Below are 228,291 nucleotides of genomic sequence, written 5' to 3'. Positions count from 1 at the left end.
GCGGCACCTGGAGCGTCCGGTGTTGCTGGTGTGCGCCAGCGGACGGCGCAGCGCACACGCCACCCGCCTGCTGCGCGAGCAGGGCGTGGATGCGTGGTCGCTGGCCGGCGGCGTGGCCGCGCTGGCCGATCCGGCGGTGTCGTGAGAGTGATGGCGGGACAACCGCTGTGATTCGTTATCGCGAAGCCATCGAGCACCTGCTGGCGGCAGTGTCGCAGCTGCCGGTCGAGTCGTGCCGCACGGCCGCGTGCAGCGGCCGCGTGCTGGCCGCCGAGGTGCGCAGCCCGATCGTCTTGCCGGGATTCGACCATGCCGCGATGGACGGCTATGCGCTCGCCGCGCTGGAACCGCTGGAGCCGGGCAGTGAGCACCGCGTAATCGGTTCGCAGGCCGCCGGCGACGCGCCGCGCGATGCCGGCGGCGGCGCCTGGGAAATCATGACCGGCGCGCGCCTGCCCGATGGCCTCGATGCGGTCGTCGCGGTGGAGCGCACCGAGCTGCTGGAAACCGCAGCCGATGGCAGCCCGCGACGCATCCGCCTGCTCGACGCGTTGAGCGAAGGGCAGAACGTGCGGCGCGCCGGGGTGGATGTTCAGGCGGGCGAGTCCGTGCTGGCACCGGGCACGCCGCTGGGGCCGGCGCAGATCATGTTGCTGGCGTCGCTCGGTATCGCCGAAGTCCCCGTGGTGCGGCGTCCGCGGGTGGCGGTGATCGGCACCGGCAAGGAACTGATCACCGATCCCGCGCAGTCGCTCAGCGGCGGGCAGATCTACAGCTCCAACGGTCCGTACCTGGCGGCGGCGTTGGCCATGGCCGGTGCCGAGGTGATCGCCTGCGAGGTCGTCGACGACACGGCCGTCACCTATGCCGATGCCGTGCGGCGGGCGCAGGCCGCCGGCGCCGACCTGGTGGTCAGTACCGGCGCGGTGTCGATGGGACGCTACGACTTCGTGCCCGAGGCGCTGCGCCGGCTGGGCGCGACCGCACTGTTCCACAAGGTCGCGATGCGCCCCGGCAAGCCCTTGCTGGCGGCCAGCCTGCCGGCCGGTCCGCTGGTGATGGCGCTGCCGGGCACGCCGATGGCGGTCGCCGCCGGGCTGCGCTTCTTCGTCACCCCGGTGCTGCGCGCCATGCTGGGGCAGGGCGCAGAGCCGGAACTGCGCGCGGTGCTCGACACCCCGCAGCAACCGAAAGCGGGGCTGCGCCATTTCCTGCGCGCGGCTTTCCATCTGGATGCGGCAGGCTGCCTGCACGCGCGGGTGATGCCGCAGCAGCAACCGTTCCGCATCGCCCCGTTCGCCGCGGCCGATGGCTGGGTGGTGCTGGACGAGGAGGCCGGCGACTGCGCGGCCGGGCGGGTGGTGCCGGTCGCCTCGCTCGATCCCGGCACCGGGCTGGCGATGCGTTCCTCGGGAGACGACGCATGAAGCTGCAGTTCGAAGGCCAGCAGTGGCGCGTGCGCATCGACGAGGACGAGTTGCAGACCCTGCTCGCCGGCGATGCAGTGACCGCCGAGAGTCATGCGGCCGGTCGTTTCAGCCTGGTTGCCGTGGTGCGGTTGTCGTCCGGTTCCGAAGCCGTGCTCGAAGGCGATGCCTCGCACTGGTCGCTCGCCTTGCCCGAGGCGCCGGTGCGCGAGCTGGCCGGGCGACTGCCGACCCGCGATGGCCTGCTGTTCGAGCTGCTGGCGGTCACTCCGGCGCAGTCGCTGCAGGTCCGCTTCGACGTGGACGTGCGCGACAGCGCCCGCCGGCTCAAGGTGGCCCGGCAAGGCGACTGACGCGCGTCGCCGCTCAGCCGTCCAGGCGGGCGTTCTGCGGAAACAGCACCTTGCGCGCCTCGTCGTCGACCACCGGCTTGAACGCGTGCCGCTGCTTCAATGCATCGGCACGCTGTGCCGCCGGCCGGACCTGGATGGTGTCGAACAGTCGCTTGACGTGCGGCAGCTGCTCCCAGGCCTGCTCGCCGAGGATGTAGGGCACGCGGCTGGCCCAGCCCCACACCGCCATGTCCACGAGGGTGTACTCGTCGCCCAGCATCCAGGGCCGGTCGGCCAGGTGCGCATCGAGAATCTTCCAGTGCCGCCACGCTTCGAAGTCGTAGCGGTTCAGCGCGTACGCCTTCGGCTCCGGCGCGTAGTGGCGGAAGTGCACGCACTGGCCGGAGTAGGGACCGATGCCGGTGGCGACGAACATCAGCCAGGACAGCATCGCCGCGCGATCGGCCGGCGTGTCCGGCGGCAGGAAGCGGCCGGTCTTCTCCGCCAGGTAGAGCAGGATCGCGTTGGAGTCGAACACCGTGGCCTCGCCGTCGACCAGCACCGGCACCTTGGCGTTCGGATTGAGCGCGATGAAGTCGGCGGCGTGCTGGTCGCCCTGGCGGGTATCCACCGGCACCAGTTCGTACGGCAGGCCCGCCTCTTCCAGGAACAGCGCGACCTTGGCCGGGTTGGGCGACGGGTGGTAGTAGAACTTGATCACTGGTGTGTCCTCCTCGGGTGGGGAAACTCCAGTTTATTCGTTCCGAACTATCGCCTGGTTTCCACCAAGGACTGATCAGTCCGTGCTGGTAAACGGCGAAGCCATGCGCGATCGGGCGGGACGGTCGCGTCGAGGCTGGAGTGGGCTACCGCCCCGCCAACTTCAGGTGTCGCCTTTAGATCGCCATCAGTGCCGTATCCCGCTGCCAAGACGCTTCCCAAGATGGGTGCCATCGGGGAGGTGCCGAATGCACAGGGGGGCAAGTCGATGGCAATGGTCAGATACAGCCGGCTTCCGAGCCGCACCGCGATCCGCACGCTACTCCGGGTCATTGTGCTGCCCGGTGTCTTGGTTGCCCTGTCTTCCTGCGGAAACGACGGACGCTCAAGCACCGGTGTCGATGTGGAGTTGCTCTCCACCGACATCCACCTGTCGATCGCGCAGCACACCTTGGCGATACCGTTCATTGCGCTGGAGGATTACGCCTACCGAAAGCAGTCGTTCTCGCTGGACCGGCGGCGTGACAATGAAAGGGCCGAGAGTGCGTTGAGGCAGTTCCTGGGCAAATCGCGGGATCCCAGAGCGCCATTGGCCATCGACGGTCTCTCCGTGGTGGTGCGGACATACGGCTGGAATGACGCGGACATGGGGCAGCGAAAGGTGTGCTCACTGCTTACCCGCGAATGGGCCAGGTCGGTGTGCGACGATCCATGGGCTGCCACCCGACAGGCCCTTCCTGCCGATCGCTTCCGGCTGGTGGATCTGCGCCGCCTGCGGATCGAAGACTTCCCCGGCGTCGCCAATTGCCGCGACGATCAGAAGTCCCGTCGACCCTTGCCGCAAAAGGAGGGACAGGCGGTGATGGTCTGTGCGGCGATGGTGTTTGGCGGGCGCGACGATCAATTCCATACCGCGGTCGTCAGGATCGACAAGGACCTTGGCGCCCTTTGGACGGTGTGGGGGTATGGAAGAAGTGGCGAGACAGCCGAAGCGATGACCGAACGGGAAGGCAGCGCAATCGTCTCCTTCGTGAAAAACGGACTTGCGGAGAGCGAGGACTGGCCGGCACTTCGTGCAGACATGTGCCGCCTGCGCCGACCGGGCTCGGTTGACGGGCCGGAGGGCACCGACTGCGGACGCGCGCGATGATGCTGGAGCCACCGTGCCCCGGACGCTCCTGATCGTCCGGGTGATCCGCTTCACCGGCCCACACGGGCATGGACGACAAACCCTAGAAGCCCAGCTTCGCGCCTGCACCGATCAGGGTCGCCAGGCCCAGCGCCGCGAAGATCGCCGCGGCGATCGAGTGCACCAGCTTCATCGGGATCTTCGCCGCCAGCCGGTCGCCGATGAACACCGCCGGCACGTCGGCCACCAGCATGCCGATCGTGGTACCGGCGACCACCAGCAGCGGCTGCTGGAAATGCGCGGCCATCGCCACGGTGGCGATCTGCGTCTTGTCGCCCATTTCGGCCAGGAAGAAGGTCGCCACGGTGGCGGTGAACACGCCCACGCGCTTGGCGACCTGGGTTTCCTCTTCCTCGATCTTGTCGGGGATCATCGTCCAGATCGCCATGCCGATGAACGACAGGCCGAGCACCCAGCGCAGGATGCCGGGGCTCACCACCGAGGTGATCCACGCGCCCAGCGCACCGGCCAGGCCGTGGTTGACGAGGGTCGCGCAGAGGATGCCGGCGATGATCGGCAGCGGCTTCTTGAAGCGTGCGGCGAGGATGAAGGCGAGCAGCTGGGTCTTGTCGCCGATTTCGGCCAGGGCGACGACGCCGGCAGAGACGAGGAGGGCTTCCATGGATGATTTCCCGGGCCGGACGAAGACGATTGACCACACGCCTCCCCGGCCGCAGTCGGAGGCGTGTGGTCAAAGGTCTTGCCAGGCGGATCGGCTGCCTGCGCCATGGCCGGTGGGCCAAGTGTGTTGACGCGGGCCTCTTCGCGAACGAAGAGCGGCTACTCCCCAATGACCGGCGCATGATAGCCGAAGCGGCGGTCCCCGCGAAGCCGCCCGGCCTTGGCGTATGCTGCCCCCCGCTCTCCACGGACGACCGGACGCGCATGGATCTCGCACTGTTCGATTTCGACGGCACCATCACCACCGGCAACACCTACACGCCGTTCCTGCAGTACGCCAGCACCGCCACGATGAAGCGTCGCGCCCGGCGGCAATTGCTGTGGCCATGGCTGGGCTACACGTTCGGGCTGGTCTCTGGCGTCGCATTACGCCGCCGGGCCACTGCCTATGTGCTGGCCGGCCGCAGGGTGACCGACATCCGCGCCCTGGGAGCCCGGTACGCCCGGGAACGCCTGCCGCGCGTGCTGCGTCCCGAGGCGATGGCGCGGATCGCATGGCATCGGCGGCGCGGCGATCGGGTCGTGGTGGTGTCGGCCTCGCTGGACGCCTACCTCGTGCCGTGGTGCCGCGCGCACGGACTGGAACTGATCTGCAGCGAGCTGGAGACCGACGGTTCGATGCTCACCGGCAGATACCGCGGCGGCGACTGCGCCGGCGCGGCGAAGGCGACGCGGGTGCTTGAGCGATTCCGCCTGGACGACTACGGTTCGGTGCACGCCTACGGCGACACCGTGGAAGATCGCGAGATGCTCGCGCTGGCCCATCATCCGGTGTATCGCTGGCGCGCTGCACGGCGTCGGGATGCGGGCCGGGCGTCCGCTGGCGGATTGCTCCGGGATTGACGATACGCAATACACGCCGGCGAAAGATCGGGCAGGCTACGGTAACGGTGCGGGTCGTCGGGTCGGCCGTTTGGACCGACAGATCCCTCCAACAGGGGCTTGGAAACCAGCGAACTATGTCAGCCAACGAAGGCAACGTGTCCTCTCCCATCATGCAGGCGTCTGGTCGCGAAGGATCGCCGGATCAGGCCGCTTCGGCCGAAGCTCCCGCCAAGCCAGTGTCCGGCTGGACCTTCTTCAGCAACCACGCGCACGTGCTGTTCTGCCTGTCGGCCGAGCCGACCATGTTGCTGAGGGACGTGGCCTCTCGCGTCGGCGTCACCGAGCGGGCGGTGCTGCGCATCGTCGCCGAACTGGAGGAGGCCGGCGTGCTGCAACGCCAGCGGGAAGGTCGGCGCAACCGCTACGCGGTGATCCACGCTGCTCCATTGCGCCACGCGGTGGAATCCCACTGCACGGTCGGTGAGCTGCTCGCGGTGATCCACCGGCGCTGAGGCGCCCCGCAGGTCAGTGCGCGATGGCGCGCTTCAGCCGGTCGCGCACCGCGGCCCACTCCGGCGTATCCGGCGGCAGGTCGATCGCGATCCAGTCGTAGCCATGCGCGTCCAGTTCGTGCAGCGCCGCGTACAGGCGCTGCGCATACGGCACCGGCTGGTCGGGCATCACCTGCAGGTGCGTCACCGGCAGATGCTCGTAATGGCCGGGCCGGTGCGTGAGCAGGGCACCGGTGCCGCTGGGTACCGCCATCGCCGGGTGGGCGGTGAGGGTCATGGTCCGCGGGCTGTAATGACGGAAGTGCATGCCCGGAGCGGCATGCACCGCCCCCTTCGCCGGCGCCAGGCCGGGCAGCGCCACCGGCTGGCCGATCACCGCCTCGATCGCCTCGCGGCTGATGCCGCCGGGCCGGAGCAGCACCGGCCCGGCGTCGTACAGCGCCAGTACGCTGGACTCGATCCCGACCGTGCAGGATCCGCCGTCGAGGATCACGTCCACGTCAGCGCCAAGCCCGTTGCGCACGTGCTGCGCGGTGGTCGGCGAGATCTGGGTGAAGCGATTGGCGCTGGGCGCGGCCACCGGTACGCCGGCGGCCGAGAGCAGGGCCAGTGCGACCGGATGGTTGGGCATGCGCACGCCGACGTGGGTGCCGCCGCCGGTGACGATGTCCGGCACCACGGCGCGCCGCGGCAACACCAGGGTGAGCGGGCCGGGCCAGAACGCCTCGGCCAGCCGTTGTGCAGCATCCGGCCATTCGGTCACCAGCGCGCGCGCGGCGGCGATGCTGTCCACGTGCAGGATCAGCGGGCTGGTGCGCGGCCGCCGTTTCACCTCGAAGATGCGCGCCACCGCCTGTGGATCCAGCCCGTTCGCGCCCAGCCCGTAGACTGTCTCGGTGGGGAAGGCCACCAGCTTGCCGGCGCGCAGCGCCTTGGCCGCCCGGGCCAGCTGCAGCCGGCCGGGCATCTTCGTGGGCCGGTCGGCGCTCAGCGGCCGCAACTTCATGCCGGCACGTTCTCGTCCAGGTCGCGCAGCCAGGCATCCGGCATGGCGTCGCTGGGCATGCGCCAGTCGCCGCGCGGCGACAGCGAGCCGCCACCGCCGACCTTCGGCGCGTTCGGCACCGCGCTGCGCTTGAACTGCGCGGCGAAGAAGCGGGTCAGGAACAGCCGCATCCAGTGCTTGATCTCGCCCAGCGAGTACGCCGGGCGGCGGTCGGCCGGCACCAGCGACGGCCACGTCCCGCGCGCGGCATCGCCCCAGGCCTGGTGGGCGAGGTAGGCGATCTTGCTCGGGCGGAAGCCGTAGCGGGTGAGGTAGTACAGGGTGAAGTCCTGCAGCGGATACGGGCCGACGTGCGCCTCGGTGTCCTGCATCGCGCCGTCGGCGTCGGCGGGCACCAGCTCGGGCGAGATGGTGGTGCCGGCGATCGCCTCCAGCACGGCGCGGGTGGCGTCGTCGTGGCGGCCGCCCTGCGCGAACCAGCGGATCAGGTACTGGATCAGCGTCTTCGGCACCGAGGCGTTCACGTTGTAGTGCGACATGTGGTCGCCCACGCCGTAGGTGCACCAGCCCAGCGCCAGCTCGCTGAGGTCGCCGGTGCCGAGCACGAAGGCGCGGTGCCGGTTGGCCAGGCGGAACAGGTGCGAGGTGCGCTCGCCGGCCTGCACATTCTCGAAGGTGATGTCGTAGACCTTCTCACCGCTCGCAAACGGGTGGCCGAGGTCGGCCAGCATCTGCCGGCACGAGGGCCGGATGTCGATCTCCTCGCCGCTCACGCCCAGCGCGCGCATTAGCGCGTGCGCCTGCTGCAGCGTCTGCGCGCTGGTGGCGAAGCCGGGCATCGTGTAGGCGAGAATGTTCGCCCGCGGCAGGCCGAGCCGGTCGAACGCCTCCACCGCCACCAGCAGGGCGAGGGTGGAATCCAGCCCGCCGGAGACGCCGATCACCACGCGCTCGGCGGCCGTCGCGCGGATGCGCTGGATCAGGCCATGCGCCTGGATGTTCACCGCCTCGTAGCAGCGCTGGTCCAGCGTGGCCGGGTTCGACGGCACGTAGGGATAGCGCGGCACGCTGCGGCGCAGGTGGGTGTCGGCCAGCACCGGCGCGCGGAACGCGAACGGTACCCGGCGCGTCGCCTTGAGCTGCGGCTGCAGGTCGCGCACCTGGTCGTTGTAGCTGGTCATGCGCGAGCGCTCCTGCACCAGCCGCTCCAGGTCGACGTCGGCCAGCAGCAGATGGTCGCCCTCGGCGAAGCGCGCGGATTCGGCCAGCACCGTGCCGTTCTCGGCAATGATCGCCTGGCCGTCCCAGGCCAGGTCGGTGGTCGATTCGCCGATACCGGCCGAGGTGTAGACGTGCGCAGCCAGACAGCGGGCCGAGTGGCTTTCGCTCAGCAGGCGGCGGTAGTCGGCCTTGCCCACGGTGACGTTGCTGGCCGACAGGTTCACCAGCACGGTGGCGCCGGCCAGCGCAGCGTAGGTGCTCGGTGGCACCGGCACCCACATGTCCTCGCATATCTCTGCATGCACGCGCAGGTGCGGATGCGAGGCAGCGGTAAAGATCAGGTCGCTGCCAAACGGCACCTCGCGCCCCAGTACCACGGCGGTGTCAGCCACCGCATGGCTGCCGGCGGTGTACTGGCGTGCCTCGTAGAACTCGCGGTAGTTGGGCAGGTAGCGCTTGGGCACCACGCCCAGCAGCTCGCCGCCCTGCAGCGCCGCGGCCACGTTGAACAGCTGACCCTCCACGCGCAGCGGCAGCCCCACGAACACCAGCGGCAGCAGCTGCGTGGTGGCCTCGCGCACCGCGTCCAGCGCGGCCAGGCTGGCGTCGAGCAGGGCATCCTGCTGGGCCAGGTCGTCCAGGCTGTAGCCGGACAGCCCCAGCTCCGGAAACACCACCACCGCCGCGCCCTGGTCCGCCGCCTCGCGCAGCTGCGCGATGGTCCGTTCGGCATTCGCCACCGGATCGGCCAGCCGCACGGCCGGCACGGCCGCGGCGAGTCGGACGAATCCGTGGCGGTAGGGCGAGTCGAAGTCGGAGGGCATGCACGGCTCCCGGAAGGGCATCCGCGAATGCTACGTGGTTTCGGCGGTGCCGCGAACCCGAGCCGGGCCGCCGCGCCCCCACGCCGCCACGCCCCACAACGTCGTCATCCCGGCGAAGGCCGGAGGAGCTTCACAACGGCGCAGCCGGTCATCCAGTGCCTTTCGCCTCTTCCCCCATCGAAGTCACTGGATCCCAGCTTGACCAGCCATTCGGCTGTTGAAAGCCGCTGGGATGACGGTGAGGAAGTGTGAGGCTCTGCGGCAAGGTGAAATCGCCCGCAGCGTTGCTCCATTCGCTGAGGTGATCGCGATCCTGACCCACCACCTACCGTCCCGGTTTCCGCCGGGACCGCGAGACGAAAGCAACTCGGGAACCCCTCACTCCGGCAACTTGAACGCCACCAGCGCGTCGCTGCGCCCGGTATCCAGCTTGCCGTGCCCGCCCGCCGCGATCACCACGTACTGCCGGTTGCCCACCGCGTAGGTCATCGGCGTGGCCATGCCCGGAGCGGGCAGTTCGGCGCGCCACAGCTCCTTGCCGGTGGCCCGGTCCAGCGCCCGCAGGTAGCCGTCGGTGGAGGCGGCGATGAACACCAGCCCGCTGGCCGTCATCAGCGGCCCGCCCATGCCCGGCATGCCCTTGATCGAGATCGGCCACGGCGCCTTGTGCTTGCCGGTGCCCAGTGGGATCGACCAGTCCAGCTTGCCGGTGCCCAGGTTCAGCGCTACCACCCGGCCCCACGGCGGGGCGATGCACGGCGCGCCCAGCGGCGACTGCAGCACGCGGCGGCGCATGCCGTACGGGGTGTGCTTCATGCGGGCGTACTCCCAGCCCTTTTCTCCGCCGGCCTTGATCTGCCGCAGCCACTCCTCGCGCGGCAGCAACTGCACCTGCATCGGCAGGTCGTTGACGTTGGTCACCAGGGTCTGCGTGGCCGGGTCCCAGGCGCCGGAGCCCCAGTTCACGCCGCCGGCGTAGCTGGGCATCTCGATGGTGCCCTGCAGGCTGGGCGGGGTGAAGATGCCCTCGCTCTTCAGCGAGCCGATCAGCGCGCGGCAGCGGTTGCGGTCCCAGAAGGTGAGACCGTGCGCGTCGGCCGGCGTCACCGGACCGTTGCGCACCAGCGAGGGCAGGGCCGAGAACGGCTGGGTCGGCGACAGCTTCTCGCCCGGCACACCGTCCTGCGGCACCGGCTTCTCGGTGATGTCGAACAGTGGCGTGCCGTCGTCGCGGCGGAACACGAACACCTGGCCGGTCTTGGTCAGCTGGATCACCGCCGGGATGCTCTGCCCGTCGCGCTTGAGGTCCACCAGCATCGGCTGCGCGGCCAGGTCGTAGTCCCACACGTCGTGGTGGATCAGCTGCCGCGCCCACACCAGCTTGCCGGTTGCCGTATCCAGTGCCACCAGCGAATTGGCCCAGCGGTTGTCGCCGGGGCGCTCGCCGCCGTACGGGTCCGGGCTGGCCGAGCCAGTGGGGATGAACACCAGGTGCCGCGCCGGATCCACCGAGAACACGCCCCAGGCATTGGCTGCGCCGTCCCAGGTGGGGTAGGGCTTGGCCTCCGGGTCGCCGGCCTCGGCGGTGCGCTCCACCGGGTCCCAGTGCCAGCGCAGCGCGCCGGTGCGCGCATCGAACGCGCGCACCACGCCCAGCGCGTTGGCGGCCGAGTAGTTGTCGCCGATGGACGAGCCCAGGATCAGCGTGTCGCCGTCCACCGCCGGCGGCGAGGTGAACTCGTAGTCGCCTTTGTCGGAGTCGCGCAGCAGGTGCGCGGAGAGCTGCAGCTGGCCGTGCTCGCCGAAGCCCTCGCAGGGCCGGCCGGTGGCCGCATCCAGTGCGATCAGCCGCGCGTCGACGGTGCCAAAGAAGATGCGTGTGGCGCAGGCGCTGCTGGCCGCCGCGGTCGGGTCGCGCCACCAGGTGACACCGCGCGAGGCCAGTTCGGAGCGGTCCTCGCTGCCGTCGACATGCGCGTCGTACTTCCAGCGCTGCGTGCCGGTGGCCGCATCCAGCGCAAACACCTCACCGGTGGCGGTGCTGAAGTACAGCGTGCCGTCCACGAACAGCGGCGTCGCCTCGAAGGTCAGCTTTCCCTCGGTCTCCCAGCCCTTGGCCAGCGCGCCGGTGTGGAACGTCCACGCCGGCTGCAGTGCCGCCACGTTGGCCGGGGTGATCTGCCTCAGCGGCGCAAACCGGCTGCCGCCAGCATCGCCACCCCAGGCCGACCACTGGAACGCATGCGCTGCGGCATCCAGCGGCGGCACGTCGACCGGAGCCGAGCGGGAACAGCCGCCGAGCAGGGCGGTGATGGCGGCGGCGAGGATGAAGGTGGAACCACGCATGGATGGACGCTCCCTGTGACAGTGGGCGCAGGGTCGCGGGTGGGGTGGGGTGGGGCAAGCGGTTTGGGGTGAGTGGGATGGGGGATGACGTAGGCGGGTCCGGATGTCAGCAAGGACCATGCGCGGCTTTCGCACTTGTGCCCCATGACGACCCGTGGAACGATCCCGAAGTCGGGCAATGCCCGGCTTAATGGGGAAAGCGCAAGACTATGCGAGCCGGCGGCATCAGCAGAACGCCGCTGTGGGTCTGATCAGGGAGTTACCGCGCCCGGCGCGCGGAGCTTGAAGGAGTAGGCGGCAGGATGACACCGCATTTCCAAACTATTCGGCGTCAGGCCTCATGAGGCATGCTCCGGCCGGATACGCGTGTCCGTTCTGTGGCATCGCTGCGGCGCTTCCTTCGCCGGCTCCGGAATCGGCCGTTGTGCTGGTGGATAACAACCTCTACGCCCTCGTGCCGACGCATCACTACGGCGGGATCAAGGGCAACTGCCTGGTTATTCCCCGGATGCACTACGAGAATGTGCTGGATATTCCGGACAGCCTTGGCGCTGACTTCTTTCGTGCCACGCGTCGCCTGGCGCAGGCGATGCGGGATGTTTTCCAGTGTGAGGGGATCTCAACTCGCCAGCACAACGGGCCAGCTGGTGATCAGGATGTGTGGCATTTTCATCTGCATGTGTTTCCGCGCTACTCAGGGGACGCGCTGCATGCGGGTAGAAAAGTGCCTTACAACTTTGAGGACCGTATCGAGTGGGCGGCCAGTCTTCGGGCTGCTCTGGGCTAGGGCAAGGGGAGCGAGACTTATGAAAGTGCACTCTGCCCCCTGTTCTGCCTACATCTCACTCGAGGCGGACAACTTTGCAGCCGCTTAACTCAGGCGTTAGGTCGGACGAATTCAATAACACAGGAGACGTATGCGTAATAATTCATCTTCCACGGGCCTGGAAATCTACACCAGCGGTGAAAGTTGGCTACCAATGCTAGCAAAAGCATATAAAGCGAAAACCTCGGTTACTCTTATCGACGATGCTAATCTGGGTGTCGATCCCATTAATGAAACGCTTCTTCAAATGGGGCGCAAGGCAAATCTCACAGCAAAGGAATGGGGTGCTGTACTGATATCGTTAGGCATGGCCGGCGCTGGAGTATACCTGCTGGTAATGGCTATAATTGATCCAGAGCCATTTAGCAAAATTGCCGCAGCTTTAGGCACAGGGGCAGTTATGATTTTTGGCGGAGGCTTTTCAGCAATTCGCGTTCTTACTGGGCATCAACCTCCGACTGTTAAGGCGGGCCCAAAGGGTTTTGAGATTAGCTTTTCTTGAAATCTTCGCGATCGTCCCAGCCCAACTCGTTTGCTCAAGGCGGTCGAATCCGTGCCGCTTAACACAAGCGTTGGTGGCCAAAAAAGCAACAGCACGCAGGAGATATAACAGATATGGATGCTACAAAAATTGAGAAATTGGAGTTGGTGTTTACGTTATGTGAGCGGCTCGGCCTCGCCGCAGCGACGTCTGTCGGAGGAGCGGCGATGCTTCGCTTTAGCGCATCCGCGTTCCCGCCTTTTCCGCCTGTCGCTTCGATCTTAGGTCTACTGGTCTTCGTCGGTGGTTTTGGCCTTGCGTTCATCGCTGCTGGCGTGTTTTTCACCAAATTCTGCGGGCCGGGTACTAGCCGTTTCAAGGTTGGGTTAATGGCTACATTTCTCGTAATTCTTACCGTGTGTTTCGTCCTTGCAGTGGTCAAGGCCGGGGTCGTAGCGCTTGGCCACTAATGACTAGTTCAAGGCCAGCGACCTCGCCGCTGCTTAACTCTAGCGTTAGATACATGAAAAATCTCAACAACAGGGGAATGTAGATGGCGAACAAGTATCCATACGTAGCTTCCGCAGGCCCGCTTGTAAAGGCCGTAAGTCATTTTCGGAAGAGCTTCCCAAAGGAAGTTACCGCAGATACGCTGCGAAAATTGGGGGTGGCACCCAAGAACGAATCATACGTGATCAACGTGCTTCGATTTTTGGGGGTTATCGATGAAGAGGGAAGGAAAGTTGATAGCAAGGCAAAGGCCTTTGTCCAGCACCAAGACGGCGCCTTTTCATCGGAGTTCGAAAAGGTCGTCCGCGAGGCCTACGAGGAGCTCTTTGAACTTCATGGCGATGCGGCGTGGAAGCTCGATCGAAGTTCATTAACCCAGTTTTTTCGAACATCCGATCATTCCACAGAAGTTGTCGGAACTCGCCAAGCGGGCACTTTTTCGGCCCTTGCTGCACTTTCTGGCCACGCAGAGATGCCAGCTCCAAAAACGAATACTGTCCCAAAAAAGTCGCAAGGAGCTTCAGCAACGACGAGTGCGAAGAAGAATCCACCGACATCGCAAAGTAACTTACAAGGTACGGTCTCGGACCAAAAAGCTTCCGGCTCGGAACAATCTCTAGTTGGCCTTACAGTTCGTATTGAGGTAAATCTTCCTGCATCGGGAGATCAGGAAACATACGACCGCATCTTCCAAAGCATTCGGAAGAATTTGATCAATGGCTCTTGACCTAGACCAGTTTGAACGTATTGCTCGCGGAGCGCACGCCTTCACGGAGGCTGGCTCCGCCGGTAATAGCTCCGAGCATCCATTCGATGAGCGCAATATACATTCTGACCTGCCTGAAGATGTAAGGAGGCTTTTTGATAATGGTCACTATGCCCAAGCCACGTTCGAAGCGCTCAAGTATCTTGACGAAGAGGTTCAACGTATATCCGGGGACTCTGACTTCGGAAAGAGTCTGATGATGAGAGTCTTTGGTGGGGTTCCTCCGAAATTGCGATTAAACCCAGGGATGACTGCTTCTGAACAAAGCGAGCAAGAGGGCTTTAAGTTCATTTTCGCTGGGACGATGGCAGGAATAAGGAACCCCCGAGGTCATAAGAGCGGCGTCGTAGATGATCCTGACACCTGTCTCGACCACCTTTCGCTCACCTCAATGCTCCTACGGAAAATCGAAGAGGCGGGTTTGCGGTAGGAGATCAGAAGCAGGAACGGGGGCAGGTTCACTTTCACTGCTGGCAATTAGCGGCCGCAACACGCCTCATCGCCCCCTCAACCTCTCCGGCAACGCCTCCCGATACCGTCGACTCACCATCACCGTCGTCCCGTCCCGTAGCGTGAGCTCGGCATCCCCATGCCCCCGTGGCGTCAGCGCCGCGATCTGATCAGCGCGAACGAGATAGCTGCGGTGCACGCGCAGGAACTGTGCGGGGTGCAGCTGGCTGGCCAGTTGGGTGAGGGTGGCGCGCATCAGGTAGCTGCGTTGCGGGGTGTGCAGTTCCACGTAGTTGCCGCTGCCGACCAGGTGGGTCACTTCGTCCAGGGGCACTACCACGCGCTGGCCGCGTTCGGTGATAACCAGCGGCGGCGGGTTGAACGCCGGTGCGGGCATGGCGGCCTGCAGACGGCGCAGGTCTTCTTCAGCCGGTAGCGGGTCGGCGTCGGCGAGGCGGGCGCGCAGGCGGGCCAGCGTGGCGGCGAGGCGCGGGGCGTCGAAGGGTTTGAGCAGGTAGTCGACGGCGGCGACTTCGAACGCGCGCAGCGCGTGCTCGTGGTAGGCGGTGGCGAACACCAGCAGCGGCCACGGCGGCGGCAACCGGTCCAGCAGGTCGAAGCCGGTGGATTCGCCCAGTGCGATGTCCAGAAACAGCGCGTCGGCGTTGGCGCCGGGCAAGGTGGCGAGCGCGGCGGGCAGGGTGTCGGCTTCCAGCACCACCTCGACGTCTTCGTGGTCGGCGAGCAGGCGGCGCAGCCGGGCGCGGGCGGGGGCTTCGTCTTCCACGATGGCCAGGCGCAGGGTCATGCGGTCGGCTCCGCCGTCCACGTTTCCAGCGGCAGGGTGATGTCCACCACGGTGCCGCCCTGCGCGCCGTGGCCGATCTGCCAGTGGTGGCGATCCGGGTAGAGCAGGGCGAGGCGTTCGCGCACGTTGGCCAGGCCCACGCCCGGTTGCGCATCGGCGGCGAAGCCGACGCCGTCGTCTTCCACGCGGCAGTGCAGCCGGTCGCCATCGCGGCGCAGGCTGACGGCGAGCCGGCCGCGGCCGTTGCGCAGGCCGTGGCGGAAGGCGTTTTCCACCAGCGGCTGCAGCAGCAGGCGCGGCAGGCGCATGGTGTCCAGCCCTTCGTCCACGGTGATATCAACGTGCAGCAGGCCGGGTTGGCGTTCGGCCATCAGCGCGGTGTAGGCGCGCAGCCAGTGCGTTTCGTCGGCGACGCGCACGAACTCGGAACCGTCGGCGGTCATCGCCGCGCGCAGCAGGTCGGACAGCGCCACGATCATCCGGTCGGCAGCGGGCACGTCCTCGTAGATGCGGTTGGAGATGGCGTTGAGCGTGTTGAACACGAAGTGCGGCTCGATCTGCGCCGACAGGTGCGCCAGCCGCGCCTCGCTCAGCGCCCGGCGCAGTTCCAGCTCGTCCAGCTGCTGCCGGCGGCGCTCGCGGATGGTGCGGATCAACGCGCACGCGACAACGAGGCTGAGGTAGGTGATGAGATCTTTCTGGAACTCGTAGACCAGCCCGATCCACACCTCGCCGAACTCGTACGACGAACCCATCGCCGCGTACACCGCCTTGCGCGATTAAACGATTAAAGGGGACGTGGCTAATTAAGTCGAGAAGCGTGGCCGGGTTCACTTTCCGTGTTGGCGATTGGCGGCGGCAACAAAGGGGGCAGGGTCGCCTTTTCAAGGCGCTTTCTCTGTACGGTTGCGCTTTTAGTCCTGGTTTGTTTTCGATCATGCTTTTCGTGGGCGAATTTACTGGAGGCCAAGCCGTGCACCTGACAACCATCATTCTTCTCGTGCTCGCTCTGTACGTCGCTCAGATATTCCTGCAAGAGACCTCGCGCTTCAGGTTTGACCTCAAGGGCATTGTTGGCAACCGTGACGTTCAGCCCGAACCTTCCGTGATCGCGGCTCGGCTGGATCGAGCGAAGAACAACCTTCTGGAGTCCTTGCCGATCTTCATCTCCCTGGCACTGCTGGCCCTCACGAGGGGAACCAGCCAGGAGGCGGAGGCTCAGGGTGCGTTGGTCTTTCTCGTGGCCCGCGTCGTCTACGTGCCCGCCTACGTCAGCGGCATCCCCTGGCTGCGATCCCTGGTCTGGCTGGCCAGCATGTTCGGTCTTTTGATGATGGCGTTGCCGATGATCTAGGCAGCGCCCGAGACAAGAGGCAGAGTCGACTTCTCCACAGCGGGGTCTCGGTCGGTTGAACTCCGTACCGATGAGACCCGATTCCCGTCGGGTTCTTATCCTTCGACCAGATGCAGCAGGCATCGCTTTGGTGCGCCCCCCGTTTAGATCACTCTTTGATTTACCTGTGGCTCGCTGCCTTGACGCCCATCCATAGCAGTAGCAGACTCGGTCGCAAGGAGCCTCGAAACTCCCCACACAGCGGTACCCACCTCCGTCAAACCGGTGGGTTTTTTGTGCCTGCGTCATTGCAGGCGCAACCGACGCGAAGCCTGTGTCGGGAGGGCGGCTAATACAACACCCGCAAGGGGAATACGCCCGCCGGCTGTGTGCGGTTTCGAGCCTCCCGACTTCCCGTCGCCGTCCCGGCGCGCGGGTACTTCATGGAATGAGGAGGCGAACATGTCGACGATCGATTCGGAAGACCTGGGAGCAACGGGCGAGGCTTGGCCCATGCACAGCCTGCAACGGCTGGCGAAGCTGCGCGTGGATGTGGCGTTGTTGGCCCAGCTGGCGCGAACGCGCGGAACGGACGCGCCACCGGATGACCTCACGGCCGTGCGCCTGAGCGAAATGGCCCGCAGCCTGACCTGGCTGGAGGCGCGGATCGGGCAGGTGCTTGACGTGCATTCGAGCGCAACGGAGGCAGACGAGCGAACGGCCGCGCAGGACGCCGATGCGGTGCCGGATGACGCAGCCTATGACGATGCGGCGTCCGCGATGGACGACGCGGGGCCGCGCTACATGTCCGGCATCACCCTGGATCAGATCGACGCGATCCACGAGCTGCTCGACAAGCTTCGCGCCCACGGCGACGTGGTGACGTGCAGCCATCGGGCCGAGTTCGCCGACGGCACGCTGACGATGATGGGCGACGCCATCTACCGCGACGCCGGCACGCTGCGCGATCTCATCGACGCCATCGACGCGCAGCGGCTGACACCGCCACGCAGTACGCGACCCGGCGTAGCGGAGGAGGGCGCCACCTACCTCGGACAGCCCTGGCAGGTGCCCATGGACAGCGCATCGCACCTTGTGCGCGAGCACCCGACGTACCAATAGCCGGACAAGGGCACGGGGGAACGATCCGGTCGCTCCGTGCCCTTTCTTTCAGCGCCGCTCTTTGCCGCGCCAGGAAGGTAATCCGCGGGAGATTTCCGGCCGGAATCGGCCAGAGGCCGCCTTTGCTTCCGGCGGCTATGGCAATGCGTCCGGTTGGCCCGCCAAGTGGTCAACGACGGGTGAGGCGACCAGCCGGTCACGCTGCTGCTGGTGGATTCGGCGAATGAAACCTGTCCTGTCCGAATCCGCTGGCAGCGAGTCGAGTCCACTTCTCTGTTGACTCTGGACCAGGATCCAAGGCCTACATTGGGCTTCCATCCCCCACGCGAGAACTGCGAGATGCCCGCGAGCCCTGCCCAGGTCGTCACCGCCTTCCTTCAGGCCTTCATGTCCGGCGATATCGACCGGGCCAGGCATATGGTGAGCGAGGACTTCTGGTTCCAAGCGCCACTGCACGACGGACGCGGCAGCAAGTCGACCTACTTCGCCGGGGCAGAAGCGAAGACCCGTTTTATTCGTGCCTTCCGCATCTTGCGTCAATGGGCAGAAGGCGCTGATGTTTCCACCGTCTACGAACTCGACATTCACACGCCCGATGGCGACGCCACGATGGCGATGAGCGAGTGGCACACCGTGCACGCGGGGCTGGTGACGTCGACGTACATGGTGTTCGACAGCTCGGCCAGGGCGGCCCAACTACTTGGCCATGCGCTCGGTGCCCACCATTGATCGGGGGATCCGGTCTACGAGTTGTTAGCGTCCTTGCTGCGACTCGGATTCTTTCTTGCGAATGAAATCTAACTCACCTTCGATGATGCGTCTCAGGGCTGGTTCAGACTGAAGTGCTCGTTCGAACCAAAGGCGTGCATCTTTTAGATGGCCATTTGTACGCAGCGCCTTTGCGCCGTATAGCAAGGCGTCAGTGTTGTTCGGCTCCTTGCTCAAGGTGGCACGAGATATATCGATCAATTCAGCGAGCCGATTCTGACGCCAGAGGTCAAGAAATTTTTGTTTTCTGCGAGCGACGCGCGAACCTACAAGGCCCATGACGAGAAGCACGGCCTGGGCTACAACCACGACGAATAGAACCGTAGTAAGCGTCCAGAGTCGCTCTTCGATGGCATCCATATCATTCGGTTCCTTGAGTGCTAACCGGAGTTAGGCGCCCCTCGCGAAGTGCCATGTGATCCATGCGCATGATAAGACTGTGATGGTAATAGCCACTACAATAGGTGCTGTGTTCTTGAGGTTGCGCCGCAGGTAACGATACGGCCAGACTCCGGACGCAAAGGCGAAGAGCGTCAATATAGGCGTAATGATTAAACCCCACTCCCCGCGATGATCCTGCGCAAAGTTTGTGATGCCGAGCGTGGCTACCGCGTCGCTCACGGCAACCCCTAGCGCGAAACTAGCGACGGCGAGTAGTGGCCATGCGAACGCCAAATATTTGATCGTGTGCTTTGCTTCCATGACGCCTAACGCCTGAATTGAGCCAAGCCGCAAGCCGGCTTCGGATTGAATGAATTGTCACCTGCCAATCGGTGATTGCTCGAATCGGATCTTGGCGTCATCGATGAGCCGCATAAACGGTTCGCCCTGTCGCAGCCTGAGATCCGCCCAGAACGTTACTTCGCGTGCTTGGGCTGGCAGCTTGGCGAATGGGGCATTGACCGAGAAGGTAAAGCTCTTGGGATTGTTCGCAAGGACGAACTTTTGAAGCGCGGCCAGCTCATGTGCGCCGCGCGGGCTAAGAGCCAGCAGATAGGTCAATACACGGATGTCCGAGCTAAAGACACCACCCGAGCGGGTGCCGGGCCCCACTTGCAGCGGCACAAGCCCCATCGCGGCCGATCGGGCGCCGGCGGGGCCAGAGAGGCTTAGCGTGAGCCGGGCTGCGGAGATGTTCAGGTCGTACCCCGCAGGAACGGAGAGCCTCACTCGCACTTGCGTGGGATCCACCTGCGCGAGGTCGCGTGGCGAGAGTGACGAAAGACTCAGCGCGGTGGACAGTGGAATTGATGCGCATCCTGCGCAGAGCAGTAGTGCAGCGAAAACAAGAGCTACAAAATTCCTCATGGCTATCCTTGGCAGCTAACGCTGGAGCGGCGGCGAAGCCGTCAGCCTTGAACGAACAAAAGAGACTTTCCCCCTTTCGGCCTCGAGGGCCATGATGGTGGCAACACAACCGTCAGCGGAGGAGGAAGTCTCCATGGGCACTATAGCCCTGGGTGTGGACCTGGCGAAGCGGGTGTTCTCGGTATGCTAGGTGAATGCCGCCGGGCATGTGCTGCGGCGGCAGGCGTTGAGGCGCGAAGCCTTTGCCGCATGGCTCGGCCAGCAGCCGGCCGGCACCGTGGTGGCGATGGAGGCGTGTAGCGGTGTAGCTGGACCAGGGCACGGAGAAAAGGACGCCAACTGTCTCCGTGCACTTTTTATAGCATCAGGTTCACGCCCTCCATGCAGGCCGGACCGAGCAGCGTCGGCAACCGTGTCGTTATACGCTTGCCCACACCCCTCGCCGTGGAACGATGCGCTCATGTCTCCGGCCGGAATGCGCGCTGCGGGATTAGATTGCAGAACTAAGCCGCGGCAGCAAGGGTAGGTGGCTGGATTGATTGAACAGGTGCCGTGAGGGGATGCAGGGCCGAATGGATCAGGTCGCAGGATTCGATCGCGCTCTGCGACCTCCACAGCGTCAGGTTTCTGAGGTTCCGCGCATGACATCGAGTTCCGCCTCCCAAGAGACGTCTGCTCCCGTCATCGTTGTTCCCTACGACGCGTCGTGGCCGAGCGAGTTTGAATCCGAGAAGCAGGCGCTTTCCCTCGCGCTGGCGCCATGGCTGGCAGGCCCCATTGAGCATGTCGGTAGTACCGCGGTTCCTGGGCTCGCCGCGAAACCCGTTATCGACATCATGGTCGCCGTTGAAAACCTGGATGCTTCACGCCCTGCCATCCCGGCCGCCGAAGCGTTGGGCTACCTATATTGGCCATACAAAGCCGATGTCATGCACTGGTTCTGCAAGCCCTCGGATGCCCACCGGACGCACCATCTCCACCTGGTTCCTTACGGCAGTGAGCTTTGGCGGGCAAGGCTGGGGTTCCGCGATGCGCTGCGAGCGAACGCACGTCTCGCACAAGAGTACGCCCAGCTCAAATTGGACATGGCCAGCAGATACCGCCATGACCGCGACGCGTACACCCAGTCCAAAACCGGGTTCGTTCAGCAGGTGCTGGAATCTATCGGTTCACCCGTCTAGTGAGTGGGACCGAACGCGACCCCGTCCTTGAAACATGTCGTCGAGGCGTGTGTAGCTGTGCTCCATGCCGTCGGTCATGCCGGTGGAGACTGCGTCTTCACGCGCTTGCTTGGAGGCGAACGTCAGGTTGCAGATCAGCGTCGTGATGCCGTGCTCCTCCGTGAGTTCAAGTGACACGATGCAGGGATCGCCCGTTGGCATGGCGAAGTCCATGTCGCCCGGGTCGAAGTATTGTTCGTGGACGAGCCTGGAGCCGTCATCGACTTCGGTGAACGTACCCAGAAAGCCAAACGCGCTGCCGTCTTCGCGGTTTTTCCACTGCCACTTGTATGTGCCGCCGACGCGGACATCCATGTCGCACACGGGCATGTCCCAGCCTTCATAGCCTTGCCATTTGCGCACGAGCTCGGGGCGTGTATGTGCATCCCACACCATCTGGCGAGGCGCATGGAATGTACGTGTGACGCGGACTTCGCGATCACTCGGAAATGTCACTTCTGCGGGCTTGGGCATGGGTTTCTCCTGGGTGATCCTTCGTGATGGCGCGAGACTCTGAGGACGCGTGAACAAACGGCGCGCTGACACGTCAGTGCTATTTGTGTGTCCGTTTGCGCCGGGACGGTTTGGCCTGGAGTTCCCCGAGCAACGCATCGAGACGCTGGTAGTTCTGCTCGAAGATCTCGCGGTAACGTTCGATCCAGTCCACGGCCTCCTTCAATCCTTTCGTTTCCAATCTGCGTGGACGTCGTTGCGCATCGACGTCCATCGAGATGAGGCCGGCGCGTTCAAGCACTTTCAGATGTTTGGAAATGGCGGGTTGGCTCATCTCGAACGGCACGGCGAGTTCCGTCACGGTGGCCTCTCCCGTGGCCAGCCGGGCAAGGATCGCGCGGCGGGTGGGGTCGGCCAGGGCGGCGAAGGTCAGGTTGAGGCGTTCCGAACTTTGCATAACTATCCAGATACATAACCTAAAGGTAATGTACGGCGGTGAGGCAGATTGGTCAAGACCTGCCGACCGGGGGCTAATTAAAGGGGACGTGGCTAATTAAATTCGGCCTTCGTCTGGTAGTGGCCGCCTGCCTAATGAGGCACGTCCACTTCTCATTTTTTGGCGGTGCGCGCCGAAGATTCGAAGCACGCGACAGCGCGAGCGACGTTCTTCGCGATGGCGTCGCTGGCGCTATCCAGCAATGTGCGTTCGGCGCCGTCGTTCACTAGCGCGGTGACCACGTCGGGCAGGTGGTGGTGAATTTCTTCCGCCATCTGCCGTAGGCGTGCCCGCATGAAGGGAAGCTTGTAGCCGGTGGACGCGGCGAGGGCTTCCCAGTCGCGGTAGTCCACCTGATCGATCGCCTTGGCGTGGCCGATGTTCATGGCGGGCACCCGATCTACGTAGCGTTCCGGCACCGCGATGGTCGGCACCAGATCGTAGAACGGCGCCAGCTGGCGGCGCCCGTCCTGCGGGGTCAGCAGCGCCAGGTTTTTTGCATGGGCGTCGGCGTTGCCGATGAGGGTGTTGTAGATCACCCAGTCGAGAAAATGCCGGATGGCGAGGGGCCCCAGCCGCAGCTGAAAACGGATGAGGTTGGCGCACGCCGCCAGGGAGGGGCCGCCTTGCACCTCGTACTTCTGTTCGCTGGGGTGCCCCAGCGCCTGGCAGAAATCTTCCTGGTGCAACCGGACGGGATCACCCGTTGGACCGACCGCACGGTCGTAGCGCGCGACCAGCAGGGCCTTTTCTCCGGCCACGGTTCGCAGCTCGGTGTGGGCGACCGGCAAGCCCAGCGCACGCGCCAAGGTCAGGCCCAGTGCTTCGAGGTCGCGAAGGCCCGGTAAGCGGTGGCTGTCGGGCTTGAGGATGTGCGTGGTCAGCTCGCCAGTGGCGGGCATGCGGATGACCCCGTCGGCATGCACCACCACGGCGATCTTGTCCTGCGCCCCGGCCAGGGACAGGCGCCGAGGCGTGCCGACGAGCGCCATCTCCGCGGCGCTGCCGTGCCATCCGCTCTGCAGGAGCTCCGCTTCCAGCGCTTGGGAAGTCAGCGCATCGCCGCCTTCGGCATTGAAATCCGCCGAGAGGCTCACGGCGCCGGCGCACTCGCCGCCGATGGCTGCCAGCAGCGCGAAGTCGTCCCAGACGGGGAGTTTCAAGCGCGCGCAAATGGCCTCGCGGATCATGCCCTCCGGCAAGAGGTTGCCGAACCAGTTGCGAACCACGGCGCCTTCGAATGGCGCGCGCTGCAGCGGCAGGCTCACAGAGAGCGCAACGGCCTGCTCGTGGGCGAGGTAGGCGGCATCGTATTCAAAGCGCCAGTCTTCCGGCGCGCGTACCGACCCGGCCACGCCGAGCACGCCGGCATAGCGACCGAAGATGCGGACGTAGAGGATCTCCATCATGGGCTGACGTCCGAGACCGAAAGACGAAGCCCCAGTGCAGCAAGCACCTGCAGCACCTTGTTGAGTGCCACCGTGGGCTTGCCGCCCTCGAGTGCGATCAGAAAGCCCAGGCTCACGCCGGACAGCCCGGCCAGGTCGGCCTGGGTCAGTGCGTGGCGTTTGCGTGCGGCCCGCACCGCGGCGGCCAGGGCCCGGATGTCGGCGTACTCCGCTTCCATGCCGCTCGGTTGATGTTTGGCGCTCACGGCTGGTTCCTCGACCATATACACGATCGTGAATATCTGGCGGTCCAAGCGACGAGTCAAGAGAAATATCCATGATCGTGAATATTTCGCTTGAGCCCACAGGTTTGGCTGAAAATATCCACGAACGTGAATATTTACTACGCGGGAAAGGGGACGTGGCTAATTAAGCCAACCCTTGGCGAAGGGCAGGATGGATTCCCGCGTTCGCGGGAATGACGGTGAGGGGAGTCGGGGCATGGGCCGGGCTGGCGCGCGGCTTCAGCGTCCGCGCAAGCTTTCCGGCAACGCCTCCCGATAGCGCCGACTCACCATCACCGTGGTCCCGTCGCGCAAGGTGAGCTCCGCATCCCCATGCCCCCGCGGCGTGAGCGCCGCGATCTGGTCGGCGCGGACCAGGTAGCTGCGGTGCACGCGCAGGAACTGCGCGGGGTGCAGCTGGCTGGCCAGTTGGGTGAGGGTGGCGCGCATCAGGTAGCTGCGTTGCGGGGTGTGCAGTTCCACGTAGTTGCCGCTGCCGACCAGGTGGGTCACTTCGTCCAGCGGCACCACCACGCGTTGGCCGCGTTCGGTGACCACCAGCGGCGGCGGGTTGAACGCCGGTGCGGGCATGGCGGCCTGCAGACGTCGCAGGTCTTCTTCGGCGGGTAGCGGGTCGGTGTCGGCGAGGCGGGCGCGCAGGCGGTCTAGCGTGGCGGCGAGGCGCGGGGCGTCGAAGGGTTTGAGCAGGTAGTCGACGGCGGCGACTTCGAACGCGCGCAGCGCGTGCTCGTGGTAGGCGGTGGCGAACACCAGCAGCGGCCATGGGGGCGGCAACTGGTCCAGCAGATCGAAGCTGGTGGATTCGCCCAGTGCGATGTCCAGGAACAGCGCGTCGGCGTGGGCGCCGGGCAGGGTGGCGAGCGCGGCGGGCAGGGTGTCGGCTTCCAGCACGACGTCGACGTCAGCGTGATCGGCCAGCAGGCGGCGCAGCCGGGCGCGGGCGGGGGCTTCGTCTTCCACGATGGCCAGGCGCAGGGTCATGCCTTCGGCTCCGCAGTCCACGGTTCCAGCGGCAGGGTGATGTCCACCGCGGTGCCGCCGTGCGTGCCGGGGCCGATGTGCCAGGTGTGGCGATCCGGGTAGAGCAGGGCGAGGCGTTCGCGCACGTTGGCCAGGCCGACGCCGGGTTGTGCATCGGCGGCGAAGCCGACGCCGTCGTCTTCCACGCGGCAGTGCAGTTGCTCGCCGTCGCCGCGCAGGGCGACGGTGAGCCGGCCGCGGCCGTTGCGCAGGCCGTGGCGGAACGCGTTTTCCACCAACGGCTGCAGCAGCAGGCGCGGCAGGCGCATGGCGTCGAGCCCTTCGTCCACGCGTATATCGACGTGCAGCAGGCCGGGTTGGCGCTCGGCCATCAGCGCGGTGTAGGCGCGCAGCCAATGCACTTCGTCGGACACGCGCACGAAGGCGGAGCCGTCGGCGGTCATCGCCGTGCGCAGCAGGTCGGACAGCGCCACGATCATGCGGTCGGCGGCGGGCACGTCTTCGTACATGCGGTTGGAGATGGCGTTGAGCGTGTTGAACACGAAATGCGGCTCGATCTGCGCGGCCAGGTGCGCCAGCTTCGCCTCGCTCAGGGCGCGGCGCAGTTCGAGTGCTTCGAGCTGGTGGCGGCGGCGCTCGCGGATGGTGCGGATCAACGCGCAGGCGACGACCAGGCTGAGGTAGGTGATGAGGTCTTTCTGGAACTCGTAGACCAGCCCGATCCACACCTCGCCGAAGTCGTACGACGCGCCCATCGCCGCGTACACCGCCTTGCGGATCGCCACGATGATGGCCACGTGCACCAGCGAGAACAACACTGCCGCCGGCAGGTGCACCAGCATGCGTCGCCACGCGCCGGGGCCGGTGATCCTGCAGCGTGATTCGAACCAGCCGACCGCTAGCGCCAGCGCACCGACCACCAGCGCGCTGCTCAACTCCCACGTGTAGTAGTGCCAGGCCACCGCGCCGGGGTTGTCGCGCTGGCTGATCCACACATTGGTGCCCAGCCACAGGCCGATGAAGGTCCAGCCGGCGAAATAGAGCACCAGCCACAGCGGGCGGCTGAGCAGGGTCATGCGCACGGAGCGCGGCTCGGGCGTGGCGTCGAGGCGGGCTGGGGAAAGGGTCGACATGGCGCCGCGGCTGGCTGGGAAGTCGGTATTGATAGCGTGGTGCAAGGTGGTGCGCTACCCCTGTTCATTTTCCAGCCAGCTACGAAGGCGATATCCGCGTAGCCTTTCGCGGCTGCATCCTCTGGCTTGAACTCCCATGACCGATCATTCCGACGCCCCGCACTCGCGTGCGGCGATTCCGCTCGCGCCTTCGCTGGATTCCACGCTGGCCGAGGCGCACCTGCCGCGCCGCTTCCGTCCGCTGGACCGCCGCGTACTGGGCATCACCCTGGCCGCCATGGTGCTCGGTGCCGTGGTCGCCGGGGTGGCGTGGCTGCTCACTGCTCTCATCGGGCTGATCACCAACCTGTCGTTCTATGGCCGCTGGGACACCGTGTTGAGCAGCCCGGCCGGCCATCACCTGGGCCTGTGGGTGATCGCGGTGCCGGTGGTCGGCGGGCTGATCGTGGGCGTGATGGCGCGCTGGGGTTCGCGGGCGATCCGCGGCCACGGCATCCCCGAGGCGATGGAGCAGATCCTGCTCAATGAGAGCCGCATTCCGCCGCGCATGACCTGGCTGAAGCCGGTGTCCTCCGCCGTCGCCATCGGCACCGGCGGCCCGTTCGGCGCCGAGGGGCCGATCATCGCCACCGGCGGGGCGCTCGGCTCGCTGCTCGGCCAGCTCGCCCACGTCACCGCCGACGAACGCAAGACGTTGCTCGCCGCCGGCGCCGCCGCGGGCATGGCGGCGGTGTTTGCCGCGCCGGTGTCCTCGGTGCTGCTGTCGATCGAGCTGCTGCTGTTCGAGCGCCGTGCCCGCTCGCTGATCCCGGTGGCGCTGGCGGCGTTCGTCGGCACCGGGGTGCGCTTCATGCTGGAGGGCAGCGAACCGATGTTCCCGATGCCGGACGTGGCCGCGGCCGCGCCCGGTGCGCTGGGCGTCTACGTGCTGCTGGGCGTGCTGATCGGCGTGGTCAGCGTAGGCGTCACCAAACTCTGCTACGGCATCGAGGATGCCTTCGAAAAGCTGCCGATCCATTGGATGTGGTGGCCGGCGCTGGGCGGCCTGGCCGTGGGGCTGATCGGCTACGTGCAGCCGCTGACGCTCGGCGTGGGCTACGCCAACATCACCACCGCGATCGGCGGCACGCTGGGCGTGTCTGCCCTGCTGATGCTGTGCGTGGCCAAGCTCGCCTCATGGTCGATCGCACTGGGCAGCGGCACCTCCGGCGGCACGCTGGCGCCGCTGTTCACCATCGGCAGCACGCTGGGCGGGGCGATCGGCCTGGGGGTGGCGCAGGCGATGCCGTGGCTGCATGTCGATCCGCGGATGGCCGCGCTGGTGTGCATGGCGGCGATCTTCGCCGGCGCCTCGCGCGCCTTCCTCACCTCGGTGGTGTTCGCCTTCGAGACCACGCTGCAGCCGCACGGCCTGCTGCCGCTGCTCGGTGCGTGCGCGGCGGCCTACCTGGTGTCCGGGCTGATGATGCGCAACACGATCATGACCGAGAAGATCGTGCGCCGCGGCGTGCGGGTGCCGTCGGACTACAGCGCCGACCCGCTGGACCGCATCGCGGTGGGTGAGGCATGCACGCGCGAGGTGGTGTCTCTGCGCGCCGGCCAGAGCATGGCCGAACTGCGCGCCTGGCTGGCCCGTGGCGAGGACGTCTCGCGCCACCAGGGCTTCCCGGTGCTCGACGATGAGGGACGGGCGATCGGTGTGCTGACCCGGCGCAACCTCTTCGATGCCACGGTGCCCGACACCGCCACTGTGGGCAGCCTGGTCACACGCCCGCCATTGGCCGTGCGCGAGGACCACAGCCTGCGCGAGGCGGCCGATCACATGGTGGCCGCCGACGTGGGTCGGCTGATCGTGCTGGCCGCGGGCGGCGAAATGCGGATGGTCGGCATACTGACCCGAAGCGATCTGCTCGCGGCCCACGGCCAGCGGCTGCGCGAGGCCCGTGAGCGAAGCCGCCACCTCCGCGCGAAGCGCTGACAGTTTTCCCAGTTGCCTGCGTGCGGGCGCTGGAGGATGCTCTGCGCCCAGGCGGGCCGGCGTGGGGAGGGGCCCGGAGCAATCTCCGACGAAGGAATCGTGGTGACTGCAAGGCCGGCGCTGTGGTGCGCGATCGCGGTGTTCATGCTGCTGCTGCCGATGACGGCGGCCGGCAAGGTATTGCGCGTCGTCGGTGACGACAACTATCCCCCGTACCTGTTTCTCGGCAGCGACGGCAAGCCCCGCGGCTACGTCGTGGACGAGTGGAAACTGTGGGAGAAGAAGACCGGCGTGCACGTGGAACTGGTCGCCACCGACTGGGCCGACGCGCAGCAGCGCCTGCAGTCCGGCCAGGCCGACGTGATCGACATGATCTTCCGCACACCGGAACGCGAGGCGCTGTACGACTTCACCGAGCCGTTCGCCACCGTGCACGTGGGCGTTTACGTGGATGCGGGCATCACCGGCATCGACGGGCCGGACGCGCTGTCGGGCTTCAACGTTGGCGTGGAGCGCGGTGACGCTTGCGTGGACCGCCTGCACCGGGCCGGGGTGGATTCGCTGCACGAGTACCCGGGCTACGCCGACATCATCGGCGCCGCGCAGCGGTTGGACATCCGCATCTTCTGCATGGACGAGCTGCCCGCGGCGTACTACCTGTACCGGCTGCAGGGCGACACGCGCTTCGTCAAGGCGTTCGACTTCTACACCGACGAGTTCCGCCGCGGCGTGCGCAAGGGCGACACGAAAACGCTTGCGCTGGTCGAACACGGCATGGCGATGATCACCCCGGCCGAGCGCGAGGCACTCAAACGCAAGTGGATGGGGCGGTCGCTGGACTTTGCGCCGTACATGCGCCTGGCCGGCTACGCGCTGCTGGTGGCGATCGGCCTGGGTGTGGCGCTGTTGCTGTGGGGCCTGTCGTTGCGCCGGGCGGTGGAGCGGCGCACCCGCGACCTCGAGCACCTGGCCCACCACGATGCGCTGACCGGCCTGCCGAACCGGCGCATGCTGCAGTTCCGGCTCGACCAGCTCACCGGCCAGGCGAACGCCTCGCCGCTGGCGCTGCTGGCGGTGGACCTGGACAACTTCAAGCGTGTCAACGAGAGCCTGGGGCACGCCGCTGGCGACCTCTTGCTGCAGGGGGCCGCGAAGCGCCTCGGCGACGCCGTGCCCGAGCATGACCTCATCGCCCATCTTGGCGGTGACGAGTTCGTGGTGCTGCTGGCCAGCAACGTCACCGCGATGAGCGTGTCGGCCACCGCCGGGCGCATCCAGCGTGCCTTGTCCGAGCCGTATCCGCTGGACGGCAGCGAGGTGGTGGTCGGCGCCAGCATCGGCGTGAGCCTGTGCCCGGTGGACGGGCGCGATGGCGCCACGTTGCTCAGGAATGCCGATGCGGCGCTGGATCGGGCCAAGCGGTCCGGGGCGGGCGACTGCCGCTTCTACAACCGCTCGCTGACCGACCAGGCGAGCAGCTGGCTGCAACTGGGCGTGAAGCTGCGCCGCGCGATCCAGGACGGCGCCTTCGAGCTGCACTACCAGCCGCAGATCGACCTGCGCAGCGGACGCGTGGTGGCGGCGGAAGCGCTGCTGCGCTGGCCCGATGGCGAGCCGGACTGGATGCCCGAGCATTTCATCCCCTATGCGGAGGAAACCGGACTGATCGAACCCATCGGCGAGTGGGTGCTGGAGCATGCGGTGCGGCAACTGGCCCAGTGGAGGGCCGACGGCCTGCCGTCGTTCCGCATGGCGGTGAATCTCTCGCCGCGCCAGGCCGTCGATGCGCAACTGCCGCTGTTCCTGGTGCGCGTGCTGGCCGACACGGGCCTGTCGCCGGAACTGCTCGAGCTGCAGATCGCCGAGAGCGGCCTGATGGAGCACGGCGCCGCTACCGCGTCGCTGCTGCAGTCGCTGCGGCGCTTGGGCGTAGGGCTGTCCATCGACGACTTCGGCACGGGTTATTCGTCGCTGGCCTACCTGCGCCGGCTGCCGGTGGAGGCGATCAAGCTGGCCCCGAGCTTCCTGGCCGGCCTGCCCGAAGACAGCGGCTCGCGCGCCATCGTCGCCGCAGTGATCGGCATGGCGCACAGCCTGGACATGCGCGTGATTGCCGGGGCAGTGGAGCGCGCCGAGCAGGCGGAATGTCTCGACGAGCTGGGTTGCGATGTGGTGCAGGGCCACCTTTATGCGCATGCCATGCCGGCCGACGAATTCCTCGACTGGTATCGCGCGCATCCGGTCTGCGCGGTTCCGTCCGCCGCGGATATGCCCTTGCAGGGTGCGTGAGCTTCCGTTTGGCCGTCTTTCCGGCGCGGTGGATCGTTCGCGCAGGCATGCGGCGGCCAGGCACTAGACTGCCCGCATGATCGACTCGTCGACGTCCGCTCCTTTTCCCGGTTCATCCCGGCTGCGTCGTGCGATGCATGTCGTGGTTGCGGTGTTCACCGGATTGCTGCTGGCGGCCAGTGGTACGTGGGGCACGCTGGCACTGTGGTACCGCCTGCCCGGTGGTGCTGCGGTCCGCGCGCTGGGCAGCGCGCTGTGGTCGGTGCTGGTGTTGGGCCTGTTGGCGATGGCGGTGATGCGGCGCAGCGGCTGGCCGATCGGGGTCTACCTGGCCGCCTTCGCGCTGCTGCTGGTGTGGTGGGGCTCGATCCGCCCCTCGAACGACCGCATCTGGGCCGACGACGTCGCCCGGCTGATGCGCGGCGAGGTGCACGGCAACCGGGTCACCCTCACCGATGTGCGCAACTTCACCTGGCGCAGTGACGACGACTACGACGTGCGCTGGGAAACCCGCACCTACGACCTGGCCCGGCTGGTGTCGGCCGATGCGATCCTGTCCTACTGGGGCAGCCGGGCCATTGCCCACGCGATGATCTCGTTCGGCTTCGACGACGGCCGCCACGTGGTGTTCTCGGTGGAGATCCGCAAGAAGCGGGGCGAGGCGTTCTCCAGCATCGGCGGCTTCTTCAAGCAGTTCGAGACGGTACTGGTGGCGGCCGAGGAAAACGACATCGTGCGCGTGCGCACCAACGTGCGCGGCGAGGACGACTACCTCTACCCGATGACGCTGGAGCGGCCGACCATGCGCCGGCTGTTCCTCTCCTACGTGGAGGCCGCCAACCGGCTGGCCGAGCGGCCGGCGTTCTACAACACGGTGACATCCAACTGCACCACGCTGGTCTACCGCATGGCGCGGCAGATCAACCCCGGGCTGCCGATGGACATCCGCCTGCTGCTCACCGGCCACCTGCAGGGCTACCTTCGCGACCACGACGCCATCGACACCGGCGAACCGGAAGGCGTGCAGCGCGCCCGCGCCCGCATCACGGAGAAGGCCCGGCGCACCGCGCCGGACGAGGATTTCTCGCGCGCGATCCGCGCATCACACGGAAAGAGGCAGACCCGATGACTCACCGCTATGTGGCGCTGCTGCGCGCCGTCAACGTCGGCGGCACCGGCAAGCTGCCGATGGCCGAACTGAAGGCCATGTGCGAGTCGGCCGGTTTCGCCGGCGTGCGCACCTACATCGCCAGCGGCAACGTGGTGTTCGCGTCGGCGCTGGACGAGGCCGCGGTGAAGGCGGCGCTGGAGCGACAGCTCGCCGCCTACGCCGGCAAGCCGGTCGGCGTGCTGGTCCGCACCGCGCTGGAGATGGCCGGCGTGCTCGCCGCCAATCCGTTTCCGGAGGCACCGGGCAACCGCGTGGTGGCGATCTTCCTCGACGCGCCGCCGCCGAAGGACGCGCTGACGGATGTCCGCGGCCAGGCCGGCGAGCGGCTGGCGCTGGGGCGGCGGGAGATCTACGTGCACTACGGCGACGGCATGGCCGACTCGCGGTTGGCGATCAAGGCGGCGGCCCAGGGGACGGCGCGCAACATGAATACGGTGGGGCGGTTGGCGGCGATGGCGGCGGAGTAGGTTGGAGTGGGGCAGAGTTTTGCTTGTCGTCTTCGTCGTTCGCGCCGCTCCTGCGGCGCAGTGGTTACTTTCTCTTGGCGATCCAAGAGAAAGTGACTCGGTCTCCGCAGGAGAACGAAACGCTCTTCGCTGTTGCTTTCACGGCAAACGCGAAACGGCGAAAGCTCGCCACCGCGAAAGGCGAGCCTGAGAAATTCCGGCCAACCCATCACGCCTGTTGCGATTCACTGGACCGACACTCCCGGCAAAAGCGGGATGTCCGACCAGGCCTCCCCGATCAGAGCGCGATCTGCGCCCGCACCTCGACGATATCCGGATCCACCACCACTCCGCGCCGATCGCTGTGCGCACGCACATAGTTGCCCTGCAGCTTCAGGTACCGGTTGATGTACCAGTTCGCGCCGAGCGTCCAGTTGTGCTCCGCGCCGCCCAGCACCGGCGCGTCGTCCAGGTTCAGCTCGCTGTAGCGCAGCGCCAGCTCCACCGCGCCGTTCGGACCCTTCGGCTTCACGTCGCCGGCGGTGCCGGCCTTGTAGCTGCGCGACTCGCCGGTGAGCACCCAGCTGCCGAACGCGTACCAGCCGCGGCCGTGGCAGGTCGGTCGGCCGTCGTCGAGCCGCACGCGGGCGTCGAGGTATTCGCCCTGCAGCGACCACGGCCCGCCGATCCACAGCGCTTCCAGGCCGGTCCGGCCGATGTGGTCGACCCGCGACAGCGTGCCGGAGTCGACCAGGCGCACGGTGGTGAGGCCGGCTTCCGGTTTCGCGCGCAGGCGTGCGCCCGGCGGCGTGTAGATGTCGCGGCCATCCGTGCTGCCGTGGGGATTTTCGCGCGAGGCGGATATGCCCAGGTGCAGCACGTCGCCGGGTGCGTTGCGCGGCGTCCAGGCAGCGCGCAGCGCGGTCATGCGGCCGTCGGAGCCGCCCTGCAGGTCGCCGGCCCAGTAGTAGCCGGCATTCACCAGCCAGTGCTTGCGGGCGAGCGCCCAGTCCAGGCCGATGCGACGCCCGGCGTAGATCGCCTGGGTCGGCAGCGCGGTTTCCAGGAAGGTGGTGGCACCGGTGCCGGTGTTGCCTTCCAGGCCGACCGGCGTCTTGCTGTAGCCGGCGCGCAGGGCTCCCGCATCGGTGCCGAATAGGGCCTTGGTCTGCACACGGGCGTAGACGTCGAGCCAGTTCCTGGACTGGAAGTCGAACACCGCGATGGCGTCGTACACGCCCTTCCTGCGCACGTAGGCACCGAGCTCCTTGCGGCGGTTGGTCTGCGCGTCGGCCAGCCGACCGTTGTCGCGGGAAAAGCGATCCACGTCGTACTGGTACTTGAAGGCGACGCCGAGATCGGTGCCGTCGGCCAGCACCAGATGCGTGGGCCAGTGCTCGCGGATGTCGTACGACGGCTGGTCGGCGGCGTGGGCCAGCGGGGCGGCGAGGGCCAGGGGGACGGCGAGCGCCAGCCTGTTCATGGAACGACTCCTGCGATGCAACGGGTGACGGTGGTGGCACGGATGCGCCCCGGGGCTAGACTCGGCCGCGGCGCAGGCGGGAATCACGGAGTCGGCAGGCGATGTTCGAACTGAAGGGCATGCTGTCGTTGCATGCGGGCAACCGGCAGGTTGCCGGGCAGGACCGTATCGAGTTGCTGGCGGCGATCGGCGAGAGCGGCAGCATCAGTGCCGCCGCCCGTGCGGTGGGCATGAGCTACAAGGGCGCCTGGGATGCCGTCGACGCGATGAACAACCTCGCCGACGAGCCGCTGGTGGTGCGCGCCGCCGGCGGCCATCGCGGCGGCGGCACCACGCTGACGCCGCGTGGCCAGCGGCTGGTCGAGGCATTCCGCGTCGTGGCCGCCGAGCACGCACGCTACGTGGCCCGGCTCGGTGCCCTCGACGAAGCCTCGTCGCGCGACCTCCAGCTGATGCGCCGCTTCGCCTTGCGCACCAGCGCCCGCAACCAGCTGGCCGGCACCGTCGTCGCCCTCGAACCCGGCGAGGTCAATGACCTGGTCGGGCTGCGTCTGCCTGGCGGTCAGACGCTGCAAGTAACCATCACCCGTGCGAGCACGGAGGAACTGGCGCTGACCGTGGGTGCCGAGGCGATCGCCCTGATCAAGGCCCCGGCGGTGACCCTGGTGCCGGCCGATGACGATGCCGTCGACGGCAACCGGCTGGACGGCTTCGTCGTGGCGATCCATCGCGACGCGGCGGATGCCGAGGTGCGGCTCGAACTGGACGGCGGCGGCGTGCTGATCGCGGTGGTGCCGCAGGAGCGGATCGACGCGCTGCAGCTGGCCGAAGGGCGACCGGCGCGCGCGGTGATCGATGCATCCAGCGTGCTGCTGGGCACTACCGGCTGAGCCGGTCAGCCCGGGCGCGGGCCGGGATGGATGCGCCCGTCGCGGATCTCCAGCACCTGCTGCGCCAGCGCTTCGACGTCGGCCGGGTCGTGGGTGATCATCAGCATCTGCAGGCCCAGCCGCTCCTGCAGCGCGACGAGGCTGCCGCGCAGGCGGCCGCGCAGGGCGGTGTCCAGTGCGGCAAACGGCTCATCGAGCAGCAGCAGCCGCGGCTCCGGCGCCAGGGCGCGGGCCAGTGCCACGCGCTGGCGCTGACCGCCGGAGAGCTGCGAGGGATAGCGCGTGGCGAGGCCGTCGATCTCGAACGCTTCCAGCCAGCGGCGCGCGGCCTCGGGCACGCGCCGCCGCGACGGCTGGCGCAGGCCGGCTCGCAGGCCGAACGCCACGTTCTGCGCCACGGTGAGGTGCGGGAACAGGGCGTAGTCCTGGAACACGTAGCCGACCTGGCGATCGCGAGCCGGCACGTCGACGTCGCGGAAGTCATCGAACAGGGTGCGACCGGCCACGGTGACGTGGCCGCGGTCCGGTCGCAGCAGGCCGGCGATGGCGCGCAGGGTGAGGCTCTTGCCGGCGCCGGAGGGGCCGAACAGCACCAGCCGCCCGGCATCCGAGCGGAACGCCACGTCGAGCGCGAACGGGCGTAGCGGGTCGTCCAGCCGGCGCTGGATGGCGATGTCCAGGCGCATCAGGCGGCCCTCCGCGGGGTGCGTTCGCGGGTCAGCCGGCTGGCGACCAGCAGCGCCGTCACGCAGGTGAGCGAGGCGACCAGCACCAGCAGGTTGGCGCCGGCGTCGTCGCCCGCCTCGATCGCCGAATAGATCGCTACCGACAGCGTCTGCGTGCGGCCGGGCAGGTTGCCGGCGATCATCAGCGTGGCGCCGAACTCGCCCAGCGCCCGGGCGAAGGCGAGCAGGGCGCCGGCGACGATGCCGCGCATGGCCAGTGGCAGCGACACCCGCACGAATACCGCCAGCGGCTTCAGGCCCAGCACTTTCGCCGCGTCCTCCAGTTGCACGTCCACACCTTCGAACGCAGCCCGTGCCGCCTTCTGCACCAGCGGGAAGGCGGCCAGCGTGGCGGCGATCACTGCGCCCTGCCAGGTGAACACGGGGTTGAGGCCCAGGTCGTCGAGCCAGCCGCCGATCAGGCCGCGTCGCCCGAGCAGCACCAGCAGGTAGTAGCCCAGCACGGTCGGTGGCAGCACCAGCGGCAGGGTCAGCAGCGCGTCGACGGTGGCGTTGAGCCGCGAGCGCCAGCGCGACAACCCGTAGGCCACGGTGACGCCAAGCACGAGATTGATCCCGGTCGCCCACAGCGCGACCTTCAGCGACAGCAGCAGTGGCTGCCAGATCTCCGGTCGCACGGCGTCAGGGTGCCAGGAAGCCGAAGCGGGCCATCGCCTGCTGGCCGGCGGCCGAGCGCACGAAATCGATGAAGGACCGCGCCTCGCTGGCACGAGCCGAATGCGCGACGACGGCGATGGGGTAGGTGATCGGCGTGGGCGTGGGCAGGCGCAGCGCCACCTTCACCTTGTCGCCGGCGATGGCGGCGTCGGTGGCGTAGACGAAGCCGGCATCGACCTCGTCGCGCACGACATAGTCCAGGCACTGCCGCACGTTTTGCGCCAGTACTGCCCGCGGCGCCAACTGACCGCTCAGGCCGGCGTCGTGCAGGACGCGCTGCGTGTAGCGTCCCACCGGCACCGATGCCGGGTTGCCCCAGGCGATGCGCTTGAATCCCGGTCCGGCCAGGTCGGCGAGCGCGGTGAGGTGGGTGCGGGTTCCTGTCGGCACGATCACCACCAGCTGGTTGCCGGCGAAGTCGACCCGTGTGCCGGGCACGATGGCACCCTGCGACTGCGCGCGGTCCATCGCCACCTGGTCGGCCGAGGCGTACACGTCGGCCGGCGCGCCATTGAGGATCTGCCGCAGCAAGGTGTCGGAGGAGGCGAAGTTCAGCACCACGTGGGTGCCAGGATGGGCGGCCTCGTAGCTTTTGGCGACGGCCTGGAAGGCATTGGTCAGGCTGGAGGCGGCCGACACCACCAGGTCGTCCGCGCGGGCGCTCCCGAGGGCGGCAAGCGCCAGCAGCAGGGCGGTGAGACGGCGGGTAGGAAAAGCGCGCATGGCGATGCCGGACGTCGTTATTAACCTGGCTATATAACGACGATTCCCGCTGCCGGACAACCGTCCCGGCTCAGCGCGTGCGCAGCATCGCCAGCGTGCCGGCCAGCATCAGGCCGGCGGCGAGCGCGAAGCCGGCGGCGGGCGAGTGCAGGCTCCAGGCCAGCCCCACCGCCGCGCTGGAGACGAACTTGGCCGCGCCGTTCACCGTGCCCAGCGCGCCGTAGCTGGTGGACAGCCGGTCGGCCGGCACCATCGAGGCGGTGACGGTCGATTCCAGCGCCTCCTGCACCGCGGTGTAGAGACCGGCGACCACGAACACCCCGGCGAGCAGCGCCACGCTGTGCACCTGCCGAAGCATCGCAAGCGCCATCAGTCCGCCGGTCAGCGCCCCCAGCGCGTAGCCAGCCACCAGCACGGGCCGGTGGCCGACGCGGTCCGCCAGCGCGCCGATCGGAAACGAGGCCAGCACCTGCACCACGTTGCGGCCCACGTACAGCAGGCCGGCCACCTGCGCGGCTTCCACCACGCCAAGCGACGGCGCCAGCAGGGTGGTTGCGGCGAGGATCAGCAGGCTGTGCGAGAAGTCGCCGACGCCGAACAGGCCGATCGCGGCGAGGTAGCGCTTGAAGCGGGCCGGCAGCTCGCGCAGCGAGCGCATCAGCCGCAGCCCGGGATTGGGCGATTCGCCCGGATCGCGCACCAGCAGCAGGAATGCCAGCACCGCCAGCACGCCCGGGACCAGCGACAGCCACAGCACCAGCCGGAATGGCCAGGCCGGATCGCCGCCGTCCAGCCCGCGCGCCCAGCCGAGCAGGGCGACGCCCAGCAGCGGACCGGCCACCGCGCCCAGCGTGTCGGCGGCCCGGTGAAACCCGAAGGCGCGGCCGCGGGTGGTCTCACTCACCGCCTGCACCACGATGGCGTCGCGCAGCGGCCCGCGCAGTCCCTTGCCGAACCAGGATACCAGCCGGCCGGCGAGCAGCAGCGGCCATCCGGCGGCCAGCGCGATCAGCATCTGGCCCACTGGCGTCAGCGCGTAGCCGGCAACCACCAGCGCCTTGCGGTGGCCGAGCCGATCGGCGAGGTGGCCGGCGACCATCTTGGTGAAGCTGGCCAGCGCATCGGCGGCGCCCTCGATCAGCCCCAGCGCGGCGGCCGGAATGCCGAGCACGGCGAGGAAGCCGGGCAGGATCACCGTGGTCGTCTCGTAGCAGAAATCGCCCAGCGCGCTGGTGAGGCCGGCGCCGGCGACGGTGCGGTTCAACCAGTGGCGGGTGGGTGGCGACGTCGGTGTGGGGTTCACGGGCGGTCCGTCGTGTTGGCGGGCGGGTGGGTGGCTCGGGCCAGGTCGTGCGGCGTATCGATGTCGAGCAGGTCGGCGTCATGATCGCGCGGGTCGAGCAGGATCACGCGGGCGGCCTCGCGCTGCAGCAGCGCGCGGGCGCCGTGCGCCCCGCTGAGTGCGGCGAGCGCGGCGAAGTCGTCGCGGGGGAACAGGACGGGTGGTCCGGCGCGGCCGTCGAGGGTGGTAGCGATGATCCGCCGCGGCGAGCGTGCGTGGGCCTCGAGCAGCGCAGGCAGCAGCCGCGGGCCGATCCAGGGCTGGTCGGCCAGCGCCACCAGCACGCCACTGGCGTGCGGATGCCGCACCTGCACCTCGCGCACGCCAGCGGCCAGCGAGTCGCCCATGCCCCGGGCCCAGTCCGGATGGACATGCAGCTCGAGCGGCAGATCGACCAGCACCTGCGCTACCGCGTCGGCATGGGCGCCGAGCAGCACCCGCACCGGCACGCCGCAGGCCAGCGCCTGGCGGGCGCTGCGACGGATCATCGGCTCGCCGTCGACCTCAGCCAGTTGCTTGATGCCGCCGAAGCGGGCGCCTTCGCCGGCGGCCAGCAGCAGGATCACCGGTGTGCCGTCGGCGGCGTTCATCCGTGGATGGCGCCGTCGTTGTCGCGCAGCGGTCCGCCGCCGCGTCCGTTGAGCACGGCCATGATCTCGGCGGCCACCGCGAGCGCGATCTCCTCCGGCGTTTCCGAACCGATGTCCAGCCCTGCTGGCGCGTGCAGGCGCAGCCCGGCCAGTTCGTGGGCATGCCGCATGCGGGCGACCCGCTCGCGCGATCCCAGTGCGCCGACATAGGCGACCGGCGCATCGCGCAGCGCGGCCAGCCAGGCGATGTCCTGTTCGAGGTTGTGGGTGATCACCACGACCGAGGTATGCCGGTCCAGCGGCAGCGCTTCGCGCAGGCCGTCCGGCGTGGTGCAGAGGCTGCTCAGGCCGGGCAGCGGCTCGTGGCGGCTAAGCCGGTCGGGATCGCTGTCGACCAGGGTGGTCCGCCACCCCAGCGCGCCGGATACCGGCAGCAGCGCACGGGCCGCCGCACTGGAGCCCACCACCACCAGCGCGTGCGGCGGATCGATCGCCTCTACCAACACGTCCAGCTCGCCGCGCGGCGTGGCCAGCCGGTGCGTGCCCGCGCCGCGTCCGGGCCAGTCCGCACAGGCGGCGGCCAGTGCCGCTCGCCATGCCTCGTCACCGGTGCCGTCGAAGCACACCTCGCCGTCGCAGCTAAGCAGGCGGCGCGGTTCCAGCACCTGGCCGTCCACGGCGAGCAGCGTCGCCAGCCGCGCGGAGGCGCGCGATTCCATGCAGCGCGCCAGCGGTGCGGCAAAGTCGGTGGCGCCGGGCGACAGCAGCGGCTCGATGAGGATCTCCAGCTCGCCGCCGCAGCCCATCTCCATCAGCACGTCCAGACCGGAGTCGGCGTTGTAGTGCAGCAGGCGCGGCTGGCCACTGGCGATGGCCTCGCGGGCGCGCAGCTCGATGTCGCGCTGCGGGCAGCCGCCGGACAGCTCGCAGACCAGCCGGCCGTCCTCCAACACCAGCATGTGCGTGCCGGGCCGGCGGAAGGTGGAGCCGCGCGTGCGGGTCAGCGTGGCGAGCGCGGCGCGCGGATGGGCGTCGCCGTGCAGTGCGTGCAGGGCGTCGATCAGCAGGGCCAGTTCGTGCGGCGAATTCATCGGGGGACGGAATCCGTCGGCAGATGCATCGGGCGGGAATCCTGGAGTGGGGCAGGGGTACGCCACGGCGGGCGGCGGCCCGCCGTGGCCGGAGCGCGGTGCTAGACCACGTGCGAGGCCAGCAGGTCCTCGATCTTCACCGGCAGGTCGCGCGCGCGCACGCCGGTGGCGTGATGCACCGCGTTGGCGATCGCCGGGGCCACGCCGGCCAGGCCGATCTCGCCGATGCCGCGGGCGCCGAGCGCATTGAGCTTCGTGTCCGGGTAGTCGAGGAACAGTACGTCGACGTCCGGCATGTCGGCGTGGGTGGTCATGATGTAGTCGGCCAGGTTGCTGTTGATCGCCTTGCCGTGCAGCGGTTCGTAATGGGTGTCCTCGAACAGCGCCATGCCCACGCCCATCGCGATCGCGCCCTCGATCTGGTTGCGCCCGGTGAGCGGGTTGAGGATGCGCCCGGCATCGATCGCGGTGACCACGCGGCTGACCCGCAGCCGGGCGATGGCCGGCTCCCAGGTCACCTCGACGAAGTGCGCGCCGTAGGAGTGCATGGAAAACTTCTTCGCCTCCTTGTCGCCGAAGGTGTTGCGCGACTTGCCCTTGCCTTCGACGTGCGCCAGCCGCGCCTGCTTCAGGATGTCGGCGAACGGCACGCCATCGGCCGGCGTGCCGCTGCGCAGGTGCACGCGGCCCTCGGTGAAGGCGAGCTGCCCGGCTTTCGCCCCGGCGAACGGCCCGTGGCCGGCGGCGGTGTCCAGCAATTGCTTCACCGCGCCGGCCGCGGCCTGCGCCACCGCCGGCACCAGCGAGCCGGTGACCATCGAGCCGCCGGAGAGCGGCCCCGGCGGCAGCGCACTGTCGCCAATCACCACCTGGATGCGCTCGATCGGCACGCCCAGGTCGTGCGCCACCATCTGCGCCAGCATGGTGTAGGTGCCGGTGCCGATGTCCTGCGTGCCGCTGGCCACGCGCACGCTGCCGTCGGCGTTGAGCAGCAGCGACACCTCGGCGTCGAGCCGCTGCGCCATCCACGCGCAGGCGGCCATGCCCCAGCCGAGCACCACGCCGTCGTGCCGCATCGAGCCGATCGCCGGATTGCGCCGCGCCCAGCCGAAGCGCTCGGCGCCGCGAGTCAGGCACTCCTTCATATGGCGCGAGGAGAACGGGATGCCGAGGCTCTCGTCGATTTCCGGCTCGTTGCGCAGACGCAGTTCCACCGGATCGATCTTCAGCGCCAGCGCCAGCTCGTCCATCGCCGACTCGATCGCGAACAGGCCCGGCACCGCACCGGGGCCGCGCATGGCGGTGTTCGGCGCGATGTCGCGGCGGGCGCGGGCGCTGGTGACCTTGAGGTTGGGCGTGGAGTAGAGAAAGGCGGTGACCTCGCCGCAGTCTTCCTTGGAGTCGTCGATGCGCGAGGTGCGGTAGATGAAGTCCTGGCGCAGCGCGATCAGCTTGCCGTCGTGGTTCGCGCCCAGCCGCACGCGCTGCTGGGTGTTGGTGCGGTGGCCGACGTTGTGGAACATCATCTGGCGCGTCACCACCAGCTTGACCGGCTTGCCCAAGTCGCGCGCGGCGGCGGCGGCGAGCAGGGCATGCGGCCAGGGCCACAGCTTGCCGCCGAAGCCGGAGCCGAGGAACTCGGTGACGATGCGCACGTTCTCCTTCGGCACGCCCAGCATCTGCGCCATCACGGCGCGGTGGTTCATGATCGACTGGGTGGTCTCGTACAGCGTGAACGCCTTGCCGTCCCACACCGCCACGCTGGCGTGCAGCTCGATCGGATTGTGGGTTTCCGGCGGCGTGGTGTAGGTCTGGTCGACCGTCACCGGGGCGCTGGCCAGCGCGGCATCGACCTGGCCGCGCTCGGAGTCGGTGGTCTGGTTCTCCTCGGCGGTGAGCTGCATGCGCACGTCCGGCGCGACCACGTTGCGGTAGTCCACCTTCACCGCGCGGGCCGCGGCGGTGGCCTGCTCGAAGGTGTCGGCCACCACCAGCGCCACGTACTGGCCGTAGTAGTGGACGGTGTCGTCCTCGAACGGCGGCCGGCTTTCGTCGATGGTCCCGGACTTGCCGGGTTTGTAGAACGTGCCGAGGTTGGCGCGGGTGTAGACCTTGCGCACGCCGGGCATGGCCGCGGCGGCGGAGTCGTCGATGCTGGCGACTTCGCCGCGGGCGACGGTCGCGCCTACCGGTACCGCATAGAGCAGGCCGGGGAAGTGATGATCGGAACTGTAGGTGGCGCGGCCGCTGACCTTCAGCGGGCCGTCCACGCGCGGGATGGAAGCGCCGATGGCGGGCCGGGCGGAGGTGGCGTCGGGGGACATGGTCGGTTCTCCTCGCGGGGCGCTCAGGCGGTGGCCACGGTGGTGAGGGCGTGCACCAGGCAGCGGCGGGCCAGCTCCACCTTGAAGCCGTTCTCGCTCTGCGCGTGGGCGTCGCGCAGCGCCGCGGTCGCGGCCGCGGCGAAGCTGGCCGGCGTGGCGGGCCGGCCGAGCAGGGCTTGCTCGGCTTCGGGCGCGCGCCATGGGCGCGTGCCGACCCCGCCCAGCGCCACGCGGGCGTGATGGATGCGCCCGCCGTCCACGCCCAGCACCACCGCGGCCGAGGCCAGCGCGAACTCGTACGAGGCGCGGTCGCGCAGCTTGAGATAGTGCGAGCGCGTGCCGGCCTTCGGCGGCGGCAGCAGCACGTGGGTGATCAGGTCGCCCGGCTGCATCACCGTCTCGCGGTCGGGCGTGTCGCCCGGCAGCAGGAAGAAATCCGCGATCGGCACGATGCGCTCGCCCTGCGCGCCGTGGATCGCGATGCGTGCCTCCAGCGCGGCCAGCGCCACGTTCTGGTCGCTGGGGTTGGTGGCGATGCAGTGGTCGCTGGTGCCCAGGATCGCCAGCGTGCGGTTGGCGCCGCCGATCGCCGGGCAGCCGCTGCCGGGCTGGCGCTTGTTGCACGGCATGTGCTCGTCGCGGAAGTACATGCAGCGCGTGCGCTGCAGCAGGTTGCCGCCGGTGGTGGCCATGTTGCGCAGCTGCGCCGACGCGCCGGCGAGCAGCGCCTGCGACAGCACCGCGTAGTCGCGCTGCACCTCGGCGTGGTTGGCCACGTCGCTGTTGCGCGCCAGCGCGCCGATCTTCAGGCCGCCGTCGTGGGTGCGCTCGATGCGGTCCAGCGGCAGGTGGTTGATGTCCACCACCTGCTGCGGCATTTCCACGTGCAGCTTCATCAGGTCGAGCAGGGTGGTGCCGCCGGCGACGAAGCGCACGCTGGCGCCCTGCTGGGCGGTGGGGGAACGCGCGCCGGCGTCGATCGCCTGGCGGGCGTCGGTGGCGCGGAGGAAGGTGAAGGCCTGCATGGTGTGCTCCCTCAGCCCTTGCGGACCTGCCGGATCGCGGCGTGGATGTTCGGATAGGCGCCGCAGCGGCAGATGTTGCCGGCCATCGCCTCCTTCATGGCCGTGTCGTCGGCGGCCCACGGTTCGTCCAGCATCGCCACCGCCGACATGATCTGGCCGGAGGTGCAGTAGCCGCACTGGTAGCCGTCGTGGTCGAGGAAGGCCTGCTGCATCGGGTGCAGCCGCCCGGGTGCGCCGAGCCCCTCGATGGTGGTGATGCTGTCGCCCTCGTGCATCGCCAGCAGGCTGAGGCAGGCGTTCACCCGGCGGCCGTTGACGTGCACCGTGCAGGCGCCGCACTGGCCATGGTCGCAGCCCTTCTTGGTGCCGGTGAGCGCGAGGTGCTCGCGCAGCGCGTCGAGCAGGGTGGTGCGCGGATCGACGGTGAGCGTGCGCGGCTGGCCGTTGACGGTGAGCTTCACGGTGACCGTGCCGTCACCGTCCTTGCCCGGCACGTCCGGCGGCAGGTGCGCCATCGCGGTCGCCGCCAGGGCGTGGCCGCCCAGGCCCAGGGTGGAGGCCGCACCGGTGACGCCGACCATCTGCAGGAAGCCTCGCCGGCTGATCGACACGGCGGGAGCGGGGGCATCGCCCGTGGGCGGCTGGGGTGGCTTGCGCTGGGACATGCAGTCTGACCTCCGGGAAGCGGCGGACGCCGGCGGGACGGCAGGGGCACCCGCGGGCAGCGGGCGACGGAGCAACCCGTGAACGGTACACCCGACGCGCCGGATCGGCAGCAGTGAAGATGTGATTCCCCCGCTACGCAAGCTTGACCGGAATCAACACCACACCGCTGCGGCGGACGCAGATTGCCTGCTGGCGTGACCCGAGCCGTTGCGCCATCGCCCAACCCGGAGGAACCACCATGAGCACCCTCACACACTGGAACCCCTTCAAGAGTCCCGCCCGCATCGATCCGCTCGCCGGCTTTCCGCTCGGCGCCTTCGACGACGTGTTCCGTCCGATGGCCAGCCGGGCGTTCTGGCGCGACGTGGACATGATCCCGGAGATGCGCCTGGACGTGTCCGAAAAAGACGAGGCCTACGTGGTCAAGGCCGATATTCCCGGCGTCGACAAGAACGACATCGAGATCTCGGTGGACGGCGGCCAGGTGGCAATCAGCGCCGAAGCCAGGCACAGCAGCGAAAAGAAGGAGAACGAGCATGCGCTGGTGAACGAACGCTACGTCGGACGCGTGTTCCGCGCCTTCAGCCTGCCGGCCGAAGTCGACAGCAGCAAGGCCGAGGCCCGCTACGAGGGTGGCGTGCTCACGCTGACCTTGCCGAAGAAGCCGAATGGAAGCAGCCAGCGCATCGCGGTGAAATGAATGCGCCATGCGCCGCGGACGCACCGCCGCATGCGGTGCGTCCGTCCGGCTCGTTCAGACCGGCAGTTCGCGCATCACGCGCTCGCGGACATCTGGTTCCTCCAGCGCGGTGAAGTCGTTCTGCAGCTCGCCGCTGATCCGTTCGCGCAGCGCCTTGTCCAGCACCCCGTGCAGCGTGCCGAGGAAACGCGGCGGGGCCACCAGCACCAGCTGCTCGCAGCGACGCTCGGTGCAGCCGCGATCGAGCTCGTCCCGCAGCATGCGTGCGAAGCGCTCGCTGCTCTTGTCGCGCAGCGTCGTGTGCGGTTCGATCGCATGCCGCGCCGAGCCGACGCTCTCCATGGTGCGTGGTGCACGCTCGGTGGTGGCGTCGCGGCCCGGCGCTCTTCCGTCCGGATTGGCAAGGCACGACACCACCGTCCACGGACCGCCGCGCCGCTCCGATTCGAAGACCCGCGCCCGGGCCGCATCCGCCACGAGAATCCAGGTTGTCGTCATGGTGTCTCCCGCCCCTTGGGCCAAGCGATGTGGTGGCTCCATGCTAGGCGCGCCCGGGCGATGCGGCTTGACCTGCATCAATCGCCCGGCAGGCGAGCTCATCGCGCATCCGGGCGATCGTGGTGTTTCACGTCGCCACGGCGGATGCGCATGAAGTCCTGCAACTGGCGACGCAGCGCGGCGAAGGTGTCGCGCACCGCCACGTAGGCATCGGCATGGGTGTCGTTACCGGTCTCCCGGCCGGCCTCGAACTGGCCGCCGCCGGGCAGGCTGACCCGTGCCAGTACGTGGAAGTGGTTGCCCTGGTGATGGCGCATCTCGCTGTGACGGACCGTCACCCGGCAGTCGGCGAGGGTCGGGGCGAAGTGCTGCAGTTGCAGCGCGTGGCGCGAGATGTCCTCGTGAAGCGCCTTCGATGGCGGCATGTCGAGGAAACTCACTTCGATCACGAAACTCATGGCGGGACTCCGCGGGATGGATGGTGTCGCCCATGCTCGAACGGCACGCGACAGGCGGTTTGATCCAGATCATCCCCGCGCTGCGAGCGGGGGATGGCCGACGTCCTCCGATCCGGTGGGCGCCACGGGCGGGGCGGCCATGGTGGCCAGTTCGGCACCGGACAGGGTTTCCCGGGCGAGCAGCGCCTCGGCGACCCGTTCCAGCGCGTCGCGGTCGCGCACGAGGATCGCGCGGGCCCGCATGAAGGCTTGCTCGACCAGCTCGCGCACCGCCCGGTCGATCGCCGCCGCGCTGGCCTCGCTGTAGCGGCGAGGCTGCCAGGCATCCAGCGGGTAGCCGAGCAGGGGCCCGGCTTCTTCCTCGTAGGTGATCTGGCCGAGCTCGGGGGCCATGCCGTAGTGGGTCACCATGCCGCGCGCGATGCCGGTCGCCCGGGCCAGGTCGTCGGCGGCGCCGGTGGACATGTCGCCGAGCGCCAGCATCTCGGCCGCGCGGCCGCCGAGCAAGACGGTCATCCTGTCGGCCAGCTCGTCGCGCGACATCAGGAAGCGGTCTTCGGTCGGGCGCTGGAGGGTGTAGCCGAGCCCGCTGATGCCGCGGGGGATGATCGATACCTTCTGCACCGGGTCGCTGCCGGGCAGGGCCATCGCCACCAGCGCATGGCCGGTCTCGTGGTATGCGACGGTGCGACGCTCGCGCGGGCTGAGCACCCGGGTCTTTTTCTCCAGGCCGGCCACCACGCGCTCGATGGCGCCGGTAAGATCGGCCGGCTCCACGGCCCCGGCGCCGCGCCGGGTCGCGAGCAGGGTGGCCTCGTTGAGCAGGTTGGCGAGGTCGGCGCCGGTCATGCCGGCGGTGAGCGCGGCCACGTCATCCAGCGACACGTCCGCGTCCAGCTTCAGCTTGCGCGCGTGCACGCGCAGGATCGCCAGGCGCCCGGGCCGATCCGGCCGGTCCACCAGGATCTGGCGATCGAAGCGCCCGGCGCGGAGCAGGGCCGGATCGAGGATTTCCGGCCGGTTGGTGGCCGCCAGCAGCACCACGCCGCTGTGCACGTCGAAACCGTCCAGCTCGGTGAGCAGTTGGTTGAGCGTCTGCTCCTTCTCGTCCTGCCCGCCGCTCACCGGCGCTGCGCCGCGGGCACGTCCCAGCGCGTCCAGCTCGTCGATGAAGATGATGCACGGGGCATGTTCGCCGGCCTGGGAGAACAGGTCGCGCACGCGGGCGGCACCGACGCCGACAAACAGTTCGACGAACTCCGAGCCGCTGATCGACAGGAACGGCACCCCCGCCTCGCCGGCCACCGCGCGGGCGAGCAGGGTCTTGCCGGTACCCGGCGGGCCGACCAGCAGCACGCCCTTGGGCACGTGTGCGCCGAGCCGGCCGTAGCCGACGGGATCCTTCAGGAACGCGATCACCTCGCGCAGCTCCTCCTTCGCCTCGTCCACGCCGGCGACGTCGTCGAAGGTGGTGGCGATCGACTTCTCCAGGTAGATCTTCACCTTGCTCTTGCCGATCGACAGAGCGCTGCTTCGTCCGCTGCCCGGCATGCGTTGCATCAGCAGCAGCCACATGCCGACGAACAGCAGCGGCGGCAGCAGCCAGGTGAGCATGCGCTCGCCCCAGCCCGGCGATGCCTTGCCGCTGTAGGTGATCCCGGCATCGGACAGTGCCTTGGCCAGCTCGGGCGCAACTCGGGTGGTCTGGAACCGGCGCGGCCGTCCATCCGCGGCCGGCTGGCGATAGCTGCCCCGGATGCTGTCGCCGGAGACGGTCACCTCGGCGATGTCGCCGGCCTTGAGTTCGGCCTGAAAGCGGCTGTAGGGCACCGTTTCGACGGCGCTGCCCGCGAACAGGAACTGCAGCGCCACCACCGTGAGCAGGGCGGCGACGAAGTACCAGGCATTGATCGGGCGATCGCGTTTCATGCCGCCTCCGCGGCGCGGTCGGTCGGATCACGCTAGCGCCTGCGGCAGGCCGCCCCATTGATGCCGGTCAAGGTGTGCGGTGAGCGCTCAGTGGCGGAGGAACAGCGGCAGGTGGCTGCGCGTCAGCACCGCCCGGGTAGTAGCACCGAAGCTGCATCCACCGGGGCGCCGGCAGCCGCTGGCACCCAGCACCAGCAGGTCCGCACGATCTCCGGCAGCACAAGCCAGCAGTTGCTCGCCGGCGGCCTCGCCGGTCTCCTCCAGGGTTTCCACACGGGTGACCCGCACGCCATGCCTGCGCAGATGGTCCAGGGGATCGAACCGGGTGCGGCCACGGGCGTATGGCGGCGCAGCGGCGAGCAGACGGACCGAATCGGCCGCAACCAGCAGCGGCAACGCACCATGCAGGGCGCGATTCGATGCGGGGCTGCCGTCCCACGCCACCACGGCGCGCATCACCTGGCCGGGCGAGACGCCCGTCCCGGGAACCAGGATGCAGGAGGTACCCGACAGCAGGACCTCCAGCAACGGCCGCTCCTCGGCGGAAGCGGGCGTTGCGTGGCCCTGCAGAACCACCACATCGTTCCAGTGACCGGCCTGTACCAGCGCGTCGGCCACCGTCCCCAGCGCCACCTGCCAACGGGCCTGGTGTACCCCAAGCGTCGCTGCCCAGCTGGCAAAGGCAGGGCCGGCCAGCATCGCCTGCTGCAGTTCGTCCTGTGCATAGGCAAGGGCTTCCTGCACCAGTTGCGGCGGCCCGGCCACCGATGTGCACGCCGTGGCGGCGTAGAGGCCGACCAGCCCGGCATGGAGGTCCGCGGCGAGCTCGGCCGCATAGCGCACGCCGGCCTGCCAATGCCGGAAGTCCGGACTGTGGACGACGATGTCGCGCACCTCACGCACCTCGCATACCGACCGCACGGGGAGCCGGGCGGTCGCCAGCATGCGTGGGCCGGCGCCGGTCGGTTTGATCCAGGTCATCCTCGGAGCGGGATCGACCCGCACCGCAACCTTGATCTGGATCACCAAGCGGCACGACGAACTGGCCCACGGTGCGAGCCGGGCACCGTCGTACGACGGTGGACAGGGAGAGCCTGCCATGCACGACATTCTCGTCAACACCGCCCGCTTCGACAGCTGGTCCCGCGATGCGCAGTACGGCGTGCGACTGGCCGCACTGGTCCAGGCCGCGGTGACCGGGGTCTATGTCTACCCCTCGCCGCTGTACGCGACGCCGGAGTTCGGCACGCCCGACGTGATCGAGACGCTTACGGACATGTCGCGGATCCTCGAGGCGAGCGCACTTGGTGCCCGCGAGGCGTTCGTGGACTGGGCGGCCAGCCTGGGCGTTGGGCAGGCCAGCTGGATGGTCGCGCAGGGCAACCTGGCCGACGCCCTGGCGCAGATCGCCTGCTGGCACGACCTGCTGGTCCTGGAACGCGACGACGACCGCACCTGGTCGAAGCCGGAAGACATCGCCGGACTGGTCCTGCAGGTCGGCGTGCCGTGCGTCGTGGTGCCGCCACGACCGGTCGGCGGTGTCTCGCTGGCCCGCATCGCGATCGCTTGGAACGGCGCACCCGAGGTTGTCCGGGCCGTGCACGCGGCCCTGCCGTTGCTGCAGCGGGCCGAGGAGGTGCTGCTGGTGCGCGGATTGCCGAGGGAGCCTCACCACGACGTGGTCTGGAAGCCGCCCTTCGACATCGACGGCTATCTGCTCCGGCACGGCATCCAGCCGCGTTCGCAGGACCTGACCACGACCGGCCAGGAGGTCGGCGAGGCGCTGCTGGAGCATGCGCGCCGGTTCGACGCCGACCTGCTGGTGATGGGGGCGTTCGGTCGCAGCCGGTTCAGCGAATGGGTGCTCGGCGGTGCCACGCGGCATGTGTTGTGGCACGCCTCGCTGCCCGTCCTGCTGCATCACTGAGGACAGGTCATGCGCGCGATGACGCTCGAGGCGGCCGGGCAGCCGCTGGTGCTGCGCCATCACGAGGATCCCGTGCCGGGACCCGGCGAGGCACGGATCCGCGTGGAGGCCTGCGGCGTTTGCCGCACCGACCTGCACGTGGTCGATGGCGAGTTGCCGGGGCTGGTGTTGCCGGTCGTGCCAGGTCACGAGGTGGTCGGGTGGGTCGAATGCGTAGGCCCGGACGTCGGGGGGCTGGTTCCTGGCCAGCGCGTGGGCGTGCCCTGGCTGGGGGCGACCTGCGGCGTGTGCGACTACTGTCGCGTTGGGCGCGAGAATCTCTGCGACGCACCGCAGTTCACCGGCTACACGCGGCCCGGGGGCTTTGCCAGCCACCTGATCGCCCGCGCCGACTTCTGCATTCCGCTGGGCGAGGTCGACCCGGTGGCCTGCGCGCCGCTGCTGTGTGCGGGCCTGATCGGCTGGCGCGCGCTGGCCCGAACCAACGAGGCCGGCACGATCGGCATCTACGGTTTTGGCGGCGCGGCGCACCTGATGACCCAGATCGCGCGCCACCAGGGGCGTCGCGTGCTGGCGTTCACCCGACCGGGCGACCATGCGGCACAGGATTTCGCTCGTGCGCACGGCGTTGCCTGGGCCGGAGATTCCGACGCGGCGACGCCCGAGTTGCTCGACGCGGCGATCATCTTCGCGCCCAGCGGCGAGCTTGTTCCGCGGGCCCTGCGCGCAGTGCGCAAGGGCGGGCGCGTGGTCTGCGGCGGCATCCACATGTCCGACATTCCGTCGATGCCATACCAATGGCTGTGGGGCGAACGGGAACTGGTATCGGTGACCAACCTGGCCCGGTCGGACGCGCGGGCGTTCTTCGACCAGGCGAGGCGCGCCTGCGTGCGCGCCACCACGCTGCGCTATCGGCTGGAGCAGGCGAACGAGGCGCTTGACGACCTCCGCCACGGCCGTTTTCAGGGCTCTGCGGTACTTGTGCCGTGATCCGTCTCCGACGTGCCAGCGGCTAGCGCGCCGTAACTTCGAGTGCCTTGGCCAGAGCTTCGGCGAGCTGGCTCTGCCGATACGGCTTGCGCAGGAGCTGGATGCCGTCGCGGTGCGCCGCCTCGGTACCCGCAGAAGCCTGCTCGTATCCGGAAGTCAGCAGTACGGCGAGACCCGGCCGCATCATGCGTGCTTCGCGCACCAGCTCGAATCCGGTGTGTCCGTGGCCGAGGACTACGTCCGAGAACATCAGTCGGATCGTCGGGTCTTCATGCAGCCGTGCCAGCGCCTGCGAGGCGCTGACTGCCTCGATCGGTTCATAGCCGAGCGCATGGAGCAGACCCATGGCCACCCGGCGCACGTCCGGCTCGTCCTCCACTACCAGCACCCGCGGCGGATCCCGGCGCACTCGGGCCTCCTGTGCGGCGTTGGGCTCGTCCTCTTCCTGCGGCGGCATCGGCGAGGTCGGCAGCAGCAATTCGACCTGGGTTCCCTGGCCCGGCATGCTCTCGATCCTGACCCCGCCACCCGATTGCCTGACGAAACCGTAGACCATGCTCAGGCCGAGGCCGGTGCCCTTGCCGGCCGTCTTGGTGGTGAAGAAGGGGTCCATAGCGCGCTTGAGCACGTCCCGCGGCATGCCGGTGCCGGTATCCGCGACGGTAAACGCAACGTAGCTGCCCGACGTCAGTCCTTCCGGCCCCTCGGGGGGCGTCGGGCGCGCGCGGGCAGTGATCCGCAGCGATCCTCCGTCCGGCATGGCATCGCGGGCGTTGAGCGCGAGGTTCACCAGCGCGGTCTCCAGTTCGCTGGCATCGGCGAGCACTGCCGGCACGTCCGCGGCGCACTCCATGCTGAGCCGGACGCGCTCGCCGAGGGTGTGGGCAAGCATCTCGCCCAGTTCAGCGAGCACACGTTGCGGGCGCAGCGCGCGTGGGGACAGTGCCCGTTGGCGCGAGAACCCCAGCAGCTTCCGGGTGAGCGCGGCGCCGTGATCGACCGCGCGCAACGCACTCTCGATCAACGGATGCGCGCCCTGGCCGCCGACCTGCTCGGCATCCAGCATCTGCAGATTTCCCGAGATGATGGTGAGCATGTTGTTGAAGTCGTGCGCTATGCCGCCGCTGAGCTGGCCGAGGGCATCGAGCCGATGGGCGTGGGCCAGTTGCTGGTCGCTCCGGCTGCGCTGGATGGCCGATGCCAGCAGGTGCGCGGACAAGCGCAGGAAGTTCGACTTGTCGTTGTCGCAGTTGTCCGGCTCGGTGGACAGGGCGAGCAGGGCACCGGTGGGCTTGAACCGGTCGAGCAGCGGGACGATCGCCATGTCTGCGAAGCCGTGGGCATGCAGGGTCGAGCGCAACGCCGGCAGGTCGTGCGCCGGACTGCGCGAGAGCGTCCAGATGCCGGTCGACCGGAAGTCGGCAAGGCGTTCGGCCAACCGGTCGCTGGCGAAGGCCTCGGGCAAAGCATCCGCCAACCGCGGAGGCATCCCGTGGGAAGCGCGTATCGGCAGGGCTTCGCCATCGGGCAGGCCGATGGCGACCGCCACCGCCTCCACTCCGAGCGCCTCGGCGATCAGCGCAGGCACGGCGGTGCGCGCCGACTCGTCCCGGTTCGATTCCAGCAGCAGCCGGCCCAGCTGCGCCAGGTAGCTGTGGTAGCGGGCGTGCTGCAGGGCTTGTCGCACCCGCTGGGTTTCCGAGATGTCGCGGATCGAGGCGGCGAACAGCTCCTGGCCGATCGGGCTCAGCGCAACTTCCACCGGAAAGGTTTCCCCGCTGCGCCTTAGCCCGGTCAGCTCGTAGCCCGCGCCCATCGGGCGGACACGGGGATGGCTCATGTAGTGTTCGCGATGCCGGGCATGTGCCGTACGCACGCCCTCCGGCAGCAGTACTTCGATGGTAAGGCCGGGCAGACCGTCGGGCACATAGCCGAACAAGCTGTGGGCCTGCGGATTGGCCAGCACGATGTTGCCGCTGCGGTCGATCACCACCATAGCGTCGGGCACCGTGTCGAAAAGCGTCCGCAACAGGTATTCGTTTCCGGCGATGCTGACGCTGGCCATGGCGTTACTCCCGTTGCACCGTGTCGCTGAACATGTAACCGGCGCCGCGCACCGACTTGATCAGCGTCGGCACGGTCGGGTCGGGCTCGATCTTGCGTCGCAGGCGTCCGACCTGCACATCCACCGCACGGTCGTAGGGACCGGAATCGCGACCGTAGAGGTGATTCATCAGCTCGTCCCGGGACAACACCCGGTTCGGATGGGTGACGAAGACCTGCAGCAGCTCGTATTCGCCGTTGGTGAGTGCGACCGGCTGGCCGGCACCAGTCGTCAGCGTTCGGCTGTGGGATTCCAGGCGGTAGCCGGCGAAGCAATAGGTGGGCGGCTGCGCTTCGTTCTCCCGCGGGCGCTCACCGACGCGACGCAGCACGCTGCGGATGCGCGCCAGCAGCTCGCGCAACTCGAACGGCTTGGTGACGTAGTCGTCCGCGCCAAGCTCCAGCCCGACGATGCGGTCGACCGAATCCCCGCGCCCGGTGACGATGATCACCGGCCCGCGCCAGTGCTCATGCAGATATCGGGTGAGATCGAGACCGTCCTCGCCGGGCAGGCCGAGGTCGAGCAGGACCAGGTCCACCGAGGTCTCGGCGAGGCGGGCAAGCATCTCACGGCCAGAGCCGGCGACACTCACCGCGAAGCCCTGGGCAGCGAGATAGCGCTTGAGCAGCAGCGCGATCTCGCTATCGTCATCGACCACCAGCACATGCGTCTGCTGGCCGGGCGTCTCGGACTTGTCGGCTTCCGTCGACGTCACGATGGCCTCCTTATGCTGCCTTGCGGCCAGATTCGCCCCCGAGCGGCGAGGCTTGCGCCCGGGTGTCCCGGCTGCGGCAGGTTACTCGCATGACCGCTCCGGTGCGCTGCAAACCCAGGGCGGCACCTGCCCGGCTGTTACATGCCGTTACACAAGGTTACCTCTTTGTGGTCACAGGACGCGCCCGGACGTGCAAAGTCGGGGCTACCGCCCTGGCTGGAGCCATCCGATGTCCGCGACGATCGCCTCCCTGTCCGATGCACGCAAGCTGGCTGACGACACCCTGCATCGCAGCGCCTTTGGCCGGGCCCTGATCAACGTGGCTTCCCGCTTCGCGCTGCACGTGCACCGGCTGCAGAAGGGTGCCCACCTGACCTATGCCGGCGCGCCTTTCCGCTCGCTGTTCCTGCTCACCAGCGGCTCGGCCAAGGCGACCCGCCCGGGCGCCGACGGGCGCGAGCAGGTCACCCGCTTTTACATGGCCGAGGACCTTTTGGGGCTGGATGCACTCGATGCCGGGGTTCACCCCACGTCGATCCGCATGCTCGAGTACAGCGTGGCGCTGGAAATCCCGCTACCGCATCTGGAGCAGGTCGGCATCGATATCCACGGGCTCTACGTGGCGCTGATCCGCAAACTGTCCCACGAGGTGGAGTACGAACAGCAGACCCTTTTGCTGCTGGGCTCGGCGAGGGCGGAGGAGCGCTTGGCCACGTTCCTGCTGGAGCTCGGTCGGCGCTATGCCGAGCGCGGCTGCTCTTCCAGCGAGTATGTGCTGCGCATGACACGCGAGGACATAGCCAGCTACCTGGGGCTGAAGCTGGAAACCGTCAGTCGAGGGCTGAGTCGCCTCAACCGGATCGGAGCGGTCGACGTGCAGGGCCGCAGCATCCATATCCGCGATCCGGCACAGCTCGAGCGCTCGGCAGTCTGGGGCAGGGAGGCGGTGCGCTCGGACCGAAACGACCTGCCGCTGGCGGCGGCCTGAGCCCCGGACTGTTCCGCTGCCCGGGGCCTGTGCGGGCAGCTCCCAGACCTTGCAGCACCACACCCCTGCTTGATGAGAACCGGAGACCAGCCATGGCACATGTGCACGCCGAATACCTGAAGGGCGACCTGAACGCGATCGCCAGCGACGTCGAGCAGCTGATGAAGGACGTGGCGGCCGCGACCGGGGAGAGTGCCGAGGACGTCCACACCCGCCTGCGCGGGATCCGCGAGCGGGTTTCCCGACTCGAACGCGATGCCGGCGACCGTGTGCGCCGGACCGTCGACCGCGGCAACCGGTACGTGCACGAGCAGCCCTGGATCGTTCTCGGTGGCGTGGCGGCCGCGGCGTTCCTGATCGGTCTGCTCGGCAGCCGCGCGCGCGACTGACCCCGCCTGCGCGGCTCAGCGCAGCGCCGCCACGACGTCCTCGTCCTCGACCTGGTCGAAGCGCAGGTAGAACGCCCCCACGCCCCCGAAGTGCGGCGGGACGTGCAGGCAGACGACCTCGTCGGCGAGTGAGCGCACGCGCGCGAGCGCGTCGCCGGAAGCCACCGGTACCGCACAGACCAGTCTCGCCGGTGCCTGCCGTCGCACGGCGGCGAGCGCGGCGGCCATGGTCTCGCCGGTGGCCAGGCCATCGTCGACCACGATCACCACGCGCCCGGCCGGATCGATGGGGGCGCGTTCCCGGCTGTAGCGGCGGCGCTGCTCCCTGATGCGTTGCAGCTGTCGCGCGCGCTCGTGTCCGAGATAACTGTGGTCGGCACCGGTGGTGGCGGCGTATTCGGCCACGTGCACGGTCCCCGACTCGTCGACCGCGCCGATGGCGAGCTCCGGGTTGCCCGGCGCGCCGAGCTTGCGCACCAGCACCACGTCCAGCTCCGCGTGCAGGGCGTCGGCGATGACGCGGCCCATCGGCGCGGCGCCGCGCGGGATCGCGAGTACCAGCGCATGGGCATCGCGGTAGGCGCCGAGCCGCTCGACCAGCAGGCGGGCGGCCTCGATCCGGTCGAAGAAGGGCAGGCCGCGCATGGCTTCAATGGCCCGGGGTGGGCCGTTCTCTCCCGAGCTTCGCCACGAACCGCTGCAGGGTATCCAGGTGCAGTCCCGGTGGAAGGTGTTGCGCATCCACGACCAGGGTGGCCTCCGGGATCTTGCCGCAGAGCCTGCCGAGATCGTCGAACGCCTGCTCGGCGCCGCGTCCGCCCTCGGTGCAGAAGAACGCGACACGTGGGGCACGCTCGGCCAGCTGCCTGGCGTAGCTGCGAAGCGGCGAGGCCATGCGACCGGCCCACACCGGGCCACCCATCGCGAGCAGATCGTAGACGGCAGGATCGTGGCGCGGCGTCCCGATCGGCGGTTCGCGGCGCAGGACCGCGTCGAACAGGGCGCGCAGTACACCGCGCAGGCCGCGGCGCGGATGCGGCTCGCGGATTTCCTCCACGTCGGCCTGCAGCGCCGAGCGCAGTTCCTCGGCGATGTCGCGGGTGTGACCGGTCATCGAGTAATAGGCGAGCAGGATGCGTGGCTTCATGGCGGCGGCTCAGACGCGGACTTCCATCTCGCGCACCTGCTCGCGAGCCAGCGCCTGGCTCAGCATGCGCAGGTGCGTGGACAGGGCACCGTAGAGATCGTCGGACGAGACCATGCCGACCAGTCCACCCTTGTCGTTGACGACCGGCAGCCGCCGCACGCTCCGGGCGAGCATGGTGGTGATGATGTCGAACAGGTCCTCGCTCTCGGCGCAGGTGGCGACGTTGCGGTTCATCACATCCTCGACCATGAGGTTTTCGGGCTGGATGCCCGCCGCCACCACGGCGATGGCAATGTCGCGGTCGGTGATGATGCCGGCCGGAACGCGTTCGCCATTCGGCTGGTCGGTGATCACCAGGGCGCCGACGTGGTGGCTGCGCATGCTCTGCGCCGCCTCGCGGATGGACGCCTTGCGGTCGATGTAGACGACGTGGCGGGTGCAGATTTCGGCGGCATGCATGGCACGACCCCATGGTCAGGAGTGACTCGTGATGCAGCCTGCGCGCCGACGCGATCGTCACCTTGACGGCAATCAAGGAATGGCACCGGACGGCTTGCGGACGCCGCACGTGCGCCTACCTGCCCATGGTCGCGGCCAGGCGCCTGCGCAACGCGGCGAGCGGAAGGGCGTTGAGCACGTCGTCCTTCTGAAGCCAGCCGCGGCGCGCCTGGTCGACGCCCAGTTGCAGCCAGTGGAAATCGCTGCCGCGGTGCGCGTCGCTGCCGATCGCCACGGCGGCGCCGGCGTCGCGGGCTAGGCGGCACTGCACGTCGAACAGGTCGAGCCGGTCCGGCTGCGCATTGAGTTCGAGGAAGCAGCCGCGTTCGGCGGCGTGGCGGACGATGCGCTCCATGTCCAGCGCGCAGCCGCCGCGGGTGCCGAACAGGCGGCCGTTCGGGTGCGCCAGGATGCTGAAGTGCGGATGGTCCATGGCGTGCAGGATGCGGGCGGTCTGCTGTTCGCGAGACAGGTCGAGGGCGCTGTGCACGGCACCGACCACCAGGTCGAGCCGTCCGAGCACTTGATCGGGCAGGTCCAGCGAGCCGTCGGCGAGAATCTCCACCTCGATGCCCTTGAGCAGGACGATGTCACGCAGCCGCTCGTTGAGCCGGTCGATGGCCTCCATCTGTGCCAGCAGGCGCTTTTCATCCAGGCCGTGCGCGACCTTCAGGCCGCTGGAATGGTCGGTGATCGCCAGGTAGTCCAGGCCGGCCTCGCGGGCGGCCGCAGCCATCGCCTCCATGCTGTCGGCGCCGTCGCTGGCGCTGGTGTGCGCGTGCAGATCGCCGCGCAGGTCGTCGCGCTCGATCAACCGGGGCAGGGCGTGACTGCGTGCCGCTTCGATCTCGCCGTGGTCCTCGCGCAGCTCCGGCGGGATCCAGGGCAACCCGACCGTGGCGTACACCGAGGCCTCGGTCTTGCCGGCGATGCGCCGGGTGCCCCGGTACACGCCGTATTCGTTGATCTTCAGCCCGCGCGACTGCGCGATCCGCCGCAGCGCGATGTTGTGCGGTTTGGAACCGGTGAAGTAGACCAGGGCGGCGCCGAAGCTCTCCGGGCGCACCACGCGCAGGTCCACCTGCAGGCCGTCGCGCAGCACCACGCTGGCCCGGGTCCGACCCTGCGCCAGCACGCGCGCGACGTGCTCGAAGTCGCACAGGCGCCTGCACGCATTGCCCCCGCGCGAGCCGGCGACCAGCACGTCGATGTCGCCGACCGTGTCGCGGCGGCGCCGGTAGCTGCCGGCGACCACGACATCCTCGACGCCGGGTCCGGCGCGCAGGTGTGCGAGCACGGCCTGCACGGCGGCATCCACACGTGCCAGCGGCCAGCGGTGGGAACGGTCCAGATAGCCGGCCACCGCCTCGGCAATGCGCCGCTCGCTGGTCGCGCCGAATCCCGGGATAGCCTGGACGTGACCGGCTCGGGCGGCGTCCAGCAATTCCTGCGGCGTGCGCACGCCGAGCTCGTGGTAGAGCACATGCACGCGGCGTGGACCGAGCCCGGGGATCTGCAGCAGGTGGGTGATGCCGCGCGGAAAGCTGGCGCGTAGCCGCTCCAGCTGGTCGCAGGTGCCGCGTTGCAGGATCTCGGCGATCTTCGCCGCCAAGTCCTTGCCGATGCCGGGGAGCTCGTCGAAGTCGCGTCCCTGGGCTGCCCACAGGCTCATTTCTTCCGGCCACGAGGCGAGGGTGCGCGCCGCGTTGCGATATGCGCGCACGCGGAAAGGATTGGCCTGCTGCAGCTCGAGCAGATCGGCGATCTCCTCGAATGCGGCGGCGATGGCGGTGTTGTCGACGACCACGGCGGCGCCCTCGATGGACCGCTCCAGGCTAGCGTCGACCGGGCCGGCGGTGTCGACCTGGGTCAAGGTTCCGGTGGGGGGCGATGTTGATCTGGGTCAGCACGGGGCGCGGTGCCAGCACGCACGCTTTCCGCCGTTGCCACCGGAAGGGAGAGTCTCGCCATGGCCCGATCCATCCAGCATGCGGCCGCCGTTGCGGTGCGCACGGTGCATGTCTCGGCGCGGCGGCTGGAAGGCCTGCTGCGCATTCCGGAGCTCGCACACCGCATGGTGGCCTTCGCGCACGGCAGCGGAAGCAGCCGGCTGAGTCCGCGCAACAACGCGGTCGCCGAGGCGTTCGGTCGTGCCGGCATCGCCACCTTGCTGTTCGACCTGCTGACCGAGGAGGAGGCTGCCGACCGGCGCCATGTCTTCGATATCCAACTGCTGGCCGGCCGACTGGGCGAAGCGATCGACTGGCTCGACGGTCGCGACGACGTGGGCCGGTTGCCGCTGGGCCTGTTCGGCGCCAGTACCGGGGCGGCCGCCGCCCTGATGGCGGCGTCCGAGGAGGCGGGGCGGGTCGAGGCCGTGGTTTCGCGCGGCGGCCGGCCGGACCTGGCCGGAACCGCCCTGTCGCGGGTGGAGGCGGCGACGCTGCTGATCGTTGGCGGGCAGGACGGCGAAGTGCTCGAGTTGAACCGCCAGGCCTTCGCGCAGATGCACTGCGTTCGTGCCCTGAAGATCGTTCCGGGAGCGACCCACCTGTTCGAGGAACCGGGCGCCCTCGAACAGGTGGCGGAGCTGGCACGCGACTGGTTTCTCGCGCACATGGGGGCAGGGGCGCCGTGAGTTTCCCGGTGCCCGGGCCATCGTCGCGGGAGTCGAAGTCGATCCGTTCCGGCGCGACGCTGTCGCAGCATCCCGGCAAGCGTTCGTCGCGAAGCACCCCGCATCTCCGCCACGAACCGGACCTCGCCACGAAGCTTGCCTTCCTGAAGCGGCCGGAGAGCTATCCCGGCCGTGTCGACCGGGTCGAGTCGTTGGAGACGCACATGTCCTGGCTGTTCCTTGCCGGGTCCGACGTCTACAAGCTGAAGAAGCCTTACCGGCACGAGCGCATCGACTACGCGACACCGGCCGCGCGACGGCTCAACTGCCTGCGCGAGGTGCGCCTCAACCGCCGCCTGGCACCGGACGATTACCTCGGCACGGTCCGCCTGACCATCGACGCCGAGGGGCGCATGGCACTGGACGGGAAGGGTCGGACGATCGACCGGCTGGTGCACATGCGGCGCCTGCCCGAGGCGTTTTCGCTGGAACAGCGCCTGCGCGCCGGGACGGTGACGCCGATGCAGATCGGCCGGGTGGTCGCGCGACTGCTGCCGCTGTTCCGGGACGGGCCGCGTGCGCGCTGGAGCGTCCGGGCCTACCTGCGGCATCTGCGCACCCGGATCACCGGCACGGCGGCGGGGCTGTGCCGCCCCGGCTACGGGCAGGCGCGCGACCAGATCGAGGCCCTGGCGAAGGCGCTGCTCGACTTCCTCGACGCGCATGCCGACCTCCTGGCGGCCCGCGCGCGCGAACGTCGCATCGTCGAGGGACACGGCGACCTGCGTCCCGAGCACGTCTACCTGACCGCGCCGCCGACCATCGTCGACTGCATCGAGTTCGACCGCGAGCTGCGGCTGCGCGACCCCGTCGACGAACTGGCCTTCCTGGCGATGGAGTGCGACCGGCTGGGGCATCGCGAGGTCGACGCCTGGCTGTTCGCCGCCTATCGGGCACGCACCGCAGACCATCCGCCGCGCGCCCTGATCGAGTTCCACAAGGCGCTCAACGCCTTCGTGCGCGCCAAGATCGCACTCTGGCACCTGGACGATCCGGATACCGGTCCCCGTCGCCGCTGGCTCGCCCGTGCCGGCGATTACCTGGCTCGCGCACGCGGCTACATCGATGGCCTGCGTAACCGGGGACATCCGCATCGCAACCCGGCAAGCCGTCGGGACTCCGGTTAGCGCGTCACTCCCGCGTGCGCGGGAGTGCGGCTCATTCCGATCCGATGCAAACGGATGCGCCGGTCACGCCGCATCGTCGGGCACCGGCGGCCGGACCGCCTGCACGAACAGCGGCGCGACGGGCAGCACGCTCAGCCTGGCCAGCACCCCGCTCCCGCGCAACCGGAACGGCGGGACGCTGTCGGTGACCCGCAGGCTGGCCAGCACCGGGTCGGCCAGGGCCACGGTGGCATCGCCCGTGAACAAGCCATGGGCGGCCACTGCGTGCACCGCCCGGGCCCCCGCATCGCGGGCCGCATGCGCCGCCCTCAACACGGTGCCACCGGTGCCGATCAGGTCGTCGACGATCACCACGTCGCAACCGACGACCTGTGCGAACAAGGTCGAACCGGAGAGTACGCCGCCACCGCGCCATTTCTCCATCATGCCCAACTGCACCGGTCGTCCCAGCGAGGCCGCCAGTTGTTGCCGGAACGCTTCGGCCCGCTTGATGCCTCCGGCATCCGGCGAGAGCACCACGACATCCGCGGCACCCAGCTCCGGCGTCAGCCCGGCGACGAGCAGGCGATGAGCCGACAGGTTGTCGGCGCCGCAGCGGAAGGCGTTGCCGAACGCCGCCGGGTTGTGGGTCTCCAGCGTGATCACCCGATCGACGCCGACCGCCTCGAACAGTTGCGCGAGGTAGCGCGTACCCAGCGGATCGAGTGCCCGGGTGCGGCGGTCCTTGCGCGCGTAGCACAGGTACGGCACCACGGCGGTGACCAGCGCGGCGCCGTGGTCGCGCACGGTCGCCAGGAAGAACAGCAGGCGGCACAGCTTGTCCTCCACGCTCTGCTGCTCGTCGGCATAGAGCGAATGCACCACGCAGACGTCGGCGTCGCGCACGCTCTCCAGCGGTCGCGCCTTGTGTTCGCCGTCCTCGAATTCGCGCTCCTCGATCGCCGCCAGCGGCACGCCCAGCCCCGCCGCGATCGCTTCCGCCAACGGGCGGCTGGCACCCAGCCCGAACAGCTTGATCTCCCGCGGCATCGACTTGCCTCCGGTGGTTGGCGTGATGCGGGAGTGTCCGGCGGATGCCGGCGTCGCCGTTGATCGAAGTCAAGGCTCATGTCCGGCGCGCCCGGAACGGCGCCACCGCGCGCGGCCGGGCTTGTTGACCGTGGTCAAGATCGCCCCGCGCCCGGCATCTACCGTGCTCCGACATCTCTGCAACGGAGGAGCCGTCCATGGCCACGAAAAAGTCCAAGACCGCAAAAACGCAGCTTGCCAAGGTGATCGAGGTCAACGCCGCCTCCGACAAGGGCATCGAGGACGCCGTGCGCTTCGGCCTGGGCCGGGTGGCCAAGACCATCGGTGACATCCGCGGCGCCTGGATCAGCGACATCAAGGTCTGCACCACGCCCGACGGCAAGATCACCGAATGGCGCGTGGACATGCGCGTGAGCTTCATCGTCGAGCAGGGCTGACGCCACCGGCGTCGTGGCGCGTGACGTGCGAAGGCCAAGGCACCGGGATGAGCCCTGCCGGCCTCGCCAGACCGACGCGATTCTCGGCGATGAGGCGTTCGCGGCGACGTCCGCGCACGTCATCCGTACCCACCGAGGGCACGTGTTCCTTGCCTGTCGCCGTGGTTGCTCAGTGGCAGAGCGCGTGGCCCGCCCCCGGCATCGGGGCTTCGAGCCGGGCTACTCCACGCCTTCGGCGTCGGCCAGCATCACCGGCACGGCATGGCGGGGCGCGCTGAAGTAATAGACGGCCGCGGTGACCACCAGACCGGCGAGCCAGGAAAGGTCGATGCCGCCGAGCACGCGCGCCATCGGGCCGACGTAGAAATCGGCGGCGATGAAGGGCACCTGCACGACGATGCCGAGCACGTAGGAGACGAGCGCCGCCACGTTGTAGCGGCCGTAGACGCCGCCATCGGCGGCGAAGAACGACGGCACGTGATAATCGCCGAAACGCACCCAGTAGTAATCGACCAGGTTCACCGCCGTCCACGGCACCATCAGATAGAGCAGCAGCTCGGTGAAACGGCTGTACAGCGGCAGGAAGCTGGCGGCACCGACGGTGCCGAGCGCGACGGCGACGAGGAAGATCGCGGTGGCAATCGGCGCCCGCGTGCGCCAGCTCGCGTGCCAGCTTGGGGCGAAGGTCTGGGCGAGGGTGATCACCGCGAGCGTGCCACCGTAGATGCAGATCGCGCCGGCGACGGCCACGCCGGGCGTGAACAGCATGACGATCGGCGTGCTGGCCTTTCCGGTCAGCGCCGAGATTGCTGCGACGACGTCGCCGCCCACGACCGCCGGCCCGATCAGGGCGCCGAAAATCATCGGCAGCACCGCGCCCAGGGTGGTGCCCCAGTACGAGGCCCAGAACGCCTGCCGCGGACCGGTGTCGGGGGGCAGGTAGCGCGAATAGTCCGAGACGTACGGCGCGTAGCCGAGCTGCCAGAACACGCCGATCGACATCATGCCGAGAAAGCCGACGACGGAGAACGAGCCTTGGGTGAGGTATGCGTGCGGCAGCCGCCCCTCGACCGCGAGGGCGACGTAGCAGAGCACGACCGCCGCGCCGGAAACGTAGGCAATCGCGCGCGTGGCGGCATGGATCAGGTCGTGCCCGTAGATCGCCATCGCCAGGCTCACCAGGCCGACCACGGCGATGCCTTCGCGCACGCCGATCGTGGGCACGATCGCGTGCAGCGACTGGCCGCCGGTCACCAGCGCGGTCGCGCCGTAGCCGACGTACATGAAGATCACCAGCGCCACCACTGACGCCGCCCCGCGCGCGCCGAACTGGCCGCGGCTCTGCACCATCTGCGGCACGCCCAGGCGCGGCCCCTGCGCCGCATGCAGCGCCATGAACAAGGTGCCGATCAGGTTGCCGAGCACGATCGCCAGGGTGCCGGCGAGGAACGATTGCCTGAATACGGTCGTGGCCAGTGCGCCGGTGACGATGGTCAGCACGTTCAAGTTCGCGCCGAACCACAACGAGAACAATTGCCGTGCCTTGCCATGTCGCTCATCGAGCGGAATCGGAAAGATCGTGTGCTGCTCGATGCGGCGTCGACGCGTGCTTGTGCGGGTTTGCATGGGCGTGCAAGTATTTTTTCTTTGCGGTGTCGTGCGAAGAGAACACAAACGCACACCAGTCACAACTATTTGTTTTTGTTCGCAATGCGAACGTGCAAAAGGCCTCGTTGATGAGCACGGATTACCCTGATTTTGGACTGGATGCGGCGCAGCGCCGCGACGCCGTGTTTGCCCATCGATACGAGTATCCGGGCATGGATGGTGCCCGCGGCGAGCTGTGGTGTTACAGCGATGCGCTGGCCTATGCGCCGGGCTCGCTCGTGCGGCTGATGATCAGCTCGAGCGTGGAGCGCGCGGAGCTCGAGATCGCCCGTGACGGAGCGGAACTGCGCGCTGTCCTCAAGGGCACGCTATCCGGTCTGCGCTGGCAACCGACGCCGGAGGACTGCTCGGTCGTGGGCTGCGGCTGGGAAAGCGCGTTCGAGTTCCGCATCGGCGAGGACTGGCCGTCCGGGGCCTATCGCGTCAGTCTGGTCGCCGCGGGCAGCGATGGCGCGCCGGTCCGCTCGCATCACCTGTTCATCGTCAAGCCGCGCCCTGGCCCTAAGCCGCGCCGGATCCTGCAGGTCGCCGCCACCGGCACCTGGACCGCCTACAACACTTGGGGCGGCTCAAATCACTACCGCGGCCTCACCGGGCCGAATCGCGACCAGTACTCGCCGACCGTCAGCATCGAGCGACCGTGGTGCCGCGGCTTCGTCGTGCTGCCAGCCGGCGCACCGCGGGTGCCGCTCGAATGCCAGCCACCGCCAGGCGCGCCCTTGCGCTACCCGCACATGGAGTGGGCCTACGCGACCGGCCACTCGACCAAATACGCGTCGGCCGGCTGGGCGAGCTACGACTCGCACTTCATGCGCTGGGCCGAACGCGCAGGCTACGCCGTCGACTTGGTCAGCCAGCACGAGCTTCACTATGAGCCGGAGTTACTGCACGACTACGACTGCGTCGTGATGGTCGGCCACGACGAGTACTGGAGCTGGGAGATGCGCGACGCGATCGACGCCTACGTGGAGCGCGGCGGGCACTTGGCGCGCTTCGCCGGCAACTTCATGTGGCAGACGCGGCTGGAAGACGGCGGCAGGCGCCAGGTCTGCTACAAGTACCGCGCACGCGCCGAGGACCCGGTCTATCGCGAGCGCGACAACTCGCGCACGACCGGCTCCTGGGAGGCGCCGGAGACCGGCCGGCCAGGCGCGGCCACGTTCGGTCTCAATGCCATCGACGGCCTGTACGCCGGCTGGGGTGGGTGCGCCGCGCGCGGCGTGCGCGGCTTTCCCGTCTACAGGCCCGGGCACTGGGCCTTCCGTGGCACGGACCTCTCCTATGGCGACCTGCTGGGCGCCGAGGGCCACGCGTTCGGCTACGAGGTCGATGGCTTGCCCTACGTGATCCGCGATGGCCTGCCCGAAGCCCTGCCCACGGGCGGTGCGCCGGAGAGCCTCTCGATCCTGGCGCTCGGGATGTCCTCGTTGATCGAGGAGCCACGTTCGCAAGCCGATACCGACGACCGCTTCATCGGCGACGAGGAGGCGACCTACGTCGCCGAGCTGCGCTTCGGTGATGCGAGCGAGGCATCGGTCGATCGCGTCAAGCGCGGTTGCGGCATGATCGTGCACTTCACGCGCGGCGCCGGCGAAGTGTTCCACGCCGGAAGCTGCGAGTGGGTGGCGGCGCTGCTGCGCAACGATGCGATGGTGGCCCGGGTGACGTCGAACGTGCTCGACCGCTACCTCGCAGGCAGCTAGGTCTCGCACGGTGGCCGCGAACGACATCCTCGACGCGACTGGGCTTCGATCATGAAAAAGCCCCGCAGCGAGCTGCGGGGCTTTGCTTTCAGCGGAACGGGATCTACTTACTTCGCCGCCTTCTTCGCCGGAGCCTTCCTGACGGCCTTCCTGGCCGCTTTCCTGGCCGGCGCGGCCTTCGGCGCGGAGCCGGCAATGAGCAGGCTCTCCGCCGTGACGCCCTTCTTTTTCAGTGCCGCGGAGAACCACAGCGGACGCTTGCCGCGGCCCGACCAGGTCTGGGCGGCATTCTCCGGATTGCGATACTTCGGTGCGACGACGGCCTTGGAGACCTTGGCACCCTTGCCGCCGCGCCGCGGGTAGACCTCGTCGATGCTCAGGCCGGCGCTCTTGAGAAGCGCGTCAATCCTGGTGCGGACCTCCTGGGCCTTGTTCTTGCGGGCAGATTCCATCTGCGCTTCGGCGTTCTTGATGAGCGCCTGGAGTTCAGCAGGGGAGAGCGAGTCGAGATTGATAGCCATATTTGTCCTCGGGAGTCGTTTTGCCAAGTCGTTCTATCACGATCGGATGATGCATATTCCGACCGCGATCTCCAATGGTGGGGCCGTTGAATGGACCGGGTACACCCTCGCCTTCGGATGAGGCGACTACGGGGTCTTCAAGGCCGCGCCACGGATGTGTACCTGGATGGCCTCCAGCGAAAGGCCGCGCGTCTCCACGCCATGCCGCAGCAGGGTGATGCCCGCGGCCAGCATGGCCAGTGCGATCGAGCCGGCAGCGAGCGCGAGATGTTCGAACAGGCCAGCCACGCCCAGCAGCGCGCCGAGGATGCCACCGAACTTGGAGCTGGCCGCGATCACGCCTGACCCGGTGCCGCGCAGGTGCACCGGGTAGATCTCCGCGGCATACGGGATCAGCATCGCGATCACGCCGCTCACGCTGACCAGCAGTCCCGCCGTGGCCAGCGTGATCAGCCATGCCTGGCGCACGTCCAGCAGATCCAGCGCCACGAACGTGGCCAGCGCCACCGTGGTCAGGCCGATGAACAACACCAGCGAGCGCACGGTGCTCCAGCGGTGGTAGAGCCACACCACCAGGCCGATGCCGGGCAGGGCGATCAGCGCCGAATCGGCAAGCAGGCGACTGGCGCCCGACGGATCGATGCCCAGCTTGACCAGATTCACCGGTAGCCACAGCAGAAAGCCGAAATTGGCCAGGCCCCAGGCCATGCCGCAGATCAGCAGGCCGCGCGTGAGTGCAGCATGCGAGCCGTGCAACAGCTGCTTCAAGCCGATCACGACATGCGGATCGTCCAGCACCGGGGCGCCGGGATGCTCCGGGCTGTCCTCCTCCACGCCCGCCTTGCGTGCGCCGGTGAAGCGGGCGAGCGCTACGCGCGCCTCGGCCCAACGCCCCTGGCTGGCCAGGAAGCGCGACGACTCGGGAATCCAGTGATTGAGCATGATGATCACCGCGCCGGTCGGCAGGCCCAGCAACCACAGCGCACGCCAGCTGTAGCCAGGTTCCAGCCAGGCAGCCGCTCCGGCGGCCAAGAGGTAGCCCGCCGAGGTGCCGACGCCGCCCAGTGCCACCAGCAGCCAGCCGCGATGTGCCGCGGGGATCGCCTCGGCCATCAGGGTGAAGGTGATCGGCAGCAGGCCACCGGCCGATGCCCCCATCAGGAAGCACATCACCAGGTTCCAGCCGAACGAGGGCATCGCGCCGCAGATGGCGGTGCCCATGAACATCAACGCCGACAGCAGCACCGCGGCCCGGCGGCCGAAGCGATCGCCGATCCAGCCCCAGGCCACCGAGCCGAGCGTGGTGCCGGTCAGCGCCACCAGCGCGAGCAGGGCACCGACCTCCTTGCTGATCCCATATTCACCGGTGAGGCCCGGCATGACGAAGCCGAGCGTGGCGGGCTTCATCACGTCCACTGCCAGCGCCACCACGAGTACGGCCACCAGGGTTAGGTGGGCCCGGTTCAGCGGCACGCCGTCGGCGACGTGGAAGTCGTGGCGATGCGTACGCGTGACGGGCGTAGTGCCGTCCATCGCCATGCGGCGCGGAGGTGCCAACGCGAAGCCGGCCAGGCACAAGCCCAGCGGGATCAATGCCATGCCCAGCAGCATGCCAGGAGACATCGGCATGCCCGCCAGTCGGTAATGCATCGGCGCGGCCATCAGGTACATCGGCAGGTGCAACAGCACGCCGGCCACCAGCAGTGCGCTGCCGGTCCAGAAAGCGAGGGGGTGGCGAAACGCGATGCTGCCGGTGCGCATGTGGGCGATAGGGAGCCGGGAAAGTATGTGGTCGACAGCCGCGTGTGCGGCGGGCCCCACCACACCGCGGTGAAGGTATCGGCCTGGAACCAGGCCGATACCGTTCAGCACATCAGAGCGCGGCGTCCTTGAGCTTCTTCAGCGGACGCACCTTCACCTTCACGGTAGCCGGCTTGGCGGCGAACACCTGCTCCTCGCCGGTGAAGGGGTTCTTGCCCTTGCGCTTCGGCTTGGCCGGAACCTGCACCGCGTTGATCTTGAACAGGCCGGGGAGGGTGAAGTTGCCGGCACCCTTCTTGTGCACCGCGCCGAGCACCGTGTGCTCGAGGGCGGCGAGCACGGCCTTGACGTGCTTCGCCTCGACGCTGGCCTGCTCGGCCAGGTGCGCGATCAGCGCCGACTTGCTCATCGCGTCCTTGATCGGCTTGATGGTGGGAGCCGCCTTCGGGGCGGCCTTGGCTTTGGTGGTCTTCTTGGCAGTGGTCTTGGTGGCCATGATCTTCGGTCTCATGCAATGCACCGCCCCTCATGGAGCGATGGCCGTTTGGCCCGCCAAATCTACGTGGTTACGGCGTTTCAGGCCACTTCCCGTGACAATGACCCCGTCGAGGTGACCGGTAAGGCGCACGATGTAGTCGGAGACGAGCCGCCGCCAGTCCCCACTTCGACCGCCCCGGCGGTCTTACCCGCTACCGAGGAATCGCCATGAGCGACACCCGCACAAAAATGACTTTCGATGTCAGCGCGCGCCGTATCGGCGCCCACGGCAGCACGGCGCGCTGCAAGGACGCCGACCTCGCGCTGGACACCGACCTGGGTGGACGTCGCGACGCCTTCAACCCGGCCGAGCTGCTGCTGGCCGCGCTGTCGGCCTGCATGCTCAAGGGCATCGAGCGGGTCACGCCGATACTGGATTTCCGGCTTCGCGGGGTGGAAGTGCGCGTGCACGGGGTGCGCCAGGACGTGCCGCCGCGGATGGAGTCGATCGACTACGAGATCCTGGTCGACACCGACGAGAGCGAGCACCGGCTCGAACTGCTCCACGAGAACGTGAAGAAGTTCGGCACGGTGTTCAACACGGTCGCGCCCGGCACCGTCCTGCGCGGGGTGCTCCGGCGGGCCGGGTAACCCTTGGGCTTCCGGACGGGGCGATGACGGGAAGGGAGGCGATCCCGCGCTGGCGGCGGCATTCTTCCGGTATGCGCAAGAGTGTCTGCCGGGTCTCGGCTATTCGTTTGGCAACGCATGAGGCGTAGCGTTACCCGCGAATCCGGCTGGACGCGCTGTCCGGCCACCATGCAGGAGTACGGTCCTTGGCAGGCATGACTCCCTACACCCTCGGTGTCGACCACGTCGGCCTCACCGTGGGCGACATCGAGCGCTCGCGACGCTTTTTCGTGGAGTGCCTGGGATGGACGGTGGTGGGCGAGAATCCCGCGTATCCGGCCGTCTTCGTATCGGATGGCACCACGCGGTTGACGTTATGGCAGGCGGACGCCGGCCATGCCGCGTTCGACCGGCGCCGAAACGTCGGCCTGCATCACCTGGCCCTGAAGATCGCGGACCTCGATGTCCTTTCGGATCTCCACGCGCGGGTGTCGGGCTGGCCGGATGTCGTGGTCGAGTTCGCCCCCGAGCCGGTAGGCAAGGGGCCAAGGGTGCACTGCATGATCCGCGAGCCCGGTGGCGCGCGCATCGAGCTGGTCTGCACGCCGGCGGGATGAAAGCCCATGCCGGGATCCCGGCGGCGGCTCGCACGAGGCGCACCGGGCCGCCTGGCTATCTTTGGAGATAGGTCATGTTGAAAGCTTCGGATCTGTTCGTCGCCGCGCTCGAGAACGAGGGCGTGGAGCGCATCTTCGGGATCCCCGGCGAGGAAAACCTCGACCTGGTCGAGTCCATTCGCAAGTCGTCGATCCAGCTGGTGCTGACCCGGCACGAACAGGCGGCGGCCTTCATGGCGGCGACCTATGGCCGGCTCACCGGCAAGCCCGGGGTCTGCATCACCACGCTCGGGCCCGGTGCGCTGAACCTGGCGACTGGGGCCGGGTACGCACTCCTCGGTGCCATGCCGATGATCATGATCACCGGCCAGAAGGCGATCCGATCGTCCCGGCAGGCGCGGTTCCAGATCGTCGACGTGATCGCCACGATGCGGCCGCTGACCAAGCTGTCGCGGCAGATCGTCTCGCCCACCATGATCCCTGCGATGGTGCGCGAGGCGTTCCGCGTCGCCGCGGAGGAACGGCCCGGACCGGTGCTGCTCGAGTTGCCCGAGGACATCGCCGCGGAGTCGTGCGAAGAGATCGCGCTGATCCCGGCGCATCCGATCGAGCTGCCCGTGGCGAGCGCCGAATCCATCGAGCGTGCCGCGCAGCTGATCATGCAGGCGCAGGCGCCGCTGCTGATGCTGGGCGCGGCGGCGTCGCGTCCGCGCTCCTCGTCCGATCTCGCAACGTTCGTCCTGCGCACCGGCATCCCGTACTTCACCACGCAGATGGGCAAGGGCACGGTGCCGGGCGGCACCGAGCTGTACATGGGCACCGCGGCGCTTTCCGAACGCGACTATGTGCACGAGGCGATCGAACGGGCGGACCTGATCGTCACCATCGGTCACGACACGGTCGAAAAGCCGCCGTTCCTGATGGGCGCCAAGGGGCCGCAGGTGGTGCACATCGGCTACGAGCCCGCGCATGTCGAGCAGGTCTACTTCCCCCAGGCCGAGGTGGTCGGTGACCTGGGGCCGTCGCTGCGGCAACTGGCCGATCGCGTCGAAGGACACATCCCGCATGCCCGGGCGCTGCTGCCGCTGCGGGAGGGGATCCTGAGCCGGGTCGCCGCGCGCGCCACCGAGGACCGCTTCACGCCGCAGCGGCTGGTGCACGACGTGCGCGAGGTCATGCCGGCCGACGGCATCCTCGCCCTCGACAACGGCATGTACAAGATCTGGTTCGCGCGCAATTACCGCACGCAGGTCGCCAACACGCTCCTGCTCGACAACGCGCTGGCGACCATGGGCGCGGGCCTGCCCTCGGCCATCATGGCCGCGATGCTGTATCCCGGGCGCCGGGTGATGGCCGTGTGCGGCGACGGCGGCTTCATGATGAACAGCCAGGAGCTCGAGACCGCCGTCCGGCTCAAGCTCGACCTGGTGGTGCTGGTCATCGAGGATCGTGCCTTCGGCATGATCCGCTGGAAGCAGGCGGTGGATGCGTTCCCCGACTACGGCATGACCTTCGACAACCCGGACTTCGTGACCTATGCGAAGGCTTACGGCGCGACCGGCACCCGGGTGGAGACGGTCGGCGCATTGCGCTCCACGCTGGAAAAGGCGTTCACCGATGGGGGCGTGCAGCTCGTGGTGGTGCCCATCGACTACTCGGAAAACAAGCGCGTGCTGGTTGACGAGCTGCAGCAGCGCCTGCCCATCCAGAAGGAGGACTGATCATGACCCGTCCACTGCAGGTGGTGCAGGCATTCGACCGTACCCTCATTGCGGAGCTGCCCGTCGACGATGCCGCCGCCCTCGAGGCCAAGCTCGCCTCGGCCAGTCGCATGCTGGCCGACCGCGACGCGTGGCTGAAACCGCATCAGCGCAGCGCCGTCCTTCTACGTGCGGCGGCCCTGCTGGAAACGCGGCAGGACCACTTCACCCGGCTGATCGCCCGCGAGGGCGGCAAGCCGTGGCCGGATGCGGCGGTGGAAGTGATCCGGGCCGTCGACGGATTGCGCAACGCGGCCGAGGCGATCCGCACCTTCGCCGGTCGCGAGATCCCGATGGGCCTGACGCCAGCCAGCGAAGGGCGCTGGGCCTTCACCACCAAGGAACCGATCGGGGTGGTCGCGGCCATCTCCGCGTTCAATCATCCGCTGAACCTCATCGTTCACCAGGTGGCACCGGCGATCGCCGTCGGTTGCCCGGTCATCGTCAAGCCGGCGGCCGTCACGCCCTTGTCCTGCATTGGCCTGGTCGACCTGCTGCGCGAGGCCGGGCTGGACGAGCCGTGGTGCCAGACCTTCATCACCGACGACAACGCGCTGGCCGAGCGTCTGGCGACCGATCCGCGGGTGGCGTTCCTGAGTTTCATCGGCTCGGCCAAGGTCGGCTGGTATCTGCGCAGCAAGCTGCCGCCCGGGACGCGCTGCGCGCTCGAGCATGGCGGCGCCGCGCCGGTGATCGTCGATCGCAGCGCGCCGCTCGATACGATCATCGAGCCGATCGTGAAGGGCGGGTACTACCACGCCGGCCAGGTCTGCGTGTCCACCCAGCGCATCTTCGTCCATGCGGATATCGCGGACGGCTTCATCGAGCGGCTGGCCGCCCGTGTCCAGGCACTGCGGGTGGGCGACCCATTGCTCGAGCGCACCGAGATGGGCCCGCTGATCGCCCCGCGCGAGGCGGATCGCGTGCTGTCGTGGACCGAGGAAGCGGTGTCCGCCGGTGCGACGATCGTGGGCGGCGGGCGCCGGTCCGAGACCACGCTCGCGCCGGCCGTGCTGCTCGATCCGCCGACCGAGGCGAAAGTGTCGCAGCTGGAGATATTCGGCCCGGTCACCTGCGTCTACCGCTACCGTGATCTCGACCAGGCCATCGAGGCCGCCAATGCGCTGCCTTTTGCGTTCCAGGCCAGCGTGTTCTCCTCCGACATCGCTCCGGCGATGCGCGCCGCCCGGCGCCTGGATGCGTCCACGGTGCTGGTCAACGACCACACGGCGTTCCGCACCGACTGGATGCCGTTCGCCGGTCGCCGGCAATCGGGCTACGGCGTGGGCGGCATCCCGTATTCGATGGAAGACATGTCCCAGGACAAGATGGTCGTGCTGCGCTACGAGGGTTAGCCCACCGGCTCCGCCCGACACGGCAGGCCCGGGCGTTCAGCGCTTCTGCTGCCGGATATCCAGCCTCCTGACTCCGATGCGGCCCCGACGGCCGCATCGGTCGCCGCATCAGCCGGCCTTGGGAACGAATCCCGGAACGCCGGTATCCACCACGGCATTCAGCCGGAACGTCGTCTCGATATCGCTGCGCATCTCCTGCATGGCGTCTTCGGGCAGGGGCGAGATCGCGAAGTTTTCCCGGATGTGATCGGGGTTGGTCGATGTAGTCAAAAGGGCGCTGCCACGCTGCACGGCCCAGGCCAGCGCCACTTGTGCCGGCGTCCGGTCGAGCCGCTGCGCGATGGCCCGGATCACCGGGTCGTCGGTGATCCGCGGTTCCATGCCGTGGCCCAGCGGGGCGAACGCCAGCAGCACGATGCCGTGGGCCTGGCAGAACTCCAGCAGTTCCCACTCGGGCAGGTAGGGGTGGCATTCCACCTGCACCACGGCAGGCATGATCCGGGCCACCGCGACGATCTCCTTCAGCCGCTCCAGGCGGATGTCGGAAAGACCGATGAAGCGACACTTGCCCTCGTCGACCAGCCGCTCCATCGCCCGCCAGGTCTCCACCAGTGTCACCTCGCGGTCGTAGGCGGGCTGGCCGTTTTCGTCGGTCGGATACTGCTCGTCGCCGGGCTGGAAGGCGTAGGGCGTGTGGACGAGGTAGCCGTCCACGTAATCGAGCTGCAGGCGCTTCAGGCTCGCCTCGAGCGCGGGGCCGACCCGCTCCGGACGATGGTTGTTGTTCCACAGCTTGGTGGTGACGAACAGATCCTCGCGCTTCACCGTGCCGGCCTCGAAGGCCTCGCGCATCGCCTGGCCGACCACGTCCTCGTTGCGATACAGCTCGGCGCAGTCGAGGTGGCGAAAGCCGGTCTCCAGCGCCACCCGGATCGCCTTTCGGGCCGCGACGGGATCGCGGATCAGGGTGCCGAATCCGACCGCGGGCAGCGTTCCGGCTCCGGTGGCCAGCGGGAGGGTGGTTTCGTAAAGATGTTCTGCAGGTTGCATGTCGGTTCTCCAGGTCATCATTCGTTGTCGCGGGCCATCCTGCGCGCAAGAGCGCTATCGGAATGGCCACCCAGTGCGACGGAGAGCTGCGCCGTGTCGAGGTACTGCGCCGTCTTCGCGCGGAGCTGCCCTATCCGCGCGCGCTGGTAGGCCCGCTGGGCGTCGAGTACCTGCAGCAGGCCGGTCTCGCCCGCCCGGTAGCCCGCCTGGCTCATCCGCAGGCCGGTTCCGGCGGCGTCCAATGCGCGCTGCTGCGCCGAGTATTCCTCGTTGTCGTGATGGATCGCCTGCAACAGGTCGGCCACCTGACCCAGCGAGCGGATCACCGTCTGCCGGTAGATCGCGAAGCTGGCCTGGTAGGCGTCGACGGCGCCGCGGCGGTTCGCCTTGAGGGTACCTCCGTGGAAGATCGGTGCGGTCAACGCCCCGGCGACACCCCAGAGCGTGGCTGCGCCCGGTCCGGCCCGGCTCAGCGACGCTGAGAGCTGCAGGTGCGGATAGAGGTCCGCCGTGGCGACGCCGATTGCCGCGCTTGCCGCGTGGAGTTCGGCCTCGGCCTCGAGGATGTCCGGGCGTCGACGCGCGAGTTCGGAGGGCAGGGTGAGGGGAAGGTCGGCCGGCAGCACGAAATCGGACAGTGCGAAGTCCGGCGGCGTCCAGTCGGCGGGACCTTTCCCCGCAAGCACGGACAGCGCGTGCCGCGCCGTATCGCGCTGCTGCGCCAGTGGCGGCAGCAAGGTTTCATCCTGCGCGAGCTGGCTTTGCGCCAGCGCAACGTCCACCTGGGTCGCGCTGCCGTAGCGCTCGGCGGAGCGGACCAGTTCGAGGTTCCTGCGGTCGTCGGCCAGCAGCTCGTCGAGCGCATCCATCTGCGCCCGCGCCGAGGCAAGCAGGATCGCCTGGCGGGCGACATCGCCGGTCACGGTCAGGTAGGCGGCATCGAATCGATGGCGCTGCAGTTCGGCCAGCGCCGCCTGCGCCTCGATCCGTCGCCGGTTGCCGCCGAAGAGGTCGAAATCGAAGCTGACCTGCGGGCCGATCGCGTACCGGGTGGCGGTGCTTCCGCGTCCGGCGTGCTGGCGCCCGTCCTGGGCGGCTACATCCACCTGGGGCCACAGCGCTCCACCGGCCGCGGCGACGGCTTCGTTCGCCTGAGCGATGGTCGCATCGGCGGCGTCGAGGTCCAGGTTGCCGGCGACCGCCTGGCGCATGAGCTGGTCCAGCTTCGGCGAGCCGAACACCGCCCACCAGTCGTCGGTGGGTGCGCGATCCGGAGCGATGTGCAGCGCGCCATCGACCCGACCGGCGGCGAGCGAACGTTCCGCCTGCAGGTCGTAGTGGCGCGAAGCGGGTGCGGCCGGTCGCGAGAAGTCGGGGCCGACCATGCAGGCCGACAGCAGCAGGGCCGGGGCGGCGAACAGCGCCGTCCGGGCGACGCGCCGGAGAAGGGTTGATCCAGACAGTTTCATGTGCGGCTCCGGCCTGTCAGAGGCGTTGGCGGGGTTTGCGGAGGAACAGCACGAGCGGGCTGGCTGCGAGCATGACCAGCATCAGCAGCTTGAACTGGCCGATTACCGCGATCAGTGCCGCCTGGCCGGTGACCATCTCGTTGATCGCGCCGAGCGCCGGCCCCGCGAGCGTGCCGGTCGCCTGCGCGGCGACGCCGTAGGGGCGCAGATGCCGGGCCAGCGCCAGGTGCACGCTCTGCGTGTTGTTGTAGAAGTAGATCTGCACGATCGCGACGCCGATCGTGCTGCCGTAGAGCCGCGACAGATTGAACAGCACCGTGCCCTCGGCACGGAACCTGGGGTCCAGCGTGCCGAAGGCTTCCCGGGTGAGCGCGGGCATCATCATGCCCAGGCCCGCGCCCTGGAGCGCACCTGCGACCATCACCGGCGTGCCATCCATCAGCGGCGAATAACCGAGCATGCGCCAGTTGGCGTAGATCACCAGCGCCATGCCGAAGGCCACCAGCAGCCGGTTGTCGATCACCCGTGGCGCACGCCAGGTCAGGATCAGCGCGCCGATCAGCGCGGCGCCACGCGGAATCGTGAGGTAGCCCGCCGTGTCGGCCGGGTAGCCGAGCAGCTCCTCCAGCATCGGCGAGGTCAGCGCCAGCGTCGGCAGCAGCACGAAGCCGAAGGCGAAGAAAATGATCGTGCTGAGCCCGAAATTGCGGTCCCGGAACAACGCCTTGTGCAGGAAGTGCTCGTGCCGCGTAAGTGCATGCACGATGTACAGCCAGAAGCCCAGCGCCGAGACGATGGCTTCCACCCGGATCTCGGTCGAGGCGAACCATTCCAGGCGCTCGCCGCGATCGAGCAGCATCTGCAGCCCCGCGACGCCCAGGGTGAAAGTGAGCAGCCCGAAGACGTCCAGCGGCGGACCCTTGGCGAACTTCTTTTCGCGCAGGTACAGGCCCATGGCCGGCAGGATGAACGCGACCATCGGCAGGCTGAACCAGAACAGCGCATGCCAGCCGCAATACTCGCTGAGCCAGCCACCGATGCCCGGCCCGCTGAGGATGCCGAGCAGCGAGGTCACGCTCCACACCATGCCGATCCGCCCGTGCCGCAACGGCGGCAGTTCGTCGAGCAGGATCGCCATGGACAGCGGCGCGAGCGTGCCGCCCGCGGCGCCCTGGAAGATGCGTGCGGCGACGAACTGCAGCGGTGTCGTCGCCAGCGTGTCGAGCACCAGCGCCACGCCAAAGAGCACGATGGACGTCTGAAACACGGTCTTGCGCCCGAAACGGGCGGCCAGCCAGTGCATCAGCGGCATGACGATGGCGCTGGCCGCGATGTAGGAGGTGAACACCCAGCCGATCTCGTCGTCGGTCATCGACAGGCTGCCCTGGATGTGCAGCACCGCGGCATTCGGCAGCGAGATGTTGACCGCCTGCATGTAGGTGGCGAGCAGGGCGGCGGCCACGATGGCGCGATGGCCAAATGACGTCGTGGCCGGGGCAGGGGAGGTGTTCACAGACGTGCGTCCGCGACGGTCCCGGCCGGTTTCCGTTGTGCCCCGGTATCCACCCACGCGGTCACGCTGATGCCGGAATACAGCGGCCAGCGCGCATCGGGGGCATCGAGCTCGAGGCGCACCGGCAGGCGCTGGACCACCTTCACCCAGTTGCCGGTGGCATTCTCCGGCGGCAGCACCGAGAGATCCGACCCGGTGCCGGGACTCATGCTGACCACGTGGGCGTGGAACGGGTGCCCGGGATAGGCGTCCACCTCCACGGTGGCCGGCTGTCCCGGGCGCATCCGGGTCAGGCCGGTCTCGCGGAAATTGGCCTCGATCCAGACGTCGCGGGTGGACATCATCGAAAAGACCGGCGCCCCGCCGCTGACGAAGTCGCCCACCTGGAGGTCATCGACATGGGTCACGATGCCGTCGTCGGGTGCGACGACGTGGGTATAGGACAGGTCCAGTCGTGCGCGATCCAACTGGGCCTGAGCCTCACGCACCGCCGGATGCTTGTCGGTGTCGATGTCCGGATCGCCATCCAGGCCGGCCACGGTCCGCGCCACCTGCTGCTGCACCGAGGCGAGGTGCTGCCGGGCGACCTTGAAGTCCGTCTCGGCCCGCTCATAGGCGGCGCGCGAGGCGAAGTTGGATGCGAGCAGGCCTTTCTTGCGCGCGAATTCCCGCCGGTCGAAATCGGCCGCGTCGCGGGCGGAGAGGGAGTCCGCCAGTTGCTGGCGATAGGTCGCCTTCAGTGCCCGGATCTGCAGGCGCGCGCTGGCCAGCCGGGCCTGCGCCTGGGCTACCGCGATCCGGTACGGCTGCGGATCGACGCGGAACAGAAGCTGGCCTTTCCTGACCCGCTGGTTGTCCTTCACCCGGATCTCCACCACCTGGCCGGATACCCGGGCGTTGATCGAATCCCGCGCCGCGCGGACAAACGCATCGTCCGTGGAGACGTAGCGCCTGCCGGCGATGAGCCAGACCGCGCCGCCCAGGATCAACGCCAGCGGCAGCGCGAGCATCAACGGCCAGCGCAGTCGTTCCCCTGTCGTTCGGGGCGTCGCTGCGTGCCCATGCCCCGGGTCCGGGGTATCGGTGTTGTCGTCGACTTGCTCATGCATCGTCTGGATCCGTTATCTCGTGTGAGTGGCGCCGTCGCTGGCGGGTGTGGCGCGCGGCGGCATCGCCGGGGCGGGGTGTGTTGAATTTTGTTCGGATCCGGATAATATTCCCGGCAAGGACGGTCTTCAAGGGTTTTTATGCAAAGTGGAACAAAAAAAGACGAGGGCGGGCGCAAGCCGCGTGGCCGGCCACGGGCGTACGAGCCGGGCACGGCGCTGCAGCAGGCGACCGAGGTGTTCTGGAAGACCGGCTATGCCGGCACCTCCCTCGACGACATCGCCACCGCCACCGGCATGAACCGGCCCAGCCTGCGGGCCGCGTTCGGCGACAAGCGCGCCATCTACCTGAAAGCGCTGAACGCCTACTGGGAGCACAAGCTCGCCGCGATGCACGAGGCACTGGGCGGAGACCTGCCGATCGGCCAGGCGCTGATGAGCGTCTACGACGCCGCGCTGTCGATCTATTTCTCCGGCCGCGGCCGGGCGCGTGGATGTTTCGTGGTGGGAACGGCGGTGACCGAAGCGGTGCACGACGCGGAGACCCGCAGGGTGGTCAGCGACGGTTTCCGCAAGCTCGATGGCGACTTCGCGGCGCGTCTGCGCCTGGCGCAGGAGGCCGGCGAACTCAAGCGGTGCGCCGACCCGGAAGCACTGGCAATGCTCGCCACCGCCACGATGCAGACGATGGCCATCCGGGCGCGTGCCGGCAGCTCCCGTGAGGACCTGAGACGGTTCGCCGAAAAAGCCGTCGGCGTGATCTGCGGATGACGGCGGTCTGCTTCATCGCCGTACGCCCCAGCGCGTCGGGTCATGGCTGAAGGGCTGACCGACCTCCTCGACGAAGGCCTGGCCGTCGTGTTTTGCGGCATCAATCCGGGCTTGCGGGCGGCGGCCAGCGGGCACCACTTCGAGGGCCGGAGCAACCGTTTCTGGCGGACGCTGCATGAGGCAGGTTTCACCGGCCGGCTGCTGCGCCCCGAGGACGATCATCTGCTGCTGGACTACCGGTGCGGCCTGACCACGATGGTCGAGCGTCCCACTGCGCGCGCCGACGAACTGTCGGCCGCGGAGTTCCTCGCCGCCGCTGCTGCCCTTGAGCAGAAGATCGCCCGCTACCGGCCCGGCTGCATCGCCTTTCTCGGCAAGGTCGCCTACAGCGCCATCGCCGGGCGAACCGCCGTCGCCTGGGGCCGGCAGCCAGACACGCTCCAGGGCAGTTCGGTCTGGGTGCTGCCCAATCCAAGCGGGAGGAATCGCGCCTTCACCCAGGGCGGGCTGGTCGAGGCCTATCGCGCGCTGCGCCTTGCCGCGTACCCGGCGACGTCAAGCGCTGGCGCCGCGTGAACGTGGATGCGCGGGTGCGGGTCGCCGTTCCATTGCGCGCATGAGGTGTCCTGACGCCTGACGCGCCGCGGTGGACAGGGCCGGTGACCGCGAACGCCGATGCGCCCGTTCAATACCTCAGGTTCAATTCCGGGATCCGCTTGCGGTGGATCTCGAACAGCTCCAGGAATTCCTCTTCGCTCAGTTCGTCCGGGGCATACACGGCGACAGGATCCCACGCGTGGTCGGTCGGCTGCGGTGTCCGCGGGCCGCCGCGCAGCGAGAACGGGCGTCCGTCGTAGTCGAGCAGTTCGGGCGCCTCCTCGAGGTGCTCGATTTTCGCGTCGTCCGCACTGACAAGAAACACGGTGAAGATCATCGATGGCTCCCGGAGGGCTTCGGCAAGCAGGGGCCGGCATCATGGGCTGGCGGGCGTTAGGAAAAAGTGCGTCCCGAGCCGCGACGGATCGGGCGTGTCGTGCGTCTGGCGCCGGCTAGGCCGGACGCGCATCGGGCGCGGCTTTGATGACCGCGCGGGTGGCCGGAGTTATCGGCGGGTCTGCTTTTCCAGGTGCGCCGGATAGCGTTCGCCATGCACGGTGACACGGTCCAGGACACGCTGGATGGCCTGCAAATCTTCCGGAGTCAGTTCCATCTCGGTCGCCGCGAGGTTTTCTTCCAGGCGAGCGAGCCGGGTGGTGCCGGGGATCGGCACGATCCACGGCTTCCTGGCCAGCAGCCAGGCGATGGCGATCTGCGCCATGGTGGCGTGTTTGCCCCGCGCAATGCCGTCGAGCGCATCGATGAGCGCCTGGTTGGCCTTGCGGGCCTCCTCGCCAAAGCGGGGCAGGCGGTTGCGGAAGTCGTTCTGGGCGAATTCGGTGCTGCCGTCGATGGCCCCGGTGAGAAAGCCCCGCCCGAGCGGACTGAACGGCACGAACCCGATGCCCAGTTCCTCGAGCAGGGGCAGGATCCCGCTTTCCGGTTCGCGCCACCACAGCGAGTACTCGCTCTGCAGCACCGCCACCGGCTGCACCGCATGCGCGCGACGAATGGTTTCGGCGCCGGCCTCGGACAGGCCGAAGTGCTTCACCTTGCCTTCGGCAATGAGGTCGCGGACCGTGCCGGCGACATCCTCGATCGGCACGTCCGGGTCCACGCGATGTTGATAGAACAGGTCGATCCGGTCGGTCTTCAGGCGAGTCAGTGAAGCATCGCAGACTTCCCGGATGTGCGCGGGCCGGCTGTTGAGGCTGCTGCGCCTGACACTTGCGTCGCCGACAGCGAAGCCGAACTTGGTGGCGATCACCACCTGATCGCGCATCGGCGCCAGCGCCTCGCCCAGCAACTGCTCGTTGGTGTAGGGCCCGTAGATCTCCGCGGTGTCGAACAAGGTAACCCCGCGATCGACGGCCGCCCGGATCAGGGCGATGCCGGCTTTCGTTTCGACGGGCTCGCCGTAGGCATGGGTCAGCCCCATGCAGCCCAAGCCGATCGCCGATACCTCGAGCCCAGTGCTGCCGAGCGTGCGCAGATGCATGCGACTCTCCTTTCGGGGAATGGGAGGACGTCAAACGCTGGCGAACCTAACACGGCGCGGAGCGGGCGATCAGAGCGCGTTATCGCGAGCCGTGCCAAGGCAACGTCCGCCACATTCGAGTGGCACGGCGGCTTGGAGTCCAATGCCGCCGTATCACTGCGTCCGCCGGTTCGAGATCAGCACTTCGGTCCCTGTCGCCACCTGCGCACTAGCGATTCGTACTCCCCGGATGCGACCTCCCGCCGTGTCTTCAGCGCCGACTCGACGCGCTCCTCCAGGTCGTCGCAATCGGCGGTGTTGCGCCTTTGACCTCCTGACGTGTGCGAAGCAGCGGGGACGCTGTCCCGGGACGCAGCACAGGTCGCAAGCTTCGTGCCACGTTCAGGCCTCACGGCAGGGGCGCCGCGCCGCGGCGGCCGGGAGGCGATACGGCTCAGGGGTGGGTCTGCCGTGACCCACCCGGACCGGGCAGCCGGGTCCGCCTTACCTCACCCCGGGGCGCCGCGGCCCAGCGCATTCCGGGGTTCACCGCCGGTTTTCCGGTCTATTTTCAACGCACGCCAAAACGTCGCCGTTTTGCCGCTCTGCGCATGCCGGCCCGGCTCTGTCATTGGGTGCCTAGTTAGTTGATTTGATCCTGTTTTTGTGTCTATTTGGCAAGGCTGAAGGGGAAACTGCAGGCAACCGATCGAAAGTCACCGCCAAGGTGCTCGAGTGCCGTGGGGCCCAGCTTTCTGGCAAGGGACCGGCGCGAAGCATCAGCGGCTCGACAGGCTCTCAGGGAGAAGGGGCGATGCCGGCCATGCTCGGCCAATCCGCAGCTTTCGAGCAGACGCGTGCGCTGCTGCATCGCTATGCCGGATGCGACGTGCAGGTGCTGATCGAGGGCGAGACGGGCACCGGCAAAGAGCTCGCCGCCAGGGAAATCCATTACGCCAGCTCGCGTCGCGAGCGGCCGTTCGTGCCGGTGAATTGCGGAGCCCTGCCGGACAACCTGATCGAGAACGAACTGTTCGGGCACGAACGAGGCGCTTACACCGACGCCAGGCACGCCCAACCGGGACTCATCGACCGTGCCCGCGGCGGCACGTTGTTCCTGGACGAGGTGGATTCGCTCTCCAGCAAGGCTCAGGTGACCCTGCTGCGCTTTCTCGAGAACAACGAATACCGGCCTGTCGGTGGCGGCGCGGCGCGGGTCTCAAGCGCGCGCATCGTTGCCGCCACCAATGCCAGCCTCGAGGCGCAGGTGGTCGCCGGTCACTTCCGCCGCGACCTGCAATACCGGCTCAACGCGCTGTATGTGCGCATGCCGCCCCTGCGCGAGCGCAAGAGCGACATCCCCCTGCTGGCTGAATACTTCCTCGGGCGGGTCGCCGAGCGGATGGGCGGGCAGGCCAAGGCGTGGACCGACGAGGCGCTGAAGCTGCTCGAGGCACACGCATGGCCGGGCAACGTGCGCGAGCTGGAGAACGCGGTGTTGCGGGCCTACCTGGGCGCGGAAGGTGCCGTGATCGGCGCGTCGGTCCTGGAGGCGCTCGTCACGCCAGCGTCGGTTGCGCCAACCTCTGCCGCCGCATCGGTGGCATTGAACGACGCCAACCTGCCTTATGTCTGCGCCAAGCAGAATGCCGTCAGCGCCTTCGAGCGCTCGTACCTGCTCGGCCTGATGACGAGAGCCGCCGGCAACATCAGCGCCGCCGCTCGCCTCTCCGGGACCGAGCGGCGCCAGCTCGGCAAGTTGCTGAAGAAGCACGGCATCGAGACGAACGCCTTCCGCTAGCCCCCGGTCGACCCGCTCCGGCGGATCCCCGCGCGCGACAACCGTCCGAAGGCCCGAAGGGCTGTGTACGGGGCGTCCTGGCTTCGCCCATCGAGCCGGACGTCCCTCCGCCATCGCACATGGGTACACGTTGACCCGCCCGCAGGGAGCCCCGGGTCATGCCTGACCCGGTTTCCGGGCGCCTTGTCGCCCGGCATCCATGCGGGGCGCCATTTTCCTCCTCACGAGCCAGTGGCACGGCGATTGCGTAGCCCCTCGGGTGGAGGTGACGCATGAGCCCTCGGCAGAACCAGAAACAGAACGACTGGCGCGAAGTGGAACACGCGGTACTGGCCTACCTGGCGCAGCACCCCGACGCCGCTGACACGCTCGAAGGCATCGTGAGCTGGTGGTTGCCGCAGCAGCGCTACGAAACCGAACGCCGACGCATCGAGAGCGCGCTGGGGCATCTGGTCGACCGCGGCCAGTTGCGCCGTGACCGGCTGCCGGGCGGCGCCGCCCTGTACGCGCTGAACCGCGCCGATCCGTCGTCACTGCACTGACCGTTGCACTCCGCCATCACAGAGGAAACAACCATGCCAGCCACCCTGAATTATCCAGGCGTCTATATCGAGGAGATTCCCAGCGGCGTGCGCACCATCACCGGGGTGGCGACATCGATCGCCGCCTTCGTCGGCCGGGCGGCAAAAGGGCCGACCGATGCCGACGCCGACGGCCCGGTAACCGTCAACAGCTACGGCGACTACGAGCGCACGTTCGGTGCGCTGGATCCGGCGTTTCCGATGGGCTACGCGGTGCGCGACTTTTTCCTCAACGGTGGTGCCCAGGCGATCGTCGTGCGCCTGTACAAGGGCGCTGCCGGCACCGCCAACGCGCAACTGGCGATCACCAACCTGCCGCTGCAGGCTGCTTCGGCCGGTACCTGGGGCAACCAGTTGCGGGTGCGCATCGACAACCATGTCTCCACCGACGTGGCGACGCTCTACGGACTGGCTGCCGCCGACCTGTTCAACGTGACCGTGCGCGACATGGCCAGTGGTGCGCAGGAGAGCTTCCTCAACGTCAGCGTGAAGGAGAGCCCGCGCCGCGTCGATCGCGTGCTCAAGGCCAGTTCCGCGCTGATCCGCGTGGCGGCCAGCATGAGCCTACCGGCAACCACGACGCCGGCAGCGATGTCCGACACCGTGCCGACGGGCAAGACGGTGTGGGACCAGGACGGCACTTCCACCGGCGTCTCGACGGCGGCGATCGACAGCGCGGCACTGGACAATGCCAGCTACAACGGCGACCCGGATGCCAAGACCGGCATGTACGCGCTGAAGAAGACCGACCTGTTCAACCTGCTGTGCATCCCGGCGGACATCCGCGGCGGCGATACCAGCAACGCGGTGTACCAGGCGGCCATGGCGTTCTGCGTGGAGCGCCGGGCGCTATTGATCGTCGATGCACCGGCCGCCTGGACCAGCGCCGGCGCCATCACCCAGTCGAACAACGCGGCACTCACCGCGCTGGGACTGAACGGGACGGCTGCCCGCAATGCCGCGCTGTTCTTCCCGCGGGTGCTTGAGTCCGATCCGGCGCGGCAGGGGCAGATCGACACCTTCGTGCCGTGCGGCATCGTGGCCGGAGTGATGGCGCGCACCGACACGCAGCGGGGGGTGTGGAAGGCGCCGGCCGGACTCGACGCCGCACTCAATGGCGTGCAGGGCCTGAGCACGGTACTCACCGATGCCGAGAACGGCATGCTCAATCCGCTGGGCGTGAACTGCCTGCGCAGCTTTCCGCTGAGCGGTCCGGTGGTGTGGGGTTCGCGCACCCTGCGCGGTGCCGACCTGCTCGCCGACGAATACAAGTACGTGCCGGTGCGGCGCCTGGCGCTGTACATCGAGGAGAGCCTGTTCCGCGGCACCCAGTGGGTGGTGTTCGAACCCAATGACGAGCCGCTCTGGGCACAGATCCGTCTCAACGTCGGCGCATTCATGCAGAACCTGTTCCGGCAGGGCGCCTTCCAGGGCAAATCGCCCACCGATGCGTACTTCGTCAAATGCGATGGCGAAACCACCACGCAGAACGACATCAACCTCGGCATCGTCAACATCGTCGTCGGCTTCGCGCCGCTGAAGCCCGCCGAATTCGTGGTCATCCAGCTGCAGCAGATGGCCGGCCAGATCCAGTCCTGAGGACAACACCATGGCTCAGTTCAGCGTCAATGCGCAGCGTTTCGATCCCTACAAGAACTTCAAGTTCAGGCTGAAATGGGATGGCCGCTACGTGGCCGGGATCAGCAAGGTGTCCGGGCTCAAGCGCACCACCGAAGTGGTCAAGCATCGCGAGGGCGGCGACCCCAGCAGCAGCCGCAAGTCGCCCGGTCGCACCGAGTACGAGGCGATCACCGTCGAGCGCGGGGTCACCCACGACCTGGAGTTCGAGAAGTGGGCGAACAAGGTCTGGCATTTCGGTGCCGGCCTGGGGGCCGAGGTGTCGCTGAAGGACTTCCGCAAGGACCTGATCCTGGAGGTCTACAACGAAGCCGGTCAGCTGGTGCTGTCTTATCACCTGTATCGCTGCTGGGTGTCGGAGTACCAGGCGCTGCCGGATCTGGACGCCAATGCCAACGCCGTGGCGATCCAGCACCTGAAGCTGGAGAACGAGGGCTGGGAGCGCGACGTCAGCGTGCAGGAGCCCACCGAGCCCAGCTTCACGGTGCCGGCGGGCTGAGCCATGCAGCCGACGGCCGCCCGGTGGCTGCAGGCGTGGGAACGCGGCGCTGACGCCTCTGCCGCCGTGCGTGGGCTGTGCCTGCTCGGCGCCAGCGAGGAGATGCCTGCCGACGAGCCGCTGTCGGGCCTGTCGCTGGGCCGTCGCGATGCCTTGCTGCTGCAACTGCATGCGCGGCTGTTCGGACGCCGCCTCGAGGGCGTGGCGCAGTGCCCGGCCTGCGGAACGATGGTCGAGGCCGGTTTCGATGCCGACGCGCTGCTGCTCGCCGCGGACCAGGGCGCCGCTGCACCCGCCAGCGCGCTGGAGCTGCACCTCACCGCCCATGATCTGCACGTGCGCTTTCGCCGGGTGGATTGCAGCGATCTGCTGGCCCTGGAGCGCTGCGCAGACATTGCCGGGGCGCGGCGGCTGCTGGTCGAACGCTGCGTGACCGTAACCACCCGGGCGTCCGATGGCTCGCCGGTGAAGGCGCTACCGGAGTCGGCCCTGGCCGAGCTGGCCCAGGCCATGGCCGCCGCCGATCCGCAGGCGGATCTGCAACTGGCCTTCCATTGCCCCGACTGCGGGCACGACTGGGAGCCGGTCTTCGACATCGCCCGTTTCCTGTGGCGGGAGCTGCATGCCTGGGCGCTTCGCCTGCTGCGCGACGTGGACACGCTGGCGCGTCACTACCACTGGAGTGAAGCGGACATCCTCGCGATGACGCCACGTCGTCGCCAGGCCTACCTGGAGCAATGCACGTCGTGAGCGATTTCCTCGACCGGGTGGTGCTGCGAACCCTCGGCGATGCGTCGATGCTGTCGCCGCGCCTGCCGTCGCTGTTCGAGCCGGCCGGGCATGCCGGAGCGGCGGTCACGGAGGAATCCCTGCAGGCGCAGATCGTCGCCTCGGTAGTGCGGGAGCCCGCTCGGGCACCCACCGAGACGCACGGAGCGCAGGGCAGGGTAGCCACTCCCGTTGCCGATGCGCCGATGACGCGTCAGCTTCCGCGTGAGATAGCGCAGGTCGCGGTGCCGGGCGAACGCATCGTCGTCGTGACCGAGTCACCTGCGGCGTCGCAGCCAGCGCTGCTCGCGGCCGAACGTGCTCCATCGACCACGGTGGCGAACGCCGTTCCGATGACGACCGGTGCGCTTCAGCCTCTGCGGCGGACGACCCGAGTCGAGCACCCGCCGGGCTCCACGCCCCCGACGCCCGAGCAGCCGCTGGGTGTATTGCTCCCCCCCGGACAACCGGTATTCGCCACACGAAAGGAGGGGCCAGCAAGCCCACCGGTTCTGGCAGCGCGGCCATCGAAAGGCCCGCCGGACGATTCATCCCACATGCCGTCGGAGCCCGTCGTCCACGTCAGTATCGGCCGGCTCGAGGTGCGTGCCGCGCCCTCGCATGCATCGGCGCCGCGCCCGTCACCCGCGCCTCGCCGCAGTGCACTCGACGAATACCTGCGCCAGCGCGACCGGCCCACGCCATGAGCAACGTCCTCGCCATCGCCGCCGCCACGCGCACGCTGCGCAACGTGCTGCTGGCCCGCATGCCGCTGCTGGACACCGACCTGAGCGATCTGGAGGTGACCCTGCAGCCGCTGGATCTCGCGCGAAAGGGCATCACCAAGGCGCAGCTCAACCTGTTCCTGTTCCAGGTCGTGTGGAACGCGGGCTGGCGCAACATGGACATGCCGGGTCGCGTGCGCCCCGGCGAGACGGCCCAGCCGGCGCTGGCGCTGAACCTGCACTACCTGCTCACAGCGTGGGGGCGTGGCGACAGCGACAACGACGCGGTGAGCCACCGCGTCCTGGCCTCGGCGATGAGCACCCTGCACGACCGTCCGCTGCTGGACGCGGACGACATCCGCAACGCCTTGCCCGACAACGACCTGGCCGACCAGATCGAACGCGTGCGCCTGACACCGCTGCCGCAAAGCGTGGAAGAGCTGTCCAAGCTGTGGACGGCATTCCAGACCAACTACCGGGTGTCCGCCGCCTACGAGGCCACCGTGGTGCTGATCGACAGCCAGTCGCCGGCACGCGCCAGCCTGCCGGTGCTGCGGCGCGGGCCGCAGGATCGCGGCGTGATCAGCTCGGCCTCGATGGCGCCGTCGCTGAGCGGCATCGCACTGCCGCATGCGCAAACGGCCGCGCGGCTGGGAGACGATCTCGTACTCAGCGGCAACCAGCTCTCCCCGACCAACATGCTGGCCCGCTTCAGCAGCCTGCGTCTCGACGCACCGGTCGACGTGGCGCCGGCGGCGGGTGCGGCGCCCGGCACGCTGCAGGTCCATCTGGCCGACAGCACCGGGGATCCCCAGGCCCCGTCGCGCTGGGCGCCGGGTATCTACACGCTGGCGCTGCTCGCGCAGCCGCCGGGATCGCCGGTGCTGGTCAGCAACGAACTGCCACTGGCGCTGGCCCCGGTGATCACGATCAGTCCGTTGACCGGTACGCCTGGCACGCAGCACCTTACGCTGACCTGCCTGCCGCGCATCCGCGACGGGCAGCGCGTGTTCCTGCTGTTCGGCGACCGCAGCGTCACGCCGCAGAGCATCAACAACCCCGCCGACCCGCAGCAGCCCACGACCCTGACTTTCGACGTGCCCGGGGTGACCGCGGGCACCTATACGGTGCGTCTGCGCGTGGACGGCGCCGACAGCATCCCGGTGGATTTCAGCGGGCCGGTGCCGGCGTTCGCCAGCGATCAGCAGGTGGTGGTGTCATGAGCGACTACGCACAGTGGCTCGCCGAGAACGACCGCTACCTTGCCGATGCGCTGGCGGACCTGCGCGCGCGGTTGCAGCGGGCGGCGGGTCGACACGAGGAGCCGGTGGCCGCCGCGCCGCATGTCGCGGACGTTCCGGCGACCGCGACGCCGCAGGAGCCGGCCGCCGAACAGCGGCATGTCTCCTGGCTGTCCCGGGTCTTCCGCGAGCACGCGACACCGGCTGTCGCTCCGGCGTTGCCCGAAGCCGGAGCTTCGGACACAGCGGCCGCCGAGCCTGCGCCGGCACCGATCCTCGCCAGTACCGCGGATGCTTCGGACGCCCCCCCGGCCTTCACCCCGGCACTGCAACTGCTGGCGCAACGGCTGGGGCTGTCCGACTTCGAACGCGACGTGCTCCTGCTGTGCATCGGCATGGAGCTGGATACGCGAATGCCCGCGCTGTGCGCGCAGGCCCAGCACGACATGAGCAAACCCTGGCCGACTTTCGCGCTGGCCTTTGCCGTGTTCGACCAGCCGACCTGGGACGCCATGGCGCCGGAACGGCCGCTGCGCTACTGGCGCCTGCTGGAGATCCACCAGCCGGGGCCGCAGCCCCTGATCGGCGCCGCACTGAGCGCGGACGAGCGCATCGTGAATTTCGCCAAGGGTCTGAACTACATCGACGATCGCCTGATGCCGCTGCTCACGCCGCTGGGCACGGACAGCCTGCCGCCGTCGCAGCAGGCCGTGGCCGACCGCCTGATCGACCACCTTCGCCACATCCCGTTCGGCGAACCGCTGCCCACGGTGCAATTGATCGGCACCGACAGCACCAGCAAGCAGGCCATCGCGCAGACGGTGGCGGCGACCTTCGGCGCGCAGGCGTTCCGTCTGTCGGCGCAGTTGCTGCCCCCGGGCACTGCCGACCAGGACGCCCTGGCGCGCCTGTGGCGACGCGAAAGCCTGCTGATGTCGGTGGCGCTGTACGTCGATGCATCCGCCGTCGACGCCACCGAAGCCGCCTCCGGCCCGGTTCGCCGCTTCCTCGCCCGGACCGGCGGCCTGCTGTTCGTGGACACCCGGGAGCCCTGGAACGACAGCGGTGCCCATGTGCTGGGCGCCGAGGTGGCCCGACCCACCGCGATGGAGCAGCGCACCGTCTGGCAGCACCTGCTGGGCGAAGGCGCTGACCAGCACGCGCGGCAGCTGTCCGGTCATTTCGATTTCAACCTCGGCAAGATCGGACAGGTCGCGCACACCGCGCTGGCCGCGACCGGACAACGGCTGGAAGGCCTGGGCGAGGCGTTGTGGCAGGGCGCGCTGGCGCGCACGCGGCCGGCGCTCGATCAGCTCGCACAGCGCATCGATCCCAAGGCGACCTGGGACGATCTCAAGCTGCCCGACACCGAGAAGAACCTGCTTCACCAGATCGCCGACCAGGTCGCCCAGCGCAGCACGGTCTACGACGACTGGGGCTTCCGCGAGCGGATGAACCGCGGCCTGTCGATCAGCGCACTGTTCGCCGGCGAGAGCGGCACCGGCAAGACCATGGCGGCCGAGGCGATCGCCCATGCCCTAAGCCTGTCGCTGTACCGCATCGATCTGTCGGCGGTGGTCAGCAAGTACATCGGCGAGACCGAAAAGAACCTCCGCATGCTGTTCGACGCGGCGGAGGAGGGCGGCACGATCCTGTTCTTCGACGAGGCCGACGCCCTGTTCGGCAAGCGCAGCGAGGTCAAGGACAGCCACGACCGCTACGCCAACATCGAGGTGAACTACCTGCTGCAGCGGCTGGAGTCGTTCCGTGGCCTGGCGATCCTGGCGACCAACCAAAAGGGCGCGCTGGACAGCGCCTTCCTGCGCCGGCTGCGGTTCGTCATCAACTTTCCGTTCCCGGGCGTGGCCGAGCGCGAAGCGATCTGGAGCTCGGTATTCCCGCCGCAATTGGCCATCGGTCCGCTGGACGTGGCCCGCCTCGCCCGGCTGGCGCTCACCGGCGGAAGCATCCAGGGCATCGCGCTGAACGCGGCGTTCCTCGCCGCCCGCGCCGGCGTGCAGATCACCATGCCGCTGATCCTCGAAGCGGCCCGTGCCGAGTTCCAGAAGATCGGCAAGCCCGTCAACGAGGCCGACTTCCGTTGGCTGGAGAGCGCGGGGGGCCAGGCATGAGGATCGAGCTCCGCATCGAACGGCTGGCACTCGACCAACCCTTGCTGGGTGGCGAGCTTGCTGCCGACGTGCGCGCGGCGCTGGAGCGGGAACTGGGCCGAATACTCGGCGGTCCCGGCGCAACGGATGCACTGCGCAGAATCGGATGCGTTGACGCGATTACTGCACCTTCCATATCCGATGGCGGGCGGGCGCAGGGAGGGCTGGGCACACGCATCGCCGGTGCAGTGGGGCAGGGGCTGGGCATCGGGTCTAGGGAAATTCGTCCCGCGCAGACCGGCGACCGGATCGACGGGAGGCAACGATGAACAAGCAGACCAGCAACCACTCGGTCGGCGCGATGGGCTGGCAACCGGACATCCCCGATTTCCGCGACTACACCACCGATGCGCCGCAGATCGGCGCCGTACTGGCCAAGTCGAGGCCGTTGAAGGCACTGGCAGCGAAAAAGCTGCCGACCAGTGTGGACCTGCGTGCATGGTGCTCGCCGATCGAGGACCAGGGCGACCTGGGTTCGTGTACCGCGAATGCCGGCGTGGGACTGCTGGAGTACTACGAGCGCCGCGCGTTCGGCCGGCACCTCGATGGTTCGCGGCTGTTCCTCTACAAGGCGACACGCAACCTGCTCGGCTGGACCGGTGACCGCGGCGCTACCCTGCGCAGCACCATGAAGGCGATGGTGCTGTTCGGCGTCCCGCCTGAGCAGTACTGGACCTACGACCCGGCCAAGTTCGACCACGAGCCTGCGGCCTTCCTGTACGCGTTCGCGCAGAACTACCAGTCGCTCAAGTACTACCGGCTCGATCCGCCCGGCACTTCGCCCGACAAACTGGTGCAGTCGGTCAAGAAGCATCTCGCTGCCGGCCTGCCGAGCATGTTCGGCTTCACTGTCTACGATTCGATTCCCGCCGTCGGCGCCGGGACCGGCGACATCCCGTTGCCCAAGGCTGGCGAGCGCGTGCTCGGCGGTCACGCAATCGACGCGGTGGGTTACGACGACGCGAAGAAGATCGGCAAGGAAAAGGGCGCCCTGCTGATCCGCAATTCCTGGGGAACCGGCTGGGGCGAGTCCGGCTACGGCTGGATGCCCTATGCCTACATCGAAATGGGCCTGACCGACGACTTCTGGTCGCTGGTCCGCGCCGCGTTCGTCGACACCGACCTGTTCAAGTGACGCCAATGGATGCACATGCCGCCACGCGGGTAAGCAAGCCGGGTTCGCCGAGGACGGGCGGGCTGCACGTGGGCCTGCTGCAGCGCAAATGCGCCTGCGGCACGCACTTGCCCGGGGGCGGCGAATGCGCGGATTGCTCACGCAAGCGCCTGCAGCGCAAGTGCGGTGACGGTGCGGCGGGTGCCGCGATTCCACCGATCGTGCACGACGCGCTGCGTTCCGACGGGAAACCTCTCGACGTCGGCGTGCAGACCCTGATGGAATCCCGTTTCGGGCGCGACTTCAGTCACGTTCGCGTGCACACCGACTCCACTGCCGCGGCATCGGCGCAGGCGGTGAACGCCGAGGCCTATACCGATGGCCGGGACATCGTCTTCGCTCCCGGCAACTATGCACCGCAGACACCATCCGGGTTGCGTCTGCTTGCACACGAGATGGCGCATGTCGTACAGGCTGCATCCGGCCTGAAGTCCCGGGATGCGCTGAGCCAGCCCGGCGACCCCTTGGAAGTGGCTGCCGATGCCGCGGCGGATGCCGTAATGGAAGGCAGGCGCGTATCGATGGCTGCGCGCGCGGGCGGGCATTCGGGCGGAATCATGCGGCGGGTGGCGGCGCGCTCGACGCACTGTGCCGCCAATACGCACGGGGCACCTGCGGACCCGCTGGCAGAGTTGACAGACAACGACGCCAAGGCCATGGATTTCGCCACCCGCCTGGCGCACGCGCTTGCCGCTGATGCGCAAACGGCACGTTCGGGAATACCGGCCGCGCCGTCAACCACGTTCCAGTCCTATCGAACGCACTTCGGGCTGCCTGCAGCCCAGGGGCGCGGATTCCTCAACCGGCTCACCGGCGTGGTGAGGCCGACACAAGGTGTTGCGATGGGCGAGGAGCTGGGGATTCTTTCACGGCGATTCGCGCTCGTGGCGAGGCTCTACTCGCAGCCGATGAATTACGTCTGCGTGGATCGCGCCGGCGTTCGCTTCGGTGGCTGCGAATCCGGGGCATGTACTGGGCGCAACGGTGGCGACGCATGGTCGTGCGCGGGCAGCGGCGTGGTGTTCCTGTGTCCGTCGTTCTGGTCGGCGTACGACAGCGACGGACGCGCCGGGATCCTTATGCACGAGGCGCTCCACGTGAATTTCGAGGGAGTCGGTGACGAGACGCTCCGTGGACCGGGCAGGAACTTCAAGATCGCCGGTTGCTACGAGGCGATCTCGAACGAAGTTCTGGGGATCAATTCGGCCTTCAGTTGCCCCGCCCCGCCTTGATCCCAGTCGAGCGGACGACGGATGGCGGGTGGATACGGACTTGGTGGCGTAGCGAGTGGCTGTGGAGGGTCTGGAAAGAGATGAGCGGTTACCCCCGAAGAATGTTGGCAAACCCAACTGGGCAGACCGCGTCGCCGGTGCTGCTGCAGCGCAAGTGCGCTTGCGGCGTGCTTTCGCCCGGAGGCGGTCAATGCGCGGACTGTGCAAAGAAGCGTCAGTTCCTGCAGCGTAAGGGCGCCGGTCGCGGTACGGAGGGGGGCGTAGTGCCTGAAGTCGTGCACGAGGTGCTGCGTTCGTCGGGGCAGCCACTGGATGGCACCACACGCTCATTCATGGAGTCGCGCTTCGACCGCGACTTTTCCGGAGTCCGAGTGCACACGGACTCCGGTGCAGCTGAATCCGCAGGGGCGGTCGGTGCGCTGGCGTACACGGTCGGGCAACACATCGTGTTCGGCCAGCAGCAGTACGCACCGCGTACACTCGCTGGGCAGCATCTGCTGGCGCATGAGCTGGCGCACACGATCCAGGACTCCGGCAGCGGTAGCCTGCAACCTTCACTGAAGCTCGGGAACCCCGGCGACGCCAATGAGTTGGCTGCCGACCGCGCTGCGGATGCGGTGACGCGCGGCGAAAAAGTCACGGTCGAGCCGACCGGTGGCGGACTCATCCGGCGCCAGATGGCCGCCGACTGCACCGCCAATCCGGGCCAGCGTCCGAACGAGCGCTTGGTGAGCTGCCCGAACGACGGGGACTACCGGGTCACTCTGACGCTCTCCGACAAGCCGGCGCGGCCGGATACGCGTGCCACGGTGAATCCGGGATGGAACAGCCAGGAGATCTGGCTGGACATCGCCGTGTGTCGCGGCGGCACCGCCGTCACCATCACGCCGAAGATCGACCTGCCCAAGGCAGTGGGCGAGGCGGTGGCGAACCTTGTGGGTGGCTCGCCGTTGCTGAAGGGTGTCAGCATCACCCCGGGACTGACATTCACCATTGTGCAGAACGAGAGCTTCACCTTTACGGTGGGGCCGACAGTAACCGTCGACCAGAAAGGGGTGAGCGGTGTCGGCGGCGGCGTGGAGGTGAAAACCAAGGACATCGACGTCAAGGCCGATGTCACCTACGACCCGCGCAACAAGGGTGGCTTCCTCAATCTCACCTTCAGTGGCGGCTCCAAGCAGCCCAAGGTGGATTGCCCCAAGCAGGGCCGCCAGTACGCGGTATTTGCCTGCGAGAAGGTCAGCCACGTCGCAGCGGTGGATCCCGTGCCGCAGAAGACCAAGCCGGTGGAAGAGACCCGTTACGTCTTCTTCGAATACGCCAGCGACAAGTTCCGCCATGATCTGCCGCTGCCGGCCAAAGACGTGCACGACCTGGTCAGTCAGGGCTACAAGGTAGTCTCGATTCGCGGCTTCACCTCGCCGGAAGGGCCTCGCGGCAAGGAGCACATGCCCAAGTTCGAGGGCAACAACCTGCTGGCGGTCGATCGCGCAACGGCAGCCAAGCGGTGGCTGCAGAGCGACGAGGTGTGCAAGGGCTGCGATTTGAGCGGCGTGCCGCCAGAGGGCCAGGGCGAGCTGCCACCCATACAGGGTGGACAACAACCCGAGCCGAAGGGGCGTCCGATGGAGAAGGGCGCAGTCGACGAGTTTCTCGGCAAGACGCCCGGTAGCACCGCCGATCCGATGGCGCCGAGCGACCCGGTTGAACGGGCGAAGTTCGACAAACTCCCGTTCAGGGAGCAGCGAGAGCGGGCGTTCAAGGCCATGCGCCGCGCCGCCATCGTCTTCCAGCGCACGGTGGTCACTCAGGAGGCAAAGCCCGGCAAGGCGGCGCATGACGAGTTCCAGTCGGTCGATTGCCCTTCCAAGGTGATCGAAGCTGCGCAGAAGTCTTTCGGCATCAACATTCTCACCGGCGCCGTGCTGCCGCCGAAGGGAGGCCGGTGATGGATGCCCGTACGCACCGCCTGGCGAGCCCCCTGATTGCGCCTCCCGCGAGGGAGCAGTGCGCGTCTCCCCTGACCGGCAGCGTTGCGCCGTCGATAACGATGCGGGTGGCCGCCATCGGCGAACCGCTGCCCGGCGCGTGCGGAGAGACAGGTCGCCATCGCACCCCGTTCCCGTGGCCATCCCGGTGGCTGGCCGGGAGGGTCGAAGGTGCCCTCGGGAGCGCCTCGCTGCGGGCTCATGCCGACATGGGCGCCCCATGCGGCCAAGGACACGCGCCATGAGCGGCTTCCCCGGTTCGCCGCGCATCCTGAAAGGTGGCCTGGTGCTGATCGATCCGGACACCTCGGCGGTGCAGCGCGTGATCGCGCTGCAGTACAACCCCGACTCGATCACCCGCTCGCTGCAGGTGCAGGCGATCAGTGCCGACGGTGGCGATCGTTCGGAGGTGCTGCGGCTGAAGGGGCCGCCGGTGGAGACGATCAAGCTCGAGGCGGAGATCGACGCCACCGACCAGCTCGAATTTCCCGACACCAATCGCGCTGCCACCGAGACCGGCGTGTTCGCCCAGCTGGCCGCGCTGGAGACGATGATCTATCCCACCAGCACGCAGCTGAACGCCAACGATGCGATGTCCCGGGTCGGCACGCTGGAAATCATCCCGATGGAAACGCCGCTGGCCCTGTTCGTCTGGAGCCAGACGCGGATCCTGCCGGTGCGCGTCACCGAGCTGAGCATCACCGAAGAGGCCTTCGATACCGCGCTCAACCCGATCCGCGCCAAGGTCAGCCTCGGCCTGCGCGTGCTGTCGGTGAACGACGTGCCGGGCGGGCACAAGGCCGCCAGTCTGTTCATGAGCTATCTGCAGCAGAAGGAGCGCCTGGCCAGCGGGGCGGGCAGCCCGCTGGCCGCGCTCGGATTGAGGGGCGTGCCGTGATCCGCGCGCCACGCGACGACGCAGGACAACCGGGGCTTTCGCCCGCGATAAGCCGGGCATCGCGATCGAATCGGAGACCAGCATGCGTATCGGGGAAATGATTGCCGCCGTCCAGCAGGCCCTCGGGGTGGAGGTGGATGGCAAGGCCGGCCCGCAGACCTGGGGGGCGATCTACGCGCGGCTGGTGGACAAGAAGATCGACGGGGTGAAGCCGTTCGAAGCCGTCTCGCCGGTGGACGATCGCAGCGAGAGCGTGATTGCCACGCTGCTGCCGGAGGTGCGGCCGATCGCGCGGGCGCTGGTGCAGAAAGCGGCGAGCGCCGGGATCACCATCCGCGTGATCAGCGGCTTGCGTACCTACGAAGAACAGGCGGCGTTGTATGCCCAGGGGCGCACGACTCCCGGCAAAAAGGTCACCAACGCCCGGGCCGGTTACTCGAACCACAACTTCGGCATCGCGTTCGACGTCGGCGTGTTCGAAGGGAGCAAATACCTGCCGGAGTCCCCGAAATACAGGGCCGTCGGTGCACTGGGCATCGATCTTGGCCTCGAGTGGGGCGGCAACTGGAAGACCATCGTCGACCAGCCGCACTTCCAGTTGAGACCTGCCTGGGCGGCCGACGAGAGCGAACAGCAAATGCTGGCCGAACTGCGATCGCGAAGGGACCGCGGCCAGGCGGTATACGCCTGACGAATCGTCGCGATCGACCTGTCTGTGACGGAGGTGCCTTCATGCCCCTGACCTTTTCGCCCACCAGCCGCTACGCGCTGACGCCCACCGGCACCTTCGTGCGCGCCGACGGCACGCCGGTGACCTACCTCAAGCGCCGCTTCGTGCCGGCGCCGGAGAAATTCGCGTTGCTGCAGTGGCATCGGGTGGTGCAGGGCGAGCGGCTGGACAACATCGCTGCGCATTACCTGGGCGACCCCGAGCAGTTCTGGCGACTGTGCGACGCCAACCGCGCGCTGCGCCCGGCCGAGCTGACCGATACCGTCGGCCGCAAGCTCGCCATCACCTTGCCCGAGGGGATTCCGGGGGTGCCCAGTGCTTAAGGGCGTGCACCTGACGCTGTTGGTCGGGCCCGTGGTGCCGGTACCGGTGCCGCAGGTGGTGCTCGATGCGCTGACGCAGATCGAGGTGGTGCAGCCCGACGAGGCTGCCGGTGCGTTCACCCTGCAATTCACCCTGAGCGTGCGGTCGCCGCTGCACACGCTGTTCCTGCTCAGCGGCGGCGACGTGGTGCCGTTGCTGCGCGTGATCGTGATCGTCACGGTCAACGGCACGCCGGAGGTGCTGATCGACGGCGTGGTGACCAGGACCGAGGTCACGCCCGGTGCCGACCAGCGCCACACCAATCTCCAGGTCAGCGGCGACGACCTCACCACGGTGATGCAGAAGCTGGAGTTCTCGGGGTTGCCCGGGTTGCCATACCCGGCGATGCCGGCCGAGGCCATCGTGGCCCTGCTGCTGGCCAAATATGCCTTCCTCGGCGTGGTGCCGCTGGTGATCCCGAGCATCGCCGTCGACGTACCGATTCCCACCGACCGGATTCCCACCCAGCAGGGCACGGACCTCGAATACATCCGCCTGCTCGCCAGCCGCGTCGGCTACGTGTTCTACATCGAGCCCGGTCCCGCGCCGGGCACGAGCACCGCCTACTGGGGGCCGAAGATCAAGGTGGGCGTGCCGCAGCCGGCGCTGAATGCCGACATGGATGCGGCCAGCAACGTGGACAGTCTCAGCTTCAGCTACAACGGCAATGCGCGCAGCCTGCCGATCGTCTACATCCAGAGTCCGCAGACCAAGATCCCGCTGGCGATCCCGATTCCCGACATCGGCCCGCTCAACCCGCCGCTGGGCCTGCTGGACCCGCCGCCGCAGCGCTTCAACCCGTTGACCGAGACGGCCAAGTATTCGCCGGTGCGTGCCTTGCTGCTGGGCATGGCCGAGGCGGCCAAGTCCGCCGACACCGTCACCGGCCAGGGCCACCTGGACGTCGCCCGCTACGGCCGCGTGCTCAAGGCGCGGCAACTGGTGGGCGTGCGCGGGGTGGGGCCGGCGTTCGACGGTCTGCACTACGTCAGCGAGGTGCGGCACACCATCAAGCGTGGCGAGTACAAGCAGAGCTTCAGCCTGTCGCGCAAGGGGCTGATCTCCACCGTGCCGGTGGTGCCGTCATGACCCGGTACTACGGCAAGTACCGCGGCACCGTGCTGCAGAACGTCGACCCGGAGCAGCTCGGGCGCATCCAGGCGACGGTGCCGGATGTCTCGGGCCTGCTGCCGTCGAGCTGGGCGATGCCCTGCGTGCCGTTCGCCGGACGGCAGAGCGGGGTATACGTGGTGCCGCAGATCGGCGCGGGCGTGTGGATCGAATTCGAGCAGGGCGATCCGGATTACCCGATCTGGACCGGCGGCTTCTGGGGCATCGCGGCCGAGGTGCCCGCGCTGGCCTTGGCCGGCAACCCGGCCAGTCCCAGCGTCGTGCTGCAGTCGGGACTGCAGAACACCCTTTCGATCAGCGATCTGCCTGGACCCACCGGCGGCATCCTGCTCAAGGCCGCCACCGGCGCGATGATCATGATCAACGAGGTCGGCATCACCATCTCCAACGGCCAGGGCGCCACCATCGTGCTGGCCGGCCCCAGCGTCACCGTCAACAACGGCGCGCTGGTCGTGACCTAGGGAGGATGGACGATGCCCGGCTTCCTCCTGCATGTCGGCGCCACCGTGCTCTGCTCGCATGGCGGACAGGCGCAGGCCACGGTGCCGAACCCGCGGGTGACGGTGAGCGGGCAACCCACCGTCACCTTGTCCGCTCCCTGGGTGGTGGCCGGCTGCACTTTCCCGCCGCCGCCCGGTGCCAATGGCCCCTGTGTCAGCGCGCAGTTCATCACCGGCGCGACTCGGGTCACCTCCAACGGTCAACCGCTGCTGTGCTTCGACAGCCAGGCGCTCTGCGCGCCGACGGCGACGCCGCTGCTGATCGTGGCCAGCCAGATGCGTGCCACGGCTATGTGAGGACGTCATGCAACCCGTCATCAACATCGACTTCCCGTTCGCCTTCGACCGCCGCGGCCGCACTTCGCTCACCGACGACGACGACCACGTGCGCGACATGATCGAGCAGTTGCTGTTCACCCGTCCGGGCGAGCGGGTGAACCGGCCGGACTTCGGCAGCGGCCTGTTGCAGATGGTGTTCGCGCCGAACAGTCCGGAGATCGCAGCCGCTTTGCAGTTCACCCTGCAGGCCGCGCTGCAGCGCTACCTGGGCGACGTGATCAAGGTCGATGCGCTTGAGGTCACCAGCGACGACGCCATTCTGCAGGTGGACCTGAGCTACACCGTGCTGGCCACCGGCGACGTGCGCACGGCCAGCCTCCGCGGGAGTGCGACATGAGCGCCGCCACGTTGCCCCCGGTGCTGCCGATCGGCTGCGGCCTGTCGCCGTCCTGCACGGTGCCGGCGCGGCGCGATCGCCTGCGCCAGGGCGGCCAGCTCAACGGTATCGATTTCGTGGAGGTCGGCGACGACGGCGTCACCCTGTGCGTGCACCTGTTCGGACCGATCCCTCAGGGCATCACCGTCGCCAACGTCCGCGTCAGCGGCGGCGATCGCATCACCGGCCTGCGCGTGATCGCGGTCAGCGAGGAGAACGAGCCAGAGATGCACGACGACGCCTGCCTGCGTGTGGTGCTGGACCGCGAAGGCGACCATTCGCCGTACTGCCTGTGTCTGGTCGATGCCAGCTCCGGCGGCGATCCGGCCGGATGGACTGCCTATCCCGCTTTCGATCCGCGCTATGCCTGCGTGGGGCTGCGCTTCAGGCTGGACTGCCCGGGAGACCTGGACTGCGCCACGAGCACGCCCTGCGTGCAGACGCCGGAGCCGCCGCCGGAGATCAACTATCTGGCTAAGGACTATGCCAGTTTCCGCCAGCTGTTCCTCGACCGCATGGCGCTGGATGCACCGACATGGCGGGAGCGCCACGTACCCGACATCGGCATCGCGCTGGTCGAGACGATGGCCTACACCGCGGACTACCTCAGCTATTACCAGGATGCCGTCGCCACCGAGGCCTACCTTGCCACCGCGCGCCGCCGCATCTCGGTGCGGCGGCATGCACGGCTGGTCGACTACCGCATGCACGAAGGCTGCAATGCCCGCGCCCTTGTGGTGCTGTCGGTCCCTGCGGGCGAGGCGACGCTCGATCTTGCGGGGCTCTCGCTGCTGGTGCCGCCGCCGGGGCAGCCCGATGTCACGCCGGGTGTGCTGACCGCCGACCAGTACGCGAAGGCGCGGGCACAGGGCGCCCTGGTGTTCGAGCCGATGTCACTGGATGGCGCCAGCACCATCACGATCGCTGCAGCGAATCATGCGATCCGGCTGCATACCTGGGGCGACGAGCTGTGCTGCCTCGCCCGCGGCAGCACGCAGGCGGTGCTGGTCGACCAGCCGCTGGCCGCACCGTCAACGCCCGCGACTCCGGAGGATGGCAGCAGCCCGCCAGTGGTGAACCTGACCAACGCGACGAACAACGCGGCGACAGGAGCGGCGACCGATGCACCGCAGCGGGTGCTGAGATTGCAGGCAGGCGATCTGCTGATCTTCGAGGAGGTGCTGGGGCCGGCCACCGGCAACCTGGCCGATGCCGATCCCGGACATCGTCACGCCGTGCGGCTGACCGCGGTGCAGCCCATCGTCGACCCACTCGACGGCAGCCTGCTGCTGCGGGTGAGCTGGGACCCCTGCGATGCCTTGCCGTTCGATCTGTGCCTGTCGGTGCGCATGCCGTCGCCCGACTGCACCTGGCTGCACGACGTGAGCCTGGCGCGCGGTAACGTGCTGCTGGTAGATCACGGCGACCACCCTCCGGGACGCTGCGACTGTACGGCGCTGTGTACGCCGCCGGGGCAGGGCGACAGCGCGTATCCGGGGCTCGCCGCGGCACTTGCTGCGATGCCCGATGCCTGCCAGCGCTGTGATGCACTGGCCGAGGACTGCTGGCTGGTGCCGGGGACCACCGAATACGACTGCTGCCGTTGCGACGGCGCGGTGCCCGACGTGCGCCGTCCGCCGACCGATACCGGGCATGTCCTGCCGGGGACACCACTGACCTGGGCCGAGCCCTTGCCCGGCGATGCGAATGCCCCAGTGTGCGCGTTGCTGGCCCGCGATCCACGGGCGGCCCTGCCGCAGCTGGAGGTCTACGGCGGTGCGCTAGGCGACATCCTGTTGCCAGGCCGACCCGACGCACGGTGGCGCTGGGAATCGCGCCAGGATCTGCTGGAGAGCGGCGCGGATGACCGTCACTTCGTGGTCGAGGTCGACGACGAAGGCGCGACGCACCTGCGCTTCGGCGATGGCGTGCTCGGCCGCCAGCCGCAGGCCGGCGACTTCTTCCGGGCCCGGATGCGCATCGGCAACGGCGCGGCCGGCAACGTCGGCCGCGACAGCATCGTCTGGCTGGCGTCGTCCCGTGACGTGCTGCCGGACGGGCTGGCAGCGCGCAATCCGATCGCGGCCGGCGGCGGCCAGGCGGCGGAGACGCTGGCCGAAGTGAAGCTGTATGCACCGGGTGCGTTCCGCGCCCACTCATTGCGCGCCATCGTGCCCGACGACTACGCGCGGTTCGCAGCGACCGACCCGTCCGTGCAGGGGGCCGTCTGCACGATGGCGTGGAACGGCAGCGGCTACGAGGCGGACGTAATGCTCGACCCCCTTGGCCGCGAGATGCTGGCGCCCGACCTTGCCCGGCGCGTGCGTGCCGGGCTCGAACCCTACCGGCGCATCGGCCACGACGTGGCGGTGCGCTCCGCGTGCTACGTCCCGCTTCGCATCGTGCTGTTCGTCTGCGTGCGACCGGATTTCCTCGTGGCCCACGTGGAGGCCGCCCTGCGCGAGCGCTTCGGCGCCGGCCTGCGCAGCGACGGCACACCGGGCTTCTTCCATCCAGACCGGCTGCGCCTCGGGGCAGCGGTCGGCGTCGGTGCGCTGATGGCCGAGGCGCAGGCCGTGGTCGGCGTGGCGCATGTCGAGGTGCGCACGCTGCAACGCATGGACGATGCTCCGGCCGACGACGTGCCTGACGACGGACTGCTGCACCTGACACCGACCGAACTGGCCCGGGTAGACAACGATCCGGACCATCCGGACCACGGCAGTATCGCGTTCCTCATGGGAGGTGGCCGATGAGTTGCTGCAGCGCCTGTGGCGAACACGCCTGCGCCTGCGGATGCGGGGCCGGTACGCGCACGCCGCGATCGATCTACAACCGCCCCGGACTGGACAGCCTGGCCTATCGCGTCGGCTCCTACGCCGACTTCCGCGGCACCATGCAGCGGGATCTCAGCGACGCGGCGTTGCCTGCATTGCAGGGGCTGCGCACGCGCGATCCGGACGATCCGTCGATGGCCCTGCTGGATGCCTGGGCGGTCGGGACCGACGTGCTGCGCTTCTATCAGGAGCGCATCGCCAACGAAGGCTTTCTGCGCACCGCCACCGAACGTCGTTCCGTGCTGGAACTGGGCCGGCTGGTGGATTACCGGCTGCGCCCCGGTGTAGCGGCCAGCGTCTACCTGGCCTACACCATCGACGACAGTTCGTCGGCGGTGACCATCCCGACGGGTGCCAAGGCGCAGTCGGTGCCGGCACCTGGCGAGCAGATGCAGACCTTCGAGACCGCCGAACCGCTGGAAGCACGCCACGAATGGAACACTCTGCGGCCGCGCCTGACCCAGCCGCAGAACATCACGCTCGACACCGTCGGTGCGCTTGGCGAGCTGTGGGTGGTCAGCGCCAACACGCAATTGAAATTGAACGACCCGCTGCTGTTCCTGTTCGGCGAACTGGGCACGGGCGTGACGGCGTTGCGGCGCGTGCAGTCGGTCGAGGTGCAGCAGCGCGATCCGGCCACGGGCGCCGTGTTGCCGCCGGAGCAGCAGCGCAGCCGCGTGGTGCTGCAGCCGCTGAATGCGGTCACCGTGCAGATCCTGGCGGCGATCGACCAGGCCATCGGATTGCTGGCGTATACCGGCTCGGCATGGCTGGGGAGACTGGAGATGGTGCGGCAGGAGTTGCTGCTTGAGAAGGACAACGGCGGCAGCTTCGGCGAGTTCACGAGCAACTTCGGCAGGCAGCTGGAGGGTTATCCGAGCGGCCCGCAGCCGGTGATCGATTTCATGCTGAGCGTGCAGCAGGCGTTCGGCGGGAGTTCCTCGGGAGGATCGGGCGGTATGGATTTCGGTGCGCTGTTCAAGGCGCTGATCCAGCCGGCGACCCAGCAGCCCGCCAACAGCTTGCGCCTGCAGCGCAACCTGGCCACCGCGCTGAGCGTGGCGAGCGATGCGCGGCCACAGCTGTTGCTGAATTTCGCCAGGCCGCTGGTGGACACCTTCTACAACGCCTGGACACACGTGCAGCACGGCGAACCTTCGCCCGCGCTTACCGGGGTCTATGCCATGCGCGTGGTTTCGCCACTGTTCGGCTACAACGCGCCGGCGCCGATCAGCATCGTGCAGTCCTACGACAGCACGAACAGCCAATGGGTCTCCACACCCAAGCCCGGCAACCTCAGCATCGACGAGCGGGCGAACGTGCTGTGGCTGGACAACGCCTACGACGGCGTGACCGCCGGTGGCTACGTGATGATCCATACCGGGGACTTCACCAAGCCGCCCGTGATCGGGCAGATCCAGACGGCGCGCACGCTGCCGCACAGCGACTACGGCATGAGCGGCAAGAGCACCCAGCTCACCCTGGTCGGCCCGACCAGCGGCGGCGACGTGCCGTGGCCGGTGCCCGACGAAGACACGCTGCGCAGCACCCAGGTGCATGCACAGAGCGAGCTGCTGCCGCTGGCGGTGTTGTCAATCGCCGACGATACGGGCCACGTCGCCGCGACCAGCGCCGGCATTCCCGGTGACGGTGCCACGCGCGTGACGCTGGATGCACCGGTCGACGGCCTGAAGCCGGGGCGCTGGGTCATCGTGCAGGGCCAGCGCACCGACGTGCCCGGCACCGATGCGGTCATCGCTGCCGAGCTGGTGATGCTGCTGGCGGTGGAGCAGGGAGTGCCGCCCGACCTGCCGGGCGATACCGTGCACAGCACCCTGGTGTTCGCCAACCAGGGCCTGGCCTATGCCTATAAGCGTGGCACCGTGTCGATCTTCGCCAACGTGGTGCGCGCCACGCATGGCGAGACGCGCAACGAGGTGCTGGGCAGTGGCGACGGCAGCGTGCCGTTGCAGGCATTCGCGCTCAAGCAACCGCCGCTGACCTATGTGTCGGCGCCCACCGTGGACGGCGTGCAGAGCACGCTCACGGTGCGTGTGAACCAGGTGGAATGGCACGAAGTGCGCAACCTCGCCTTCGTCGACGGTGACCGGCGCAGCTTCGTCACTGCCACCGACGACGACGGCAAGACCCGCATGATGTTCGGCGATGGCGCCCACGGCGCCCGTCTGCCCACCGGCGTGGAGAACGTCACTGCGGTGTACCGCAACGGTATCGGCACGCCGGGCAACGTGCAGGCAGGGCAGATCAGCCTGCTCACCACCAAGCCGCTCGGCGTGAAGAACGTGGTCAACCCGCTGCGCGCCTCCGGCGGCGCCGACGCGGAAACGCGCGACCAGGCGCGCGCCAACGTGCCGCTGGCCGTGCTGGCGCTGGACCGGCTGGTGTCGATTGCCGACTACGCCGATTTCGCGCGCACCTTCGGCGGCGTCAGTAAGGCCGCGGCGGCTCGGCTAGGCAGCGGAGTGCGGGTCACCATCGCCGGTGCCGCGGACGCGCCGGTGGACGCCAGCTCCGATCTCTACCGCAACCTGCTGCAGGCCATGCAGCGCTACGGCGATCCCCAGTTGCCGGTGACCCTGGACGTGCGTGAGCTGCTGGCGCTCACGCTCAGCGCGAAGGTCGGCCTGGCTGCCGACTACGCCTGGGAGGCGGTGGAGCCACAGGTGCGCGCGGCGCTGCTGGACCGCTTCGGCTTCGAGCGGCGTGGCCTGGCGCAGAACGTCTACCTCAGCGAGATCGTGACCTGCATCCAGTCCGTGCGCGGCGTGGCCTGGGTGGATGTGGACGCGTTCGGCCATCTGGACGAGGTGACGGTGCTGAAGGGCTTTGGTGTCGGCGGCGACCAGAACGGCGACAAGGGCGGAGGCGAGCTGCTCTCGCTCGGCGCGGTGAGCACCTCCGGTCAGGCCGCGGTCAACCAGCGCGTGCAGGTGCTGCCGGCACGCTACGACGATGGCGGGCAACCGCTGCCCGCGCAGATCGCCTATTTCCTGTCCACCGTGCCCGACACGCTGCTGCTGCAGGAGGCCACGCCATGAGCGCCAACCCCGACCGCCTGTATGAGCTGATGCCGGTGGTGTATCGCATGCGCGATGCGGACCAGGGCTATCCGCTGCGCGATCTGCTGCGCGTGCTTTCGACCCAGGCCAACGTGCTGGAGCAGGACATCGCGCGGCTGTACGACAACTGGTTCATCGAGACCTGCGACGACTGGGTGGTGCCCTACATCGGCGATCTGCTCGGCTACTCGCTGCTGCCCGAGGCGGCGACCCTCGCCGATGGCGGCACGCACGCGGCGCGCCTGGGGCGGGTGCTCGCACCGCGCGCCGATGTGGCCAACACCATCGACGCGCGCCGCCGCAAGGGCACGCTGTCGCTGCTGGAGGACCTGGCGCGCGATGCTGCCGGCTGGCCGGCGCGCGCGGTCGAGTTCTATCGACTGCTGGGCTGGACGCAGCACCTGGATCACCAGCATCCGCATCGCGGCGGCACCGCCGAGGTGCGCGATCCGGGCGTGATGCAGCGCATCGGCTGGGCCAACGGCGCCTTCGATCCGCTCGCCCACAGCGTGGACGTGCGCCGGCTGGGCAGCCATCACCGGCGCGGCCGCTACGGCATCCCCGACGTGGGGTTGTTCGTGTTCCGCCTGCGCAGCTACCCGGTCACCACCACGCCAGCCTACTGCCTGGAAGAGCGGGGCCCGCAATGTTTCAGCTTCAGCGTGCTCGGCAACGACACACCGCTGTTCCAGCAGCCGGACGCCGAACCGAAACCCACACACATCGCCCACGAGCACAACCTGCCCGTGCCGCTTCGACGCTACCGCTTCGCCGCGCGCGGACCGCTGGCCGACTACGCCAGCGCGTCGCCCGACCTGTACGGACCGGGCCGGAGCGTGCTGGTCTACGCGCCCGACTGGCCTGCCAAGGGGCAGGGCGTGCCGGTGCCGATCGAGGCGTTGATCCCCGCCGATCTCTCCAGCTGGCGCTACCAGGTGCCACGCGGCCGGGTGGCTGTCGACCCGGAAACCGGCCGCCTGCTGTTCCCCGCCAACCAGCGGCCCAAGCGCGGCGTGTGGGTGTCCTACCGCTACGGCTTCGCCGCGGACCTTGGCGGCGGCGAGTACGCCCGGCCGGTGCCGGAGCTGGAGAACGCCACGCGCTTCATCGTGCATGCACCGTTGCCGTCCGCCGTGGCGACTCCACTGGCGTCCGGGCATTTCGCCACCATCGCCGATGCGCTCGCCGCATGGAGCCAGGCCCGCGCCACGGACCCGTCGCTGCGCGCGCTGGTCATCGAGCTGGCCGAGAGCGGCATCTACGAAGGCGCCATCGATCTGCAGCTCGCCGCTGGCGAGGCCATCCAGTTGCGTGCAGCCGAACGCACGCGGCCGATCCTGCGCCTGCTCGACGTGCGCGCGAGCCAGCCCGATGCGCTCAATGTCGGCGGTGCCGCGGGCAGCCGCGTCCTGCTCGATGGCCTGCTGATCGTCGGGCGCGGCATCGAGGTGCATGGACCGGAAGATGCCGAAGGCGCAGGGGCCGGACCCGACCTGTGCGAACTGGTGATCCGCCACTGCACGCTGGTCCCCGGCTGGGCACTGCAGTGCGACTGCGACCCGAAGCGGCCGGGCGAACCCAGCGTGACCCTGGACGGCACGCGCGCCTCGTTGCGGATCGAACAGAGCATCGTCGGCGCGATCTCGGTGATCAGCCCGGTGCGACGCGGTGAGCCATCGATTCTGGAGATCTGCGACAGCATCGTCGACGCCACCGGCATCGAGCGCACGGCACTCGGCGCACCGGACGAAGCGGTGGCCTATGTCGAGGCGAGCTTCCGACGCTGCACGGTGATCGGACAGGTGCAGGCGCACAGTGTCCGCCTGGCGGAGGACTGCATCTTCGCCAGCACCATCCGGGTGCTCCGCCGCCAGTTCGGATGCGTCCGCTTCTGCTATGTGCCGGAAGGATCGCGCACGCCCAAGCGCTTCCATTGTCAGCCCGACCGGGCACTGGATGCCGTGCCGGCCAAGCGACAGGCGCAGGAATCGCGGCGTGTGGTGCCGCAGTTCCGCAGCCTCCGCTATGGCACCTGCGACTACGCCCGGCTGCACGACGACACCTGCGCCGAGATACGCACCGGCGCCTCCGACCAGTCCGCCATGGGCGTGTATCACGACATCTACGAACCGCAGCGCGAGGCGAACCTCGCCTGGCGGCTGCAGGAATACACGCCCGCCGATGCCGACGCCGGCATTCTTTTCGCGAGTTAGGAGATCGACCATGAAAGGCGACTTTGCGCGCGTCACGTTCGACCCGGCCCGTCACTACAGCCAGGTCATGCAGCAGCAGGGCAGGGTGACCCTGGAGGCCGACTGGAACGAGCAGGCCGGCATCCAGCTCTTCCTGCTGCGCACGATGATCGCCGACCTGGTGGGGCCGTGCTGGGCGCCCGGCACCGGCTTCGCCATCACCATGCAGCCGCACGCGGCCGACTGGCAACTCGCCCCGGGCCATTTCTACGTGGACGGCATCCTGTGCCAGAACGAGGCAACCTGCGCGCTGGGCAGCCAGCCCTACGCGGCGGGATCGTCCAGTCCCGGCGACGACTGGATCAAGCCGCCGACCAGCTTCGCGCTGTGGCTGGATGTATGGGAGCGTCATCTCAGCGCGATCGAGGCGCCGGACATCGCCGACATCGCCCTCGACGGTGTGGACACCGCCTCACGCGCGCAGACGGTGTGGCAGGTGCGCCTGCTCGACCTCGATCCCGAACCCCTCGCTGCCATGCTGGCCCCGGTCACGGCGGCGCTGAACCTGCGCCTGCAGGCCACCACCAGCAGCACGGACGAAGCGACGATCAAGCAGCAGATGGACGATCTCGCCCAACTGCAGCGCAACCTCGCCACCGGCAAGCTGCCGGGCAATGGCGACGTCTGCCCCACGTTGCGCCAGGTGCTCGGGGCCCGCGCCACCTATGCGTGGCCGCACCTGAGTGCCCAGCTGGGACCGGTCGTCTCCGACAGCGACCCCTGCGTGATCGCGGCCGATGCGCGCTACCGAGGCTGCGAGAACCAGCTCTACCGGGTGGAGATCCACCAGGGCGGGGCGGCGGGCACGCTGGATGCTCCCTCCGGCACCAACTTCAAATGGTCACGCGAGAACGGCGCGGTCATCTTCCCGATCGTCAAAACGGACATCACGGCGCAAAGCGACGGCAGCGCGCAAGTGGCCGTATCGCTTGCCTCACTGGGCCGTGACGGACGGCTCGGCCTGGCCGTGAACGACTGGGTGGAGCTGATCGACGACGACTACACCCTGGCGCAAGCCGCATCGCCTCTACTGCAGGTGATGGCGATCGACATCGCCAGCCGCATGGTGACCCTGGCCGTCCCGAAGAACATCACGCCCTACGCCGTCAGCAACAACTCGACCAAACATCCGCTGCTGCGCCGCTGGGACCAGGGTGACGGCGCCGATGCCCAGGGCTGCATGCCCGTGGTGGAAGGCGACACCCTCGAACTGGAAGACGGCGTGCAGATCACCTTCCAGCCTGGCGGCCTCTACGCCAACGGCGACTACTGGCTGATCCCCGCCCGCGTGGCCGGCAACGGCACCCTCGACTGGCCAGGCGCCCCTGACGGCAACCCGGTCGCACTGCCATCGAGCGGTATGCACCACCAGGCCGTACTCGGTGCCCTCGGTGTGCAGGGCGCCTACACAGAATGCTGTTGCCGCTTCGACTCGCTGTGTGCGCTGTTGAAGGACTCGGCGAACAAGGCCACCAGCAAGAAAGTTGATGCGCAGGCGGTCGCGACAAAGACCCAGCTCGCGGCGAAAAAGGCGGGGGCCAGCAAGACGAAAAAGGCCGGCGGGTAGCCGGTTCCCAGTGCGACGCAGATTGCACCCTGCTTCGTGAACGGGCCGCGCGTTACCCACGACCGCGTCCAGTATCGGTCCGTCGCACACATGCTCCCAACGTATTTGCGCGGCGCCCGCCACGGAGCCGCAAGAGCGGCGGCCCCGCGCGAGCAGGCGCATCGGCGGTGCCGCTGACCTGCGGCACCGCCGAAACTGCCCTGGAGTCACGGCTTGGTGACGATCTGCCGGTGCATGGGCGCGAGTTTCGCCAGGAGCTTGTTCTGCGCGCGGAACGGGATGTCGTGCTTGTTCATCGCGGTCTGCAGGTCCTGCACGAGGGCGTTGAAGGCCGCCCGATCGACGTCCATGCCGCGGTGCGCCGAGGCCATATCCTTGCCGGTGTAGGTGCACGGTCCGTCGAGGATCACGCAGAACTGGTCCACCAGCTCGGCCTTGATGTGGTTGCGGTCGGCGTTCTCGAAATACGGTCGCGTCACCGGATCGGCCACCAGGTTGTCCATGAAGTCGTTCATCAGCGCGATGAGGCCGGGCTTGCCGCCGAACTGGTCGAAGACCGGCTTCAGGGCGGGATCGCGCGGAGCGGAGGGGTAGGCGTCGGCGTTCGCCGCGGACGGCATGGCGTTCTGCGCCGTGGCGGGGCCGCAGCCGCACAGGCCGGCGGTCAGCAGCAGGAGGGAAAGCGTGGTCTTGTACATGGTCGGAATCCTCGATGCGTGATGGGGTCAGAAGCCGACCTGCACGGATGCATACATGCCGCGCTGGTTGTCCTTGATGACGACGTTGCCGAGATGGGCATAGGCCAGCGTCACCGAGACGTTCTTGGTCGGCGCCCACGCCAGGAAGGCGTCGTACCAGTCGTTCTCGTGGGCGATGCCGAGGTTGTCCGGCTTCTGCCGGTACTCGGCGCCGATCGCCCAGTTCCGGCTGAGCAGGTAGGCGAGCGAGCCTTCGAGTTCGGCGTGGTAGGCGTCGTGCCTGTCGCCGCCGAAGCCGAGGATGCCGATCTGGTTGGCCTTGGTGAAACGCAGCGTGGCGTTCACCAGCACGCTCTGCGACAGGTAGAGCTTGGTCGCGCTGACGTAGTAGTCGATGCCGTGATCGCTCTTCGCGCCGATCGCATGCAGGATCGCGCCCTGGTTGTTCTTCTTGTACTGCGCCCCGATCGAAACCTGCGGCACCCAGGAGTCCTGCTCGAGCACGGCATCGCCCAACAGCCGGACCTTCACGCCGACCACGTTCTGGCGAAAGGTGAAGCCGCGACCGAGACCCAGCGCCGCGCCGACGTCCTCGGTGTTGAATCGCTGCTGCGCCACCGAGAACTCGACCCGGTTGTCGATGCCGACCAGCGCGCCGACATCATCCAGGTGGTAGTCCTGCACGTTGACGCGGGTATAGAACGCGTTGGCGCCGATCTGGTCCTGCGTGCCGTATCCGCCGATCACGGCCCAGGGCGTCAAGCCGCCACCGGCCGCGCCTTCGATCTGCGAGACGCCACCGGTGAGCAGCAGCTTGCCGCTGATGTTGGCCGGTGCGGTGCTGCTGTCGCCGGCGAGTACCGGCAAGGAGGTGAGGCCGCCGGCCAGCACCAGCGCGCCGGCCAGCCAGCGGGTGTTCCTTCGGAATCGATGCATCGTCGTGTTCTCCGTCGAAGGCGCGACTGCCGCGCCCCTACCGGCCGGTACGAGACAAGAACGCCGAGGGATGCAAAACATTTTGCTCAAGGACTCCGCGCGACGTGCCAGGTGCCATTGATGCCATCGCCACGTGTGCTGCCTACCGCGGCGTCACCTGCGTACCGGTAGAGCGGACGTCCCCGATAGGTCCACTGTCGCGAGCCATCGGCGCGCACGATGACGCCGTAGCCCTCCGGCAACCTGGCGTCCGTGCTGGCGGGGAACGGCGGCCACAGGCGGGCGCAGACCCCTTCGCAGCGACTGGGTCCGCCCGGGCTGTCGCGGTCGTACGTGTAGAGCGTCATGCCATCGCTGCTGACTAGACGATGCGCGGCATCCGCCTGCGGCGCGGTCGCGGACTGCGCGACCGCCAGCGAGGCATAGGCGCACAGCGCGCCCCACAGCATAGAGGTGATCCAGATCCGAGCTTTCATCCACTGTCTCCTGGCATACGCAGGCACGCGCCTGCCCATGCAGCTACGAGGCCTGCGGACCCAGGGATGCAGGAAAGCCGCGAACCCGCCGCGCCGGCGCGACGAGCCGCACGGCGCATGACGCCAGCGATGGAAGAAGAACTCCGGCGCGCCGCCGGCGAGACCAAGCGACGCCCGGGTGACCCGCGACGCCGCGCTCAGGTATCGAGCGGGTGCGCGGGGCTTGCGAGGGGAACGTGGATCGCCGCGCCAGAGGTATCGAGCAGGCCCTTGGCGATCACCGGCCCGGTGGGTTGCCCGGTCGGCGAGCCGCCCGGTGGCTCCACCGACACCGCGAGGGCGGCGCCCGGACCGAAGCTCGCCAGCAGTCGCCGATCCAGCGGCAGGGTCACCGGCGCGTCGCCGCCGATCATGCCGACGGCAATCGGACGCTGGCCTTCGGGAATCAGCCACAGCTCGGGCGCGCGATCCCGCGCGATGGCCTGCGGCCGCGTCGGCACGATGACAACGCGCTGGTGGTTCAGATCCACGGTCGCCGTCCAGCCCACCTGGCCGTTGCCCTGGGTGATGGTAGAGGCGAGATAGGACGGCGGGGTGACGGATGGCTTGTGGCTGGACAGCAGCAACGCCAGGCACGCTGCCGCCAGCAGGCTCGCGCCCAATCCGAGCCCCTGCCAGAATCGCAGGGCGTTCCACCAGCGCGGACGAGCCGTGCCAGCGTCGGCCGGGCGGGCCACCGCCGGGGACGCGTCCAGCGCGAGTTGGTGGCGGATCCGGTGCCACACGTACTCGGGTGGCTCGATGGGGGCGGCTTCAGCGATGAGCGGCAGCAGCCGGCGTTGCCAGAGCGCCACCGCGGTGGCGACCGCTTCGCTGGACGCCATGTCCCGCTCCACCTCCGCCCGGGCATCGGCGTCCAGCACGCCGAGCACGTATTCGGCGTAGCGCAGCTGCGAGTTGCTGTCGTCGGTCGGTGTGTTCATAGGTCCAGGCACGTGCGGAGCTGCAGCAGGCTGCGGCGGATCCAGCTTTTCATGGTGCCAAGGGGCACCTGGCAGCGTGCTGCCAACTCGTTGTACGTAACGCCGGAGAAAAAGGCTTCACGTATTGCGCGACGCTGTTGCGGCTGGAGCTGGTCGAGGCATTCGCGCAGACGGAGGTATTCCTGCGTCTGCTCCGCCCCGTCCGCCGGGTTCGGGTCCTCGTCCTCGAGATGGTTCATCAGCTCCGGATCATCGAGCAGCTGCTCGCGGCGCTGGCGCAGCCGGTCGATGGCCTTGTTGCGGAACAGGGTGCCGAGCCAGGTGCCGGCGCTCGCCTTGGTGCGGTCGAACGTCGAGGCGCGATGCCAGACCGTGATCCAGGCCTCCTGCAGCACCTCCTCGGCTTCCCCCCGCTCGCGCAGCATGCGCACGCAGACGCCATAGAGCCGGGGCGAGGTGAGCCGATAAAGCTCGGCGAAGGCTGCCTGATCGCCAGAGGCGGTCTTCGCGAGCAGCTCGTCAAGCAGGTTCTGCTCGGGCGTTCGGTGGGGCGGCATCGGTGGATATCCATCGCGGGTGGGGCATCCCCCCGCCCGGGTCACCGCGATCAACGGGACCGGCGAGGGGGTGAGTCAGCGACCACGGAAACTGCACTGAGCAGTAGATACGTCGCGAATCGCCGGTCAGATGTGGTCCCCGCCTGCTGCCGCTTCCGCGGCATCCGGCCAGGGAAGTGGCGTTTGTTCGAATCAGGGCGCGATACCCAGCTGCCTCATGAAGGTGGCGTTGTCCAGGAACAGGTGTTCCTCGTCCATGATCGCCCCCTCCCAGTGCCCGATGGTCACGAGCCTGAAGGCGCGACCGGTCGGCGGGATGAACTTGCCGTGGCCGATCGGCATGGGGCGGGTGAATGTGCCCTGGAGCACGCCCACGACCGAGGTCCACGGCCCCTGGCCGAACTTGATCGGATGGGCACTGATGCGCGTGTCGGGTGCGTAGACGAACATCGCTTGCAGGTCCTTGATGTACGGCTCGATGCCGTGGATGACGTGGCCGTCCGGGCAGTGGACGACGATGTCCGGCGCGTGGCTCTCCTTCAGGCGGTTCCACTTCTGGTGCGTGAATACGTCGAAGTTGAGCTCGTCGAAGGTGGCGATCTGCGCAACAACACCGTACTGACGGTCACCAGCTCCGGTGCGCAGACGGCCCAGTGCTGGCGTCGCTCGATGGCCCATTCGCTTTCTTCACGACCGACACGCCCGTCCGTGCCGTTTCCCGCCATGCGGTCTACGGCCAGAAGATCATCCGGGACAAAGCGGTCGTGGCGACCTTCGATGGTGGCCCGGCCGATATCGCCAATAGGGATGGCCTCGCCGCAGTGGTCAACGCCAGCGGCAGCGTCTCGCACCTGTCGATTTCGGCGTGGACGGCGACGGCGACTTCAACCTGAAAAACAGCGTCATGCTGAGCGGTGCCGCCACCAACGGCGCCGCGATCCTCTGCAACGCCCCTGCTTCAACCAGGCACCTGCATGCGCATACCGGGGCGCACCCGCACGCGCCGGTACGCGACTGGTGGCGGCTCTGCATCAAGCCGGGTGCGCCACCAGGTCGGTGGCGAGCAGGAATCGTCATCGCTGTCGCGGGATCGACATCGAAAAGGACCCGCCGGAACTGAAGGCACGCAAGAGCTGGTCGTGGCCGGAAGGGAATGCAAAGGCGAGGCGACCGATCGGCTTTCCCGGGGTAGGGGAGTCCACACGTGGCGCGGGTACAGATCGCCTTGGCCCAGATCCTTCGCGAAGCTGCACTGGTGGGGCGCCCCAAGGTCGATCCGCCATTCAAGGCCGGGCGGGCGTCACATCCGACTGCATCACCTCTCGCCAGTCGCCTATGCCATGGCATCATCAATCGCCTCGTCTTTCCGGGTGACCAGGAAGGGCGAGGCGCGCTATTCGCCGGTGCTGTCTCGATGAATTGCCTGGATTTCAGCTATGACATCTGTGTCGCCGGCCCGGCCCCCAGCCCAGGAACCACAAGGAAGCATCGCCTGCGTGGGTTTGGGGATGACGCTGGGCTCGCATCTGTCGCCGTTGGCACGCAGTCATATCCAGCAGTCCGATGTGGTGTTCGCTGCGCTCTCCGATGCCATCGTCGAGCGGTGGCTGGAGCACATGCACCCGGACGTGCGCAGCCTGCAGCCGTATTACGGCGATGGCAAGAGCAAGTCGCGCGCGGCAACCTATCGCGAATGGGTCGAGGTGATGATGGCCGAGGTGCGGGCTGGCAAGCGGGTCTGCGCGGTGTTCTACGGTCATCCCGGCGTCTTCGCCTGGTCGCCGCACGAGGTGATCAGGGTCGCTCGTGCAGAAGGCTTCCACGCCCACATGGAGCCAGGCATCTCGGCGGAAGACTGCCTGTATGCGGATCTCGGCATCGATCCCGGGCGTTTTGGCTGCCAGCATTACGAGGCCAGTCAACTGCTGTTCTACGAGACCCCCATCAATCCCGGTGCCTGCCTGGTGCTGTGGCAGGTGGGTCTGGTCGGCGACCGTTCGATGAAGCGTTTTTCCACCGGTCCCGAGTACCGGCAAGTGCTGGTGGATGTCCTGAGTCGGGATTACCCGCCGGACCACGAGGTCATTATCTACCGCGGCGCCACCTTGCCGATCGAGCAGCCGCGCATTCGCCATGTGCCACTGCGGGATCTGCCGGCGACGGACGTGAGCGCCGAGGAAACCGTGGTCCTGCTGCCAGCGTCGCCGCTGCGTGCCAATCTCGCGCTACGCGATCGGTTGGCTGAGCTGGATCGTGCCATGTCGTAGCCCATCCAGGTCGGGCTGCATCCTTCCCTTTGCCGATCAATGGTAGGCTTCAGCCAGGCGCCGAAAGCGCCATTTTTGTGCTTGGATTCATTGCTGTGCGACCACGCGCGTGCAACTTGCTCGTTCCGGAGATGCGCTTCCATGTCACCGGACGGAACGGACGGTTCATCCACCGCAGGAACAGGGGAAAATGTCCAAGACGATCGAGCTGCTGGAACGCATCGGGCAAGACGCATCATTGCGTCACGCACCCCAGGAACACCTGGCGCAGGTGCTCGACGAACTGAATGCCAGTGAAGGTTTGAAGGCGGCGGCAGCCTCCGGCGACAACAGCCGCCTCGGCGACGAGCTTGGGCACAAGCATCGACCGATGCAGGCGAATCACAATCCCAATAACGGAGGGTGCGATCCCGATGAGGACGATACGGATGAGAAGCCGAAGCGTGATGGCGACCATGCGGACTGATAGCACCCGGCTCGCGGATCACAGGCCATGAAAAAGTAGCCGCCGATGACGCGCGGGTTGTCCCTTCGCCTTGCAGGAGTCGTCATCGTGACGATCCTCATGCTGTGCAGGAGCGCAACCGCGACCATGGCGCAGATCGACACTGCGCCGGTTGCAACGTGGCTCGAGCAGGCCGACAACGAACGCAGCAGGGATACTTCCCGTTTCCGGCTCATCATGGAGCAACTTCGGCAACACGAGGACCAATTGACCTCCGCGCAGCGTTGGCATTTCCGATTGCTGGATGCGCGACTGCTCGTGGATGAGGGTGATTACGCCAGGGCCGAGCCGATCCTGCACGACATCATCGGCCACTCGGGCGACTTGTCCCTTGCCTTTCGTGCCAGGGCCGCACTGATCCGGAGCAAGTTCCTCAGTCGCGATTATGTGAGCGCCTACGCGCTTGCCAATACCCTGATGGCCGAACTTCCGCGGGTCACTGACCCGCAGGCACGCCTGGAAGGCATGAGTCAGGTCATCGGGATGCTGGACCGTAGCGCCGTGGGGCAATACGACTTGGCACTGGCATACGCCAGACAGATGAAGGCGTGGCCTCCTTCGCCAAAAACCGATTGTTACGCAAGCGCTTACGAAACGACGTCCTTGCTCTATGCGGGCAAGTTGACCGCGGCTGATCCCATGTTTCAGGCCGCCATCGACGCGTGTGTCGCGGCAGGGGAATCCCATCAGGCCGACGCGTTGCGGCTGGATCTGGCCAGCGAGATGATCGACGAAGGTCATGCGGGCCAGTCGATCGCCTACCTGCACAGCATTTCTTCGGAGATCAGGGCTTCCGGATACACCCCCTATCTGGCCTCGCTGCCCGTCACCCTGGCACAGGCCTATCTGAGCCTCGGCGACGCTGCCAAGGCGCGAAAATTTGCACTGGACAGTATCGCCATCACTGGAGCGGACAGTCCGTTATGGACACTGCGCGCCGCGTATGAGGTGCTCTATCAGGCGGAAAAAAAGCTCGGGCATGACGCCGCTGCGCTGGCCTATTACGAAAAGTACGTAGCCCAGAAAACCGCCGCCATGGACGACGCCAAGGCCATCGCCCTGGCTTACCAGACGGTCCGGCAGCAGGTCTCGTCCGCGAAGATGAAGCTGGATGCGCTGGCCAAGGAGAACAACATTCTCCAGCTTCGCCAGGCGCTGGCGAGCCAGGCCCAGAAAACCAGCCAACTGTTCAACGCATTGCTGCTGGCGTTGCTCGCCTTCTTCGTGCTGGCGATGCTGTGGCTGTGGCGGTCCTGGCGTCGGTTTCGCTGGATGGCGCACCACGACGGCCTGACCCGGGTGTGCAACCGCGAATACTTTGTCGTCCAGGCGAAGCGGACGTTGCGACAGCTGCACAGGACGAACGCCGACGCCTGCCTGATCGTGCTGGACCTGGATCATTTCAAGCGGATCAATGACACGCACGGTCATGCCGTCGGCGATCAGGCGTTGCGTTCTGCCGCGATGATCGTTGGTCGCGAACTGCGCCCCAACGACCTGCTCGGTCGCCTGGGTGGCGAGGAGTTCGGCATCCTGATGCCTGATCGCCCGCACGACGAGGGATTGGAGGCGGCAAACCGTATTCGCCAGGCGTTGGCGTCCACGCCGGTGATCGTCGATCAGCAGGTCACCGTCACGGTGTCCGCCAGCCTGGGGCTCGCCTCCGCCGCTTGCTCCGGCTATTCGCTGCGCTTGCTGCTGGTGGATGCCGACGCCGCGCTTTATCGAGCCAAGGAGGGCGGCCGCAACCAGGTCGCCGCGCATGCTCCGTTGGCGGAATCCGTGGTGTCCTGCTGATCGAGCCCGCGCGCGCTGCCGACCAACAGGTCGGGAATTCGGGTTGGACCGTCACCGCTTCCGGTCGCTGCCCGTCCACACGGGATCCGGCGATTGCTCAGCTCGCGCCAATCGACGTGGATCCCTGCATACGGCCGGCTCGAATCGACTGGGACACTTCAGCGACAGGCGACCAGTGCCGCCTGTCGCTGCGGGCGACGCATCTGTCGGCAGGAACCGATCACCCGCCTCGCCGGATGCGGCTGCCGTCGGGATGGCCGGATCGGGCAGGCAGGAGCGCCAGGCACGCGACCGGGCGCTCAACGTGCACCGTTGGCGATAGCCAAGGGAAGCCGCTGCAACCGGCACCCGCGGAACCATCGACACGGAAAAGCCCGGGCCTTGCCGGCGCAGATTGCTGCATGTTTTCAGCGGATCGGCCCGGCTGATCGCATGCTGCGGCCGCACACGGAGAAACGTTAACCGGGGCTTTCGATTTCGCAATTGTATGGCTTTAGTGCGTCGCGACAGCATCACTACCCGCTGGCATCACCCGGGGCGAGGAGGGGTTCCGGGCATGCCATGCAGGTTGCGGGAGAGCCGACAGACGCTCGAACAGGTCGGCCATGTCACATCTTTTGGGGGAGGGCTCATCATGCCGGTCAAGTTCACGTTTGATGCAGGGCGTCGCCGTTCGACGAACTCAATGCCGATGGCGCGGTTGTCGGGGGCGATCGCCTTCGCGCTGCTGTGCAGCGGTTCGCTGGAGCTGCACGCGCAGCCGGCTGTCGGGACGGCCCCTGCGCAGGCGCAGGACCAGGCCGCGTCGACGGCCTCCGCCACCGGCGCGAAGTCGCCGAAGAAGAAGGCGGCGAAAGCCGACGACAAGCAGACCAAGGATCTTTCCGCCGTCGTGGTGACCGGCATCCGGGCCTCGGTGGAGAAGGCGCAGGACATCAAGTACGACGCCGACACCTTCGTCGACTCGCTGTCCGCCACCGACATCGGCGCCTTGCCGGACCGCAGCGTCACGGAAACCCTGTCGCGCATTCCCGGCGTCACCATCGACCACTTCCTTTCGCAGGGCGATCCGGAGCACTTCTCCGCCGAAGGCAATGGCGTGCAGGTGCGCGGCCTGACCCAGGTGCGCTCCGAGTTGAATGGCCGCGACATCTTCTCCGCCAACGGCGGGCATGCGCTCAGCTTCCAGGATGTGCCGTCCGAATTGATGTCCGGCGTCGACGTCTACAAGAACCAGACCGCCGAGATGATCGAGGGCGGCCTGGGCGGGACGGTGAACCTGCGCACCTTCATGCCCTTCGACTTTCAGGGCCAGAAGATTGCCGCGTCAGCCAGCGAGAACTACGGCGACTTCAGCAAGAAGTACAAGCCGTCCGCCTCGGTGCTCTACAGCAATCGCTGGAACACCAGCCTCGGCGAGATGGGCTTCCTGGTCGACGTCGCCGATTCGCGCCTGACCACGCGCACCGACGGCCTGTTCGTGCGTCCGTTCTTCAAGAACGCGGCCGGCATCTGGGTGCCGCGCGGTGCCGACTGGCGCACGCTGCAGTACAACCGCAAGCGCGATGGCTACTACTTGGCCTTCCAGTGGCGCCCGAACGACGACCTCGACTTTTTCGCCACCGCGTTCCAGAGCAAGTACCACGAGGTCTGGGACGAGGACGCGATCTTCGTCAGCAACGACCCGACCCAGGTGGTGGTGGACGCCAGCCAGCCGAGCCAGATCAACGGCGGCGTGTTCCAGTCTGGCCGTCTCACCCAGCCCGGCGGCGTGCCGATGGGCACCGACATCCGCGCCTCGGACAGCCACTCCAAGACCACGGATTTCTCCACCGGCATGAAGTGGCGGCTGGGTGACCAGACCGATCTCTCCAGCTCGGTGCAGTTCGTCAAGGCCACCACCAACAGCCTGGATTCCACGGTGGCGCTGGGCACCAACGTGCCCTACATCGATGTTGCCCTGAACGGCAGCAGCCCGCCGCGGATCGGCGTGGACACCGGCTTTACCGGCGACCCCGCCAATTACTACTGGGGGTTCACCATGGACCACCAGAACCAGAACTACGCGAAAGAGCTGGCCTGGCGCGCCGATATCGACCACCGCTTCAGCAGCGGCTTCCTGCAGGGCGTGAAGGCGGGTGTGCGCCTGACCAACCGCTACGCCGACAACATCGACACCGGCTACAACTGGATGCCCGTGTTCCAGACCTGGATGCAGGGCTGGGCGCTGCCCGGCGGCGCATTGCCCGGTCTGGACCTCAACGGCACCGTCAACAGCAGCCTGGTGCACCTGGACACGTTCAAGAACTTCTACAAGGGTGACGCCGGCATCCCTGGTGCGTTCTACGCGCCTGTGCTGTCGACCGCGCTGGGTTATCCGGGCAGCTATGCCGCCATCCACGACGCGGCGATCCCGTTCTATTCCTGCTGCTACGCCAACCCGTACCAGCCCACGCTGCTCGACGCCTCGCACACCAACATCCAGCATGAGAAGACCTATGCGGCATACGCCATGCTCGACTTCGGGATCGACGAGGCCAATCTGACCGGCAATGTCGGCGTGCGCGCGGTGAAGACCCGGAACTCGGCCGATGGCTTCCTGGTGTACCCGAACCAGGCGCTGGCGCCGTATCTGGGGGCAGGCCAGTCCTCGCCCATCAGCGCCCGCAACCAGTACACCGACGTCCTTCCCAGCCTGAACGTGAAGTGGGAATTCGCGCCGGACTGGGTCACCCGCTTCGCCTTCTCCAAGGCGATCGCGCGGCCGGACTTCAGCCAGATGCAGGCCTACCAGATCCTCAATGCCGCGGTGGTATCGGGCTATACGCCGCCGCCGGGCACCACGAACCTGCCGATCGACAAGCTGACCCTGACCGGTACGTCCAACAGCAATCCGTACCTCACGCCGATGAAGGCTAACCAGTTCGATCTGTCGCTGGAGTGGTACTTCGACCAGGACCGCGGCGGCATGGCCTGGATCAACCTGTTCCACAAGGGCATCAGGGACTACTTCCGCAACGAGTCGCGCTTCGTCACCTATCCGGGCGTCGACGGCAACAACTACCAGTACCTGATCACCCGCCCGGTGAACATTGGCAAGGCGACCATCGACGGCGCGGAAATCGGCTGGAACCAGTTCTTCGACTTCCTGCCGGTCAAGGGCTTCGGCATGTCGGCGAACTACACCTACATCCGCAGCCGGACCCACGTGCCGAACGACACCACCGCGGTGCCGGTCGATACGGATGGCTCCACCTACGGCAACCTCCCGGCGGATGGCCTGTCGCGCAACTCGCTCAATGTCGCCGGCTTCTACGAGCACGGTCCGTGGCAGGTCCGCCTGGCCTACAACTGGCGCAGCCGCTATCTGCTGTCGATCGGTCCGAACGGCTACAACGGCACCGACAACAACATCCCGTGGAAGCTGCCGGTGTTCGCCGATGCCTACGGGCAGCTCGATGGCTCGATCTTCTACGCGTTCAGCGATCACCTGAAGCTCGGCCTGGAGATGAACAACCTCAACAACGCCGAGCAGCGCACGGTCATGTACCAGAACGCATCCGGCAAGCACACCACGTCCTGGTACGTGAACGACACCCGCTATGCGCTGACGCTGCGCGCGTCGTTCTGATCGTGGGGTGCCGGAACCGTCGATGGGGTTCCGGCACGGGGCAGGGCAGCCGGCATCGGATGCCTCGCCCGGCACCCGCGAAGTCCCGTCGCGCCCCGGCCCGTTCGACGCATGGGCCGGGACGCTGGCAAGGTTGAGAAAGAGTTTCTTCGACATGCTCAGAAACATCGGCATCACCGCCTGTGCCTGGTTCCTCTCGCTGAGCGCCTACGCCAGCCAACCCGCTTCCGTTCCCTACCACTTCGGCAACGTACGCATCGGCGGTGGCGGCTATGTCTCCGGCGTGCTCTTCCATCCGGCGGTGCGCGGCCTGCACTACGCGCGTACCGACGTGGGCGGCGCCTATCGCTGGGATGAGATCCGCAGTCGCTGGCAGCCGCTGACCGACTGGATCGCGGCGAAGGACCAGAACCTGTTCGGCATCGACAGCTTCGCGGTCGATCCTTCCGATCCGCACTGGCTGTACCTGGCCGCGGGCACATACACCACGCCCCAAGCCGGTAATGCCGCGATCCTGCGCTCGCACGATCAGGGGCGCAGCTTCCAGCGCGTCGACCTGCCGTTCAAGCTCGGTGGCAACGAGCTGGGGCGCGGCAACGGCGAGCGGCTGGCGGTGGATCCGAACGACGGCCGCGTGCTGTTCCTCGGCTCGCGCGATGCCGGGTTGTGGCGCAGTGACGACCATGGCGCGCACTGGACACGGGTGGCTGGCTTCCCCGCCGTGGCCACGTCGCCGTCGGCCAGTGCCAGCAACGCCTGGCGCACCCAGCCCATCGGCATCGTGTTCGTGGTGTTCGACCCGGCCAGCGGCCGGCATGGCCGGCCGACGCCGGTGATCTATGCCGGCGTCTCGACCCGGCAGACCAGCCTGTTTCGCTCCACCGACGGCGGCCACAGCTGGAGCGCCTTACCGGGCCAGCCGATAGGCCTGCGGCCCAGCCACATGCACCGCGCCAGTGACGGCGACTACTACCTGAGCTACGGCGACGAGCCCGGTCCGGACACCATGAATGACGGCGCCCTCTGGCGCTGGCAGCCGGCCACGAATCGCTGGACCGACATCACGCCGATCCCGGGTCACGGCAAGCCCGCGGGCTTCGGCTGGGGCGACGTCGCGGTGGCGCCCTCCAACCCGGCGGTGCTGGTCGCCAGCACCCACCATCACTACAACCCGCACGACCTGCTGTTCCGCAGTACCGACCGCGGCGCGCACTGGACCGAGGTGTTCGCGCATTCGGTGTTCGACCGGAGCGAGGCGCCCTGGACGGTGGAGCACACGCCGCACTGGATGACCGCCGTGGCGATCGATCCGTTCGATCCTAACCACGTGATCTTCGGCACCGGCTACGGGCTGTGGTCCACGCGCGACATGGGGCAGCTCGATCACGGCAGCGACGTGCACTGGAGCTTCGCCGACCGCGGGCTGGAGGAAACCGTGCCGCTCGGCCTGATCAGCCCGCCGCAGGGCGCGCACCTGCTCAGCGCGCTGGGCGACCTGGATGGCTATCGGCATGACGACCTGGCCGTGGCGCCGCTGCAGTTCAAGGCTCCGCCGCGCTACGCCAACAGCGAAGCGATCGACTATGCGGGACTGCGACCGGGGCGGATCGTGCGCAGCGGCTACCTGCGCGAGCCGTTCGGGCCGGCGGTGCGTGCGGCCTGGTCCGCCGACGGTGGTCAGCACTGGCGGGCCTTCGCCAGCGAACCGCCGGAAGGCGAGGGCGCGGGCAGCATCGCGTGGACGGCCGACGGCGAGGGCGTGCTGTGGGCGCCGCGCCACGCGAAGCACGTCTACCTCACCCGCGATTTTGGCTATCACTGGCAGGCCGCGGCAGGCTTGCCGGGCGACCTGAAAGTGCTGGGCGACCGCGTGGACCCGCGGCGCTGCTATGCGTTCGATCCGCGGACCGGCGCGCTGTACGCCAGCCACGACGGCGGCGTGACGTTCACGCCACTGGTCGGCGAACTCGGCGCCGCGGCGCGGGGGCGCGACCAGGTGCAACTGCAGGCTGCGCCCGATGTGGCGGGCAGGCTATACCTGGCCGCGCGCGATCTGCCGCTGACGCACGGCGACGACACCGGACGCGTGCTGCAGGAGCTGCCCGGCATCACCGGCGTCGACGCCTTCGGCTTCGGCAAGTCAGCGCCGGGCCGGCACGCACCCGTGCTGTTCGTGGCCGGCCGCCGTGGCCAGACGCAAGGCCTGTTCCGCTCGCTCGACGGCGGCTCGCACTGGCAGCGCATCAACGACGACGCCCACCAGTACGGTCGCATCCGCGTGCTCACCGGCGATCCGCGCGTCTTCGGCCGCGTGTACCTGGCCACCGGCGGGCGCGGCATTGTCTATGGCGACCCGAAGGAGTCCACGCCATGAAGCCCTGGTCTCTTGCTGGCGCGTTCGTGCTCGCGCTCGGCCTCTTCGCCGTGCAGCCCGCTGCGGCCTCGCCACTGCCACGCGTGGTCACCGCGCATGGCCGGCACATGCTGCTGGTGGATGGCCAGCCCTACCTGATGCTGAGCGCGCAGGTGAACAACTCCAGCGGCTGGCCGGCGATGCTGCCCGAGGTCTGGCCGGCGATGGATGCGCTGCAGGTGAACACCGTGCAGGTGCCGATCGCCTGGGAGCAGATCGAGCCCAGCGAAGGGCATTTCGACTTCAGCTTCCTCGACACGCTGGTCGCACAGGCGCGCGAACACAAGCTGCGCCTGGTGCTGCTGTGGTTCGCCACCTGGAAGAACAACGGCCCCGCCTACGCACCGGCCTGGGTGAAGCTGGACAACCGGCGCTTCCCGCGCGTGCGCAAGAAGGATGGCGACACGCTGAACTCGCTGTCGCCGTTCGCCCAGTCCACGCTCGACGCCGACCGCAAAGCTTTCGTGACACTGATGAAGCACCTGCGCCAGATCGATGGTGACCCGCACACCGTCATCATGGTGCAGGTGGAGAACGAAACCGGCACCTACGGCACCGACCGCGACTACTCCCCGGCGGGCGACCGGCTGCTGCAGTCGCCGGTGCCTGCCGCCGTATTGAAAAGGACCGGCCGCCACGCCGGCAGCTGGGCCGACGTATTCGGCAAGGACGCCGCCGAGTTCTCCTACGCCTGGGCCATCGCCCACTACGTCGACCAGGTGGCTGCGGCCGGCAAGGCCGTCTACGACCTGCCGATGTACGCCAACGTCGCGCTGCGCGACCCGTTCCATCCCGGCCCGCCCGGCGGCTATTCCAGCGGCGGCCCCACCGACAACGTGCTGGCCATCTGGCGCGCGGCCGCGCCGTCGCTGGACCTGATCGCACCGGACATCTACATGCCGGAGTACGCGAAGTACACGGCGGTGCTGGACCGCTACCGCCGCGCCGACAACCCGCTGTTCGTCGCTGAAACCAGCAGCGCGATCACGTATGCGCGCTACCTGTTCACCGCGCTGGGACACGGCGCCATCGGCTTTTCGCCGTTCGGCATGGACTACACCGGCTACTCCAACTGGCCGTTGGGCGCGCAGAAGGTCGATGCGGACACCATCAAGCCATTCGCACTCGGCTATGCACTGCTTCGTCCGATCGCCGCGCTGGTCGCCAAGGCGAACTTCGAGGGCAGGGTGTGGGGCGCGTCCGAACCGGAGCAGACGCATACCCAGCAGATCGACCTGGGAGACTGGACCGCGCAGGTCGGCTATGGCCTGCCCGTGTTCGGCACGCCCGAGGCCAGGGGCAATCCGACGCCGCAGGGGGGCGTGCTGATCGTGCAGCTCGGCCGCGACGACTACCTGGTGGCCGGTTACCACGCGCGGGTGAGCTTCCAGCCGGCCGGACGCAATGCCGGCAAGCATGGACTGTTCAATCGCGTGGAGGAGGGCCGCTACGTCGACGGCCAATGGCAGTTCCTCCGCGTTTGGAACGGCGACCAGACCGACTACGGCCTCAATCTCACCAGCACACCGCAGTGGTTGCACGTCAAGCTGGCTACGTACTGAAGGATGTCCGCATGATCCGTTGGAGAACGCTTTCCGTGAGTCTGATGCTCACCGGCCTGGCCCTGCCGGCGCTGGCCGCCGGGCCGCAGCCCGATTCACCCGCGGTCGAGCAGCGCGTCGACAGCCTGCTGCACAGGCTCACACTGGAGCAGGAGGTGGCGCTGATCGGCGGCTCCGACGGCTTCGACATCCGCGCCGTGCCCTCGATCGGCCTGCCGGCACTGGGCATGTCGGACGGTCCCTACGGCGTCCGCGTGGGCGGCCCCTCCAACGCCTACGCCGCCGGCATCGCGCTGGCGGCGAGCTGGGATCCGGCGCTGGCCCGGCGTGTCGGCGAAGCGATGGGACGCGATGCGCGTGCCCGCGGCATCAGCTTCCTGCTCGGGCCGGGCGCGAACATCTACCGCTCGCCGATGAACGGCCGCAGCATGGAGTACTACGGCGAGGATCCCTACCTCGCCGGCAGCACCGCGGTCGGCCTGATCGACGGCGTGCAGAGCCAGGGCGTGGTGGCCACGATCAAGCACTTCGTCGCCAACAACTCCGAATACGACCGCCGCCAGATCAACTCCGTCATCGATCCCCGGCCGCTGCACGAGATCTACCTGCGCGCCTTCGAGATGGCGGTGAAGCAGGGCCACGTCGGCGCGGTGATGAGCAGCTACAACCAGCTCGACGGCGAATACACCGCCGAGAACAAGCACCTGGTCAGCGGCATCCTCAAGCACGACTGGGGCTTCGACGGCCTGTTCATGTCCGACTGGGGCGCGGTGGACGACGGCCTCAAGGCCTACAAGGCCGGCCTCGACCTGGAGATGCCCGCGGCCGACAAGATGCAGCCCGCGCTGGTGATGGCTGGCCTGCGTGACGGCACGCTGTCCCGCGCCGAGCTGGACGACAAGGTGCGCCGCATCCTGCGCACGGCGGTGCGCTTCGGCTTCCTCGACCGGCCCCAGCTCGACCTGGCGCAGCCGCGCTTCAGTGCCGCCAATGACCAGGTGGCGCTGGACTCGGCGCGCGAGTCGCTGGTGCTGCTGAAGAATGCGCGGCATGTCCTGCCGCTCGATGCCGGCGCGATCAAGACCATCGCGGTGATCGGTCCCGATGCGTACCCGGGCTACGCCACCGCCGGTGGCAGCTCGCACATCGACACGTTCCGCAGCGAGAGCATCCTCACCGGCATCGTCGACCATGTTGGTCCGAAGGTGCGCGTGCTGTACGACCGTGGCCTGCCGTCGCCGGACACGGTATTCAAGCGCGACGGCTTCCGCACGGCCGGCGGCAAGCCCGGCCTGCAGCGCGAGACGTTCGACAACCCCGACTTCCGCGGCGCTCCGGCGTTGACCGCCGTGGATGCACACGTCGACCAGTGGAAGCCGGAGCTGTGGACCACGCCGGCGGTGAAGCGGCGCAGCATCCGCTGGAGCGGTCGCTACGTGGCGCCGCACGCGGGGCGTTACCTGTTCCTGACGGCGGCGGCCAGCGCGGACAGCTACACGCTGTACGTCGATGGCAAGCCGGTGATCGAACAGCCCAAGCGCGAAGGGCAGGCGCCGCTGTACGCCGCGTTGGATCTCAAGGCGGGGCAGGCGGTGTCGGTGCGGCTGGATTACCTGCCGGACGTGGACTACAGCCGGATGGGTCTGGGCGTGGTGCCGGTGGACGAACTGATCTCGCCGGCAGCGCTGAAGATGGCGTCGATGGCCGATGCCGCGGTGGTGGCGGTCGGCTTCGACCCGACCTCGGAGAGCGAGGCCTACGACCGTACGTTCGCGCTGCCCTGGGGGCAGGAGGCGCTGATCGAGGCGGTGGCCAGGGCGAACCCGAAGACCGTGGTGACGGTGACCTCGGGCGGCGGCTACGCCACGGCCAACTGGCTGGACCAGGTGCCGGCGCTGCTGCAGAACTGGTACCCGGGGCAGCAGGGCGGCCGCGCGGTGGCCGAGGTGCTGTTCGGCGCGCATTCGCCGGAGGGCAAGCTGCCGATCAGCTTCGAGCGTCGCTGGCAGGACAACCCCACCCACGACTACTACGACGCGCCGGCGCATCCACCGGGCACGCATCCCACCGTGCACTACGGCGAGGGCCTGTTCGTCGGCTACCGCTGGTACACCAGCCATCCGGACAAGCCGCAGCCGCTGTTCCCGTTCGGCTACGGCCTGTCGTACACGAGTTTCGCGTTCTCCGGGCTCAAGGTGACGCCGGCCCATGCCCATGACGGCGACACGGTGCAGGTGTCGTTCGAGGTGCGCAACACCGGTTCGCGGGCCGGTGCGGAAGTGGCGCAGGTCTACGTGAGCGATCCGTCGGCCACCGTCGAGCGACCGGAGCGCGAGCTGAAGGCATTCCAGAAGGTGAACCTGGCGCCGGGGCAGAGCCGTCGTGTCACCCTCACGCTCGACCGGCGCGCGTTCGCCTACTACAGCCCCGACCACAATGACTGGAAGGTCGACCCGGGCCGCTTCGTGATCCGCGTGGGCGATGCGTCCGACCACACGCCGCTGGCCGCCGACCTGACCCTGGAGAAAGCACGATGAGCCGCATGCGACTGCCTTCCTTGCCACGCGGTCTCGACCGCGGGCCGGGCGCCGCGGTATCCGTTCGATGCCGGGCAAGTGTCGCGCAGACCGCGGGTGTGGCCTTGCTGGGCCTGCTTCTGCCCTGCGCCACGGCGGTAGCCGCCACCGCGAGCGCGCCGATCGCCACGCTCGACCGGCAGGGTGCCTGGGTCAGCGTCGAGGCCTACGGCCCGAACGTCGTCCACGTCACCCTGGCCGCCGACAAGGCGCAGGTACTGAAGCCGGCCGGTTACGGGATCATCACCGCCCATGCCGACGACGTGGCGTTCCACCACACCCACGACCGGAGCGGCGACACCTTCGCCTCCCCGGCGCTGACCCTGCATGTGGATGCGCCCCCGCCGCCGCACGTGCCGGGGATCACGGACCGCTATTTCGCGCCGGACCTGCCGCCGGTGCGGCTGCAGGTAAAGAACGCCCGCGGCGAAACCCTCGTCGACATGACCGACTGGAACATGTCGCCGCACGAGGTGAACGGCGAAGCCACCTACCAGGTGGGCGCCACCTTCGCAGCGCCTGCCGACGAGCACTATTACGGCATGGGCCAGAACCAGGGCAGCCTCGGTCCGCTGGACCTGCGCGGCCGCGTCATCGACTGCAAGCAGTGGTACGACGCACCGAGTGGCGAAACCGTCTGCGTGCCCTTCATGGTGTCGTCGAAGGGCTACGGCATCATCTGGGACAACCCGTCCGATACGCACTTCGTCGCCGGCATCAACGGCCGCACCCGCTTCGAGTCGAAGGTCGGCGAGCGCGTCAGTTTCTTCGTGATCGTCGGCAACACGCCGAAAGCGATCTATTCGGCCTATGCGCGGGTCACCGGCAAGACGCCGATCCCGCCCAAGGCGGCCTTCGGCCTGATCCAGTCCAAGGCGCGTTACGACAGTCAGGCCGAAGTGTTGCGCGTCGCCCGCACCTATCGCGAAAAGCGCTACCCGCTCGACGTGATGGTGATCGACTGGTTCTACTGGACCCACATGGGCCAGCTGGACATCAACCCGGCGGAGTTCCCGGACCCGGACGGCATGAACCGCCAGCTGCATGCCATGGGCATGAAGTCGATCATCTCGATCTGGCCGCGCTTCGAACGCGCCGGGCGCTACTTCAAGGAGCTCGACGCCAAGGGCTATTTCCTCAAGGACAAGCACGGCAAGACGGTCGACGGCCTGCCGTTCCGTACGGATCGCGCCGGCGCCCTGATCGATTCGACCAACCCGGCGGCGCGCACCTGGTACTGGTACCACGTGCGCGACAACGTCCTGTCGCACGGCTTCGACTATCCGTGGCTGGACGAGACCGAGCCGGACCTGGTGCCGGACGGCTACTTCTTCTCGATCGGCTCCGGCGACCGCTACCACAACGTCTACCCGCTGCTGCACGTGGAAGGCGTCGCCAAGGGCATGCGCGTCTGGAAGCCGGACCAGCGCGTGCTGATCCTCGCCCGTGCGGCCTACCTCGGGTCGCAGCGGACCGGCGCGCTGTTCTGGTCCTCGGATATCGACCCGAGCTGGGAAGCCCTGCAGCGCCAGATCCCCACCGGCCTCAACATGACCGCCTCGGGCATCGCCTACTGGGGCAACGACATCGGCGGCTGGCAGTGGTTGCCGCAGACCACCCACGCCACCAGGGCGCCGCTGCTCGACCCCTCCGACGCACGCGACACGGTGGGGCAGAACAACGACTACCCGGAACTGCTCACGCGCTGGTTCGAATACGGCACCTTCCTGCCCACCCTGCGCCTGCACGGCATGCGCAAGCACACGGAAATCTGGGCCTACGGCCACCAGGCCGAGGCGATCATGGCGAGCTACGACAAGCTCCGTTACCGCCTGATTCCCTACATCTACAGCCAGGCCAAGCAGACCTACGACACCGGCGAGCCCTTCATGCGGCCGTTGTGGATGGATTTCCCCAACGATCCCAACGTCGCCGACCTGGGCACGCAGTACATGTTCGGCCCGGCCTTCCTGGTGGCGCCGGTCACCACCCAGGGCCAGACGGAAAAGCGCGTCTATCTGCCCGCCGGCAGCGATTGGTACAACTTCTGGACCAACGAAAAGCTCGCCGGCGGACGCTGGGTCAAGGTGGCGGCGCCGATCGACCAGATTCCCGTGTTCGTCCGCGCCGGCTCGATCGTGCCGGTGGGTTCGGACATCCAGTCGACTGCATCGAAGCAGGCGATCGCCGAGATCCGCGTCTATCCGGGCCGCGACGGCGACTTCGCGCTCTACAACGACGACGGCACCTCGTATGCGTATGAGGCAGGGAAGGGCACGACCACCCGGCTGCATTGGAACAACGCAGCAGGCGTCCTCAATGCCACCGGCGGCGATGCCGCGTTCGACGGCAAGGTGGCCGGACTGGTCAAGGTGAAGGGCAAACAGGGGAAGTGACCCTCGATACGCCGGTCAATCGGCAAGAACCACGCAGGAGGAACGAGATGCAGCATCGGGTAGTGAAGTGGGTATTCGCCGGAGCCATCGCAGCGCTGGCGGGCGGTGCCATGGCAGCCGACGGCAGTGCGCAGCGCGCCTGGGCGGACGGATGGTCGGCGCCGCCGGACACCGTCGGCCCGGTGCTGGACGCCCAGACGGTGCGCCAGGTCGTGCGCACCAGCATCGGCGGCTCTGCGCTGCGCGTGCGCCTGTCCAACCTGCTCGGCAGCGTGCCGGTCACGCTGGGCCCGGTGCACGTGGCGCTGAGTGCCGGCGGGGCGGAAACGGTGCCCGGCAGTGACCACGTGCTGCTGTTCGACGGCAAGCCCACCGTCACCATCGCCAAGGGCCAGAGCGTGCTCAGCGATCCGCTGAAGATGACTGTGAAGCCGTTGCAGCCGCTGGCGGTGAGCATCTACGTGCCGGCCGACAAGGCCTTCCACCCCGCCACCGTCCATAGTGCGGGCATGGCCACCGCGTACGTCACCGAACATGGCGATGCCACCGCGGCCGTGCATTTCCCGCGCGAGGAAGTCAGCGGTAGCCGCTTCTACCTCACCGACGTGGAGGTGGCCGGCGCGGCTCCGCGCCACACGCTCGTCGCCTTCGGCGATTCCATTACCGACGGCGTGGGTTCCAAGCAGGACGCGAACGAGCGCTGGCCCGATTACCTGGCCGCGCGCCTGCAGGCCGCCCCGCAGCTGTCGTCCATCGCCGTGGCCGATGCTGGCATCGGCGGCAACCGCATCCTGCACGACGGTTACGGACCCAGTGCACTGGCGCGCTTCGATCGCGACGTATTGGACAAGCCCAACGTGCGCTGGGTGATCCTGCTCGAGGGCATCAACGACATCGGCGGCTCGGGCTACGCCTGGGAAGCCAAGGACAAGATCGACGCGCAGCAGCTGATCGACGGCATGAAGCAGCTGATCGCACGGGCGCATGCCCGGCACGTGAAGATCTACGGCGCCACCCTGACTCCCTACGGCGGCAACGGCTGGCCGTACCACAGCGCCGCGGGTGAAACGACGCGCGAGCAGGTGAACGCATGGATCCGCCATTCCGGCGCCTTCGACGGCGTGGTGGATTTCGACAAGGCGGTCCGCGACCCGGCCGCGCCGAAGAAGATGCGTGCCGCCTACGACAGCGGCGACCACCTGCATCCGAGCAGCGCGGGCTATCGCGCCATGGCCGCGGCGGTGGACCTGAAGCTGTTCGCCGGCAAGCCGTAAGGCGCGAGACAGCGTCGCGACCATTTGGCGGTCGGCGCCGTCGCGGCGCGACTGCCGGGTGATGAGATAGATCGATGTAGGGTGGCGGGTCCGGGCCGGATACCGCCACGTTGCTGCTGCGTATCACGCAACCGATCGGCACAGACCGGCCCATCGATCGGCATCATCAGCCACGGGTCAATGGTGGCGGTCAGAAATCGACCCGAAGCGGACGTTCGCGAGCCCGGCTCCCCGTCCGGTCATACGCTTGGTTGTTAGCCGGACCCGGCAACGATAAGCTCCCTTCAGAACAAGGAGTTGCGTCAGGATTTCTCTGCGCGATCGTATATGCATAAACGGACCCTCCGGTCCGCCGATTCAGTAGTTAGGTCGCATGATGAACATCCCGCGAGTCAGAAAAGGCGAATGGATTAGGGTTGGCCCTAACGGGGTCGATGGCCTCGTCCTCGATATCCACAATGATGGCTCGCTAGGTGTTGGCTATCACCAGAACCGGCTCAAAGCAATTAAGGAAGATGTGGTCTGGGATGGTAGTCACTGGCAGTTTGCTGACAGCGGCCCGAGCGGCAGCTACCTTCACGGCGCTGAAGAAGCCGTGGTCAAATGTGGACCAAAGCTCTAAGGCACCTAACCAGCGATTCAGGCAGACGGCTCTTCTGCCGTTTGATTCCAGCGTTAAGCCATACGGAAGGAGGCAGTGGTCATGGAACGCGAGCACACAGTCCAGGTCTGGAATCAACCTCAACAGCTTACGGTGTACCAAAAATCCAAATCTGTTTGGGTCGCCGTCGGCACGTATATGGGTGAGCGCATCGAGGTGAAAGGCCGCACCGAGAGCCAAGCTCTGGGCAGTTGGCGCGAGGCCGCAAGATACAAAGGGGGTTAAGTCATGCTCTTGCGTCTGAGCCTGCGACCTAACTATTCATTCGAGGCGGACGGCTCTGCCGCCGCTCAATTCCAGCGTTAGGCCTCAGGGGAGAAACGTCGGGTGGTCAAGGTCATCTTCAAGCGCTTTGCAGAGCTTTCTGACCAGCTGTCGGATCTCGCGAAGACTATGCAGGTCAAGCACGGCGAGTATTCGGGGCGCTACGAGCAGGTCGATGCTGAGCAATTTCTCAACTGGTGTGTTAAAGCGCGTAGCCTAATTGGCAATGCATGCGGTCGGGAGTCTGAGCACTACAAATCGTTCGTTGCGGCTGAAGAACCCAGCTCTTTCTCTGGCAACTACGAAAACCTCAAGAGTCTCCGAGCCGTTTTCACTGCTGCGCGCGAGGACTTTGAGGGCGGTTATCTCGTCTCAGTCCGCAATCTCGTTCAGGCCGAAATTGCGGATTCTGAGCTAGATCAGGCCAGAGAGCTTCACAAGTCAGGTTACATATCCGCCGCGGCCGTGGTCGCAGGCGTGGTTTTGGAGACAACGCTGCGCACCTTGTGCGACTCACACGGCCTTTCACACAGCAAGCTAGACAAGATGAACGCCGATCTGGCGAAGACAGGCCAGTATAACAGTCTCATGCAAAAGCGAATCACTGCTCTGGCGGCCATTAGGAACAGCGCCGCTCATGGGAGCACAGGTGAGTTCACAGCCGCCGACGTGTCCTCAATGATTGCCGATGTTGAGCGGTTTGCCCAGGAGTCACTTCCTTGAGGTCGATAGCTTGATACCTAACAACTTATTTGAGGCGGACGGCCACACCCCCGCTCAATTCCAGCGTTACGCCAAAGAGGGTAGCTCATGGCCCGTTTGACCATTCGATCTTCAAGCGCTGCCGCAGTCACAATCACGCGCGCAGCGGTCAAATCCGAGAAGTTGGTGTACGTTGCAGTGGCTAATAAGCCACTGAAATACCAGTACGGTCGGTCTAGCATTGTGTACATAGGAACGACAAAGAATGGCGCCCACCGAATGGCAGCAAGCGCAGCCGCCAAAGCACTTGAGATGCTTGACTTGCACGGTATCAAAGAGCTCGCGTTCTACACGGTGACGTGCAAATCGCGACAGAACGTAAAGAGCTGGGCGAAGCTTGAGCGGGCTTTGCTCCTAGTTTTTCGCGAGAAATTTGGGGGTGTTCCCGAATGCAATACGCAAGGAAGCCGGATGAAGTGGAAAGATGAGCTCACCTACTTCGCTCGGCAAAGGCTGGAGGGCGTCATTGAACAGTATTCGTCTTAACAATTCGTCAAGCAGCACGAAGAGCCGCACACCACTTACTTTTGGGCTTAGACCGCATACGGAAGATACCGTTGGATCTCCTCACATTTATCAGCAAGCTCATCGAATCACTAGCGTGGCCTCTCGCGTCAGTGGTTCTGGCTCTTGTGCTTAAACGACAGATCACCTCCCTCTTGCCATTTGTGCGTCGCGTCAAGGCCGGCCCTCTTGAAGCAGAATTCGAGCGGGAAGTTCGCGAGTTGCGTACCTCCGCTGATGCCACCACTTCCAGCCAGCCACCGACAAAGCCCTCTTGGCAGGAAGAGGTGGAGCGGCTGGCGCAGGTCAATCCACGGTCAGCCATCATGGAAGCCTGGCGCCAAACTGAAAACGCATTGATTCGAACACTGCAGGCAAAAGACCCTTCCTTGAGAGACCGCGACGTGAGCTCTACACGAGAGGTGCTGCGGTTCCTTGGCGAGCGAGGGGCTGCCACCCCAGAAGACGTGGCGATGCTCAACCAAATGCGGTTTCTCCGGAATCAAGCCGTACACGTTGAATCGTTCCAGCCGACGTACGACGCTGCGATGAATTTTGTTCGTCTTGCTGGTGAGATCATCAGTCGCGTTGAATCCTAGGTTGCGAGTCCCGCGTAACTCCAGTGTTGACCGTCCGCTCCTGACCGATTTCGGTCGGCGGTCCCATACGCCGATCAAGATACCGGCGAACCGGTCATGAACGAACGGCTCTGGTGATCACGGTTATCGGTCCACTCACGTGCCGCTGGCTCGCAAGCGTTCCCAACCGCAGCGGCGCCGCCGACGGGGCGCCGCGCGCCGCTCGCGGATTCTGATCCAGTGGTCGTTTGGCAAACTGCCCCGGGCGCCTTCTTGGCTGGCGCGACGACGATGCCCGAGGTGCTTGTGCCGCATCACACCAGCGGATTGCCCTCGATCGCCCGATAGCGGAAATCGATCAGCCGCACCGTGCCCTCGCCGGCGGCGTAGATGCCCGGCTTCAGGCTGAGGAAGTCGCCGAATACGTTGTGGTGGATGCCGGATACTTCCATGCGCAGGGTGTGCAGTTGCCAGCTGTGGCCGTCGTCGTGCGAGTACTCGAAGGTCACCACGTTGTGGTCGTTGGTCAGCCGCACGCGCACCCGCCGGTTGTCCCGCTTGATGCGAGACCAGGAGAGTTCCTGCGCGTATTCGAAGGTTTTGATCGTGTCCGGCGTGAAGCCGACGCCGATGAAGGCCTTGTGGTTGTAGAACAGCAGCAGCCCGGCCTCGGCATGCTCGGAAGGCTCCAGCGTGAGCTCCACCACGTAGGCACGGTCGCCTGCGCAGCAGGTCATCGGCGAACTGTCCGCTGGCGACGTGCCGGCACCGGCCAGCAGCATGCCGTGGCCATCGCGGTGGACCCGCTGCATCTCGACAGGACGCGGTTCGTGGAACGACCACTGCACGCCGAAGCGGTCGGTGGAGAAATCGTCCGACAGCGCGAAGCCGGACGGGCCGCTGCGCCCGCCGGCCGGTTTGCGCAGCGGCCGCGACAGGTCGCCGCCGGTGGCCACCGGCCAGCCGTCCGCGGTCCAGGTCATCGGTTCCAGCAGCGTCTGGCGACCCAGCGTGCGGAAGCCGTTCTCGTAGCCGTGGTAGATCATCCACCAGTCGCCCGCCGGTGCCTCGACGAAGGTCGCGTGGCCGCGCGACCACCAGGGTTCGGCCGCCGACTGCGTGCGCACGATGGGATTGTGCGGACAGTTTTCCCACGGGCCGTGCACCGACTTCGAGCGCGCCACGATCACCATGTGGCTGGTGGGCGGGCCGGCCGTGCCGCCGACGGCGCTGACCAGGTAGAACCAGCCGTCGCGGCGCAGCAGCTTCGGTCCTTCCGGGGCGAAATCCTCGACCACCCAGTCTTCCGGGTACTGCCAGGGCGTGTAGGCATGCACCAGCTTGCCGTTGGTGGCCATGCCGTCGTCGGTCAGGCGGATCATGCGGATGCCGTTGACGAACAGGTAGCGCTTGCCGTCCTCGCCGACCACGTGGGCCGGGTCGATGCAGCCGGGGATTTCCAGGTCCACCGGATCGCTCCACGGGCCGGCGATGTGCTCGGCGGTGATCACGAAGATCGACCAGTCGCCACCGGCTTGCTGGGTCGGTAGGTAGATGTAGTAGCGGTCGCCGTACTTGCACAGGTTGACCGCGAAGATGTTGCCCATCGGCTTGTGCAGGGCGGTGGCGACCGGCGTCCAGTTGACCAGGTCGGTCGAATGCCAGATCACCAGCCCGGGCGAGCCGGTGAACGGGGTGAAGGTCATGTAGTAGTCATTGCCGTCGCGGAGCACGGCGGGATCGGGGTGGTCGCCGGCCACGATGGGGTTGAGGTAGGTGCCGTTGCCGAGATCGGCCATGCGCTGGTCTTCGGTGCCCGGACGCCAGTGCGGCTCGCGCCCGGCACACGTCGGGGCAGAGCCGGCCCTGGCCATCCGCGCCAGCGGGATCGCGGCCGCGCCGGCCGCTGCGGCCTTGAACAGATTCCGCCGCGCGAGGTTCGGCGCGGGCTCGGAGGAGGGGGCGGCATCGCCGGCGGTCGCGTCAATGCGATCGATGGGCATCTTCATGGTGTGTCCTTGGCGGTTCGGATGGCGAAGACGAACGCGGCGGGCCCGGTCGGCCGTGCGCCGGGATGCAGCACCAGTCCCTCGGCGGTGCTTTGCCAGCGCACCGGCGTGGGCGAACCCAGCAGGCGCACGTCCTGCACGTGGTCGCCGGGCGTGATGCTGTGGATGACGGCCATGCCGTCGTCGGGCCAGGCCAGCTCGATGGCGTACACGGTGTCCTTGTCGCGGGTGAAGCGGAAATCGCCGGCGGTGTAGGTGGTGGTCAGCTTTTCCTTGAAGGCGCCGACGGCCGCTGCCGTGGGACCCTCGCCGAACACGCGCCACGGGCGGCTGCCGTAGATCGCCGCGCCGTTGGTGGCCAGCCACTGGCCGATGTCCAGCAGCACGGTCTGCTCCTGCGGCACGATGCTGCCGTCCGGTTTGGGGCCGATGTCCAGCAGCAGGTTGCCGTTCTTGCTCACCACGTCGGCCAGCAGCTGGATGATCGCCGTGGCCGGGCGATAGGTGTCGTGCTCGACGTAGCCCCAGGAGCTGTTGCTGATGGTGGTGTCGGTCTGCCAGGGCTCCGGCTGGATGGCGCCGAGCTGGCCGCGTTCCACGTCCTGCACGCCGCTGCCGTCGGGCAGGGCGTGCAGCTTGTAGTTCAGCACCACGCCGCCGCGCTGCGATCCGCGGTTGTAGTAGTAGGCGACGAACCGGGCCAACGCGTCGCGGAACGCGGGATGGCCCACCCACCAGTCGAGGTAGATCAGGTCGGGCTGGTAATAGGCTTCCAGCTCGGCTGTGCGCGCCAGCCAGTCGTCGATATAGGCCGGTGAGACGTAGGTCCAGTCCTGCTGCAGGTCGAGGTCGCCGTCCTGCACGAAGTGGGGGACGGCGGGGCCGTAGAAATCCGCATCGGCCGGATCGTTCACGTCCGAGGAAATGGCCCGGCCGCGATCGAAGAACCAGTCGTGCTCGGCCCGGTGCGAGGAGAGGCCGAAGCGCAGGCCCTCGGCGCGCACGGCCCGTTCCAGCGCAGCCACCACGTCGCGCTTTGGCCCCATCTTCGCGGTGGTCCAGCGCGACAGCCGGGAGTCGTACATGGCGAAGCCGTCCGAATGCTCGGCCACCTCGACGACGTAGCGCGCACCGGCTTGCTTGAACAGCTTCGCCCAGGCCGCGGGGTTCCAGTGCTGCGCCTGGAAACCGGCGATGAAATCCTTGTAGCCGTGCTTTGCGAGCGGGCCGTACGTATCCACCTGGTGGGCGTGTTCGCGCGTCGTGCCGTCGTACATGTTGCGCGGATACCACTCGTTCGCGAACGCCGGCACGGCATACACGCCCCAATGGATGAAGATGCCGAACTTGGCGTCGCCGAACCAGGCCGGCGCCTGGTAGTGCGCGAGCGACATCCAGTCTGGACGGAACGGGCCGAGCGCGTCCCCTCGCGCGACCTTGGCTAGCAGCGCGCGGCGCTCGGGGGCGTAGCGCGCAGTGGCACGCTGCCATGCCTGGTCCATCTGCGCCGGGCCGAGTGCACTCGCGGTCGGTGCATCGGGATCGCCCGGCGGTGGTGCCGCCCGCGCCAGCAGAGGGGTCAGGAGGCACGCGGCCAGCGCGCATCCGGTGAATACGGCACGGCGAGGTTCGTGGGGGCAGGCGGCATGCCGGAACAAGGGCATGGGAGCTCCTGGCGAAATGGCCAGTGCACGCTAGCAGCAAGCCTGCGACCGTATGGCCGCTTGTGCGCTTGCATACGAAGAAACGTTAGCGCCCGGGGGCAATTTCGCAATCGGCGCCACGACGACGCCATGGCTCGATCCGGCGGGTGAGGGGAGACGCATCGAGCAGGAAAGGTGCGCCGTGGACCGCGAGGCGAAACGATGCGACACGTCCCCGGTGCCGGGATGGTGTGTCGCTACAGCGACGCGCGTTTCGGCACCGTCAGCGGTTCCGCGACGCCGGGAACGTCCTCGCCGGCCTGCACCGCCTCGGCAAACTGGCGCGGCGTGCAACCGAGCTCGCGGCGGAACACCGCATACATGTACTGGAGCGAGGTGAACCCGCTGCGCACGGCCACGTCGGCCAGCGGCACGGCGGCATCGGCGAGCATCTGCTGCGCGGTCTGCAGCTTGTGCTGCAGGATCGCCTGGTGGACGGTCAACTTGAGCTCGCGCTTGAAGTGCTCTTCCAGCAGGGTGCGCGACACGCCCACGTAATCGGCGACCTGGTCGGTCTTGATCCCCAGGCAGGCGTACTGGCGGATGTGGTGCAGCGCGCGCATCACGTGCGGATTGTTCATCGGCACGTGCCGGCTGCTGGCCTGCACGTTGATGCCCTTGGGCGGCACGATGATCCGCTGCTGGGTGGGCCGTCCGCCGTGCAGCATCTGGTGCAGCAGGCGAGCCGCGGTGTGGCCCATTTCCTCGGCGCCCTGGATCACCGAGGTCAGCGGGATGCGGCTGAGCAATTGCGCCATCGGGTCGTTGTCGATGCCGACCACGGCGATCTCGGCCGGCACGGGCACGTCGGCCACGATGCAGGCCTGCAGCAGGTGGCGCGCACGCGCATCGGTCACCGCGATGATGCCGATCGGCTTGGGCAGGGCGCGCACCCAGTCCGCGATCGCCTCCTGGGCGACGCCCCAGCCGCCCGCGCTGGTGGGCGAGCCGCGGAACACCAGGCCTTCCAGATGATCGGCGCGGGTCATCTCGAGAAACGCCTGCTCGCGTTCCATCGCCCAGCGGTTGCCCGGCATCGGCGGCAGGCCATAAAACGCGAAGCGCTGCAGACCCTGGTCGATCAGGTGGTCGTAGGCCAGCCGCACCAGCCTGGCGTTGTCCGTGGCCACGTAGGGAATCCCGGCCGGGTAGTTCGCCGGATCGGCATAGGAACCGCCGACCGCGACCACCGGCAAGGGCATGCCGCAGAGGGTCTCGCCGACCACCGGATCGTCGAAGTCGGCAATGATGCCGTCGCCGCGCCAGTGGTGGATGCCCACCGTGCGGCTGCGGAAATCCTCCTCCATGAACAGGTCCCATTCGACCCGCGTGGACGTCAGGTAATTCCCGATGCCGGTGAGCACGTGACGGTCGTAGACCTTGTTCGCATTGAACAGCAGGGCGATGCGGTGGGGTGATGGCATGCGATACCACGATCTGCCGGGACGGCGTCTACTTGATGGCGTCGACGATACCTGTTGGTGGGTGGCGGTACATGCGGCAATGCCGCACGGAAAATGACGTGCCGCAATGACGGATTTCGCAATTGCAGCCCCGCGGCACCGGAAGCAGCATCGATCCGGGGTCGGGCCTGCGCGCCGCCCTGGACGGCGCCGGCACGTGCCTGCCGGCCGGTATCCGGACTCATGAAAGGGTGTGGTGTCTTGAAGGTTGCGAAGAAGAGTGCGCCGCCGATGGGAAGCGTGGGCGCCCGGGGACGGGTACCGGCATGAGCGTCGTCGCCGGCCTGGACATCGGTACCCAGAGCGTCAAGCTGCTCGTCTACGACACCGGGCATCGCCGCATGCTGGCGATTCGCGGGCGGTCGCTGCCGCTGGACGAGGGTGCCGACGGCAGCCGCGAGCAGCACCCGGCCTGGTGGATCGCCGCCGCAGCGCAATGCTTCGCCGACCTGGATGCCGATGTGCGCGCCCGCATCGTGGCCATCGGGGTTTCCGGCCAGCAGCACGGTTTCGTTCCGCTGGACGCGGCGGGCGAGGTGCTCGCCCCGGCGAAGCTGTGGTGCGACATCAGCAGTTGGCGCGAGTGCGACGAGATCATGGCCGCGGCCGGCGGCTACCGGCAGTGCATCGCGCTGGCGGGCAACCCGATCCTGGCCGGCTACACCGCGTCGAAGCTGCCGTGGACGCGCAAGCACCGTCCGGACGTCTACCGTCGGCTGGCCAGCATCCTGCTGCCGCACGACTACATCAATTTCTGGCTCACCGGCGAACGCTGGATGGAATACGGCGACGCCTCCGGCACGGGCTGGCTGGATGTGCGCTCGCGCCGCTGGTCCAGCGCGATGCTCGCGGCCACCGACGCAGACCGCGACCTGTCGGCCTACCTGCCGCCGCTGGTCGATGCGCACTTCAGCGCGCCGATCAGGCCGGCCACGGCCGACGCGCTGGGCCTGTCGCACGGGGTGCGTGTGTCCGCCGGCGGTGGCGACAACATGATGGCGGCGATCGGCACCGGCAACGTGGCGCCCGGGATCCTCAGCGTGAGCCTCGGCACCTCGGGCACGCTGTTCGCCAGCACGGAACGTCCACTGGTCGACGACGACGGCTTGTGGGCGGCGTTCTGTTCCTCGACCGGTGGTGGCCTGCCGCTGATCTGCACGATGAACTGCACCGTGGCCACCGGGGGCGTCGCCGAAGCCTTCGGTTTCGAAGCCGGCGAGGGCGACCGGCTGATCGAAAGTACGGCACCCGGCGCCGATGGCCTGCTGATGCTGCCGTTCTTCAATGGCGAACGCACGCCCGACCTGCCGTCGGCGCGCGCCAGCCTGCACGGCATGAGCCCGGGCAATTTCACCCGCGCCCATGTCTATCGCGCGGCGATGGAGGGCGCGACCTACGCGCTGCGCCACGGCCTCGACGCCTTGCGCAGCGCCGGCCTGCCATTCAAGGCGATCCGGCTGACCGGTGGCGGGGCGAACAGCGCACCGTGGCGACAGATGGTGGCCGACGTCTTCGGCCTGCCCGTGGACATACCCGTACAGACCGAAGGTGCTGCCTTCGGCGCCGCCCTGCAGGCCCTGTGGGCGTGGCGGCACCACGCCGGTGACACCTCGGGCATCGAAGGGATCGCACGCGAGCACGTGGCGCTGGACGAGGCGCGGGCCGTTTGGCCTGACGCCGATCGCGTGCAGGCATACCGCGAGCCCTACCAGCAGTTTCTCGAACAACTGACCGTTCTGCAGCAGACCCACGCGGTCTCCGGCTGATCCGTTTCAAGCAAGGCACATGCACAGGAATCGCACCCCATGAACACTCCCTTCGTCGGCAAACGCGAATACTTCGGCGGCATCGGCCGCATCCCCTACGAGGGCGTCGCCTCCGACAACCCGCTGGCGTTCAAGCACTACGACGCAAACCGGAAGATCGGCGACAAGACCATGGCCGAGCACCTGCGGTTCGCGGTGTGCTACTGGCACACGTTCTGCAACGCCGGACACGATCCGTTCGGCACCGGCACCCGCGTGTTTCCGTGGGACGCTGACGGTGCGCCGCTGGCGCGTGCCGAGGCGAAGATGGACGCGGCGTTCGAGTTCTTCACCAAGCTGGGCGTGCCGTACTACTGCTTCCACGACATCGACATGGCGCCCGACCACGACGACGTGGCCGTGTACGAAAGCAACCTCAAGCACATGGTCGCGCTCGCCAGGGAGCGCCAGCAGGCCACCGGCATGAAGCTGCTGTGGGGCACCGCCAACCTGTTCAGCCACCCGCGCTACATGAACGGCGCTGCCACCAATCCGGACTTCGACGTGGTCGCGCGTGCCGGCGTGCAGATCAAGGCCGCACTGGAGGCCACGGTGGAGCTGGGTGGTGGCAACTACGTGTTCTGGGGCGGCCGCGAGGGCTACGCCTCGCTGCACAACACGCAGATGAAGCGCGAACTGGACCACTTCGCGCGGTTCCTGACGATGGCGCGCGACTATGGACGCAGCATCGGCTTTCAGGGCAACTTCCTGATCGAGCCCAAGCCGATGGAGCCGATGAAGCACCAGTACGACTTCGATTCGTCGACGGTGACGGGCTTCCTGAAGGAGCACGGCCTGGAGCGGGACTTCAAGCTCAACATCGAGGCGAACCACGCCACGCTGGCCGGCCACACCTTCGAGCACGACCTGCAGGTGGCCTCCGACCACGGCCTGCTCGGCAGCATCGACGCCAACCGCGGCAACGCCCAGAACGGCTGGGATACCGATCAGTTCCCCAGCGACCTGTACGACACGGTGGGCGCGATGCTGGTGGTGCTGCGCCAGGGCGGGCTGGCGCCGGGAGGGCTCAATTTCGATGCCAAGGTGCGGCGCGAGTCGACCGATGCCGAAGACCTCTTCATGGCCCACATCGGCGGCATGGACGCCTTTGCGCGAGGACTCGAGGTGGCGCACGCACTGCTCACGCGCTCGCCGCTGGAGCAATGGCGCGCCGAACGCTACGCCAGCTTCGAAGCCGGCACCGGCCGCGCGTTTGCCGATGGCAAGTTGAGCCTGGATGATCTGCGCGCGCATGCCATGGCCCATGGCGAGCCCACGCAGCGCAGCGGCAAACAGGAGCGCTACGAGAACCTCGTCAACCAGTACCTGGTGCGGGTGTAGGCCATTCGGCGTTGCAACAGGACAGGCGAGGGGAGATCCGATCGTGGACATGCACAGCGCGACATTCGATACCGGCGGTTCGATCGAGCAGGCGGAAAACACGCGACTGATCGTGCAGATCAGTTGCGTCGCCACCCTGGGGGGGTTCCTGTTCGGCTTCGACAGTGGCGTGATCAACGGCACGGTGGACGGGCTCAAGCAGGCCTTCCACTCGACCGCGGCCGGCATCGGCTTCGAGGTGGCCTCGATGCTGCTCGGCTGCGCCATCGGCGCGTTTTTCGCCGGGCGCGCCGCCGACTACCAGGGGCGGCGCACGGTGCTGATTGCCGCGGCAATCCTGTTCCTGCTGTCGGCACTGGGGGCCGGTGCTGCGCCCAGCGTGGTGTTCTTCGTAGCGGCGCGCCTGGCCGGCGGGTTCGCGGTGGGCGCCGCCAGCGTGATCGCTCCGGCGTACATCGCCGAGGTGGCTCCGGCGCGCTATCGCGGACGCCTGGCCACCATGCAGCAGGTGGCGATCATCAGCGGCCTGTTCTGTGCCTTCCTCAGCAACTACCTGCTGGCCCGGGCGGCGGGTGCGTCCACCGAGGCGCTGTGGCTGGGTCTGGATGCATGGCGCTGGATGTTCTGGATGCAGGTGCTGCCTTCGACCCTGTTCCTGGTCTCGCTGACCTTCATCCCGGAGAGCCCCCGTTTCCTGGTGATGCGCAAGCGCGAAGCGGAGGCGCAGGCGGTGCTGGTGCGCCTGTACGGTGAGGCGACCGCGCGCACGAAACTGGCCGAGATCGGCGGCTCGCTGGCGCAGGACCGCCATCGCCCCAAGCTGTCCGACCTGGTCGACAAGACCACGCGCCGCCTGCACCCGATCGTGTGGGTGGGTATCGGGCTGGCCGTGCTGCAGCAGCTGGTGGGCATCAACGTGGTGTTCTACTACGGCGCCGTGCTGTGGCAGGCGGTGGGTTTCTCCGAGAGTGACGCGCTGCTGATCAACGTGGTGTCCGGCGCGTTGAGCATCGCCGCCTGCCTGGTCACCGTGGGCCTGGTCGACCGGATCGGTCGCAAGCCGCTGCTGTGGATCGGCTCGCTGGGCATGACGGTGTCGCTGGCGCTGGTGGTCTGGGCGTTCGCCCAGGCGCACATCGATGCGGCGGGCAAGCTGGCCTTGCCGCCGCCGATAGGCACACTGGCGCTGGTGGCGGCCAACGTCTACGTGGTGTTCTTCAACATGTCGTGGGGCCCGGTGATGTGGGTGATGCTGGGCGAGATGTTCCCGAACCAGATCCGCGGCTCCAGCCTGGCGGTGTCCGGCGCCGCACAGTGGATCGCCAACTTCGCCATCACCATTTCCTTTCCGCTGCTGCTGGTGGGTATCGGGCTGGCACCCACCTACGGCATCTATGCGGTGGCCGCGGCGCTGTCGACGGTCTTCGTGCTTCGCTACGTCAGGGAAACGCGGGGCAGGGAGCTGGAGCAGATGTGAAGCAAGGCTGGCTCGGAGCGCGCCGTCTCCACATGGAGGGGCGAAGCCAGTCGGCGAAGCCAGGGCGCTGTTGTCTGCAACGCCGGGCGGCTGACGTCAGTCCCACCTTGTGGGCCGGATAGATCAGGACCTCGCCTGCATGGGTTCCCGACAGAACAACACAGCGATGGAAACTCGCGCACGGCGGACTTCCGTAACGGCATCGGCCGAACGATGGGGCACGACATTGCATGATGCATAAACTGTTTTCGTGCGGACTTTGCGCGCTGCTCTTGAGCGCGTCGTTGAAGGTGGCCGCCTCAGCGCAGGACACCCCGCTCGTGCTGCAGCGGGAGGGGCGGACCATCTCGCTCGAACCTTACGCGCCAAACATCCTGCGGGTGACGTTCGGCGTCGACCGGGCGGCCGTGATGAGCCCACCCGGATACGGATTCGATGCCGAACCCTCGGCCAAGGGGTGGACGCATACGCGCGACGCGGCAGGCGGCGACGTGTTCCGTTCGGAGAATATGGTGGTACGGGTGGCGCCCGGGAAACTTGCGCCTGACGAACTCCCGCAGCGCATGCCACTGGACGCGCTGAACCGCCAACTGCGCGAGAAGTACTTCGGGGGGTGGAAGGATCCGAACACCTTCAACGATGCGCTGCAGGTCACCGATGCCGCAGGCAAGACGCTGCTGCGCATGCGCACATGGACGATGGTGCCCGAGGCGCCGCAGTCGGATGCAGACACAAAGAGCTTCCGTGTCGGCGCCACCTTCGAATCGCCCGCCAACGAGCATTACTACGGGCTCGGACAGCAGCAGAAGGGGTGGATGGACCTGCGCGATCACGAGGTCCACTGCTGGCACGACTATTCCGCGCTGGGCGGCGAGAACGTCTGCGTTCCCTTCATGGTGTCGAGCCTCGGCTACGGCCTGGTCTGGGACAACCCGTCGAAGACCACCATCCAGCTCGGCTTCAATGGTCAGAACGTCTGGTCGTCCGATGTGGGCGATCGCGTCTCCTATTTCGTCATCGCGGGACACAGCGCCGATGAGATTTACGCCGGTTATCGTCGGTTGACGGGCGTGACGCACCTGCTGCCCCGGCAGGTCTATGGCTACATCCAGAGCAAGGCGATCTACCCGACGCAGAAGCAAATCCTGGCCGTGGCCGACGAGTACCACCGCAAGCATCTGCCGCTGGGCGTGATGGTGGTCGATTTTCTCAACATGACCCGGCAGGGAAACCTGGACCTGGACCCGACGCGTTGGCCGGATCCCGCCGCCATGAACCAGCACCTGCACGCGATGGGTGTGGGCACGCTGCTGAGCGTATGGCCGCATTTCTCGAAGGGGTCGAAGTTCTACGACATGCTCGCCAGCAAAGGCTGGCTGGTGCATACGCCAGATGGCGTGCCCGATCCGGGCGGCTTCAAGGCGGTCATCGGACCGAATATCGACACCACGAATCCGGCCGCGGCAAAGTGGTTCTGGCAGGAAATCCGCGATCGCTACATCAAGCCGTTTGGCTTCGACTACCTATGGCTCGATGAAACCGAACCGGACATCGACCCGGCAAAGGACGTGTTCTGGATCGGCTCGGGCAGGCGCTTCTATAACGTGTATCCGCTGTTTCATACCGCCTCGGTGTACGACGGATTCCGGCGCGATTTCGGCAACAGCCGAAGGGTGATGATTCTTGCGCGTGCGGCCTACCTCGGCGCGCAGCGCAACGGCACGGTCTTCTGGTCCAGCGACATCTTTGCGACCTGGGACATGCTCAAGCGGTCCATTCCGGCGGGGCTCAATTTCACCGCGACGGGTTTGCCGTACTGGGACACGGACATCGCGGGCTTCTTCTCGCCCCTGATTCCCGCCGACTACCACGCGGCACACAAACCCTTGATCGACGGCTCCGACGTGCGCGGCACGATCGGAAACTACGATGACTATCCCGAGCTGTTCGTGCGCTGGTTCGAATGGGGCGCCTTTCAGCCAGTGATGCGTGCGCACGGCGAAAGGAATCACAACGAGGTGTGGTCCTACGGCAAGCAGGCCGAGCCGATCCTGGCGAAATACCTGAAGCTGCGCTACCGGCTCTTGCCGTACACCTATTCGGCGGCCTATCGCAGCTACCGGACGGGCGCGCCCTACATGCGTGCACTGTTCATGGATTTTCCGCACGATCCGAAGGTGGCGAACATCCCCGACGAATACATGTACGGGCCAGCGTTCCTGGTCGCTCCGGTTACCGAGCAAGGCGCCACTCATCGAACGGTGTATCTGCCGGCAGGCTGCGATTGGTACAACTACTGGACGAACCAGCGCCTGCACGGCGGGCAGACGGTCGACGTGGATGCACCGATCGAAACACTGCCGCTGTTCGTGAAAGCAGGGAGCATCGTGCCGATGGGCTCGGACGAAGGCAGTGTCCGGCACACGCAGAAGATCGTGTCGGTAAAGGTCTACCCGGGAGCGGACGGCAGCTTCGCGCTCTTCCGTGACGACGGGACGACCTACCACTACGAACAGGGCAAGTACTCGGTCACCCGGCTGATCTGGAACGACGCCGCCCATCGACTGCAGCATGAGGGGGCGCCGGCATGGAACGGGCCCGATTCGGCCGTCGTCTCCGTCGTAGGCGACGCGCCTGCCACACCTTCGAACTGACGCGGCATCCAGAGATCCGAGCGGCACTCCTAGCCCCTTGAGAACGCGTATCCAGCCACCCCGGCGCGCCAGCACCGGAGATGCCATGGCAAGCTGCAGCATGTGATGCGGATTCGCTCGACACGCAAAGGATGCGCGCCCGTCATTACGGTAACTGCCAGCTGTACGGAGATGGCCGGCCAGCACGCAGCTAAGTGGCCCATAAGGATCCGGACGTATCCAGGAACCATGCGAGTCGAAACGATGGGCGATGTCGATCGTTCGCTCGGCGTGGTGGATCGACCGGCTGGATCCTCCGCTCGCACGACGCACATAGGCCGGACATCGAAACAGAGTCGACGGAGGTGGGTCATGGTCAAGCGCCTGGCTGCAAACAAAATGTTGATCGCAATGGCTGTTGCGACCCTTTGCACTGTGCCGTTGGGCGCATCGGCCCATGATCATTGGGATCATGGGGACCGGTATCGGCACGAATGGCACCATGAAGACCGGCACGGCGATCGCGACGACTGGCACGGTGATCGCGATGACTGGCACCGTGATCGCGGCGATTGGCATCGCGGTGGCGACCGGTGGCGGCATGACGACGACAGGGACGGCGGCCGTTGGATAGCGGGTGCGCTCGTGTCCGGTGCGGTGGAAGGCCTCATCGACAATGCCGTGGCTCCGGCACCCCGTTACTACGAAGCGCCGCCTAGGGTGGTCTATCGTCGTCGGGTGATCTACCGGCAAGCGCCAGTAGTCACGCGAACCATTGTCTACGGTGCATCTTACGGGTCGCGTTACGACGACGACGATGATGGCGACTGAGCCCTGCGGTTCGGTTCGAAAAGAGCCCGGCCCCGGCCGGGCTCTTCGGTAACGGATCGACGAAAAGCCCATGCGATATCTGTCCACGCGGACGACAACCGACAAGCTGTTTGCCATCGCTCTCGTGCTCAAGGCCATCGATGCCCTGGGAGAGGTGGCAGGCGGGCTGTGGCTGCTGCTGATCGATCCACAATGGCTGCAGGGCAGGGTGGCCGTCCTCGTGGCACCCGAGCTGCGCGAGGATCCTCGCGATGTTCTCGCCATGCATGTCCTGCACTGGGCGGCCCACCTCAAGCAGCACGCCATGCTGTTCGCGGGCGTGTACCTGCTTTCGCACGGCGTGGCAAAGCTGGTCGTGCTGGTGGAGATCGTGCGCGGCCGGCTGTGGGCCTACCCGGGACTGATCGCGCTGACCGCACTGTTTGCGGCCTACCAGCTGTACCACATGGCCGTGACCGGACTGTCGGCCGGCTATCTCGCGCTGACACTGTTTGATCTGCTGATCATCGCGCTCACGAACGTGGAATACGTCAAGCTGCGCTCGCCAGGCTCGGCCATCCCTGGTTTTGACCGCGACTGATCCGAAGTGGAGAGATTAGGGCTGGTTATCGGGGGTAGGGCAGTCTTTGACGTAACGGCCTGGATCCGATCGCCATCGCACCGATTGGAAGCAGAACGCCATGCCCGGGAGGCCAGATGACTTCCGCGATCATCAAGGTCGAGGCAGGGGACCTTGCCGCTTCCCATGTCAGGAAGCGGCAGGACCAGAGGCAGGTGCCTCGATGGCTACAGAGGATGGCTTTCAGACAACCATTTCCCGTTCCCACCAACCTCGGGTGCTCACCCCGGCGACATCCGCAACGACTTCGAGCTCCACGATGTCGTCATGTGTGAGCGTGAGATGGCTGGCACGGACCAGCCCATCGATATGATGCGGGCGCGTCACGCCAATGATCGGTGTTGCCCCCTTGGCGATGGCCCACGCGATGGCGACCTCGGGAGCGGTCGCCCCTAGTCGCTTACCGATAGCTGCGAGCTTGTCGGTCAGCGCCGAGATTTGCGGCAGTATGGCGTTGTACGTGCCGGCCCGATCGCTGTGAATCGGCATGGGGTTCTCTGGGCTGTATTTTCCGCTCAGAGCCCCCTGTTCAAGCACCATGTAGGCAAAGAAAGGGATGCCTTGCCTGCGGCAGTAATCCAGTATGCCGGCGCGCTCTGAGCCGCGGTGGAGCAGGCTGTAGTGGTTCTGGATGGCGTCGATCCGAAAGCCCGCTTCTGCAAGTATCTTGTTCGCGAGTTCGATCTCTTCCAGGTTGTGGTTCGATACGCCCACATGCTTGACCTTGCCGCTCTGCAGCAACGGGATCAGCTGTGGCGTCCACCTCTCCACGCTGCCGGGGTTATGGATCCAGTATAGGTCGATATAGTCCGTGCCCAGGCGGGCCAGGCTCTGCTCAAGCATGTCCGCCACCGGGTGGTTGCCACTCCCCGCCGCCTGCGGGGTGAACTTGGTTGAGAGCTGAAAGTCGCTTCGCGCGAACCGCTTGAGGACCTCTCCGAGCAGCGTCTCCGCTCGCCCCATCCCATACACGATGGCGGTATCCCACAAGCGCAACTCCGCTGCGTGCGCCTTGTCGGCGATCAATTCAAGATCCGCTCGATCCAGACCGCTGCCGAAGTAGCCATAGCCAGGTTCGCCGTTGTCGCCCCACGCCCATGTGCCGAGTGCGGCCGTAGGAATTTTCAGTTGGTCAGTCGTCATGTTGTTCTCATCCTCGCTTTTTGACCAAGACCGTCTTGACCCTGGCGCAGCGTCGACTTTTGCGCACGGCGCCTCTCGGTCATGAGCCTGATTTGCCGGGATGAATGCCCGATCCTCCAGCGCCGGCACGTTCCGGCGTAGCCTGGGGGGACTCGTGCCATCATGGGACCCATGGAACAGTTGGCAGAAATAGCCTCGATCATCGCCCGCAACGTCACGATGGATGGATTCCAGGCCACTCCGATCGATCGCTTGACGCTTGTACGATCCTCCACCGTGACCATGCCAATGCCGAACGTGTACCGGCCGCAACTTTGCCTCGTCGTGCAGGGACGAAAAGAGGTCGCGCTGGGTGATCAGGTCTTCCAATACGCACCGGGCCGCTACGGTGTGGTGACATACGACCTGCCTGCGACGGGCCAAGTCATCGATGCGAGTCCCCAGCGTCCCTACCTCTGCGTCTATCTAGACTTCGATCCAGTCTTGCTGGGCGAATTGGCGCTGCGCGTTCCAGCACCGTCGGTAGCGCCGTCCACTCCGATCGGCAAGTCGGTATCCGACGCTGGTGTCGCTTTGCTTGACGCGGTGCTACGCCTGTTGCGTCTGCTCGAAGATTCGGCGGCGCGACCGGTCCTTGCACCGCTTGCGGAGCAGGAAATCCTGTATCACCTGTTGGCCGGACCGGAAGGCGCACGGATGCGCTATGTCACCTCGAGCCATGGTCGGCTGGCCCAAGTTGGTCGCGCGATTGCCTGGATCGGGAAGAACTTCAGGGAGCGCTTCAGCATTGATCGACTGGCAAAGGAGGTGGGTATGAGCCCGTCGAGCCTGTACGACCATTTCCGTGCCGTGACTGCCATGACGCCACTTCAGTTTCAGAAGCAGCTCAGACTGCAGGACGCACGTAGCCTGATGCTGGTCGAGCACATCGACGTGGCGACCGCCGCCTTCCGTGTGGGTTACGAGAGCGTGTCGCAGTTCAGTCGGGAATATCGCCGGCTCTTTGGCGAACCGCCGGCGCGCGACATTGCCCGCTTGCGAACATCCCCACGTTTGGCGGTCTTGGCTTAAGTCCGGCTCTGGAGCGCGGCGCTGAATTTGGCGCGATGGTCTTGATCTCAATGCAGGCTACGCCCTATCTCCTGATGCAGCCTGATGCTGGTCAGCATGCGGCAGGGCGGGGTATGGACCTGCATTTGTCCGGCTCAAGGAGGAAGCTCGGCTACCTTCTCGCAGCCCGACGGATGGCTTGAGGCGGGACTCCATGCAATTTCACGAAGGCTCGACGCATGCGCTCGGGATCAGTGAATCCGACAGAGCGCGCGATCTGTTCCACGGGTTCAGACTCATCTTGCAGCCTTACGAGCGCGGCTTCAACGCGCAAACGTTCCACAGCCCGAGCAGGCGTTTCTCCGGTCTCACGACGGAACGCGCGGCTGAATTGTCGCGGGCTGAGATGAGCGGCCTCTGCCAGGCGCTGGACGTCGAGTGGTTCCGGCAGATGCTCACGCGCAAAGGCGAGTGCAAGACGGATGCGATCGCTTGAGGGCTCCATCTGCGACAGCGAAGAGAACTGCGATTGCCCGCCTGACCGGCGGTAGTAAACAACAAGCTCGCGTGCAACCTCCCGCGCCATATCGGCGCCGTGATCCGCCTCGATCAGCGCAAGCGCCAGATCAATCCCCGCCGTGATTCCTGCTGAGGTCCAGATGCCTTTGTCCGCTATGAAGATGTGATCGGCCTCGACTCTGACCTTCGGGTAGTCCTGCTGCAGTAGATGAGCCACCCGCCAATGGGTCGTTGCCCGGCGCCCGTCGAGCAGTCCCGCCTCGGCCAGAAGAAAGGCTCCTGTGCAAACGCTGGTAACACGCGCCGTCTCAGCCGCAAGAGCACGCACGGCGGCGATCTCGCTCGGGTTCCGCATCGGCGCGAGGTTCCCGCCGACCACGATGAGCGTGTCCAGATTTTTCCACTCGGCAGAGAGGCTCTCGACGAGTGCCCCGCCACTTCCACGCACCAGGCCGCCCTTCTGCGACAAGACCTCCAGCGCGTAAAGAGACCGGCCGGCGATCTTGGCAACCGATTCGAACGCGCCGAAGGGCCCGGCGAAGTCCAGGATCTGATGCCCCGGATAGAGGTAGAAGCCGATGCGATGCATGATGGCCTAATTTAAGGGTTATACGACATTTACGCCAGATCTCTTCTGCGTCAGTCTGACTGGCAAAAGGAGACCTGCCATGACACATGTCCTCATACCCCTCTACGAAGGCGTAACCCCCCTCGACTTCGTCGGCCCCTATCAACTTCTGCATGCCCTGCCGGATATCAACATCACGCTCGCGGCGCTCGACGGGAACGAAGTCCTGGCGGACGGCCTGACCTTCGGCGCGCTTGGCAATCTGGCATGGATCGAGGGTTGCGACATTCTTCTGGTTCCTGGCGGCCTTGGCTGCATTCCAGCGCTGGAGACGCCTCGCTTCCTCGCAGAAATTCGGCGGCTCGCGAAAGGCGCCGTCTATGTCACCTCGGTCTGCACCGGCTCGTTGATCCTCGCCGCGGCAGGGCTTCTCGGCGGGCGTCGTGCCGGATGCCATTGGGCCTTTCGAGAGCTTCTCGGCGCTTTTGGGGCAATTCCGGACGCAGGGCGGGTGGTCCATGACGGCAAGTACATCACTGGTGGAGGGGTCACGGCCGGGACGGATTTCGCCCTCTCCCTGATTGCCGAACTGCGCGGGGAGGCGGCCGCGCAGGGCGCCCAGCTCTTGCTGGAATACGCCCCTGAACCGCCGTTCCAGGCGGGCCTCCCCGAAACGGCCCCGCGATCGGTCCTGGCCGCGGTGAATGCCCGGCTCTGCGATCGCATAGCCGACTCCAAGCGGCGCATTGCGATCGTCGCCGACCAGTTGCGCAGTGCCGACTGAAATCCCTCTCAAGAAAAGCAAATCCTCATGAGACTGAAGAACAAGACCGTCCTGATCACGGGCGGAACCAGCGGCATCGGGCTCGCTACGGCGAAACTCTTCCTCCGCGAGGGCGCACGCGTCGCCGTCACGGGGCGCGATGAAGGCCGCTTTGACGCCGTGCGCGCTGAGCTGGGCGAAGAGGTCCTGATCTTCCGGGCCGATGCCCGCTCGATCCCCGACATGCAGGCGGTCAGCAAGGAGATTGGCGATGCCTTTGGTGAGCTCGATATCTTCTTCGCCAACGCGGGCATCGCCTACGCCACCCCGCTCGCCGAAACCGACTCGGAACGATATGACGAGATCATGGATATCGACGTCAAAGGCGTGTTCTTCTCGATGCAGGCCGTGGCACCGATCCTGCGTCAAGGAGCCTCGGTGATCCTGACGTCCTCATTCATCATTCATGTCGGCCGGCCCGGGCTCTCCCTGCTTTCTGCCGCGAAAGCTGCAGTCCGTTCGCTTGCAAGGACGTGGTCGCGCGAATTTCTCGACCGCAAGATTCGCGTCAACACGATCTCTCCTGGCTTCATCGACACACCACTTATCGGACGCCATCGCAGCAGGGACGAGCTGCAGGCATTCAGGGACAAAGCCGCTCAGACTGTTCCTATCGGTCGAATCGGAGAAGCAGAAGATGTCGCGGCCGCAGCCCTCTATCTCGCCAGCGACGAGTCCAGCTATGTGGTGGGCGCAGAACTGGTCGTAGATGGTGGCGTCTCGCAGATTTGAGGCTGGGGTCCTATCCCGATGGCCTCGATGCTTGTTGATGTCACATCAACACAGTCCGCCGACGCCCGCCTTTACTTCGGCCCCAGCATGGGGCCGAGACTGAGCCAGCCATAGAACCATCACGCAGAATGAAATGCCCAGCGTGGCTAACCCTTCGCATGTCAATCAGTGCGACGAAACGAACTCGGACTTTTCAAGGGGAGCCGGCATGGCGAAGTTGCGCTTCATTCGCTCTATCTCTTCGAGCGGTGGCCTGCCGAATAGTCGTTTGAATTCACGACTGAACTGGGATGCGCTCTCGTAGCCGACGGCTATCGCCGCCGAAGCGGCCGTGAGTTGTTGCCGAAGCATGAGCAGACGAGCCTGATGTAGGCGCGTCGATTGCACATAACGCATGGGCGACGTACCCGTGATCGCGCGAAAGTGCGCGTGGAAGGTGGGAGGGCTCATTGCCGCCTCGGATGCGAGTCTGTCTACGCTAAGTGCTTCCGCATAACGGCCGTGTATGAGGCGGATCGCACGAACCACCATCCCAAACTTTCCTTGTTGCGCCAGTGCCGCTCGCATCGAACCGCCCTGGGCGCCGGCGAGTATCCGATAGTAGATTTCGCGCACGAGCTGGGGACCGAGAATCTCGTCATCAGGGGGATGCGTCATCGCTTCAAGCAGACGTACGATCGATGCGGCCAATGTGTCTTCCATGGGCGAGGAATACAGCCCGCGGGGCGGAGCGGGGGACGCGCCGTGCCGTTCGTCAATTTGCATGCAGACTTCCGCGGCGACGGCGTGGTCGAGCCGGAAGTAGATCGCCAGCAATGGTTTCTCGCTAGAGGCACCCGTCTCCATCGTGAAAGGCACCGGCACGGAAACGACGAGGTAGTGCTGATCGTCATAAACGAACACGTTGTCGCCTAGCATTCCCCGCTTACGACCCTGCGCGACAACGACGATGCCCGGCTCGTAGAGCACTGGAGTATGGCTGAGTGGTCGATCGGAGCGTAGAAGGCGCACGTCCGGCAACGACGTCAATGTATAGCCCTCCCTCGTCGCAAGCTTACGGAGCAGGGCGATCATGCGCTGGCGGGAAGAAATGCCCATGCGGCTACTCTGTGGCGTTCTTTTTCATGGCGCAAGTAAGTGTCATAGGATCAGGCAATGTCGCCACACCGAGGGTCATGGGCAGCAATGCGTTCGGCACCTACATTGGTTCCGAATTCAACCAGGAGTCCATCCATGCCCCAGAAGACCCTTTTTATTACCGGCGTCAGCAGCGGCTTCGGCCTCGCGCTTGCTCGCGAGGCCCTTGCAGCCGGCCACAGGGTGATCGGCACCGTCCGTAGCGACGAATCCCGTCTTGCCTTCGAGGCCCTGGACAGCGGTCGCGCCCATGCGCTTCTGCTGGACGTGACCAACATCGATGCGATCCCGGATGTCGTTGCCGATGCGGAATCCAACTTTGGTCCGATCGACGTCCTTGTGAACAACGCGGGCTACGGCCACGAAGGCATCTTCGAGGAATCACCGCTTGACGACATGCGCCGGCAGTTCGAGGTAAACGTCTTCGGCACCGTAGCCGTCACTCATGCATTTGTGCCGCGCTTTCGCAAGCGTCGCACGGGACACATCGTGAACATCACCTCGATGGGTGGCTTCATCACGATGCCTGGTATCGCTTACTACTGTGGCAGCAAGTTTGCACTCGAAGGCATCAGCGAAGTGCTCGCAAAAGAGCTGAAGCCCTTCGGCGTGCATGTTACGGCCGTTGCTCCGGGAAGCTTCAGGACCGACTGGGCTGGAAGGTCGATGCAGCGATCTCCCAGGAGCATCCCCGACTATGACGACATGTTTGATCCCATCCGGCTTGCCCGACGCGAGAAGAGCGGGAAACAGCTCGGGGATCCTGCAAAAGCGGCTCAAGCCATTCTCGCGTTGATCGATCATCCTTCCCCGCCAGCGCATCTGCTGCTGGGAGGTGACGCGCTCGCCCTGGTGCAAGACAAGCTTGCCGCGATGGCGGAAGAGATCCGAGTTTGGGAGGACGTGACGCGGTCGACCGATGGGTAGCTCTTAGTGCTCATGCGATTGATGCAAGTGGCGGGGCGGATCAGCTCAGCCACTCGCATCATCCTGTATCGGGCAACACTTCAGCTTGAGCTGCGGCAAAGGCGAGGCGCATGCCTCCATCGATGGTCGCGATGGGGGTGCAGACCGCGCTAGTCAGCCCTTTAAGAATGCGATGCGTTGATGCCATCGCTCCCATGGTTATTGCGTTCGACCTGTGTCGTTTATGAAGTCAAGCAGGAGCTCACTCAGTCGAATCGGCTGTTCCTGTTGAATCCAGTGGCCGACGCCGTCGATCATCTCAACGCCTTGCAGGCAGGTGGTCGCCTTGGTCTTCATCAGTTCGAGGGCAGCCGGGGTCGCATACGTTCCCCAGTCCTTCTCACCACCGATGAAGAGGGACGGCACGTCGACGGTCCCACCCGAAAACAGGCGGAGTTCGTCGTTCAGGGCTGGATCCGAGAGGACACGATAAGCCTGCAATGCGCCCTGAAAGCCCGTGCGCCTGAATTCCTCGACATAGATCCCAAGATCGGCCTCGGTGAGCCACGCACAGGCCTGGACCTCAACGACTGACGGATGGAACGGGGCAACCGTTTCCGGCATCGTCTTTTCGAGGTCCATGACGTAATACGTGGGCATCCTGGCGAAGTCTTCAGCACTGCTGCCCGGCAGGACATGCGGGTCATTTCCAGGCCAGTCGCCGCTCTTGACGTGGTAGAACGCCCTGAGAAAAGCATGCAACCCTTGTGGGGGATGCGACATATCCACATTAGCCTGCCGTGAGCTTAGATAGTGCTGGTAATGCTTTCTAGGGGGGCGAAGCGCGCTCAAGGCTGCAGCCAGATTGTTTGTTCCGGCACCCGGGATGACTGAAGACATGTCCAGTTGTGCAGTATCGAAAGGAAAGGTCGGAGGCCCCGGAAACGGCGCGCTCAGGAACACGACAGAACGGAAGACATCGGGTCGGGCGAGCGCGCAATAAGCCGATACAGGCGAGCCGATGTCATGCCCGATCACCGTTGCTGCTTGCCGGTACCCCAGGGCCGAGACCAGGGCAAGCGTATCGCGCGCCATGTTTAGAAGGCTGAAAGGCGCCAGTGGAGTGTCGTAGGCATCTTGCCACCCAGTGGTTCGGCCATATCCGCGAAGATCAGGCGCAACGACGTGATATCCGGACGCAGCCAGGACCGGAAGCAGGAAGCGCCAGCCGTAGGCTAGATCGGGGAAGCCGTGCAGTAGCACTAACAAAGGCCTGCCTGGGCGCTCGTGGCCAGCCTCGAGGATATGCATATCGAGCCCGTTGACTCTCGGGATAAGGCGAGATCGGATCCGGTCAGGTAGTTGCCCTGTGGCATAGGACGGAAGGGTCATTTCGACTTCTCCTGAGGATCGTGCGGGGAGTTCGGAGAATGCTCAGACACCAGCTCGGCCAAAGGTATCGAGCGCTTGCAGGTCTGAGGGCGGCGAGTGGGCGGCGTGACTATGGCGAGCGACATACTATGTCGATTGACATACTATGTCAATCGACATATCTTCGCACTCAGCGCTGCGGAAGGATCAACCGATGACAAGTAGGACCGAGGCACGGTCACGCGCGATTGCAGCGGCCGAACGCCTGTTTCGCATCCAGGGTTACACCGCGACCGGTTTGACACAGATCCTCACGGAGAGCGGAGCCCCGAAGGGATCGTTCTACTTTCACTTCCCGCGGGGAAAAGCGCAGCTAGCAGAAGAGGCGATCGATCACTATGTCGACGCCCGGAAGAGCGTGTTGCGTCAGATATCTGCACGGACATCGGGGGACGCCGCTGGATTCATCCGCGAACTCTTCAAGGCATTCGCGGCCGAGATGGCATCTACTGGGTATGAGTATGGATGCCTGATGCAGAATCTCGCGAATGAGTTGCCATCTATCGATGCTGACCTGACCCAGCGTGTCTCGCGTGGCTTTGTTGAGACCACCGACATCATCGCCGATCACTTCCGCGCGTGTGCAATCTCTCGAAGTCGCGCTGCGTCACTCGCAAATGCGGTAGCTGCGGCGGCCGAGGGTGCGCGAACGATTGCACGTGTGCAGCGCTCTTCAGCAGTGTTCGATGCGCTGAGCGCGATGTTTCAGTCCAACCATCTGAAGTAGCGGACTTCTGAAGATCGCCGTCACATCCAATTGCCCGCTATTCCTGCGATCAATCACCATCACAGCGACATCATAACTATGCGATTTCCTTGGTCGAGGACGTGTGCCTCCCGGAGCAGACCATTTTGCTGGCTCTAAATCGACACCAGACGGCCGGACTGCTCCTGAAACATGGGGAGCCCCCGCGAACGAGTCGTTTCTACATGCAAGCGGTGTCGGAGTACCAGCGATGAATCCGCGCGAGTTCAAGATCAACATCCCTGATGAGCGCATCGAAGACCTTGCAAGGCGGTTGCGTGCGACGCGATGGCCCGCCGCGATGGATGGCGGCAACTGGGATGACGGGGCGAGCCTTACCTTCATGCGCCGTCTGGTCGATCATTGGTCGAATCGGTTTGACTGGCGCGCTCAGGAAGCGCGTCTGAACCGCTTGTCCCACTGCATGGGGACGGTGGACGGACAGGAGCTTCACTTCATCCATCAGCCGGGCCATGGACCTTCGCCCATGCCTTTGGTGCTCACGCACGGGTGGCCGGGCTCCTTCACCGAGATGGAGCGCGTTATTCCGTTACTTGCAGATCCGGGCGCCCACGGTGGCGATCCCGCCGACGCCTTTCACGTTGTCGTCCCCTCCTTGCCGGGCTTTGGTTTTTCCGCAGCTCCCGCTTCACCGGGTACCAGCGCATTCAAGATTGCCGAATGGTGGCTCAAGCTCATGAAAGGGCTGGGCTACGAACGCTTCGCGGCGCAAGGTGGCGACATCGGAGCCGGGGTGTCGACGTGGCTGGCACGCCGCTTTCCCGATCAGGTCATCGGTGTCCACATCAACTACATTCCGGGTAGTTACCGCCCCCCACTGGGCGCGGGCCAGCCTCCGGTGACAGCGCAAGAGCAGGCCTATCTTGAAACGGTTGCTGCGTGGTCAAGTGCGGAGGGGGCCTATGCGGCCGAACAGGCGACAAAACCTCAGACATTGGCCTATGCGATGACCGACTCGCCCGTGGGCTTGGCGGCATGGATTGTGGAAAAGTTCCGCGCATGGAGCGATTGCGACGGTGACATCGAGCGTGTCTTCACCATGGATGAGCTGCTGACCGACGTATCCATCTATTGGTTCGGTCAGATGCTGGATGCCTCGTTTCGAATCTACAAAGAAAACCGGCTTCGTCCATTGGCTTTCGAGGCGTCAGAACGAGTTGCCACGCCATTGGGGGTGGCCGTTTTCCCGCGCGAACTGCCCACTCCACCGCGATCGTGGGTGGAGCGCGTCTTCAATGTTCAGAGTTGGACGACCATGCCCCGCGGTGGCCACTTTGCCGCGCTGGAGCAGCCACACCTTTTAGTCGAGGATGTTCGAGCCTTTTTTCGACCGCTTCGTCGATGACGAGTTGAGAAGTCCTCACATGGTTGTGATTGTAGGTGCCTGATGTGCACGATTAGTCGGCGTTATCGGGGGTAAGAAAAAGCGAGGTCATTTGACCCGAGGCGATTTTCTCACCCGCTCCGATCGATGCCCGCGCTGCACATAGCCTGCCGCACGGGCACCGTGAAGGAAGCTCAGGCGGCCGCCCTTGCAACCTCCGCTACAAACCCGCGATACGAACGCAGCGGCCGCCCCAGCAGTTGGGTCAGGCGCGGCACGTCGCCCGGTTCCGGGGTCATGCCGTCGCTGACCCAGCGTTCGGCCATCAGCCGCATCTCGTAGGCCATCCAGGGCGGCATGAACCCGGCGGCGTTCTGTTCGAACCCGGCGGGGTCGTCGCCGCCGTAGACCACCGGGCGTCCCAGCGCGTCCGTCCAGATAGCCGCCACGTCCGCGCCGGTGAGCGTGTCCGGGCCGACCACGTTGATCGTTTCGATCGGCAACGTGTCCGGGCCTTCACTGCGGCGGATCAGTTCGATCGCAGCGACTTCGGCGATGTCGCGCGCATCGACCATCGCCAGACCCTTGTGGCCGATCGGCATCGGGTAGACGCCGTGGTCGAGCACCGCGTCCTTGATCATGTGCTCGTTGTCGATGAAGTAGGCCGGGCGCAGGATCGTGGCGCTGAAGCCCATCTGCTGCAGCATGCGCTCGGCGCCGAATTTCACCGCGAAGTGCGGCACGTTGACGTAGCGGTCCGCGTGGATCACCGACAGGTAGACCACCCGCTTCACGCCCGCCTCGCGGGCCACGTTGAGCGTGAGAAGCGCCTGGGTGAACTCGTCGCCGGTCACCGCATTGAGCAGGAACAGGGTGCTGACGCCGTCGAAGGCGGCGCGCAGAGCGTCGAGGTCGAGCAGGTCGCCTTTCACCACCTCCACGCCGGCGGGGAAGGTGGCTTTGGCGGGATCGCGGGTGAGCACCCGCACGGCGGCGCCGCGCTGGGCAAGCTGATCGACGACGTGGCGGCCGACGCGGCCGGTGGCACCAGTTACGAGGATGGTCATGGCATGTACTCCGAGTGGGTGGGTTGGGAACACACTCGTCATGCTATCGATCCAAATTCGCAGGCATAGCCGCTAAAATGGGACGCCTCGTCTCATGGTTGGAACACATGGATCTGCTCGCGCTTGCCGATTTCAACCTCGTGGCCCGCCATGGCGGGTTCGGCCGGGCCGCGCGCGAAGCGGGCCGGCCCAAGGCCACGCTGTCCCGGCGTGTGGCCGAACTGGAGGCCAGCTTGGATCTGCGCCTGTTCGAGCGTGGGGCGCGATCGCTCAAGCTCACCGAAGAAGGCCGCGCCCTGTACGAACGCACGGCGCTCCTGCTCACCGAGCTCGATGAGACCGCTACGGCCATCGCCTCCGGCGGCCACACCGCCCGCGGGCGTTTGCGCATCAGCGCGCCGCTGCTCTTTTCACAGACCGCGATGGGCAAGCTCGCGGCCGGCTTCGCGCTCCGGTTTCCGCAGGTGCAACTGGAGATCACTGCCGACGACCGCGCCGTGGACATGATCGAAGAGGCCTACGACCTGGTCATTCGCGTCAATCCCGAGCCCGACGCCAACCTGGTGGGACGTATCTTTCTGCGCGATCGACTGGTGGTCGTCGCCAGTGCGAACCTGGCCAAGACCGCAGACAACGAGCCCGTGCCAGTCATCGTCCGCGGCGCGGTGCAGCCGACGGAAACCTGGACGATGACCACGCCCACCGGGCCGTCCACGCTCATCGCCAAGCCGGTGATCGGCCTGTCATCCCTGCTCATGGTTCGCGATGCCGCGCGCATGGGCGCCGGTGCCGCCCGCCTGCCGTTGTCGCTCGCCAGCCCTGATCTCGCTGCCGGCACGCTGGTGCAGTGGGGCAGGGTGGACGGACCGGAGATCGAACTGTGGGCGCTCTATCCCACCCGCCGCCTGCTCAGCGCGCGCGTCTCGGCGTTTCTGGACTATCTGAGGGAGGCGTTTCCGAAGGGGACGCCGGATGAGTTGGCGGCATATGTAGGTGGTTAAGGCGCCCCAAGGCCGCTGTGGCACTCCTCAGCGCAGCGCCCACTCGGTGTTGGGATCGCGATCGCGGCCACGCGCCAAAGTGGTCTTGGCCATCTGCCAGTAGGCGAACGCCAGCGCCAACGCGATGACGTCAACGAAAAATCGATGCCAATGCCTGGATGTCGCTGCTGGCACGGACGTCGTGCGCCACGCCAAGAGCAACTTCTGCGCTATACGCAAAGTGCTCCGCACGCAGAGAGCTCAACCCCGTAAGAAGACGAGGCCAGGCAACGGTGATGTCATCCAGTACTCCGCGTTTCGCCGCCGACGCGCTTGCCTAGTACCTAGCACCCTGACCACGCGCGAAATCCGGATCGCCGCAGCTAACGGTCGGTGATGTCGTCTTTCGTCAGAGGCACGAACGCATTGCGCGTGTAGATGCGTCCCCGCTTGACGGTCATCAGCACCGAGCGCAGATTCTTCAGGTCAGCGAGCGGATTGCGCGCGAGCACGACCATGTTGGCCAGCTTGCCCGGCTCGATGCTGCCCATGTCGCGTTGCTGCCCGGCCGCGCGGGCGCTGATGAGCGTGGCCGATTTCAGGACCGCATCGTTCGGCATGCCGGCCTTAGCCGCCAGGGTGGCAAGCTCGTGAAAAAGATCCGGCCACTGATCGGTCCAGTCACCGATGAAGTCGGTGCCGGCGTCGATCGGTACGCCCGCCCGGTAAGCCTGAGCGGTGATCTCACCGCCCACGGTGTCGTCGCAACTGCCCGGTGGCAGTGGAGGCATGGTGGTCGAACCGTCGGTATCGGCGCTGTATGCCCAGAGCGTCGCGTCGAGGATCGTGCCACGCCGCACCATCTCGTTGAAAAGACGAGCCAGTGCCGGGTTGTCGCTATGGCGAAACTTCGTCAGGTCGACCGGCGCATGCGGATCGTTCCAACCGGGCACGTGTGCATCCGGTTCACGAATGAGCAGACAGGCGTGCGATATCGCGTCGACTCCAGCAGCCACCATGTCCGAGGGCTTGGCGGGATAGAGCGTGGCATGCGCCCACACCAGCAGCCCCTGTCGATGCGCTTCGGCGGTGATCCGAGCGGCGAGGTCTGCAGGAAGATCGGCATAGAGCTTGATGGCGGTTGCCCACGTGCCTTTCGCCCGCGCGACCGCCAGGGGCAATTCGGTGTCCTTGGTGATGGCCTGCATCCAGGGCACGTGGCCCGGAGTGCCACCCACGGAGACCTGGCCGGCGCGTTCGTCCGTAAAGAAGTCGGGCCCGGCCATCAGCGCTGCGTAGTAGATGTCGGGCGCGGGGATCTCGCCGACCAGGCTGGCACGAGTGAGCTCTCCCACCGGGCGCAGATCGTCGGCCATATCGCGAACCGCGGTCACACCTCCATACAGATCGCGCCGCAAAATCGCTTCGGCCTGCCGAGTGTTTGGCGGGGTGGCCAGATGGACATGCGCGTCGATCATTCCAGGCATCAGGAAGCGCCCATGCAGGTCGATCGCCTTCGCTTTGGCCCGTACTGCTGGCGCAAGTTCGGCATCCGGCAAAACGCGAAGGATGCGCTCCCCCTCGACAAGAACGTCCATGTCGGCCCGGGGCGGGGCGCCCGTCCCGTCGATAAGCGTCGCGCCCTGAAACAGCGTGAGCTTGCCCTGCGAAGCCTTGCCGGAAGGCGTCGCGGCTTGCGAAAGAGCGCAGCAAAACAGCACGGCCAAAGTGAGCGCCGGTCGAGCCAGTGAAAGACTCGAATGAGCCGGTCGGTTTGCCCTGCGAGTGAAAGCCCGCGGCACCCGACTTACGATCCGATCCCCCAATACGCCCCGCCGGATCCCGCTCAAGGAAGTGGGTTCTGTACCGCAGCCTCGGTCGTCCATTCCCGTTCTCCTGTCACGTGGGAGCCATCAACTCATTGATGCCGAACACGTCACCGCCATGTCCACTGCCATCAACAAAACCGGAGCATCGGCAGACGGCAGGTGTGCTGGCGGAGGATATTGCTCCCGGATAGTGGCGCCGCTCAAGCGGCTTGCTTCAATTCCACGCATGACATCCAAGGGTCGGCGACTGACCCACGCTATCGCGTCGTCTCGGTTGGCCAAAACCGCACAGAAACTCACAGAGCGACGGTGTCAGGCGGCATCATTGGCAGCTCAGTTCAAGCGCCCAAAGGAGCCAACATGCAAGGGACCATTGCCCACGCCGTCGCACTCGTTCTGGAAGGAAATGCAGCGCTAAGAGGTGTGAGCTCAACGGGCCTGGACAACGGGCACAGCACGATGACGTTCTGCGAGTTTGTGCGCTTCGTCGACCTGGCCAGCACGCCGACAGGCTGGTCCGAGCGGACGGTGGCTGAGGATCCCACCGCGTGGTTTGGCTACCTCAAGGAGCGGGGTTTCAACGAACTGCGCCTGTCGCATGGCCCCTCCGGAGGCACCAACCCAAACGGGGTACCCGACCGCATGCTCGCCGCTTTCATCGGAGGGGGTGGGCGTTGGCAGATTCAGGCGAGCAGGCCACGTGGCTCCGACTCCTGGGAGTCGCGCTGGACAGTGGGCGACCGGGAGCGTGCGGACCGGCGGATATGGCAGGTGACGTACGGAAGAGTGGCGAGGAACCAGCCGCCAAGCGCCGATGAGTCGATCGACCTGCAGGCACTTCGAGACGAGTTGCGTGAGGCGCTGGTGCGCATCAAGGCGTTCGCATCCAAGCAGGGCTTGGACAACTTCGCCGTCTGCTTTGCGAACGGACTGGACGATCTCGCGGCGCCGTCGCCTGTCCACGCGTTCCACAAGGAATTGGCCAACCCATCGCTGCTTCCTTTGGCGGCGATCCAACTGCTGTCGGCGGCGCAGTCCGCGTGGGTCTTCGGAGGTATGGGCTCATGGAACGATCTTGGCTTCGACGGCGAAGACCAGGCGACCTACGAATCCATCTCGGAAGCGCTGTACGGCACCGTCAACCGCGCCATCGTGGCGGCGACAAATTCATCTGCGTCTGGCAGTACCTGTGCGCCTGATCCCGATCCGGGCAGCGACAAGCCGGGGAAGCGGGTGTGGTGGAAGCGGTTTGGCTGACAAAGCCTTGTTGCACACGCGAGCAGTCACATGGCGCGACGCGGCCGCTCGCTCAGACGCGGCATCAGGTCAGGCCAGCCTCATGTGGAGGAGGGCAGAGCGACCGTCCTCGCAAGTGACCGGTCGCGATGCTTGATGGCCAACCCATTCGCCTTGACTCACCCACACCGCGGTAGGAGACTCGGTCGCAAGGAGCCTAGAAACTCCCCAGGTAGCGGTCCCCACCTCCGTCAAACCGGTGGGTTTTTTGTGCCTGTGCATTTGCGGGCGCAGACCGACGTGACGCTTGCGTCGGGAGGGCGGCTAATACAACACCCGAAAGGGGAATACGCCCGCCGGCTACCTGCGGTTTCTAGCCTCCCGACTTCCCGTCGCCGTCCTGGCGCACGGGTACTTCATGGAACGAGGAGGCAAGCATGTCCACCATCGATTCGGAAGATCAGGAAGGCGCAAGCGAGGTTCTTTCCGCGCACAGCCTGCAACGACTCGCAAAGCTGCGCCTGGACGTGGCGCTACTGGCTCGGCTGGCACGAAAACGTCAGGCGAAAGCGCCCGAGGACGTCGTCACGGAAATTCACCTGAGCGAAATTGCCAGCAACCTGGCCTGGCTGGAAACACACATCGCGCAGTTACTCGACGAGCGACCTGCACAACACACATCCAGCGAAGGCGCAGCATCAGGCGAAGTGGATGCCACCGAGCCGGCCACGGGCGAGCCCGACGAGCGCTACATGTCCGGCATCACGCTCGACCAGCTCGACGCCATCCACGAGCTACTCGACAGCCTTCGCGCTCATGGTGACGTGGTGACCTGCAGCGGCGACGCCGAGTTCGCCGACGGCACGCTGCCGGCGATCGGCGATGCCATCTACCGCGACGCTGGCACGCTGCGGGCCCTCGTCGACGCCATCGATGCACAGCGGCTGGGGCCACCGCCTGGCATGCGAGCCAGCGTGCAGGAGGAGGGCGCCACTTATGTCGCGTTCCCCGCCCGCCTGCCGGCCAACGTCGTGGCATCCGCGGTGCGAGCGCACCCCACCTATCAGTAGCTGACGGAGAAGGGGCCGGCGCATATCGACGAGCGATGGCGCCGGTCCCCACTCCCGGGGGAGGGCGTTCTACGTGCACGGCGTGCGCGGGATCGACTACGCGGCGGCCGGGTTCTTCCCGCTGGACGATCCCAAGGACTGGCAGAGCCTGCCGGACGGTGCCGTGGTGGTGGTCGATGAATGCTATTCGGCGTTTCCGCGTCGCATGCCCGGGGCCAAGGTGCCGGCGTACGTCGAAGCGCTGGCCACGCGCCGCCATCGCGCCTTCGATTTCCTGCTGATCTGTCAGCAGGCCAAGCAGCAGGTGGACGGCTTTGTGCTCGGCCTGGTCGAGTGGCACGAACACGTACGCCGCAAGATGGGCGTCAAGGCCGCGATCATCCTGTGTTGGGACAAGTTCTCGGAGAACACCAATAACAGCCAGATCAAGAAGCCGTGGAAGTACCCGGCCGAAGTGATGAAGCGGAACCTGTACGAGTCCACCGTGATGGACACGACCAAGATCCGCGTGCCGTGGTTCGTGTGGGCACTACCGCTGACCGTGGCCCTGCTGGGCTTCCTGCTATGGCGCGTGTGGGCATTCTTCAGCCCGGAGAAGCCCAAGCCTGCCCCGAAGCCGCAGGCACCCGTCACCGCGAAAGCGGAACCGAGCAAGGGCCTGTCGATCAGCAGCGGCGGCACCAGCACGCGGCCAAACGACCTGGTCGCCTACTTCAAGCCGCGGATCGAGGGCCAGCCATGGACGGCGCCGGCCTATGACAGCCGGCCCGTGGTGGCCGACCCGGAGGTGTATTGCATCGCCGTGGACGATGGCCGGTGCAGCTGCATGACGGAGCAGGGCACGCGCTACGAGATGGACAAGAAGATCTGTCGATCGATCGCGGCGAACGGGGTCTATAACCCGTACAGGCGCCCCGCCAGCGCACCCCTGCAGGGGCAGCAGGCCAGCCAGGCGAACCAGCCGCAGCAGGCGCCCAAAGACCCTGCGAACGGGGCCGGGGCCTCAGGTGGTTCAACGGGCTGGCCAGGTGGCGTCGGCGCGCAGTCCTACACAGCGCCAGGTGAGCCGGGTTCGTGGAATGCGGATGCCTTTGGGGGTAAATCCGTTCGGTAATCTTAATTAAATTAGGCATATAAAAAGGGATTCTTTGCTTGTTATCTATCATGCTTCACTGGTAGTGTCTTGCTCACTTCGACATGAGCGATTGCAAGGTCCGCCTGATGGAAAGCAATCAATTTCTAAGTTCAATAATTCCGCATCGCCTGCGAGGCAATGCGATATTGTATGCGTCCACTCAGATTTACATTCGTTGCGAATCCTACAAGAACGAGTTGCCCGCAACACTTTTAATACGCGGCGAGATTGTCATGGAGGGTGGCGTTTATTCGTTATTGAATCCCCTCGTTGAGGCAGGGCTTGTTAATCTTCGATGCCTTGTCGAATTTCTTGGCGTGAAGCGCAACTCACAAAACAACACTCTGGCAGATAGAAAGGGACGCTTGGACGATGTTGTAATTGAGAGCTTCAAATATAAAGACATCCCACTATCCAAAGTTACACCAAATGGACTTTGCTCTGTGCTAGATGGCCATTCACCCTTGATTGTTAACAATGCCATTTGCCACACACTTGAGATGGCAGACAAGGCAATCGCACATGTCACAAAGGTTCATAACGTCACATCTACAGATTTAACGCAGGTTGCTATTGCGTCCAAGTGTGTTGAAACCGCAGTGATGACATTTCTTTACGATGCCATGGGTCTTGAGCGGCCAAACATCGGTGTAGTAGCTATAGCGGAGTCTGCCTCATGAAATCCCCATTTTATTTAGATGCATCATTCTGGATTTCTTCCATCTCATCGTTAATTTCAATACTAATTGCCGCTTTTGCATACAGAATTTCAAGAAAAAGTTACAACTTTAATCAAGCAGTGGAGCTTCTTGATAGAAAGTCCGTATTGTTGGCAAAGGTATTTGAAGCATTAAATGCAATGGAAAGGCTAAGGGTAAGTATAGATCGAGTTCGCCGACAAGCTGAGCTGATTAATGACACTGAGCTGGTTGAACTCGTTGCCGACTTCCCCGAGCTTAAGTCACAGGAAAAAAAGATAAGAGACATTTACAATGATCTGCTCTCTTTATCCAGTCATGAGACGCTGCTTGCTTATCAGCAAAACTTTCATATAGCAGATTCTGTTCTATCTCAAGCGACCGCTCTTAATTTGCGATTTCATGATCTTGTTGACGATTACAAGAACGCAAAAATGGCAAAAGGGTGTTGATGTCTTGCCATATGTGGGTCTGTGGGCGTAGCCCGAGCCCCGGAGGGGCGTCCCCAGGCCGGCCGTAGTCCTTAGTCGGAGCAACCCCTCCATCCCGGCCGCACTCCCTCTGTGCTCATACCTCAGGACGATGCCTTCCCGCCGAACCCGCTTTTTCTTACGCTGGGCGCAGGGAAGGGAGGTTCGAACATGGATAGTCGTGTGTTCTGGGGCGTGCTCTGCGCTTTGCAGGTCTTCAGCGGGCTGGTTGCCGTCGCCACAGTGGTTCAGCAGCGTATAGCCGCACAGGCGCAGGCCGAAGCGATCCGCCAGGTGCTCTCGATTGCCTCGGATCCTGACCCTATGGGCCTGCGCCGCGAATCCGCCCGGCGTGCTACCGAGGCACAGCGACAGGCCGCCTTGGACTTGCAGCGCCGCCGCTTGGCTCCCTCGGAGCGTTGCATCGGCGGCACCGTCGTGCAGGTCAGTGGATCGACGTACACGCAGGCCATTGGACCGGACGGTCGGCCTGTCGCGTGTTCTGGGCTTTATCGCCTGAGATAGCGTCCGCAATCCAACGCAGGAACAGCTTCGTGGTGTTCGGCTTCAACCTGGGCGAGCCCGGACCGTGGCCGGGAGGAATCAGCGCGTCACCGCGCATCTTCCAACCAGCCCACGGCCCGGTGTAGTCGTGCCGGTTGTCGCGCTGGTCGGCCAGCATCTGGGCGATGCTGGTCAGCGTCACAATGCGACCCGATGGCGTCGTGAATTCCTGACGCTCGTCGTCCCAGGTCCAGGTCAGGCGGCTGCGCTTGCGGCTCATTCGTGCGTTCCATGCACAGAGGGGCGGTTTCAGGCTAACCGCATTGTCGTCGCCCCCTTAACCCTGTCGCCCCAAGATAGCCTATAATACACTATATTTTTCAATTACTTACGTTCAGCCATGGGTCTCGCCTGATCTTCCGCCTCAAAGGATGACGCGGTAACGTGGTCTTTTTGAAAAAGGCGACGTAGTTAGCGGTACGGGGGCATCAGAAAATCGCCTGCCCAAAGGGGACCTCGCAGCACCAGGGGCATGACCTGATGGCCCCTGCGGGTCTCGCCTGCACGAGCGCCTCAAGTCAGCCGAAGGAAGATGGGGCCGACGTTTACCGTGCAGCCGATTCCACAGGATTTCGCATACTCTCTGACCAACGAGGAACGTTCGTAGTACGTTCCGACAGTTACGCGTCGGGCAGCAGGGACGTCGTGCGGTAGACGAACGACCACAACAAGGAGCGAAGCGCCTCGTATGAAAGCAGGATCGGCTTTAGAACAAGATGTCAAAACGGTGTATTCGTACCTTCTGAACATGAAGGACGAAGGGGTGGTGGTCGCGAACAATGTCTTTATGACAGGGAAGTCCGGCGTCCAGCACGAAATCGACGTCTACTACGAGTTCGCGCGAGCTGGGATCCGACATCGGGTGACAATCGAGTGCAAAGACTGGGCATCAGCCGTTTCAAAAGGAAATATTCAGGAATTCGAATCGAAGCTGCGCGATATCGGAAACATCACCGGAGTTGTAGTATCGCGTAACGGTTACCAGAGTGGCGCGGACACCTTCGCTAAACACTGCGACATTTTGCCGTTGGTCTTTGATGATCTGCCATCGTGGGGGCAGTTGTTGGGAGGGCGATTACGAAGTGTCGCGCTCCCCGATGAAACCTATATTGGGGAGCCTTTTTGGATCATTATGGAAGTGCGAAACGGAAAGGCCACGGGTTCTCATTTTTCCGTTGAAGATGAGTCAGGCCAAAGAGTTATCCCGCTCATGTACTCCAAGCCCCACGCGGAGCGGTTTTTCGCATATGCAGAGCTTGACGACAAAAGATGGGGCGTGCGCGGTCTGCCAAAGCATGCTTTTCGCGCTTTCCTTCTGACGTTGGAGTTATACGAGATGAGGGGGATCCAGGCAGGCATCTGCATGCTCCCTCCAGGAGCGAGGCTTAATGCGGATTTTGTTTTCGTCCCGGTTACACGTGATGTTCTAGTTCGCGAATATCTCGGTGAATCTATTCCATCAATTACCAATGGTGCTCACCGCGGCGACAAAGTGTGAAGCGGTGAGAAATGTTTATGGTGCTCGTCTATCCTGTAGGAGATAAGCAGACTGATTAGTCGCCGATGATCTCCGCCTTAGACGGGCGCTTGGCTGCGCTAAGTTGTATATCTATACGGGTCAAATCTTAGAACGTGACGCATGCACAACGATGATCTTGATGAAGACTTTAAGGCTGCCGCTGGCGGTACCGCCGTCCCTTCGGAGTTTTTGCAAGAAATAGGGCGAATTACGGTGCAATTTGCCTTGCTGGAACGGGACATTGTTGAGTTGACGCACCATCTGCTCGGCATCCCGGAGTCCATGGGACGCTGCGTGACATCCGAGCTCTCTTTTCGTGGGATTACGCAACTGGCCAGTTCTCTTCTCCAAGAGCGTCTTCCCGAGGAGCTGGAAGATTTCCGGAACTTGCTCAAGCTCGTGGGGCGGTGCGAAGAACGCCGAAATGCCATCACGCATTCTCTTTACGGTTTCCTCTGGTCTAAGGATTTGGGGCAGGCTACCGTGGTGCGCACGAAATACAGTGCAAAACAAACGAAAGGTCTCAGCTTTCAGCGCGAGATAATGACAGTGAAGGACTTGTCAGGAATTGCCAGAGAGCTGGCTATCGTTAGACATGATGTCGAGTCGTTTCGGCGGCGGATAGGGTCTAACACACCGTAACACTTCAATGCTTTGCTGTGGCTCTACCTCACCACCATAGACACTTCAAAGAAGTTGTTCTAATTAGTGAGGCGCATCATTCGCTGGATCAACCAACTCGGCTAGGGTGATTTCCCCCTCAATGTAAAGGAGCACACGCCCTTCCATTGCTGCACTCGGCTTGAAGCCCTCAAGGCCGACGTTGGCGCGGGCGCCGTCGGCGTACTCTTGCCGACGGGCGCGCTCTTCAGGCGTGATCTTGGGATGGGTCGGCATGGCGATGGCCTGAAAACTTGATGTGGTCGATCTCGCCGGCGATGAAACGCTGAGCGAGGTCTTCCGACTCCTTGCTCGGTACGAAGCCTTCCGACGACAGATGCATACGCGCTTGCGTCACTGCATCTAGACGGCTGTCGGTCGTGGCGCCTGCGGGCGCGGTTGCGCTGCTAGGGATGGTGACAAATGCTCCCTGCAACTGACCGCTCATCGCCGAAAGGAACCTCTGACGCCCCACCTCTCGAGACGATTCGCAGGGTTCCACGGCGATTTCCACGGTGCGTGTTTCAATCATCGCGAGGAGCTTCTCAGTCGCGTCCAAGTTCCTGTTCAAAGGAACAATTTATGGCCGTTTCGGTATCGCCTGAAGTGATATAAATATATCACAATTCAGCGGCTTACGTTACTTTTTTGGTTGCCAGCACTGTACGCCTATGCAACGCTTCTCGCCTAGGGTGAGCTATTCAAGCTCATTCCCAGCTGTTACCGGAGCCACGCGTATGGGGCAGATCAAGCATCGACCCTCGGATATTGACCGGTATCTGCCCGGTTCTCCGCTGATGACGTCCCCAGAGACGGCGAAGGCGCTCGGTTTCAAGACGGCCTCTGCACTGACAAAAGCCCGTCAGGCTGGCCGTCTTCCCGTTCCGATGTTCACTCTTCCAGGCCGCCGTGGATGGTTTGCCTCCACAGAGCGCGTCCGCGCATGGCTGGAGAGCACCCTGCAACCCCGCAAGGAGGATTCCGGCATGACGTAGATGCCCGAGTGATGCTAGGGCTTTGTTGAAAACAGAAAGCCCCGCACGGCAATGCGGGGCTCTCTTGTTGCAGCGGTTTCGTAGGTTCCGTGCGCAGCTATCTTCAAAGCTCCTCTGATCCATGTCAATGCCTCATGCGCTGTTTGCGGCGCGTGACGGGCTGACATGTCCATAACGCCCTCCGCCGCTCGGCAGGGTACTGGTTCCGTGCGTCCACGGAACACCGGAGATAGCTATGCAAACGCAACTGACTGTCGGCAGCCGTTGGCTGTGCGGCGACCGAATCGTCGAGATTGACGGGCCCCTTTCACTGTACCAAGTCCAGGTGCGTGACGCCGGGACCGGCAACCTGCTTCCCGTCGCGATCGGGACGCTAAAGCCCATCCCTACCTCGCGGCGAGACGCTGAGCCATCAGTTGTACCGCAGGCTGAGTGGGATCGTGCTCGCGCCATAGCGAAAGCCCTCGCGCCTTATGTGGCTGACCACTTGCCACGGCAGGTTGCAGATGAGCTGGCCGAGCAATTCGATGTATGCCTCAGGCAGATTCGGCGCTGGCTGGCACGTTATCGTCAAAACCAGCAGACAACCGCGCTCGTGCCACGTTCTGGAGGCCGTCCGCGGGGACTGCGGCTGCTGGACCCTCAGGTCGAACAACTGATTCAGCACGTAATCTCAAAACACTACGCTCGCCGGGAGGCCGCATCGCAGTCCGAAGTCTGTGAACGGATCCGCCTGATGTGTCAGCGGCTGCAGCGTTCACCGCCAGCCCGGAAGACCATTGTCTCCCGCATCCGCGCCGAAGATAGCTTTCATCTCGCGCTCAAGCGCCAAGGATCAAAAGCAGCTCGTCAGCAATTTGAGCCTCGTCCTGGCAAGCTCACGGCTGAGCGCGCCCTACGCCTGATTCAGATTGATCACACTCGTGCCGATATCAATTTAGTAGCCGACGATGATCCCACCCGTGTGATTGGTCGCCCTTGGCTGACACTAGCGATCGACGTCGCCACGCGAGCAGTCGCAGGCTATTACTTGAGTATGGAGACGCCATCGGCGATCTCGGTGGCCATGTGCGTCGCGCACATGATGCTGCCCAAGGCAGAGAACGACATTGAATCCGGCCTCTGGCCCATGTACGGCACACCAGAGGCCATCCTGGTCGACAACGGGAAGGATCTTCGTAGCCTCGCGTTTCAGCGTGGCTGTGAACAGCACGGCATTGACCTAAAGTGGCGGCCAGTCGCCGAGCCGCATTACGGGGCGCACATTGAACGATTGATGGGCACCTTCATGCGCAGGGTGCATACGTTGCCAGGCACCACCTTCAGCAATGTGAAGCAGCGAGGCGACTATCCCAGCGAGAGCAAGGCGTGTTTGACGCTGGCTGATTTTCGGGCCTGGGTCATAGAGCAGATTTGCCGTGGCTACCACGTCCGCCATCACCGCGGACTGGGCATGCCACCGCTTGTGGCGTGGGAACGGTCCTTCCAGGATGAGAACGGTCACTGCGTGCTGCCAGCAGCGCCGATGGAGCGTTCGACGCTGCGTCGCGACTTCTATCCGTTCGTCCATCGTCGATTGCAGCGAACCGGCGTGCAATTTGCGCAGTCGCGCTATTGGAACCCCGCGTTAGCCCCTCTGATCCACCCCAACCGAGTGGTCAAGGTTCACTACCACCCGGATAACCCTGCGTGCGTCTGGGTGCGAGCAGACGACGACATCTTGATCGAAGCCACGGTCGTTGCGGGCGTCGCTCTAGGCGAAGGGAAGCGGGCCACACTTGACGGATCCGAGCAAGCGCGGTTGGACGCCATCAAACTCCTTGGCTACGACCGAAGCGATGCGGTTAGGACCGAGGCAGAACGCGGAAAACGTCAGCACGGCCGGTCGCAGGCCACATCTTCAGCCGCCAAACAAAAGCGCCAGAGGAGGGTGACAGCATCGGGTTCGACGACCACTCGACCGCAAGTGCCGCTGAGCCGCGCCTCCGTCCGTGCGGAGGTGCTGGACTCATGAGCAGCGCCTATCCCCACCTTACCGAAGCAACCGCGCAGCTTCTAGAGCTGCCAACCTGCGAACGTATTCGCTCCCTTTTCGTCGATCGCTTTGTCTATCACGAGCAGGTCACCGACCTGATCAAACATTGCGAGTTCATGATGTACAGGCCGCGCGGCATACGCCCCACCGGCATCCTGGTCTCCGGCGCCAGTAACGCGGGCAAAACTGCCCTGGCGTCGGCGCTTGAGCGGCGCTGCAAGATCCGAGAAGCAACACCCGAGCATCCGGCCAGCAAGCCCGTCGCTCATTTCTCCATGAGCGACGCGCGAGAAGCGAAAGAGATATTCACGCGCTTCCTGAAGTCGCTAGACGCGCCCCAGATGTCGTCGATGACGGGTAGCCAGCGTCGCCTGAGGGCTTTGAGGCTGGCCGAAGAGGCGGATTTACGTCTACTAATTATCGATGAGATTCAGGACGTCTTGAGCTCGACGCCGCGTCAGCAGGCGCTGGCCTTACTGGCCATCAAAGACATCATGAACTCGCTGAAAATACCCGTGCTTGCCCTTGGCACGGAGGACGCACGCAACGCGTTGGAAGCCGATCAGCACCTCAAGAGGCGATTCCAGTTCCGTGAATTACCGTCGTGGCGCTGCGACGACTACCTGCGCCACTTTCTCGAAGCATACGAGTCCACGCTTCCACTTAAGAAGCGCTCCAACCTGGGGTCGCTACGCATGATGAAAGTCATCGTCAAAGAGTCAGAAGGCGTGCTAGGCGTCATCGTGGAACGCCTTCAGCGCGCCGCTGCGCTAGCCATCGAAGGGGGGCAAGAGCAAATCACCGCGGAGCTGTTCGAACGCGCACGATTTGAGATTCCTGGGACGGATCTGTCAGGGGAGGCCGCATGAGCAGGAAGCATCCACCCTCAACGGTGCTCGTTAACCGTACGATCTCGACGGGCCGACGGCGAGCCAGAACGACAGCGCAGAATGTCGAGCCACTTCCCGAGTCGAAGGCATTCACCGACCGCTGGTGGCTGACCGCCCCAGGACATGACGAGTCACTGCGCTCTCTCGTTGAACGAGCGGATCGTCTGTACGGCAAGCCGCCGCCGGAGGGCTACGCCTGGCAGAGTCGGTCGCTTGGGGAAGGGGCACAGCATCTCGATGCTCCAACGAGTCGCGAGCTGGCACGTCTGGCGCGCATGCTGGGCACCAGTCCGTGTCACCTTCGCGCACATTGCTTGGAGGATGGTCCCCATCTCTTGGAGGTGAGTGAGCGACGCGCTTATTGTCCCCAGTGCTTACAAGAGGACCGAGCGGCCGGACGCCCCCGTATCTTTCGACGTGCCTGGGCGAGGGTAATGGCCGTGAGCTGCCCTGAGCACAGTACGCCGCTTCGCTGGGCGGAGCCGCGCTTAGCGGCGGAAGTCAACTTCGCCCTCGATCCATCGCCGCTGGCCTTCACCGAGGAGGACTGGGAGGTACTTCAGTTGATCGAGAGATTTGCCCGAACGTTGGAAGCCTGCCTATGGGGGGATGGATTGTGGCCTGGAGGATGGCGCGGAAATCCACACGCAGCTCGGGCGCTACTCATTCGGTGCCTAAGCAATCTCTGCTGGCGGCCCGCATCACCGCCAATTGCACAGCTATGGGTGCCTCCCTCCATTGCATCTGTAATCAGCTTTCCGTTGCGTCCCATGCCTCCGCTTTGTGGGGTTCCTTGGGAGGCCGTACGACGAACTGGGAGACCGGCTTGGCGGCGCGCAGCACTCTGGCTAGTCGCAGCACAAGTGATCCCCGGACTCCCCGAACGGTGGCGGCCAGAGACGATTCCAGAGGCATATTTGGCAGCCGTAGATCAGTGGTGGGACGATTCTCCGCAGTCTCCGCACACGCAAAAGTTGCGGCAGGTGCATGCCTCACTCCGACGCCTCTGTGCTCCGTTTCTAATTGATCAAATGCGTTTCTCTCCGCCATGAAGGCGCCATGCAGTCGTGCGCCACTGCGGCATATACGATGCAGCATCCTGCGTTTGGCAGTATCGAGCGGAGAAAGATGATCGCGCGGAATGCGGTGGGGCAGCCAAATGTCGGCCGGGGATGGCTTCACGCCTGGCGCTCGCCATCGTGGCGAAAGCTTCGCAAGATCTAGTCACGAACGCTTTGAACAACCTTCCTCGGTTGCGCGAAAAGCCTGGAAAGCGGGAAGGTGATATCGAATGAAGTCCGACATGGAGCCGCGGAAGGTATTAGCTTCCGTGGGGACGTCAATGTCCAGAGCAGTGCTTATCCGAGCGGCAAGCGCACGTTGACGCTCAGTCGGTGGAAGCAGATCGCGGTCTACCAGTTGGTAGACCGCGACGGTGAACCAGCCGGCAATTTCCCACAGCAAGCGCGACTGCCCCCCGGCATCAAGATGCCGCCCCATTTGGACGCGAAAGGCTTCCTCCAGCATCCAAGGGATGTGGAGCTCCAGGGAAGCATCGGTCTCCGGGTCATGGATGCGCAACATGGCGTCTGCCCGTATTGATACTTAAAAGTAGTCTATCTTTATGGTGGTAGAGTAGGAAGTAGCGCCGACCTAGCGTGTCGGCATGACGACACCCATCTCCCTGGCGGTCAAGCTTGGCCAATCTCTGCGCGCTCAGCGTCGCGCTATTGGGCTCAGCCAAGACGACTTCGCAGACCGGATTCATATGCACCGGGCCTACTACTCAGCGATTGAGCGTGGCGAAAAGAACATCACGCTAACGACGCTCCAGCGTGTGGCTCAGGGATTTGGCGTCAACATGAGCAGTTTGCTGAAGAACCTGGACTGAGTGGGACGATAGCCCAATGGCAGCAGTGACCGCTTCGAAACTTGGTGCAGAAGCCGAAGGCGGGGCCAACCCGTCCTATCAAGGATATGACTACCAGAAGTTGGTAACCGTCTGGGTGGCGTTGCAGCTTATGTGCGGGCCCAGCGCCTCCGCGGATCAGGTCGTGGTCGAGCCGGCTTCGCACGACGACATCAAGGCGCACCTAGCAGTCTCGGAAGACGCGGCCGAGGCTAGTCTCAAGATCACCACCATCAGCGAGCTGCATGTCCAAATTAAGTTCAAGGGCGCCGGCGCTTGGAGCCCCAAGGACTTTGCGGATGTGGTTAATGACAAGAAAGCCAAGGGCGCCAGGGGCCCTAAGCCGCGGCCTCGTGCCAAATCTCTGCTGCTGGCTGACAACAACCGTCGCTATGCCTTCATAACTAATTCCAGCGTCGACGGTGCTTTGGCTAAGGGCCGGGTCAAGTCTCCCGAGCAGAGTGCTGACGACACTTTCGTCCCGCCGCACCTCAATCTTAAGTCGCCGGACCGACAGAGCCTCGCTGGCCGTTTCGCCCTAATTGAGGGCATGACTCACGAGGAGACGCGGCGGCAGATCGATAATATCCTCACCGGGACGCTGCACGTCCCTACACAGGCGCTCGGCGCCTGCGTCGAGCGCCTCAAACGGGCGGTCGAAGATCGCTTTCTTGCGGTCCCCGACCCATTCCGCAAGGTGGACATCGAGAAGATTGCCGAGGAGTTCGGTGGCGTGCCGCACGCCAACCCGCAGCTCGCCGGTTACGTTCCTCCCGCCAACCTTTCCGCCGCCGAAGCGCGATTGAGCCAGTTCGGCGCGGTTCTTCTGATCGGCCCGTCGGGCTACGGCAAGAGCTTGACTGCCGATAAACTGGCGTTCGACCGCCGCCAGGCCGATCCACCCTACAGGGTGGTCCGCGAGAGCGCCGGCTTGCCGGCGATCGAGGACGCGTTCGCTGCACCTGGCCGGGTGCTGTTCCACTTGGAGGACCCTTGGGGCCAGTCCGGCCTGAAGAAGGGCGAGGCTGAGGAGTGGTCCAAACGGATCAGCTCCCTAATCCGCCAGAGGAGCCCCGACAAGCAGTTCGTCATCACCTCACGAAGCGAGATCTATCGAGCTGCCTTCAGCGCATTGCCGCCACCAGTGTGGGCCGACTGCGCCGTCGTCATCAACGATAACGCCTACGACGAGACCGCTCGCAGGCTAATCCTGTACGGCTCCTTGGCCGCTACCAGCGCATGGCGCCATGACCTCGCGCGCCAGCACGAAGCGCGTCTGCTCAGCGCACTGAAATCGCCGTTCGAATTGAACGCCTTCGCGCGTGAGCTCATCGCTGTTCTGAAACCCGCCGAAGCGGATATCGACAGGTTGGTAGACCGGGCTCTTAGCGACAGCCGACTGCAGGTGGTTCGCGACCTGATCGGCGGCTTCGGCGACCGAGGAGTCCGCGGCGCAGCTGTGCTCTGGGCCCTGCTGCGTTATTCCCGCAGCCTGCCGCCTGCCCAGCTCACCCGGCTTCGCCGCGTGGTTGACCACAAAGGAAGGGGCGAGATTGGGCTCGACGACCTAGCCGAACATCTGGCTCAGACCCAGTTGACCAAAAACGATGACGGCGCCTACACCGCCCATGCGAAGGTCGTAGAAGCCATGGAGCAACTGGCTCGCGAGCAGCCTCGCGCGGCCGAAGACGCGCTGAATGCCACAGCACGGGCGGCTCTCATGCTGGCCAGGCAGGATCTTAGCTGGCTTGATGTGCTTGAGCGCCTGGTGACCGGGGCGCGTGCTCTCGAAAACGATGGCGTCGAACTCGACGATGCCGTGGTAGATGGCTTCGATAGCATTTTGATTCAGGGCCTGATCGAATCCGTCGGCAATGCCAGCGCCTTCCACAGGGCATGGCGCATGGCCAATCGCAGACTCAGCCCGAAGTCGCCAATCGGATGGCTTGTCGATTGGCTCGAGCACGGCGCGCCCAAACGGAAAGGCGGCTTTGCCGCCATTGGCTGGCGACCGCCCAAAGTCTCTAAAGTCGACCGTGACGCTGTCATCACCGCCGACCCAGATCTGCGCATCCTCAACGGGTTCATTGCTTATCAGTTGCCCTGGAGTGACACCAACTATGAAGCCGATGATCTGTTGCATTGGCTGAAACAGTTCAGGGCAGATTTCACTGAATCCTTCTTGGTTGCCAGCCAGACAGTGGCCGAATCAGCCAACTATCTGATGTGCGCCGATGCGATCTCGGAATGCGCTCTGGCTGGCCCAGAACCGCGATATGGGGTGGTTTGGGACCACATCGTAAAGATGCAAGCCAGCGTTGACGCAGCCCTAACTCAATCGAGCGATGATCGTCGCCGCGCCTGGCAGGGCGAGCTCGATTTCGCCGAGGGACTCCATATTCAGGAGCGCGTCGAGGAGGAGGGACCTTCGGTCGATCACTTTGCCAAAGGATACGTCAAGGCGAGACGTCGCCAGCAAGGCCATGGCTGGATCGAGGAGCATCCCCGGCTGGACATCATCTTACCGCTCTGGGCCGAGGTGATGCGCCACAACCGGCCGAAGGTTACGGTTACCGAGCTTGATGCCTTCTTCGAGGCTGTGGGGAAGGACGACCGTCTGCAGGCCGAAGGGTTGGGGGTCATAGCAGACCGGCGCCTCGAGTTCGGACGAGACCGCATTTCGCATGCACTGGCTTGCGGCGGCCCGAAGGCAATCGATGCCGCCGTCCGGGCCCTGTCATTCCTCGAAGACGATGGGGAGGCCAGATCGGGTAAATCGTCGGCCCAAGCCATTTTGTTGGAACTTCTACCCACACTGTCGCCTGTTCGCGCCGCCTTGCTTGCGCCGGAGATCGCCAGTCTCGAATTCGAGAAGGAGAAGAAGGTCGCGCTCGCGCAGCGCATCCTCGCCGCCAGTCCGCCCGATGGCGAGGCCGCCGTGCACCTCGCGCTTTCACGCACGCTAGGGGCTGACAACGCCACCCTCGTGCAGTGCTTCCGAGACCTTCCGCCGGGACAGGCGCAAATCCTGCTGACGTCAGGCTCACGCGGCCTGACGCGCCTTCTACTCCTGATCGCCGCGTCTGAAGGTCAGGATGTCTTATCCCTGGCCGAACAGTGGGTTAACTCCGAGGACGAGAACGATGCCGAAGTGGCCGTCCGGGCCTTGGCCGAACTCGATGGAGCTGCGGCCCGGAGCGCGATGGCCAGGGCGCTCTGCCACCCACACTACCAAGTGCGCCGCACCGCTGTGCAGGCCTTAGCCACCAACGCCAGCGAGGCTGAAAAGGCGGTGCTTCTTCATTTGGCCACGGACAGGAGCGCCCCCGTCCGGGCAGCCCTGGCTACCGTTATTGGCCAACACGGCTGGACGGACGGGCTCGATACCCTATTGACGCTTCTTGGCGACCGTCGAAACTATGCCCGGCATCCCGAATATCAGAAGCGGGAAGAACTCGAGTTTCATGTCGCCCGTGCTGCCGCGGCAGCGCTCAGCAAGTTCGACACCCTGCCAGCGACGGTCCTTGACCACATCATCGCCTTCCTCGACAGAGAGAAAGGCAAAGCGATTGATGTTGTTCTGCACGCGGATCTGCTCGGCGTTCTGACGAATCCCGCCTATGCGTCGGTTTGGAAGGCAATCGAACATGGCCTTAGTGATGAGCACGTCGTCGGCGGTAATAAGGAAAATCTCTATCCTGTGCGCTATGCGGCAGCATGGGCCGTAGTAGGTAGGATCAGTCAGCATCCTTTCGAGCTGAGTCTCGCGCCGTGGGTGGCGATCAAGGCGGCGGCGGACCACATCGATCCGCAGTTGGCCGCCCCGCTGCTCTTGGCACTTGGAGCGAAGCTAATCGTCGACTGTGATGCCGCAACCCTGGAGGCGCTTCGCGGCGCTAACACCTCCGACGTGCGTGTGGCGCTCGCGCTGTCGATGATTGAGGAGCACGAAACCGCGCGAGAGCTGGCGCTCAAACACGATCTCCTGCCGGCGGGCCACCCCTTCCTCGACGACGACGACGACGTATCGGCGGACAACACACTATTTTCCCGCTGGCCGCTGTCCTCTTCCGGTCAACGTTGGCTTTCGTCGCTGCAAAAAGGTGCTGACGTCGAGTCGACACTGTTGTGGATGATGGCGGGACGAACGGGTCTCCCCCTGATCGACGACGAGTTCGACCCGCGGCGGCTCCGGCGTACAGAGGCTGCGCCGATCACGACCTTTGCCGAAATGTTCGGGATGGAGTGACAACTGCAGGAAAGCCCAGGAAATAATGGGGGAGATTCATGCGCGGATAATGACGACAGGCGTGCCCGTCAAGGCAGCTACTGCCAAAACATATTTCGCTTCAAAATGCCCTCACATACATCCACAAAATCTTTCTTCAATCTCTTTTCATCCTGTGTATTTACGGGAATGTCGCGAAAGGCTTGGGTCATGTGTCTTCGATAATCGTCTTGATCAATGATGCGCGATGAAATGAATCGGTATCGAAGTTCCGGCATCTGCTGCGCAATGGTCATCACATAGACTAGGCCGTCTATGTGGGGGTATGGGAGATCCAAATTCCGCGCATTGTCCCCAGAGTTTAAGTTGGAAAATATGACAACTCGATCCTCATCATCACTATGGGGATAGGCGACACTAAGCGTTCCGAAATTGCTAGAAAGGGAAGCAACTTCGTGAAAACCCACGCCATGTTTGATGATATTTTTACCGTTTTTCGCCGGATCATATTCGTAGAGCTCCCAACTGGCATAGGGATGTCCCCTATCGGGTAGAGCGTCGTAAAGATCCCGCCGCAGAGCCTTGATCGCAAAGAGTTGGATATCAAGTGCAGGAATGTAACTGAGAGGCACGCGGCCATTAATTACATCCAAAAGCAACTCGCTCCGAACCGACCCAATGCTCTCGCGAGCTAATTTTTCAGAAACTTCTTCAACGCTTAGCGCTCGAATAGCCCCAATCGCCTCCTGCATATCCATATCCTACCACTCCCTGGGTAACCGATTATTAGCACGAAAGTCGGCGATTAAATCGCTATACGGCCCAATACGTCATGTTTAAAATATTTCATCATGCGCGCAATAGCCATTGATTCACCTCATGCTTCACGGTTAACGAAAAGCTCCATATCGGTCTCCAAACGCCAGCCCTCCAGCAAGTCCGTCGCACGACTGGTGAGTAAGTTGCCTGCCTGGAAGTACCCCATCACGGTACCGACGCCTCGATGCTCCGTCATGGCCATCACGTCACCGAGCGGCACCCCTTGCCGGCCCGATTCAGTGACGAAGCCGGAACGCAGACTATGTGCGGCCCAATCGCCCTCCAGCCCAGCGAGCTTCGCGCGGCGTTGTACCAGCCTGGCAATGTGGTCAGCAGTGAGGGCCGTAGTGCCGACGGTGCCGCCGCGGTGGAGGCGGCGGAAGAGGGGGCCAGTAGTGGCTGGTGCGGCCGCGAGCCAGGAGGCTAACGCATGCGCCGCCTCACCCCGCAACGGCTTCTCGCGGCGCACGCCGCCAGTGTCCGTCTTGGTAGCGCCGAGTGCGTATACCCAGGTATCGGCATCGAGTCGGCGTACGTCGCTTACCTGTAACCCCACGACCTCCGAGCGGCGCCGGCCGCCGCCGCTCCAGGCGAAGAGGAGCAGGGCGCGGTCGCGCACGCCGCGCAGCCCGTCGGTGCAGGTGGCGAGCAACGCCTGCAGCGGTTCGACCGTCACGGCGGTCTTCTGGCGCACCGCAACGCCCCGGCGAGCCTGTGCCTTGCGTGCTTGGCGCAGCAAGGTCTTCACTACGGCGGCGTCAGTCGGGCTCTCCCAGCCGTGGGCCCGATGCCAGCTGGCCAGCACCGCCAGCCGATGGCTGACCGTGCTGTACGCCAGGGGGCCGGGGTGGCCCTTGATGCCGGCACCGACCAAGACGGCATCGAGCGCCGTGGGCAACGTGTGGTCCCAGCCGCCATCGTCGGTCGGTCTCGCCAGATGATCGAGCACGAACTGCACCGCGACCGCGGGCGGCAAGGGGCCGGGTCCAAACGCTTCGCCGTATCGGCCTTGCAACCATGCCGCCCAGTAGGTGAGGGCACTGCGGTAGCTGCGCACAGTGTTTGCCGCAGTGCCGGCGGCGACGAAGGCGGTGGCCGCGGCTTGGCTCGCGCTGTCCAGCCTCGCCAGGTCCAATACGGGCATCGTCACTTCGCGCAGAAGGGGCGTACTATTCATTACGTCCACCGTATAAAACGATCACTCTTTTCGCGATAAGGTCGGATAAACTTTTCTTATCGTACCTAATTGAGGCGAGGGGCAGGGCATGGCCAGTGGAGTGCCGGAACACGAGGTTTGGGCCGCCGCGGATGCTGTGCTGGCACGAGGCGAACGGCCGACGGTCGAGCGCGTGCGCACCGAACTGGGGCGCGGCAGCCCGGCACGCGTGGGACAGCTGTTGGAGCAATGGTGGGAACAGTTGGCGCAACGCCTGAAGGGTCATGCTTTGCTGCCGGAGTTGCCAGGGGAGGTCGCGCAAGCCTTTACCGAGGCCTGGCGGTTGGCGCTCGCCCACGCCGACACGACCGCTCAGGCCGCGCTCGCCGAGGAACACAACCGGCTGTTTGCAGAGCAAACGACGCTCACGCAAGAACGCAAACTGTGGGAGATCGCGCTCGCGGAAGCCAAGGCCGATCTCACCGAGAGCGCAAATAAGCTGGCCCAAGCCGAGCTGCAAGGTGCCGAACGACAGGGTTTGATTGATCGCCTCGCCGCCGAAGTGGCCGATGTGCGGCAACAACGTGATCACCTGCAGGCACAGCTGGAGCACCGGCAAACGGAACTCAATGCATTGCGAGCGGAGCATGCGACCGTGCAGGCACATATCCGCACCGTGGAAGACCGCACGCATCAACAGGTCGATTTGGCCCGACAAGAGGTCAAGGCCCTAAGCCAGCAGCAAGAGCGAGTGCACCGCGAGCACACCAAGCGCGTAAACGAACTCACGGCGCAGCGTGATGCCTTACAGACCGCCGTGCGGGCGGCGGAGCAGACTGCAGCCCACCAGGCGGGACAAATCGCCGCTTTGGAAGCGACCATCAATCAGTGGCGGCGAACGCAAACCACCGGAACGAAACGCGTCTCACATAAGACGCCTTCGCCTGCGACGAGCAAGGTACGTGAGCGCCAGAAGAAAGCCACACGATAGTTCGGCCGCTGCCCAAAGGGCGCCTCTAAGATCAAGCAGCTACATGTTGCGAGGCCAGGCGTCTCAGGCGATGAGACATGTGCCATGTACTATCGATCACATCGGGCCTGCACCTCGCCCGGGCGATCGGCCACATGAGGTGTCATCGGTTGAGGAGTCGCTTTCATGGCAAACGAGCACGAGCACCCGAAACACCCACATCCGGAACATCCAGGCAAGCCGCCGGGGCCGCCCGATCACGGCAAACAGCCTCATAACCCCCCGTCGCCGCCCGGCCACCGGCCGGTAGGTTGAAGGCGATGCCCCCTTGGTGGGAGCGGTTTCCAGCGCGCTGGGAGCAGGAGCAACAAGCGCTTCGTGACCAAGGCATTTCCTTCGAGATCGACCCGGCAGCCCTCGCTGCCGGGCAATTGATCCTGCGACTGACCGGCTTTCCTGCAGAGCACCCTATCGAGTTGCATTGCACCTACCCGGTCAGCTATCCGTATTTCGCCCCGCAGGTGGTGGCGCCGAGCCTAGAGCTCCAACGGCACCAAACACCAAGTACCAAGCAACTGTGCCTACTTGACCGCAGCGGAGATCGCTGGCTGCCAGCCACCGACACCCTGGCCAGTCTGCTTGCTGAGAAGCTGCCCGAGGTGCTCGCCTCCCAGCCGGACGAGCCTGATGGTGACCAGATCTTCGAAGCCAAGGAAGGGGAGCCGATTACCGTCTATCTCAATCCGGAGCCTGGATCATTTGTGGGCTTTCCGGCGTTTGCCCTTGAAGCAGTGGGCGAGCGCGGTTCGTTGCGTGTCGGCGTGGAAGGATTTCGCCCATTTCGCGCAACCACGCTGGAGATCACCAACGTCAATGGACAACTGATTGCCTTTTCGGACGCGCGCCAGCAGGCGTCGTATCCCGGGCCGCAAGTCGTTCAAGGGCGTTGGGTCAGACTTCCCCGGCGCCCCAGCTTCGGTGATGCGGCGTTCTATTACCGACTAGCGATTGAGGCGTGTTCAGACTTGGCACAACCCGCGTGGCAAAAGCCTTGGGGCGAGAAGGGGCCGCGCGTCGACTTGATCGGGCTGCTGTTTGAAGACGAAATGACCTGGCGCGGTGCTGCTGGCAATGTGATCTTCGTCGCTAAGACGCAAGAGTGGGTGGCTGATGGTAAGCGGGGAAAGGTAGAGACGCGTCTTCTTCGTGCGGAGCTGGAAAGTCGCGGCAACTACTTCCTCCGCAACCCCTCCGCACAAAGCCTGAGTCCAGGCGTGGTCTCCCTGGTTGGCACGGGTAGCATCGGCTCGCCGGCTGCGAAGCTCCTGGCACAAGCGGGAGTGGGGACATTGAGGCTATTTGATGGCGACGTCGTGGAGGCGGGCAACGCTATTCGATGGGAGATCGGGCGTGCTGCTGCCGGTTTCCCAAAGGTGCAGGCCTTGCATTCGATGCTTGCTCACAACTTCCCCTACACGAAGGTCGCACCGCATTTCGTTAGAGTCGGTGACCCAAGGCTCGATCCAGCAAATAGCGCTCGTCTTGATGCAGCAATCTTCAGCAACACGACCTGCATTTTGGATGCGACGGCATCTACCCGCGTGAATCAGTACCTTGCGGAGATGGCGCAACTCCATAGTGTTCCCTACGTTTGGATGCACGCCACCAATGGAGCCTGGGGAGGACTGGTAGGGATCGCCAGTCCCGATCCCGCCCGATGCTGTTGGATGTGCCACTTGTTCTACCTGGAAGACGGAACCATCGAAGCGCTGCCGCACGCGCCTGACGATGACGTCATTCAACCACCGGGTTGCTTGGACCCCACCTTCACAGGCTCGCAAGTGGACCTTACTGAGACCACCCTGCTAGCCACTCGGGTAGTTATTGATCAAGTCACGGCAAGCCTGACTGGCGCGCAACCCGCATATACGTGGAATGTCGCGACGCTCTGTCTGCGCGACGAGCAGGGCCACCCGCAACTTCCCGTGTGGAAGTCCTACGTACTGCCGCCACATGCGCGCTGCCCCAATCATTAGACGCGTCTGGGTACGCCGTGCCGATGCAGTGGGCCTGGAAAGGCTCGCGGACAGCTACTACCCGGTCGAGGTTGGAGGGATTCTCGCAGGCTATGTGAACGAGGAGTCCGCCGTGGTTACCGAGATCGTGGGGCCGGGGCCACAGGCTCAACATAGCCACGACTCATTTCTACCGGATCATGATTATCAGACGAACGAAATGCACCGTATCTTTAGAGCGTCAGGAGGGTCGGCCGTTTACCTAGGCGATTGGCATACCCACCCCGACGGCCCAGTAGCGTTAAGTCCGCTGGATATCCAGACGATGAGAACCATCGCGGGAGATCATGAAGCGCACTGCCCGAATCCGCTGATGCTACTGCTTGCCAGGGAAGAGGGGATATGGACCATGCGAGCATTCTGCTTGGTGAGTACGCAAGAGGTTACCTTTGCGGCAGAAGCGGTACCTATCCACCTGTTCTAAGCCAGATTCCATCCAGAAGTTGCCGTCCTTATCTGCACACCGACGAAGTTGATCACTTGAGCCAATCGGTTGTGATCAGCGTTCCAGCATCTTGATCAGTGAGATGCCAATGGACGAAATCGGCGGCAGATTCAGCTGATCGAAGCAGCACATTGAGGACTTCTTCAGGCAATGGGAGTGTTGTGGAAGAGGAGCTATTACACCGGTAGCCAGAAAGTGTTGATGTGGAAACGCTGGCGATGAGGGGAGCCAAGTTACTCGGTTCAGGCCAGGTCCTTGAGGGTGTTGGCGTAGACCAGGTCACCCAAATAGGTGCGCCAGCCGACCTCATGCTGACGCAGCCCGTCGCGCGCATTGGCCTTGATATTAGTGAGATTCGGCGACTCGGCCTGTGTGATGGCGTTGCCAAGCGCCACGTAGGCTCGACGGTGACGCACGCCCAACTCCGCGAGCAAACGCGCAGCGACATTCGGGGCTCCAAAGCGCAGCTGTTGCGTGAAGTTCGACACGCCCACCGCAAGTTCCAGGCCGTCGGCCTCCAGTCGACGCGCCAGCAGGCTCAGACCCTGCTCCACTAGCGTTTGCAGGGTATAGGTGATCGCCCGCGTGTGGAGCGCCAACAAGTCGTCCATGTCGATCTGTAACTGTTGACCGATTTCGACGAACGTCTCTCCCAACATCCAGCGCCGGACGATCTCGAAGAAGCGCGACTTTGCGCCTTCCACCTGATCCGCCTCGACACGAAACCCTTGCAGGACCGCATGCTGCAGTTCGGCATGCGCCCATGCCCATTCCAGAATGACCGTCCGCAATCCGTCGTCCAGAACATCGACCGGGTCCTGCCAATTCGGCCGAGCCGGCCAAAGCCCGTCCGATACTGAGGCGAGCATGCGCACCCTCGCGCCTGTCTCTCGTACCCATGCCAACTGGCCAGTTGGTCGCAGGCCAATGAGCCGGCGAGCCCGCAGCGCGAAGACATCACGAAGCAACTCCGCCTGAGCTTGTTCCAACTGCCTCGCCGCAAAGGTCTGCTCAGCGAGTTCCCGAGCGCGCGCGACGAACAACTCTTCTCCCACCTCTTCGGAAATGAGGTCGATTAAGGTCGAATCGACGCCGTCTACGACAGGGTAGACGGCGTCGATGCCCTCAAGGAAGTCGTTGCTCAGCGCTATTCCCTGTTGTACGAGATAGTTGCTTAATTGCCGGATCAGACTCACCAATGAGCCGTGCACCGGCTCACCAGCGCCTTGCGCCGCGACCGGTAGCACCAGGCCCCATTGGCTAGGGTTGGCGCAGATCACCAAGCCCTTGGTGTTCGCGCCAGCGCGACCAGCACGACCGACCAGATTCTTGATGTCCCGTGCGAGCATGGCCTCGGGCTGCTGTCTACCAGGTCTACGGCGCTGCACTGAGTACAGGACCAAGCTGCGGATGGGCAGATTTACGCCCTCGGCCAGCGTGCTGGTGCAGATCACCAGACGAACTGCATTGTCCCGGATCAACGCTTCGAGGACCTCGCGCGTCTCTTGCGGAATATCGCCGTGGTGAAGCACAGCACCGTGGCGCACGGCCTGCGTGCCGATCCACGCGGCCCCGTACTCGGCCTCCAGGTAAGCGATGCACGCTGGCAAGGCCCCTGGTTGCACGTAGTCCAAGGGCGCAGGCAGCGGTAGTGGGTGCGCCAACTGGTTGACGAGTTCTCTCGCGAGGCCCTCGGCGCCCTGGTCGCCTCGCTTGTTCGCAGCGAAGATCGCGGTAGCCCCCATCGGCATAACCTTTCTGGCAGCGGCGACAGCCTGTGTCTTGACGGAGGCGAAGCCGTAGGTGTTTTGGCGCCGAGTGACCGGATTGGTAAAGGTGAAGCTGTTGCGATCCAGGAAGTGATCGAGGTTGAAACGTCGTTCGGGCGCTTCGTGCGGGTGCATGGCCAGGCGAATCGAAGTGGCCGCGCCGTTACCCTGCGGCTGAAGGACGGCGAACTCAGCAGTCGCAGGGCGATAAGTGCTGCGAATGACTGTCTGGTCGGTGCCGCCGAGCCACGCATTGATCTCCTCGATGTTGGGCACGATAGCGGACACGAAAACGAAGCGGGGCGCGGCCCCGGCACGCGACTTCATGCGCGCCAGTAGCAACTCGAGTCCGATGCCGCGCGCATCGCTGTCCAACAAGTGGCCCTCGTCGCAGATCACCAAAGAAATTCGCTGAGCGAATGTCGGCTCGGCGATAAGGATTCCCGACAGCGACTCGGGCGTCGCTACAATGGCCCGGACTTGGTCAAGATCGCGGACCTCGTCGCCCGAGGGCACCGTGCCGCCGTATGCGCAACGAGCGGGTAAGCCAATCGCGTTCAAACGGGTAACGAGGGTCCCCTTCAGTTCTGAGGCGAGGGAGCGGAAGGGAACGAGCAGCACTGCGACGTTGTCGGGATACGCACTCAGGTGCCAGTAGAGCAGGGTCTCACACAGGGTTGTCTTGCCGGCGCCGGTGGGCATCTGCATCGCGTAGCTGTTGGCGTTGTTCAGCAAGCCACCCCGAATCGCCTGGATCTGCGAAGGGAAGAACTCCCAACTCGAGGGTTGTCGATCAACCAGCGAACGCACCAGCGGTGTCCAGAACGGGTCGGTACCCTGCGGCAGGACTGCACGCAAGTTGGTCTGTTGGAAACGCTCAAGCAAGCCGCGTAGCAGCCGGGCCACGATCCAAACCTCGTAACCTTCCTCCAGGGCGCGAGCCTCTCGCTCCCGCAGCGCTGCGGCCCGCAAAGCGATGCGATCTAAGTCACCGGCTTTGAGTTCGTCTATGACCCCTCGCGAGAAATCAGACTGCAACGTCCCCGGTCGCGACAGAAAGTCGTAGCAGGCAGCGCGCAGGCTGCTCGGATTAGCTGGTCGTACAGAACGCCGCATCGCCAGACACGCCGATGCGGGGAAGTCGCCGAAATAGAATGCCGCTGCGGCAAACAACGTCGCGTCTTCGCGGGAAATGCCCCAACCACCCAATTGGTCCTCGGTCATCTCGACCGAGAACTGCAAGAACGCATTGCCCAGCTGCGCCCAATCCCCGGGTGCGACCTGGGGTTGGTGGAGGTTGGCGAACAGCTCACCTACCAAGGAGATGTAGTAATCATCGACGCGGTGGTCGATAGGTCCAAGCTCGACTGGCAGTTGCGTAAACTGAAAATGGCGCAGGTGCCGGGCGGTATCGGCGTTGTTGATCCACCGCTGGAGGGACGCGCGCATGACTAGGCCGAGGCCTGTGCGGCAGCGAATGCCGCGGTGTACGTCTGCTGCAGGTTTGGCACGCCGATCACGACGAGGGTGAACTCCGGATCTGCTTCGTTCGGCGCCGCGACCAGCTCGTTGGTCAATAGCGCATCGCAGATGACGGCCACCGCGCGGAAACGTTTGGAGACGGGCGGGTTGTCCACTGCTTGGATGAATCGGTCGAGCAACGGCAGGTCGACGTCACCGAGATCCGTGGTCAAGGCCCGCTCGCGCAACCACACCAGCGTGCTGGCGAGGCGGCTGGTTCGATCCTTCTTGCAGTCGGCAATGGCATCTGTGATCGGGGTGGACGCGCCCGCGGTAGCTTTGGCTTTGACCTCGGCGCAAAGGATGGCATCCGCCGCACTGGCGTGCGGGCGGTTCGGCATCACGAAATGCACTACGTCCGACTTGGGCGCCGGCTTGGTCCGGTCCTGCTTCAGGCGCCACTTCTTCGGTCCGATCGCAGTGGCCGGCAGCTCGCGGGACGCCTGATAAAAGTAGCCAAGCACCTCGCCGAAATCGCCGGACATGGTCGCTCCCGCATCGGGGAGCTTGGATTGGACGATCTCGGCGCGCGTTACGCCGGTTCTCTGCGCAGCGGCATCGAGATCGGCGTCGGTTATGTAGCAACGCCTGAGTGGTACGCCGATGCTTGCCGCCAGCTGCGCCACACTCGCCGTGCTTACATGGATCAAGACGTACGGCTGATCCTGCGCGTGTGCAAACCACGGCACGGCGTCCACGAAATCAATTCCAAGTTCATCCATAGCACCGAATTCCTTTCAGTCCTCGAAGGGGAGTGCTACCGGATCACGGAAGAACCGGTCAAGCACAGACTTTGGGCGTGAGTGAATCAGTGTGCCCGACTTTTCCGCGGTCGGGGCAAGGAGAGCCCCAGCGGCCTGGCCTTGCTCAAGAGCAGATCGATTCTTCCAGTCTGAGCGGCGGTCATTGCAGCGACGGTCTTCCGGGGCGAGGTCGACCCTGCAACGTCGACCCGCGGCACCTGTCGAAATGGCTCATGATCAAGTGTGAGAAATTTCCTATCCCATCGATCGGTTTCGGCATAAATTGGCAGTTGAAGCACGAAACGATGACGGCCCAGGGACTCCTGCCCTCTGGAGTGGGCATCGGGCGCAGCGCCGTGGGGACGGCCTCCCGGTCACGCTGCGCTTCGCGAATGCGATCGGTGAAATCTTTACCGCCGCGCCATTGCACGCTGATCCGATGTTGCCGTTCAAGCGCAACATCTGGTCGGTGGAACCCGGAAGAAAAGCGTAATGAGTGCCTACCAACCAACCAGACCTGGCGATTCCCGGCTCCACTACACGGGCGTGCTGGTCGCAGGCGATGCATCTGACACCATCGGCGGTAGCCTTCTGCCTTTGGGGTCCGGCTTCTTCGTCGCGCCCTTCCTCGCGCTCACAGCGCGCCACGTCATCGACGAGGTCGCCGAGAAGTTCCACGGCTGCCGCATCCACGAGATCGTCGGTGATATGAAGTTCGGCATCGACTTTTCGATCCAGCATGCCCATCACGGCCCTATGAAGTGGGCCGTGATGGGCTACGGGTACACGCCGACCATCGATGTAGTGGCCCTGTGGGTGGAGCTACGCGAGCCGCCCGAATTGCCGGCCGACTTCACGTGGGAACTGCCAACCCTGTCGCTCGCCCAGGCGAGAGTCGACCAAGCGGTAAACGCGCTCGGCTATCCGCACTCCACCCATCGTCTGGATGAGCAGGGTAATGCAAAAGTCGGTCTTGATCCCCACGAGTCCTCTGGCACCATCGCCGCGATCCACGAGCGGGCCCGGGACAGGGTCATGCTCCCATACCCGTGTTTCGAGGCAAACGCGGCTACCAAAGGCGGCATGAGCGGTGGGCCGGTTTTTTCGAGCGATGGTCACGTCATTGGGGTGGTCGGGTCCAGTTTTGAACTTGGGAAGAGCGACGAGCCGGCAGTGTCCTACGTCTCGGCAATCTGGCCCGCGGTCGGTATAGAGTTGCGGCACACCGCCGCCCCGGTGACAGTGGCGACGGCGCCCTATCTTTTGCAGGAGCTAGTGGATGATGGCGCCGTTCGTGCTGTCGATCGCTTCACCTCTGTGGATGCTACGGGCACAGTCACACTGAGCATTCCAGCCTGATTAGTAGACGCGATCGAACCTGCGCCGCGGCGGAAGCCGTTCGCGGAGCTCAGCCGGCGAATCTGTAAATCGTCCGGCTCAAGATCTCGCAAACCGCCCCGATCTGGCCTTCCGCCACGAGGTGCGCCAACGACCGCCGTTGGGAGGAGCCCGCGGCGAGCAGCTAGCGCGCCGCCGCCACTGGGGCCTTGTCAGGCTCCTACCGGGGATATAACTCCATCACTGACGTCGAGGACTATCCGATGTCTGGTCTGTTGCAACCGAGGTCATCGCCTCATGCTCTGCCAGCAAGTAGGCGAGGTAGCTCCGAATGAGGTTGGCGTAAAGACGCGCCTCGCGTGGACTCATAGCCACACCAGTATTGAGATCAAGTCCGTGCCGAACCCCGCCTCCGGTCGGCGATGATAGGTAGCCATGTAACCTTGTGGCCCAGTCCAACGCCTGGTCAAACGTCGTGCCACGCTTCTTCTTCCGGAGGTCTTGAACGATCTTGTTGAAGTATGTGCCACCTATCTTCCCGGCGTCGGTGTCCACACCTTTGAATGCCGTCGTGGTAACACTTTCCAGCAGCCAAATCAGCTCCTGAACCGCCTCTCGCCCTCTGCCTTCTGACAAGCTTCGCTCGGAGCGCTGAAGGGATTTCTGAAAAATCTCGACTGCCTGGTCGGCGAGCGAAGCTGGGCGGGTGGGCACGTCCACGAACGCCTCGGACCCACCGGTACCTGCAAACAACAAATCCGGTGGGTGAAGCTCAAACGGAATTTTATGCTTCTGCATCACCTGGTTGATCAGGATCGCGTCAGGTACCACCCATGATGGCGACTGTCGCTTGATCAATTCACAGCTATCGGAGAATGCTTCTATAAACCGAGGCGCATTTTCCGATGCCTCGTCCATCATTGTTCTGAGATCGGCTCTTGCCCAAGCCTCACTAGAGCTGCGATTGTGAATTCGATCAGTTGCAATCGCAAAGTGCTCCTTGAACGTCTCGAGGACATCTTGGCGTCCCCCTTGGGCAGCCACTCTCTTGGCAAACGCAAAGAACTCATCGATGGCGCCGTTGGGCACAGGTGCTGACGGCGGAGTAAAGTGCCACCGCATGTCGTACTTTAACGCCACGTATCACCCCCTTTATGAGCATTGCGCGCTTCGCTCGACAGCGACTCAGTGCGCCGCTCAATTGCTTTGATCGCCTGGATGGCATGAGTACCTATGGCATCTTTTAGGCTGAGTTCGCGCAAACGGTAAAGATCGGTATCGTCGCCGTACTTTTCTAGTATCCCAATTGCAAATATGACCACTTCTTCTGTACCCCTTCGTGCCTCGAAGGAGCCGAAATAGGGCGCCGGCACAACGCTGCCGTTCAGGGTCTTGCGACTGATTGTCAGCACCGCTTGTGGAAAGGCGCGCGTGAGCGAAATCCTCTCTCGGGTAGCGCCTTCTCGACCGGCCGCGGACCAACGGTCCATTAGCGCTTGTTCGGTCACCATGACAGCGCCAGCTGCCCCGGCGATCGCGCCCTCGGCAAGAAGTGCGTGAAGTAGAGGCTCAGTAGCGGCCTCCGTCACCGCCTGTGTAAGATCGCGCCGCGCGAGCCAATAGCAGAGGTGCGCACATACACGCAGCGCAATCTGAGTCGCTGATACCAAGTCCTCCTGCTGAAATGCTGGCAATGGAACGCCGAGCGTTCCCAACCCCACATGCGCCTGAATATAGACACGAAGGGCTTCTTGCGGCATCACACTCCGCGCGTCAGGCATGTTTACCCACTTACCCATCGCGCGGGCCACCGCGGGATCACCGGTTGCAACGAGTTCTTGGATCAGTCCAGCTAGAAACAGCCCTGCATGCTCAGTGCCCTCACAAGCCATCATCCAAAGACGTTTTCGTTCGTCCGCCGTCAACTCCTTCATCGCCTCGATATAGGCGCTAGAGTACGGATGGTCAAATTGGGCATCAAAAACGGCACGCGCTCGCGCGTTGGCATAGTCATCGGGTGGAAGACTGAGGAGGTCATGTATCTCACCTCGAACCACATCCACATGCTCTGCCTCTTCATCCACCAACGCACCAAGTTGCTGAAGCACATCCAGGATCATGCCGGCCAGTAGAGGATTCACCTCCTTCAAAAGGCCATCCATCGCCACAATCAACTGGTTGCGCAATGGATCCTCGACGTCGTAACGGCTAACCACATGAGCAAAGTCAATTAGCTGAAGTCGTAAGTGGTAGGGCTGGTATCGCCAAGCCTCACCAAAAAGTGGAAGGACGAAGGGTAGGAGTGCCTGAGCATCAGACATGGACCAGGCGCGCGATAGCAGTAAGTACCGCTGACCCGGCGTAGTAGTCTTGATCCATGCATCAACGATTGCGTGGTCAGCCGGTAGCGTTGATCGCTGTCCGATGCGATATAGGCCGCTCACGAGGCACGCAAATAGTCGTGACAGCATCACGGGGCTCGATTGGCGGCCGTAGGCAATCTCAAATAAACCACTTCGCAGAGGCATCTTGTGCTTCTCCGAAATTTCGCGAAGCTGCGTCGCGCTGCGGGCGAGCGTTGCATCGAGGCAGGCGGCTCCCTCCATCAGACGATCGACGTTTAAGCCATCATTGAACAGATGACCTAAGACCTCTAGCCGGGCGTAATCGCTTGCTGTCCAAGCTTGCAGGGTTTCATCCACCAAGGCGATATGAGGTGACGCAGATTCAATAATCTCGAATTGCAGGTGCTTTACCTCTTCCAATGCCCTCTGCCACAAGTGGTCAAGATGGCGCTGCAAGCACAACTGTGCCTTCCTGCCACACCTACCTTCATTACATGCCTTCAGCAGGTCAGCCTGGGTAACCTGCTTGAGCACGGCATCGAGGAGCTGATCATCATCAATGGCAGCGATAAGGAAACGCCGGCTGTCAGCGTAGCGCGGGTCATTGATAGACCGAAGCAGTGCATCGGAACTTCCTTGAGCGTCACGCACAGCTGCCTCGGCCGAGAATGCGGTCAAGAAGAGCTCATGCCAAAAGCTGATCCTTGGCCCGCGCCGTACCAGGATGCGGCTGTCGATAATTCTGCGATACACCTCCGGAGGAACATTGCACTCGCTAGCCAGCCGATCAAACTCCATAACTGACAGGCTAAAGGACAGGCGCCGCGTCAGCTCGGCCGAGACGCGCGATAGCAAAGCGATTCCCTGGTTCGCAGCGTCCCCGAGGCTTCGACGGATGTAGGCTTCAAAGAGCATCGGGCCATTGGCAGTCGCTCCGAGCGAGGTACTGACCTCACCCAAGAGCCTCGCTTCAAGCCCAGAAGATATGCAGGCCAACATCGATGTGATCACTTCACCAGCCGGAGCGCCGTCGCTGGCATACGCGATCTGCTCTTTCAGCGGGGGGGATGGCTCGCTCACGGAAACGGCCGCAAGCTCAAGAAGGTCGGGACGTTCGATGTTCCCCTGGGCTGTCACCAGTACTGTGGCGCCATAGCGACGGGCGACCGCGCGGAGGCTTCGCGTCAATGCCAATCGCTGAGACGCAGGCACTTCGTTGTAACCGTCCACTACGACGAGGAGAGGCGAAGCCAATCGGCGCGCGGCGTTCAAAAGCGCTGATGAGCTAGTGTCAAGCAGTCCTAGATCACGGTCTAGCAACTGTCGAAAGTCGTTCTCAAAATATTTCGCGGCAAGCAACACGCTGATGCCGCCACCGTCTTGCCAGGCCAGGGCGACCCGCGCGGCTAAGAGCGACTTTCCGCACCCCGAAGGACCAAAAACCAGCGAACTTCGGCGCGTCTTCACCACGTAGTCAACATAAGTGGGCGTGTCGATCGCAGAGCCATTCAGTGCATAGGTGTCTAAAAGCAGGGTGTCTGCCTCCCGCTGATAGAGCTCCTTAAAGGCGCGCGTATATCGCGCTACCTCGTCCTCGGCGTGCAGCAGTGCGGACGACCAAGCAGCATCGATTGTGGGTACCTTGCGCAGTGCAAGGTGGTCAGCCATGTTCCTCCACTGGCTGTATGACCAGCGGGCTTGCGACGGGGAGTTCAGGACTGTCGCGATGTCATCTCCATTGATGAGCGTGACTTTGTAATCGTCCACAGCCACGTCAGAATCCGGCGGAAGTCGCGGCTCAACTACGATGCATGCATTCGGGTAGCCGACGACGTCATCGCTTAATGCACGCATGGCGTCACGCAGGGCATTCTTGGCATATAACACTTGCTGATAGGGGTTGCCGAGCCCACGGCTGCCTTCCGCATCGAGTCGTCGCCACTGCCCGTTTTGCCGACCTCGCACGGGACCTGCAAAGGTTTTGACTTCGATGACCAGCGTGGCGCGCGCGGTAGCGACCATGAAGTCGACCTGACGCCCGCCAACGTGGAAATTGCAGAAGACGTGGGCAGCTAGGCCCATGGCCTCTAGAGCCCTGACGATCTTGCGCAATACCTGCTGCTCAGAGCGCACTTCAATCGGAGCGCCAATATAGATCTCGACCGCGCTAGGCAAATCGTTTTTCATAAAAGAGGTGCCCCAGCGCGAGAAAGATGCGTCTAGTCCGTCTTCTTGGAAGTCGCGGTGAGACGTAGAGTGGTCATGGCATTGGCTCCTGCATTGGATCGGCGTGTGTAGTACGACACCATGCGATCGGTCTTCCACCCGCCCGCCAACTGTATCTGAGTCCCGGTGGCGCCATGCTCGGCTAGGTCGTTCGCGGAACCGATCCGCGTCGAATGCCCACTTATGCTGCTGGCGTTCTCTAAGCAGGCGGCCTTCGCCCGCCGCCGAAAGATCCGCGCCACTTCCTGCGGCAGCAACGCCTCAGCTGAATCCCCCGTCGCCTTAGGCCGCCCACCGAGCGGGCGGAAGAGGGCGCCGGCGGTAATGTTGGCTGCCGCCTGCCAGGCGCGGACCCGGGCGATCGTGGCCAAGCTCACGAAGCGATAGTCCGGCGCAGCGCCGTCCTGGTTGGTCTTGGAGAAAGGCACGTGCAGCGACCAGGTGTTGCGGCGACGGTTGTGGTGAAGGTGCTCGACGCAAATGGCCACCAGCTCCGATTCGCGGCACAGCGTGTCCGAGGCGATCGCCAGCAGCGCGGCGTCGCGCAGGTCGCGCGGACTGTCGCCGAGCGTGGCCAGAATGGTCTCGACACCGGCGCTGTCGAGCTCGCCGGCTTGCTTGCGAGCATGGCCGCCGGTGCCTTTCAGGCGCCGGATCAGCTTCTTCCATTTCACCGGCCAGTCCGGATCCTTCGACGGACTCGGCAGGCCCGCGGCGACGTGCACCAGACCAACCGTATACAGATAACGGTCTACGGTGGCGCGCTTGCGCCCCTTGTCGATCGCCGCTGCCAGGAAGGCCTCGAGTTGGTCCACGGAGGCGGGCAGGGGTGTCATGCCGGTCGCTTCGCACCAGGCGAGGTACTGGGTCCAGTCCGAGCGCACCGCTTTCACCGTGGCCGGTGCGCTGCCGGCGGCAAAGTCGCTCGACCAGGTGGCCAGCCGTGCGAGCACCGCCTCGACCGACGACGCCAGGGCGGGCCGCGGCGCATGGATGTCGGGCGCCACCGCCGGCACCGCAGTGAGTTCCTGCAGCGCGTCGACGACGCGCAGGGGGAGGGCGTTGGGCTCGGTCATGGCGGGGCATCCCAAAGGCACCTGGACGGCGCCGATACCCAATAATAGCGAATAAGTGTCATTATTCGCTATATAATTTTGCTATGAATCTGTATGCTTTTCAGCATCTTATGATTTAAGCTTTTGGTGGGACGCTGACAAATAACAACGCACCACGGCTTGACTAACCCTGCAGTCCGATCGAAACGGGCTGTCGCGAAATATGAGATGGCTAGTCACGACAATCCCGGCGAAATTGCAGGGAGGAAGCTTCGATGTCGTATGTCTCGCGAATGTGCGCTCGGCTATTGGTGCCAAGCGTGGTACCGCTGCTGGCTTCGCTACTCGCCGCGGTGGTGTCCAAGGCCTTGTTGGACGTTCCGGTCTCCATGGGGGGCGCACCCGTGTGGCCCGAACTTCCTGGCACCCTTGTGGCGTTGGGGGTAGGTGCCAGCGCGTTGTATTACCTCGTTCAATTCGCACGGCTGCTGCTGTGGCAGCGAGGTCACGCGGACTCATGCTATGTCTGTGGTTGCCTGTTAGGCCGTGAACGTCAGGGGCGCTGGGGTGCGTATCGGCGCTGCCTGGGATGTAGCAAAAACCACTCAATCTAAGGAGCGATGTATGGCGACCAAGCTACCGCGTGGACTGGATGGGCGGACCCGCGACCAAAACCCGCCGAAGGCCGGCGAGATCCGTCAGAAGCGAGGCGATACCTTGGTATCCACCTTGCGCCGAGAGTACGGCGATGACTTTGCCGCCGGCATTCGGTCCGACGCCAAGCTCGAAACCGTGCGCGAGCGCACCGGCAAAAGTCTGCACCAGCTCGTGCGGGACATGCCCAAGAAGAAATGACTTTTCGGAGCGTGGCTCACCGCCGGCGGCCGGTCGCGTCAGGCTACGCCCCCGATCTACGTTCAGCCAGCCGCAGCAACTGAGAACCAGCGGCGCATCAGCACGTCGCAGCCTCATGGCGCCCCGAAAGCGTCGAAAAATAGCGACACGGTTAACTGGGTGACATGGTTAAGTGGTCAGCTCTCGGCGAGATCACACGGCGAATCTCAACTCTGTCGTTTCTCAGACCAAGCTCTGGGGTTGCCGCAGATCCCATTTGATCGCGTGACGAGTGCAATCCTGTAAGAAGGTGACATGGTTACGCGGAGTGACAGGGTTAAGTGGGTCGGTGACACGGTTAATTGGGTGACGACACGCATGCCAAGCCCGTCGTGGGGCCATTCTTTATTTTACATAATATACATTATGCGCAATTGCGGGTGCGGCTGCCACCGACGGGCTGCGAGGCGTTCGTGACCGCGCCTTCCTCCTAGTCTGGAGCGGCGGCGTTCGGAAGTGGTGGGGCTGCATGTCACCGACGTGCGCCCGCTCGATGCCGACACCTGGGTCTACGCGCTCGGCGCCACCAAGACCACCACTGACGGCCCGCGCCGCGAAAAACCGCTGCGGGGCAAGGTGGCCCAGGACCTGGCCGCCTGGCTCGCCGCCGCGCCGACCGCGACCGGCCCCTCTTCCACCGGCTGCACCGCGGCGGCATTGTCGGCACCACGGACATTACCGCCGACAACGTGGCACGTGTGGTCCAGCGCCGCGCGGCCCTCGCTGGGCTGGAGGGCAACTGGGCAGCGCATAGCCTGCGCTCGGGCTTTGTCACCGAAGCGGGCCGCCAGGTCGTGCCGCTGGGCGAGGTGATGGCGATGACCGAACACCGTGGAGTCAGCACCGTGATAGGGTATTTCCAAGCCGGCAGCTTGTTGACCAGTCGCGCGAGTTACCTGCTTAACGGACCGACCCTCCCCGCTGCGAGCAGAACCGTCCCCGATTACGAATCGTAATTACCGGGCCGATGATTGGCCTTGCTCCAACATTCTCACCGTCAGATGCGGGGGCTTGGTAGTCGCAGTAATATTCATCCGAGCAACAGTGCTCCTCTGGCCGGGATGGGCGGGCCTTCACAAGCACGTACTCGCGCTAAGGAGAGAAGCGTGATCGGTAGTGGATTCTGGGCCTCTGCGGGCTGGACGCTTCAGCTGCTGGCCATTTTCTCCGCGACGTTGTTTGGTGTCTTGGCCATCCTTTCCAAGCGGAAGGTGGGCTCTCTCTCTACCTCAGACAGGTACATAGTGACCGGCTCGGTTGTTTCCGGGCTTGTTGCTATCGCAATTCTTACGGTCACGGTAGTGGCAAGCAGGTACCGTGCACAGGCTGAATCGGATCAGCGTGCTGAGAATATCAGGGAGCAAGACCGGATCCTCAAAGAGTCTGAGCGTCACGAGTTTCAAATATCCAATTATGGAGCCGTCATCGTCTACGAAGTTCCCGCATCAGAGCCAGTCCTGATACCAGCTATCAAGCAATGGAATAAATACCTAGCATCCATCGACCCAAATATCCCGTTCGCCACGCCAGAGTATTGGACAGGCCCTGATCCTACTGTAAGCCTTGTCCGCGATGACGCTGGCCGTGTCACTGAAATGCAGATATTCCCGAACTCGAAGCTATTCCCGAAGATGTCGCGCGCGCAGGCAGAACATTTTTTTCCGGTCGTATGGGTGCGCTTGCTTAAAAAAGATGCGGGCGACCCGACTCATTTTAATAATCAGCCAGCCACACTCATGTACCATCGAGAAGATGAGGATTTATCGTTCGGTATTCCTGCATTGAATATGTTACAAACCACTCTGACGCCAGATGCCAGTGCTGGCCCTATTGTAGAAGGCGGCCTGTTCTACCATCCAGCAGATGGAACCGTTGATCTTTTTGTGAAGATCAATACGCACAAACAGCGAATCCACACCACTGGAGCCATTACCAGCTTAACTGATTTGCCTGGGCGCATACTTGAATTCGATATAGTTTCACTGCCAAGCATCCTTTCGGTTAAGGAGATTAGCCTAATCACCCAGGCTGGCCAACTCGAAGATATTGCGGGAAGCGCACAAATAAACGCCCTAAAGCTTGAGACTTCCACTGCGGAAGGCGGCACGATCGTGATGCATCGCCTAACCCGCGATGATTTCCCTGCGCTCGCGCACACCGGTGATTCCGTGTCCGAAGGCGTTAATCACTAATGGCGGCCTGCGCATCGAATCAGCCGGGCAATGATCGAGGGCGGCTATGACCACCGCGGCGTGCCGAGGTTTCTCAACCGCCTGCTAATCTAGCAATGCCGCCCCACTGAAAAAAAGACAATCATGGCTGTCAATCTCGATTCGCTCTCCCCTGCTTAACTCCAAGCATGAGTGCCCAAGTCGAACGCTCGCCCACCAAACACCTCTATTACATCGCGGTGGCGATCGGCATCATCGTGGTATCGACCTCCCGCCGCTCTTGCATCTCGACACCCTGAGCGTTGTGGTACGTGCGCACGGTGTGGTGATGCCGACCTACATTGCTTTGTTCGTTATGCGAGCACTGCTGGTTGCATGGTACCGACTAGCCCTGGTGGGCATTGAGGGTTCACAGGCTCAACCTACCCCCGATAACACCCACTAATCGCGATGAGCTACCCAAGTTCCTGAAGAGCCCGCCCGAAGGTGAAAAGCACGAACACCGATGACTTGAGGGAGCTCGACAAGAATCGCTCTGCAAGGGTCTGCGCATGGTCTAGCGCCGGATGGGCAGCGCATCGGGGCCTGATCTAAGCGAAGCCGAGGATACCCAGCACGGCACCCACTGCCTTCGCGATGAAGGGCGCCATGCCTGCTATGGCTTTCGCTGCATCTATCAATCCGTCCTTACTGAGTTGCAACTTCGCTTTGTCAGGAGCGGGCGCAGTAGCTTCGTCGATGACTTCCTTGGTCAAGGCCGCAACCTTGCTTTGCTCAGCTGCTGGCAATGCGTCCGCCAATTTGCCGCTCGCTGCCAACAATTGCTCCAGCGCGGCTTTTAGGTCCGGGGATGCAACGTTGTTCACGACGTTTTGGGATCCATTGATTGTGGCGTTGTAGTTGACGTTTCCACCTACGTTTCCGCCGATGTTCAATTGAGTGTTCACGACGTTAGCCTTCTCGACAGTAAGATGCACAGTGGCCTTGCCTTCCCCAATTGACCGCATGATTTCCTCAGCTCGAACCAGGCTCTGCCTGCGGTCCTCAAGCAACTCGCGCACGGCTGCCGCTTCGCTGCCGGTGAGCGCATCATAGGCAACCAATGCGTCCCGTAGTGCTTGCTGATCATTGCCAAGCCACTGGGCGCGGTTCATTACTTTGTGTGCGTGCGCGAGATAGCGTTCAAAGGCGGCATTGGGCGCTCCCAGAGAATCTGCCTTGCGTAGAACCAGCTTGAGTACTTCCAGCTCGGCGTGCAGGCACAGCAAGTTTGTGCGCAGGTGGTTGCGCTTACCTTGTCCGCGTGCGGCGCCGGATTCAAGCCACAGCAGCAGGCACTCATCGGACTTATGCCGGCGCAATAAATCCACATGCAACTGAAGAGGCGCGCCTTTGCTGGTTTCGGTTCCGCCGAGTGGCCGGGTGATATCGAGATACTCCGACGGATCGGCGTCAGCGAACTTGTAACGCCCACCCGTTTCCATGTACAGCAAAGGCTTACCCGACAGAAGAATGCCGGGGCTAGTGGGCAGTTGTCGCGACGTGGTCGCTTCGGCAATGCGTTGGACGACAGCATTGCGCTGCTTCAAAAACGGCGCAGGCGAAGAAACGGGGACATCACCCGATGACGGAAGCAACTGCACCTGTAGATCCAGGATATCGTCCACGAGCGCGCGGAACACGGCCTGTGTCTGTGGAAACACCAGGCCGAGTTGCACGCCCAGCTGCACATGCCAAAGCGCTCCGCCGTTGCTGTAAATGCGACGGAAGATACGTTCGATGCCGAACGATTTCTCGGAGACGGCTTTGGTGCGTGCGAAGTGCAGAGCCGGCTCGCCCATGGCGAACGTCGCCTTGAAAGCGGAGCGCGCCTCAACGAACCAAGCAGCGTTTGCCCATTGGTCGACGCGCCCCGCACCTTCGCTCCGTCGCCGGCGCACGCCACCGATGCCCCTCAGAAAGCCACGGCGCTGCGGGTCGGGTGGAAACTGCCACCCTGGTCCGACGATGCCTGTCGTTCCGGTCTGAAACAGACGTAAATCAGCAATCGGCAGTTGCAACACAAGCATCATGCTGGCGCCTCGCCGAGCAAGTTGCCCCCGTCTGGACGAACAGGCACGGGGGCCGATGGTTTGCTTCCCGCACGACAGCCGCGCACGGTAGCGGCGCCAGTCTCCGCGCCCTTCCAGCCGCAGTCAACTACGAAGCGACGAGCGGTGCCACGGACACTTTTTGACGGTTAGCGCGATCAATGCGTGCTGCAAACCAGGTGCCTGCCCGGCTTCCGCAAAAAAAGCCGGCGTGGTGCGACCATGCCGTCCTTGTGGTGATGAGGGCCACTAGCCCCGGGCGGCAGCCGCGTTCTGAAAGGTGCTAGCGGCTTTTGGCATCCCTCCCCCGCCTACCAAGGCGTCAGCTGCCAGCCCTGCCCCGTCACCTCCAGTCGCCGATCCAGCGCAATGCGATCGAGAAAGACGTGGTCGTGCGACACGATCATCAACGCGCCGCGGTACTGCAGAAGCATCTGTTCGAGCGCGTCGAGGGAGCGCAGGTCGAGGTGGTTGGTGGGTTCGTCCAACAACAGGAGTTCGGCGGGTTGTTCGCGGTACAGCGCGAGGGCGAGCGCGGCCTTGAGCCGTTCGCCGCCGCTGAGCTCGGCCGCGGGTTTGAGAGCGGCGTCACCGGACAAACCGAGCAGTGCGAGGCGGGTGCGCATGTCCGCCTGCATGGCGGCCGGCTGTGCGGCAAGCAGTTGCTGCAGCGGTGATTGGTGCGGCAAAAGCAACTGCAGCTGCTGATCGAGCAAGGCCATCGGCACGTGCACCGCGCACTCTCCGGCGGCCGGCGGCACTGCACCAGCGAGCACCTTCAGCAAGGTGGATTTGCCGCTGCCGTTGGGCCCGACGATGCCGATACGCTGTCGGCCCCAGACGGTGAGGTCGAGCGCGCTGGCGCCACCGGCACCGTACGGCAGCCGCAGGTTTTCCAAGGTGGCCACTTTGCGCGATGCCGCCCCGGGCAGCTCCGGCACCAGTAGTGCGATGTCGGCGTCTTCGGCCACCTGCGAGGCAGCCTCGCGCACGCCTTGGGCCAACGCCTCCTGGCGCGCGTCCTGCTCGCGTTGCCACTTGCCCATGCTCACCTGGCTCTGCTGCTTGCGTCGGCCGAGCAGGATCGGCGCCTGGTTCGCTTCGCGTCCCGCACGCGCCCCGCGCGACTGACGACGGCTGAGGTTCTCCAAGGTCTGCCGACGTTCTTCATCGCCGCGACGCTGCTCGGCCTTGCGATGTTCCAGCGCCTGCACCGCACGCTCCTGCTCTTGCGCCCGGGCGCTTTCGTAGAACTCGTAGTTGCCACCGTAGTCGCGCAGGCCGGTAGGCGAGAGCTCGACGATGCGCTGCATGGCCTGAAGCAGTTCCCGATCGTGGCTGATCACCAGCAACCCTTTCGGCCACGTGCGCAGGCGCTGCAGCAGCGCGTGACGATGCGGGCGATCAAGGTGGTTGGTGGGCTCGTCCAGCACCAGCACGTCGGGCTCGGCGAGCCAGGCGCCGGCCAGCGCGACCTGGGTGAGCTCGCCGCCGCTGAGTTGATTCGCCGGCTGCTCGGGGCGGAGGTGGCCCAGGCCCTGCTCGTCGAGCCAGGCGATCAGCTGCTGGCGGATATCCCAGCGCTCGCCCACCTGCTCGAAATCCGCGGCGTCGACGCTGCCCGCTTCGATGCGTGCGAGCGCATCGAGCACCGGCTGCACGCCGGCAATGGCCGCCACGGTCGCGCCGGGTGCGCAGACAATGTGCTGCGGCACGTAGCCCACCGCTCCCGTGCGCTCGCAACGTCCGGCCGTAGGTGCCAGCTCACCGGCGAGCAGACGCGCGAGCACGCTCTTGCCCACACCATTGCGACCGACCAGCCCGGTGGGGCGACGGTCGAGTTGCAGATCGAGCGGGGAAAACACGCGCCGACCGTCGGGCCAGGCGAACGCTGCATCGCGCAGCGTGAGGAACGCTTCCGTCATGGGAATCTCCAGGTGCCATGTGTCGGTCCATCCGTGGGGATGGAGGCGGACAGGCCGTCAGCAGGACGGCGGCATCACTGGCGCATTGGACGGATTCCTCTGGAGCGGACAAAAAACAGGACGCGACTATAGCCAGCCCGGTGGCGAACGACAAACCCACCGGCGTTCTCGCCAAGGCCACGGTTCAGCGTCAGACGCCATTTTCGTCCGCGCCGTCTAACAGCAGCTAACAACAGCTCGCTGGCTGAATGTCAGCCGTGCTCGGACACTGAGGCACGCAGGCTCGGTCATGACACCGACGCGATGGCGACAAGGCGGAGGACTCCACGATGGATGCGAATGGCAGCTGTTGCCGCCTGGCAACGGACAGGCTCCCGAACGATGCGCTGGTTGCATTGATGGTCGCCGCGATCGACCGCGGCACGCCGCCATGCGCGCAGTTGCTGGAGGAAGCCACATCGGTGTTCACCGCCTTCTTTCGGGGCCAGACGCTGGCTGCCCGCATCAACGACGCGGAGCTGGCGCCGTTGGTGGCTGAGGCGCTCACCGCATTGCATCGGCACTGCGCCACGTTCGACAGCAAGGCTCCCTTCCGGGCATGGCTGCTGGACACTGCCAGACGCGTGATGGTCGATTACCAGCGCCGCCAAAACGCGACGGCCGGCGCGAGTGATGTCACCGCGCCAGCACCGCATTCGCCAGGCGACACCGATGGCTCGTCCCGCACCCGTCACTGCGAGCGGCGCCCTGCTGGGGTCTGCTGAGAGCCATAGCAGCAGATCATGGCGATAAACACGGTATTGCACACCGCGCGCACCCTCACCTCTGGAGGGCGCAATGGCGCGGCGCACACGCTTGATGGCCGGCTGGAGATCAAACTCACCCCTCCGGGTGCGCCAGGTGGTGGCGCGAACCCCGAGCAACTGCTGGCCATCGCCTGGTCGGCGTGTCTGCTGGGCGCGCTACGGCATGCGGCGCATGCGCGAAAACTGGTGTTTCCGGCCTCGGCAGCAGTCGGCGCCGAGGTCGATCTGGCGCATGGTGAGCAGGGGTTTTTCCTGAGCGCGCGGTTCGCTGTATCGCTGCCCGGACTGGACGATGAAATCGCCCATCGCCTGATTCTCGCCGCGCAGCGCAATTGCCCGTTCACCAAGGCCACCACGGGCAACATGGCCGTATCGTTCGTGCTGGCCTGAGCGGCCGACAAGGCAAGTGGGTCAGCAGGTGCCCTCCGGGGGCGAACATCCTATGATGACCGTGTGCAGCGCCCTTCCTCCTGGGCCGTCGCCGTCACACGCATCACCTCTGGAGAATCTGCATTGGACGACGCATCGCCGCCCAACACCGAGCAGATCGTCTTCGGCCCCTTCTGCCTGGTACCGCACAAGCGCCTGCTGACCCGCGACGGTGTTCCCGTGGAGGTGGGCGGCCGCGCATTCGACCTGCTGCTCGCTCTGGCGAGGCGTCCGGGGCGCGTGCTTTCCAAGCGAGAGTTACTCAAGGAAGTCTGGCCCGACGTGGTGGTCGAGGAGGGCAGCCTGCGCTTTCACATGACCTCGCTGCGGCGCCTGCTCGGCGACGGTGTAGAGGGCGCCCGCTACATCGCCACCCAGGTCGGTGTCGGCTATGCCTTTGTGGCGCCGGTGCAGCTGCAACAGCCAGTCGCCGGCGCCCTGCCTGCTGTTGCCGTCCCTACTCCGGCTGCCGCCAGCGCGGTAGGCCGCCTGCCTTCGAGACCACGGTTGATCGGGCGCGAGGCGGACGTCGAGCAGGTGGCGCAGCGGCTGGAACGGCCCGTGCTGTTCACCATCGTGGGCCCTGGAGGCGTAGGCAAGACCAGCCTGGCAGTGGAAATCGGGCATCGCCTCGAACATGCCGTGTACGAGCGGGCGCGGTTCGTCGACCTGGCGCAGGTGGAGGATGCCGCCTTGGTGCCGTTTGCACTGGCGGCTGTCCTGGGCGTACCCGTGCAAGCGGAGGATCCGCTGGCGGTGGTCATCGCCTCCCTGCAGCACAGCTCACAGCTGCTCATCCTGGACAACTGCGAGCACGTGGTCGCCACTGTTTCGGACATCGCCGAACGGCTACGGGAGAGCGCGCCAGGCACCGCGCTGTTGGCGACGAGCCGGGAGCCGCTCCGTGCGCGGGACGAGCAGGTGTACTGGCTCAATCCCCTGGCCCTGCCCCCGGACGATGAACACCTCTCGGACGACCAGTTGCTGAGCTCCCCGGCGGTGCGGCTATTCCTGGAGCGTGCAACCGCCGGAAACGCGTCGCTTGCGGTGGGCTCGAACGACATGCGGCTGATCGCCGACATGTGCCGGCGCCTGGATGGGATGGCCTTGCCCATCGAACTTGCCGCAGTAAGGGCCGCCACGCATGGCCTCAGCACCACCCATGCACTGCTCGGTGAACGCTTTTCGCTGGGCTGGTCCGGTCGACGCACTGCCCTGCCCCGGCAGCAGACGCTGCGCGCGATGCTGGACTGGAGCTACGGCTTGATGTCGCCCACCGATTGCCTGGTGTTCGATCGGCTCGCCGCCTTTGTCGGGCCGTTTTCGCTGGAAGCGGCAACCACCGTGGTGGCCGACACCGAAATCGACGCCACCACGGCGGCCGCGACGCTGGACCAGCTCGCGGTGAAAGGGCTGGTCGCGGTCGACATCGGTGACACGGACGACATCTACCGCCTGCTGGAAATGACCCGCGCCTATGCCAAGGAACGGCTCGCACTGCGCGGCGAAACACAGGCCCGCCTCGTCCAACAACGGCACGCAGCCTTCTATCTGCGCGTGCTGGAACAGCTGGGCGAGACACCGGACGAAGTGTTCGAGCGATCGGCGCGGCTGGGGCGCCAGCTCGGCAATGTCCGCGCGGCCCTGGAGTGGAGTTTCGGGCCGCAGGGCGATCCAGGGCTCGCGCTCCCGCTTGCCGCCGCGGCCGCGCCTCTGTTCCTGCACAACTCGCTGCTGGCCGAGTGCCGTATCTGGTGCGCGCGCGCCGCCGAGCTGCTTGAGCTGGGCTATTTCGGCACCGCGACCGAGCAGGAACTGCAAGCGGCCCTCGGCTTCGTGCTGATGTTCACGCGAGGTAATAGCGCGGCTGCCGAAGCGGCGCTGCTGCGTGCGATGGACATCGCGCAGGCGCGCAACGACCAATGGGCGCAACTGCGTCTGCTGGGCCTGCTGCAGATCTTCTACGAGCGGATTGGCGACTTCGCCTCTTCGCTGGCCTGGGCCGAGCGAGCGATCGCCATTGGCGAGGCAATTGCCGAACCCGAAGCGATAGGGGTGGCCGCATCGCTGGCCGGTGTATCGCACCATTTGCTCGGTGATCAGCCGCTGGCGCGCCAGGAGCTCGAGAAGGCGCTCGCTTTGAGTGCGCCCTCGCGTCGCAGCCGCACGCTGCACTACGGCTTCGACCATCGCAACCGCACCGGGCTGGCATTGGCCAGGACGCTGTGGCTGCAGGGTCATCCCGACCAGGCAAGGCAATGGGCGGACCGCGTCGAAGCCGAGGCCGTCGCGCTGGACCATCCGGTGACGCACTGCATCGCCCTGGTATGGACGCTAGGCATCTACATCTGGCTGGGCGACCTGGCGCAGGCGAAGCGGAGTCTGGACACCTTCACACGCGTCGCGCATACCAACCTGCTCGGGCCGTACATGGCCGCCGCCGTAGGGATGCGCGGCGCCATCGCCGTACGCGAAGGTTTCGCGGACGAGGCGGTGCGCTGGCTGGAAGAGAGCCTGGCCAGCCTGCACGGCATGCGTTACGAACTGCTGACCACTTCCTTCGAACTGGCGCTGGCCGATGGCCTGATCCAGCAGGGGCGGCACCGACAGGCCAGTAATCTGGTGGAGCGCACCATCGGGCACTGTCGCAGCAGCGGCGATGCCTTCGCCCTGCCGGAGCTGCTGCGGGTAAAGGCGGCAGCACACAAAGGCCTGGGCGAAAGCGACGCACAAACGCAGGCCCTGCAGGAATCGCTCGCGCTTGCCCGGCGCCAGGGCGCGCGGGCGTGGGAATTGCGGACCAGCATGGACCTTGCGCAGCAATCGTTCGAACAGGGTGATCTGCGGCAGGCCACGGCGTTGCTCGACGACTGCGATGCACGCTGGGGGCCGGAAGGACGGGATTCCGCCGACCTGCGGCAGCTCGAGACGCTGCGGCAGGAACTCGGGGCTGTGTAAGTCAGCACGGGGCGGCCCGTGCGCGCCGTCAACCGTCGTTATCGAGCGCCGTGAGGAGAAAGCTGAGGACATCGCCTGCACGGCCCTGCGTCACGAGCGCTTCCGCGGTCAGCCCGCCAAGCGACGCAATGGTCGTTTCGCCATACCACTGCAGCACAGCCGCGGGATCGGGCTCGATCAATCCGGCGATCGCCAACAGGTTCGACACGGTCAATGCATCGCGTGAAGCATCTTGGCGAGATACCGCGATCTTGCCAGCAACCATCCGCTCGTTGGGGTCGTGCGCTTTGCGATCGGCCGTCAGCAGCCGTACCGGTGGGGTGCGTGCGCATTTCGCTCTCATGGCTCGGGTCTCGGTTGGGGGCAATTGCTGCTGCATGGCGTGAGCCCGCTGCGGCTCATCACCATTGGACCCCTCCCCTTCTCATCGAGCCATCGCACGATGGTATCGGTCGCCCGAGGCGATCAAAACGCAAGCGCGGTATCAGCCCCCTGGCACAGACGGCAGGGAAAGCTGAGCTGCCATCTGCACCAGGTCCGGCAGCGTGCGTGCGCGCATCTTGCGCATGACCTTGCCTCGATGCGCCTTCACCGTGATCTCGCTGATCCCCAGGTCCGCGGCGATCTGCTTGTTCAGACGGCCGGACACCACCATGCCAAGAACTTCCCGCTCGCGCGGCGTCAGCGAGCCGTAGGCGTCGCGCACGGCTGCCAGGCCTGCTTCGTGGGCGAGCGCGGCGCGGCTTCGTTCCAGCGCCTCGGCGATCGCCAGCAGCAGCACCTCGTCATCGAAAGGCTTGGTGAGGAACTCGATCGCGCCGGCCTTCATTGCACGCACCGTCAGCGGCACATCGCCGAAACCGGTGATGAAGATGATCGGCATGTCGGGCCGGGCCGTACCGATGCACGCTTGCAGATCCAGTCCGTTGAGATCCGGCAGGTTGACATCAAGCACCAGGCAGCTTGGGCCCCGCGGCTTGTCCTGTTGGAGAAACGCCTGCGCGGACTCCAGCAGACGCGGCTGCCACCCCGCATGACCGATCAACAGCTCCAGCGACTCCCGCACTGACACGTCGTCATCGACGACGAACACGACCGGTGGCTCGTCGGCATCCGTGCGCGCGGTATTTGCAGCATTGCGTTGGGGATCCAGCATGGCGGCTCCTCCTGCGGTATCGGTCATACGGTCAGCCCACCGGCAGTGCGGCGCTCAGCGCTTTCAACAGGGCAGCCTCGCTGAACGGCTTCATCAGGCAATCCACGGCGCCCTGACGGATCAGCCGGGGACGCTCCGCCGCATCGCCATGAGCCGTGATGAAGATGATCGGGATGGCGTAGCCGCGCCGCGCCAGTTCCTGTTGGAGCTCCGGCCCACACATGCCGGGCATGGCGATATCGAGTATGAGGCACCGCGTCGCCTCGGCGTCGCCGGAGGCGAGGAACATCTCGGCGGATGGAAACGCCTTCACCGCAAAACCGAATTCGCGCAACAGATCCGGCAGCGACTCGCGCACCGACTCATCGTCATCGACCACGGACACGAGCAGACGCTGGTTCATCAAAGGCGCTCCCTGGCGTCGCCGGACACCGATCCTGCATCGTCCATCGACTCCCTCGCGCGGGCGCTGCGCGCGCACGGCAGCGAAAACGCGAAGGTGGCACCGTGCCCCTCGTTGGCCATCGCCCACAGTCGACCCTCATGGCTTTCGATGATCGAGCGACTCACGGATAGCCCAATTCCCATGCCCGAGCTCTTGGTGGTGTAGAACGCATTGAACATGCGTTCCGAATCGGCCGGATCGATACCCACGCCGCTGTCCTGAACGGCCAGACGGACGTGCCCGTCTTCCTGCAGGCGGGTGATGATGCGCAGGTCCCGGGGGCGGCTTCGAATGTCGCTCATCGCGTCGGAGGCGTTGAGCACCAGGTTGAGTATCACCTGCTGCAACTGGACACGATCGCCGCTGACCATGGGCAAGCCGTCGGCGAAATCCGGATGGAAAACCACTCCGTGGCGCTGGAGCTCGCCGAGCAACATCGCCACCACTTCGCGGGCCGCTTCATTGAGGTCCAGCGGCTCGGTGCTCGCCTCCTTTTTCGCGAACAGCGCACGCAGCCGCTTGATCACGTCAGACGCGCGGTTGCCGTCGCGGATGGTGCGCCGGGCCGTTTCGCGCGCACCGTCGATGTTCGGTGGCTCGGCGCCCAGCATGCGCAGGCAGGTGCTGGCGTTGGTGATGATGCCCGCCAGCGGCTGGTTGACTTCATGCGCGATGGACGCGGTCAGCGCGCCCAGGCTGGCCACGCGGGCCACATGCGCAAGCTCGGAACGGACCTTGCTCAACGCCTCTTCGGACAACCGACGCTGGGTGATGTCCTGCAACCCGGCGATGTACTCCACACCGCCGTCCTCCCTCCGTGTCGCGTGCGCCACCAGGTGCACCCATTTCACCCGGCCATCGGGAAAAAGCAGCCGGTGCTCGTGTTCGAAGTCGCCCGGAGAGCTGCGCTGCCGGCGAATCATTTCGTCGTGCGCCGGAAGATCTTCCGGATGGATGCGCGTGTCGATCAATGCGAACGTCGGCGTCACCGACGGGTCGATCTCCAGGATGCGGTAGACCTCCTCCGACCAGACGATCTCGTCACTGCCGACGCGCCAGGAGAAGGTTCCCGTCACGCTGAGCCGCTGCGCTTTGCTCATGAACGCCTGGCTTTGCTTCAACGCGGCTTCACTGTGCGCACGCTCGATGGCGATGCTCGCGAGGTGGGTGAACTGCGCAATCAGCGTGCGATGGGCGCGATCCGCGTTGCTGTCCTGGAAAAGCGCCGAGAAGACGCCCAGGACACCACCGCAGCTGTACCGGATGGGAGCCGACCAGCTCGCGCGGATTCCATGCGATAACGCCCAGGACCGCCATCGATCCCAGCGGGACTCCGCGGTCAGGTCATCAGCAATGACCGCCTCCCCGCTCGCCGCCGCGCAGGCGATGGGGCTGAAATCGGGCTCGAGTGGTTGGCCGTCTGTACCTTCCAGCAACTGAGCGGATGTGCCCGGCGCGGCGAGTTTCTGCAGTCGCAAACGCGAGGAGGAATCCCGCGGCGCATGGGTGTACTTCGGATCGATCAGCACCACGCTGCACAGCGCCCCGTCCAGGGAGGTCTGCGCCATGTCGCACAGCGCCTCCAGCACCGGCGCCAGCGGCGCACCGCTGGCCATCATTTCCAGCAGGCGCTTTTCGCCTTCGAGCAGCAACTCGGCGCGCTTGCGGTCGTCGATGTCCGTGTTCTGCCCGTACCACTTCACCACCTGTCCGGCGTCATCGCGCTGAGGCACGGCGCGGATCAGGAACCAGCGGTACGCCCCATCGCCGCGGCGCAGACGCGCTTCGAAAGAGCCCGGCTCGCCGGCCTGGAGCAATGCCTGCCAATAGCTCCCCAGCGCGGGGCCGTCGTCGGGGTGAATGACGGATGTCCAACCGATGCCCAGGGAGTCCGCCAGGCTGAGGCCGGTGTAATCGCACCACCGCTGGTTGAGGAACTCCACGCTGCCGTCGGGTGCGGCACGCCATACAAAACCGGGCACCGTATCGATCGTTGCTCGCAGTCGGTCTTCGGATGCCGCCAGCTGCGTCATGGCGCTGGCGAGCAATGCCTCGCTGCGTTTGCGGTCGTCGATATCCACATCGAGCGTGCACCAGCGGGTGATCCGGCCCTGCTCGTCTTTCATGGGCTGGCTGCGCACGTGAAACCAGCGGTACACGCCATCGAAACGGCGCGCGCGAAACTCCATGTCGAATAGATCGCCGCTTTTGACGCAGCGCTCCCATGCCTCGATGGCCGCCGGCAATTCGTCGGGATGAATCAAGTCGGCCGATTTCCAGCCCCGTTGTTGCTCCAGCGTCGCACCACGAAACTCCTGCGACTGGCGGTTGGAGTACTCGATCTCTCCATCGGGTGTCATCAGCAGGACCGAAGCAGGCAGCGCATCGGCGATCATCGCGAACGCACCGACCGACGGGCTGGCGATTGCGCCCGGTTGCCGATGATCTTCGATGTCGGTCGCCATGACGGACCAATGAGCGAGCTTGCCCGCCGCGTCGCGCACCGGGCCGGCGCGCAGCACGAACCAGCGCCAGGCGCCGTCGGCGCGCCGCATGCGGGCCCGCATTTCCTGCGGCGGGTGTGAGGCGAGGATGCTGCTCCAGCCTTTGCGCAGCTCTGCCAGATCCTCCGGGTGGACCGCCGCCAGCCAGCCGTCACCCGCAGCCTGCTGCAGGCCCATGCCGGTGTACTCGCACCATGCCCGGTTGACGAAATCGACGCCTCCGTCGGGTAGTGCAGTCCAGATGATGCCGGGAAGTCCGTCGACGACGCGGCTGAATTCACCCTCCATACCGGTCCTCACTTCACGGTCGCTATCCGGCGAGAATGCGCCCTGCGCCTGGTTTTTGCCCATCATACTTTGGTGTCGGATGAGGGCGCCGGGCCAGACTCTCCTGCTTGCGTCGACGCGCCAGGGCGCCCCCATCCGAAGGTATCGGTCGATACCTTGGTGCAATCGCCCGCTCGGTTTCCCTCTGCTTTGATCATCGACGCATGCCGACCTCGGCATGCCGCCCCCAGGGACGGGGGCGCCCGTCGAGTCGCGCACCCACCCTTGGCGGGCGCCCCAGAGCGACAGGCATGGCGGACGACGTCCGTCCCCCGCGCATCAGGAACCACCATGAAACGCAAAGCCTTCCTGTTCTGCCTGACGCTGATTGCGCAGGTGGCCGCGATCTCGACTGACGCGTCCACTCACGAGCCGGTCGTTGCAGCGTCGCCCGACCGGGTCACTCCTGCCATCAAGCTGCCCGTGCTGGGACAGCTGCCCTCGCTGGCCGGCGCCACCCAATGGCTGAATACCGAAGCGCTGGATCGCGCCCGCCTCCGCGGCAAGGTGGTGCTGGTCAATTTCTGGACCTACTCCTGCATCAATTCCCTGCGTCAGATTCCCTATGTCCGCGCGTGGGCGGACAAGTATCGGAAGGACGGCCTGGTGGTGATCGGCGTGCATGCACCCGAGTTCGATTTCGAGCATGACGTCGACAACGTTCGCCGCGCGTCCCAGGGCCTGCGCGTGGACTACCCAGTGGCGATCGACAATGACCACCACATCTGGGACGCCTTCGACAACCAGTACTGGCCCGCGCTGTACTTCATCGACGCACAGGGCCGAATCCGTCACGTGAAGTTCGGCGAGGGCGACTACGCCGCGTCGGAGCGCGTGATCCAGCAACTGCTGACCGAGTCGGGAGCCCACGACGTGGGCACTGGCCTGGTCGCCGTGGACGCACATGGCCCCGAGGCGGCCGCCGACTGGAGTGACCTCCGATCGCCCGAGAACTACGTCGGGTACGCACGCTTGACAGGCTTCGCGTCTCCTGCAGGCATCGTGACCGACCGGGCGCATCACTACCCGGCGCCGTCTGCGTTGCAGCTCAACCAGTGGTCGCTGATGGGCGACTGGACGATGGGCCGGCAGGCGGCGGTGTCGCAAGGAACCGGCGGACGCATCCGCTATCGATTCCATGCCCGCGACCTGCACCTGGTGATGGCCCCTTCCACGAACGGTCAGCCAGTGCGGTTCCGCGTGACGATCGACGGCAAGCCCCCGGGGGCCGCGCACGGCGTGGATGTCGATAGCCAGGGTCGTGGCGTAGTCGACACGGCACGCATGTACCAGCTGATCCGGCAAACCGGACCGGTGGTCGATCGGCAGTTCGATATCGAATTTCTCGATCCTGGCATCCGGACGTTCGCCTTCACCTTCGGCTGATCCACCACCGCCGCTCCCCTCGGCCATGCCTCAACGCGCCCGAACCTCCACCCAACTATCCAACGGTGCGAGCGGAGGCGCCATCGGTACGCCTGGGCTGCCGCCATCTCCCCTGCAAGAGACATGTCATGACTAGAGAAAATGGACCGAGCCATGCGCCGCTGCGCACCTGGCTCATCACCGGCGCCTCCAGCGGGCTGGGCCATGCGCTGGCCGAATGCGTACTGCGCCACGGCGACCAGGTCGTTCTGACCGCACCCACCCTGTCCGGCATGGAAGCGCTGGCGGCACGCTACCCCCGCTCCGCGCTCGCGTTGGAGCTGGACGTCACCGATCCGTTGCAGCGGATCGATGCCGTCGATCGAGCCCTCGCCCACTTCGGCGCCATCGATGTGCTGGTAAACAATGCGGCCATCGACTTCCTCGGTGCCGTCGAAGAACAGCGCGAAGATGACTACCGCGCGCAGTTCGAGGTGAACTTTTTCGGCGCGGTCGGAATGATCCGCTTGGTATTGCCCGGCATGCGCAAGCGTCGCAGCGGCACCATTGTCAACGTGTCCTCCATGGACGGGCTCGCCAGCCTGCCGGCCAACGGCTATTACTCATCCAGCAAGTTCGCGCTCGAGGGTTTGACCGAAGCCCTCTGGCAGGAGATCGAGCCGCTCGGCCTGCGTGCCTTCCTGGCCGAGCCGGGCTCGGTGCGTACCGGCATCGAACATCGCACAACGTTCTCCGGTCACCCGATCGACGATTACGCAGCCAGTTCAGGCGCGTTCCGCGAACTCCTCGCCAAGCTCACCCCCGAGATGTTTCCCGGCGACCCGGTACGCGTGGCGGCAGCCCTGCGCGAGGAAGTGCTCACCCCCTCGGGCCGCCACTGGATCGTGATGGGCAGTGATGCCCAGCGCAGGATCCAGACCAAGCTGAGCATGCTGCTCGCCGAACTGGAGGCCGGCCGGGCCATGGCTGGCCGCACCGATTACCCAGGCAGTGGCCCGGCGGTGCTCTGAGCAAGCCACCCCTCCCCTCGATGCGTCGAGCGCAGCGCAACGCGCAAGCCATCGATGCGTCGAGCGCAGCGCAACGCGCAAGCCATCGCAGCGCACGACCCCACACAAGAGAACCCATGATGCAGAACACACCCAGCCTCTGCGGCAAAACCGCACTCGTCACCGGCGGCTCCCGCGGCATCGGTGCCGCCATCGTTCGCCGCCTGGCCAGTGAAGGCGCCAAGGTCGCCTTCACCTACGCGGCGTCCTCTGCGGCAGCCGATGAGCTCGTGAACGAGGTGATGTTGGGCGGCGGCACCGCGCTGGCGGTGAAGGCCGACAGCGCCGACCCGACCGAGATCCAGGCGGCCGTTGCCCGCACAGTGGAGGCGTTCGGCGGGTTGGACATCCTCGTCAACAACGCCGGCATCCTCATTGGCGGAACCATCGACGGCTATCCGCTGGCCGACTTCGATCGCATGGTGGCGGTGAACGTCCGGGCGGCGTTCGTAGCCGTGCAGGCGGCGCAGTCCCACATGAGCGACGGTGGCCGGATCATCATTACCGGCAGCGTGGCTGCCGACCGAACCGGCCTGGCCGGCGCGGCCGTCTACAGCATGACCAAGGCTGCCCTCGTCGGCCTCACCCGAGGCATGGCGCGCGATCTCGGGCCGCGTGGCATCACGGTCAACGTGGTGCAGCCCGGCCCTACCGAGACCGACATCGTGAGCGACGAGAACGTGCGGGCGATGCTACGCCCCATGATGGCAATCGGCCGCATGGGCCGTGGCGACGAAGTGGCCAGCCTGGTCGCCTTTCTGGCCCGCGCCGAAGCCAGCTTCATCACTGGCGCAGCTCTGACGGTCGACGGCGGCTACCTCGCGTGAAGCAATGGCTCTTGGGGTCGCAAGCCGGTTCTGCGGCAGCGACGGCTTGCGCCATATCGCGACCGGTTCCGTCCCCGTCGGCGATGGCACCAAGGTGTGCATCGCCCCTTCTTATGACCGTAAGCGATCGGCACGTGTCGATACCAAGGTATCGACCGACACCATCGTGCAATCGTCCGCCGCTCATCGCTCTGGTGAGATCGCTTCGCATCGCCAGCCGTGCGTGCCGCCAGGCGCCGCGACTGGCGCCCTACCGGAGATCGATGATGTCGCCAGTCAACGTGTTGTCGCTCTGCTGCCAGCGGCGTCTACCCGCCATCGCCTTGGCCTGGTTGCTGCCGCTGGCGGCCATGAGCCAGACAATGGCCGCCTCTGCACCATCGACTGCCGCGTGCCGGTCTACCGCAACGCAAGCGCGCATCTGCCCCTTCCCTATCCACGTGCCGCAGGCGCAGTTGGACGACCTGCGGCGACGCATCGCGGCGACCCGCCTGCCGGATCGCGAAACGGTGCGGGACATCTCGCAGGGCGTACCGCTGCACACCATGCAGTCTTTGTTGGCGTACTGGGGCACGGCTTACGACTGGCGCAAGGTGGAGGCGAGGTTGAATGCCCTGCCCGAGTTCGTGACGACCATCGATGGGGTGGACATCCAGTTCATCCACGTGCGTTCGCGCGAGCCGCATGCCATGCCGCTGATCCTCACGCACGGCTGGCCGGGCTCGCCGCTGGAGTTCATCAAGGCGATCGGGCCGTTGACCGATCCGGTCGCCTTTGGTGGCCGCGCCGAGGATGCGTTCGACGTGGTGATTCCCGCCATTCCCGGCTACGGCTTCTCCGGCAAGCCGACCGAACCGGGCTGGAACCCGGACCGCGTGGCCAGGGCCTGGGACGTATTGATGAAGCGGCTGGGATACACGCAGTACGTATCCCAGGGCGGCGACCACGGCTCGGTCATCTCCGACGCGCTGGCCCGCCAGGCGCCGCCGGGCTTGCTGGGTATCCATCTCAACATGCCCGCCACCGTTCCCGCGGACCTGGTCGACGGCATCAACAGCGGCAAGCCGGCACCGTCGGGCCTGTCCGGCGACGAGCGGCGCGCCTACACCCAGCTGAGCACCTTCTTCGGCCGGAATGCCGCGTATGGAGCAATGATGGTGACGCGCCCGCAGACCCTGGGCTATGCGCTGGCCGATTCGCCTGCCGGTCTCGCTGCGTGGATGTTCGAGAAGATCGCCGCGTGGACCGACAGCGATGGCGATCCCGAGCGCGTGCTCGGTCGCGACGGTGTACTGGACGACATCACCCTGTACTGGGTGACGAATACGGGGGCGTCCTCGGCGCGCTTCTACTGGGAAAACAACAACAACAATTTCAGCGCCGAGGCGCAGCGCACCGCAACGATCAAGGTGCCCGTCGCGGTCACGGTGTTCCCCGGTGAGATCTATCGCGCGCCGGAAAGCTGGACCCGGCAGGCGTACCCGTCGCTCTACTACTTCCATCAGGCGAGCCGCGGCGGCCACTTCGCCGCGTGGGAGCAACCGCAGCTGTTTGCCGAGGAACTGCGCGCCGCCTTCCGCCCACTGCGCGCCCAGCTGACCCACCAGGCGAGTCCTCCCGCGGGTCGTTGAGCCCGCACGACGCCCCCGCATTGCTCCAGGAGAATCACGATGACCCGACGAACCTTGCACGCAAACGAGCTGGACGCAGGCGGGCGCGCGCTGCGCCGCGAGCGGTCCTCCCTGGTGCGGCTGCATCTCACGCGCGGCTTGTTGGCCGTCCTCTGGGCAGTGGCCTTCCGAAAGGCACACCAGCAGCTTGACGCCACGGCAATCGCGCTGCTGGTCGCCTATCCGCTGATCGATGCGGTGTCCAGCCTGATCGACTATCGCACCACTGCGGCGCCGGCCGATCGGCGGGTGACCGGATTCAACGGCCTGCTGAGCACCGCCGCGGCCATCGCACTGGGTCTGGCCGCGCTGAGCGGCGTGACTCCGGTTCTGGTGGTATTCGGCGCATGGGCTGCGGCTTCCGGTGCGGCGCAGTTGCTGCTTGGGCTGGAGCGCCGCAGCACGGGGCTGGGCAGCCAGTGGCCGATGCTGATCGCCGGCGGCCTCTCCTTTCTGGTCGGCTTTGTCTATGTCGTCCAGGCCACCGGCGCCAAGCCCACGCTCGACATGTTGCCGGTGTATGCCACCGGCGGCGGTGTCTTTTTCATCGTTCAGGCGTGCCTGCTCGGTTGGCGCGCGCGCCGCCCGCAGCGCGCCTGGCCGGCTCGCTGATCGCGGCCGGCGTCACCTCAGCTCCCCATCCTTGCCTACGGCTCGAATGAGCCCGCCACCGGGTGAATCGCCCGAAACGGAGACGCGCCATGAAAACCCATTCGCTGAAGAAAACTAGCGGCGGCGCCTCGCGCCGATTGCTCGGCGCGGCAGTGCTTGCCTGCGCTGCAACTGTCGGCCTCATCGGCTCCGCCGATGCCGCGTCGAACCCTGCTGGCGCCACCGGGCCCGTTTCCGATGCGCTCGGCCCGCTCAAGCATGTCCGTGCGGGCGTGCTGGATGTCGCCTATGCGGAGCTGGGCCCGGCCAACGGACCGGTGGTGATCCTTCTTCACGGCTGGCCGTACGACATCCACAGCTACGAACGCGTCGCTCCCGCGCTCGCAGCAAAGGGTTATCGCGTGCTGGTGCCCTATGCGCGCGGGTACGGCGAAACGCGGTTTCTCTCCGCCAGAACCATGCGCAACGCCGAGCCCGCCGCGCTGGCGCAGGACGTCATCGACTTCATGGATGCACTGAAGATTCCCCGCGCCGAGCTGGCCGGATTCGACTGGGGTGCGCGCACGGCCGATATCGTGGCGGCATTGTGGCCGGAGCGCGTCCGGGCGCTGGTGTCGGTGAGCGGCTACCTGATCGGCAGCCAGGCCTCGGGCAAGACCCCGCTGCCGCCGAGCGCCGAGTTGCAGTGGTGGTACCAGTACTACTTTGCGACCGACCGCGGCCGTGATGGCTACGCGAAGTACCGCCACGATTTCGCCCGGCTGATCTGGAAGCTGGCTTCCCCGCAGTGGACATTCGACGACGCCACGTTCGAGCGCAGCGCCGCGGCGCTGGACAACCCCGATCAGGTCGCCATCGTGATCCACAACTATCGCTGGCGACTGGGTCTGGCGCAGGGCGAGCCGCGTTATGCGGCGCTGGAAAAGCGGCTGGCGGAGTTCCCCTCGATCAGCGTGCCCACCATCACCATGGAAGGCGATGCCAATGGCGCGCCGCATCCGCCTGAAGCGGCTTACGCCAAGCGATTCACCGGCAAGTACGCGTACCGACTCATCACCGGCGGCATCGGCCACAACCTGCCGCAGGAAGCGCCCCAGGCGTTCACCCAGGCGGTGATCGACGCCGATCACCTGTGACCCTGCCCTGCTGAGGCGATCCGCCATGAAGCCCATTCACCTCGCCGCCCTCGCAGTAGCCATCGCCTCCTGCGCCCTGGCCGCCGCACTGGTTGTCCGCGCAGACGGCATGGAAGCCGGGTCTGCTTCGCCCATCTACGGGGTCACCATTCCCAACGGCTATCGCAGCTGGGAGCTCATTGCGCCGGCGCAGGAGGCGCCGCCGCTGGACGAACTACGTGTCGTGCTCGGCAATCCGGTGGCGGTCCAGGCCTATCGCGATGGCACGCTGCCATTCCCCGATGGCGCGGTGCTGGCGAAGTTGGCGTGGAAGCACGTGCCGTCGCCTGAGTTCGAGCCGGCATCGATCCCAGGTGCTGCGACCACGGTGCAGTTCATGGTCAAGGACTCCAGGAAATACGCGGTCACCGGCGGCTGGGGCTTCGGCCGCTTCATCAACGGCAAGCCAGCCGACGAAGCACAGCATCGCACCTGCTTCGCCTGCCATCAGGCGCGGGTGAGAGACCACGACCGGGTGTTCACCCGCTGGGCTCCCTGACCCCGCGGGCTCCGCCCGCACCACTTTTTGCTGGAGGAAATGACATGTCACAGCGATGGCTCATCACCGGCTGTTCCCGCGGCCTCGGCCGTGCGCTCGCCGAGGCGGTGCTCGAGGCCGGCCACCGCCTGGTGGCCACGGCGCGCGATCCTTCGACGCTGAACGATCTTGTCCAACGTTACGGCGACGCGGTGCGCGTAGCCGCCCTGGATGTCACCGACGTGGTTGCTGCCGATCGAGCGATTGAGCTGGCCGTGCAGGTGTTCGGCGGCCTGGATGTGCTGGTCAATAACGCCGGCTACGGCAATGTCGATTCGGTGGAAGACACCCCGCTGGAGGATTTCCGACGGCAGATCGACACCAACCTGTTCGGCACGATCATCATGACCAAGGCGGCGATCCCCGTGATGCGCAACCAGCGCAGCGGACACATCATCCAGTTCTCGTCGGTAGGTGGTCGGATCGGTGCGCCCGGTCGGGCGCCGTATTCGGCGGCGAAGTGGGCCGTAGAGGGATTCTCCGAATCGCTGGCCCGGGAAATGGCGCTGATCGGCGTGCGCGTCAGCGTGATCGAGCCGGGTGGATTCCGCACCGATTTCGCGGGCAGCTCGACATCGTTGCGGGAGGGCCGCCCGGAGTACGACGCCGTGGTCGGCGCGACCGCGCGGGCGCAGCGCGCCTACGACGGTCGGCAGCCGGGCGATCCGCAGCGCGCGGGGCGAGCCATCGTCCGGTTGGCGTCGCTGCCCCAGCCGCCTTTCCGCCTGCCGTTGGGCAGTGATGCCCTGAAGATCATCGAGCAGGCCGATCGAGCCAAGCTGGCGGAGCTGGAGCAATGGCGCGAGCTCAGCGCCTCGACCGACTTTCCCATATCCCCGGACGCATGAGCGCTATCGCGCCCAGGGCGCCTTCCTGGCGCCCATCGACCTCAGGGCATCGCCGCACCAACCGCGACCGCCCCAGTGAGATCCAGAAACGAACATCACCCCCCAAAGGAGGATTTGCATGACCAGGCCGTTGGAAAAAGTGCTTTACACCGCGAAAACCCATACGACCGGCGGGCGCGATGGCGCCGGCGCGTCCAGCGATGGTGCGCTCGATGTGCGGCTGAGCCCGCCGGGTTCGGGTAAACCGGGCACGAACCCGGAGCAGTTGTTCGGCGTCGGATACTCGGCGTGCTTCATGGGCGCCATGCAGATCGTTGCGGCAGCGCAGAAGATCGCCCTGCCGCAGGGCATGGCTGTCGACGCCAGCGTATCGCTCGGACGCACGGAGAACGACACCGTTTATGGGCTCGCCGTCACGCTGGCCGTGTCCCTGCCCGGTCTCGACCGCACCCAGGCCCGGCTGATCGTCGATGGCGCGCATCAGGCATGCCCGTACTCGCATGCCACTCGCGGAAACATCGACGTTGTCATCGATCTGGTCTGAGGCGCGCCCTTTCGGCGCTCCGGCCAGTACGAGATTCCGCCTCACTCATTCCCTTGCCCACACAGGAAAACACCCATGAAACGTTCAACCAAGCGCCTCGGCAGCGCACTGGCTGGCGCGCTCGCGCTTGCCGTCATGGCGATGGGTTCGCCGCTGGTCGCCCACGCCGCCACCTCGACTTCGCACAAACCCACCGTGGTGCTCGTGCACGGCGCCTTCGCCGACTCCTCGAGCTGGAACGGCGTCATTCGGCATCTGCAGTCGGATGGTTACCGAGTGATCGCTGCACCGAACGAACTGCGCAGCGTCAAGGGCGATGCCGCCGAGGTCAACAGCCTGGTCCGGAGCATCTCCGGCCCGGTCGTGCTGGTAGGACATTCCTACGGCGGGCCGGTGATCAGCGAGGCCGCCACCGGCCTGCAGAACGTCAAAGCCCTGGTCTATGTGGCCGCCTTCGCACCGGACGTGGGCGAGAGTGCGGCGGAGCTTGCCGGGCGCTTCCCGGGAAGCACCTTGGGCCCCGCTCTGGCCCCTCCGGTGTCTCTGGCCGACGGCGGTAAGGATCTCTACATCGACCAGGACAAGTTTCGCGCACAGTTCGCTGCCGACGTGCCGGCCGCGCAGGCGAAGCTGATGGCTGTGAGCCAGCGTCCCATCACTGACGCTGCACTGCATGAGGCCAGCACCTCGGCGGCATGGAAAACCATCCCTTCGTGGTTCGTCTACGGCACCGCCGACCTCAACATCCCACCGGCCGCACAGGCCTTCATGGCCAAGCGGGCCCATGCCAAGGATGTGGAGGTCATCAAAGGCGCGTCCCATGTGGTGATGGTCTCCCATCCCGAGGCGGTGGCCCGGCTGATCGAAGCGGCGGCCGCGTCGCACTGAGCGAACGCTCCTTCTGCCTTGGGCACCGGGCGACTCCCCAACCTAACGCCGGCAGCGATGCCGGCGTTTTTCATTGTGATTACTAGCGCGAGGTCTCGCCACTTGCGCTTGCTCGCCTGGGGTGGGCGTGTGCAGAATTTTATGTCGCCGGGATTCGAGTTACAGCTGAGGGTGTCGTTCCTCGAACTGGATCGTAAAGCGGTTGAGCGCGGCCTTCCAATCACGGATCGGCAGCGTCCTTTTCTTGCTGATGTTGCGCAGGGCCAGATAGAACAGCTCCACCAGTGCCTCGTCGCTCGGGAAGGCCCCGCGGTGCTTGGTCAGTTTGCGCAGGCTCATGTTCACCGACTCGATGGCGTTGGTCGTGTAAATCACCTTGCGGATCTCTGGTGGCTAGTCGAAGAACGGGATCAGGCGCGGCCAGTTGCGTCGCCAGGACTGCCCGATCGGCAGGTATTCCTTGTCCCAGCGCGCCTCGAACTCGGCGAGCCGCTGCTCGGCCTCGTCGGCGGTGGCGCAGGTGTAGATGCGCTTGAGGTCGGCGGCCACCTCCGGCCGTCGCTTCCACGACACGTAGTTCAGGCCGTGCCGCACCATGTGCACGAGGCACAACTGCACCGTGGTGTGCGGGAATACGGTCTCGATCGCTTCGGGGAAACCCTTCAGGCCGTCGACGCAGGCGATGAAGATGTCCTGCACCCCGCGGTTGCGCAGCTCGGTCACCACCTGCAGCCAGAACTTGGCGCCCTCGGTCTGCGCCAGCCACAGCCCAAGGACCTCCTTCTCGCCGGCCATGATGATGCCAATGGCCAGGTCGACCACCTTCACCCGCACCGCGCCCTAGCGCACCTTCACATGGATGCAGTCCAGGTAGACGATCGGATCCACCGGATCGAGCGGCCGGCCTTGCCAGGCCTTCACCTCGTCGATCACTGCATCGGTCACCGAGGAGATCAGGCTCGGCGAGACCTCCGTGCCATACATCTCTTCCAGGTGCGCCTGGATCTCGCGCACCGTCATGCCGCGGGCGTAGAGCGACAGGATCTTGTCGTCGAAGCCGCTCCAGCGCGTCTGGTGTTTGGGGATCAGCTTCGGCTCGAAGCTGCCGTGCCGGTCGCGCGGGATCTCGATCGGCAGCTCGCCGAACTCGCCCTTGAGCGTCTTGCGGCTGCGGCCATTGCGGGTGTTGCCGGCCGGGTTGGCCACCGGCTCGTGCTTGTCGTGACCGACGTGCTCGGTCATCTCCGCATCCAGCGCCTTCTCGACCAGCAGCTTGGCCGGCTGCTTGAGCAGGCCGTTCTCGCCGATCAGGTCTTCGAGCTTCTTGTAGTTCGCCAACAAGCGGCTAAGCAGCTCGTCGGGCACCTCGTGGTTGCGTGGACTCATGGTCTCTCCGGGTCTGGCGGCAGTGTCCTGCCTGGGACCCGGTTACAAAAATCTAAGACACGCCCAGATGTGGCCCGGCAAGAGCCGTTAGCATGCGCGGCGTCCCCCTCTTCCTGCTCAGCTGAATTTGCATGCCGACCACGTCACTGCTCCTGCTCATCGCGAACTGGCATTGGCGGCGGCATGGTGCGCGATCTGCTGCTCGCCGATGTGCCGATGGTGCTGCGCGCCGACCTGTATGCGGTGGCCACCCTGAGCGGTGCGGTGGCGATGGTGATCGGCGCCTGGCTGGTATGGCCGGTGGTGCCGACGATCGCCGTGGCCGCCCTCGCCTGCTTCGTCCTGCGCATGCTCGCGGTCCGGCGAGGCTGGCGGGCGGCCGCCGCGCGGGGACTGAGCAGCACGAGCGTCACGTGGATGTGGCAGTGTCACCGCCCTGAACCGTTCCCTTCGGAAAGTATGTACGGATCCCCTGCATGAGCAAGCCGAGTTCGAGACCGCTGCAGATGCTCACCTACGTGCCCGGCTCCGCGAGTGCGGTGTCGATCGAGGTACAGGGGCTGTCCCAGAGCCGCCACATGAAGCGCATGGAGCCGCATGCGCACATGTTTTTCGAGCTGGTGCTGGTGAAGTCCGGGCGCGGCCGGCACGTGGTGGACGGGCTCGACCACGAGGCCGAGCCCGGCATGGTGTTCGTGCTGCCGCCGGGCTCGGTGCATGACATGCGCGCGATGGAGGACGTCGATGGCTGGTCCATCCTGTTCGAGGCGGATGGCATCGATGCCGGTCTCTCGCTGGGGCTGACGCCGATCGACGCGCTCCCGGGTGGCTTCATGTTCGACCTCTTCCGCCAGCCCGTGCTTCAGATGACGCGCCCCATTCGGCTCGATTCCATGGAACTGGCCTCGTTCGGGGCGCGGATCGAGCAGCTCAGCCGGGAGCTGGTTGCGCGACACCCGGGATACGAGCACGCGGCGCGCGCCACGCTCCAGCTGCTGCTGATCGATCTGACCCGGCTCGCCCCCTGGCTGCAGGGCCGGACGGGTACATCCACGGCTCCGACCGATCTCGTCTCGCGCGCATTCACCGACATCGACCAGCACTTTCGCGAGCCGTCCGCATTGACCCAGGCGGCCGCGCGGCTCGGCTACTCCGTGGGCCACCTCACCACGCGTCTTCGCCAGTTGACCGGCCGCACGTACGGGGAATGGGTCATCGAGCGTCGCATGATCGAATCGCGGCGACTGCTCAGCGCCACGGATCATGCCATCGGCGAGATCGCCGAGGCGCTTGGTTATGTCGAGGTGGAGTCGTTCATTCGCCGGTTCCGCGCCCGCCACGGAATCACGCCATCGGCATGGCGTGATGGCGCCCGCGCAGTCCATCCGCCGAAATCGTAACTGCGGACAGTTCCGCGCCAAGTACCGACCTGTCCACATCCTCGTGCCGCGACCACGATGGCTCCCGCACTCAACGCGGGAACCGTCCATGAAAAAGATTTGCGCGGTCTACTTCAGCGGCTATGGCCACACGGCGCGCCAGGCCGGCGCGGTGATCGAGGGACTGGCATCCGTGGCCGACGTCGATGCGTCAGGCATCGTCATCGACGCCGAAGGTCAGGTGCGCGACGAGGCGTGGGTGCAGCTTGCCGCCGCCGATGCGATCGTCTTCGGATGCCCGACCTACATGGGCAACGTCCCCTGGCAGTTCAAGCGCTTTGCCGATGCCAGCAGCAAGGCCTGGTTCGCACGCCACTGGCGGGACAAGTTCGCGGCGGGCTTCACCAACTCCGGATCGATGAACGGCGACAAGCACTCGACGCTGAACTACCTGTTCACCCTGTCGATGCAGCACGCGATGTTGTGGGTCGGTTCGGACCTGATGCCCGCCAACACACTCGCCGCGCAACGCGACGACGTCAACTACCTGGGGGCGTTTGCCGGCGCGATGGCGCAGTCCCCGGTGGATGCGCCGCTCGAGAACGCACCGGGCCCCGGCGACCTGCTTACCGCACGCCTGTTCGGCGAGCGCGTGGCCCGCATCGCCTCCCGCCTGACGCCGGCCTGACACCCGTCGGTCCGTGCCGTGTCGCACCGGATCCGTCCCCCGTGGTGCCACGTCGTCGGTGGCACCTCAACAAGGAGAGAAATGCATGCGCAAGCCACTGCACGTTGCAGCTGTCGCCCTGTTCGGCCTGATGGCCGCCACGGCCCAGGCGGCCGCCGTCAAGGGAAACGAGCTTCACCTCACCGTGTACAACCCGGGAGCGAAGTCGTTGTTCCCGGTGTCGTCGGAGATCGTGACCGGACCGCACCACGCCATCCTGATCGACGCGCAGTTCCAGCGCGATGACGCTGAAAAGCTGGTCGAAGCGATCCACGCCACCGGCAAGACGCTGACCACGATCTACGTCAGTCACAGCGATCCCGACTACTACTTCGGGCTCGGCGAGATCCACCAGGCGTTCCCGGCCGCGCGCATCGTCGCGACCGGACCCACAGTGCAGGCAATGTCGCACCTCATGGCGGGCAAGAAGGCCTACTGGGGCCCGATCCTCAAGGCCAACGCACCGGGGCAGATGATCCTGCCGCAGGTGCTGAAGGGGAACCGCCTCCAGGTCGACGGCCATCCGCTGCTCATCGAGGGACTCGACGGACCGACGCCAGAGCGCACTTTCGTGTGGATTCCCGAGTTGCGGACCGTGGTGGGCGGTTCGGTGGTGTTCAGCGGAACCCACGTGTGGGTTGCCGACACGCAGACACCGGCAGCGCGGGCGCACTGGCAGGACACGCTCGGACGCATCGAAAGCCTGCATCCGGTGCGGGTGGTGCCGGGCCACTACCTGGGTGAGGCCCCCGACGGCCTGCGCGCAGTCGACTTCACCGCCCGCTACCTCGAGGTGTTCAACGATCGTCTGGCCCGCGCCGCGGGCACCGCCGACCTGATCGAGTCGATGAAAAAGGCCTACCCCGACTTCGGCAGCACCGCGTCCTGGCTGGAACTGGGCGCCCATGTCGTGATGGGCGACACGCGCTGGCCGAAGTGATCCAGGTCGGACCCGCAGCATCCCCTTTCCACACCGAGGCATCCGGATGAACAAGCCGCTTTCGATCATCGCGCAGCTCGCCATGCTTGGCGCACTGGGCACCGCATCCACGCAGTCCGTGGCCGCCCCTGCCCGACCGGCGCATGCCGCCGTGGCAGCCACCACGCAGGGCGACAGCGTGGCTTCGCACATCGCCACCTTCGACGAGCTCGACTTCGACGTATTCACGCACCAGAAGTGGAACCGCCTGAAGGAGAGCCACGCGCCGGACATCGTCGTCCACTGGCCGGACGGCCACGTCACCCACGGCATCGAACAGCACATCAAGGATCTGCAGGCGATGTTCGTCTACGCGCCCGACACCCGCATCAGTGCCCATCCGATCAAGTTCGGCGAGGGGCCGTGGACCTCGGTCGTGGGCGTGCTCCAGGGCACATTCACCCGCCCTATGCCGATCGGCCACGGCAAGTTCATCCCGCCGACCGGTCGCGCCTTCAAGCTCGAAATGGTCACCATCGGGCACTGGAAGGGGGCGACCATGGACGAGGAATACCTGTTCTGGGACAACGCCACCTTCATGAAGCAGCTGGGGGTCGGCTCCTGAGTCGAGCGGCGGCCCGTTCCCGGCAGTCGCGGACTGCCGCTGGAGCCACAGCCGCCCGGCATCGATCGGGATGTGCGGCCCACGGAGCGACCTTTCCGCGAGCCGATGACGTCGGGAGCGGCACCATCCCGTGAACGGACGCACCACGGGATGCACGACCATGGCTTGTGCCGCGTCTTTGCTGACTCGCTGGTGGTGCGAGGACGGCATCGAGGAGCTCGGGGGACTGACCGCGGGTGAGCTCACCCGGCTGGGCAGATGCCGGCAGCTCCGCGCATTCCTCGTCGGCATCCTTCGCGGATCACGAGGATAGCCCTGCCGTTGCACCCGCAAGCGCGATGCGCTCCGGCCCTGGCTCCGGGCCACAGGGATCGCGCAGCGGCCACGCCTGACCGGATGGACCCGGCTGGCGCCGGTATCCTGCCCGGCGGGGTGGCCCCCGCCCCCGACTGGCCTCAACGACCGAAGATGATCTCTTCGCCCTCGTGGTCGCGGTCCCAGCCGCGCAGTTCGTCGCGGATGTGGGCGATGCGCTGGCGGCCCAGGGCGTTGCGCTCCTCGTCGAGCACGTGGCCGTCCAGCAGTTCGGCGATGCGCTGGGCGGTGGGCAGCATGGCGTCCCAGGCGTCCAGCGCGGGAATCGGCGCCGGCAGCGTCATGAAGAAGCTCAGACCGGGCGTGCGCAGCGATTCCAGTCGCCCCAGGTCGAAGTTGCCGGGCTTGAGCATGTTGGCCACGCTGAAGATCGGGCCGAGCTCGCGCTTGCCGTCAACCAGCCGGTGGTAGATGCCCATGTCGCCGAACTCGAGGCCGGCCTTCTCCGCCGCCACCACCAGGTCCGGTCCGTGGAACAGCTCACCCTCGCGGGCCACCACGAACAGCGTGACGATACGGTCCACCGGCATCTGCGGCGGCCGGCGTCCGAGATCGGAACGCGGCGTCTCCCGCGGGGCCGGCTCGGCTGCGGGCGGCGCCACCGGTGCAGGTGCCGGTGCGGCCGCCACCGTCGACTGCGGGGCCGGAGCCGGCCCATCGTTGCCGAACAGCGCGCCGGGCGAGCGCAGCGCATTGATGATCGATTCGGCCTGGCTGGACGGTCGCGGGGTGTTCCTGGCCTGCCCCGGCTCGCTCCCGCGCTCACCGGCGAGCGTGGCGCCGAGCTTCTCGAGCTCCTGACGCAGGCCCATGTCCAGCTCGCCCTGCTCCGGCTGTTCCGGCGGATCATGCTCCGGTGACTGCGCCACCCGATCGAGGGAACTGAAGAACGGATCGTCCGCCAGACTCGTGTGGCCCATGGTCGGCTCGCGACGTTCCTGGTGGCCCCCGGCGGCCGGCTCGGGAGCCGGTCGGCGCTTGCCCTGCTCCTTCTTCGGCTGGCCAAACAACCAGACCAGGCCGAGCACGATCACACCGGCGATCAGCAGCGGAATACCGACGTTGGCGTTCCAGGCCAGAGCGAGGGGAATCTCGAGCGTCATGGCGAATGTCCTTTAGGCGGCGCCGGCAAGTTTAGCCGCTTCGGCCAGGTCCACCTGCACCAGACGCGACACGCCGGGTTCGCGCATGGTCACGCCGCACAGCTGGGTGGCGGCTTCCATAGTGGCCTTGTTGTGGCTGATGAAGATGAACTGCACCTTCTCGCTCATCTCGCGCACCATCGCGGAGAAACGGCCGACGTTGGCCTCGTCCAGCGGTGCGTCCACCTCGTCGAGCAGGCAGAACGGCGCCGGGTTCAGGCCGAAGATGGAGAACACCAGCGACACCGCGGTCAGTGCCTTCTCGCCACCGGACAGCAGCGAGATGTTCGATACGCGCTTGCCGGGCGGGCGCGCCATGATCGCCACGCCGGTGCTGAGCAGGTCGTCGCCGGTCAGCTCCAGGTAGGCGTGACCGCCGCCGAACAGGCGCGGGAACAGCTCCTGCACGCCGGCGTTGACGCGATCGAAGGTCTCCTTGAAGCGCTGGCGCGTCTCGCGGTCGATCTTCTTGATCGCATCCTCCAGCGTTTCCATCGCACTGGTCAGGTCGTTGAGCTGGTTGTCCAGGTAGGTCTTGCGCTCGCTTTGCTCGGCGTGTTCCTGGATCGCGGCCAGGTTCACCGGCTCCAGCCGCACGATCTTCTGGCCGATGTCGGTGAGCTGGCGACGCCAGGCGTCGGCCTCGGCGTCCTCGGCCAGCTCGGCCAGCAGCGGCTCCAGTTCGAGACCAGAGGCCACGATGGCATCGGCCAGCTGCTGCGCACGCATCTGCAGCGCCTGGGCGGCAAGGCGCTTCTCCGAATGCTGCTCGCGCAGCGCGGCCAGCTCCTGCTCGTGCAACTGGCGCTGCTGTTCCAGCTTGCGCACTTCGATGTCGCAATCCTCCAGTGCGCGGCGCGCCTCGACCAACTGGCGGTCGACCAGCAGGCGCTGGTCGAGATAGGTCTGCCGCTCGGCTTCCAGTTCGGCGATCGGATCGGCGCCGGAAGCGAGCTGTTCGGCGATCTCGGTGCGGCGGGCCTCGACCGTGCGCAGTTGGGTGTCCAGGCGGGCCAGCGCCTGCTCCAGCGAGGCCAGCGAGGAGCGCTTGGACTCCATCGACAGCGCCAGCGCGTGCGCCTGGTCGGCCGCCTCGCGGGCGTTCATGCGGGCTTCCTCGCGGGCTTCCAGCAGCGCACGGCGTTCGTTTTCCAGTTCGCGGCGCTGGTCTTCCAGGTCGCCCATGTGGTTGACCGACTCGTCCAGCCGCGCACGGGCCTCGCGGGTTTGTCCCTGCAGCTCGTCGAGCTGCTCGATCAGGGTCGACAGCTCGCCGGCCACCTTTTCGGCGCGGGCGCGGGCGGTCTCGACCTTGCCGCGATGGCTCTGCAACTGGCCGGCCAGCTCGGACTGCCGACGGTGCGCGTTGTACAGCTCGCGCTGGGCGTCGTCGCGCCCGCGCTCGGCTTCGAACTTGGCGGTGCGCAGGTCTTCGAGCTGGCCGGTGGCCTCCTCGATGTGCGCCTCCAGCGTGGCGATCTGCCCGGTCAGCGTGCGGATGTCCCGCTCGCGCGCCAGCACGCCGACCTGGTTGCCCTGCGCCCGACGCACGCGCGCCCACCGCGGGGCCAGCCACTCGCCGGTGCGGGTGATCACCGACTGACCGGCACCGAGCGAAGCCACGCGGTTGCGGGCTTCCTCCAGCGTTTCGGCAATCTGCACATTGGCCAGCAGCTGCAGGGCCGCTGCCGGACCGCGTACGCGCGCCGCCAGCGTGCCCTCGGCGCCCTGCCCGCCGGCCTGCGCGGCCAGCAGCGCGATGTCGGCTTCGCCCAGGCTGGCGAAATCGTTGACCAGGGCCAGCGGATCGTCCACCAGCACGCCGTCGAGCAGGCCGGCCAGCACGGTTTCCACCGCCGATTCCCAGCCCGCGTCGACCTGCAGCGATTCGCCCAGACGACGCGCCTTGTCGAGCCCGAAGCCGGCCAGCCAGCCGCTGGCGGCCGATTCCTCCTGGCCCAGCGCTGCGTGCTGCAGCGCCTCCAGCGAGGACAGCCGGCCGCGCGCGGTCTGCAGTTGCTGGCGCGCCTCGTTCAGCGCCGACTGCACCTGGCGCTCCTCGTCGAGCACCTTCTCGTGCTGCGCCTTGTGCTGGTCGAGCATCTGGCCCAGCGTCTCGACCCGCTCGCGCTGGGTCTCGTGCTCGTTCTCCAGTTGCTCGGCGGCGGCGTCCAGCGCGGTGACGTCGGTGGCCTTCTGTTCGCTTTCCAGCGCTTCGCGGCGCCTGGCCAGGTCGACCGCCTGGCGGTCCAGATAATTGAGCTTGGTGCGCTCCACTTCCGCCGCGCGGCTGGACTCACCGGCGGTGCGGGTATAGGCGTCCCAGCGCTGCTGCCAGTCGGCCAGCTTGGATTCGGTGCTGCGCTGGGCCTCGGCGGTCTCGTCCTGCATCTGCTGCAGCGCTTCGAGCTTGGGCTCGCCCTCGGCCAGCGCCAGGCGCAGCGTCTCGACCTGCTCGCGGTCGGTGGCGATGTGCGAGGCCAGCTCGGCGTGCTCGCGCTCGGCCTCGCCCTGGGCGCGCTGCAGGCGCTCGGCGGTTTCCTTGTTGAAGCGGACCTGCTGCTCGACGCGGGCGATCTCGGCGCCGACCTTGTAGACCTCGGCCTGCACGCTGTTCAGGTGATCGCTGGCGGCGACGTGCCGCTCGCGCACGGTTTCCAGTTGCGCCTCGACGTGGCGCTGCTCGGCGAGCTTCTTCTCGATCGCGATCTCGGCGGCGGACAGCCCCTGCCCTTCGCCATCGTGCTGGCCCTTGAGCGCGCGGTATTCCAGCGCGCGCAGCTCGGCCTCCTTGCGGG

The 228,291-nt window shown here is 65.9% G+C and carries 206 protein-coding genes, 2 pseudogenes and 1 riboswitch (2 of these 209 cut by a window edge); of the genes and pseudogenes, 124 read left to right on the top strand and 84 right to left on the bottom strand.

Features of this window, described 5'->3' with window-relative positions:
* The 3 genes in view from NC595_RS14820 to NC595_RS14810 are tightly spaced (at most 22 nt apart) and all read left to right on the top strand, a layout consistent with a single transcriptional unit that may run on beyond the window.
* On the top strand, positions 1–145 hold the 3' end of the coding sequence (locus NC595_RS14820) for a ThiF family adenylyltransferase (RefSeq protein ID WP_484489127.1). 1,136 nt of this gene lie to the left of the window's left edge; only the last 145 of its 1,281 coding nucleotides appear in the window; the start codon falls outside the window, past its left edge; its stop codon occupies positions 143–145.
* Between the two features lie 22 nt (positions 146–167).
* Entirely contained in the window at positions 168–1,427 is a 1,260-nt protein-coding gene (locus NC595_RS14815; RefSeq protein ID WP_253567726.1) for a molybdopterin molybdotransferase MoeA, read from the top strand.
* Positions 1,424–1,780, top strand: a complete 357-nt coding sequence (locus tag NC595_RS14810) for a hypothetical protein (RefSeq protein WP_253567725.1) — start codon at positions 1,424–1,426, stop codon at positions 1,778–1,780. Before NC595_RS14815 ends, NC595_RS14810 begins: the two co-directional genes overlap by 4 nt.
* 13 nt (positions 1,781–1,793) lie before the next feature.
* Here the strand turns inward: NC595_RS14810 and NC595_RS20500 are convergent, their stop codons facing one another.
* Positions 1,794–2,480, bottom strand: coding sequence for a glutathione S-transferase family protein (locus NC595_RS20500; RefSeq protein WP_253567724.1), 687 nt, complete (start codon positions 2,478–2,480; stop codon positions 1,794–1,796).
* Between the two features lie 222 nt (positions 2,481–2,702).
* On the opposite strand from NC595_RS20500, the gene NC595_RS14800 reads away from it, so the two are divergent.
* Entirely contained in the window at positions 2,703–3,629 is a 927-nt protein-coding gene (locus NC595_RS14800) for a hypothetical protein (protein WP_253567722.1), read from the top strand.
* A gap of 82 nt (positions 3,630–3,711) precedes the next feature.
* Here NC595_RS14800 and NC595_RS14795 read toward each other — a convergent pair whose 3' ends face one another.
* Positions 3,712–4,290 (bottom strand): TMEM165/GDT1 family protein, encoded by a 579-nt coding sequence (locus NC595_RS14795; RefSeq protein WP_253567720.1) that lies wholly within the window; start codon positions 4,288–4,290, stop codon positions 3,712–3,714.
* 10 nt (positions 4,291–4,300) lie between these two features.
* A riboswitch (yybP-ykoY riboswitch) is annotated at positions 4,301–4,476 on the bottom strand.
* 77 nt (positions 4,477–4,553) lie between these two features.
* Between NC595_RS14795 and NC595_RS14790 the strand changes: the two genes are divergently transcribed.
* Entirely contained in the window at positions 4,554–5,192 is a 639-nt protein-coding gene (locus NC595_RS14790) for an HAD-IB family hydrolase (RefSeq protein ID WP_253567719.1), read from the top strand.
* 137 nt (positions 5,193–5,329) lie between these two features.
* Positions 5,330–5,686 carry a helix-turn-helix transcriptional regulator gene (locus tag NC595_RS14785; protein ID WP_253567717.1) on the top strand — a complete coding sequence of 119 codons (357 nt, stop codon included), beginning with the start codon at positions 5,330–5,332 and terminating at the stop codon, positions 5,684–5,686.
* Positions 5,687–5,699: 13 nt separating this feature from the next.
* On the opposite strand, the gene NC595_RS14780 is transcribed toward NC595_RS14785, so the two are convergent.
* From NC595_RS14780 to NC595_RS14770, 3 genes are all read right to left on the bottom strand, one after another.
* Entirely contained in the window at positions 5,700–6,692 is a 993-nt protein-coding gene (locus NC595_RS14780; protein WP_253567715.1) for an L-threonylcarbamoyladenylate synthase, read from the bottom strand.
* Entirely contained in the window at positions 6,689–8,737 is a 2,049-nt protein-coding gene (locus NC595_RS14775) for an NAD(+) synthase (protein ID WP_253567713.1), read from the bottom strand. Before NC595_RS14775 ends, NC595_RS14780 begins: the two co-directional genes overlap by 4 nt.
* A 378-nt stretch (positions 8,738–9,115) precedes the next feature.
* On the bottom strand, positions 9,116–11,083 hold the full coding sequence (locus NC595_RS14770; protein WP_253567711.1) for a pyrroloquinoline quinone-dependent dehydrogenase: 1,968 nt from the start codon (positions 11,081–11,083) through the stop codon (positions 9,116–9,118).
* Positions 11,084–11,507: 424 nt separating this feature from the next.
* On the opposite strand from NC595_RS14770, the gene NC595_RS14765 reads away from it, so the two are divergent.
* The 4 genes from NC595_RS14765 (at position 11,508) to NC595_RS14750 (ending at position 13,627) form a co-directional block, all read left to right on the top strand.
* Entirely contained in the window at positions 11,508–11,870 is a 363-nt protein-coding gene (locus NC595_RS14765) for an HIT family protein (protein WP_253567709.1), read from the top strand.
* Positions 11,871–12,000: 130 nt separating this feature from the next.
* A complete protein-coding gene (locus NC595_RS14760) occupies positions 12,001–12,411 on the top strand; it encodes a hypothetical protein (RefSeq protein WP_253567707.1) in 411 nt (136 codons plus the stop codon).
* 113 nt (positions 12,412–12,524) lie between these two features.
* Positions 12,525–12,860 (top strand): hypothetical protein, encoded by a 336-nt coding sequence (locus tag NC595_RS14755; RefSeq protein ID WP_253567705.1) that lies wholly within the window; start codon positions 12,525–12,527, stop codon positions 12,858–12,860.
* 83 nt (positions 12,861–12,943) lie between these two features.
* Positions 12,944–13,627 carry a DUF5343 domain-containing protein gene (locus NC595_RS14750; RefSeq protein WP_253567703.1) on the top strand — a complete coding sequence of 228 codons (684 nt, stop codon included), beginning with the start codon at positions 12,944–12,946 and terminating at the stop codon, positions 13,625–13,627.
* A gap of 1 nt (position 13,628) precedes the next feature.
* On the opposite strand, the gene NC595_RS14745 is transcribed toward NC595_RS14750, so the two are convergent.
* Complete coding sequence (locus NC595_RS14745; RefSeq protein WP_253567701.1) at positions 13,629–13,826, bottom strand: hypothetical protein; 198 nt, start codon at positions 13,824–13,826, stop codon at positions 13,629–13,631.
* Between NC595_RS14745 and NC595_RS20580 the strand changes: the two genes are divergently transcribed.
* Positions 13,737–14,096: a TIGR02391 family protein gene (locus tag NC595_RS20580; protein WP_425493164.1), complete on the top strand. Its 360-nt coding sequence runs from the start codon at positions 13,737–13,739 to the stop codon at positions 14,094–14,096. The two genes, NC595_RS14745 and NC595_RS20580, sit on opposite strands and share 90 nt — an antisense overlap.
* Positions 14,097–14,162: 66 nt before the next feature.
* Here NC595_RS20580 and NC595_RS14740 read toward each other — a convergent pair whose 3' ends face one another.
* Both NC595_RS14740 and NC595_RS14735 read right to left on the bottom strand, forming a co-directional pair.
* Positions 14,163–14,924 carry a LytR/AlgR family response regulator transcription factor gene (locus NC595_RS14740; protein WP_253567699.1) on the bottom strand — a complete coding sequence of 254 codons (762 nt, stop codon included), beginning with the start codon at positions 14,922–14,924 and terminating at the stop codon, positions 14,163–14,165.
* Positions 14,921–15,679 (bottom strand): sensor histidine kinase, encoded by a 759-nt coding sequence (locus tag NC595_RS14735; RefSeq protein WP_253567697.1) that lies wholly within the window; start codon positions 15,677–15,679, stop codon positions 14,921–14,923. Before NC595_RS14735 ends, NC595_RS14740 begins: the two co-directional genes overlap by 4 nt.
* A gap of 218 nt (positions 15,680–15,897) precedes the next feature.
* On the opposite strand from NC595_RS14735, the gene NC595_RS14730 reads away from it, so the two are divergent.
* The 3 genes from NC595_RS14730 to NC595_RS14720 all read left to right on the top strand — a co-directional run bounded on the left by NC595_RS14730 (position 15,898) and on the right by NC595_RS14720 (position 18,108).
* Positions 15,898–16,278 (top strand): MAPEG family protein, encoded by a 381-nt coding sequence (locus NC595_RS14730; RefSeq protein WP_253567695.1) that lies wholly within the window; start codon positions 15,898–15,900, stop codon positions 16,276–16,278.
* Positions 16,279–16,719: 441 nt separating this feature from the next.
* A complete protein-coding gene (locus NC595_RS14725; RefSeq protein ID WP_253567693.1) occupies positions 16,720–17,379 on the top strand; it encodes an XAC0095 family protein in 660 nt (219 codons plus the stop codon).
* Between the two features lie 339 nt (positions 17,380–17,718).
* A complete protein-coding gene (locus NC595_RS14720) occupies positions 17,719–18,108 on the top strand; it encodes a nuclear transport factor 2-like protein (RefSeq protein ID WP_253567691.1) in 390 nt (129 codons plus the stop codon).
* Between the two features lie 24 nt (positions 18,109–18,132).
* Here the strand turns inward: NC595_RS14720 and NC595_RS14715 are convergent, their stop codons facing one another.
* On the bottom strand, positions 18,133–18,507 hold the full coding sequence (locus NC595_RS14715; RefSeq protein WP_253567689.1) for a hypothetical protein: 375 nt from the start codon (positions 18,505–18,507) through the stop codon (positions 18,133–18,135).
* Between the two features lie 399 nt (positions 18,508–18,906).
* Positions 18,907–19,455: a hypothetical protein gene (locus tag NC595_RS14710; RefSeq protein WP_253567688.1), complete on the bottom strand. Its 549-nt coding sequence runs from the start codon at positions 19,453–19,455 to the stop codon at positions 18,907–18,909.
* Positions 19,456–19,645: 190 nt separating this feature from the next.
* On the opposite strand from NC595_RS14710, the pseudogene NC595_RS14705 reads away from it, so the two are divergent.
* Positions 19,646–19,759 (top strand): annotated as a pseudogene (locus tag NC595_RS14705) (IS110 family transposase); the annotation flags it as partial.
* A gap of 337 nt (positions 19,760–20,096) precedes the next feature.
* Positions 20,097–20,636 (top strand): GrpB family protein, encoded by a 540-nt coding sequence (locus tag NC595_RS14700; RefSeq protein ID WP_253567687.1) that lies wholly within the window; start codon positions 20,097–20,099, stop codon positions 20,634–20,636.
* On the opposite strand, the gene NC595_RS14695 is transcribed toward NC595_RS14700, so the two are convergent.
* The 6 genes from NC595_RS14695 to NC595_RS14670 form a co-directional block, all read right to left on the bottom strand.
* Positions 20,625–21,149 (bottom strand): SRPBCC domain-containing protein, encoded by a 525-nt coding sequence (locus NC595_RS14695; protein ID WP_253567686.1) that lies wholly within the window; start codon positions 21,147–21,149, stop codon positions 20,625–20,627. The genes NC595_RS14700 and NC595_RS14695 overlap by 12 nt on opposite strands.
* Before the next feature lie 79 nt (positions 21,150–21,228).
* Positions 21,229–21,585: an ArsR/SmtB family transcription factor gene (locus tag NC595_RS14690; protein WP_253567685.1), complete on the bottom strand. Its 357-nt coding sequence runs from the start codon at positions 21,583–21,585 to the stop codon at positions 21,229–21,231.
* A gap of 152 nt (positions 21,586–21,737) precedes the next feature.
* Positions 21,738–23,033, bottom strand: coding sequence for a type II toxin-antitoxin system HipA family toxin (locus tag NC595_RS14685; RefSeq protein ID WP_253567684.1), 1,296 nt, complete (start codon positions 23,031–23,033; stop codon positions 21,738–21,740).
* Positions 23,030–23,278 (bottom strand): type II toxin-antitoxin system Y4mF family antitoxin, encoded by a 249-nt coding sequence (locus NC595_RS14680; RefSeq protein WP_253567683.1) that lies wholly within the window; start codon positions 23,276–23,278, stop codon positions 23,030–23,032. The genes NC595_RS14685 and NC595_RS14680 overlap by 4 nt, the downstream gene beginning before the upstream one ends.
* Before the next feature lie 258 nt (positions 23,279–23,536).
* Positions 23,537–24,298: a LytR/AlgR family response regulator transcription factor gene (locus NC595_RS14675; RefSeq protein WP_253567682.1), complete on the bottom strand. Its 762-nt coding sequence runs from the start codon at positions 24,296–24,298 to the stop codon at positions 23,537–23,539.
* Positions 24,295–25,431 (bottom strand): sensor histidine kinase, encoded by a 1,137-nt coding sequence (locus NC595_RS14670; protein WP_253567680.1) that lies wholly within the window; start codon positions 25,429–25,431, stop codon positions 24,295–24,297. Before NC595_RS14670 ends, NC595_RS14675 begins: the two co-directional genes overlap by 4 nt.
* Positions 25,432–25,567: 136 nt before the next feature.
* On the opposite strand from NC595_RS14670, the gene NC595_RS14665 reads away from it, so the two are divergent.
* The 4 genes from NC595_RS14665 (at position 25,568) to NC595_RS14650 (ending at position 31,336) form a co-directional block, all read left to right on the top strand.
* A complete protein-coding gene (locus NC595_RS14665; protein ID WP_253567678.1) occupies positions 25,568–27,409 on the top strand; it encodes a chloride channel protein in 1,842 nt (613 codons plus the stop codon).
* A 102-nt stretch (positions 27,410–27,511) separates the two neighbouring features.
* Entirely contained in the window at positions 27,512–29,698 is a 2,187-nt protein-coding gene (locus NC595_RS14660) for a putative bifunctional diguanylate cyclase/phosphodiesterase (RefSeq protein WP_253567676.1), read from the top strand.
* A 133-nt stretch (positions 29,699–29,831) separates the two neighbouring features.
* Entirely contained in the window at positions 29,832–30,827 is a 996-nt protein-coding gene (locus tag NC595_RS14655) for an Lnb N-terminal periplasmic domain-containing protein (RefSeq protein WP_253567674.1), read from the top strand.
* The gene (locus tag NC595_RS14650) at positions 30,824–31,336 is read left to right on the top strand and encodes a DUF1697 domain-containing protein (protein WP_253567672.1); all 513 of its coding nucleotides are present in this window, start codon (positions 30,824–30,826) and stop codon (positions 31,334–31,336) included. The genes NC595_RS14655 and NC595_RS14650 overlap by 4 nt, the downstream gene beginning before the upstream one ends.
* A gap of 277 nt (positions 31,337–31,613) precedes the next feature.
* Here the strand turns inward: NC595_RS14650 and NC595_RS14645 are convergent, their stop codons facing one another.
* Positions 31,614–32,798 carry an OprO/OprP family phosphate-selective porin gene (locus tag NC595_RS14645; RefSeq protein WP_253567670.1) on the bottom strand — a complete coding sequence of 395 codons (1,185 nt, stop codon included), beginning with the start codon at positions 32,796–32,798 and terminating at the stop codon, positions 31,614–31,616.
* A 101-nt stretch (positions 32,799–32,899) separates the two neighbouring features.
* Between NC595_RS14645 and NC595_RS14640 the strand changes: the two genes are divergently transcribed.
* Positions 32,900–33,688 carry a TOBE domain-containing protein gene (locus tag NC595_RS14640; RefSeq protein ID WP_253567668.1) on the top strand — a complete coding sequence of 263 codons (789 nt, stop codon included), beginning with the start codon at positions 32,900–32,902 and terminating at the stop codon, positions 33,686–33,688.
* A 5-nt stretch (positions 33,689–33,693) separates the two neighbouring features.
* On the opposite strand, the gene NC595_RS14635 is transcribed toward NC595_RS14640, so the two are convergent.
* The 9 genes from NC595_RS14635 to NC595_RS14595 form a co-directional block, all read right to left on the bottom strand.
* Positions 33,694–34,374 carry a sulfate/molybdate ABC transporter ATP-binding protein gene (locus tag NC595_RS14635; protein ID WP_253567666.1) on the bottom strand — a complete coding sequence of 227 codons (681 nt, stop codon included), beginning with the start codon at positions 34,372–34,374 and terminating at the stop codon, positions 33,694–33,696.
* Positions 34,374–35,051: a molybdate ABC transporter permease subunit gene (gene modB, locus NC595_RS14630; protein WP_253567664.1), complete on the bottom strand. Its 678-nt coding sequence runs from the start codon at positions 35,049–35,051 to the stop codon at positions 34,374–34,376. Before modB ends, NC595_RS14635 begins: the two co-directional genes overlap by 1 nt.
* A 4-nt stretch (positions 35,052–35,055) precedes the next feature.
* The gene (gene modA / locus NC595_RS14625) at positions 35,056–35,814 is read right to left on the bottom strand and encodes a molybdate ABC transporter substrate-binding protein (RefSeq protein ID WP_253567662.1); all 759 of its coding nucleotides are present in this window, start codon (positions 35,812–35,814) and stop codon (positions 35,056–35,058) included.
* 70 nt (positions 35,815–35,884) lie between these two features.
* A complete protein-coding gene (locus tag NC595_RS14620; protein ID WP_253567659.1) occupies positions 35,885–37,117 on the bottom strand; it encodes an MFS transporter in 1,233 nt (410 codons plus the stop codon).
* Complete coding sequence (locus tag NC595_RS14615; protein ID WP_253567658.1) at positions 37,114–37,746, bottom strand: nucleotidyltransferase family protein; 633 nt, start codon at positions 37,744–37,746, stop codon at positions 37,114–37,116. The genes NC595_RS14620 and NC595_RS14615 overlap by 4 nt, the downstream gene beginning before the upstream one ends.
* The gene (locus tag NC595_RS14610) at positions 37,743–38,837 is read right to left on the bottom strand and encodes an XdhC family protein (RefSeq protein ID WP_253567648.1); all 1,095 of its coding nucleotides are present in this window, start codon (positions 38,835–38,837) and stop codon (positions 37,743–37,745) included. Before NC595_RS14610 ends, NC595_RS14615 begins: the two co-directional genes overlap by 4 nt.
* Positions 38,838–38,938: 101 nt before the next feature.
* The gene (locus NC595_RS14605) at positions 38,939–41,161 is read right to left on the bottom strand and encodes a xanthine dehydrogenase family protein molybdopterin-binding subunit (protein ID WP_253567646.1); all 2,223 of its coding nucleotides are present in this window, start codon (positions 41,159–41,161) and stop codon (positions 38,939–38,941) included.
* 23 nt (positions 41,162–41,184) lie between these two features.
* Entirely contained in the window at positions 41,185–42,186 is a 1,002-nt protein-coding gene (locus NC595_RS14600) for an FAD binding domain-containing protein (RefSeq protein WP_253567644.1), read from the bottom strand.
* 11 nt (positions 42,187–42,197) lie between these two features.
* On the bottom strand, positions 42,198–42,851 hold the full coding sequence (locus tag NC595_RS14595; protein ID WP_343214914.1) for a (2Fe-2S)-binding protein: 654 nt from the start codon (positions 42,849–42,851) through the stop codon (positions 42,198–42,200).
* A 239-nt stretch (positions 42,852–43,090) separates the two neighbouring features.
* On the opposite strand from NC595_RS14595, the gene NC595_RS14590 reads away from it, so the two are divergent.
* Positions 43,091–43,552, top strand: coding sequence for an Hsp20/alpha crystallin family protein (locus NC595_RS14590; RefSeq protein ID WP_253567642.1), 462 nt, complete (start codon positions 43,091–43,093; stop codon positions 43,550–43,552).
* A 54-nt stretch (positions 43,553–43,606) separates the two neighbouring features.
* On the opposite strand, the gene NC595_RS14585 is transcribed toward NC595_RS14590, so the two are convergent.
* The 4 genes from NC595_RS14585 to NC595_RS14570 form a co-directional block, all read right to left on the bottom strand.
* Positions 43,607–44,050: a host attachment protein gene (locus NC595_RS14585; protein ID WP_253567640.1), complete on the bottom strand. Its 444-nt coding sequence runs from the start codon at positions 44,048–44,050 to the stop codon at positions 43,607–43,609.
* 98 nt (positions 44,051–44,148) lie between these two features.
* On the bottom strand, positions 44,149–44,508 hold the full coding sequence (locus tag NC595_RS14580) for an HPF/RaiA family ribosome-associated protein (RefSeq protein ID WP_253567638.1): 360 nt from the start codon (positions 44,506–44,508) through the stop codon (positions 44,149–44,151).
* 69 nt (positions 44,509–44,577) lie between these two features.
* A complete protein-coding gene (gene ftsH / locus NC595_RS14575; protein ID WP_253567636.1) occupies positions 44,578–46,437 on the bottom strand; it encodes an ATP-dependent zinc metalloprotease FtsH in 1,860 nt (619 codons plus the stop codon).
* 87 nt (positions 46,438–46,524) lie between these two features.
* Complete coding sequence (locus NC595_RS14570; protein WP_253567634.1) at positions 46,525–47,418, bottom strand: universal stress protein; 894 nt, start codon at positions 47,416–47,418, stop codon at positions 46,525–46,527.
* A 118-nt stretch (positions 47,419–47,536) separates the two neighbouring features.
* On the opposite strand from NC595_RS14570, the gene NC595_RS14565 reads away from it, so the two are divergent.
* Together NC595_RS14565 and NC595_RS14560 are read left to right on the top strand one after the other, a co-directional pair.
* Complete coding sequence (locus NC595_RS14565) at positions 47,537–48,364, top strand: universal stress protein (RefSeq protein WP_253567632.1); 828 nt, start codon at positions 47,537–47,539, stop codon at positions 48,362–48,364.
* Positions 48,365–48,373: 9 nt separating this feature from the next.
* On the top strand, positions 48,374–49,354 hold the full coding sequence (locus tag NC595_RS14560; RefSeq protein ID WP_253567630.1) for a zinc-dependent alcohol dehydrogenase family protein: 981 nt from the start codon (positions 48,374–48,376) through the stop codon (positions 49,352–49,354).
* A gap of 22 nt (positions 49,355–49,376) precedes the next feature.
* Here the strand turns inward: NC595_RS14560 and NC595_RS14555 are convergent, their stop codons facing one another.
* Together NC595_RS14555 and NC595_RS14550 are read right to left on the bottom strand one after the other, a co-directional pair.
* Entirely contained in the window at positions 49,377–51,419 is a 2,043-nt protein-coding gene (locus NC595_RS14555; RefSeq protein WP_253567628.1) for a PAS domain S-box protein, read from the bottom strand.
* A 4-nt stretch (positions 51,420–51,423) separates the two neighbouring features.
* Positions 51,424–52,173, bottom strand: a complete 750-nt coding sequence (locus NC595_RS14550) for a response regulator (RefSeq protein ID WP_253567626.1) — start codon at positions 52,171–52,173, stop codon at positions 51,424–51,426.
* Positions 52,174–52,402: 229 nt separating this feature from the next.
* On the opposite strand from NC595_RS14550, the gene NC595_RS14545 reads away from it, so the two are divergent.
* Both NC595_RS14545 and NC595_RS14540 read left to right on the top strand, forming a co-directional pair.
* On the top strand, positions 52,403–53,161 hold the full coding sequence (locus NC595_RS14545; protein WP_253567624.1) for a helix-turn-helix domain-containing protein: 759 nt from the start codon (positions 52,403–52,405) through the stop codon (positions 53,159–53,161).
* Between the two features lie 92 nt (positions 53,162–53,253).
* On the top strand, positions 53,254–53,550 hold the full coding sequence (locus NC595_RS14540; protein WP_017464150.1) for an ElaB/YgaM/YqjD family protein: 297 nt from the start codon (positions 53,254–53,256) through the stop codon (positions 53,548–53,550).
* A gap of 15 nt (positions 53,551–53,565) precedes the next feature.
* Here the strand turns inward: NC595_RS14540 and NC595_RS14535 are convergent, their stop codons facing one another.
* The 4 genes from NC595_RS14535 to polX all read right to left on the bottom strand — a co-directional run bounded on the left by NC595_RS14535 (position 53,566) and on the right by polX (position 57,068).
* On the bottom strand, positions 53,566–54,195 hold the full coding sequence (locus NC595_RS14535) for a phosphoribosyltransferase (RefSeq protein ID WP_253567622.1): 630 nt from the start codon (positions 54,193–54,195) through the stop codon (positions 53,566–53,568).
* A gap of 4 nt (positions 54,196–54,199) precedes the next feature.
* Entirely contained in the window at positions 54,200–54,697 is a 498-nt protein-coding gene (locus NC595_RS14530; protein ID WP_253567620.1) for a flavodoxin family protein, read from the bottom strand.
* A 9-nt stretch (positions 54,698–54,706) separates the two neighbouring features.
* The gene (locus tag NC595_RS14525) at positions 54,707–55,156 is read right to left on the bottom strand and encodes a CBS domain-containing protein (protein WP_253567618.1); all 450 of its coding nucleotides are present in this window, start codon (positions 55,154–55,156) and stop codon (positions 54,707–54,709) included.
* A gap of 115 nt (positions 55,157–55,271) precedes the next feature.
* Entirely contained in the window at positions 55,272–57,068 is a 1,797-nt protein-coding gene (polX, locus tag NC595_RS14520; RefSeq protein ID WP_253567616.1) for a DNA polymerase/3'-5' exonuclease PolX, read from the bottom strand.
* Between the two features lie 96 nt (positions 57,069–57,164).
* On the opposite strand from polX, the gene NC595_RS14515 reads away from it, so the two are divergent.
* Together NC595_RS14515 and NC595_RS14510 are read left to right on the top strand one after the other, a co-directional pair.
* The gene (locus NC595_RS14515; RefSeq protein ID WP_253567614.1) at positions 57,165–57,833 is read left to right on the top strand and encodes a dienelactone hydrolase family protein; all 669 of its coding nucleotides are present in this window, start codon (positions 57,165–57,167) and stop codon (positions 57,831–57,833) included.
* Positions 57,834–58,036: 203 nt separating this feature from the next.
* Positions 58,037–58,999, top strand: coding sequence for a hypothetical protein (locus NC595_RS14510; protein WP_253567612.1), 963 nt, complete (start codon positions 58,037–58,039; stop codon positions 58,997–58,999).
* Between the two features lie 63 nt (positions 59,000–59,062).
* Here NC595_RS14510 and NC595_RS14505 read toward each other — a convergent pair whose 3' ends face one another.
* Positions 59,063–60,028: a ribose-phosphate diphosphokinase gene (locus NC595_RS14505; protein ID WP_253567610.1), complete on the bottom strand. Its 966-nt coding sequence runs from the start codon at positions 60,026–60,028 to the stop codon at positions 59,063–59,065.
* Positions 60,029–60,225: 197 nt separating this feature from the next.
* Between NC595_RS14505 and NC595_RS14500 the strand changes: the two genes are divergently transcribed.
* The gene (locus tag NC595_RS14500) at positions 60,226–60,465 is read left to right on the top strand and encodes a dodecin family protein (RefSeq protein WP_253567608.1); all 240 of its coding nucleotides are present in this window, start codon (positions 60,226–60,228) and stop codon (positions 60,463–60,465) included.
* 219 nt (positions 60,466–60,684) lie between these two features.
* Here NC595_RS14500 and NC595_RS14495 read toward each other — a convergent pair whose 3' ends face one another.
* Positions 60,685–62,091: a purine-cytosine permease family protein gene (locus NC595_RS14495; protein ID WP_253567606.1), complete on the bottom strand. Its 1,407-nt coding sequence runs from the start codon at positions 62,089–62,091 to the stop codon at positions 60,685–60,687.
* Between the two features lie 110 nt (positions 62,092–62,201).
* On the opposite strand from NC595_RS14495, the gene NC595_RS14490 reads away from it, so the two are divergent.
* Positions 62,202–63,836: a N,N-dimethylformamidase beta subunit family domain-containing protein gene (locus NC595_RS14490; protein ID WP_253567604.1), complete on the top strand. Its 1,635-nt coding sequence runs from the start codon at positions 62,202–62,204 to the stop codon at positions 63,834–63,836.
* A gap of 107 nt (positions 63,837–63,943) precedes the next feature.
* Here NC595_RS14490 and NC595_RS14485 read toward each other — a convergent pair whose 3' ends face one another.
* The 3 genes from NC595_RS14485 to NC595_RS14475 all read right to left on the bottom strand — a co-directional run bounded on the left by NC595_RS14485 (position 63,944) and on the right by NC595_RS14475 (position 66,629).
* Complete coding sequence (locus NC595_RS14485) at positions 63,944–64,357, bottom strand: H-NS histone family protein (RefSeq protein ID WP_253567602.1); 414 nt, start codon at positions 64,355–64,357, stop codon at positions 63,944–63,946.
* A 126-nt stretch (positions 64,358–64,483) separates the two neighbouring features.
* Positions 64,484–66,118: an MFS transporter gene (locus NC595_RS14480; RefSeq protein ID WP_253567600.1), complete on the bottom strand. Its 1,635-nt coding sequence runs from the start codon at positions 66,116–66,118 to the stop codon at positions 64,484–64,486.
* A 112-nt stretch (positions 66,119–66,230) separates the two neighbouring features.
* Entirely contained in the window at positions 66,231–66,629 is a 399-nt protein-coding gene (locus tag NC595_RS14475; RefSeq protein ID WP_253567598.1) for an HU family DNA-binding protein, read from the bottom strand.
* A 194-nt stretch (positions 66,630–66,823) separates the two neighbouring features.
* Between NC595_RS14475 and NC595_RS14470 the strand changes: the two genes are divergently transcribed.
* From NC595_RS14470 to NC595_RS14455, 4 genes are all read left to right on the top strand, one after another.
* Positions 66,824–67,246, top strand: a complete 423-nt coding sequence (locus tag NC595_RS14470; protein WP_253567596.1) for an OsmC family protein — start codon at positions 66,824–66,826, stop codon at positions 67,244–67,246.
* A 194-nt stretch (positions 67,247–67,440) separates the two neighbouring features.
* A complete protein-coding gene (locus NC595_RS14465; RefSeq protein WP_253567594.1) occupies positions 67,441–67,842 on the top strand; it encodes a VOC family protein in 402 nt (133 codons plus the stop codon).
* Positions 67,843–67,916: 74 nt separating this feature from the next.
* The gene (locus tag NC595_RS14460) at positions 67,917–69,563 is read left to right on the top strand and encodes an acetolactate synthase large subunit (RefSeq protein ID WP_253567592.1); all 1,647 of its coding nucleotides are present in this window, start codon (positions 67,917–67,919) and stop codon (positions 69,561–69,563) included.
* A 2-nt stretch (positions 69,564–69,565) separates the two neighbouring features.
* A complete protein-coding gene (locus tag NC595_RS14455; protein ID WP_253567591.1) occupies positions 69,566–70,957 on the top strand; it encodes an aldehyde dehydrogenase family protein in 1,392 nt (463 codons plus the stop codon).
* Positions 70,958–71,065: 108 nt separating this feature from the next.
* Here the strand turns inward: NC595_RS14455 and NC595_RS14450 are convergent, their stop codons facing one another.
* Genes NC595_RS14450 through NC595_RS14435 form a run of 4 tightly spaced genes read right to left on the bottom strand, consistent with a single transcriptional unit; the run spans position 71,066 to position 76,098 of the window.
* On the bottom strand, positions 71,066–72,007 hold the full coding sequence (locus tag NC595_RS14450) for an aldo/keto reductase (RefSeq protein WP_253567590.1): 942 nt from the start codon (positions 72,005–72,007) through the stop codon (positions 71,066–71,068).
* A 17-nt stretch (positions 72,008–72,024) separates the two neighbouring features.
* Positions 72,025–73,476, bottom strand: coding sequence for an efflux transporter outer membrane subunit (locus NC595_RS14445; protein WP_253567588.1), 1,452 nt, complete (start codon positions 73,474–73,476; stop codon positions 72,025–72,027).
* 16 nt (positions 73,477–73,492) lie between these two features.
* Positions 73,493–74,989, bottom strand: coding sequence for a DHA2 family efflux MFS transporter permease subunit (locus NC595_RS14440; protein ID WP_253567586.1), 1,497 nt, complete (start codon positions 74,987–74,989; stop codon positions 73,493–73,495).
* Positions 74,986–76,098, bottom strand: coding sequence for an HlyD family secretion protein (locus NC595_RS14435; RefSeq protein ID WP_253567584.1), 1,113 nt, complete (start codon positions 76,096–76,098; stop codon positions 74,986–74,988). The genes NC595_RS14440 and NC595_RS14435 overlap by 4 nt, the downstream gene beginning before the upstream one ends.
* Before the next feature lie 138 nt (positions 76,099–76,236).
* Between NC595_RS14435 and NC595_RS14430 the strand changes: the two genes are divergently transcribed.
* Positions 76,237–76,866, top strand: coding sequence for a TetR/AcrR family transcriptional regulator (locus NC595_RS14430; protein ID WP_253567582.1), 630 nt, complete (start codon positions 76,237–76,239; stop codon positions 76,864–76,866).
* Positions 76,867–76,908: 42 nt separating this feature from the next.
* A complete protein-coding gene (mug, locus tag NC595_RS14425) occupies positions 76,909–77,442 on the top strand; it encodes a G/U mismatch-specific DNA glycosylase (RefSeq protein WP_253567580.1) in 534 nt (177 codons plus the stop codon).
* Between the two features lie 109 nt (positions 77,443–77,551).
* Here the strand turns inward: mug and NC595_RS14420 are convergent, their stop codons facing one another.
* Positions 77,552–77,800, bottom strand: a complete 249-nt coding sequence (locus NC595_RS14420) for a hypothetical protein (protein WP_253567578.1) — start codon at positions 77,798–77,800, stop codon at positions 77,552–77,554.
* 168 nt (positions 77,801–77,968) lie between these two features.
* Positions 77,969–78,961 carry an aldo/keto reductase gene (locus NC595_RS14415; RefSeq protein WP_253567576.1) on the bottom strand — a complete coding sequence of 331 codons (993 nt, stop codon included), beginning with the start codon at positions 78,959–78,961 and terminating at the stop codon, positions 77,969–77,971.
* A 793-nt stretch (positions 78,962–79,754) separates the two neighbouring features.
* On the opposite strand from NC595_RS14415, the gene NC595_RS14410 reads away from it, so the two are divergent.
* The 23 genes from NC595_RS14410 to NC595_RS14300 all read left to right on the top strand — a co-directional run bounded on the left by NC595_RS14410 (position 79,755) and on the right by NC595_RS14300 (position 106,831).
* Complete coding sequence (locus NC595_RS14410; RefSeq protein ID WP_425493163.1) at positions 79,755–80,741, top strand: sigma 54-interacting transcriptional regulator; 987 nt, start codon at positions 79,755–79,757, stop codon at positions 80,739–80,741.
* 272 nt (positions 80,742–81,013) lie between these two features.
* Complete coding sequence (locus NC595_RS14405) at positions 81,014–81,283, top strand: hypothetical protein (RefSeq protein WP_253567574.1); 270 nt, start codon at positions 81,014–81,016, stop codon at positions 81,281–81,283.
* Positions 81,284–81,316: 33 nt separating this feature from the next.
* The gene (locus NC595_RS14400; RefSeq protein WP_253567572.1) at positions 81,317–82,921 is read left to right on the top strand and encodes a phage tail sheath subtilisin-like domain-containing protein; all 1,605 of its coding nucleotides are present in this window, start codon (positions 81,317–81,319) and stop codon (positions 82,919–82,921) included.
* A gap of 10 nt (positions 82,922–82,931) precedes the next feature.
* A complete protein-coding gene (locus NC595_RS14395) occupies positions 82,932–83,459 on the top strand; it encodes a phage tail protein (protein ID WP_253567570.1) in 528 nt (175 codons plus the stop codon).
* 3 nt (positions 83,460–83,462) lie between these two features.
* Positions 83,463–84,209, top strand: a complete 747-nt coding sequence (locus NC595_RS14390) for a T4 family baseplate hub assembly chaperone (protein ID WP_253567568.1) — start codon at positions 83,463–83,465, stop codon at positions 84,207–84,209.
* Positions 84,206–84,934, top strand: a complete 729-nt coding sequence (locus NC595_RS14385; RefSeq protein WP_253567567.1) for a hypothetical protein — start codon at positions 84,206–84,208, stop codon at positions 84,932–84,934. Before NC595_RS14390 ends, NC595_RS14385 begins: the two co-directional genes overlap by 4 nt.
* Positions 84,931–86,175, top strand: coding sequence for a Pvc16 family protein (locus NC595_RS14380; RefSeq protein ID WP_253567565.1), 1,245 nt, complete (start codon positions 84,931–84,933; stop codon positions 86,173–86,175). Before NC595_RS14385 ends, NC595_RS14380 begins: the two co-directional genes overlap by 4 nt.
* The gene (locus NC595_RS14375; RefSeq protein WP_253567564.1) at positions 86,172–88,325 is read left to right on the top strand and encodes an ATP-binding protein; all 2,154 of its coding nucleotides are present in this window, start codon (positions 86,172–86,174) and stop codon (positions 88,323–88,325) included. The genes NC595_RS14380 and NC595_RS14375 overlap by 4 nt, the downstream gene beginning before the upstream one ends.
* On the top strand, positions 88,322–88,633 hold the full coding sequence (locus NC595_RS14370) for a hypothetical protein (RefSeq protein WP_253567563.1): 312 nt from the start codon (positions 88,322–88,324) through the stop codon (positions 88,631–88,633). Before NC595_RS14375 ends, NC595_RS14370 begins: the two co-directional genes overlap by 4 nt.
* A complete protein-coding gene (locus tag NC595_RS14365) occupies positions 88,630–89,499 on the top strand; it encodes a C1 family peptidase (protein WP_253567562.1) in 870 nt (289 codons plus the stop codon). Before NC595_RS14370 ends, NC595_RS14365 begins: the two co-directional genes overlap by 4 nt.
* Before the next feature lie 68 nt (positions 89,500–89,567).
* The gene (locus tag NC595_RS14360; RefSeq protein ID WP_253567560.1) at positions 89,568–90,770 is read left to right on the top strand and encodes an eCIS core domain-containing protein; all 1,203 of its coding nucleotides are present in this window, start codon (positions 89,568–89,570) and stop codon (positions 90,768–90,770) included.
* Positions 90,771–90,850: 80 nt separating this feature from the next.
* Positions 90,851–92,719: an eCIS core domain-containing protein gene (locus tag NC595_RS14355; protein ID WP_253567558.1), complete on the top strand. Its 1,869-nt coding sequence runs from the start codon at positions 90,851–90,853 to the stop codon at positions 92,717–92,719.
* A gap of 280 nt (positions 92,720–92,999) precedes the next feature.
* Positions 93,000–93,656, top strand: a complete 657-nt coding sequence (locus NC595_RS14350) for a hypothetical protein (RefSeq protein ID WP_253567557.1) — start codon at positions 93,000–93,002, stop codon at positions 93,654–93,656.
* Positions 93,657–93,738: 82 nt separating this feature from the next.
* Positions 93,739–94,347: a M15 family metallopeptidase gene (locus NC595_RS14345; protein ID WP_253567556.1), complete on the top strand. Its 609-nt coding sequence runs from the start codon at positions 93,739–93,741 to the stop codon at positions 94,345–94,347.
* Positions 94,348–94,388: 41 nt separating this feature from the next.
* Positions 94,389–94,709: a LysM peptidoglycan-binding domain-containing protein gene (locus tag NC595_RS14340; RefSeq protein ID WP_253567554.1), complete on the top strand. Its 321-nt coding sequence runs from the start codon at positions 94,389–94,391 to the stop codon at positions 94,707–94,709.
* A 4-nt stretch (positions 94,710–94,713) separates the two neighbouring features.
* Positions 94,714–95,838, top strand: coding sequence for a hypothetical protein (locus NC595_RS14335; protein WP_253567552.1), 1,125 nt, complete (start codon positions 94,714–94,716; stop codon positions 95,836–95,838).
* The gene (locus NC595_RS14330) at positions 95,835–96,341 is read left to right on the top strand and encodes a phage baseplate assembly protein V (protein ID WP_253567550.1); all 507 of its coding nucleotides are present in this window, start codon (positions 95,835–95,837) and stop codon (positions 96,339–96,341) included. The genes NC595_RS14335 and NC595_RS14330 overlap by 4 nt, the downstream gene beginning before the upstream one ends.
* A gap of 12 nt (positions 96,342–96,353) precedes the next feature.
* Positions 96,354–96,677: a hypothetical protein gene (locus NC595_RS14325; protein WP_253567548.1), complete on the top strand. Its 324-nt coding sequence runs from the start codon at positions 96,354–96,356 to the stop codon at positions 96,675–96,677.
* Between the two features lie 7 nt (positions 96,678–96,684).
* A complete protein-coding gene (locus NC595_RS14320; RefSeq protein ID WP_253567546.1) occupies positions 96,685–97,056 on the top strand; it encodes a GPW/gp25 family protein in 372 nt (123 codons plus the stop codon).
* The gene (locus NC595_RS14315) at positions 97,053–99,851 is read left to right on the top strand and encodes a putative baseplate assembly protein (RefSeq protein ID WP_253567544.1); all 2,799 of its coding nucleotides are present in this window, start codon (positions 97,053–97,055) and stop codon (positions 99,849–99,851) included. The genes NC595_RS14320 and NC595_RS14315 overlap by 4 nt, the downstream gene beginning before the upstream one ends.
* Positions 99,848–102,991: a putative baseplate assembly protein gene (locus NC595_RS14310; RefSeq protein WP_253567542.1), complete on the top strand. Its 3,144-nt coding sequence runs from the start codon at positions 99,848–99,850 to the stop codon at positions 102,989–102,991. Before NC595_RS14315 ends, NC595_RS14310 begins: the two co-directional genes overlap by 4 nt.
* Positions 102,988–105,225, top strand: coding sequence for a hypothetical protein (locus NC595_RS14305; RefSeq protein ID WP_253567540.1), 2,238 nt, complete (start codon positions 102,988–102,990; stop codon positions 105,223–105,225). The genes NC595_RS14310 and NC595_RS14305 overlap by 4 nt, the downstream gene beginning before the upstream one ends.
* A 10-nt stretch (positions 105,226–105,235) precedes the next feature.
* Positions 105,236–106,831, top strand: coding sequence for a DUF6519 domain-containing protein (locus NC595_RS14300; RefSeq protein ID WP_253567538.1), 1,596 nt, complete (start codon positions 105,236–105,238; stop codon positions 106,829–106,831).
* Between the two features lie 206 nt (positions 106,832–107,037).
* Here the strand turns inward: NC595_RS14300 and NC595_RS14295 are convergent, their stop codons facing one another.
* From NC595_RS14295 to NC595_RS14270, 6 genes are all read right to left on the bottom strand, one after another.
* Positions 107,038–107,529: a group I truncated hemoglobin gene (locus NC595_RS14295; RefSeq protein WP_253567536.1), complete on the bottom strand. Its 492-nt coding sequence runs from the start codon at positions 107,527–107,529 to the stop codon at positions 107,038–107,040.
* Between the two features lie 27 nt (positions 107,530–107,556).
* Entirely contained in the window at positions 107,557–108,465 is a 909-nt protein-coding gene (locus tag NC595_RS14290) for a DUF3034 family protein (RefSeq protein ID WP_253567535.1), read from the bottom strand.
* 86 nt (positions 108,466–108,551) lie between these two features.
* Positions 108,552–108,941 (bottom strand): COG4315 family predicted lipoprotein, encoded by a 390-nt coding sequence (locus tag NC595_RS14285; protein WP_253567534.1) that lies wholly within the window; start codon positions 108,939–108,941, stop codon positions 108,552–108,554.
* 197 nt (positions 108,942–109,138) lie between these two features.
* Entirely contained in the window at positions 109,139–109,924 is a 786-nt protein-coding gene (locus NC595_RS14280) for an anti-sigma factor (protein WP_253567533.1), read from the bottom strand.
* Complete coding sequence (locus tag NC595_RS14275) at positions 109,921–110,481, bottom strand: sigma-70 family RNA polymerase sigma factor (protein WP_253567532.1); 561 nt, start codon at positions 110,479–110,481, stop codon at positions 109,921–109,923. The genes NC595_RS14280 and NC595_RS14275 overlap by 4 nt, the downstream gene beginning before the upstream one ends.
* A gap of 192 nt (positions 110,482–110,673) precedes the next feature.
* Positions 110,674–111,159, bottom strand: coding sequence for an ester cyclase (locus NC595_RS14270; RefSeq protein WP_253567526.1), 486 nt, complete (start codon positions 111,157–111,159; stop codon positions 110,674–110,676).
* On the opposite strand from NC595_RS14270, the gene NC595_RS14265 reads away from it, so the two are divergent.
* From NC595_RS14265 to NC595_RS14195, 15 genes are all read left to right on the top strand, one after another.
* On the top strand, positions 111,135–111,374 hold the full coding sequence (locus NC595_RS14265; RefSeq protein WP_253567524.1) for a hypothetical protein: 240 nt from the start codon (positions 111,135–111,137) through the stop codon (positions 111,372–111,374). The two genes, NC595_RS14270 and NC595_RS14265, sit on opposite strands and share 25 nt — an antisense overlap.
* A gap of 543 nt (positions 111,375–111,917) precedes the next feature.
* Positions 111,918–112,748 (top strand): SAM-dependent methyltransferase, encoded by an 831-nt coding sequence (locus NC595_RS14260; protein WP_256489156.1) that lies wholly within the window; start codon positions 111,918–111,920, stop codon positions 112,746–112,748.
* Between the two features lie 190 nt (positions 112,749–112,938).
* Positions 112,939–113,214 carry a hypothetical protein gene (locus NC595_RS14255; RefSeq protein ID WP_253567513.1) on the top strand — a complete coding sequence of 92 codons (276 nt, stop codon included), beginning with the start codon at positions 112,939–112,941 and terminating at the stop codon, positions 113,212–113,214.
* A gap of 87 nt (positions 113,215–113,301) precedes the next feature.
* On the top strand, positions 113,302–115,050 hold the full coding sequence (locus tag NC595_RS20495) for a GGDEF domain-containing protein (protein WP_253567512.1): 1,749 nt from the start codon (positions 113,302–113,304) through the stop codon (positions 115,048–115,050).
* Between the two features lie 685 nt (positions 115,051–115,735).
* Entirely contained in the window at positions 115,736–118,681 is a 2,946-nt protein-coding gene (locus NC595_RS14245; protein ID WP_425493162.1) for a TonB-dependent receptor, read from the top strand.
* Between the two features lie 154 nt (positions 118,682–118,835).
* Entirely contained in the window at positions 118,836–121,055 is a 2,220-nt protein-coding gene (locus tag NC595_RS14240; RefSeq protein WP_253567508.1) for a sialidase family protein, read from the top strand.
* A complete protein-coding gene (locus tag NC595_RS14235) occupies positions 121,052–122,656 on the top strand; it encodes a GH35 family beta-galactosidase (protein WP_253567506.1) in 1,605 nt (534 codons plus the stop codon). Before NC595_RS14240 ends, NC595_RS14235 begins: the two co-directional genes overlap by 4 nt.
* A gap of 11 nt (positions 122,657–122,667) precedes the next feature.
* The gene (locus tag NC595_RS14230; RefSeq protein WP_253567504.1) at positions 122,668–125,193 is read left to right on the top strand and encodes a glycoside hydrolase family 3 C-terminal domain-containing protein; all 2,526 of its coding nucleotides are present in this window, start codon (positions 122,668–122,670) and stop codon (positions 125,191–125,193) included.
* A 5-nt stretch (positions 125,194–125,198) separates the two neighbouring features.
* On the top strand, positions 125,199–127,628 hold the full coding sequence (locus NC595_RS14225) for a glycoside hydrolase family 31 protein (RefSeq protein WP_253567502.1): 2,430 nt from the start codon (positions 125,199–125,201) through the stop codon (positions 127,626–127,628).
* A 47-nt stretch (positions 127,629–127,675) separates the two neighbouring features.
* Positions 127,676–128,902, top strand: a complete 1,227-nt coding sequence (locus tag NC595_RS14220; protein WP_253567500.1) for an SGNH/GDSL hydrolase family protein — start codon at positions 127,676–127,678, stop codon at positions 128,900–128,902.
* A 373-nt stretch (positions 128,903–129,275) separates the two neighbouring features.
* Positions 129,276–129,524 carry a hypothetical protein gene (locus NC595_RS14215; RefSeq protein ID WP_253567498.1) on the top strand — a complete coding sequence of 83 codons (249 nt, stop codon included), beginning with the start codon at positions 129,276–129,278 and terminating at the stop codon, positions 129,522–129,524.
* Between the two features lie 81 nt (positions 129,525–129,605).
* Complete coding sequence (locus tag NC595_RS14210; RefSeq protein WP_253567496.1) at positions 129,606–129,788, top strand: hypothetical protein; 183 nt, start codon at positions 129,606–129,608, stop codon at positions 129,786–129,788.
* Between the two features lie 102 nt (positions 129,789–129,890).
* Complete coding sequence (locus tag NC595_RS14205) at positions 129,891–130,550, top strand: hypothetical protein (RefSeq protein WP_253567494.1); 660 nt, start codon at positions 129,891–129,893, stop codon at positions 130,548–130,550.
* An 87-nt stretch (positions 130,551–130,637) separates the two neighbouring features.
* Entirely contained in the window at positions 130,638–131,075 is a 438-nt protein-coding gene (locus NC595_RS14200; RefSeq protein WP_253567492.1) for a hypothetical protein, read from the top strand.
* Between the two features lie 71 nt (positions 131,076–131,146).
* Positions 131,147–131,692: a hypothetical protein gene (locus NC595_RS14195; RefSeq protein ID WP_253567490.1), complete on the top strand. Its 546-nt coding sequence runs from the start codon at positions 131,147–131,149 to the stop codon at positions 131,690–131,692.
* A gap of 293 nt (positions 131,693–131,985) precedes the next feature.
* On the opposite strand, the gene NC595_RS14190 is transcribed toward NC595_RS14195, so the two are convergent.
* From NC595_RS14190 to NC595_RS14180, 3 genes are all read right to left on the bottom strand, one after another.
* On the bottom strand, positions 131,986–133,545 hold the full coding sequence (locus NC595_RS14190; protein WP_253568346.1) for a family 43 glycosylhydrolase: 1,560 nt from the start codon (positions 133,543–133,545) through the stop codon (positions 131,986–131,988).
* Positions 133,546–133,676: 131 nt separating this feature from the next.
* Complete coding sequence (locus tag NC595_RS14185) at positions 133,677–135,344, bottom strand: alpha-L-fucosidase (protein WP_253567488.1); 1,668 nt, start codon at positions 135,342–135,344, stop codon at positions 133,677–133,679.
* Positions 135,345–135,580: 236 nt separating this feature from the next.
* The gene (locus NC595_RS14180) at positions 135,581–136,807 is read right to left on the bottom strand and encodes a XylR family transcriptional regulator (protein WP_253567487.1); all 1,227 of its coding nucleotides are present in this window, start codon (positions 136,805–136,807) and stop codon (positions 135,581–135,583) included.
* A 305-nt stretch (positions 136,808–137,112) separates the two neighbouring features.
* Between NC595_RS14180 and xylB the strand changes: the two genes are divergently transcribed.
* From xylB to NC595_RS14150, 6 genes are all read left to right on the top strand, one after another.
* Positions 137,113–138,612: a xylulokinase gene (gene xylB, locus NC595_RS14175; RefSeq protein ID WP_253567485.1), complete on the top strand. Its 1,500-nt coding sequence runs from the start codon at positions 137,113–137,115 to the stop codon at positions 138,610–138,612.
* Between the two features lie 39 nt (positions 138,613–138,651).
* Positions 138,652–139,992 carry a xylose isomerase gene (xylA, locus tag NC595_RS14170; protein WP_253567483.1) on the top strand — a complete coding sequence of 447 codons (1,341 nt, stop codon included), beginning with the start codon at positions 138,652–138,654 and terminating at the stop codon, positions 139,990–139,992.
* 49 nt (positions 139,993–140,041) lie between these two features.
* Positions 140,042–141,469, top strand: a complete 1,428-nt coding sequence (locus NC595_RS14165; protein ID WP_253568344.1) for a sugar porter family MFS transporter — start codon at positions 140,042–140,044, stop codon at positions 141,467–141,469.
* Between the two features lie 230 nt (positions 141,470–141,699).
* Positions 141,700–144,123 (top strand): glycoside hydrolase family 31 protein, encoded by a 2,424-nt coding sequence (locus NC595_RS14160; RefSeq protein ID WP_253567481.1) that lies wholly within the window; start codon positions 141,700–141,702, stop codon positions 144,121–144,123.
* Positions 144,124–144,474: 351 nt separating this feature from the next.
* Positions 144,475–144,933 carry a hypothetical protein gene (locus NC595_RS14155; protein ID WP_253567479.1) on the top strand — a complete coding sequence of 153 codons (459 nt, stop codon included), beginning with the start codon at positions 144,475–144,477 and terminating at the stop codon, positions 144,931–144,933.
* A gap of 70 nt (positions 144,934–145,003) precedes the next feature.
* Positions 145,004–145,513, top strand: coding sequence for a DUF2127 domain-containing protein (locus NC595_RS14150; RefSeq protein ID WP_253567477.1), 510 nt, complete (start codon positions 145,004–145,006; stop codon positions 145,511–145,513).
* Positions 145,514–145,735: 222 nt separating this feature from the next.
* Here NC595_RS14150 and NC595_RS14145 read toward each other — a convergent pair whose 3' ends face one another.
* On the bottom strand, positions 145,736–146,695 hold the full coding sequence (locus NC595_RS14145) for an aldo/keto reductase (protein ID WP_253567475.1): 960 nt from the start codon (positions 146,693–146,695) through the stop codon (positions 145,736–145,738).
* Positions 146,696–146,866: 171 nt separating this feature from the next.
* Here NC595_RS14145 and NC595_RS14140 point away from each other — a divergent pair, with 171 nt between their 5' ends.
* Positions 146,867–147,766, top strand: coding sequence for an AraC family transcriptional regulator (locus NC595_RS14140; RefSeq protein WP_253567473.1), 900 nt, complete (start codon positions 146,867–146,869; stop codon positions 147,764–147,766).
* A 151-nt stretch (positions 147,767–147,917) separates the two neighbouring features.
* On the opposite strand, the gene NC595_RS14135 is transcribed toward NC595_RS14140, so the two are convergent.
* Positions 147,918–148,853: a GlxA family transcriptional regulator gene (locus NC595_RS14135; protein WP_253567471.1), complete on the bottom strand. Its 936-nt coding sequence runs from the start codon at positions 148,851–148,853 to the stop codon at positions 147,918–147,920.
* A gap of 79 nt (positions 148,854–148,932) precedes the next feature.
* On the opposite strand from NC595_RS14135, the gene NC595_RS14130 reads away from it, so the two are divergent.
* Both NC595_RS14130 and NC595_RS14125 read left to right on the top strand, forming a co-directional pair.
* Complete coding sequence (locus NC595_RS14130; protein ID WP_253567469.1) at positions 148,933–149,616, top strand: DJ-1/PfpI family protein; 684 nt, start codon at positions 148,933–148,935, stop codon at positions 149,614–149,616.
* Between the two features lie 27 nt (positions 149,617–149,643).
* Positions 149,644–150,387: an SDR family oxidoreductase gene (locus tag NC595_RS14125; protein WP_253567467.1), complete on the top strand. Its 744-nt coding sequence runs from the start codon at positions 149,644–149,646 to the stop codon at positions 150,385–150,387.
* A gap of 165 nt (positions 150,388–150,552) precedes the next feature.
* Here NC595_RS14125 and NC595_RS14120 read toward each other — a convergent pair whose 3' ends face one another.
* Complete coding sequence (locus NC595_RS14120; RefSeq protein ID WP_253567465.1) at positions 150,553–151,485, bottom strand: AraC family transcriptional regulator; 933 nt, start codon at positions 151,483–151,485, stop codon at positions 150,553–150,555.
* Between the two features lie 135 nt (positions 151,486–151,620).
* Here NC595_RS14120 and NC595_RS14115 point away from each other — a divergent pair, with 135 nt between their 5' ends.
* Positions 151,621–152,451 carry an oxidoreductase gene (locus NC595_RS14115; RefSeq protein ID WP_253567463.1) on the top strand — a complete coding sequence of 277 codons (831 nt, stop codon included), beginning with the start codon at positions 151,621–151,623 and terminating at the stop codon, positions 152,449–152,451.
* 198 nt (positions 152,452–152,649) lie between these two features.
* On the opposite strand, the gene NC595_RS14110 is transcribed toward NC595_RS14115, so the two are convergent.
* On the bottom strand, positions 152,650–153,822 hold the full coding sequence (locus NC595_RS14110; protein ID WP_253567460.1) for an alpha/beta fold hydrolase: 1,173 nt from the start codon (positions 153,820–153,822) through the stop codon (positions 152,650–152,652).
* 193 nt (positions 153,823–154,015) lie between these two features.
* Between NC595_RS14110 and NC595_RS14105 the strand changes: the two genes are divergently transcribed.
* Together NC595_RS14105 and NC595_RS14100 are read left to right on the top strand one after the other, a co-directional pair.
* On the top strand, positions 154,016–154,588 hold the full coding sequence (locus tag NC595_RS14105) for a TetR/AcrR family transcriptional regulator (protein WP_253567458.1): 573 nt from the start codon (positions 154,016–154,018) through the stop codon (positions 154,586–154,588).
* A gap of 229 nt (positions 154,589–154,817) precedes the next feature.
* Complete coding sequence (locus NC595_RS14100) at positions 154,818–155,972, top strand: epoxide hydrolase family protein (protein ID WP_253567456.1); 1,155 nt, start codon at positions 154,818–154,820, stop codon at positions 155,970–155,972.
* Between the two features lie 173 nt (positions 155,973–156,145).
* Here the strand turns inward: NC595_RS14100 and NC595_RS14095 are convergent, their stop codons facing one another.
* On the bottom strand, positions 156,146–157,018 hold the full coding sequence (locus tag NC595_RS14095) for an SDR family oxidoreductase (RefSeq protein WP_253567454.1): 873 nt from the start codon (positions 157,016–157,018) through the stop codon (positions 156,146–156,148).
* Positions 157,019–157,125: 107 nt separating this feature from the next.
* Between NC595_RS14095 and NC595_RS14090 the strand changes: the two genes are divergently transcribed.
* Complete coding sequence (locus NC595_RS14090; protein WP_253567452.1) at positions 157,126–158,019, top strand: LysR family transcriptional regulator; 894 nt, start codon at positions 157,126–157,128, stop codon at positions 158,017–158,019.
* Positions 158,020–158,046: 27 nt separating this feature from the next.
* On the opposite strand, the gene NC595_RS14085 is transcribed toward NC595_RS14090, so the two are convergent.
* Together NC595_RS14085 and NC595_RS14080 are read right to left on the bottom strand one after the other, a co-directional pair.
* Complete coding sequence (locus tag NC595_RS14085) at positions 158,047–158,214, bottom strand: hypothetical protein (protein WP_253567450.1); 168 nt, start codon at positions 158,212–158,214, stop codon at positions 158,047–158,049.
* Between the two features lie 167 nt (positions 158,215–158,381).
* Positions 158,382–159,719 carry an amidohydrolase family protein gene (locus NC595_RS14080; protein WP_253568342.1) on the bottom strand — a complete coding sequence of 446 codons (1,338 nt, stop codon included), beginning with the start codon at positions 159,717–159,719 and terminating at the stop codon, positions 158,382–158,384.
* 468 nt (positions 159,720–160,187) lie between these two features.
* Between NC595_RS14080 and NC595_RS14075 the strand changes: the two genes are divergently transcribed.
* From NC595_RS14075 to NC595_RS14055, 5 genes are all read left to right on the top strand, one after another.
* A complete protein-coding gene (locus NC595_RS14075) occupies positions 160,188–161,084 on the top strand; it encodes a hypothetical protein (protein WP_253567448.1) in 897 nt (298 codons plus the stop codon).
* A gap of 416 nt (positions 161,085–161,500) precedes the next feature.
* A complete protein-coding gene (locus NC595_RS14070) occupies positions 161,501–162,133 on the top strand; it encodes an XAC0095 family protein (RefSeq protein ID WP_253567446.1) in 633 nt (210 codons plus the stop codon).
* A 73-nt stretch (positions 162,134–162,206) separates the two neighbouring features.
* Complete coding sequence (locus NC595_RS14065) at positions 162,207–163,247, top strand: zonular occludens toxin domain-containing protein (protein ID WP_253567444.1); 1,041 nt, start codon at positions 162,207–162,209, stop codon at positions 163,245–163,247.
* 107 nt (positions 163,248–163,354) lie between these two features.
* On the top strand, positions 163,355–163,948 hold the full coding sequence (locus NC595_RS14060; protein WP_253567443.1) for a hypothetical protein: 594 nt from the start codon (positions 163,355–163,357) through the stop codon (positions 163,946–163,948).
* Positions 163,945–164,418, top strand: a complete 474-nt coding sequence (locus NC595_RS14055; protein WP_253567441.1) for a hypothetical protein — start codon at positions 163,945–163,947, stop codon at positions 164,416–164,418. Before NC595_RS14060 ends, NC595_RS14055 begins: the two co-directional genes overlap by 4 nt.
* A 463-nt stretch (positions 164,419–164,881) precedes the next feature.
* Here NC595_RS14055 and NC595_RS14050 read toward each other — a convergent pair whose 3' ends face one another.
* Positions 164,882–165,220, bottom strand: a complete 339-nt coding sequence (locus NC595_RS14050; RefSeq protein ID WP_253567439.1) for a hypothetical protein — start codon at positions 165,218–165,220, stop codon at positions 164,882–164,884.
* Between the two features lie 468 nt (positions 165,221–165,688).
* Between NC595_RS14050 and NC595_RS14045 the strand changes: the two genes are divergently transcribed.
* Together NC595_RS14045 and NC595_RS14040 are read left to right on the top strand one after the other, a co-directional pair.
* On the top strand, positions 165,689–166,498 hold the full coding sequence (locus NC595_RS14045) for a restriction endonuclease (RefSeq protein WP_253567437.1): 810 nt from the start codon (positions 165,689–165,691) through the stop codon (positions 166,496–166,498).
* Between the two features lie 141 nt (positions 166,499–166,639).
* Positions 166,640–167,161, top strand: a complete 522-nt coding sequence (locus tag NC595_RS14040) for a hypothetical protein (protein ID WP_253567435.1) — start codon at positions 166,640–166,642, stop codon at positions 167,159–167,161.
* A gap of 63 nt (positions 167,162–167,224) precedes the next feature.
* On the opposite strand, the gene NC595_RS20375 is transcribed toward NC595_RS14040, so the two are convergent.
* Positions 167,225–167,416, bottom strand: coding sequence for an antitoxin VbhA family protein (locus NC595_RS20375; RefSeq protein WP_256489147.1), 192 nt, complete (start codon positions 167,414–167,416; stop codon positions 167,225–167,227).
* A complete protein-coding gene (locus NC595_RS14030) occupies positions 167,388–167,738 on the bottom strand; it encodes an antitoxin VbhA family protein (protein WP_253567433.1) in 351 nt (116 codons plus the stop codon). Before NC595_RS14030 ends, NC595_RS20375 begins: the two co-directional genes overlap by 29 nt.
* 178 nt (positions 167,739–167,916) lie before the next feature.
* Between NC595_RS14030 and NC595_RS14025 the strand changes: the two genes are divergently transcribed.
* The 4 genes from NC595_RS14025 to NC595_RS20575 all read left to right on the top strand — a co-directional run bounded on the left by NC595_RS14025 (position 167,917) and on the right by NC595_RS20575 (position 172,151).
* On the top strand, positions 167,917–168,174 hold the full coding sequence (locus tag NC595_RS14025) for a hypothetical protein (protein WP_253567432.1): 258 nt from the start codon (positions 167,917–167,919) through the stop codon (positions 168,172–168,174).
* 235 nt (positions 168,175–168,409) lie between these two features.
* Entirely contained in the window at positions 168,410–170,188 is a 1,779-nt protein-coding gene (locus NC595_RS14020) for a Mu transposase C-terminal domain-containing protein (RefSeq protein ID WP_253567430.1), read from the top strand.
* Positions 170,185–171,078 (top strand): TniB family NTP-binding protein, encoded by an 894-nt coding sequence (locus NC595_RS14015; protein WP_253567429.1) that lies wholly within the window; start codon positions 170,185–170,187, stop codon positions 171,076–171,078. Before NC595_RS14020 ends, NC595_RS14015 begins: the two co-directional genes overlap by 4 nt.
* The gene (locus NC595_RS20575; RefSeq protein ID WP_425493143.1) at positions 171,075–172,151 is read left to right on the top strand and encodes a TniQ family protein; all 1,077 of its coding nucleotides are present in this window, start codon (positions 171,075–171,077) and stop codon (positions 172,149–172,151) included. The genes NC595_RS14015 and NC595_RS20575 overlap by 4 nt, the downstream gene beginning before the upstream one ends.
* Before the next feature lie 172 nt (positions 172,152–172,323).
* Here the strand turns inward: NC595_RS20575 and NC595_RS14010 are convergent, their stop codons facing one another.
* A complete protein-coding gene (locus NC595_RS14010; protein ID WP_253567427.1) occupies positions 172,324–172,683 on the bottom strand; it encodes a hypothetical protein in 360 nt (119 codons plus the stop codon).
* Positions 172,684–172,765: 82 nt separating this feature from the next.
* Between NC595_RS14010 and NC595_RS14005 the strand changes: the two genes are divergently transcribed.
* Together NC595_RS14005 and NC595_RS14000 are read left to right on the top strand one after the other, a co-directional pair.
* On the top strand, positions 172,766–172,990 hold the full coding sequence (locus tag NC595_RS14005) for a helix-turn-helix domain-containing protein (RefSeq protein WP_253567426.1): 225 nt from the start codon (positions 172,766–172,768) through the stop codon (positions 172,988–172,990).
* A gap of 16 nt (positions 172,991–173,006) precedes the next feature.
* Positions 173,007–177,257, top strand: a complete 4,251-nt coding sequence (locus NC595_RS14000; protein WP_253567425.1) for an nSTAND3 domain-containing NTPase — start codon at positions 173,007–173,009, stop codon at positions 177,255–177,257.
* A gap of 77 nt (positions 177,258–177,334) precedes the next feature.
* Here NC595_RS14000 and NC595_RS13995 read toward each other — a convergent pair whose 3' ends face one another.
* Together NC595_RS13995 and NC595_RS13990 are read right to left on the bottom strand one after the other, a co-directional pair.
* Positions 177,335–177,994 carry a BrnT family toxin gene (locus NC595_RS13995; protein ID WP_253567420.1) on the bottom strand — a complete coding sequence of 220 codons (660 nt, stop codon included), beginning with the start codon at positions 177,992–177,994 and terminating at the stop codon, positions 177,335–177,337.
* 119 nt (positions 177,995–178,113) lie between these two features.
* Entirely contained in the window at positions 178,114–179,232 is a 1,119-nt protein-coding gene (locus NC595_RS13990) for a site-specific integrase (RefSeq protein ID WP_253567418.1), read from the bottom strand.
* Positions 179,233–179,320: 88 nt separating this feature from the next.
* Between NC595_RS13990 and NC595_RS13985 the strand changes: the two genes are divergently transcribed.
* From NC595_RS13985 to NC595_RS20570, 3 genes are all read left to right on the top strand, one after another.
* Entirely contained in the window at positions 179,321–180,202 is an 882-nt protein-coding gene (locus NC595_RS13985; RefSeq protein ID WP_253567416.1) for a DNA-binding protein, read from the top strand.
* Positions 180,203–180,501: 299 nt separating this feature from the next.
* Entirely contained in the window at positions 180,502–182,217 is a 1,716-nt protein-coding gene (locus NC595_RS13980; protein WP_253568339.1) for a ThiF family adenylyltransferase, read from the top strand.
* The gene (locus tag NC595_RS20570) at positions 182,117–182,680 is read left to right on the top strand and encodes a Mov34/MPN/PAD-1 family protein (protein ID WP_425493142.1); all 564 of its coding nucleotides are present in this window, start codon (positions 182,117–182,119) and stop codon (positions 182,678–182,680) included. Before NC595_RS13980 ends, NC595_RS20570 begins: the two co-directional genes overlap by 101 nt.
* Positions 182,681–182,943: 263 nt before the next feature.
* Here the strand turns inward: NC595_RS20570 and NC595_RS13975 are convergent, their stop codons facing one another.
* Both NC595_RS13975 and NC595_RS13970 read right to left on the bottom strand, forming a co-directional pair.
* Positions 182,944–185,919, bottom strand: a complete 2,976-nt coding sequence (locus tag NC595_RS13975; protein WP_253567414.1) for a DEAD/DEAH box helicase — start codon at positions 185,917–185,919, stop codon at positions 182,944–182,946.
* Between the two features lie 2 nt (positions 185,920–185,921).
* Entirely contained in the window at positions 185,922–186,713 is a 792-nt protein-coding gene (locus NC595_RS13970; RefSeq protein ID WP_253567413.1) for a Hachiman antiphage defense system protein HamA, read from the bottom strand.
* A gap of 513 nt (positions 186,714–187,226) precedes the next feature.
* On the opposite strand from NC595_RS13970, the gene NC595_RS13965 reads away from it, so the two are divergent.
* Positions 187,227–188,093 (top strand): S1 family peptidase, encoded by an 867-nt coding sequence (locus NC595_RS13965; protein WP_253567412.1) that lies wholly within the window; start codon positions 187,227–187,229, stop codon positions 188,091–188,093.
* Positions 188,094–188,312: 219 nt separating this feature from the next.
* Here NC595_RS13965 and NC595_RS13960 read toward each other — a convergent pair whose 3' ends face one another.
* The 3 genes from NC595_RS13960 to NC595_RS13950 are packed head-to-tail and all read right to left on the bottom strand — an operon-like array spanning position 188,313 to position 193,719.
* A complete protein-coding gene (locus tag NC595_RS13960; protein WP_253567410.1) occupies positions 188,313–189,212 on the bottom strand; it encodes a hypothetical protein in 900 nt (299 codons plus the stop codon).
* On the bottom strand, positions 189,203–192,604 hold the full coding sequence (locus NC595_RS13955) for an NERD domain-containing protein (protein WP_253567408.1): 3,402 nt from the start codon (positions 192,602–192,604) through the stop codon (positions 189,203–189,205). The genes NC595_RS13960 and NC595_RS13955 overlap by 10 nt, the downstream gene beginning before the upstream one ends.
* 32 nt (positions 192,605–192,636) lie before the next feature.
* Positions 192,637–193,719 (bottom strand): tyrosine-type recombinase/integrase, encoded by a 1,083-nt coding sequence (locus NC595_RS13950; RefSeq protein ID WP_253567406.1) that lies wholly within the window; start codon positions 193,717–193,719, stop codon positions 192,637–192,639.
* A gap of 603 nt (positions 193,720–194,322) precedes the next feature.
* On the opposite strand from NC595_RS13950, the gene NC595_RS13945 reads away from it, so the two are divergent.
* Together NC595_RS13945 and NC595_RS13940 are read left to right on the top strand one after the other, a co-directional pair.
* Positions 194,323–194,553, top strand: a complete 231-nt coding sequence (locus NC595_RS13945; RefSeq protein ID WP_253567405.1) for a hypothetical protein — start codon at positions 194,323–194,325, stop codon at positions 194,551–194,553.
* Between the two features lie 1,145 nt (positions 194,554–195,698).
* On the top strand, positions 195,699–196,784 hold the full coding sequence (locus NC595_RS13940; RefSeq protein WP_253567404.1) for a hypothetical protein: 1,086 nt from the start codon (positions 195,699–195,701) through the stop codon (positions 196,782–196,784).
* A gap of 569 nt (positions 196,785–197,353) precedes the next feature.
* Here the strand turns inward: NC595_RS13940 and NC595_RS13935 are convergent.
* A complete protein-coding gene (locus NC595_RS13935; RefSeq protein ID WP_253567402.1) occupies positions 197,354–198,835 on the bottom strand; it encodes a hypothetical protein in 1,482 nt (493 codons plus the stop codon).
* A gap of 329 nt (positions 198,836–199,164) precedes the next feature.
* The gene (locus NC595_RS13930; RefSeq protein ID WP_253567400.1) at positions 199,165–200,778 is read right to left on the bottom strand and encodes an ABC-F family ATP-binding cassette domain-containing protein; all 1,614 of its coding nucleotides are present in this window, start codon (positions 200,776–200,778) and stop codon (positions 199,165–199,167) included.
* Between the two features lie 329 nt (positions 200,779–201,107).
* On the opposite strand from NC595_RS13930, the gene NC595_RS13925 reads away from it, so the two are divergent.
* From NC595_RS13925 to NC595_RS13915, 3 genes are all read left to right on the top strand, one after another.
* A complete protein-coding gene (locus NC595_RS13925) occupies positions 201,108–201,542 on the top strand; it encodes a sigma factor (protein ID WP_253567398.1) in 435 nt (144 codons plus the stop codon).
* An 18-nt stretch (positions 201,543–201,560) separates the two neighbouring features.
* A complete protein-coding gene (locus tag NC595_RS13920) occupies positions 201,561–201,974 on the top strand; it encodes an Ohr family peroxiredoxin (RefSeq protein WP_253567396.1) in 414 nt (137 codons plus the stop codon).
* Between the two features lie 123 nt (positions 201,975–202,097).
* Positions 202,098–204,971: an ATP-binding protein gene (locus NC595_RS13915; RefSeq protein ID WP_253567394.1), complete on the top strand. Its 2,874-nt coding sequence runs from the start codon at positions 202,098–202,100 to the stop codon at positions 204,969–204,971.
* Positions 204,972–204,999: 28 nt separating this feature from the next.
* On the opposite strand, the gene NC595_RS13910 is transcribed toward NC595_RS13915, so the two are convergent.
* From NC595_RS13910 to NC595_RS13895, 4 genes are all read right to left on the bottom strand, one after another.
* Positions 205,000–205,350 (bottom strand): hypothetical protein, encoded by a 351-nt coding sequence (locus NC595_RS13910; RefSeq protein ID WP_253567392.1) that lies wholly within the window; start codon positions 205,348–205,350, stop codon positions 205,000–205,002.
* Positions 205,351–205,455: 105 nt separating this feature from the next.
* Positions 205,456–206,127: a response regulator transcription factor gene (locus NC595_RS13905; protein WP_253567390.1), complete on the bottom strand. Its 672-nt coding sequence runs from the start codon at positions 206,125–206,127 to the stop codon at positions 205,456–205,458.
* 31 nt (positions 206,128–206,158) lie between these two features.
* The gene (locus tag NC595_RS13900; protein WP_253567388.1) at positions 206,159–206,530 is read right to left on the bottom strand and encodes a response regulator; all 372 of its coding nucleotides are present in this window, start codon (positions 206,528–206,530) and stop codon (positions 206,159–206,161) included.
* A complete protein-coding gene (locus tag NC595_RS13895) occupies positions 206,530–209,427 on the bottom strand; it encodes a PAS domain-containing protein (protein WP_253567386.1) in 2,898 nt (965 codons plus the stop codon). The genes NC595_RS13900 and NC595_RS13895 overlap by 1 nt, the downstream gene beginning before the upstream one ends.
* A gap of 267 nt (positions 209,428–209,694) precedes the next feature.
* On the opposite strand from NC595_RS13895, the gene NC595_RS13890 reads away from it, so the two are divergent.
* From NC595_RS13890 to NC595_RS13880, 3 genes are all read left to right on the top strand, one after another.
* Positions 209,695–210,789 carry a thioredoxin family protein gene (locus tag NC595_RS13890; protein ID WP_253567384.1) on the top strand — a complete coding sequence of 365 codons (1,095 nt, stop codon included), beginning with the start codon at positions 209,695–209,697 and terminating at the stop codon, positions 210,787–210,789.
* Between the two features lie 128 nt (positions 210,790–210,917).
* Positions 210,918–211,799: an SDR family NAD(P)-dependent oxidoreductase gene (locus NC595_RS13885; protein WP_253567382.1), complete on the top strand. Its 882-nt coding sequence runs from the start codon at positions 210,918–210,920 to the stop codon at positions 211,797–211,799.
* A gap of 116 nt (positions 211,800–211,915) precedes the next feature.
* Positions 211,916–212,665 (top strand): 3-oxoacyl-ACP reductase family protein, encoded by a 750-nt coding sequence (locus NC595_RS13880; RefSeq protein WP_253567380.1) that lies wholly within the window; start codon positions 211,916–211,918, stop codon positions 212,663–212,665.
* A gap of 250 nt (positions 212,666–212,915) precedes the next feature.
* Here NC595_RS13880 and NC595_RS13875 read toward each other — a convergent pair whose 3' ends face one another.
* The gene (locus NC595_RS13875) at positions 212,916–213,086 is read right to left on the bottom strand and encodes a hypothetical protein (protein ID WP_253567378.1); all 171 of its coding nucleotides are present in this window, start codon (positions 213,084–213,086) and stop codon (positions 212,916–212,918) included.
* Between NC595_RS13875 and NC595_RS13870 the strand changes: the two genes are divergently transcribed.
* The 7 genes from NC595_RS13870 (at position 213,016) to NC595_RS13840 (ending at position 218,940) form a co-directional block, all read left to right on the top strand.
* Positions 213,016–214,296, top strand: a complete 1,281-nt coding sequence (locus NC595_RS13870; RefSeq protein WP_425493161.1) for an epoxide hydrolase family protein — start codon at positions 213,016–213,018, stop codon at positions 214,294–214,296. The two genes, NC595_RS13875 and NC595_RS13870, sit on opposite strands and share 71 nt — an antisense overlap.
* Before the next feature lie 39 nt (positions 214,297–214,335).
* Complete coding sequence (locus NC595_RS13865; RefSeq protein WP_253567375.1) at positions 214,336–214,947, top strand: hypothetical protein; 612 nt, start codon at positions 214,336–214,338, stop codon at positions 214,945–214,947.
* 89 nt (positions 214,948–215,036) lie between these two features.
* Positions 215,037–216,083, top strand: a complete 1,047-nt coding sequence (locus NC595_RS13860; protein ID WP_253567374.1) for an alpha/beta fold hydrolase — start codon at positions 215,037–215,039, stop codon at positions 216,081–216,083.
* A gap of 25 nt (positions 216,084–216,108) precedes the next feature.
* Complete coding sequence (locus tag NC595_RS13855; protein ID WP_253567373.1) at positions 216,109–216,621, top strand: cytochrome P460 family protein; 513 nt, start codon at positions 216,109–216,111, stop codon at positions 216,619–216,621.
* Between the two features lie 44 nt (positions 216,622–216,665).
* Positions 216,666–217,508: an oxidoreductase gene (locus NC595_RS13850; protein WP_253567371.1), complete on the top strand. Its 843-nt coding sequence runs from the start codon at positions 216,666–216,668 to the stop codon at positions 217,506–217,508.
* Between the two features lie 118 nt (positions 217,509–217,626).
* On the top strand, positions 217,627–218,052 hold the full coding sequence (locus NC595_RS13845) for an organic hydroperoxide resistance protein (protein WP_253567369.1): 426 nt from the start codon (positions 217,627–217,629) through the stop codon (positions 218,050–218,052).
* 75 nt (positions 218,053–218,127) lie between these two features.
* The gene (locus NC595_RS13840; RefSeq protein WP_253567368.1) at positions 218,128–218,940 is read left to right on the top strand and encodes an alpha/beta fold hydrolase; all 813 of its coding nucleotides are present in this window, start codon (positions 218,128–218,130) and stop codon (positions 218,938–218,940) included.
* A 159-nt stretch (positions 218,941–219,099) separates the two neighbouring features.
* On the opposite strand, the pseudogene NC595_RS13835 reads toward NC595_RS13840, so the two are convergent.
* Positions 219,100–220,326 (bottom strand): annotated as a pseudogene (locus NC595_RS13835) (IS256 family transposase).
* On the opposite strand from NC595_RS13835, the gene NC595_RS20370 reads away from it, so the two are divergent.
* The 5 genes from NC595_RS20370 (at position 220,309) to NC595_RS13810 (ending at position 223,976) form a co-directional block, all read left to right on the top strand.
* Entirely contained in the window at positions 220,309–220,806 is a 498-nt protein-coding gene (locus NC595_RS20370; RefSeq protein WP_343214913.1) for a trimeric intracellular cation channel family protein, read from the top strand. The pseudogene NC595_RS13835 and the gene NC595_RS20370 overlap by 18 nt on opposite strands.
* A 26-nt stretch (positions 220,807–220,832) precedes the next feature.
* Complete coding sequence (locus NC595_RS13825; RefSeq protein ID WP_253567364.1) at positions 220,833–221,726, top strand: helix-turn-helix transcriptional regulator; 894 nt, start codon at positions 220,833–220,835, stop codon at positions 221,724–221,726.
* 88 nt (positions 221,727–221,814) lie between these two features.
* The gene (locus NC595_RS13820; RefSeq protein ID WP_253567362.1) at positions 221,815–222,393 is read left to right on the top strand and encodes a flavodoxin family protein; all 579 of its coding nucleotides are present in this window, start codon (positions 221,815–221,817) and stop codon (positions 222,391–222,393) included.
* A gap of 85 nt (positions 222,394–222,478) precedes the next feature.
* Entirely contained in the window at positions 222,479–223,372 is an 894-nt protein-coding gene (locus NC595_RS13815; RefSeq protein WP_253567360.1) for an MBL fold metallo-hydrolase, read from the top strand.
* Between the two features lie 46 nt (positions 223,373–223,418).
* Positions 223,419–223,976 carry an ester cyclase gene (locus NC595_RS13810; protein ID WP_253567358.1) on the top strand — a complete coding sequence of 186 codons (558 nt, stop codon included), beginning with the start codon at positions 223,419–223,421 and terminating at the stop codon, positions 223,974–223,976.
* Positions 223,977–224,431: 455 nt separating this feature from the next.
* On the opposite strand, the gene zipA is transcribed toward NC595_RS13810, so the two are convergent.
* Positions 224,432–225,454, bottom strand: coding sequence for a cell division protein ZipA (gene zipA, locus NC595_RS13805; protein ID WP_253567356.1), 1,023 nt, complete (start codon positions 225,452–225,454; stop codon positions 224,432–224,434).
* A gap of 12 nt (positions 225,455–225,466) precedes the next feature.
* Positions 225,467–228,291 carry the 3' portion of a chromosome segregation protein SMC gene (smc, locus tag NC595_RS13800; RefSeq protein WP_253567354.1) on the bottom strand. It continues 676 nt past the right edge of the window, so the window shows 2,825 of its 3,501 coding nt (coding positions 677–3,501); its start codon lies beyond the right edge, outside the window; it ends in the stop codon at positions 225,467–225,469.

The sequence above is a fragment of the Dyella lutea genome (assembly GCF_024158035.1).
Lineage (GTDB): Bacteria > Pseudomonadota > Gammaproteobacteria > Xanthomonadales > Rhodanobacteraceae > Dyella_A > Dyella_A lutea.
The sequence above is the reverse complement of the archived record's forward strand: the minus strand, read 5'-3'. Positions and strand labels throughout refer to the sequence as shown.

Bases quoted from the DNA above. Each gene is read 5' to 3' on its own strand.
- NC595_RS14810 (WP_253567725.1), top strand. From the start codon at position 1,424: ATGAAGCTGCAGTTCGAAGGCCAGCAGTGGCGCGTGCGCATCGACGAG.
- NC595_RS14800 (WP_253567722.1), top strand. From the start codon at position 2,703: ATGGGTGCCATCGGGGAGGTGCCGAATGCACAGGGGGGCAAGTCGATG.
- NC595_RS14795 (WP_253567720.1), bottom strand. From the start codon at position 4,290: ATGGAAGCCCTCCTCGTCTCTGCCGGCGTCGTCGCCCTGGCCGAAATC.
- NC595_RS14790 (WP_253567719.1), top strand. From the start codon at position 4,554: ATGGATCTCGCACTGTTCGATTTCGACGGCACCATCACCACCGGCAAC.
- NC595_RS14780 (WP_253567715.1), bottom strand. From the start codon at position 6,692: ATGAAGTTGCGGCCGCTGAGCGCCGACCGGCCCACGAAGATGCCCGGC.
- NC595_RS14775 (WP_253567713.1), bottom strand. From the start codon at position 8,737: ATGCCCTCCGACTTCGACTCGCCCTACCGCCACGGATTCGTCCGACTC.
- NC595_RS14770 (WP_253567711.1), bottom strand. From the start codon at position 11,083: ATGCGTGGTTCCACCTTCATCCTCGCCGCCGCCATCACCGCCCTGCTC.
- NC595_RS14760 (WP_253567707.1), top strand. From the start codon at position 12,001: ATGCGTAATAATTCATCTTCCACGGGCCTGGAAATCTACACCAGCGGT.
- NC595_RS14755 (WP_253567705.1), top strand. From the start codon at position 12,525: ATGGATGCTACAAAAATTGAGAAATTGGAGTTGGTGTTTACGTTATGT.
- NC595_RS14750 (WP_253567703.1), top strand. From the start codon at position 12,944: ATGGCGAACAAGTATCCATACGTAGCTTCCGCAGGCCCGCTTGTAAAG.
- NC595_RS14740 (WP_253567699.1), bottom strand. From the start codon at position 14,924: ATGACCCTGCGCCTGGCCATCGTGGAAGACGAAGCCCCCGCCCGCGCC.
- NC595_RS14735 (WP_253567697.1), bottom strand. From the start codon at position 15,679: ATGGGTTCGTCGTACGAGTTCGGCGAGGTGTGGATCGGGCTGGTCTAC.
- NC595_RS14725 (WP_253567693.1), top strand. From the start codon at position 16,720: ATGTCGACGATCGATTCGGAAGACCTGGGAGCAACGGGCGAGGCTTGG.
- NC595_RS14720 (WP_253567691.1), top strand. From the start codon at position 17,719: ATGCCCGCGAGCCCTGCCCAGGTCGTCACCGCCTTCCTTCAGGCCTTC.
- NC595_RS14715 (WP_253567689.1), bottom strand. From the start codon at position 18,507: ATGGATGCCATCGAAGAGCGACTCTGGACGCTTACTACGGTTCTATTC.
- NC595_RS14710 (WP_253567688.1), bottom strand. From the start codon at position 19,455: ATGAGGAATTTTGTAGCTCTTGTTTTCGCTGCACTACTGCTCTGCGCA.
- NC595_RS14700 (WP_253567687.1), top strand. From the start codon at position 20,097: ATGACATCGAGTTCCGCCTCCCAAGAGACGTCTGCTCCCGTCATCGTT.
- NC595_RS14695 (WP_253567686.1), bottom strand. From the start codon at position 21,149: ATGCCCAAGCCCGCAGAAGTGACATTTCCGAGTGATCGCGAAGTCCGC.
- NC595_RS14690 (WP_253567685.1), bottom strand. From the start codon at position 21,585: ATGCAAAGTTCGGAACGCCTCAACCTGACCTTCGCCGCCCTGGCCGAC.
- NC595_RS14685 (WP_253567684.1), bottom strand. From the start codon at position 23,033: ATGATGGAGATCCTCTACGTCCGCATCTTCGGTCGCTATGCCGGCGTG.
- NC595_RS14675 (WP_253567682.1), bottom strand. From the start codon at position 24,298: ATGACCCTGCGCCTGGCCATCGTGGAAGACGAAGCCCCCGCCCGCGCC.
- NC595_RS14670 (WP_253567680.1), bottom strand. From the start codon at position 25,431: ATGTCGACCCTTTCCCCAGCCCGCCTCGACGCCACGCCCGAGCCGCGC.
- NC595_RS14665 (WP_253567678.1), top strand. From the start codon at position 25,568: ATGACCGATCATTCCGACGCCCCGCACTCGCGTGCGGCGATTCCGCTC.
- NC595_RS14655 (WP_253567674.1), top strand. From the start codon at position 29,832: ATGCATGTCGTGGTTGCGGTGTTCACCGGATTGCTGCTGGCGGCCAGT.
- NC595_RS14650 (WP_253567672.1), top strand. From the start codon at position 30,824: ATGACTCACCGCTATGTGGCGCTGCTGCGCGCCGTCAACGTCGGCGGC.
- NC595_RS14645 (WP_253567670.1), bottom strand. From the start codon at position 32,798: ATGAACAGGCTGGCGCTCGCCGTCCCCCTGGCCCTCGCCGCCCCGCTG.
- NC595_RS14640 (WP_253567668.1), top strand. From the start codon at position 32,900: ATGTTCGAACTGAAGGGCATGCTGTCGTTGCATGCGGGCAACCGGCAG.
- NC595_RS14635 (WP_253567666.1), bottom strand. From the start codon at position 34,374: ATGCGCCTGGACATCGCCATCCAGCGCCGGCTGGACGACCCGCTACGC.
- modA (WP_253567662.1), bottom strand. From the start codon at position 35,814: ATGCGCGCTTTTCCTACCCGCCGTCTCACCGCCCTGCTGCTGGCGCTT.
- NC595_RS14615 (WP_253567658.1), bottom strand. From the start codon at position 37,746: ATGAACGCCGCCGACGGCACACCGGTGATCCTGCTGCTGGCCGCCGGC.
- NC595_RS14610 (WP_253567648.1), bottom strand. From the start codon at position 38,837: ATGAATTCGCCGCACGAACTGGCCCTGCTGATCGACGCCCTGCACGCA.
- NC595_RS14605 (WP_253567646.1), bottom strand. From the start codon at position 41,161: ATGTCCCCCGACGCCACCTCCGCCCGGCCCGCCATCGGCGCTTCCATC.
- NC595_RS14600 (WP_253567644.1), bottom strand. From the start codon at position 42,186: ATGCAGGCCTTCACCTTCCTCCGCGCCACCGACGCCCGCCAGGCGATC.
- NC595_RS14595 (WP_343214914.1), bottom strand. From the start codon at position 42,851: ATGTCCCAGCGCAAGCCACCCCAGCCGCCCACGGGCGATGCCCCCGCT.
- NC595_RS14590 (WP_253567642.1), top strand. From the start codon at position 43,091: ATGAGCACCCTCACACACTGGAACCCCTTCAAGAGTCCCGCCCGCATC.
- NC595_RS14585 (WP_253567640.1), bottom strand. From the start codon at position 44,050: ATGACGACAACCTGGATTCTCGTGGCGGATGCGGCCCGGGCGCGGGTC.
- NC595_RS14580 (WP_253567638.1), bottom strand. From the start codon at position 44,508: ATGAGTTTCGTGATCGAAGTGAGTTTCCTCGACATGCCGCCATCGAAG.
- ftsH (WP_253567636.1), bottom strand. From the start codon at position 46,437: ATGAAACGCGATCGCCCGATCAATGCCTGGTACTTCGTCGCCGCCCTG.
- NC595_RS14570 (WP_253567634.1), bottom strand. From the start codon at position 47,418: ATGACCTGGATCAAACCGACCGGCGCCGGCCCACGCATGCTGGCGACC.
- NC595_RS14565 (WP_253567632.1), top strand. From the start codon at position 47,537: ATGCACGACATTCTCGTCAACACCGCCCGCTTCGACAGCTGGTCCCGC.
- NC595_RS14560 (WP_253567630.1), top strand. From the start codon at position 48,374: ATGCGCGCGATGACGCTCGAGGCGGCCGGGCAGCCGCTGGTGCTGCGC.
- NC595_RS14555 (WP_253567628.1), bottom strand. From the start codon at position 51,419: ATGGCCAGCGTCAGCATCGCCGGAAACGAATACCTGTTGCGGACGCTT.
- NC595_RS14545 (WP_253567624.1), top strand. From the start codon at position 52,403: ATGTCCGCGACGATCGCCTCCCTGTCCGATGCACGCAAGCTGGCTGAC.
- NC595_RS14540 (WP_017464150.1), top strand. From the start codon at position 53,254: ATGGCACATGTGCACGCCGAATACCTGAAGGGCGACCTGAACGCGATC.
- NC595_RS14535 (WP_253567622.1), bottom strand. From the start codon at position 54,195: ATGCGCGGCCTGCCCTTCTTCGACCGGATCGAGGCCGCCCGCCTGCTG.
- NC595_RS14530 (WP_253567620.1), bottom strand. From the start codon at position 54,697: ATGAAGCCACGCATCCTGCTCGCCTATTACTCGATGACCGGTCACACC.
- NC595_RS14525 (WP_253567618.1), bottom strand. From the start codon at position 55,156: ATGCATGCCGCCGAAATCTGCACCCGCCACGTCGTCTACATCGACCGC.
- NC595_RS14515 (WP_253567614.1), top strand. From the start codon at position 57,165: ATGGCCCGATCCATCCAGCATGCGGCCGCCGTTGCGGTGCGCACGGTG.
- NC595_RS14510 (WP_253567612.1), top strand. From the start codon at position 58,037: ATGTCCTGGCTGTTCCTTGCCGGGTCCGACGTCTACAAGCTGAAGAAG.
- NC595_RS14505 (WP_253567610.1), bottom strand. From the start codon at position 60,028: ATGCCGCGGGAGATCAAGCTGTTCGGGCTGGGTGCCAGCCGCCCGTTG.
- NC595_RS14500 (WP_253567608.1), top strand. From the start codon at position 60,226: ATGGCCACGAAAAAGTCCAAGACCGCAAAAACGCAGCTTGCCAAGGTG.
- NC595_RS14495 (WP_253567606.1), bottom strand. From the start codon at position 62,091: ATGCAAACCCGCACAAGCACGCGTCGACGCCGCATCGAGCAGCACACG.
- NC595_RS14490 (WP_253567604.1), top strand. From the start codon at position 62,202: ATGAGCACGGATTACCCTGATTTTGGACTGGATGCGGCGCAGCGCCGC.
- NC595_RS14485 (WP_253567602.1), bottom strand. From the start codon at position 64,357: ATGGCTATCAATCTCGACTCGCTCTCCCCTGCTGAACTCCAGGCGCTC.
- NC595_RS14480 (WP_253567600.1), bottom strand. From the start codon at position 66,118: ATGCGCACCGGCAGCATCGCGTTTCGCCACCCCCTCGCTTTCTGGACC.
- NC595_RS14475 (WP_253567598.1), bottom strand. From the start codon at position 66,629: ATGAGACCGAAGATCATGGCCACCAAGACCACTGCCAAGAAGACCACC.
- NC595_RS14470 (WP_253567596.1), top strand. From the start codon at position 66,824: ATGAGCGACACCCGCACAAAAATGACTTTCGATGTCAGCGCGCGCCGT.
- NC595_RS14465 (WP_253567594.1), top strand. From the start codon at position 67,441: ATGACTCCCTACACCCTCGGTGTCGACCACGTCGGCCTCACCGTGGGC.
- NC595_RS14460 (WP_253567592.1), top strand. From the start codon at position 67,917: ATGTTGAAAGCTTCGGATCTGTTCGTCGCCGCGCTCGAGAACGAGGGC.
- NC595_RS14455 (WP_253567591.1), top strand. From the start codon at position 69,566: ATGACCCGTCCACTGCAGGTGGTGCAGGCATTCGACCGTACCCTCATT.
- NC595_RS14450 (WP_253567590.1), bottom strand. From the start codon at position 72,007: ATGCAACCTGCAGAACATCTTTACGAAACCACCCTCCCGCTGGCCACC.
- NC595_RS14445 (WP_253567588.1), bottom strand. From the start codon at position 73,476: ATGAAACTGTCTGGATCAACCCTTCTCCGGCGCGTCGCCCGGACGGCG.
- NC595_RS14435 (WP_253567584.1), bottom strand. From the start codon at position 76,098: ATGCATGAGCAAGTCGACGACAACACCGATACCCCGGACCCGGGGCAT.
- NC595_RS14430 (WP_253567582.1), top strand. From the start codon at position 76,237: ATGCAAAGTGGAACAAAAAAAGACGAGGGCGGGCGCAAGCCGCGTGGC.
- mug (WP_253567580.1), top strand. From the start codon at position 76,909: ATGGCTGAAGGGCTGACCGACCTCCTCGACGAAGGCCTGGCCGTCGTG.
- NC595_RS14420 (WP_253567578.1), bottom strand. From the start codon at position 77,800: ATGATCTTCACCGTGTTTCTTGTCAGTGCGGACGACGCGAAAATCGAG.
- NC595_RS14415 (WP_253567576.1), bottom strand. From the start codon at position 78,961: ATGCATCTGCGCACGCTCGGCAGCACTGGGCTCGAGGTATCGGCGATC.
- NC595_RS14410 (WP_425493163.1), top strand. From the start codon at position 79,755: ATGCCGGCCATGCTCGGCCAATCCGCAGCTTTCGAGCAGACGCGTGCG.
- NC595_RS14405 (WP_253567574.1), top strand. From the start codon at position 81,014: ATGAGCCCTCGGCAGAACCAGAAACAGAACGACTGGCGCGAAGTGGAA.
- NC595_RS14400 (WP_253567572.1), top strand. From the start codon at position 81,317: ATGCCAGCCACCCTGAATTATCCAGGCGTCTATATCGAGGAGATTCCC.
- NC595_RS14395 (WP_253567570.1), top strand. From the start codon at position 82,932: ATGGCTCAGTTCAGCGTCAATGCGCAGCGTTTCGATCCCTACAAGAAC.
- NC595_RS14390 (WP_253567568.1), top strand. From the start codon at position 83,463: ATGCAGCCGACGGCCGCCCGGTGGCTGCAGGCGTGGGAACGCGGCGCT.
- NC595_RS14380 (WP_253567565.1), top strand. From the start codon at position 84,931: ATGAGCAACGTCCTCGCCATCGCCGCCGCCACGCGCACGCTGCGCAAC.
- NC595_RS14375 (WP_253567564.1), top strand. From the start codon at position 86,172: ATGAGCGACTACGCACAGTGGCTCGCCGAGAACGACCGCTACCTTGCC.
- NC595_RS14370 (WP_253567563.1), top strand. From the start codon at position 88,322: ATGAGGATCGAGCTCCGCATCGAACGGCTGGCACTCGACCAACCCTTG.
- NC595_RS14365 (WP_253567562.1), top strand. From the start codon at position 88,630: ATGAACAAGCAGACCAGCAACCACTCGGTCGGCGCGATGGGCTGGCAA.
- NC595_RS14355 (WP_253567558.1), top strand. From the start codon at position 90,851: ATGAGCGGTTACCCCCGAAGAATGTTGGCAAACCCAACTGGGCAGACC.
- NC595_RS14350 (WP_253567557.1), top strand. From the start codon at position 93,000: ATGAGCGGCTTCCCCGGTTCGCCGCGCATCCTGAAAGGTGGCCTGGTG.
- NC595_RS14345 (WP_253567556.1), top strand. From the start codon at position 93,739: ATGCGTATCGGGGAAATGATTGCCGCCGTCCAGCAGGCCCTCGGGGTG.
- NC595_RS14340 (WP_253567554.1), top strand. From the start codon at position 94,389: ATGCCCCTGACCTTTTCGCCCACCAGCCGCTACGCGCTGACGCCCACC.
- NC595_RS14330 (WP_253567550.1), top strand. From the start codon at position 95,835: ATGACCCGGTACTACGGCAAGTACCGCGGCACCGTGCTGCAGAACGTC.
- NC595_RS14325 (WP_253567548.1), top strand. From the start codon at position 96,354: ATGCCCGGCTTCCTCCTGCATGTCGGCGCCACCGTGCTCTGCTCGCAT.
- NC595_RS14320 (WP_253567546.1), top strand. From the start codon at position 96,685: ATGCAACCCGTCATCAACATCGACTTCCCGTTCGCCTTCGACCGCCGC.
- NC595_RS14315 (WP_253567544.1), top strand. From the start codon at position 97,053: ATGAGCGCCGCCACGTTGCCCCCGGTGCTGCCGATCGGCTGCGGCCTG.
- NC595_RS14310 (WP_253567542.1), top strand. From the start codon at position 99,848: ATGAGTTGCTGCAGCGCCTGTGGCGAACACGCCTGCGCCTGCGGATGC.
- NC595_RS14305 (WP_253567540.1), top strand. From the start codon at position 102,988: ATGAGCGCCAACCCCGACCGCCTGTATGAGCTGATGCCGGTGGTGTAT.
- NC595_RS14300 (WP_253567538.1), top strand. From the start codon at position 105,236: ATGAAAGGCGACTTTGCGCGCGTCACGTTCGACCCGGCCCGTCACTAC.
- NC595_RS14295 (WP_253567536.1), bottom strand. From the start codon at position 107,529: ATGTACAAGACCACGCTTTCCCTCCTGCTGCTGACCGCCGGCCTGTGC.
- NC595_RS14290 (WP_253567535.1), bottom strand. From the start codon at position 108,465: ATGCATCGATTCCGAAGGAACACCCGCTGGCTGGCCGGCGCGCTGGTG.
- NC595_RS14285 (WP_253567534.1), bottom strand. From the start codon at position 108,941: ATGAAAGCTCGGATCTGGATCACCTCTATGCTGTGGGGCGCGCTGTGC.
- NC595_RS14280 (WP_253567533.1), bottom strand. From the start codon at position 109,924: ATGAACACACCGACCGACGACAGCAACTCGCAGCTGCGCTACGCCGAA.
- NC595_RS14275 (WP_253567532.1), bottom strand. From the start codon at position 110,481: ATGCCGCCCCACCGAACGCCCGAGCAGAACCTGCTTGACGAGCTGCTC.
- NC595_RS14270 (WP_253567526.1), bottom strand. From the start codon at position 111,159: ATGGGCCATCGAGCGACGCCAGCACTGGGCCGTCTGCGCACCGGAGCT.
- NC595_RS14260 (WP_256489156.1), top strand. From the start codon at position 111,918: ATGACATCTGTGTCGCCGGCCCGGCCCCCAGCCCAGGAACCACAAGGA.
- NC595_RS14255 (WP_253567513.1), top strand. From the start codon at position 112,939: ATGTCCAAGACGATCGAGCTGCTGGAACGCATCGGGCAAGACGCATCA.
- NC595_RS14245 (WP_425493162.1), top strand. From the start codon at position 115,736: ATGCCGATGGCGCGGTTGTCGGGGGCGATCGCCTTCGCGCTGCTGTGC.
- NC595_RS14240 (WP_253567508.1), top strand. From the start codon at position 118,836: ATGCTCAGAAACATCGGCATCACCGCCTGTGCCTGGTTCCTCTCGCTG.
- NC595_RS14235 (WP_253567506.1), top strand. From the start codon at position 121,052: ATGAAGCCCTGGTCTCTTGCTGGCGCGTTCGTGCTCGCGCTCGGCCTC.
- NC595_RS14230 (WP_253567504.1), top strand. From the start codon at position 122,668: ATGATCCGTTGGAGAACGCTTTCCGTGAGTCTGATGCTCACCGGCCTG.
- NC595_RS14225 (WP_253567502.1), top strand. From the start codon at position 125,199: ATGCGACTGCCTTCCTTGCCACGCGGTCTCGACCGCGGGCCGGGCGCC.
- NC595_RS14220 (WP_253567500.1), top strand. From the start codon at position 127,676: ATGCAGCATCGGGTAGTGAAGTGGGTATTCGCCGGAGCCATCGCAGCG.
- NC595_RS14215 (WP_253567498.1), top strand. From the start codon at position 129,276: ATGATGAACATCCCGCGAGTCAGAAAAGGCGAATGGATTAGGGTTGGC.
- NC595_RS14210 (WP_253567496.1), top strand. From the start codon at position 129,606: ATGGAACGCGAGCACACAGTCCAGGTCTGGAATCAACCTCAACAGCTT.
- NC595_RS14200 (WP_253567492.1), top strand. From the start codon at position 130,638: ATGGCCCGTTTGACCATTCGATCTTCAAGCGCTGCCGCAGTCACAATC.
- NC595_RS14190 (WP_253568346.1), bottom strand. From the start codon at position 133,545: ATGGCCAGGGCCGGCTCTGCCCCGACGTGTGCCGGGCGCGAGCCGCAC.
- NC595_RS14185 (WP_253567488.1), bottom strand. From the start codon at position 135,344: ATGCCCTTGTTCCGGCATGCCGCCTGCCCCCACGAACCTCGCCGTGCC.
- NC595_RS14180 (WP_253567487.1), bottom strand. From the start codon at position 136,807: ATGCCATCACCCCACCGCATCGCCCTGCTGTTCAATGCGAACAAGGTC.
- xylB (WP_253567485.1), top strand. From the start codon at position 137,113: ATGAGCGTCGTCGCCGGCCTGGACATCGGTACCCAGAGCGTCAAGCTG.
- xylA (WP_253567483.1), top strand. From the start codon at position 138,652: ATGAACACTCCCTTCGTCGGCAAACGCGAATACTTCGGCGGCATCGGC.
- NC595_RS14165 (WP_253568344.1), top strand. From the start codon at position 140,042: ATGCACAGCGCGACATTCGATACCGGCGGTTCGATCGAGCAGGCGGAA.
- NC595_RS14160 (WP_253567481.1), top strand. From the start codon at position 141,700: ATGATGCATAAACTGTTTTCGTGCGGACTTTGCGCGCTGCTCTTGAGC.
- NC595_RS14155 (WP_253567479.1), top strand. From the start codon at position 144,475: ATGGTCAAGCGCCTGGCTGCAAACAAAATGTTGATCGCAATGGCTGTT.
- NC595_RS14150 (WP_253567477.1), top strand. From the start codon at position 145,004: ATGCGATATCTGTCCACGCGGACGACAACCGACAAGCTGTTTGCCATC.
- NC595_RS14145 (WP_253567475.1), bottom strand. From the start codon at position 146,695: ATGACGACTGACCAACTGAAAATTCCTACGGCCGCACTCGGCACATGG.
- NC595_RS14140 (WP_253567473.1), top strand. From the start codon at position 146,867: ATGGAACAGTTGGCAGAAATAGCCTCGATCATCGCCCGCAACGTCACG.
- NC595_RS14135 (WP_253567471.1), bottom strand. From the start codon at position 148,853: ATGCATCGCATCGGCTTCTACCTCTATCCGGGGCATCAGATCCTGGAC.
- NC595_RS14130 (WP_253567469.1), top strand. From the start codon at position 148,933: ATGACACATGTCCTCATACCCCTCTACGAAGGCGTAACCCCCCTCGAC.
- NC595_RS14125 (WP_253567467.1), top strand. From the start codon at position 149,644: ATGAGACTGAAGAACAAGACCGTCCTGATCACGGGCGGAACCAGCGGC.
- NC595_RS14120 (WP_253567465.1), bottom strand. From the start codon at position 151,485: ATGGGCATTTCTTCCCGCCAGCGCATGATCGCCCTGCTCCGTAAGCTT.
- NC595_RS14115 (WP_253567463.1), top strand. From the start codon at position 151,621: ATGCCCCAGAAGACCCTTTTTATTACCGGCGTCAGCAGCGGCTTCGGC.
- NC595_RS14110 (WP_253567460.1), bottom strand. From the start codon at position 153,822: ATGACCCTTCCGTCCTATGCCACAGGGCAACTACCTGACCGGATCCGA.
- NC595_RS14105 (WP_253567458.1), top strand. From the start codon at position 154,016: ATGACAAGTAGGACCGAGGCACGGTCACGCGCGATTGCAGCGGCCGAA.
- NC595_RS14100 (WP_253567456.1), top strand. From the start codon at position 154,818: ATGAATCCGCGCGAGTTCAAGATCAACATCCCTGATGAGCGCATCGAA.
- NC595_RS14095 (WP_253567454.1), bottom strand. From the start codon at position 157,018: ATGACCATCCTCGTAACTGGTGCCACCGGCCGCGTCGGCCGCCACGTC.
- NC595_RS14090 (WP_253567452.1), top strand. From the start codon at position 157,126: ATGGATCTGCTCGCGCTTGCCGATTTCAACCTCGTGGCCCGCCATGGC.
- NC595_RS14075 (WP_253567448.1), top strand. From the start codon at position 160,188: ATGCAAGGGACCATTGCCCACGCCGTCGCACTCGTTCTGGAAGGAAAT.
- NC595_RS14070 (WP_253567446.1), top strand. From the start codon at position 161,501: ATGTCCACCATCGATTCGGAAGATCAGGAAGGCGCAAGCGAGGTTCTT.
- NC595_RS14060 (WP_253567443.1), top strand. From the start codon at position 163,355: ATGGAAAGCAATCAATTTCTAAGTTCAATAATTCCGCATCGCCTGCGA.
- NC595_RS14055 (WP_253567441.1), top strand. From the start codon at position 163,945: ATGAAATCCCCATTTTATTTAGATGCATCATTCTGGATTTCTTCCATC.
- NC595_RS14050 (WP_253567439.1), bottom strand. From the start codon at position 165,220: ATGAGCCGCAAGCGCAGCCGCCTGACCTGGACCTGGGACGACGAGCGT.
- NC595_RS14045 (WP_253567437.1), top strand. From the start codon at position 165,689: ATGAAAGCAGGATCGGCTTTAGAACAAGATGTCAAAACGGTGTATTCG.
- NC595_RS14040 (WP_253567435.1), top strand. From the start codon at position 166,640: ATGCACAACGATGATCTTGATGAAGACTTTAAGGCTGCCGCTGGCGGT.
- NC595_RS20375 (WP_256489147.1), bottom strand. From the start codon at position 167,416: ATGCCGACCCATCCCAAGATCACGCCTGAAGAGCGCGCCCGTCGGCAA.
- NC595_RS14025 (WP_253567432.1), top strand. From the start codon at position 167,917: ATGGGGCAGATCAAGCATCGACCCTCGGATATTGACCGGTATCTGCCC.
- NC595_RS14020 (WP_253567430.1), top strand. From the start codon at position 168,410: ATGCAAACGCAACTGACTGTCGGCAGCCGTTGGCTGTGCGGCGACCGA.
- NC595_RS14015 (WP_253567429.1), top strand. From the start codon at position 170,185: ATGAGCAGCGCCTATCCCCACCTTACCGAAGCAACCGCGCAGCTTCTA.
- NC595_RS20575 (WP_425493143.1), top strand. From the start codon at position 171,075: ATGAGCAGGAAGCATCCACCCTCAACGGTGCTCGTTAACCGTACGATC.
- NC595_RS14010 (WP_253567427.1), bottom strand. From the start codon at position 172,683: ATGTTGCGCATCCATGACCCGGAGACCGATGCTTCCCTGGAGCTCCAC.
- NC595_RS14005 (WP_253567426.1), top strand. From the start codon at position 172,766: ATGACGACACCCATCTCCCTGGCGGTCAAGCTTGGCCAATCTCTGCGC.
- NC595_RS14000 (WP_253567425.1), top strand. From the start codon at position 173,007: ATGGCAGCAGTGACCGCTTCGAAACTTGGTGCAGAAGCCGAAGGCGGG.
- NC595_RS13995 (WP_253567420.1), bottom strand. From the start codon at position 177,994: ATGGATATGCAGGAGGCGATTGGGGCTATTCGAGCGCTAAGCGTTGAA.
- NC595_RS13990 (WP_253567418.1), bottom strand. From the start codon at position 179,232: ATGAATAGTACGCCCCTTCTGCGCGAAGTGACGATGCCCGTATTGGAC.
- NC595_RS13985 (WP_253567416.1), top strand. From the start codon at position 179,321: ATGGCCAGTGGAGTGCCGGAACACGAGGTTTGGGCCGCCGCGGATGCT.
- NC595_RS13980 (WP_253568339.1), top strand. From the start codon at position 180,502: ATGCCCCCTTGGTGGGAGCGGTTTCCAGCGCGCTGGGAGCAGGAGCAA.
- NC595_RS20570 (WP_425493142.1), top strand. From the start codon at position 182,117: ATGTCGCGACGCTCTGTCTGCGCGACGAGCAGGGCCACCCGCAACTTC.
- NC595_RS13975 (WP_253567414.1), bottom strand. From the start codon at position 185,919: ATGCGCGCGTCCCTCCAGCGGTGGATCAACAACGCCGATACCGCCCGG.
- NC595_RS13970 (WP_253567413.1), bottom strand. From the start codon at position 186,713: ATGGATGAACTTGGAATTGATTTCGTGGACGCCGTGCCGTGGTTTGCA.
- NC595_RS13965 (WP_253567412.1), top strand. From the start codon at position 187,227: ATGAGTGCCTACCAACCAACCAGACCTGGCGATTCCCGGCTCCACTAC.
- NC595_RS13955 (WP_253567408.1), bottom strand. From the start codon at position 192,604: ATGAAAAACGATTTGCCTAGCGCGGTCGAGATCTATATTGGCGCTCCG.
- NC595_RS13950 (WP_253567406.1), bottom strand. From the start codon at position 193,719: ATGACCGAGCCCAACGCCCTCCCCCTGCGCGTCGTCGACGCGCTGCAG.
- NC595_RS13945 (WP_253567405.1), top strand. From the start codon at position 194,323: ATGGCGACCAAGCTACCGCGTGGACTGGATGGGCGGACCCGCGACCAA.
- NC595_RS13935 (WP_253567402.1), bottom strand. From the start codon at position 198,835: ATGATGCTTGTGTTGCAACTGCCGATTGCTGATTTACGTCTGTTTCAG.
- NC595_RS13930 (WP_253567400.1), bottom strand. From the start codon at position 200,778: ATGACGGAAGCGTTCCTCACGCTGCGCGATGCAGCGTTCGCCTGGCCC.
- NC595_RS13925 (WP_253567398.1), top strand. From the start codon at position 201,108: ATGGATGCGAATGGCAGCTGTTGCCGCCTGGCAACGGACAGGCTCCCG.
- NC595_RS13920 (WP_253567396.1), top strand. From the start codon at position 201,561: ATGGCGATAAACACGGTATTGCACACCGCGCGCACCCTCACCTCTGGA.
- NC595_RS13910 (WP_253567392.1), bottom strand. From the start codon at position 205,350: ATGCAGCAGCAATTGCCCCCAACCGAGACCCGAGCCATGAGAGCGAAA.
- NC595_RS13905 (WP_253567390.1), bottom strand. From the start codon at position 206,127: ATGCTGGATCCCCAACGCAATGCTGCAAATACCGCGCGCACGGATGCC.
- NC595_RS13900 (WP_253567388.1), bottom strand. From the start codon at position 206,530: ATGAACCAGCGTCTGCTCGTGTCCGTGGTCGATGACGATGAGTCGGTG.
- NC595_RS13895 (WP_253567386.1), bottom strand. From the start codon at position 209,427: ATGGGCAAAAACCAGGCGCAGGGCGCATTCTCGCCGGATAGCGACCGT.
- NC595_RS13890 (WP_253567384.1), top strand. From the start codon at position 209,695: ATGAAACGCAAAGCCTTCCTGTTCTGCCTGACGCTGATTGCGCAGGTG.
- NC595_RS13885 (WP_253567382.1), top strand. From the start codon at position 210,918: ATGACTAGAGAAAATGGACCGAGCCATGCGCCGCTGCGCACCTGGCTC.
- NC595_RS13880 (WP_253567380.1), top strand. From the start codon at position 211,916: ATGATGCAGAACACACCCAGCCTCTGCGGCAAAACCGCACTCGTCACC.
- NC595_RS13870 (WP_425493161.1), top strand. From the start codon at position 213,016: ATGAGCCAGACAATGGCCGCCTCTGCACCATCGACTGCCGCGTGCCGG.
- NC595_RS13875 (WP_253567378.1), bottom strand. From the start codon at position 213,086: ATGCGCGCTTGCGTTGCGGTAGACCGGCACGCGGCAGTCGATGGTGCA.
- NC595_RS13865 (WP_253567375.1), top strand. From the start codon at position 214,336: ATGACCCGACGAACCTTGCACGCAAACGAGCTGGACGCAGGCGGGCGC.
- NC595_RS13860 (WP_253567374.1), top strand. From the start codon at position 215,037: ATGAAAACCCATTCGCTGAAGAAAACTAGCGGCGGCGCCTCGCGCCGA.
- NC595_RS13855 (WP_253567373.1), top strand. From the start codon at position 216,109: ATGAAGCCCATTCACCTCGCCGCCCTCGCAGTAGCCATCGCCTCCTGC.
- NC595_RS13850 (WP_253567371.1), top strand. From the start codon at position 216,666: ATGTCACAGCGATGGCTCATCACCGGCTGTTCCCGCGGCCTCGGCCGT.
- NC595_RS13845 (WP_253567369.1), top strand. From the start codon at position 217,627: ATGACCAGGCCGTTGGAAAAAGTGCTTTACACCGCGAAAACCCATACG.
- NC595_RS13840 (WP_253567368.1), top strand. From the start codon at position 218,128: ATGAAACGTTCAACCAAGCGCCTCGGCAGCGCACTGGCTGGCGCGCTC.
- NC595_RS13825 (WP_253567364.1), top strand. From the start codon at position 220,833: ATGCTCACCTACGTGCCCGGCTCCGCGAGTGCGGTGTCGATCGAGGTA.
- NC595_RS13820 (WP_253567362.1), top strand. From the start codon at position 221,815: ATGAAAAAGATTTGCGCGGTCTACTTCAGCGGCTATGGCCACACGGCG.
- NC595_RS13815 (WP_253567360.1), top strand. From the start codon at position 222,479: ATGCGCAAGCCACTGCACGTTGCAGCTGTCGCCCTGTTCGGCCTGATG.
- NC595_RS13810 (WP_253567358.1), top strand. From the start codon at position 223,419: ATGAACAAGCCGCTTTCGATCATCGCGCAGCTCGCCATGCTTGGCGCA.
- zipA (WP_253567356.1), bottom strand. From the start codon at position 225,454: ATGACGCTCGAGATTCCCCTCGCTCTGGCCTGGAACGCCAACGTCGGT.